This is a genomic window from Algoriphagus sp. SE2, assembly GCF_039563885.1.
In the GTDB taxonomy this organism is placed as follows: Bacteria; Bacteroidota; Bacteroidia; order Cytophagales; family Cyclobacteriaceae; genus Algoriphagus.
Map to the genome: position 1 here is coordinate 57,672 of NZ_JBCLWJ010000003.1, position 230,686 is coordinate 288,357.

The following is a 230,686-nucleotide window of genomic DNA, read 5'->3' on the forward strand; positions in this document are numbered from 1 at the left end:
TTTCAAAAACCACATTTATTGGCACCGTTATCTGTTTTGGAGAATCTTCGGATGGCAAATTTTTTCAGCAAAAAGAAAAATGAAAAATTGAAGCAAATCCTAATTGATTTAGGACTTTCTGAAAAAATAAATTCATCCACCTTGACATTAAGTGAAGGAGAAGCCCAACGTGTTTCAATTGCTAGAGCTTTGGCAAATGAACCCAAATTGATTCTTGCGGATGAGCCAACCTCAAGCTTGGATGATGAAAATGCTGAGAAAGTGATTCAGATGTTAAAGGAACAATCGAAGAAAATTGGAGCTGCTTTGATTATAGTCACGCATGATCAAAGGGTGAAAAATCATATTCCAAAATTTATAGAAGTCAAATCCTCATGAACCTAATCAAGCTGAGCTGGAAGTATTTGATATTTCGTCCTTTTTCTACAGGCTTGAATGTCATTTTGTTGGCTTTAGGTCTTGCTATTATTACAGTTCTTTTGCTTATGCAAGATCAGCTGGAAAAGAAAATGAATGAAGATGCAGCAGGAATTGATTTGGTGGTAGGTGCCAAAGGGAGCCCGTTGCAATTAATTCTTTCTAGTGTCTATCATATTGATTTTCCCACAGGGAATATTGATTTGGAAGAGGCTAGAAATTTAGGCAGGAATCGGTTGGTAAAAAATACCATTCCTTTGGCTCTTGGCGATAATTACCAGGGTTTCAGAATAGTTGGGACCAATCTAGACTACCTTGAATTGTATCAGGTAGATTTTGAAAGTGGGAAGCCTTGGTCCAAGGCTTTTGAGGTAGTTTTAGGATCGGAAGTTGCCTCTAGACTGGCCTTGAAGGAAGGAGATGAGTTTCTTGGAAGCCATGGAATAAGTGAAGGGAGCCATGATCATGAAGCTAATTATTTTCATGTTTCAGGTGTATTGAAATCCAAAGGAAATGTAGTGGATCGATTGATACTGACAAGTATTGAATCTGTATGGCTTACTCATGAGGAAAGTGAAGATTCTGAAAAAGTGGACCAATCCATTTCAAGCGAAATTACTCTGCATGGTCTACCTGAATCGGATGAACCTAAAGAATTAACAACTCTTTTAGTTCAATACAGAAATCCAATGGCTGCTATTCAGCTTCCGAGATTTGTGAATAGTAGAACAAATATGCAGGCGGCTTCGCCTTCTTTTGAAATGTCCAGATTGTTCGAATTATTTGGTGTAGGAATTAGCATGCTTAAAGGCCTTGCCTTTGTTTTAATTGGAATATCGGGACTCGGGATTTTTATTGCTCTGTACAATTCACTTAAGGATAGAAAATATGATTTGGCTATTTTAAGAGCTATTGGAGCTTCAAGAATTCAACTGGTTCTATTGATCTTTATGGAGGGTTTTATCTTAACTTTCCTAGGAGCTCTTATTGGGATTTTGATAGGGCATAGCTTTTTGGCTCTAATCATTTCACAAAACCAAACAGGAGTTATGGTAAGCCTTCAACCTTGGATTTTCTTAAAAGCCGAACTTTGGGTGGTAGCTTATGCGTTAGTAGTAGGAGTTTTGGCATCTGTTATTCCTGCTTTGACAGCTTATCAAACAAGTATTGCAAAGCAGCTAACAAAGGCTTAAATAGCAATCAAATTATCAACGAAAGGGAAAATGATGAAGAAAATAGTTTTTGGGCTACTTAGCTTAATTTTGTTTTTTACAGCAAATGCGTATTCTCAGGAGAAAAATGTGTGGAAAAGCCTTTCAGATGTTTCTTATAAAATAAGTGAAGACCAGTTTGGGGAGCTTTATGTTCCAGTGTTTTCTGAGGAATCAAAAAAACTAGAAGGAACTGAGGTAGAAGCTGATGGATATATTATTCCTTTTGAGGGCATGTTTAAGCCAGAACATATTATTCTGTCTAGTTTACCCTTGGCTGAATGCTTCTTTTGCGGTTCAGGAGGACCTGAAACAGTTATGGAAGTAATGCTAACAGATCCGATTAAATATACATCTAAGCGGGTTAAGGTAAGAGGAAAGCTAGTTCTTAACGGAGATGACCCCGAAAAATTGATGTATATTCTCAAAGACGCCAGGTTGATCTTAGAATAATAAACTCCCTTTTAATAGGAGTTTTCTTTTTCTAGTAATTTGAATTTTTCCAGTAAATCTAAAGAAATGGGTCCAGGCTTGCCATTCCCGATTTTGTGTTCGTCTATCTGAGTTACGGGTAACAAGATTTTAGTTGTACTCGAAATAAATGCCTCTTCAGCCTCAAACACTTCCGATAAGGTAACTGGTCTGATATCCACTTTTTCAGTGAGCTGTAAAATATGCTTTCTCGTAATTCCTAATAGGATATCTTTGTTTGGAGTAATTACCTTTCCCTCTTTGACAATAAAGAAATTACTTCTTGAACTTTCACTCACAAAACCGTCTCTGTGGTACAAAGCATCTTCGGCTCCTTCTTTTTTCCAACGTATACTATCCCAAACTGATAATGCGTAATTAGTAGTTTTGATATCAGCGATTGGTCTTACATAGTCCAAACTTAGAAGTTTAATACCATTACTATATTTTTCTTCACTGGGAAATAAAAGAGTTTCAGGAAAAATAAAAAGCTTGCCCTTAGCGGGAGAAAAATGATTATCTGAAAGTCCACCGCTCAATACCATTCGGAACCCACCTTGTTCCATATCATTTTTATCAGTGAGTTCTTTGATAATCTGTTTTAGTTCTTCCCGATTGTAAGCTAAAGGAAGGTATGTTTTTTCTGCTGAAGTTATAAACCGATCTAAATAATGGTCTAAAAATAGAGGCTTGTAATTAACAGACCGGAAAAAGTCAAAAATCCCATACCCTCGGATTAATCCAAGGTCCATCGGGTGAATGGTAGCGTTTTTTGATTCTATTATTTCTCCGTCAGCAAAGCAAAATGGTTTCATTCGATCTTATTTTTATGATCTTAAAATTACGGGTTACTTTCTTTAATTCTTAATTTTTAAAAGTCTTATATTCTTATATTAAAAAAAGAATAAATAGTACCTTTACATCAAATATTACTTTAATCATGACGAGATATATTCCTTTTTTAACTATTGTGTTATTACTACTCATGAACTCCTGTGGACCAAGTGTTCAGGATGAGAATTTAGAAATGCGTAAAAAGATTATTTCGATTCATGATGAGGTGATGCCTCTTATGGGAAAATTGAAGGGGCTTGAAAAAAAAGCAAATCAAGAGATCGAAAGTCTCCAGCAAGAAGAGAACCCAGATACTGCTAGAATTGAAGAGTTAAGAGCATTGGCAATTGATTTGGATGCAGCATATGAAGGAATGTTTGATTGGATGCACCAATATGATGCATTAGATGGTGATAAAACCCAAGAAGAAATTAAAATTTATCTTGACAAGCAATTAATTAAAGTGACCGAAGTCAATGATCAGTTTAAAGAAGTATTGGCTAAGTCAAACCAAGTATTTCCTGACTAAAGAGAAGGTTTAGTTTTCAAGAATTTTTCTACTTCCGAAGAAGTAATTTTCCCTTCTTCCAACCCCCAAATATTTAAAAGATAAGTAGTTATTTGAGCTAGTTCCAATGGGGTTAATCTAGGGCTTGCAGGCATTTCCTGATTATAGATTTGTCCATTAACTGTAATTTCTCCCTTTTGTCCATATTTCATAATCCAAATGGCTCTATGAATATCAGCTTTGAAATAGTCAGAGTTTTTTAGAGGAGGAATTAGTTTACCTAGACCTTTCCCATTGCTTTGATGGCAGTTAGCACAATGATTTTCATATAGAGTCTTGCCTGCAATGGCATATTGCATGACTTCAGGATTAGAAATTTTTGCCAAAGTATTCTCATCATTGGAAGATTTAGGTGCGCAGGAGATGAGAAAAAGAACGGACAAAAACGGAATCAAATTTTTCATTCCCCGAGAATTTTTGGGATGTCATTTATTAGTCGGTCTACTTGATCAGCTTTTGTACCATCATATACTCCACGGATTCGACCTTTTTGATCGATCAACAAGAAAGCGCCGCTATGTAGGAAGCCTCCTGCCTCATTTTGATCTTCCATTGCCGTAGTTAAATAACTCGTTTGTCCAATTTCAAATATTTTTTCAGAATCACCTGTTAAGAAATTCCAAGTCGAGGCATCTGGGATCCCAAGTTTCACCGAATAATCTTTTAAAACTTCTTGCGTATCATGTCTTGGGTCAATGGAATGGCTTAAAATCTTGAAGTTTGGATTGCTTCCATAGGTTTCATAAACCCTGAGCATTTCCTTTTTCATGATTGGGCAAATAGTAGGGCAAGAAGTGAAAAAGAAATCAGCTACATATACTTTACCTGCGACATAAGAATTTGAAACAGTATCTCCATCCTGATTTACAAAAGCGAAATCTGCAATTTTATGGTAAACTGTATCTTTTAGAATTTTACCCTCAATTTCAATTTCATCGACGTGATAATTTCCTAGGATTGGTAATACTTCAGATTCAACATTTGATTTAGAATTGCACTGCCAAAATGTTGCTGCCAATAAAATTGAAAATGGTATGATTCCTTTAAATTTCATTAGATCAAGAATTTTTGTTTCGGAATTTTTTATAAATTCTAATTGCTATCATTAAGGTAATACCTAAACCTATCAGCCCTAACAATCCCCAAACCATACTGAGCGTATTTTTAAGGACGATTAAGAAAACAATTGCAAAGAGAAGAAGCGTTGAAACCTCATTCCATATTCTCAACTGAGTAGAGGTCCATCTAGTTCTTCCAGATTGCAATTCTTTGAATATTTTATGACAACCGAAATGATAAGCATATAAAAGCAAAACAAAAGCTAATTTGGCATGCATAAACCCCAATTCTAAATAACCCATTCGGTAACTTAGCACCCAAGTGCCCAGGATTAATGTAATAATCGCAGAAGGCCAGGTGATGATATACCATAGTCTTGAAGCCATTAGGTCCAATTGCGGTTTTAGAATTGCGCGTTCTGTATCAGGCCTTTCCATTACTTCCGTCTGATAAATAAATAAACGGACAATATAGAAAAGGCCTGCAAACCAGGTGACTACAAATATGATATGTAAGGCCTTGATGTACTCGAAACTCATTGTCAGAATTTTCGGCTAAATTAAGGCCTAAACCTTGTAAACCCTCTAAAGTTCTTGAAAAGCTCAAAATTGATTTTCTATTTATTGACCGGAGTGGTCATTTTTCTGGTTGTTTGGATCGGAAAAGAAAGTTTTACTCAGCCAGGACTAGATCAGTTTGAAGGAAAGTACAAAATGCTGTCAAGTTTCAGGAATGAAAATAATACGGGACCTGTAGTTCGTATTATTTCTGTGAAGTCGTTAGATCCAAATAAAGAATGGATGAAATCTTTCGGAGATATGCAGCCTCATACCAAATATGGAAGAACATTGGTGTTTTTCTTTTCTGATGAGGTTGATCAGGAAATCAGCCTTTCCCCAACCGATCCGTATTTCACTTCAGGCTTGAAGCCTTATGTTTTGGCTACTTATGAAAAAGGGCCTATGGGGGATGTTAAATTTATAGATGGCTATCCAGAATGAAGAAAAGACTTAGCCTAGAGGACTATAAATCTGGTGTCTTAAATGGGAACCGAGTCAGACTAAGCCAAGCTATCACTTTGGTGGAGAGTAGGCTTGAGCAAGATTCAAAATTGGCGTCTGAGTTAGTTCAGGAAATTTTACCTCACACCGGAAAATCTATTAGGATCGGTATAACCGGAGTCCCCGGCGTCGGTAAAAGTACTTTTATAGAGTCTTTTGGGAACCTGTTACTTGAAAAAGGTAAAAGACTGGCTGTGTTGGCAGTGGATCCCAGCAGTCAGAAAAGTAAGGGAAGTATTTTGGGGGATAAAACCAGAATGGAAAAACTTGCCGCTGATAAAAAGGCTTTTATTCGTCCAAGCCCTGCAGGATTTACGTTAGGAGGGGTCGCTGCCAAGACCAGGGAGACTATTTTACTCTGCGAGGCAGCTGGATTTGACGTAATATTGGTGGAAACCGTCGGGGTAGGGCAGTCCGAAACTACGGTCAAAAGTATGGTGGATTTCTTCCTATTATTAGTTTTGGCAGGAGCCGGGGATGAGCTTCAGGGAATTAAGAAAGGAATTATGGAGATGGCGGATGGAATTGTGATCAATAAAGCTGAAGCTGATAATATGTCTGCAGCAAAAAGAGCAAAAGTAAATTATCAGAACGCTTTGCATTTATTCCCAAAAACTGAGAGTGGCTGGATTCCTCCCGTATTAACAGCTTCTTCTATTACAAAAGCCGGGCTAGAAGATATTTGGAATATGATTTCAGAATATGAAGCTATTACTGTTGAATCTGGGTTTAAGGAAGAAAATAGGTCTCAACAAAGAATTAAGTGGCTTGAAGAAAATCTTCAGTTTCTCTTAAGCAATAGATTTTTCCAAAATTCAATGATAAAAAAGAAATTATTAGAAGAAAAGCCAAAAGTTCAGTCTGGAGAAAAAAGTCCTTTGGCTTTGGCTAGAGAATTGATTGAAATATTTTTTGATAACTCTAAATAAACCCAGATGAGATTAAAGTCATTTTTATTGGTTTTCTTGCTTTTGGCATGTTCCAGTCCCGAAAACAAGAACCGAGAGTTACCATTGTCTTCAGAAGAACTTTCCGTTCAGGGTTGTGTTGAAGAAAGTTGTGCAGAAGTAAAGATAACCTGGCCTTTGGTATCAGAAGATAAAGTTGGAGGAAAGATTAATCAAGTCATCCTAACAAATTTGACTGCTTATTTTAGGCAAGATTCTGTCTTCGCAGATTTGCAATCGGCTGCGGAAGATTTTGTGAATTCTTATGTGGATTTTAAAAACGATTTCCCTGATGCTTCTGGTGATTGGAATGTTGAATTAACAGTAGAAAAAAGCTATGAATCAGATTCTTTGATCAGCTTTAAAATTTCGGAGTTTAATTTTTCTGGAGGAGCTCACCCCAATTCAAGCATAAATTTCTTGACCTTTGATAAGTTTAATGGTGAATTGATGACTGAGGAAGATTTTATCCTGGATAAGAAAGTTCTACTGGATAAAACTGAAAAGGCTTTTCGGGAATATCATCAAGTACCTGATTCCATTTCTTTATCAGAGGATGGCCAGTTTTTTCTTCCTGAAGGAGAATTCTTTTTGCCAAATGCTATTGGCTTTGAGGATGGGGATTTGAAATTAATATATATTCCTTATGAAATAGGTCCTTATTCACTTGGGTACACCACACTGGGATTTGACTTAAATGAATTGGAGGGAGTAGTAAAAAAGTAATTTTTTATTCGATCTAAATTCTAGTAAGACCTCATCTTGAATTTCTTTTTCAATTCATTGACAGCATTTCTAAAGGAACTATCAGTTTCCATCAAATCATTTACCGTTTGTACGGCATGTATTACAGTGGAGTGATCTCGACCTCCAAAATGATACCCTATGGATTTTAAGGAATGATTCGTAAACTCTTTTGAAAAATACATAGAAACCTGCCTTGCAACCACGATTTCTTTTTTACGGGTTTTTGCTTTCAAATCTTCTAAAGCAATTCCATAATATTCAGAAACTGTCTTCTGAATATATTCTATACCTACTTCAGTCTCTATATCCTTGATGATGTTTTTCATCACGGTTTTAGCGAGCTCCAAACTTATCTCTACTCGATTTAATGAAGCATGAGCAATTAAAGAAATAAGAATTCCTTCAAGCTCTCTTACATTTGTATCGACAGTATATGCCAAATATTCCACTACATCTACAGGAATAATTATTCCCTCAGACTGCATTTTCCTTCGAATAATTGCTACTCTGGTTTCGAAGTCAGGCATTTGCAAGTCCGCTGTCAATCCCCATTTAAATCTAGAAAGCAATCGTTCTTCCAACCCTTTCAAATCTCTGGGAGGGCAATCCGAAGTCATGATAATTTGTTTCTTGTTTTGATGTAAGTGATTGAAGATATGGAAGAACATTTCCTGGGTTCTGTCTTTTCCTGCAAGAAATTGGATATCATCAATGATCAACACATCTACCTGCATATAAAAATTTGTAAAGCTTTTCACGTTTCCATCCTTGATAGAATCCATGAATTGGTTTACAAATTTTTCTGAAGAAACATATAGTACAAACTTGTCTTCAGGGCCGTTTTTTATTTCGTTACCAATTGCTTGTACCAAGTGAGTTTTTCCTAATCCAACTCCTCCGTAAACCATCAAAGGATTGAAGGAGGTGATACCAGGTTTGGTAGCAACTGCAAATCCAGCAGATCTCGCCAACCTGTTACAGTCACCTTCTATGTATGCGCTGAAAGTATAGTTTGGATTAAGATTACTTTTTGTTAAAGCTTCTGCATCCAATGATTTCATCTCAAATGGAGTTCTTTGTTCTTCTGCCTGAGAAGTAGCTCCTTTTTTGCCATTATTCCCTTGGGGGTAGGAAACCACATAAGGTTGATTAGAGGAATTGCCACGATCTACAACAACAGCATACTCAAGCCTTCCTCCTTGGCCTAAAGTCGTTTTAATGGCAAGTTTTAAAACCTGCACATAATTATCCTCCAGCCACTCGAAAAAAAACTGACTTGGAACTTGAATTGTAAGGTTAGTTCCTTCGAGTTTTACTGGATTAATCGGTTTAAACCAAGTTGAAAAGCTTTGCTCATTGACGTGTTGTTCGATCACACGTAAACATTCATTCCAAACGGCGCTAGCTTCTGAACTCATTAGTGAAGATTTCTGAAAATCTGATGGACCCTGAGATAATTGGGGTACCAAATTTGGAGAAAATTAAGGTAAATAAAAAATTCAATTAGGCTTGAAAAAGTGATTTTTTTATCCATTCACATTAAAATAAGAAAATGAAATTTTGATCTCAAAAATCATCGTTACTTTTTAAAAACTCTTTGCTTATGGAAAAACAGGTTCAATATTATCCTGACTATGATTTTGAATATACATAAATCAATAATTTGGATATGAAAAATGAGCTTCCTATCCTTTCTCCAAGAATTACTGGTATTCTTTTCTAAATGGTTATTTTTGAATAGAAATAAATAAATTTTTAGATTTTAAAAGAAAGCCCAATAATGACAGAAGAATCTTTTTACAATTTTCCCCAATCCAATAAACAAGACTGGATCGAAAAGGTACAAAAGGACTTGAAAGGCAAAGATTTTGAAGAAAATTTACTAACCAAGGTTTGGGGAGGATTGGATATAATGCCATTATATTCCGCAGAAGATTTAGGCTCTCCGAGCTATTCCTTTAGGTACCATGAAAAAACCAAATTACCTGGGCTTCCTCCAAGAATTTGGAATAACGTGGTCTCATTTTTTCCGAAAGATGAGAAGAAGTCAAATCAGGAAATTATTTATTCTTTAAATAATGGAGCTGATGCAATTGCTCTTCACTTAAGTGGGGAAGAAAATCTAAATCAGATTTTAAAAGGGGTGATGACTGAATTTATCCATCTTTATTTTATACCCCTAGGTCCTCCAAAACAGCTTTATGAGCAGGTTTTAGAATGGATCAAATCCCTTCAGATCAAGCCTTCTATGCTAAGGGGAGCTGTATTATGGTCCCCAACTTCAGAATTATTTCAAAGAGAAAGCGATTTTTCGGAAAGCATTAAACTTGGTGCGGAAATGATCGAACAATTTTCTCCTTTTAGGGAATTTTTCCCAATGACACTAGATATTGCCAAATACGCTGAATCCGGCGCTAATGGTATTCAGCAACTATACCTTGGTTTAGGAGAGATGATTGAAATGATGGACTCATTTGTATCAAAAGCAGTTTCTCCAGCTATGTTATTTGATAATTTCGCTTTTCATGCAAGCGCCGGCGAATTATTGTTTCCTGAAACTTCAAAATTGAAGGCATTTAGGCTTTTGTTAGTGGAGTTAGCTAGCAATATGGGGCAGAAGATATCTTTTGAATCCCTTCACCTAATAGTGTCGACAAGTACGTTCAGCAATTCTTTGATAGATAAAAACTCAAATTTAGTCCGAAAAACATATGAAACGATGTCCGCTATTCTTGGTGGTTGCAATTCTGTCTGGGTAAAGCCATTAAATGAAAAAACTGCTTCAGAACTTGAAAAAAGAATCGCGAGAAATATTTCACCAATACTTAAAGAGGAGAGTTTTCTTGATAAAGTAATGGATCCCGCTGCAGGCTCCTTTTATATAGAAAGTTTGATAAATGAAATAAAACATAAGGTTTTAAGTCACCTTGAGCTATTAGAGGATGAGGGAGGCTGGTTGAAAAACTTTAATTCTAGAAAAATTCATCAATTAGTCAGGAGTGAAAGAAGAAAAGTCCAGGAACTGTTTCTGGAAGGCGAATGCATAAAAGTTGGGGTAAATAAATATGAATCAAAAAATGGTTTGATCAGTAGAAACCTTGAGGATTTTGAAGAAACGGAATTTGAATTGAAGCCGACAAGAGCTACTTATTTATTAGAAAGAAAGAAATTTGAAAATATATGAGACCTGATATAAAGAATTGGCAAAGCAGCTCTTTGGATGGAGAAAAACAGGTTTCGGGTGAAGTTTGGGATTCAGCGGAAGAGATTCAGGTTCCTTCTGAGTTTGTCCCAGATAAGATATTAAACCTGCCTCATATTCATTTTACTGCAGGATTACCTCCTTTTTTGCGAGGTCCCTATAGTACCATGTATAGCATGCGACCATGGACCATTCGACAATATGCAGGCTTCAGTACAGCAGAAGAATCTAATGCTTTCTACAGAAAAAATTTAGCTGCGGGGCAAAAAGGTCTTTCTGTAGCATTTGATTTGGCAACTCATCGAGGCTATGATTCTGATCATCCAAGAGTGGTTGGAGATGTTGGAAAAGCAGGAGTTGCCATCGATTCGGTAGACGATATGAAAATTCTTTTTGATGAGATCCCTTTGGATCATATGTCCGTTTCGATGACAATGAATGGAGCCGTGATTCCAATTCTGGCATTTTATATTGTGGCAGCAGAGGAACAGGGAGTAAAACCTGAGGAACTTAGTGGTACCATACAAAATGATATTCTAAAAGAATTCATGGTTAGGAACACGTATATCTATCCTCCACAGCCTTCCATGAAAATAATTGCTGATATATTTGAGTTTACAGCAGCTAAAATGCCAAAATATAATTCGATTTCTATCTCAGGCTATCATATGCAAGAAGCAGGAGCTACTGCAGATCTGGAATTGGCTTACACATTGGCTGATGGCTGGGAATACCTCCGAACAGGAGTAAAAGCAGGTTTAGACATTGATAATTTTGCTCCTAGAATTTCATTTTTTTGGGGTATAGGCATGAATCATTTTATGGAAATCGCCAAAATGAGAGCTGCTAGAATGCTTTGGGCTAAAATCGTTAAAAAATTCAATCCAAAATCCAGTAAATCCCTCGCGCTTCGTACTCATTGTCAGACATCTGGCTGGTCTCTCACGGAGCAAGACCCTTTCAATAATGTAACAAGAACTGCTATCGAGGCACTTGCCGCAGTAATGGGGGGTACTCAGTCACTCCATACCAACTCTTTGGATGAGGCAATTGCTTTGCCTACGGATTTTTCTGCGAGAATCGCCAGGAATACCCAATTGATTTTGCAGAATGAGACAGGTATTACAGATGTTGTTGATCCTTGGGGAGGTTCTTATTATGTGGAATATTTGACGGATCAAATTGCAAAAAGAGCCTGGGAGTTGATTGAAGAAGTGGAAGAATTAGGCGGGATGGCAAAAGCTATTGAAGAAGGCTTGCCCAAACTTAGAATTGAGGAAGCAGCTGCGAAAAAGCAGGCTAGAATAGATAGCGGGAAAGATATTATTGTAGGTGTAAATCGCTATCAAGTGGAGGAGGAATCAGATGTGGAGGTGAGAGATGTTGATAATCAAGCTGTTAGAGAATCCCAGATCGCTAGGCTCAAAGAATTGAAGGCAAAAAGAAATCAAGAAGAGGTCCATAAAAGTCTTCAAAAGTTGACCGAGGTAGCACGTTCTGAAAAAGGTAATTTACTTGAAATTGCTATTGAGGCAGCAAGAAAAAGAGCTACTTTAGGAGAAATCTCTGATGCTATGGAAGTTGTTTTTGGAAGACATCAGGCACAGACCAAATCTATCACTGGAGTTTATGCAGCAGAAGTGAAAAATCAGGAATCTTTTCAAAAAGCTATTGCGCTTTCCGATCAATTTGCTGAAATGGAGGGCAGAAGACCCCGGATTATGATTGCCAAAATGGGACAGGATGGTCATGATCGTGGTGCGAAAGTAATTGCTACCGGTTTTGCAGATTTGGGATTTGATGTAGATATCGGTCCGCTTTTTCAGACTCCAGAGGAAGTTGCTGAGCAAGCCATAGAAAATGATGTACATGTTGTTGGGGCTTCATCTTTGGCAGCAGGCCATAAAACATTAGTCCCTCAATTGATCGAGGCCCTGAAAGATTTAGGAAGGCCAGATATTATGGTGGTAGCAGGAGGCGTCATTCCAGCTAAAGATTACGATTTTCTTTTCAACGCAGGGGTGACCGATGTTTTTGGTCCAGGAACGGTACTTTCCGAAGCTGCAATAAAAATCCTTACTAAGTTGATGGCAGACTGAAATTAGAAATGAAAAAAATCTCCTTGATTTCACAATTTAACCAATCAATAGGATTTCTTTTTCTGACCGCCGTCCTATTGTTTTCCTGTAAAGAAAACATCGAAAAGGATCACTCAAAAGAAGAACTAGCTGATAAAATGGAACTTCATTTGAAAATGGAAGTTCTGGACAAATGGTATCCTAAAGCAATGGATACAGTGGATGGAGGTTTTTTAAGCAATTTTACCTACGATTTTCAACCTGAAGAAAAACAGGAGAAAATGATTGTTACTCAGTCCCGGCATGTGTGGACTAATGCGAAAGCTTCGAAGAAATATCCTGATATCGCATACTTCAAAGAAGGGGCGGCCCATGGATTCGAATTCCTAAAAGACAAGATGTGGGATGATGAAAATGGAGGGTTTCATTGGTTGGTTGACAAGCAAGGGAATCCAATTGGAAACTCCATGAAAACTGCCTATGGAAATGCTTTTGGGATCTTTGCTTTGGCGGCATATTATGACGCTTCAAAGGATGAATCTGCCTTGGAATTGGCGAAAGAGGCTTTTTATTGGCTGGATACCCATGCTTATGATTCTATAAATGGTGGATACTATCAACATTTGACAGCAGATGGAATGCCTATTTCAAGGCCTTCTTCAACTCCATCCACATCTGATTTGGGGTATAAGGACCAAAACAGCTCGATCCATATTTTGGAGGCATTGACGGAATTGTACTATGTTTGGCCAGATCCCCTTTTGAAAGATCGATTGGAAGAAATGCTTTTGTTGATCCGTGATCAGATCGTAACAGAAAAAGGCTATTTAACTTTGTTTTTGTTGCCGGATTGGACACCAGTGTCATTTGTAGATTCTACGGAGGAAGTGATTTTAGCCCATCATCAATTGGACCATGTTTCTTTTGGTCATGATGTGGAAACTGGATTTTTAATGATCGAAGCATCAGAAACGCTCGGTTTAGAGAATGATCAAAAGACCCATGAGATCGCTAAAAAGATGATTGATCATGCCTTGGAAAATGGCTGGGATGAGTCAGTTGGAGGTTTTTATGATGAGGGGTATTATTTCAATAATGGTTTTCGGATTACCCATGACACCAAAAACTGGTGGGCTCAGGCTGAAGGAATGAATGCGCTTTTGCTGATGGCTGAGTTATATCCTGATGACCCTCACCATTACTTTGAAAAATTCCTGAAACTCTGGGAGTATACGGATGCCTATTTAATTGACCATGAAAATGGGGATTGGTATTCAGGAGGGCTGGATAAGCAACCTGAATTAAAGACCGTGGGAAAAGGAAATATCTGGAAAAGTATTTATCACCATTACAGGTCTTTGGATCATTGCATTTCACGTCTGAGAGAAATGGCTGAGTCAGAGGATTCTTGATCTATTCAGCTAGAAAAATATTGAAGTCAATTGAGATCAATTTCCATCTCCAACAAAGCATAGCTCAAGGATTTTCCATGTGTATCTATAGCTATTGAAGTGGTTACGCCAGTTCCCAGTGAATCTTGGCAAATAAATTGGATGGCCTTTAATTCCGGTAAAACAAAGCGTTTTATTTCCCCCTTGAGCTGATGGCTTAAATGAGCTTTTACGCGTTCTTCGGTTACATTTTTAACCAATTTTTCAAAATTAAGCGGGTCATATGGAATCAATGAAAGCAATAAGGTATTCCCCTTGTCCCCAGCTCTTCCGTGAGCGATTTTAGAGAGTTTTGTTTTCATATTAATTAAGTAGATTCAAGTAGAGTTAGTTTTGGGGTAATTAAATCACGATCCATAAGAATGGAAACCACGCCCATTAATTGGTGGGTGTATTTTCTGGCTCCACCACCGCCGGCAGGACCGTTGGTGTACAAAGCCTCCACTTCTTCACCGACAAGCGTGGAAAGTGCAGGATTCAAGGTTTTACCTGCTACCCTCAAGCGTACCTCATAGGGAGTGTAACCTTTGGAAAGCTCCAATCCATGAAGAGAGGAAATCCCAATATAATCAACCCTGAACTCGTCGAAGACTTTAGAGATTCTCTTTTCAATAATCTCTCCCGCTAAAATAGCCCTTTCTTTTGCGTTTGCTCCGGCATAAGAAATTTCCCCTTCACTTAAATATCCGGCTTCATAACCTACAGATACTTTTAAGGTTTGGGGGGCTGGTTTGCCATTTCCTCCAGATATTCTAATTAGGTTTTTACCGATTTCCTCAATTTGAACTTTAGAAAAATCTGCAATGACATCTGGCGTGTAATAGGCAAAAGGGTCCAAAACTTCGTAAAGTAATTGTTCCTTGGCAGTTTGGGTGGTTATCAAACCTCCTGTTCCATCTACCTTGCTGATAATTCCTGTTCCATCCTTTGAAACTTCTAAAATGGGATGTCCCAAAATATCCATGTCAGGAACAGGCTTGACAACAGGATCGGCAAAGTATCCTCCGGTGATTTGACCTGCGCATTCCATCAAATGACCCAAAACGGTTCCTTGACCAAGTAAAGAGGAGTTCAGATCCCAATCGAATTCTTTGACCATTGGAGCCAGAAACAAAGAGGGATCGGCAACTCTACCCGTAAGAATAATGTCTGCATCTGTCTCTAAAGCCGGTAGAATGGCATCAATTCCCAAATAAGCATTGGCAGAAACAATAGAAGAATAGGAGGAAAGCGGAACACCTGATTCTAAAGTTTTCTCTTTCAGATTCAACTGACTAAATACATCATCTCCATGGACAATGGCAACTTTTACCTTCAGGCCAAGCTGGTTTGCAATTTCAATGATTTTTTTTCCACCTTCCAAAGGATTTGCTGCCCCCATATTGGTAATGAGCCGAACCTTATTTTTGATCAGAATTGGAAGTAATCTTTTGATTCTTCTCTCCAATAAAGGGTCATATCCAAGTAGAGGATTTTCTTTTTTTCTTTTCTGCGCCAAAGAAATGGTGCGTTCCGCCAAGCATTCCAAAACCAGATAATCCAGATTCCCTTTTTCAGCCAGAATTTCTGAAGGTTCTAATCTATCCCCTGAGAACCCTGCGCCACATCCGATTCTTATTTTTTCCTTTACCATTTTTCAAATACTTATAGCTCCGATCAAAACTGAGACGAAAACCATGATCAAAGTGATTAAAAATGCCCAGGGAATTGTTTTTTTCTGATGCTCACCCAATTCCACACCTGCCAATCCAATCAGGAGAAAGGTAGATCCTGTCAAAGGGCTGACTGCAAAACCTGTAGTCATCTGCCCCAATATAGCTGCTCTTCCCACTTCTAAACCAGAAGCCTGAAAATGTTCTGCCGTCGTTGAAAGTAGAGGAAGTATTCCAAAATAAAAGGAATCCGGATCAAAAAGAAGACTTGCTGGCATCGCAAAAATCCCTGTGATTAATGGGATCTCTCTGCCTACCTGAGATGGAATCAGATGGACGATTTCAGAAGCCATCGCTTCGATCATTCCGGTGCCTTTAAGAATACCAGTAAAGCAACCGGCGGCAAAGAGAATACTGGCCATAAGCATGGCTTCTTTCGCATGACTGTCTATTCGTTCTCTTTGGTCAGAGACCTTGGGAAAGTTGACTAATAATGTGATGGCAAAAGCAACCATAAATACGATATGTGGAGGAGCTAGGCTGAGAATGATGCATCCAATAGCAACTATAACTGTAAGAATATTAAACCAAAATAAGATTGGGTTCAGTGACTTTCTTTCCACCTCATTTTGATTGGTTGGAGTGGAATGGCTACCAGAAGAAAAGTTGATGTTTTTCCGCTCCTGCATTCCGAATTTATAAGCAATAGCTAGGACAGTGGCCAAACCTACCAAAACGGGAATTAAAATTGGATTGAAAAGCTCTGTGACCGGAATGTTTAAAGCGGTAGCAGCTCGCAAAGTTGGACCTCCCCAAGGTAGAATATTCATGGTTCCAGCAGCTAAAGCCACGATAGATGCAAGCGTCAACCTGCTCATATTCATTTTGTCATAAACCGGAGATAATGCAGGAATGGTAATTAAAAAAGTGACTGCACCAGAACCATCAAGATGAATTAACATGGCCAAAATAGCTGTTGCGATTACAATTTTTAGAGGATCACTTCCTGCAAAACTTAAAAGCTTATCAATAATTGGATCGAAAGTTCCTGCATCCAACAGAATCCCAAAGAAAAGTATAGCGAAAATAAACATCAGCCCGGTAGGAGCAATGCTAATCAGTCCTTCCCCGATAAAGGTTGGAAGCTCTTTCCAAAAGCCTGCTAAAATTCCAGTTGCTACCGGAATCAAAATAAGCGCAATCACTGGCGAAACTTTCTTCCTTAATACCAAAAGAAAAAGTAGTACAATGGTGATGAGACCCCAGATTGCTAGCATAAGTAAAAAAGGTTTCTGTTCATTCCTTCTTGCGATTTAGGGTATGAGAGGATCGGTTTTAGAACAATGATTGTGATTAATTTGGGTTAATTGAAGATCCAATAAACTGATAAAATAAAATGTTTCAAAACGAAACAATAAAAATAGGTTCTCCTCAAAGATTTACTGCCTATAATTCATATCAGAATACCAAAATCTAGATTCATAAGGATGTTATTTTTTGAGATCATCCTGAAAAATATCTTCAAAATCTATTTTTAGAGCCTTTTATTTTTGACAATCAATTTCTCCAACTTCAAATAGATCTCGTTTCAAAAATATTAGGAATTCGAAAACAAACGGATGAATCCCTCTGTTTTCCGTAGCAGAATGTAAGATGTTTAGAATACTAATTCTGCGGAAAGTTTTCCTTTAAACTGGAATTCTCTGGAATAATAAAATTGTTCAAGTTGATAAAAATAGGTTATCCTACTCTTTTGGCTTCAAGGATGCTCACTTTTTTAACATAGTTTTTGGACTCGATTAATAAATACCTTATTCAATTGAAATTCTCTTAAAATCAAATCAAAAACAATTTGATTTGTGTGTTTTTACAAAAAAAAATACCTGATAGAATCTAAATTTCTATCAGGCTTTAATCGAGGCTGGAAAAGTCTTTTTAATCGACTTTTGGAAGTTCTTCTCTAGGTAATTTTTCGTCTCTTTGGGCTGTATTGTAGACAAATGATGCTACGATTACAGCCATTTGTCTTAAATCATCCAACTCCAATCTTTCGAAATTATCCATATTCGTATGGTGGGTTCTGGTTCGGTATTCTATAGGATCCTGGATAAACTGAAAACCGGGAAGTCCAACACCATCAAAGCTCTGATGATCTGTACCTCCCGTATCGCGGATGGTGATTGTTCTATTTTCAATCAAATCATCTATTGGCTCAAACCACTGGTCGAAAACCGGACCTACCGCTTCATTTCCTTGTAGGTAGATCCCGCGGATTTTTCCTGTTCCATTATCAATGTTGTAATAAGCGGAGAGCTTTTCATGATCGGGTTTTAGCTCCATTGTTGTTCTATCTGCGAAATGGTTTTGTACATAGTTTCTGGAACCATGAAGACCTTGTTCCTCGCCACCCCAAAGTGCAATGCGGATGGTTCTTCGAGGTGCCAAGCCCGTTGCTTTCAAAATTCTTACCGCCTCCATCATTACAATACAACCTGCAGCATTATCTGTTGCACCATTGGCACCATGCCAGGAATCCAAATGTCCACCGAGCATCACCAATTCTGATTTCAAGGTTGGGTCTGTACCTGGGATTTCAGCAATCACGTTATAGCCCTGAAGATCATCTGTCAAGTATCTCGATTTTATTTCAGCTTCAACTTCTACGTCCACCCCATTTTCAACAAGTCTGGCTAAAAGGTTGACATTCTCAGGAGCAGTTTCCAACTCAGGAACTCCCATTGGGGTATCTTTCAAATAACCTCTGGGGCTACTGGTAAAAAGAGTTCCGTGACGACCGTTTACGCCTTTTATGATCAAAGCGGCACCTTCTTCAGCTAAAAACTCGCTTATTCTCATAGAGAAAGCCCTTGCTGCTCTTAATGCCTGAATTTGCTCTGGAGTATATCTGCTTCCACCTCCCTGTGAACTTGGTGGTGCAGCCATTTCATTTAATTGGTCTTCTGTAAATCGAGTTGCATCCGCCTCAAAAGTCGGGCTTTGGTCTCCAGACGGTTTGATCGCGATAATTGCACCTTTCAGTTTGCCTTTATAAGCCATTAACTCTACTTCGGTTTTGGCATTGATGAAGATTACTTTTCCACTGATCTCGCCCTTGGTGCTTTCTGTCCAGGCTTTTGGAATGGCAATAAATGGCATGTAGTAAGGCTTGGTCATAGCCACGTAGCTTTTTTCCATTTCCCAACCTCTACCAAATTCTCCCCAAGCTTCGGTTTTGGCATTTTCCAATCCCCAATCTGTAAGTTGCTTTACTGCATAGTCGGTAGCTCTTTTATATCCTTCTGAGTTACTGAGTCTAGGTCCTGCTTTGTCTACGAGTTCAAATGCAATTTCTTCTACATGGGAATTATTGAGTCCTTCGTTTTTGATTTTCTCAATTGCTTGTAGATCAATTTCTTCCTGCGAAAAGGCAAAGCCTGCGGCTAATAATGCAGGAATAAGGAAAAATAATTTTTTCATAGATATGCTGTTTAATTGGTTGGTGTATCAATATATACTAGAAAACAGTGATTTCTTGATATTTTCAATGAGTGGTGTAGATAAATTATGTTTTGGACAAAACTTCCCAGAATTAGCATCAATTTTTATCCTCAAATAGTAGAAAGCAATTTTAAATTTTAGAACTTATTTCTCAATTTTCATAAGCAGGGGAATTAAAGACAATTTTTGGTATGGCAGAAAATAAGATTTTTGTATTTGATAACCAGTTGGACAAAGAAGAGCTGGAGAAGGTCAGGGAATTTTTTGAGAACAAGCCTTCCAAGGAGGTAGCTGTTCAGGACTTGGATGAAGAATCGATTCAAGACTCAGATTTTTTGATTTGCCTAATTTCTGATACCCAACTTAAGGATTTAATTTCTGATCTTGGTGAGCGAAAAACGGCTCTGGGATTATTACCTCATCCGGATTTGGACCATGGGCAGAAAGGATTTGGTATTAATAAGAATATGGAATCGGCTTTGGAGGAAATTATGGAAGTCCATGAAGTTGAGGCGATTGATTTGATGACTGTCAATGAGGAATTGGTTTTGAACTCCTTGGTGATCGGTGAGTCCTTGAGCATTTTTTACGGAGATAAATCAGCGAGTTTTATGGATGGTTTAAAAAACCGCTTCAACCAATTCATAAAGATTTTCCGAAGAGTCAAATTGCAGGAAGTGGAAATCAACTTTCCTGATGAAAAAGAGGAAGATAAAAGTATTTCCACAGCCAGCATGGGGATTATTGCTGTGGCTCAGTGTCAAAGTCATGTGATTTTTAAGCGAATTATCAAAGATTCGGGATTGAATGATAAGTTGATTCATTTGTTGATTTTTGCACCAAAAAGTTTGGTTTCATTGATCCGTTTTGGTCTTCAGAATCTCTTTTTCCCGATTAAAGGAAATAAATTACCAAGATTTGTGGGCTATGCCACGGGCAAAGAAATCCAACTGAATGTTAAAGAGAAAACGCACTTTGCTATTGATGGAATTGAAAAAGAAAGTTCCGAAATCAAGATAAAGTTGTATGAACATCCAGTTCATATTTTGCCGGGAAAAACTATTTTGGAGGCTGAGCAGGGAAATGGTAAGGAAGTTCAGAACCTAAATAGACTGCCGACAGGTAAACTCAAAGAGGAATTGACCAGAGGGTACTTACCATGGGTAAGGCATGCTACTTCTGAGGAGTTTAAAGAGTTGTTTAAACTACTTAGGGATAATTCTCAAACGACAGGAACCTATCTGGTATTGATGGTGCTTTCTACCATGATTGCCACCTTTGGTTTATTTGGAAATTCATCTCCAGTAGTAATTGGAGCAATGATTTTGGCTCCCTTGATGGCTCCCATTATTTCATTGGCGATGGGGATGCTGCGTCAGGATGGATTGTTGATCAAAAACAGTTTAATTACCATTTTCTGGGGAGTGATTTTGGGATTGATATTTTCTATGATTATTACCTGGATGACACCCCTCCAGATATTGAATGATCAGATTTTGGCAAGGATCCGCCCCAATTTGTTGGATTTAGGGGTGGCTGTCGCCTCGGGAATGGCGGGTGCTTATGCATACAGTAAGGAAGAAATTGCCAAAACTTTAGCTGGAGTTGCCATATCAGTTGCCTTAGTGCCGCCTTTGGCAGTGGCGGGAATTGGGCTAGGTTGGGCAGATTGGAATGTGTTTTTTGGGGCGATGCTTTTGTTAGGTACCAACCTGGCAGGAATTGTAGTAGCTGCAGCTTTAACATTTTTAACCTTAGGGTTTAGTCCATTTAGATTGGCCAAGAAAGGATTGGTGATCAGTTTAATTTTGTTGACATTAATTGCTACTCCATTAGCATTGAGCTTTTCAAAAATGGTCAATGAAAATAGTATTATACAGGCCTTAAGTGGTCAGGAAATCCCTCATGGATTGCTTCGAAATGTGAAAGTAGTCAATATGCAACCCTTGAGATTGGCAGTTACAATTCTTTCAGAGGGGGAATTAAATGATGCAGACTTTGATGAAATCAGATCTGAAATTGAAGAGAAAATAGGCAGACCCATCGAACTTGAATTGACTTTGGGAATACGAATGGGACAGGGTAAACCAGGAGATAATTCCAATACTATTTTTACCGATTAATAGACAAGAATTGCTTTTCCATTTTCACAGGTGATTCCAGAAGGAGGACTTTCAAAATAGCAGTCTGACCCGATATTATTTTTGATGTTATATTCTTTTTGAAGATTGGTGTATTGAGCTACTAGATCTAAAAATTCATTTTCATTTATTTCTGAGGAGTAGGCGATATAACCCATTGGTCCGCCACAGGGCTTACTTCCAATGGCTGTATATTTCCATTGAGAAGAATTTGAGCAGGTCTTTGATTCTGAAATAGAAATTATTTTCTCATATAATTCTTCCAATTCAGTGAGATCATCAGTTTTGCTTTCTTCATTAAAAAGCTGACAGCTAGAAAGAAGCAGAAGGACTGGGATTATTAATTTTTTAATATCAGAATAGATTCTGAATAATAAAACGTGGAATTTCTAAAAATCGCTACATGAACTATTCTTAATTACCTGCAGGCAACATATTTCGGATGGCGGAAATGCGCCAACTTTTCCCATCATCAACAACCATAAAACTGCTCCACATTTTCCGGATTGATCCATCCGCGTTTTTGATTTCATACCGAGCGTCCACCAAGGCAACTTCCTCTCCAAGAAATCTTATTTTTTCAACATGAAGGGTTCTTTCACCGGGATTGCTGGTAGAGCTTTGCATCATTCCTGCGATCGCTTCCTTTATTCCAGATCTCCATACACCGGAAGAAACTAATTGATCGATGTCCTTGGTGAGAATTTTCTTAAGCAAGACGGTGTCTTTGGTGTCCCGGGATTTTGAATAGGAATTTATGAGATTTAAAATAGCCTGAGAATCCTCTTTGGTATGGTTAGAAGTTTGGGCGATACTGGAAAAAGAGAAAATTAAATAGAAGGTGAAAAGGGTCAATAGGGTCTTCATGGGATTTTTGTTTCTTTCCCTAATCTACATCATCTTGGGAAATAACCCCTTACTAAAAGGATGAAAAGGTCCAATTATAGGTCCTAGATAGAGAGAATAATACAAAATAAGAAAAAGCCACACATTACTGAGTGGCTTTTAAATAATTAAGAAAGTTATTCCTTACTGATCTTCTCCTCTGAGTTTGATGACAGCTCCTTCGAGGATATCCCCGATACGAATCTGGCAAGCTAATCTGGAAGTTGGGTAATACTCTGGGAGGTTTTCCAACTGATCCAATTCTATATCAGTTGCTTCTCCTAACTCATCTTTCCCTTCCAAAATCTCCACGTGGCAAGTAGCACAGAGTGCCATTCCCCCACATGTAGCCAAAACCGGATAATCTGAAGCTTTCAAAATCTCCATGAGACTAAAGCCCATGTCATCTGGTGCTTCTATTTCTTGACGGTTGCCGTCCTGATCTTCAACTGTGAAATTAACCATGCCGCAAAAATAGCATTAAAATGAATTTACACCATTAACTGTCGTGTATTTGAAGCTCAATTTCTGATCTGGATACACATACTTGAATGCAGAGTGCATCATAATTGCCGCTTCATGGAATCCACAGAGGATTAATTTCAATTTACCAGGGTACGTATTGATATCACCGATAGCATAAATTCTTTCTACTCCAGTACTATAATCTCTTGTATCTACCTCGATTGCATTTTTATCAATGCTCAATCCCCAATCAGCAATAGGACCGAGTTTTGGACTCAAACCGAATAAAGGAATCAAATAATCCGTATCGATCTTGATTTCAGTTTTTGATTTATCTACAAAAGTCACGGAATCGAGTTTTCCATTTCCGGAAACTTCCTTTAAGTTGGCAGAAAGAATCAAGTCAATTTTACCTTGATTTGCTAAGTCAAATACTTTGGCTGCAGAATCAGGTGCTCCACGGAAGGTTTCATTCCTATGTACCAGCGTAACTTTTTTAGCGACTTTGGACAAGAAAATAGTCCAATCCAGAGCAGAATCCCCGCCACCTGCAAGAATGACATTTTTATCACGGAAAGTTTCAGGGTTCTTCACCATATAAGTGATTCCTTTCCCTTCAAAAAGCTCTAGGTTTTCAACAACAGGTTTTCTGGGTTCAAAGCATCCCAATCCTCCAGCAATGACAATTACTTTTGCATGGACATGGGTCTTGTCGGAAGTAGTTACGATATATGTCCCGTCCTCTTGCTTGTCCAGATGATCCACTCGTTCGCCAAGGGTGAAGGTTGGAGAAAATGGCTTAGCCTGTTCCATCAAATTGTCCACAAGATCCTGGGCATTCACTTCAGGATATCCCGGAATGTCGTAAATCGGTTTCTGAGGATAAATTTCGGAAAGTTGTCCCCCCACTTGTGGAAGTGCATCGATCAGATGGCAACGCATTTTCAGCAAACCTGCTTCGAAAACTGCAAATAGCCCAACTGGGCCGGCTCCGATGATACAAAGATCTGTGTGAATCATGGTTTTTTGACTTTATAGGTAAAACCCTGGATATATGCTTTTGTTCGTGTAAATATAATTAGTATAACAAATACTTTTTACTCAATGTCTTGCCCTCCCAGATTTTTATAAATAGTGTTTAAAATTCTTTTAAATTCTTCAAAATCAGTATCGCTTAAGTTTTCCCAAGCTTTTTCTCGGATTTCAAGAATCTTTGGTCTCAATTCAATTACTTTTTCCGTTCCTAGGTCCGTCAGATGAAGTTGAAAACTTCTTCTATCTTGTGGATGAGGCACCCGTTCTACGTATCCTTTTTTGCAGAGTAAATCAATTATTCTAGTCAGAGTAGGATGGTCTTTGAAAACCAATTGGGCCAACTCTGTCTGACTTAGCAATTGATTGCCAGATAGATTTTTCAATACCAGCCACTGATCAACTGTTACATCAAAATCTCCAGACTTAAACTGTTGCTGGGCATATTGCTTTACTTTCCGCGCTGTGCGATCGAGAAGAAAAGAATACCTTGCAAATTGCTCCTGTGTCATACAAATAGTTAGTGTGACAAATATATGAATTTTCTGAATTGATTATATAATTCTATATAAATATTATAGGGTTTATAGTATTTAAGATTCAATCCGCCTCAGGAATAGATTTTCAGGTTAACTCTACCTTGTTTTGCTTTCTAAAAAATTTAAAAATCCTTCCAGGGACCCGAAGATTTTTTCTTCAAAGAGTAATTGAAATGGTTCTTTTGTAATTTTTATTTGACTTTCAAACGTTACACTAATATTCTTTGATAGTGCCTTTTGTATCCAATATGCCATGATTTTATCTCCTGAAATATTCCAAGCTGAATTTTCTTTTCTCTTTTGGATTTTGCCTTTTTCAAGGTCAAAATGAAATTCTTTGCCAGGAATGAGCTCATTGAGTTTACCTGAAATTACAAGATCTTCCGGCAATCCAGCAATCAATGGAGTACCGCAATTCATTAGCCAAAACCGGTGGGCAGTTTCCAATGCTATTTCTAAATCATGGGTTACTACGAGTATGGCTTTTTCATTATTGACGCAGATTTCTCGAAGGAGATGCATGATTTCATACCGATTGACTAGATCCAAATGAGCAGTTGGTTCATCAAGAATCATAACCTTTCCATCTTGTGCCAATGCTCTAGCAATCATAGCTTTTTGTCTTTGTCCATCGCTAATTTCAGAAAGGCGCTCGTCTTTTAAATAGGTGATTTTAGTTGCGTCCAGAGCCTGATAGACTTTTTTCCTATCCAGCTGGCTTAACTTTCCAGTCCAATTTGTATGTGGAATTCTACCAAGTGCGACCAATTGTGCCACGGTCATATTTCCTGGCAATACTGGCTCTGTTAAAACCACAGCTAATTCCTTTGCCAATTCCGTCTCTGAGAATTCTGAATTTACTTTTCCTCCAATGGTAATTACTCCCTCAAAAGGATTTATCTCTCCTAAAATTGCTTTGATTAAGGTAGATTTTCCTACTCCATTAGGCCCTAACAAACACGTGAGTTCACCGGATTGAAGCGAAAAGTTCAACCCCTCCAGAATAGTCTTTTTGTACCCCCCTTTTTGGTAGCCTAATGATAGGTTTTTTCCGGAAACGGCTTCTTTCTTCATCCTTAGAATTCTTTACTGAAGTTTTTCTTCAAAACCAGACTAATTACAATTGGAGCACCTACAAGAGAAGTGACTGCATTGATCGGTAAAGTCTGCGCATAGCCCGGGAGTTGACTGATAGAATCACAAAGCAGCAATAAAATCCCCCCAATAATAGCTGAAACTGGAAATAATATCCTATGATCGGATGTTTTCCAAATCATTCTAGATAGATGTGGTACTGCAATTCCTAAGAAGGCAATCGGACCACAAAAAGCAGTTATACTTCCTGCCAATAAGCCTGTACTAAGGATCATAAGCCAACGCAATTTCGATGGATTGATCCCCATGCTCTTTGCATAACTCTCCCCCAAGAGCATAGCATTATAAGATTTAATTGAAGCAATGATCGGTAGAAAGCCTACTAGCATTATAAGCAATAAAACCCAAACTTGAGACCAGCCCAAACCTCCCAGACTTCCCATGGACCAAACAGTAAATAATTTCAGTGATTCAGCATTTGAGTAATAAGAAAGTACTGAAATAATTGCCGATACAGCAGATCCAAACATTAAACCTACGATGAGAAGAGTCATACTGTCTTTGACGCGCCAGGCAACCAAGCTCACCAAGACGAGGACCAGACTTGCTCCAATAGTTCCAGAAAAAGCTATTGCCCAAGTATTAAAATCAGAAGAACTTGAAAATCCAAAAATAGTCCCTGCCAGCATCAGAATAGCTACTCCTAATCCAGCGCCAGAACTAATTCCCAAGACAAAAGGTCCTGCCAGTGGATTTCTGAAAAAAGTCTGCATCTGAAGTCCACTTAAACTCAGCCCAAAACCTGCTAATATTGCCACCAATGCTTTTGGAAGCCTATAGTTCAAGATGATTTGTTTGCTAGATCCCTTTACCCAGTTGTCTGTAAATATTCCTTTTACAATTTCAATCGGAGAAATTGTTACTGATCCAAGACTTATGTTTAGCAAAAAGCTACCAATCAAAAGGATGAGCCCTACACTCAGAAAGAAAATAGATCGTTTATTTTTCATGGAGTTGTTGATAAAAATACAACTCATAATCGGGTAAAAGTTCTGGATGAAGGATTTTGATCAGATCTTTTAGAATTAGATCAGGCCTCATATATCCCAACTCGAAATATTCCAAACCACCGGTTGCACCTTGCTTTAGGGTATAAGAGTAAACTTTTCCATTTTTCCATGCTTCAAAAGCCCTGTACCTTGGTTCAGATTCCCCCATTTTTTGAATATTGGAAAAATCAGCTGACCCAATCCAAAAATCTGCTTCTAACCCCCTATCAAGCACATATTCATAACTCAATTGAACACTTCCTGTTCCTTTTTGATCTTCAAAAATATAGTTTCCCCCTGCATTTTCCAGAATTTTCGCTCCCCAGCTTTCACTGCCTGGGGCATACCAAATATCCTGATATAAGACTCCGCTTAGCACAGTCGGAAATGAGGTCTTTTCTCTTCTATTAATGAGTTTTTTTGCTTCCAAATAAGAGCTCTCTACTTTGTCAAATACTTTTTTTGCTTCCTCATATTTTCCTAAAAGTATTCCTGTGAATTTGATCCATTCTGCTCTTCCCAATGGATGTTGCTCTACATATTCTCCGTTGATCAGGGCAGGAACTCCCGCTGTTTTCAATAAATCCAAATAACGAATATCTTCTCCTAAGGTGGAAACCATAATCCAATCAGGAGCTTGATCGATAACCATTTCAGGATTTGTGGCTGGACCAGCGCCCAACTCTTTTACTTTTTTTTCATTGATTAGTTCTCTGGTTTTGGGGGAAGAGATTAAATCGGTATTTGGAAAACCGATCAATTTTTCAGTCTCGTTAAGTAAGTCCAAATGTGGGACTTGTGTGGTGGAAGTAAGAATAATTTTATTTACCGGAAGCTGCACAATCGCATCAAAATCTCCTTCTGGTTTCGCTGAATTCTTCTCTAAAATCAAGTACCGAAAACTTTGTGTTGCGCCAGTCCAAGGTTGACTCACTTCAATTTCCCAATAGCCATCTCCCTTTAGAATTTCGAACCCTTTGGCGTAAGTCAAAGAAATTTTCTTTAAAGAATTTCCAACCTCCTTATCCTGATTTTTACAGGATAAAACACTGAAAATCATAATTAATAAGATAAAATAGGTCTTAATTTTTTCCATCAGGAAATTTTCGAGTTCGAGCTTCAAAGTAAGCTTCAGATTTCCCTACTTCCAAAAAAAAGAAATTTGAGCAGCTTTTTTTGAGGATAATCCCAGCTAAGTTTGTAAGTGAATTAGGTTTCTAGGTTTAAACTTTAAATCTAGAATTAAAAGGGAATTCGGTGAGAAACCGAAGCTGTCCCCGCAACTGTAAGCCCTTGTGGATTTTTCCCACGCATGGTTTTGTCATCCCTCGCTATTGGCCTGAAATATTCCGGGCTGAGAAGGCAGACAAAATCGGGTAAGCCAGGAGACCTGCCATTTCATGATTCTGTGCTTTCGGAGGAAGAAGTATATTTTCAATCTTTCCACTTGGATAATTTGACAAAATCAACTACAAATGCCTTGCCAGTAGCCAATGCAACTGGAAGGATAGCATTTGGAAATGATGATATCTTTTATGTAGTGACTAGTTCGGGTTGGCCGAATTATATCGACGGCGTTTCAAGAGTTTCTGTACTGGGACCAGAATTGGATTTAGATTGGATGATCGGATCAGGATTTTATGGTATTGGATACGATAAAAGTAGAGATGAACTTTATCTAGCTAATTCAAATGGCTTTCAAGGAAACGGGACCATTACTGTTTTTAATAAGGAAGGATCAGAAATCAGGTCTTTTGATACAGGGAGAGGACCTTCAGGGTCCCTGTTTTACTAAATTAAAAGAGCGGCTTTGCCGCTCTTTTAATTTTTCCTATTCATCTAATTTTTTCCCCATTGTATCCTCAAATCGCTCTAATAAACGAAAGTATTTATTCTGAATATTATGGATGAAATTTTCTTGAGTGTCAATAGCGTAAACAGGATTGTATTGAATTCTATCAATCACAATGTCCAGCCAGGCTTTTCCATCATCAATTAAATCCGCATGAAAAGCTTCTACTGTTAAATCACGGGAACCGGAAAATGGTCCTTTTCCTTGTTTTTGAAAGTACTTGGTCATCACTTTTAAAGCTAATTCATGAGCCACTTCAAAACTGTTTACAAGTTCTCTGGATTGAGATTCACTTAATCCGTTTTTTTTGGCACGTTGAACATATATTCTTAATTCTTCTAAAGCAACGCTAAATTCCTCGAAGCATTGTTCACAGGTTTGTGGTAAGGTTTTCATGGGTTATTACTTTCAATTAAGGTACAAAATTTTGTTTGAAATGAATTTATTGAATCCACTTTACCTTACATTGTAACTCTGCATAAAAGGTTGACCACTTGAGGCAACTCCCTCCAATAATAGTTTTCCACTATATTCTTCCAGATACTTTCCTACTAATTTTGGATCTCTGGCCGGTTCTCGATTAATATGGGTTAAAATAAATCCCTCCCTTAAACCCAAATCTCTTAAATAACCTCGGGTCATACCAGTTATTTTGATTCCATAGTCTAACCCCATTTTATCCTTTTCTATCGTGTTAATTGCTTCTAATTTAGCTCCAAGTAAGGCTGAACTGTAATATTCTCTTTTCAAAATACCAACGCCGCCTTCTAGATTTTGAAGTTTCAACTGGGCCGTTTTTTCCGAACCATTTCTGATAAAAGTTATAGGGAGCTCTTCTCCTGGATAATAATAAGATAAAGCTTCTTCAAAACTACCCATTCCGGAAATCTCTTGGTTTCCAAGTTGTATAATCACGTCACTTCTTTGTAAACCTGCAGATTCTGCAGCTCCATCTCTTAAAACATGAGTTATAATCACACCATCCAAGGTTTTTATTCCCATTTCTTCTGCTAATTCGGGGGTTATTTCTACTGCTTCAATTCCGGGAATTGCCTTTTGAACTTCACCATATTGAATTAAATCATTGGAAACTTTCATCGCAATATCTACCGGTACAGCAAACCCATAACCAGTATAAGAGCCCGTTCTGGATAGAATTGCCGTGTTAATTCCTATTAATTCTCCATCCACGTTTACAAGCGCTCCTCCTGAATTTCCAGGGTTAATCGGAGCATCCGTCTGTATAAAACTTTCTAAGGGGAAATCGCCACCAAGGATATTGATTTGTCTTTCTTTAGCTGATACAATTCCGGCAGTTACGGTAGATGTTAAGTTGAATGGATTTCCCACGGCTAAAACCCACTCTCCAATTCTTAGATTTCTGCTGCTTCCTCTTTTTATAGCTGGTAGATTTTCTGCATCTATTTTCAAGACAGCGATATCTGTGTTTTTATCAGTTCCTACGAGCCGAGCTTTATAGGTTTTCTTTTGATGGATCACTTCAATTGTCTCGGCACGATCTATCACATGATTATTTGTGATAATATAACCGTCTTCTGAAATAATTACTCCCGATCCGGAACTGACCTGTTGTGAGGGGCCAGAACCAAAGAAATAATCAAACATGCTATATCTTCTAGGGTCCGTGCCGGAGAAATTTTTAATAAATACTACCGATTGCGTACTTTTTTCTGATGCCTCTGCAAAAGAATCAGGCTGCCTGTCCGGAGCAATTGAACTTGTATTGAATTCAGAAGCCAGACTTATGTTTTCTGATCCAGGAAATGAGTTAGCTATGGGTTTATTTTCAACTTCAGTAAAATTCAAATTTGTCCAAAGAGCAGCTCCTGCCAACCCTGACAAGAAAGAAATTGCGGTATTTTTAAAGAGGCTATTCATAGATTTTCTTTTTTCAATTTGACGTTTGAATGAAAAATCAGTTAAAGACCTTCACATTTTTTAAGAAAAGGCAACAGAGTTGTGCCAAAATCGAGCAAAAATCAGCCCATTGCATAAAAACTGACGAGATGTACAAGGAAAAGTCTAGGCATATTGTAATTTTGTCAGCTCATTGAGGAAACCTTCTAAACTTTCGGAAGGTTTAATGCTCAAAATCCCAAATTGAATGACAGAAAAAAAGCGCGTAGCCATCCTCGGTAGCACCGGAAGTATAGGTACACAAACTTTGGAGGTAATTCGCCAACATTCTTCAGATTTTCAGGTCGAGGTCCTTACCGCCCAAAATAATGCAGATTTATTGATTCAGCAGGCATTGGAATTTAATCCAAATGCTGTTGTAATCGGAAATGAGTCATTGTATTCAAAGGTTAAAGAGGTATTAATTCCAAAGGATATCAAGGTTTTTGCCGGGCAAAGAGCAATCTCTCAAGTAGTTGAGATGGAAAGCATCGATGTGGTTTTAACAGCTTTGGTGGGGTATTCGGGTCTGATTCCCACCATCCACGCAATAAAAGCTGGAAAGCAGATTGCTTTGGCCAATAAAGAAACCATGGTTGTGGCGGGAGAGATCATCACTGCCTTAGCAAAAGAGAATCAGGTAAATATTTATCCAGTAGATTCTGAGCATTCTGCGATTTTCCAATGTTTGGTAGGTGAATTTCATAATCCAATAGAAAAGATTATTCTCACGGCGTCAGGAGGACCTTTTAGAGGAAAGGATAGGACTTTTCTTGAAACAGTTACGAAGGCTCAGGCTTTAAAACATCCTAACTGGGAAATGGGAGCGAAAATCACTATTGATTCCGCTTCCTTGATGAATAAAGGACTGGAAGTTATTGAGGCTAAATGGCTTTTTGGATTGAAAACTGAGCAGATCGAGGTAGTCGTACATCCTCAAAGTATTATACATTCTCTGGTACAGTTTGAAGACGGATCTTTAAAAGCACAACTTGGTTTACCGGATATGCGTATTCCAATTCAGTTTGCCTTAAGTTTTCCAGATAGGTTGAAAAGTGATTTTGAGCGGTTTAATTTTATGAATTATCCCCAATTGACCTTTGAACAACCGGATTTAGATACTTTCAAAAATTTGCAGCTTGCCTATGATGCCTTAGCAAAAGGGGGCAATGCTCCTTGTACGCTGAATGCTGCAAATGAAATAGCTGTAGAAGCTTTTCTAAAAGAAGAAGTAGGGTTTTTGGAAATGTCAGACTTGATTGGTGAGACACTTTCCAAAACAGAGTTTATCTTACACCCAAATCTGGAAGATTATGTGGAAACTGATCGTAGGGCCAGAGAAATAATAGAACAATTAATTAAGCGTAAAGTATAATGGATACATTAATAATGGTGGGCCAACTAGTACTGGGATTATCTATCCTGGTAGGTTTACATGAGTTGGGGCACTTGCTCACAGCCAAAATGTTTGGTATGCGAGTTGAAAAATTTTCAATTGGATTTCCTCCAAAGATTGCTGGATTTCAATGGGGTGAGACAGAATATTCGATTGGAGCAATTCCACTGGGAGGATTTGTCAAAATTTCTGGAATGGTTGACGAATCCATGGATACGGACCAATTATCAGCAGAGCCACAACCATGGGAATTCAGATCAAAACCTGCCTGGCAGCGATTGATTGTTATGTTGGGAGGGATTATAGTTAATGTAATCACCGGTGTCCTCATTTTCTTTGTAATGGTTTACAATAATGGGGAGACTTATTTTTCCAGAGACCAGGTAGTTGAAAATGGAATAGTGGCAAAGGATATAGCCCAATCAATTGGCCTAAAAACTGGAGATAAAATCCTGGACTTAAATGGGGAACCCTATGTAAGTATTAATGATCTTAGCAGTGGTTCAGCACTATTAAGTGAAAATGGATTTTACACAGTAGAAAGGAATGGTGAGATTCTTAAAATAGAAATACCTCGGGGTTTTATAAATTCCTTCAACAAACAAGAAGCACTTGATAATTTTGTCGATTTAAGATATCCATTTCAATTATCTGTGGTAGATAAAGGCGGAGCAGCAGAAAAGGCAGGAATAACGACGGAAGATAAAATTCTAGCTGTAAATGGAAGAGAAATTAACTATTTCAATGATCTTCAAGAGGCCTTGGCAGATGCTAAAAGTCAAAATACCTCGATTACATTACTCAGAAATGGAGATACAACCCAAGCCACTGTTGCTGTAACTGATAGAGGAACTATTGACATTGCCGTAACACCTTTGATTGAACCAGTGAGAAGGAAATATGGGCTTGGAGAAGCTTTTCTTAAGGGGTCAGAAAGGGCTTTTACCGTTGTGATTGTCAATGCAAAAGCATTGGGAAAAATGTTTACCGGTGAAGTGTCCGCGAAAAACGTTAGTGGTCCAATTGGAATGGCCAAAATATATGGAGATGTCTGGGACTGGGGTAAATTTTGGACAATAACTGGTTTGATTTCCATGTTGCTTGCATTTATGAACCTGTTACCAATTCCAGCTTTGGATGGTGGACATGTGATGTTTTTACTTTATGAGATAATTTCTGGCAGAGCGCCATCTGATAGATTCTTGGAAAATGCCCAAAAAGTAGGAATGGTAATCCTTTTAGCACTGATGGTGTTTGCCATTGGAAATGATGTGCTGAAAATCTTTACTGGGGATTAATTACCAAAAAATAGACCTTTTAAACCGGATTGAGAGATCCGGTTTTTTTATTTCAGGGTTTCATTTCAAAATAAAAAACTGCCATTCTGACAATATCCTCTTTTGGCATACCCCTTGACCTTTTAGGAACAACCTTCAGCTTTTGAAGGTTCTTAATTTACGTGAGCTAAATCCTGACAGCGTATCTGTCAATATGTCTATATGAGTCAATTCGAAAATTCCATGTTCCAAAATTTAATGACTGGTGAATTTGCTGGTGAAGGTGATCTAATCCAATTGATCACAGAGGATGAAAATGAGGAGCTAGGAACAGAATCCTATGAGGAAGATCTCCCGATTCTTACAGTTCGGAATACCGTGTTATTTCCTGGTGTGGTAATACCGATTACCGTAGGTAGACAACGCTCCATCAAACTTGTAAAAAAAGCCCAAAAAGGAAATAAATTAATTGGGGTATGTGCTCAGATCAATCCCAATAACGACGACCCTTCCTGGGAGGACATTTATCAGGTAGGCACGCTTGCCAAAATTATCAAAATGATTGTACTTCCTGATGGAAATACAACAATCATTATTCAGGGAAAGAAAAGGTTTAAAATCAAGGAACAGGTTACCGACGATCCCTATTTCATGGCAAAAGTGAGCTATCTAGAGGAGAATTTCCCAAAGAGTTCTAAGAAAATAAAAGCATTGGAGGAGTCATTAAAAGATGCAGCAACAAGAATCCTCCATTTAAATCCGGAGATTCCTAGAGAAGCTCAGGTTGCATTGGATAATATAGACAACACACCTTTCTTAACTCATTTTCTCTCTTCCAACATAAATGCGCCTGTAGAATCTAAACAGCGTTTATTAGAGATAAATGATGGAGTGGACCGTGCTACTTTGCTTTTGGAATTCATGATGAAAGACATCCAAATGTTGGAGCTAAAATCTGAAATCCAAAAGAAAGTTCATACGGATATTGATCAGCAACAGCGGGATTATTTCTTGCGACAGCAGATGAAAGTGCTTCAAACCGAGCTTGGGGAAGAAGGACCTGAAAAAGAAGTTGAGGATTTAAGAGCAAGAGGAGAGCAAAAGAATTGGCCAGCAGAAGTCAAAAAACACTTTGAGAAAGAGCTGGATAAAATTTTAAGAATTAATCCATCTGCCGCGGAATACCCGATAGCATTAAACTATGCAGAAACCATGGTGGAATTACCTTGGAATGAATTTACCCAAGATAATTTCGACTTGAAGCATGCGAAAGCTATTCTTGATAATGACCATTTTGGGCTTGAAAAAGTCAAAGAAAGAATCATTGAATACTTGGCTGTATTAAAGCTTAAAAATGATTTAAAGGGACCAATACTCTGTTTATATGGCCCTCCAGGTGTTGGTAAAACTTCTCTTGGTAAGTCCATTGCATCTGCGCTGGGAAGAAAATATATAAGGATGTCTTTAGGCGGGCTGCATGACGAAGCAGAAATCAGGGGTCATAGAAAGACCTATGTAGGAGCAATGCCAGGTAAGATTATCCAGAATATGAAAAAGGTGAAGATCTCAAATCCGGTCTATGTTCTGGATGAAATCGATAAGCTTTCCTCAGACTTCAGAGGTGATCCTTCATCTGCATTTCTTGAAGTTTTAGACCCTGAACAAAACAGCACCTTCCTTGATAATTACCTGGAGGTTGAATATGATTTGAGCAAAGTCTTGTTTATAGCTACGGCTAATTCCTTGGATAGCATTCAGCCAGCTTTACGAGATAGAATGGAAATCATAGAGGTTACAGGATATACTCAAGAAGAGAAAGTAGAAATTGCTAAGCGGCATTTGGTTCCAAAGCAAAGAAAAGAGCACGGAGTAAAGGCCAAGCAAATTTCATTTGAAAAAGCTGCTTTGGTTAAAATCATAGAAGATTATACCCGGGAATCTGGTGTAAGAAGCTTGGAAAGAGCCATTGGAAAAGTGATAAGAAATGTTGCCAAATCGATAGCAATGGAGGAAGAATACGAGACCAAAATCACACCGGCTGCTGTGAGAAAGATTCTTGGTGCAGAGATTTTTGATAAAGAAACCTATCAGGATAATTCTGTAGCTGGGGTAGTCACAGGTTTAGCTTGGACTAGTGTTGGTGGTGAGATTCTTTTCATCGAATCCAGCCTAAGTCGAGGAAAAGGAAAATTGACTCTATCCGGCCAACTAGGAGATGTCATGAAAGAATCTGCAATGACAGCACTTTCTTATCTCAAGTCAAAAGCCGAAACATTGGGGATAGACCATAGGGTATTCGATCAATATGACCTTCATATCCACGTACCGGCAGGTGCCGTTCCTAAGGATGGTCCTTCGGCTGGAATTACCATGCTGACGGCTATGGCTTCCGTTTATACGCAGAGAAAGGTGAAATCGAAGGTAGCGATGACTGGTGAAATCAGTTTGATAGGTAAAGTTATGCCTGTGGGTGGTATTAAAGAAAAAATACTAGCAGCTAAGCGTGCAGGAATAAAGGAGATTATTCTTTGTAAAAAGAATGCTAGGGATATTGAGGAAATAGATCCTCAATATGTTAAAGGAATTGAATTTCACTTTGTCGACAAGGTTGACGAGGTATTGGAAATAGCTTTATTAAAATCGAAAGTAGATAGAGCTTTAAAATTCAATTTTAGTTCAGAAAATAAAGCGTAACTGATTGTACTATATATCCTTCAAAGGAATATTTTACAATTAAGAAACCAAATCTAAAACCAACAAACTTTATTGATTTGAATATCATTTCAAACCAAAGAAGGGTTATTTAACTAAATAAAATGGATCATATCATTTCACTTACTCCAAGACAAATTGTTGCAGAGTTAGATAAATATATCATAGGGCAGCATGATGCAAAAAGAAACGTTGCCATAGCCTTAAGAAATAGAATTCGACGCCTGATGGTAAAAACCGATATCCAAAAAGATATTGTACCAAATAATATCTTAATGATTGGTTCGACTGGTGTGGGTAAGACTGAAATAGCAAGAAGATTGGCAAAAGTAGCCAATGCTCCATTTACAAAGGTGGAAGCTTCGAAGTTTACGGAAGTGGGTTATGTGGGAAGAGATGTGGAAAGTATGGTAAGAGACTTGGTTGAGCAGTCTGTAGCACTTGTAAAAGAAGTGAAAAATGAGGCTGTAAAAGCTAAAGCTGCTGAAGCAGTTGAGGAGCTTATATTGGATATTTTGATTCCGCCGGTCAAAAGTGCGGGGTTTGTAAGAAATAACACGCCAGTTGATACAGAGGCTGAGCCTACCAATGACACGGAGCTAAATGAGAGGACTCGAGAAAGATTCCGTGAGAAACTAAGAAATGGAGAACTTGATGATAGGAAAATAGAAATAAATGTCAAGGCTTCATCTCCCGTTGGGGTTGGTATGATTGGAAATGGAATGATTGATGATGCCAGCATGGCTGGACTTCAGGACATGATTTCCGGCATGATGCCCAAGAAAACCAAAAAAAGAAAGTTGAGTATTTCTGAAGCTAGGAAGGTTTTGTTGGAAGAGGAAGCATCAAAGTTGATTGATTTTGATGAGGTAAAAGAAGAAGCCATCAAATTAGCAGAGAACAATGGAATTATATTTATTGATGAAATTGATAAAATAGCTTCTAAGTCTGGAAAAAATGGTGGTGGACCTGATGTAAGTAGGGAGGGAGTTCAGAGAGATTTGCTTCCGATTGTGGAAGGATCTTCTGTAAATACAAAATATGGAGTAATTAATACCGACCATATTCTATTTATAGCTGCTGGAGCTTTCCACGTTGCAAAGCCTTCGGATTTAATACCTGAATTACAAGGTAGATTCCCCATTAGGGTGGAGTTACAAAGCTTGACTCAAGAAGATTTTTCAAGAATCTTAAGAGAACCAAAAAATGCTTTGACAAAACAATATCAAGCTTTATTTGAAGCCGAGGAAGTTTATTTAGAGTTTAATAATGAAGCAATCGAAGAAATTGCAAGGTTGGCATTTTTGATAAATCAAGAAGTTGAGAATATAGGAGCTAGAAGACTTCATACCGTTATGAGTCATTTATTGAATGATTTCCTATTTGACGTGCCTGATTCTATCAAAGCTAATTCCAAGATTATGATTACAAAAGAAATGGTTCAAGAACGCCTTTCTACTCTAGTCAAGAATCGTGATTTGTCGCAATACATTTTATAAATATAACAAGGCATCAGTTTGGTTCCTTTTCTATTATGTCTCAATCTTTACTAATCATTACCGGTCATAGCCAAGGAATTGGTAGAGCTGTTTTGGAATATTATCTGGCTCAAGAAAATTTTCAGATTTTAGCAATTTCACGAACTGAAATAGATATTGAATCGCCCAATCTAAAACAGTTTTGTATCGATCTTTCTGATTTGGATGTATTAGAGAATCAACTAAATAATATTTTTCCAGATGGAGATTTTGAAAAAATAATCCTTTTCAATAATGCTGGATGGATTGGAGTTATTAAGCCAATAGGGAAGTTAGGTCCAAAAGAAATGAGGATTCAGACCAATGTCAATTTACTGGGACCTATGTATTTGACCAATGCTTTTATTCATCAATATAAAAATTCAAGAGCAGAGAAAATTGTTTGTAATGTAAGTTCCGGTGCTGCTTCTAGACCTGTATCAGGCTGGTCGGGATATTGTAGTACAAAAGCTGCTTTATCAATGTTTACTATGGTTGCAGCAGAAGAGAATAAGTCAGACAACTTTCATTTTTTTAGTTTGGCTCCTGGAATTGTAGATACTGGAATGCAAGATGAAATAAGATCCTCAAATGATTCAGATTTCCCTGAGTTGCAAAAATTTAAAGAATTTAAGGAAGAGGGAAAGCTTTCAAGTCCAGCAGAGGTGGCAGAAAAAATTGCTTATTTATTTGAAAACCCCAATTTATTTGAGGACGTGATTCAGGATGTTCGGAACTTCTGACTTACTTTTTTTTCTTTTTCGGAAAATCCAAAAACCAAAAACTTGCATTTTCAGCTGATATTTCTGCCCAGTGGTCTGTGTCAAATCTAAATCCATACAGACCTGAAGTTGGGAGATTATCTATTTTTCCACCCAATCTTTCAATCAAGTCATTGAAACCGGGATTATGTCCAAATACAAAAATTAGATCAAACTTATCCTTTTGCATCCTGAGGTATTTTAGTATTATTTCGGGAGAGCAGTGATACAGGTTTTTTTCAGAAACAATATCATTCTTTGAGTATTCTAAATAGGATGCAATTATTTCCGCAGTTTGTATAGCTCTTTTGGCTGATGAACTCAGAATTAGGTCTGGTTTAAGCCCTCTTCTTAATAATCGCTCTCCCATTATTGGTACATCCCTCAAACCACGTTCGGCTAAAGGTCTTTCGTGATCAGCTAAAAATGGCTTATCCCATGCTGATTTTCCATGCCTAATCAAAATTATTTTCTTCATTTGCTTAATTAAAAAATGATTATTTTGTTTTTTTTCAGGTAATATTTACATTTAGCCTACTTTCAATTACAATTTATCACAATTTATTATGTTTACCGGAACAGTAAAATTTTACAACGAAGCCAAGGGTTTCGGATTTATCGTTGATGACGAAACACAAGGAGAAATCTTCGTTCATGCAACTGGACTAATTGATAAAGTTGCTCAAAACGACAAAGTAACTTACAATATCAAGGATGGCAAAAAAGGGCCAAATGCGATTGATGTTAAAATCGCCTAATTGGTAATTTTAAGATTATAGTGTTTTTTAAACCCCTGTTTAATCCCAGGGGTTTTTTATTTTATTCCTTTTCAGAAGGTGGGTTCTGATTTTTGTTTTCAATTTTCTTATATATCTCTTTGGGAATACTTTTAAGATATAAATCTCTTTGAGGAAAAGGGATTTCAATTCCATTTTCAGCGAAGGCTTCAAAAATTCCTGTTATTACTTCTGATTTGGTTTCCAGCCAAAAATCCATCGATTCTACCCAAAAAAGAATCCTAAAATCCACCGAATTATCTCCAAAGTTTTCCATAAATACTTTTGGGGGAGGATTTTTCATTATCCGGTCTCTATCCAATTGTTTTTCAATAACTTCTTTAACCAATTTCATGTCAGAGGAATATGCTACACCGACATGAATCTCAATTCTTCTTCTTTTATCAGATAGTGTCCAGTTTATCAATTGACCAGAAAGAAGGTCTCCGTTTGGCACGACAATATCAGATCCATCATAGGCCATAATTTTACTTGCCCTTACCCCTACTTCTTTAACTTTCCCGGTCAACTCGCCTATTTTAATATCATCACCGATTTGAATTGGTCTTTCAAATGCCAGAATGATTCCAGATACCAGATTGTTAATTAAGGTTTGCAATCCAAATCCAATACCAACCGATAGAGCACCTAGAACAATCGTGATTTTATCTAAAGGGATTCTTGCTGCTGTCATTGCTATAAAGAAGCCAATAATTATAACCCCTAATCGAATAAGAAGAATGGAACTGCCCAATCTCTTTTTCCTAGAAGTTGCATACTGCTGGTCTTTAATTGAGGCAAAATATGCGATATTATTTGCAAGAAATTGTGAAACAATTAAAATAAGGAAGAATAGAATTATAGTCCCAAAAGTAAATGTAGTGTTTCCTAAAACTCTCTCTTCCGATATAAAAGTTAAGATGTAATCATAAATAGGATCAAATAATCCTAAATGAAAAATAACTGCATAAAACCAGATTGAAAATGCCAGAATTCTAAGAATACTTTCAAGTCTTTTTTGAATTTCCTGAAAGTCAAAAAATGAAGTTAAATCATCAGAATTTTTTTTGGATGCTTCCACCCATAGATAGACTACTTTAAGAAAAACTTGAACAAAAATATAGAGTGAAATACCTCGATAGAATCCGGACAATCCTGAGATAGCGATTACTTTTGCAAAACTAAACCTTCCGAAAACATTTAGAATCAAGGATACTATAGAAAAAGTGATGCTGAAAAAAATCAAGAATTTAAGTACGGATGAACCATTAAATTGCTTGCCTTTAATATCTCTATAGAGAATGGACGCAAGCAAAATTGTACCTAATGCTATTAAATAAATATAAGGTTGTTCTTTAAATGAAATCCTCCAGTTTAGTGCTATAATTGATGCAAAGGTTAGTAATGGAAAAAATATTATCCAAAGCCTAAAAAGCTTATTTCCAAAATGTGACCTTACCAACCAAGTAGAGAATAATGATAAAAGAACTGATAAAATTGAGATTAAGACCATTGGTGGATTTTTCACCAAGAGAAAATAGAAAGGGATACCTATGACTAAAAATGATGTTAATAAGTTGTCTTTAATCAGTTGGGTTCTTTCCAAAATCAGTTCCGCATGTTCTTTTCTTTTATGAATCTTGTTGATCGTATATTTGGTGGCCAAGAAAATAATCAACATCAATAAGGAAAAGCTAATAAATGGGATATAAAACCTGTTCATGAATCTTTCCAGAACAAAGATGTTTGTTTTCTCCGAATTGATGAAGACGGTTTCTAGTGGAGGCTGGTTCTCATTATTAGATTTTTCCCAAAGGTAGCTTGTTTCTTTTTTCCAAAAATTTTGCTTGATTTTATTTTCACTTTCTTTGAAAAATTGATTCAGATTCAAGATTTCAATACTAAGGTCAGTAACCTTAGCTTGGATTCTCGTTAAGGCTAATTCCTGATTGATAAGCGTACTATCAATTTCCCTGAGATTATTTTTAAGCCGTTTTAGTTCTTTATATATTTCCGGAAGAGAGGCACTGTCTCTAAGAGTTAAATTAATTAAAGAATCAGAACGAATTTCATCAATCATTTGACCTACAGATAAAAGATCATTTAATCTTTTATCAATTACTTTTTCATAGTCTATTTTTTCCTCTTCTATATTTTTAAGAAAATTCTCTATTCCCTTCAAGTACCTGAAATTGACATCTCCCGCCCAGTTTGAGATTACATTGCGTAACTGATCCACATAATCTTTTAGCTCAGGAACCCTTTGGTTTAGCATTGCGGTATCTGGGGTGTCTGCTAATACTAGTTTTAGCTTTCCTAATTCAATTCCATATTCTTTCGAGCTTCTCATAAGTCTGCTTAAAAGACTACCTATCTGCACTCTCGATGGTTTTTTTATGGTATCTGTTTTTACAAAAAGGCTATCAAACTCTTGTGTGGATATATCATTTGTGATTTTATTGGTGTTTAAAGTATCAGCTAATTCAAGAGTATCAGCTGAGGCTTGGCTTTCATTTTCCTTAATTTCATCGATGATAGTGACTAAATCCGAATTTTCTGACTGAGAATATGCACTCACAAAAAAGAGTGAGTTAATTATCAAGCTTAAAGAAAGAATTTGCTTAATGGGCATGTTTAGTGAATGCAGGTTTATCTTTTAAATTCAATAGCTAAAATAGTACTTTAATAGCAAATTGTTTTTTTACAAATAAAGTTTGACATAGGATAGTATGCTTTATTAAGACAATATGACTTGTTTAATTGTTTTTTTTATAAACAATAAGACAATATGACTCGATTTTTGAGGTGGAATGATTTTTTAAGAATTAGAATCAGATGTTTAACTCAAAATAATTATCACTATGAAACTCGTAAGATTAAACCAAGCCGAACCCTATTTTCCTAACACGTTTAGCGGAATGCTTGATAAGTTCTTTAATGAAAATATGGGTAATTCTTTGAAGCACTTTAATCCAGCAGTGGATATTTCTGAAGATGAGAATTCCTACGAAATCCAACTTTCTGTACCAGGTGTTAAAAAGAAAGATTTTAATGTTGAACTAGTTGATGGTAAATTGACCATCTCTGGTGAAAGAAAAATGGAAGAGAAAAAAGAAGGTAAAAATTACCATAGCGTTGAAACGCAATATGGTTCTTTTAGCAGATCCTTCTACGTACCGGAAGACATCAATGTGGATGATGTGAATGCTACTTATGAAGATGGTTTATTAAAAATCACACTTCCTAAAAAAGAGAAGAAGGTTGTGAAAGCCGCCATTGAAGTAAAATAATTTGAAGAGCGGGGAAACCTGCTCTTTATTTTTTTGTTTAATAAGTAAACGTCTTAAAAAGCGGTTAATTCTTGTTAATTTGGATGAATAAGCTCTTAACAAGCTTTAATTTTTGGATCGATTTTTACATCCAAACGTTGTGGAAGTAACTAAACAAAAAAAATAATATGAGCAAAAAGCAATTCTTTATCGGAATTATACTTGCCTCCCTCATCGGAGGTATTGTAGCCTTGGCAGGCGTGGGCTTTTTGATACAGCCCCAAAATGCCAGCAGCTTTGATGAGAAGCAACAAGCTAGTTTTGTAAATCTACTTTCAGGAGAAGATTTCAATATACCTGACGGTATCAACTTCGTAGCGTCAGCCGAATTAGTCACCCCAGCAGTGGTTCATATAACCAGTGAAATTTCCTATACTCAATCCCAAGGAAGAAGACAAAGAGATCCGTTACAGGAGTTTTTTGGGCTTCCTATGCCAGATGGAAGAGACCAACAAAGAGCTCCGCAAGGCATGAGTTCAGGTTCTGGAGTGATAATATCTTCTGATGGCTATATAGTAACAAATAACCACGTCGTAGAAAATGCGACTAAAGTGGATATTTCTTTGGAGAACAATAAAAGATATGTGGCTAAAGTAATAGGGACTGATCCTACTACGGATTTGGCGTTACTTAAAATCGAAGATACCAATCTTCCTTTTGTGAAATTTGGAGACTCAGATCAAACAAAAATTGGGGAGTGGGTTTTGGCAGTAGGTAATCCGTTTAATTTGAATTCCACTGTTACCGCAGGAATTATTTCAGCCAAAGCAAGAAATATCAACATTCTCAAAGATGAGAATAACATGCAAATCGAATCTTTCTTACAGACTGATGCGGTTGTAAATCCAGGTAATTCAGGAGGAGCTTTAGTCAATCTGGCTGGTGAGCTTATTGGAATTAATACAGCTATTGCTACTCAAACAGGAACCTTCAGTGGATATTCCTTCGCAGTGCCAAGTACTTTGGTGAAAAAAGTAATGGATGATTTAATGAAGTATGGTACAGTTCAAAGAGGGCTTTTGGGTGTTTCTATTCAAAGTGTAAGTCCTGAGCTTGCCGAATATCTAAATAAAGATTTTGGAGTCGATCAAGGTGTATATGTTGCCGGTGTTAATGAAAATAGTGGAGGCGAAGAAGCTGGACTTAAAGAAGGTGATGTGATTATTGGTGTTGATGGAAAAGTTACCAATAACGTTTCTAACCTTCAGGAATTGGTGGCTAGAAAAAGACCAGGTGATCAAGTTGAAGTTGAATACTTGAGAGATGGTAAAACTTACAAAACTAAGGCAACTCTGAAGAATTTTGACGGAGATACAAAAATTATTAAAAAGGAAATACCTAAAACATATGAGTTTGGAGAAATGGTATTTGAAGAACTCAAAGATCCTCTTAAAGAAAGATTAAGACTTGACGGAGGAGCCATGATTGGAATAGTTGGAGAGTCTGAGTGGAGAGAAGCGGGAGCGAGACCAGGGTTTATTATTACTTCTGTGATCAGTGACGAGGGACGAACTAGAATTAAGTCTGTTGAGCAATTGCTAGAGGTATTAAATGATAAATCAGGCGAGGATGTAGTTATTTTGGGCATGTTCCAAGATGGTACAGAATACTATTTTGAAGTTGAATTAGATTAATTGTTGATTGATTGTAGATTGAAGCAGGTCGGATTTATTTCCGGCCTGTTTTTTTTGTGTCTAAATAGAAGTTAGGGGATGTGACTTTGAATAGGTTTGCTTATTTTGAACATCAAAAGCCCATATTCTTATGAAAATAACCACTTCCTTTTTTGTTAAAGCCTTTGTTCTTGTCCTGATTTCTACGCAGGCATTTTCTCAGGTATCCAACGAAATTTCTCCAATAGGGAAACAGGCCCTTCCCGGAATCTCTCAAGATAGAATCGATCGAATTGATCAAATGCTTGATGAAACAATAAATCTCAATCAGGTTCCGGGGCTAGTAGCAATGATCGTAAAAGATGGTAAAATTGTTTACCATGAAGCTAAAGGCTTAGCAGATGTTCCTTCTAAAACTGCCATGGCTAAAAATCAGATTTTTAGAATAGCCTCTCAATCAAAAGCTATAACTTCTACCGCAGTGATGATCCTTTGGGAAGAAGGAAAGATTGGTTTGGATGATCCGATCTCCCGCTATATCCCTGAATTTGCAAATCCTCAAGTTTTGACTAGGTTTAGTTATGGTGACACAACTTATTCTACAAGACCTGCCTCGAGGGAAATTCGAATTCGTGATTTACTGACTCACACTTCAGGTTTAGGTTACGGTGTAATTGATGGAAATGAGCAGATGAAGATGATTTATCATAAAGCAGGGATAGTAGATTTATTTACAACCGAACCCGTAAAAATCAGCAACAATATTAAGAAGCTTGCAAAACTTCCCCTTCATCATGACCCAGGATCAAAATATACCTATAGTGAAGGGTTAGATGTAATGGGATATTTGATAGAAATTGTTTCAGGAATGCCTTTTGACCAATTTCTAAAAACCAGAATTTTTGACCCACTTGGCATGGATGATACAGGTTTTTATCTGAATGAAGCACAAGGTGAAAGATTAGTGACAGTGCATCGCAAGGTAAATGGATTATGGGAATCATACCCTGTCACTTTTTATGATCCAGATTATCCTAAAACTGGTGCCAAAACTTTTTTCTCCGGTGGTGCTGGGCTTTCTTCAACTGCTATGGATTATGCTAAGTTTCTTCAAATGTATTTAAATGGAGGAACCTACAATGGAGTTAAAATACTGAGTTCGACCACTATAAAAACTATTATGTCCAATCAGGTTGGGGATCTATTGGGTGATGGAGGAAAAGATTATGGCCTTGCTTTTGGGTTGGTGGATCAAAATGGAGTTGCAAAAGGAGGGCTTGGTAGTTTAGGTACCTTTGATTGGGGAGGATATTTCAATACCCAGTATTTTGCAGATCCAGTGACAAAAACCATTGGTATCCTAATGAAACAAACGCAAGGAGGAACAGGAGACCAATCTGGCTGGAAATTTAGGCAAATGGTATTTTCTGCAATAGATTAAAAAAGAAAGGGTAACGAAAAATCGTTACCCTTTCTTTTTATACTTTATCCACTGCCAGTTTATAATTCGGATCTTCGATAACATTAATATCGATCAGCTTATCCGCATTTTGAAGCAGTTTTCTACAATCAGGACTGAGGTGCTTTAGATGTATTTTTTTTCCTGCTTTTTGATAACGTTCTGTGATTTTATTTAAAGCTTCAATCGCAGACATATCCACCACTCGACTTTCTTCAAAATCAATAATAACCTCATCGGGATCATTTTGAACATCAAATTTTTCTGCAAAAGCAGTGGTAGACGCGAAAAACAGAGGCCCAAACATTTCATAATGTTTCACGCCATTTTCATCAATATACTTTCGGGCTCGGATTCTTTTGGCATTGTCCCATGCGAAAAATAATGCAGCTAAGATTACACCAACTAGTACAGCCAGTGCTAAGTTATGTAAGAAGGCAGTTACAAGTGTCACCAGAACCATTAGGAACACATCTGACTTTGGCATTCTATTCCAAGTTTTCAAACTAGCCCATTCAAAAGTTCCGATAGATACCATAATCATTAAACCTGTTAATGCCGCCATGGGAACTTGCTCGATAAGGCTTGATCCAAACATGATAAAAACCATTAGCATAACTGATGCGACGATACCGGAAAGTCTAGCTCTAGCGCCAGAGGAAATGTTGATCAAACTTTGACCGATCATTGCGCAACCACCCATTCCAGAAAACACACCGGAAAGCATATTTGCAATCCCTTGAGCCACTGCTTCTTTATTTCCACTTCCTCTCGTTTCGGTGATTTCATCAATAATGTTTAAGGTCAACAAACTTTCTATCAAGCCTACTCCTGCAACAATCGATGCATATGGAAAAATGATTTGAAGTGTTTCAAATGTCAAAGGAACAGCAGGCAAGTGGAAAGGAGGGAAGCCTCCCTTTATTGTAGCCATATCTCCGACAGTCTTGGTGTCTATATTTAGAAAAGACACAAGTCCGAAAACAACCAAAATTGCTGTCAAAGATGCAGGAACTACTTTGGTAAGTTTTGGAAGTCCCCAGATTATCAGCATAGTGAGACCGACTAGTCCTAAAAGAATGTAAAGAGTTGAGCCGGTCAACCAACTTCCAGTGACATCTTTGAATTGATCCAATTGAGACATAAATATGATGATGGCCAATCCATTTACAAAGCCAAAAATTACCGGGTGTGGAACAAGACGCATTAGCTTCCCTAATCGTAAAGTTCCCGCTGCCACCTGTATAATGCCTGCTAAAACCACAGCTGCAAATACGTATTCTACGCCATGTGTAGCTGCTAAACTTACGATTACTACCGCCACGGCACCTGTAGCACCAGAGATCATTCCAGGTCTACCCCCCAATATGGACGTTACTAAGCCCATCATAAAAGCGGCATAAAGTCCTGTCAAAGGAGAAAGTCCAGCAATAAATGCAAAAGCAACTGCTTCAGGAATCAAGGCCATTGCTACAGTTAAGCCTGAAAGAACTTCTGTTTTGTAATCAACCCTTTGGCTGAAATCAAATAGGTTCAAATATTTTTTCATGAAATAGGTTTGAAAATCTCTTTTGTGGAAAATAATTGTCAAAAGAGAATTAGGTTTTTTAAGAGAAGCGCAAAGATAGAAAAAATTGATCAAACCGAATTTTATTTGGTAATGATCCGACAAATAGAAGTGAAAAATAAAAGCTCGTAGATTATTCTCTACGAGCTTTTAAAAAAGACAACTTCAACTTATTTCACAAATAAAATACCTATTCCAGCGTCTTGAACCAATTTATTAAAAGCAGGGATTTCTGTTTTCAATAATCTGTTTCCTTCCGCTTCGAGAATTTTCCATTCTTCTTCAAGTTCTGCTCTTCTTTCTTTAGAACCCTTGTTTATTTTTGGAATAGCGCTATCTGATTGATTGATGACATACATATAGTTCGCAGTGAATTTATTCGGGAAATTTTCAACATCATCATAAGCTTTAGATTTACGTTGTATCATTGATTCGTCCCAAGCTTTCAGCTCCTTAAGTAATTTTTCACCTGCTGAATATAGCGAAGCATGGAGTTCATTCTCCTTAATCTTATCCAAGAAACTTGAAAGTTGCTTCTGATATTCCATTTCAGTATTCACCATATCATGCATTTTGGTAAGTTCCTGCTCCATTCCAAGCATGAATTCATGGTATTCCTGGTATTGGTTTTCTGCAATTTCGTATAGTGGGTTTTTCGTGATTTTACCTGTTGTTTCTGATGATCCTAAATCTGATTTTACAGAAATTTTATAATCTCCCGGAATAGCAGTATGTCCTCCATAACCAGCTTCTATATATGCCCCATCGATTCCTGGCATAGTTGGATAGCTCAGATTCCAAACAAATCTATTGATTCCTTTCTTTGTTGAAAGTGTAGGTTCCGGTGATGGTCCTCCAGCATAGGATTGAAATTCCTCGTCTTTTTTAGATGAAAAAGTGCGGACTAATTCTCCTTTAGAATCATGGATTTCCAATGTTAATTCTGTAGAATCTGTAACATTTTCCGGGAGATGATAATAAATAACCATTCCGCTCGCTGGATTGACTCCACTAAAGCTGTCCGTTCCATCAAAATTTTCAATGTTTCCATTCATTCTGCTGTACCAATTCCCCAAGATTACTTCATCAGGAGAATAAACTAGCGGCTTTTCTACTTTTGGTTGAGCATCTCTTACCAAATTCAAATCATCTAAAATCCAGAATGATCTTCCTGCTGTTGCCACAATTAAGTCACCATGAGCTTGGATTAAGTCTGTAATAGGGGTTACGGGTAGGTTTAATTGAAAAATCTCCCAACTAGCTCCTCCATCTCTTGAAAGATACATTCCTGTTTCTGTTCCGGCATAGAGCAAATCTTTTACTTTGGTGTCTTCTCTTACTACTCGGGTGAAAGCACCATAAGGAATATTCGAACTGATATTAGTCCAAGTTTTTCCATAATTGGTTGTCTTATATATTCCTGGTGTCTTATCATCAAATTTGTATCTGGTTGTAGCGATGTAGGCAGTAGCGGGATCATGAGGGGAAATTTCAATGGCATTGATAAGACATTCCTGAAGACCTTTTGGGGTTACATTTTCCCAGTTTTCTCCACCATCCTTTGTTAAATAAACGAGTCCGTCATCTGAACCAGTCCATATGTAACCAGCTTCATGGGGAGATTCTTTGACATAAGCTAGGGTGCCATAATTTTCTGCCCCAACAGCTTCATTAGTATAAGGGCCTCCACCATTTCCTTGCTTTTCATCAATATTTCTTGTCAGATCTGGAGAAATTACTTCCCAGCTAGTTCCCATATCTTTGGTTTTTAATAAATACTGAGCGCCATGATAAAATGTATTTTCCTCATGTTGTGACCAAATAATTGGAGCATTCCAATTAAAAAGGTATTTCATATCCCTAGCTTCTCTACCCAGATATTGAATCGGCTCAATCATAATGTTAGTACTTGCATTGGATTTCATGTCAAGAACTTCAATCGTACCTAGATAGCTTCCTCCTAAAACATATCGAGGGTCGTCTGGGTCAAATGCCAGAAAAGCACTTTCACCACCGGCAGAATAATTCCAATTTTCAGTTGTGATACTTCCTCTTCCCAAGGCAATGTTATTGATGACTACGGAAGTATTGTCTTGCTGTCCACCATATATTCGATAAGGGAATTGATTGTCAACATTCACTCGGTAAAATTGTGCTGTTGGCATATTTTCTTGTGTAGACCAAGTTTTTGCCCCATTAAAAGAAATAGCGGCTCCTCCGTCATCCGCAAGAACCATATTTTTAGAATTTCTTGGGTTGATCCATAAATCATGGTAATCTCCATGGGCACGGGGTAAATTCTCCCAAGTCTTCCCGCCATCAATAGAACGAAGGGCTGGAGCACTCATCACATAGACTGTATGCTCGTCATTCGGGTCAGCAAAAACTTCGATATAATACCAAGCTCTTTGAACTAGACGGTTATCCCCGCTGACCATAGACCAGCTTTCACCTGCATTATTTGAAACAAATAGTCCTCCTTTATCTTGATTCGTATCGGATTCAATTAGGGCATATACTTTATTCGAGTTGGCTCTTGAAACTGAAATAGCCATTTTCCCCTTTTCTTCCGGTAGGCCTTTGTGGATCTTTTTCCACGTCTTTCCCGCATCAACTGATTTATATAAACCACTACCTGGGCCTCCGCTAATTACCTTCCAAGGTACTCTTTGATGTTCCCACATAGCAGCATATAAAATCTCAGGATAATTCATATCCATAGATAATTCAGCTGCTCCTGTTTTTTCATCAACAAATAAAACTAGCTCCCAAGATTCTCCACCGTCTGTAGTTTTGTAGATTCCTCGTTCAGCATTAGGTGCATGTAAGGCGCCTTGTGCTGCTACATATACTATGTCTGGATTTGTTGGGTGAATTTGAATCCTTGAAATATGCTGAGTCTTTTTCAGCCCAAGTTTTGTCCAAGTTTTACCTGCATCTGTTGATTTATAGACACCGTCACCATGAGAAGTCATGACACCTCGTGGCGCATGCTCTCCCATGCCTACGTAGACGATATTAGGATTGCTTTCCGACACCGCAATTGCTCCGACTGAAGATGTTGTAAAATAACCATCGGAAATATTCTCCCACTGTTGACCAGCATCTGTGGTTTTCCAAACTCCTCCTCCAGTGTTCCCCATATAGTAAGTTAAAGGATCATTAACTACTCCCGTGGCAGTGACAGATCTGCCACCTCGGAATGGGCCAATGTTTCGATATTTAATAGGTAAGTCGATTTTCTCCATTTCTTGAGCAAAAGAGAAAAATCCTGCAAAAATAAGGATGAAAGTAATGAAGATTTTCATAATGGGTTAGGTGGTTGAAATTCCAAATTACTTAAAAAGAATCATTTCAGCTAGTTGGTAATTCGAACAAAAAAATCAGTATAGCCATAAGCTATACTGATTAAAATAGTTGGTTTGTTTTATATGACTAGTTATTTCCTCTTGATCTAGAACTACTTATTTTCACAGTTGAAGCGGAAGAAGATGTTTTTGAGGTGCTAGTTCTGCTATTTACTTTTGGAGCAGATCTAGAAGACCTGCTTTGATTTGTACCTGAAGATCTCACCGTAGGGCTTGATTTTCTACTTTGAGGAGGTCTAGAAACCCGCTCAGGAGATTTTCTAACCGCAGGTGAAGATTGAGTTCTAGATCGATAAGTTTGTGGTTTAGCTTGTTTTGTTCTGTTATTAGGTTGAGAAACTCTTCCCTTATATTCTCGAGTCGAACTTCTTGAAGGAGAAGTTTGAGTACTGGATCGAGATGGCTGATTCCTGGAACTTTGAGTTCTTGTGCTTGGACTTGCAGTTCTAGACCTTCCTTGTTCATAGGGTTTAGCTTCAAATTGTTTGTTCCTAGTAGAAGGTGAAGCACTTCTAGATCCATTATTTGATCTGCTTGGAGCAGTGGTTGTGCTTCTTCCGTTCGACCTCATAGTAGAATTGGTAGAACTTCTGGCATTCCTAGATGGTGAATCAGAATAAGTGTTTCTAGCTTGTGTTCTGTTGTTTCTAACTTGATCAGCAGTTGCAACTCTACTCGGTCTAGCATCAACAGTTCTTCCTCGTGAAGCGCTCAAATCTGGTCTATATAATTCCACACCATTTCTAGATACTGAAGCTCTTCCAGGCGCTTTACTTCCTCGGATGGAATAAACAGGAACAGTCTGTCGAGTAACTCTTTCAATTTCTCTTCTGTTAGGACCAGCCACATATCTGTTATTGTTGTGAACAACTGTGTTGTTGATTATAGTCGTGTTATTGTAGATTTTAATTTTTGTCTTACGCGGGGCATAATAATTATAGGCATAAGGATGGTAAATTCTTCTATTTGGTAAGAATACCCAGTGAAAGCTAGGTACATTGATTCTTAAACTGATTGATAGATTTGGTCCCATAGGTGCCCAACCATAATAACCTCCTCCGGTTCTCCAATTAACCCAAGCAGGACCCCATGTATAATCTGGTATCCAAGCCCAACTTTGATAATAATCATCAAAATACCATCGTCCATAATGGAAAGGAGCCCATCCCCAATCATAATAAGAGACCCAAGTGTTTCCATATTCGGTCATTACCCAATGTCCATTTGAGCCATATGGATGAAAATCATTTCCGACTGCAGGTAACCATATATAACCGTAACTAGCGTCCTTAACCCAATCTCCATAAGGCATCAATTCATCATAGAATACTTGAAAAGAAATCCCATAAGGAGTTTCAGCAAAAGATTGCTTTGGAACAAATAAGCTGAAGGAAAGCAGGATCAATAAAGTACCCGCTAATCCTAATTTTGATATTTTCTGTTTCATCGCTTTGTGGTTTAGTTTGTTAAAATGCTGTTACAGGTTTAATGGCTTTAAAGGGTCTGTTAATTTTTAGTTTGCTCTTGTTAGATAGATGCATTTTCTTTTAAAAAGGATGCATGCATACTAAAACCAAAATCATTCCAAAATTCAATCTTTTGTAAAATAAATTTACTTTAGATTCAAATACGGAATAAAATAACAATAAGTTTAATCTTATTTATTGATGTTTAATAAATATTAATGTTAAAAAGAGGTAACTTAAATAAAAAATTTAATTAATAGAATATAGGGAATTAGATATTTTTATTTAAATAGGAGGGGTATGAGTAGATACTTTAATGGAAGTATTCAGTTTTATAACTGAAAAAAAGAAGAATCATTACTTGAATCTTAAAAAAAATAAAATAAAAAAAGCCATAAATTTTTTTGCTTTATAGCCTTAGCTACTTCAAAAACCCTTTAGAGAAGGGGGAGGAGTTCCCGACTCGGTTTTGCTGGATCTAAGCTATCATAGAAGCAAAATGAGAAGCAATAATGCCAAACCAAGATTTTTCATAGGATTTGATGGATTATTGGCCAGATCTGACCAATGGTCTTTGTTTCCGATAAAAGAAAAAGAAGCAACATGGTTAGGAAATTATTTTCGGTAAGATCCAAGGAGCTCTATAGTTGGGCCAAATCAATTCATTGGCAGCTCTATTTCCGGTAAATTCTCTTTTTGCTTCATCCCAAATTAATTCTTCTGCTCCAATCCTTGCTGCGATATTTGGAATATGAGCGTGCAAAGCAGCAAGTCGCCCAGCCTCTGGTGGGCAAATAGGTTGATTTCGGGTTTTAATGCACCCTACAAAATTAGCCACATGTAGATTGTGACTTTCTTTCATTCCTTCCAGTTTTTTAGATTCAATTTTTGGAGCTTTTGCTTCTTGATCCCATTCTGGATAGATTTCATAGCCTCCACGATTCACCACGAGCGTACCTTTTTCGCCTACATATCCAATTCCGTAAGGCTTGCCGTAGGGTCCGGTTTGTAGCCCACCATTCATATCATAATTAATAAGGAAGTCATTCTTAGGATAGAGTACATTCATAGTATCGAAGGTGTCCCGATCCCGATTTTCTTTGTTGACATTGGCTGCGTAAGTAAGGACTTTAGAAGGGACTGCTGGATTTTCTTCCACCCAGATCGCCATATCCAAGAGATGAACACCCCAGTCGGACATCAACCCCCCTCCATAATCCCAAAAATGTCTCCAACTTCCGTGAAATCGATTTGGGTTAAAGCCTCTGGAAGGTGCGGGTCCCAGCCAGAAATCATAATCCACACCCTCAGGTATTGGAGTTGTAGGTTGGATCAAGTTGCCAAGCCCGTAATTGAAATTTGACCAGATATTTACCTTTCTGATTTTACCCAGGTAGCCACTTTTCACTAAATTCCGAGCTTCGATAAAAGCTTGCCCAGAGCGTTGCTGCTGTCCCACTTGCATGATTCGATTGTACTTGTTTTTTGCATTTACCATCAGATCACATTCTCCTATGGTGTTTGCCATAGGCTTTTCTACATAGACATCCTTTCCGGCCTGGCAAGCGGCTACTGCGATCAGGCAATGCCAGTGATCGGGAGTTCCAATAATTACTGCGTCCACATCATTTCGTTCCAGTAAGGTTCTATAGTCGGTGTAGCGCTTTGGTTTTTTCCCTGTGGCTGTCTCTACTTCTGCGATTCTTCGATCGAGTACATTTTGGTCGATATCACAAAGGGCCACACAGTCCACTTCGGGCATTGCGATGTGATAGCGAAGAATTCCAAATCCCATATTGTTACAACCAATAAGTGCTACCCGTACCTGGTCACTTGCAGCTATGCCTTGCTTGGCCTGGATTAGAGAAGGTGATAACCAAAGTCCACCAGCTACGATTCCAGTGGATTTGATAAAGGATCGACGGTCATTCATGAGTTTTGGTTTTGGTTTTGGGAATGAATCTAGAATTAAAATACGGTAAATTGAGACGAATAAGAAAAATGGAGTGTTAAAAGACTTTTTTTATCATTTTCCAGTGTAAATGTTGACGCCTCCTAAAAAAAAAGCCATAAACTTTCGCTTATGGCTTAAACATTTTTTCAAATCTCTTTATTCTGATGGGGAAGGAGTTCTTCGTCTCATTATCAAACTATCTGCCGGATAGGTAGCTTTTAGCATAGCCATTTGTTCCTTAGCCCAATCAATTAGAATCTCTCTTTCTTCATCCGTAATATTTGCTTCAGCGTGTAAACCAAAATAGGTATAGGATGGCAGAGGCATTTCTTTTTCTTCTACCATTTCTATCGTTTCCTCCAATTTATGATTTTGATAGGCAAGTGGACGATTAATAAATTCAGAAAAATTTAAATGGCCTTTTCCATCAGTAACATGGTTATTTAAAAATAAACCAATCGGCTCTACATTGCTGTACCAAGGATATCTGGTTAGATTGGTATGACAGTCATTGCAGGCGTTTTTAAGAATCATATTGACATTATCAGGAATGTTGTATGATTTTGAAATATGATACGTATTGTCGTCGCTTAGATTTTTTTCATATGGAATAAATTGAATCGCAACAAGAAGAACTAAAATGGCGATGGAGATTTTCTTAATCATAGAGCTGGTTTTTTTAGATTAACAATTCGATATTAAATAATTTCGGCTTTATAATTTTTTAAATTGCTAAAAACTATTTGTCTTGTTTGACTGTATTTTTTCGACTTGGTTTAATTCTTGACTTTAATTAAAAGTAAATAAACGGATATGCTTTTAGTTTTTACTTCGGAGGAATTAGAGAAAATCTTAAGAAACTTTTCTCCCAAATCTATCAACGTAGAATTTCTTGGTAGAAATCAACTCAAATTAAAAAAATCAGGAGTGAGTATCTCTCTATTTTTAAATAAAGTTGAGCCTAGAAAGATTTCTTTCATTTATAAAATGGGATCTGTGGTTAATTTTTTGGTAGATAAATTCGTGAATTTGGATAAACCAGGAATAATCTTGGATAAAGAGTCCAAACAGTTGGATGTCGATTTAGACCAATTAATTCAAGATGAAAAGCTGAAAGGATTTTATATCCGGCAATTAATTTTTGATACTGAGAAAATGATTGTTGATTTTGATCTAAAAGAGAGTGGAGAGATTCGAAAGACCTAAACTTTATCTATTCTCTTTTTGGTCAACTCTTCCATAACACAATTAGTACGTGCACCTGATTCACCTGTGCTAGGACAAATTCCTGTTCCCAGTAAATCCTCTACTATGGATTTTATCAAAGGTTCTTGAATGTGTTTAGGTAGGTCAAACTGGAATAGTTCTTTATTTTTTCCGTCTACTTCAAAGGAAAATTCTCCCTTGCCAAATGTTTCAAATCGAATGACTCCTTTACTTCCATAAATTACTACTTCATCAATTTCTGAATTTTCTGAACTTGTAAAACACCAGTTGCCTGTTCCCATGACCCCACTTTCAAAAACAAAACTTCCAACAACGATATCTTCAGCTTCATAAGCATTGCCTTGATTCGAACAAAACCCACTTGCCTGAGTGATTTTCCCAAAAAAGAAATCCAATAGATCCAATTGATGTGAAGCTAAATCGAAAAAGTAACCCCCACCAGCAATTTCCGGATTGATTCTCCAATTATTCTCTAGGTTAGCAACAATAGTGGGCTTTAAAGGTTGTTTCAAATTTATGTGAACGGACCTGATCTCTCCCAAAACACCTTGATCCATTAATTCTTTAATTCTTAAGAAATGTGGGAGAGTTCTTCGATAATAGGCTACATATAGAGGAACTCCTGATTCCTCACAAGTTTGAATCATTTTCTGACATTCTTCAAAAGTCCTGGCCATTGGTTTTTCAACATAAACAGGTTTGCCAGCTACTGCAGCAAGGTTTGTCAACTCTAAATGAGCATTTGGAGGTGTGGCGATGTAAATGGCATTGACCTCTGGATCATCGATTAGTTGCTGAGCATCAGTATACCATTTGGAAACGCCATGCCTCTTTGCATAATCAATAACTTTTTCCTCATCACGTCTCATGACAGCCACTAGTTTGCTGTTTGGGATTATTTTCATGGCTGGCGCAGACTTAACTTCACAGACATTTCCAACACCGAGGATTCCCCAACGGACTTCAGTATCTTTGATTTTTTTCATGATTTGATTTAAAAATAAATGGCTTAACCAAGCCTATGCTTTTGGATTTTTATTTAATAGCCCAAATTCAACTTTCCCATGTCCATCAGGAGTGGTGTAAAATGGTCTTCGCTCAATCTCATAATTCGTATCAGGAGCAATGCCCAAAGCATGGTAGATCGTTTGATGAATACTATTAATTTTTATCGGATTTTCTATGCTTTTGCATGGACGCTCATCTGCGGTCTTTCCGAAAACATGTCCTCGCTTGATTCCTCCTCCAAAAAGTAACATGGAGCAACCGTCTGTGAAATGTCTATGCATTCCATAGTTTTTCATATCCTCAATTATATCTGGAACCTCGACCTGATCCTTCACCTTAAGTCCGGGCCGTCCCTCGGTAAGCATATCTCTGCTAAACTCACTTGCCACGATTACCAAAGTCCGCTCTAATTTTCCACTTTCATCCAAATCAGTAATTAGCTGGGCAATCGGTGAATCGATCATTTTTTTCATGTCCTTTAGCCTTGTATGACCATTGTCATGTGTATCCCAACCAAAAAACGGTTCGTATTCCGTCGTTACTGTAATGTATCGGGCACCTTGGTCAACTAGCCTTTTGGCAAGAAGGCAGCCAAGCCCAAATTTGCTTGTATTGTATTTATCGTAACTTTTTTGAGGTTCTAGGCTTAAATCGAATGCTTTAGCCTCTGGCGAATTCAGAAGAATATAGGCTTGTTCCATCGATCGTTTAAGCGACTCTTTTTGATAGTCGCTCCCGAATTCGCCCATCGGGCCAGCTGATATCAGATCCTCGTAAAGTTTATTTCTCGATTCAAACCGTTTACTGGACATCCCTATAGGTGGACGAACACTTTCTAATCCAGCAGTAGGATCCGGAATCAAAAATGGACCATGCTCGCTGCCTAGAAAACCTGCACTGTGAAAAGCTTTTAATTCTTCACCTTCACCAACTGTAAATCGTTGTCCTATATTAATAAAGGAAGGAATAACAGGATTTAATGGACCCTTTTCTTTAGAAATCCAGGATCCTAAATGAGGTACTACAACGGATTGAGGGGGTTCATAGCAGGTATGGAAGTGGTATTGATGACGAGTATGTAGGATATGACCTAAGTCTGCAGCAATATAGGATCTGATTAAAGTTCCTTTATCCATAATCTTTGCGATGGATTCTAGGCCTTCGGAAAAATTGATTCCGTCCAGAGAAGTTGGAATACTTGGGAAAGTACTAAGCACTTCTTTGGACTCCATTCCTTTTCGAAAAGGAGTATATTTCTTAGGATCGAAAGTTTCAGTGTGTGCCATTCCACCTGCCATGAAAAGTAATATCACAGAATCGGCAGTAGATTGTATTCCAGGACTTTCACATGAGCTTAATAAACTAGCAAAAGGAGCTCCAGCTGCCATCGTTGCGATGGCTGCACTACTGGTTCTCTTCAAAAATTCTCTTCTGTTAAATCCTTTTTTCATGACATTAATAAATGAGTTGAAATTCTGGAAGTAAAAGAACTGCCCAAATAAAATCCTGTATTTGCTCTTCCTCTGGTACTTCACCCATGGCCGCTTTTGCAACAGCAACTTCCTTCTCTAAAGGTTTTCGATTTAATGCTTTCAGATAGAGCGCTTCCGTTAATTTTTCGGTAGTCTGATAATTTGATTTCCAATTTTTGGCTCCGCTCCTAAGAGCTGAATCTAACTTAGTCCCGTTGGTGAGCTCTAATGCCTGTAATAAACTCGCTTGGGAGTCCCTGCTTGTTGATACAATTTCGCGGTTTGGTCTTCCTAATGCAGTGAGAAAACTATTGTTTGCAACTAATGATGCTCTTGCAAAATCTAGTTTGGTTCCTTTTTCAGGATTCAATTCCTCCGGATTATATCTTAAATCTTCTTTTTTAAAAATTGGGTATACAAACTGGCTGACTGCATCGGAGAATTGCTCGGCGGTTAACCTTTTTCTTACGGCCCCTGAAAATTTATAATCATCTGCTAATATCAAATCTGGTGAATTATAGCTAATTGATTGCGCTTGATAAATTTTGGAAGTACCTATCAGATAAATCAAGTTTTTAAGATCATAACTACTATCTACGAATTCGGTTGCTAACCAGTCCAATAAATCTTGACTCCAAGGCTCATTATCCATTTCATCAACCGGTTCTACTAAACCTCTCCCCATCATCTGTTTCCAAATCCTATTCACAATAGTCCGATACATCCTTCCATTGGCAGGTTGCACTAGGTTTTCGGCCAATTGTTTTAGTTTTTCGGATCGACCTGCAGCAGAGTCAATATCACCCAGTTCCTCCCAAAGGATTCTTGTATCGGCCATTTTTCCAGTTGGTTGCTCGCATCGGCTGATTTCAAGGGTTGAGTCTGCAAAGATATTTGCAAATGCATAGGACTCTTCTAGCTTCCAGTCGCTGATAAAACTATCATGACAGGAGGCACATTTCAAATTCAAACCTAAAATTACTTGACCGACATTTTGAGCAGCCTGCATTTCAGTTCGCTGACTTGCATTTACAGTGCCCCTCCATCGAATTCCTTCTATAAATCCCTTAGACTTTTCTGTTGGGTTCAGGAGTTCTTTTACAAATTCGTTATAGGGCTTATTACTTTCCAGAGATTTGTATAACCAATCGGTAATATTATATCTTCCATTTGTGATATAGCCAGTTCCGGTGTAGTCATTTCGTAATGCATCATTCCAGAAAGTCAGCCAATGTATCGCATAGTCTCTGTCTCTATTCAGTAAATTCTGTAACCAAATTTCTCTTTTATTTTCTCTAGAGTCCTTGTAAAATTCCTCCAATTCTTCAGGCGATGGGATTAATCCGATTACATCTAAATAGATTCTTCTCAGGTAAGTTCGGTCGTCTACAGGATCACTCCATTGCAGGTTATTTTTCTCAAAATAATCATCAACCCAAATATCGATAGGATTGGAGAGACCATTTGTCGAAGGAGGTAAAACAGGCTTTCTTGGAGCCAGTTCAGCTACTCTATAAATGCTCTGCTGAGGAGCATTGTCCGGCCAAGGAGCACCCTTTTCTATCCAAAGTGATAATAATTCCTTTTCCTGATCGCTTAATAGCTCGCCTTTGGAAGGCATTACATCTTTATGCCCCTTTCTGAGATTTATCCTCCTGATTATTTCGCTTTGTTTTGGATTGCCAGGGACTATTACTTCTCCATTTTCTCCGCCAGCGAAAGCATATTCTTTTTCATCAAGTCTTAATTCCCCTTCAATCTTCGCACCACTATGACATTTATAGCAATTATGGGCAAATACCATTCTTACTTCACCAATCAACTTCATCTCCCTTTCAGGGTTTAGTTCAGTTTGGTAAACTGCTAAGTTTATTGGAGTTTTTTCAATGGAACTTTCTTCTTGATTCCAGGGTAAAGTTTCAGTAAGGAAATCTTCTCCGTGAGTTAAAGATCCTCCAAAATGCCCGGCGGCAGATACAGCGATTGCCGTAACAAAAAGTATGGATCTAAAGAGTAGTATTCTGGTTTTATCTCCAGGCTGCTTGCCAACCCTAACTAAAAAGAAAAGAAGGATGATACTTAGGACCGCTGTTCCAATACCGATTTGTTGGTGAAGATCTAGTATAGCCCCAGTGGTTCCTTCGGAATTTGCTAGTTGATATCCAAAGATTGCTGAGATGATTGCGCTAATTCCACCAGCTATTATTAAAATGGAAATGGCGGGGCGAAATTTAGATTCAAATTTCCGAAGTGAAAGTAATTCAAGGGCTGCTCCAAAAATCAAAAGTGCGATGGGAAAATGCACAATCATGGGATGTAGCCGACCAAAGAATTCCCAAAGCCAAAAGCTTCCTATTTCTTCTGCTATTTGATTTTGCCCTAAAACAGGAGTTATCAGGACCATACTGAGTATGGACAAGAAAGAAATCGATCTTTTAATAAGCTGCTTTGAAATCATCTTGGTTTAAAACTTACCAAAAAATAAGGGATTTAATAAAGTTAGCTATCCTGAATTGCCATTCTTTTTATAAATGGAGTAAAGAAATTTATTTTAAGTATAGTTTTTTAATCACTAAGACGCTTTGTTTTATCAGTTTTCTATGATTTTAAATCTATTAAACCGGGTTTTGGCATCCTATTGGTACTATATATATCGAATTCAGCCATAGGCAGAATAGATGAGCAGCAAATGATCCTGTTCATTGTCTCGTTTTTTGATTTAGTATAGTGCTTATAATACTAAACAAAGGTTTCCTCCTTGGATGAAACTTCTGTTTATGGTTTTACATGATTTTTGAACTTAAAATAATTAAACCATGAAAAACCAAATAAAAATAATAATGATTTCTATCCTAGCTTTTGCGGCTTGGAGTTGTTCTCCCTCAGGGATGAAAGTAGTAACTCAAGAAAAAGAATCTGCAGAAGTATCAGATTACCATACTTATAATTGGGTATTTGATGATGCGATGATCCCCGATGAAAAAATGATTGTGGCATCTGAAGGTATTCTGGTTTACAATAATATGTCAGATAGAAAGAAAGTAAAAGACGCAGTTGAGCTCCAAATGAAGGCTAATGGCTTTGAAAAGGACATTTTGAACCCTGAGATGCTAGTAGACTTCTCTATTTTGGAAAATGATACCGAACTGAGAAAATATGTCCTAAATAATGGACAAGACTATTTAGGATTCGGTCCTAGATCAGAAACTACTGAATTGGTTCCAGTTGAAGAAGGAACAGTAATTATTAACTTCCTTGACGCTGAAACTGGATTACAGATTTGGCAAGGATTTGCTTCAGGTACTCTTGAGAAAGAAGATTTTAAAAACCTTAGCACCCTTAATAATAAAGTAGGAGCTATCTTTGAAGACTTCAATTTTGATCAGTTTGGAACTGATGTTCAATAATATTTAAAAACCTTAAACCTTTGTAGGGCGATAGTACTATTGATTCTATCGCCCTTTCTTTTTTTTCCTACTGTAGAGAAAATTTCCCAATTTGTTACATTTTTTTTAAAAATCCAGTTGTAATAGGTTGATATACAAATTGTTAATCATTTTTTCGAAATGAATATTCGAATGGAATCTCTTTGTAAAATAAATTACAAGAGGGATTTAACTAATCCTCCTTCCGCTCTAATTGCTGCACCATTTGTAGCTGAAGCAAGGGGGCTGGAAAAATAAACTACGGTGTCTGCAACTTCTTCCACAGCTGCAAATCTTTGAATAAGTGATGTTGGCCGCATGTTTTTAAAAAAATCAGATTCAACTTCTTTGGTGGTTGAATTTTTTGATTTTGCTAAATCTTCTATAAAAGCTCCAACACCTCTTGATTTTGTCGGGCCAGGTAATATCGTATTGACTGTCACATCGGTACCTTTGGTCAGTTCTGCCAGCCCTCGACTTACAGCAATTTGAGCAGTTTTGGTCATCCCGTAATGGATCATTTCATCAGGGATAAATACACCTGATTCGCTTGAAATGAAGATGATTCTCCCCCAGTTTTTAGCTAGCATTTTAGGAAAGAAATGCCTAGCCAAACGAATCCCACTCATGACATTGATTTCAAAGAATCTAAACCAATCTTCATCCGGAATTTCTACAAAAGCCTTTGGTTCGAAAATCCCTGCATTGTTAATGAGAATATCTACCTCCGAAATTTCTTCAATCAATTTGTTGACCTCCTCAACTTTTGAAAAATCAGCTACAACACCACTTATTTTAGTGTTGCCTGTAGTGGATTTTAAAGATTCAACAGCTTCGCTGATGCCTTCAGAAGTCCTTCCGTTTATAATTACTTCTGCGCCTTCTTTGAGTAATCTCTCTGCAATGGCATAGCCAATTCCTGCTGTTGAGCCACTGATAAATACTTTTTTGTCTGCTAGTTTTAAATCCATGGGGTTTAATTTTTAAAACGGATTAGAAAAATGATGATTATGATTCATCGGTTAATCAACCAATGCACACCTAAGATAAGTTGTAATGATTTATTTTTTCTTAGAATGCCGGAGGAAACTATCTCCACCATCCTTTCTGCTTACGGATATAAACTATCTGGCCTGTATGGTATGCGTTATGAGCTGAAATATTCGCCAAGGTTTCGCTCCAACCTTCAAGTGGCTCGCCTTCAAGTTTCTCAGTTTCCTTTTCAATGTCAGTAAGGATCTGATCCAATTTCATGGTCATTTTTCCCCAATCTTCCTCAGAGATTTCACTGAAAGTGACTTTGTTGTCATCGTTAAAATTCGGAACAGTTTTACCTTGAATGGCCTGCAAAAGTCTGTCATTCCAAAAAACCAAGTGAGAAACCAACTGGGCAATGGAATGATTTCCGGTTCCATCATGCCAATTGGCTTGTTCGGCATTCAAGCCCTTAGTTGCGACATTTACTGGAGCAAACCAATTTTCATTGGAATGAGCGTATTCCAATTGTTTCACAAGGAATGAATTCATGTCCTGGCTGAAGACTGAGTTTGAAAGGAAGAAAGTTCCGAAAAGAAGACAAGTGAGAAGGTTGCGAATATTCATCGTTATGTGATTTAGTTAAATGATAATTTAGCCTCTTGTATTGATTGGGTTGATTTTGGGATATACCAAACGTCTGTTTTTAAATCCACACCACCGCCTAATTTTTCTTGAACCATTCGATCTACAATGAAAACACCCGTCTGAGCCATGTTTTCAAACGTATCAATACCATCATTAGGGAATCCCCCTCTGGTTCTGTGAATATTGAATTTGTTTGCGAATTTTCGGTCAAAAGCTTTTTCTACCCCTTCCTTTCCCAGCATAAAGCCCAGAAGACCTCCCCATGTTGCGGTGGGGTTGTCCGAATCCCAACCGGCTAAAGCTCCAATCTTAATGGTTTCTTTAATATCACCTTCTCCATAAAATAAGCTTACTAAACCCGCTCCAAAATTAATTCCTGCAGCAAAACAACCATTGCAGACTGGATCTTTGGTAAACCATTCATATCCTGCTTCCTGATTTACCTGATATTTGAGGTGAAGACTATCTCTTGTCGTCTCCCAAGGTATTCCGGCATCATAACTTTCTTTCACAAAGTCATACATACTTGCTAGCGGAGATCCTGTGGGAAGCCTTTTTCTGGCCTTATTTGCCATCCAAAAAAGTTGATCTTTTATCGATAAGGTAGAATCAGTGGAGGACGCCAAAGAATGCATGATCACATAAAACTCTGCAGCCCATTGTGCATTATATCTTGCTGTAGTCTGAATGGGAAGTTTTGCGATTTCAAGAGCTACTTCAGGTCGGGAAGGTGAAAATAATCCAAAAATTTCTGTTGTTAATTGAGCATCGATCATTTCATAATCCTTGTTATTTTTCGGGTCGCTAGTCTCTGGAGGCATTATCCCTTGGCGCATTAAATCGTGTGCTGTTTGATTTGAAACCCAAAGGTAATTTTCTTTAGAAACCCCATCTTTTCCTATGAAAGGTGTGTTTTCATCTGAATAAATATGTTTAAGCCAACCATTTCGGATTTGTTCAGGGCTCAAGGAAGTAGTTTGGTTTTGGTACATGAGCGATTGATAAATATATTCAATATCTGTATCGTCATCTGCACCCCAAATTCCTCCCTCTGGCTCAAAAACAAAGTCGATATTTCTACCCATATCAATACCTGATTCTTCCCAAATAGCTGGTTCATCTGGACCTCCCCAATTGGCCCTAGTATAGAAACCTGCTCCTTTTCCATCTTTTCCGTCTCCTCCGATCTTATCCATCTCTGTTACAAGTCCCGTCCAATTTGCAATACACTGCCCAAGCCAAAAACCATAGAGTTTGTTTTTATAATCTTTTCTGGAGATCCGAATATCACTCTCCTTTGGTGTATAAGGACGATATTCTAAATTCGGATCAATGATTTCTGATACAGCTATTTCTTTAGGATTACAAGAAATAAAGAGAATAAGAAAAGGTATTAGAGCAAAAGATGGAAGCTTCATAGAACAACATATTTACATTAAGATAGTAAAACCATTGAGGACCGTAAAATCATAATTCATAACCATAAATTAAGGTTTGATTTAATCTGCTACTGTTTACGAGCCTTCCTTAAGAATGGAAACGATCTTTTTCAAGGAAGCAAAACCGTTTTTACAATTACTGAAATAAACTATTCCATTTCCAGTTTTGATATTGAGGATAGAACTCTCTTTTTTCCAGTTAATTATCTTTGAAGCGTATCATTACTTCCCTCTTGTAAAGAAGAAATCGGATTGATTAAATAACTTCTAAAGGATTGAATTAAAATTAAAGTAACAGAAAGAATAGAAAACAGAATTACCGGTGTGGACAGTACCCAAAAAGTAATTTTGGTTTGGAAAGCATAGTTTTCTAGCCATTTACTTCCAAGGAAATAAATCAAGGGAATGCTGAAAATTCCAGCTAAAAGCAAAGAACCAAAAGTACCTTTTCCAAGAATTTTTGTGATGTCCATAAATCCTGCTCCTAAGGTTTTTCTCACTCCAATCTCCTTGATTTTTGAGGAAGCGAGGAAGTAGGTTAGTCCGAAAAATCCCAAGCAAGCTACTAAAATTGCCAAGCTCGAAAAGATCTGGAATACATGGAAAAAATTCTCATCCCGCTGGTATTGTTGATCATAAAAATCATCGAGAAAGTAATAGCTTAAGGGATTCTCTGGAAAAGATGAATTCCAATAGTTTTTCATTTCACTCAATAAAACATCTTCCGACGCTTCTTTGTATTTGACAAATACAAACAAATCAGGTTGATCTCTAAGCTCAAAAATGATAGGTTGATAGGCTTGTTGCAATGAAAATTGATGGAAGTTTTTAACTACTCCAATGATTTCGGGTGTTGAGTTTACCCTGTAATGTATTTTCTCACCAATAGCTTCTTCAGGAGAATTGAAGCCTAATAATCTTGCTGCCTCTTCATTTATAATAATGGATCCCTTTTCATTTCTTTGTACGTCAAAATCTCTTCCAGCTAAAATTTCTATTTTGAATTGGGGAATGAAATTTTCATCAATTTGAGTAAATGAATACGTATTGGCTTCATCTTCTGGGCTGCCTAATTTTCTCACATAACCTTCAGCTTTTCCCCGAATGAGTTTACCCGGAATAAAATTCGCACTGGTCAATCCGATAATATTTGAATTTGCTAGGAGTGAATTTTGAAAGCTTTTCATTCTCTCCTCTAGGTTGATACCTTCGCTTTCTACACTTGGACCGGCAAGCACCAAGGTTTTTTCTAAATCCAGGCCAGAATTTGAGTTCTTCATGAATCTTAATTGGGAAGCAATTAGCAACGTGAACCCTATGACGAAAATGGAAATCGCAAATTGAAATATGACCAAAGGACGTTGGATCCGAAGCTGAACCTGGGACTTGGAAGTGATAGACCGAAAAGAACCTTTTGAAACCAACCAGGCAGGATAAATTCCTGAAAATAATATTGCTAAAGCCAATACTCCCACTTTTAAATACCAAGATGTGGAGTATAATAATTGTTGGAAGAGATCTATGCTGGTTACTTCGATTAATAAAGGATTAATTAGAATTATCAATAAAACTGCAACCCCCAATGCGATGAGATTGATGAAAATTGCCTCAAAAAATAACTGATTAAAGAGATGTCTCTTTCCAGCCCAAAAGATCTTTCTAACTCCAATTTCCTTATTTCTCAAGATCACACGGGCAGTAGCAAAATTGATGTAATTACATGCAGCGATAACTAAAATCAAAAATGCCAAAGCGGCCAAAAGAAACAAAACAGTTTCGCTACCATTGGCTTTAAATTCATTGATCAGATTCGATTTGAGATGTATTTCTTCCAAAGGCATAGAATGAAAACTGATTCCTGATTCGGGAAAACCCTTTTCTACAATAGAATTTAAAGAGGTGTTGAGTTCAGAAATCTGATTTGAGGAGGGGATTTTTACATAGGTGTAAAAATCAGGTCCCCAGTTTGAAAATTCTTGATCTGGATTAGGATAAAGGTTTAAAGAGATCAATGCTGAAAAATCCAAATGTGTATTTGAAGGTAAATCTTCTATGATTCCTGCTACGGTGTAATTCTTGAATTCTTGGTAGCCGTTTTCCTGGTAAATTCCATATGCTCCGTTAACAATAATATCTCTGTTTATGGGGTTTGTCTTTCCAAATAGCTTTTCTGAAAGTGATTTTGTCAAAATAATTGCCTGAGGGGTGTTTTTCCACTGTTCAGGAGAACCTGAAATGAAGGAGAAATCAAAGAAATCGAAAAAGGTCGTTTCTGCTCCAATAATTCCATCTTGTGCTATTAGGTTTTCACCTGCTTTTATGCTGGTGTTTTGCCCTGCTTTATGGATTCTTAATACTGACTCGGTATTACTAAAACTGTTTCTGAGTTCTTCTCCTGCCTTTGAATAAATTCTTGCAGAAAAACTTGAACCCCCATTTTCCAAAGATTTTTCCTGATGGATTCTGAATATTTTTTTTGAGTCAGCATGAAAATTATCAAAACTCTTTTCGAAAGCCCAGTAAGAAAAAATCAACAAGCAAGAGCCTAATCCTATACTTAAGCCTAGAATACTGATCAAGGAATAAAAAGGATGAAACTTGATCCCCCGAATCGTTGAAATAAAGTAATGTTTAATCATAATGGAAAATTTTCTCCCCCTTTTAAGGCTAAAGCTATGCCAAGAAAAAGTCCTTAAAATAAAAGAAATGGCTGATAATCTTCGTATTAATTTATCAGGGCGAACAATAACGTTCGAAAATGGACGAGAACCTTTTTAAGAAATCCGGATCATAAAATTGATAATAAGATTTTTGACGAAAATAGATTTTCGATAGACTTATTGCATTCTATACAATTCAAGCGCATCATTTAAAATTATTTCAATCTCATTTCTGGGAAGATCTGAACTGGAGTTTATTCTGAATATTTTCATCCGCTTCCGATCTCCACTTTCCAACATGGGGTGATCTAATGCTTTACCTTCAACGAATAGAATGTAGGGTTCATTTGTGATTTTGTCAGTCCATAGATAGCAAAAGGCCTTTCCCTGAAAGCAAAAACAAGGCATTCCATACTTTTTGGTTTCTGTAATCCCTTCACCTTTTGATAAAATAATTGATCTTAGAGCTAGTAGACAGCTTTTAAATGGCTCCTCTTTTTCTAAATAAAATTGATCTTTTTCACTCACGATACCTATAGACAAATAAAAAAGCGTATTCTCAGAATTTAAATCCAAAAACACGCTTTTCAAAAAAGGTTAAAATAGAACGTTATTAGTTTTTGGCAGGTCCTACGCCTATGAAAGGAATAGCTCCAGCACCAGTCACCTCAGGAAGAATTCCGTTCCATTTTTCGATGGCCTTAAGGTTAGCTTCGATTTTTCTCAATTCGATAAGATCAGGAGAGATATTCATTTTCTGAAGTCTCAATGCTTCAGCTTCTGCTGTTGCTGCTGCAATGGTTTGCTCAGCTTCTACACGGATACGATCCAGATCTCTTTTTGCTTTTAATGCATTTTGCTCAGCAGTTTGCTTGGCTTCAATAGCGTCAGTAAACGTTTTCGAAAAGCTAAAGGATACAATAGAAAATGCATCCACAGCAATATTTGATTCAAGTAATCGTGAGGTTAAAGCCTCTTTCATTTCTGTACTTACAGCCGGTCTTTTTGTGATCAATTCCTCTGCAGTATATCGAGCTGTAACTGCCTTCATCACTTCCTGAATCGCAGGATCAATAATTCTGGCTTTAAATTCAACACCGATAGATTGATAAACGATGTTCGCTTTATCAGGGATAACATGGTAGTTTAAAGCAACAGATAAGTCCACATCCTGAAGATCAGATGAGGCCGAAGCAGCATCTGTAATCGCTTTTTGGATTTTCACATCCATCAATTCTACGGTCTGAACAATAGGTATTTTAAAGTGGATACCTTCTCCCAAAACTGTGTTTTGAACTGCTCCAAAATTCAGGACGATTCCTCGCTCTCCCGCTCCGACTTGAGCCCAGGGTTTAAAAGCAAAAAGAAGAAATAATATTATTCCTCCTATAATTACAGGCTTCCAGGAGCCTTTTCTCATTTCATATTTTACGTCTTCGAAATCCATTTTTCATTTGTTTTTACCTTGGCAAGTTAGTCTTTTCCTACCAGAAAAGATTTTCAAAGATAAAAGCTTGATTTCCAACTAGATTTCTGAGGAAATCATGAAATGATATTTTAATATCCTGCCGCTTGACCGTCTTTTCGAGATTCTGATGCTCCTGAATAAACTTTGTTTTCTAAATCCACTCCAATGGCTTGATATCCACCGTAGATTCCAACGGCAAAAGAAATTCGATGTCCCATTTTTCTAAGTTCACGGAAGACTTCAGGTTCAAAACCGCTTTCTAGGTTAAGAGTACCTCCATTTGTCATCATAGATCCGGTAGGTTGTGAACTTCCGGAGTGTCTCATTCGGGGAGCATCTCCAGCTTCTTGGAGATTCATTCCAAAGTCCACCACATTCACAACAATTTGGGCATGTCCTTGAGGTTGAACCGATCCTCCCATCAAGCCAAAACTCACATGAGGTTTCCCATCCTTGGTAATAAAAGCCGGGATAATGGTATGAAAAGGTCTCTTTCCAGGTTCAAGGGCATTGGCATGATTTCGATCCTGCACATTGAACATTTGACCTCTGTTTTGTAATACAAAACCCAATCCATCTGGAACCATTCCTGATGCAAATTCAGAATAGATACTTTGAATCAAAGAAACCATATTACCATCTTTATCAGCTACTGTAAGATAAGTGGTATTGCCTAATTCGATTTCCAAGTCCCCGGCAGGATAGCTATCTGCAGCCTGGTTTGGATCGATCAGCGCCCGACGTTCTGCGGCATATTCCTTTGATAAGAGTTGTTCAAGAGGGATCTTATTGAATTCTGGATCCGCATAAAATTTCGCTCGGTCTTCATAAGCCAGCTTTTTGGCTTCAGTCAGCAAATGAAGGTATTCCGTGCTTCCAAATCCCATTGAAGCAATATCATACCCTTCTAAAATATTGAGCATCTGTAAAGCTGCAGTTCCTTGTCCATTGGGAGGTAATTCCCATATATCGTATCCTCTATAATTTGTGCTTATCGGCTCAATCCAATTGGAGGTATGACTTGCTAAATCTTCGTAAGAGAGAAAGCCGCCATGCTTTTTCATATAGGTATCGATGGTCCGGGCGATGTCACCTTTATAAAAAGCATCCCGACCTTCTTTTGCAATCTTCTCGTAGGTGTTAGAAAGATTAGGGTTTTTGAAAACCTCACCCTTTCTTGGAGTATGGCCATTTGGCATATAGGTTTCTGCAAAACCCGGTATTTCTTCCATTCCACGATAATTACTTTCCATTTCATAAGCTATTACTTCTGAAACAGGAAACCCTTCCCTTCCATAATCGATTGCAGGTTTTAAAAGTGTTTCCATAGGAAGCTTTCCGAATTTTTCATGCAAAGCAAACCAGCCATCTACAGCACCTGGAACAGACACTGGGAGTGGGCCTAATAAGGGGATATACTTTATTCCCCGATCCATAAAATAATCAATACTTAGTGATTTGGGAGCTCTTCCACTTCCATTAAAACCAAATAGTTTTTGTTCTTTAGCACCCCAAACAATTGCGAAAATATCTCCACCTATTCCACAACTGGCCGGTTCTACTAATCCCAAAACAGCATTTGCTGCAATAGCAGCATCCATCGCAGAGCCTCCCTTTTTTAGAATATCTAAAGCAACTTGTGTAGCAAGAGGCTGACTGGTTGCAGCCATGCCATTGCGAGCGAGGACTTCAGATCTGGTTGTAAATGTTTTACCAGTTAGGCGGTCTTGGGCAGAAAGTTGACCCATAATGCAGAGAGTAAAGAGTAGAATAAATATGCGATTCATAGAAATACTTTTTGAAAGTGATTAAGATAATAAAAATAGGACTAAGCCTTCTTCGCAATTATTGGAACAGTGATTTAAGCTTTTGAACAGATTTAAAATTATTTGAGAATTACATTTTTTAAAGTCGGCATCCCTTTGAGAAAGGACGCAAACAATTTAGAATGTATATTTATTCAGATGGAATAATTAATGTCTTTCAGTAATTAATCTGTTTAGAGTTTTGTTTTCCATTTGATAGGATTCACTTCATACCATGCCTTTGTTGGCCTATCAGCCGGATACCCTTTTTCTAGCCTATATTTTTTTCTTTCCTCTGAATAATCCCACCATTTTTTATTGATTTTGGTATTCCTTGCAAAATCTGTTATTAATCGAAACTGATCCTCTACGCATGGATCGGTCCAATACCCTTTCTTCCGCTCATATTCTTCAAACATCTTTGCACCCTCTTTCCCTTTTAGTTCTGCAGTAGAGAAATACCCCATAAAAATCAAATCCTCCGCGAACTTTATTCCAATTGATGGTACATTCTGAAATTCTGCTAAAGCTCGAATAGTTTTTACCCTTGCAGGACTTGCATCTAATACAATTTCCAATTCATCTGGAGCCAATTCCAGAATTTCTGAAATCTTGATCTTAGATTTTCTAAGATTTTTTCTTTCCTCTAGGCTTAGATTAAGTTTTGGGAGAGTTTTTTTCGTCATTGTTTAAAAAGGTTAGTCAGGAAGATCCTATTTTCCACATTCTTTTTAAAAGACAAACCCAGTCAAAATAAGAATGACTGGGTTTGAGCTTTAATCCAAGGTTGGTGGTGTTATGGATTAACCCATTCCAAAGCCTTCGCGGTAAGTCCTGGTGACAAACTGATTTGCGTCTTCGAAATTAGTGATTCTCAAATTATCTCCGTCCCAAAGCAATTTCTTACGTCCGTAGAATTCCATTTGACCTTTGCTGTTTTCCTTTCTCAACATATAGCTTCTGATAGCTAGATTTCCCATCAACACAGTTTCTGTCATTGGGCCTGCATAATCGAAGGAAGATGTTAAACCTTTATGTTCTGTGCTGCCAAATCCAGCTTTACAAGCATCTACCCATAGTCTTTGATGGCCATATTCTGGCTCGTCATTAGGTTCAGTTTGAGGGCCAAATTCCTGAGTTCCATCATTCAGATAAAGCTTAGGCATCAAAGGAGAAGAATCATTGATATTAGTAGAAATGATCCCTTTTTCACCAATGATCAAAACTCCATTGGCAGAGTTTGCTCCGCCGATATCATGATCAGCAGGAATAATATCAGGGTGTGCTGGTCTGATTCCGCCATCGCTCCAGGTCATATTGATTGGAGATTTACTTTTTGGGGTCGCATCAAAGTTTAAAGAAATAAATGATGATGCCGGACAACCGTCAGGATGATAATCTGGAGTCCACATTTGGCTGTAAACAGATCCAACGCTACACTCAGCGTCAGTAGGATAATGCAATCCAAGTGTTCTGAATGGAATATCGATCAAGTGACATCCCACATCTCCCAAGGCGCCTGTTCCATAATTCCACCAACCTCTCCAACTGAATGGGTGAAGGTCTGGGGTGTAAGGAATTTCCGGGGCTGGACCTAACCACAAATCCCAGTCTAGGGCTGATGGCTTGCTTCCAGGAGCTGGTTTGGGGAAAGCTCCTCCCTGAGGCCAAACTGGGCGATTGGTCCAAACTTCTACTTTCGATATTTTCCCGATTCGATCTTTATCGATCCATTCTTGAACTAGATTTAGCAATGGATTTGAACCACCTTGATTACCCATTTGTGTGACAACTTTTTGTGTTCTTGCCATCTCAGTAAGCATTCTTGCTTCTTTGATGTTATGGGTCATGGGTTTTTGGACATAGACATGTTTGCCTCTTTCCATAGCATATTTTGCTGCCGGTCCATGAACATGGTCGGGGGTAGAAATAGTTACTGCATCAATATCCGTTTCTGTATCTAACATTTTTCGGAAATCGGCATAAAGTTTTGCATCTGGAAATCTTTCTACGGAAGCCTTAGCTGATCCAGAAAAATCAACGTCACAAAGTGCAACAACTCGCTCTCTACCATTCACTGAGGCATTTCTAATATCACTAGCTCCTTTTCCTCCAGCGCCTATTGCCGCAAGATTTAATTGATCTGAAGGGGAAGTAAATCCGACACCTCCCAAAACATGTCTTGGGACAATAAAAAATGAGGATGCTATAGCTGCATTTTTAATAAACTCCCTTCGAGATTGTCCTTCGGAATTTTTCTTGGGTTTTTTCATGGGTCTTGTTTTAGGTTAAATAAGTTTACGTAAAATAGGGATTTATCTTTTTGAATGAATCCTGATTGTCCTTAAAGTGTCATTCTTTTAGGATCAACGGTACTTATATTTTTATTTAAAAAAAGTATTTGAAATCAATTTTCTGGGTTTTTCAACTTATGTTTTTCGGATTTTTTGCCTCTGATTTTAAAATTAAACTTAAAAAAATAGCTTGGATTTAGACCAAATCTGTAAAAATCTGATTTTTTGGTTTTATCTATCCTTTTGTTAGTCTATTCATTTTCAAAATAAAATATCATAAAAGTGGAAGAAATCAGGATAAAGCAGGTGGGCTAAACGGGTATTTCAGACTTTCTTTGAATATATTGAAAGATAAAAGCTATTTATAAATAGATTCTAAAAGCTAAAAATGAAAATAGGGGTTTTAAAGGAAACAAAAGTTCATGAAAGAAGAGTTGCTCTCAGTCCGGAAGTAATCAAGCTATTGGTTAAAAAAGAATTTGAAGTAGCAGTTGAGTCTGGTGCAGGTGAGGGATCTAATTTTTTAGATGAGGAATATAAGATAGCAGGTGCATCTGTTGTTGCTAAAAATGATGTCTTTAATTCTGATGTTTTGTTGAAAGTAAATATTTTCTCAACAGAAGAAGTTTCACAGATGAAGGAAGGGTCAGCCTGTATTTCTTTGATGTATGCTTATAATCATCCAGAGATTTTGGAAGAGATGAACAAGAGATCTATCACTTCTTTTTCAATGGACGCTGTTCCTCGAATTTCCAGAGCCCAAAAAATGGATGCCTTGAGTTCACAGGCAAATTTGGCAGGATATAAATCAGTCATTTTGGGAGCGAACCATCTTGGGAAAATATTTCCTTTGATGATGACAGCATCGGGAACAATCACTCCTTCGAAGGTTCTGATTTTTGGTGCCGGGGTTGCAGGCTTGCAGGCCATAGCCACAGCGAAAAGACTCGGAGCCATAGTGGAAGTGAGTGATGTCAGGCCAGAAACGAAGGAACAAGTAGAATCTCTTGGGGGAAGATTTTTGATGGTAGAAGGAGCCGAAACAGTAAAAGTAGAAGGTGGCTATGCCGCAGAAGTTTCAGAAGAGTTTTTGCGGAAGCAGAAGGAATTGATCCAAAGTAAAATCAAAGAAACTGATTTAGTCATCACCACTGCTCTTGTAATGGGTAAAAAATCTCCTATACTAGTGACAGAGGAGATGGTGAAAACGATGAAAAAAGGAGCAGTAATCGTTGATATGGCGGTAGAGTCCGGAGGTAACTGTGAAATTTCTGAAAAAGATAAGACCATTGTAAGGCATGGCGTGACGATCATAGGAGAATCCAATCTACCTGCTTTACTTTCGACTAATGCCAGTCAGCTCTATGCAACCAATATCAGCACCTTGCTATTGCATCTTGCTACTAAAGATGGATTCAATCTTGACCGTGAAGAAGAAATCACAAAGGGTGTATTGATCACCTTTCAGGGTGAAACAGTACATGAATTCACCAAGAAAATTTTAAATAAATAGTACATAACCTTTTCAAATTATGAGCTCAGAAGCATTAATTATTCTGATTTATATACTTGTTCTGGCAAGTTTTCTGGGATTTGAGCTGATCGCTAAAGTTCCCCCAACCTTGCACACTCCTCTCATGTCGGGATCAAACGCTATTTCAGGAATCACCATCGTTGGAGCTCTCTTGGCCTGTAACGAAATGGGATATACTACCATGAGCAAATGGTTAGGAATGGTAGCATTGGTCCTCGCTACAATCAATGTAGTCGGTGGCTATGCTGTGACTGATCGTATGCTTAAAATGTTTAAGAAGAAATGAGCATCCTGATCCAAGTAGCCTATCTGATCTCCTCGATTCTCTTTGTCCTAGGGATCAAAAAATTGGGTAAAACCAAAAGTGCACGTCAAGGAAACGTGTATTCTGCCGTAGGAATGCTGATCGCCATTGCGGCGACTTTGTATACAGTGAATATCCTCTCTTTTGTTGAGATTTTTGTTTGCATCCTCATTGGTGGAGCAATTGGTCTTTATGTTTCCAAGAAAGTGGAGATGACCAAAATTCCGGAGATGGTCGCCTTGTTTAATGGATTTGGAGGCCTTGCTTCTTTTGCGGTAGCACTTTCGGATTATTTCCTAAAAACTCAAGCAGTAGCGACTTATCCAGATAAAGTAAATTTAGTCAGTATTATTGTTTCGGTTTTAATCGGGGGAGTGACATTTACGGGTTCCATGATTGCTTTTTTGAAGCTAGATGGGAAAATTTCAGGTTCGCCGATTACTTTCACAGGTCAACATCTATTGAACTTGATCTTGTTGATCGCTTTTGGAGTCGCAGGAACTTTGACTTTTATGAACCCCGGTGATCCTGCCTTTATGATTGCATTGATCGTGATTTCCTTGCTTTTGGGAATCTTGACTGTAATTCCAATTGGAGGCGCAGATATGCCAGTGGTAATTTCATTATTGAATTCCTACTCTGGAATGGCCGCATGTGCCACAGGTTTTATTTTGAATAATAACGTGCTGATCGTGGCGGGCTCACTAGTAGGTGCCTCAGGAATTATTCTTACACAAATTATGTGCAAGGCCATGAACAGGTCCTTAACCAATGTATTGTTAGGTGGTTTTGGACAAGCAGTTTCTGGACCAGCTTCTGATGGCCCTCAGATTGTAGTAAAGGAAATTGGAGTGGAAGAGACAGCTATGTTATTTGATTCCTCCTCTTCCGTGATTATTGTTCCGGGTTATGGAATGGCAGTAGCACAGGCACAACATGTCATTCGTGAATTAATGGAGCAATGTGAAAAAAGGAATATTGATTTCAAATTTGCAATACATCCTGTGGCTGGGAGAATGCCTGGGCACATGAATGTGCTTTTAGCTGAGGCCAATATCTCTTATGATAAGTTAATCGAGATGGAATCCATTAACGATGAGTTCCCAAATACGGATCTGGTTCTGGTCGTAGGGGCAAATGATGTGGTAAATCCTGCTGCCCGGAATAATCCACAGAGTCCGATTTATGGTATGCCAATCTTGAATGCTGATAAAGCAAGGACGGTGATTGTTTGTAAGCGAAGTATGAATCCAGGTTATGCAGGTGTAGAAAATGAGCTTTTTGGCTATCCCAACTGCCTGATGCTCTTTGGAGATGCCAAGCAAACCATTACAAAAGTGGTGACCGAAATGAAAGAAATGTAAAAGAAATTATTTTTTCAAACCTATACCTATGGCTATCGGATCTTTCCGATAGCCTTTTTTATTTGTTTAAGAATGAAATAGATTAGGTTAAAAATTTGGTAATGAAATAGTAACCTTCTTAATCTGTGATTTTTCTTAAGCAAAAGTATATTTCATAGCGGTTAAGTTTCAATAAAATTTTGAAAAGATTTTCTTGAACAACTTGAGTTTCTATATAAGGTTGATTCAATTGATGATGTTAAAAGATTCTGTATTAAATTGATATAGATAAGAATACCGAAATTATCAGTATGCTTTTGTTAGGTTATTTAAAGAGAATTTCAGAAAAATGACGAAAATACTAGGATTACCTGCGAAAATTGGACTGGCCATAGCTTTATTTTTTATAAGTGTTTCAGGCTTTTCACAAGAAATTGCAAAAGGGTTTGTCTATCATGACGAAAATGGAAACGGGAAGAAGCAACGACGTGAAGGTGGAATTTCCGGAGTAAGTATTTCAAACGGAGAAGAGGTAGTTCAAACAGATGAAAAGGGATATTATGAAATTAGCCTGAGGGACGGACAACTGCTTTTTGTCATCAAACCTTCAGGATTTAGCATCCCCTTGGATTCACTTAATAGGCCTCAATATTATTATATCCATAAACCTTCAGGATCACCTGACTTGAAGTATGCAGGTTCGGAGCCTACAGGTGATTTGCCAAAAGAAATCAATTTTGCCTTGACTAAATCGGAGGAAACAGAAGATTTTACAGCTTTAATTTTTGGAGATCCACAACCCTATACCTTGGAGGAAGTTGGTTTTTTTGATAAAGGAGTAGTAAGTGAAGTGGAAGGGATAAAAGATGTTGCTTTTGGACTTTCTTTGGGAGATTTGGTTGGTGATGATTTGAATTTATTTTCCCCATATTCTCAAGCGGTGGCAAAAGTTGGTATTCCTTGGTATAACGTGATGGGAAATCATGATGAGAACTACGATGTTGATTCCGATGAATTGTCAGATGAGACCTTTGAAGCGCATTTTGGTCCTAGCACCTATGCTTACAATGTTGGAAAGGTTCATTTTATCGTAATTGATGATATTCTTTGGCCAGACCCAAGAGACGGAAAGAGTTACTGGGGTGGCTTGAGAGCCGATCAACTGACTTTTCTAAAAAATGATTTGAAGTATGTGCCAAAAGACCATTTGATCGTAATTTCTATGCATATCCCTTTCTTTGAACAAGGAGATTCTTTCCGTGACGAGGATAGGCAGGAAATATTTAACATGCTTGCAGAGTATCCTCATACACTTTCTCTTTCAGCACATACGCACTTACAGAGACAAGATTACTTCAACAGAGCAGATGGGTGGAAACAAGATACGCCACATCATCATTACAATGTGGGAACTACTTCAGGAGATTGGTATAAAGGAGTTTTAAATGAGCAGGGAATCCCCGTCTCCACCATGCGGGATGGTACTCCAAAAGGTTATGCACTCATTCATTTCTCAGGAAATCAGTATAAAATAAAATATCAAGTGGCAGGAGAGACTAGTGATTATCAGATGGAAATCTTTGCACCAAAGGTGCTTGAAAAAGGTAAAAGCACGACTGCCGGGATTTTTGTTAATTTCTTTATGGGTTCTAAGGGAGATAAGGTGATGATTAGTATCGATGGCGGAGAAATGAAGCCAATGACTTGGGTAGAGGACTATGATCCTGCTTACTTGGTGGATTTGTTTCAATGGGATACCACCGAAAAACTTTTAAATGGGAGAAGGCCTTCCAATCCTGCACAGAGCAAACACCTATGGAGAGTTCCTATACCAAATGGTTTGGAAGCTGGAGAGCATGTTGTAAAGGTTCAAGCAACAGACCGTTATGGCCAAGTTCATCAAGGGGTTCAAAAGATAACAGTATTAGAGAAGTGAGTTTTAGTCAATTCAAATTTTTGAAGATTGATAAATAACCCATAAAGTAGAATCAAGAATTGTTTTCTGGTGAAACCTGTGGTTCCCTTTCTCTTCCTGCTTTTGGAACAAACCTACCTACTCTTTTCTGGTAATCTTTATATTCAGGATATTTGGAAGCACTGATTTCCTCGCTGAAGTTTGAGCTTCCTTGAAAAAGGATCAGTAGTAAGAGACATCCGACGACAGACCAGTTCAACCACTGCCCGGAAGCAACTACAGAGAAAAAGTAAAAACTTACCCAAACCCCTTGTTCCCCCAAATAGTTGGGATGTCTCGAAATGGCCCAAAGCCCTTTATCTAAAAACCCTTTGGAAAAATCTCCATATAATAATTTACCATCTCGAATTAGTTTCCATTTTTTGCTTTGATACTTCCAATGCTGCTCATCGGCTATCAATTCTAGAATAAGGAAAAACAAAACTCCTGCAGTTACAACTAGGTCAAAAATTCCTAAAGGAGCTCCATCAAATTGAAGCGTCACTAACATGGGAAGGGTGAAAAGCAAAATCAATATATTTTGGTAGCCAGAGATGAAAAATAAGTTGAATAAAGTCCATTTCCATAGGGGCTGAAACTCTGGTTTTTTTCGCAAAATTTCCCAGCGGTAATCTTCCTCTCCTTCCCAGAATTTCCATTTATAAGCACCTTTTCGAGCAAAGTTATAGGTCAAACGAATTCCCCAAGCTGATACTAATAAAGCCATCAAAATCATTCTGGCGCTGAAATTTCCATAGTATGCCATTACCCAAGCGTAGATAATTGGGAGTATGCTCCAATATTTATCTACCTGACTGTTGTTATTAGTCAGTTCACCAACTATAAAGCAGTAAGCAATTGAGAATCCACAGATTTTGATCAAGGCATCCAATGCATGCATTTCGTTCTCTCCCAGTGGAATTCCAAATAGGTAGGTAAAAACTGGCACCACAAGAAGCGTGAAGATCAGAATCAATGAAGTTTGAAGGATTTTCATCTAGTTTAATTTTAAAGTCAAATTAGATTAATTGGAAATTATTACAAGGGTATTTTAGAATATTCTATATCTATTAGCCTTTTCAATATTTATTGCCCTTAACCTAGACAATAGGATTTTGAATTCTAAATTTAAAGGGCCATTTCAGGAAGTTAAAAGGTCGATTGACTAACCCGTCTTCTGGAGAACAGGTGCTGAATATCGAATTACAAGATCTATGACAACTAGTCCGACTTGGATGGAATGATGGAACTCAAGACAAAACCTGCAACAAAAATGGTCAGTGTCCCCAACACAATCGTCATGTTGGAATGAAGTGGCTGAATCCAAAGGCTTGTGCTTCCTGCTAAGCTTAGGATAGCAGGTAAACTCATCCAAGCGATAACGAGAACTCCCGACAAAACTGCGATGGCTGCTTGCTTACTACTGGTGTTTTGAACAATAAACCCAAGAAGGAATAAGCCAAGAATTCCTCCACTAAAGATAGAAGCCAATGCCCACCAAGCATCCAGTGCACTGGTCACCCCATTAAATGCCAGTCCAACCAAAATACTAAATATTCCCATGGCCAAGGAGGAAAGCCAAAGTACCTTCATCGATGTTTTTTCTGATGGATTGGGATGGATATATTTTTTGAAATGATCAGAAAGAATCACCGTTGCAGAACTATTGACACTTGTGGAGACAGAACTCATTCCAGCAGCAAAAATGGATGCAATCAATAACCCTGTGATTCCTGTTGGGAGCTGAGATACAATAAAGTAGGGAAATACTTTGTCTGCATTTTCCGAACCAGACATTGCAGCTGGCAAAAGGTCTGGCTGAGCTTGATAAAACGCAAAGAGTGCTGTTCCTATAAAAAAGAAAATGGCTGAAACGGGAACATAAAGCAAGCTACCCAGCCAGGTTGATTTGATCGCTTCTTTTTCAGTTTTGGCACTGACATAACGCTGTACGTAGTTCTGGTCTATTCCAAAATTCTGAAGATTGATAAATAGTCCGTAGACCAAAATCATCCAGAAAGTGGAGGTTGTAAAGTCTAAATTGAAGCTTCCTAAATTGAATTTATCATTTGCTTCAGCAATCCTGAAAACTTCATCTGGGCCTCCTGGGATTTCTATAAAAATAACTACCAAACAGGCTAAAGCACCTGCAATTAAAACAATTCCCTGAACTGCATCTGTCCAGATTACAGCTTCGATTCCTCCCGACATGGAATAGATGATTACCGAAATACCTGTGACAATAATAATCATCGGGATACTCCATCCAAATAGTGCATTCATCGGCAAGGCCAGTAAATAGAGAATTGTCCCCATTCTTGCCAGTTGAGTTAATAAATAACAGATGGAAGCATAAACTCTTGCCCATAGCCCAAACCGTTGTTCCAGATAGAAATAAGCGGATTCGCTATTGAGCTTGCGATAAAGTGGAACGAAGTATTTAACAGCAATTAGCGCAGCCAAAGGAATGGAAAGACTGAATACAAAGCCATTCCAATTGGATAAATAGGCATTGCCAGGTAAAGCTAGAAAACTGATACTACTGACGAAAGTTGCAAATATAGACATCCCAATAGCCCAGGAAGGTAGTCTTCCACCACCAGTCGTAAAATCATTTGCCGTTCTTTTTCGAAAAGAAAAGGAAATCCCGAAACCCACAATCGCCACCATGTAAATCAAAAAAATCGCTAAATCAAGAATGGGTAGATTCATAAGTCTTGGGAAGCTTTCGTTTTCAATTGAGGTCGGCTAAGTTTTTCGAAACCACCTCTTTCACGGCTTTATATTTTCCTTTCAGTTCTTCTTTCTCGGTTTCATTAAAAGCCACAAGGGGCAAAGCCAAAATCCCTTGACATAAGCCTTCAAAGTACATGCTGGCTTTCAACCCCTTCAAGTAATTGGATTGATAGGTGCCATGGTTGTATAAATTCTCGCTAAGAAATTTTACAGTAGCGTTTAAAATTTTGATCCTTTCTTTATCCTGATATTCTATCGATTCAAAAAGTTTTACATAGAGTTTTGGGAAAAGATTTGCTCCACCTGTAACACCTCCATGTCCTCCCATATTCATGGTTTCAACCAAAATTTCTTCTGGGCCAACCAATACCGTGAACTCCGGATATTCTCGAAATGTATCGCATAGGCTTTCAAAATATTTTTGATCACCAGAACTATCTTTAATCCCTATGATATTTGGGTGATCTGCAAGGATTTTTACTGTTTCCAGATCAATCTTGATCCCAGTATGGGAGGGGATATTGTAGAGGTACAATGGTAAATCCACATCATCCGCTAATCGAGAGAAATAATAAGTCAATTCTTCCTGCCCGATATTCATGTAGAAAGGAGAAGTGGCGACCAGAATATCCGCACCGGCCTCTTTGGCGCAATAGGCTAAATCCAAACTTTCTTGAAAGGAGCAATCCGTAATTCCTACTAAAACTGGAATTCGATGATCCACTTTTTGACATGTTAATTGGATAAGTTTCTTTTTTTCCTTAGAACTCACGCTTGCAAATTCTCCAGTAGTACCCAAAATAAATACTCCATGGACACCACCAGAAATTAGATTCTCAATAACAAGTTCAAGACTTTTTTCATCCAAGGAAAAATCTGGATTTAGAGGAGTGATCATCGGAGGGATTATGCCTCGAAAGGGTTTAGGAAATGACATTACAATTGGTTTGAGCGTGAGTTTATTCTAAGACTAGAGAAACGTATTTTATTTTCTCCCGATTGTAAGTATAAGTCATGTGAATGGAACCGTCCTTTGCCTGAATGATGGCTGGATAACTGAATTCTCCTTTAGGTTGGTCTTCCAAAACATATATTTCTTCCCAATTTTCCCCATCCATAGACATTAAAAGTGACAGTTTATTCCTCCCATCTTTTATGGGGTTGCAAAGGAGCAATTGAATACCACTCTCTAAAGTCACAGCATCGATTCCAGAATTATTATGAACCAGTCCTGTAGACTCCACTGTGGACCAGGTCTTGCCTCCATCCATGGACCAAGTGGTACCAATCACATCTTCTTGAGTTCTGGCAAGAAGCTGGATTTTACCGTTTGGATAACTCAAAATAGTTGGTTGAATGGCATGAAAAGGGCCGTTATCGATTTCTATTTTTTTCCAATTTTTGATTTCCTGATTAGTCGTTTCCACATGCATACTCCAAACCCCATTTGTTTCAAAACTACTTCCATAAAGGATAGTCCCATCAGGCAAGCTCACTGGCTTATTTTTGACAGGTCCGAGCATTCCAGGTGGAATTTGTATGGCTTTTGACCAAGTTTTGCCTTCGTCATCTGAAGTTTTATAAAGTCCCCACCATTCTCTTGGGTTTGGGCCTTCCTTGTAATAAAGAATAGTTTTTCCTAAGCTATTTTTAAAAAGTACCGGATTCCAGGTTGGGTTTCTGAAGTCTTTATTTTCAACACCATCTGCAACCATTTCAGGAGTGGACCATTTGCCGTTTTTCAATCTGGAAGTATAGATACTGACATCAGGATGTCTTTCATAGGTTCCTCCAAACCATGATGCCAAAATCCCATCTTCTGTTTCTAAAAGTGTAGAAGCATGACAGGAAGGAAAAGGTGCCTTCTCGTAGATGAATTCAGATTTCAGAATCTTAACTTCTGGTTTTTCAGCCGGAATTTTCAGAAAGCTAAAAGTCAGTGCTAGAAGTATGGTTGTCACATGAAACATAAAAATTTCGGTTTGGCTATATTGATTTTAGGTTTAAGCTAACAAAAAGCAGGGATAAGTTGGAAAAACCATCTTGTACTCACCTGATTTTTCATTGAACATTTTTGAAATTCAATTCAATGAAATCCATAAAATTATTCCAATCTTCTAAAGTTAGATTATGCTTTCCACCCCGAATATGGTAGCCTGCATGCTTTTGAATGATGGGTGATTTTAGCTGCTCAAACTCCTGTGGGAAAGAGACTAACTTATTATAAATTTGGCTATAAATCCGACTTCCCAATTGCATGGATAAATATTCTCCTTTTGGATCAGACCATAAATCTTCTCTTGCACTAGAAAAATACACAGCTCTAGGAGCCATCATCATGGCCAACATATGTTGATCAATCGGTAAGGATTCCTCCCGCTCATTATAGGTTTTGAAGTTGTCATTAAACCAATGAGGAAAAGAAGTATTGATGATTTTAACTGTTTCACCAAACTTCCTACGGGAAAGTGCGGCGCCTCCACAGCCTGACTCATTTGAAATTACTACTGCCCATCTTGTATCTGTGGCACCCGTCCATAATGCTGTTTTTCCAGATCTGGAATGGCCTACGATTGTAGATTTTTTCGAATCAATTTGTGGTTCATGCTCGAAATAATCCATCGCTCTCATGGCAGCCCAACCCCAGGCGCCAAAGGTCCTCATTCCCTCTGGTTTTGTTAATTCCTCAGGATAAAGGTTTGAAATGACTCCTTCAGAAAATGTCTCGGCATTGTCTGGAGCAACTGTTTCTCCATGAAAAGAAGCAGTGGCAAACCCTCTGCTCAGAATGGATTCAACTGACCAATATCCTTCCTCTGCAATTTGTCCGTCTTGATTTTTAGGTCTATGATTTATCAATAAAATAATAGGCGAAGGGCCTGTATGACCTTTTGGTAAAAAAACATTAAGCCTCATGGTATGAGATTTTCCATTTCTCAAAACGCGGATGTCTATCTCTCTGAAAATCGAGACGTCAGGAAATGGGTTGGGATTCTCCGAAACTTCTGAGAAAGTTATTTCATCAAAGTCAGCCCGAATTGGGCCATAAACTTCATTTCTGAACAACTCCATGAGCTCTGGTCTTCGGATATTTTCCCAATCTGAAATTGAATTGATCAGTAGTCCTGACTTGCTGACAAAAGGATCCGGCAAAACCAATGCAGGAACTTTACTTTCATCTTCATTCACTATTCGCTGTGCCATAAGAAATGAATTTACAAAAAGGATAAGTATCGATGTGAAAAATAGAGATTTTAGCATTTTTAATTAGAGGATGAACTGGTTGAATGATCGGGAATAAAATCTTCAAACGGGTATGTTCTAGGTAGAACTTCTACACCGCTGGTTACTTTTAGAGGAGTTTTTCCTGCGAAAGTGACCTCCATAAAATACGCTTGATACCCTTTTTCGGGTTGGTTCATCTGATAGGTATAAAGTCCATTTGAGGGGGACTCCATTTCAGCTGATTTCCATTTTGGTCCTAAAACATCAACTCTGAAATCTCTTGTTTCATCATTTGTCGCAGTCCAAATCTTCACAGAAACAGGTTCAGTGGATGGATCTGCCTGAAATGAAATCAAGTCGTCTTCAATTGTCCAATCATATTTTGGTCTCTTTTGGTTATTCAGTACTGATGAATAGAAAGAAATCATATTGGGTAAAGCATCAGAATCACTTAAATCATGTCCAAAATTAGGGACGTATTGCATGTGTTTTTCTCCTTTTAGGTCATCCCAATAAAACTCCCAACTATCTGGTTGAAAGAACTGATCTCCTGCAGCATTAATTAATAATTTTGGCATATCAAGATCTGCCCGAAAAGAATAAGGCTCCGTTATTTCCAGTAACCGATCAAATTCAGGTGTCCCCATCCAATCCATGATTCCTTCTCTTACATAATCATCAACCGCCGGCGCCCAAAAACCATAGTTTTTCCAATGATGTTCAAAAGAAGGCTCAAGGTTAAGCATGTCGATTACAATTGGAATGATCGCCACCACTCGATCATCTACTGCAGCAGTGGTCCACGTAGTCCATCCACGCTTGGAAGCTCCCGCAACTACATATTTATTGAGATTCTTGCTATAATAAGTCCGAATTAATTCTGAAGTAGCATCCATGGCCAGTTTGACGGCTTTGGTCATAGGCAATCTAGCAAGCCAGATTGCATCCTCATCTTTAGCGCCTCCCTCAAGAAATTTTCTCCAGCCGTATGATATGATTGCATCCTCGGTGCGTTCTCCAAATGGATCATTGGAAAAAGTGAAAGGTTGAAATGGAATGTTATGAACTTGTGCAACAATAGTATTAGTTTGCATCGCAGCTGCCAAAATCAATTCTTCAGGGTTCTCAGGCATTTTTGTATTCGTGCTTCCACCACCTATCCACATCATTCCCGTTTCAAAAGGAGTATCTCGTGGCACTACAATCGAAACCCAATGACACCATTTCGTTTTATCAACCACATCTGGAGTTAACCAGGTTTGTGATGTCATTTTCAAAACATGGTAATCATATTCTTTTCCGGTAACAGTATGTACTACCTCAAAGCTAAAGGCAGTGTCGGGCGTCATCACGTAATCCTTTAAAATATCTTCTGATTTTACTTCTGGGTTAGTTACTTGCTCTTTTGGTTCTTCGCAAGCAGTAAAAAAAGATAGGAAGAGGGTTGAAACTGCAAGAAATCGCAACAGCTGAGAAAAATAGAATTTCATTTAGGTTTGGGTTGGTGTTAACAGACTAAAAGCTAATAATTTAAAATTAGACCAGCAATCCATTTATTTATAAAAGAGAGAGTTGAAATTAAAATGAGTATTCTTTATTGGCTCGTTAGAAAATATTGTTCTAATTTTTATGTCCCAATAGAAATTATACCCATCATTTATCATTTGGACTCTCGTCCTTAAGATTAACAATAAACCTATGAAAAGAAGATCAGCCGTAAAGGCAATGGCTTTAAGTTCAATCTCTCCTCTATTTTTTCCACAAAGATTTACAGGAATAACGAAGCTTCTTGACAAAGCCGAACCAGCATTTAAAAGTAATTGGGAAAATTGGCCCGATATGAAATGGGTAGGACCTGAGTTTTGGGGGAATCGGCTACAAGATTGGGAACTGATCGGAGGGAAGTCCTGCTGTGTATTTTCTGGTCCCAATCGTTCGCTTCATGTTTTGACACATCAGTTGGGTAGTAGATTAGAGAATTTTGAACAGTCGATTACTTTCTACTGGGAAAATCAAGATTTGAAAAGTCAACCAGAATCTTATGTTGGATTTAGATTGGGAGCAAAGGGGAGATTTCCGGATTACCGTTCTGCAGCAGTTTTTGGCGAAGGTTTAGATATAGGAGTAAACGGCTCAGGAGAGTTGTTTATTGGTGATCAATTCTCAGATAAGAAATTGTCTATTGATCAAACTATAAAACTTGAATTGAAAGCCAAGGTAGAAGAAGATTTTTATACTTTGACCCTACTGGCAAATACAGAAGGGAATAACTCTGATCAAATCCAATTGATCATGAAAGAAGTTAATCCCGAAATGTTGCATGGGAATATTGCCTTGATTGCACATTGCCCTCAAAAATTAGGGTCAGATAAGACAATGGTTTCTTTTGGGGATTGGATGTTTAAGGGCGCTAAAATTGTGGAAAATGCTGATCAACTTTTTGGACCTATTTGCTTTGCTCAATACACCTTGCATCAGGGCCTACTAAAAATGACGGCGCAGTTCGCGCCTATTGAAGAAATAAAAGGATTGCAGATTGCTTTACAGGTTCTAAAAGGGGAGAGTTGGGCCACAATTCAAACTGCTGATTTAGATCCTTTGGGAAGGATAGCCCAATTTAGAATACAGGAATGGGAAAATCAGGATACTCTACCGTTCAGGGTTCATTTGGAAGTTCCGCTGAAGAACAAAATTCAGGAATTTGATTACTACGGAGAGATTGCCAAAGAGCCCGAATCTCTTGAAGATTTGAAAGTGGCGGTTTTTAGCTGCAATGCAGATCATGGATTTCCAGATGAAGAAGTCTCTTTTCATGTTAACAAGCATCAACCAGACATGGCCTTGTTTCTTGGAGATCAGTTTTATGAAGGAACAGGAGGTTTTGGAATTCAAACAGATCGAATTGAAAAATCGAGCTTAGACTATCTGAGAAAATGGTATATGTTTGGATGGTCCTATAGAGATATTTTCAGAACAATTCCAGCTGCATTTATTCCAGATGATCACGATGTGTATCATGGAAATGTCTGGGGAATGGGAGGCGAACATGCACCGACTGACCAAGGTTGGGGATATGTGGCTCAAGATCAGGGAGGTTACAAGATGTCTCCCCAATGGGTGAACATGATTCAGGCAACTCAGACAAGCCATTTGCCGGATCCATATGACCCGAGGCCTGTAAAGCAAGGCATCCATGTCTACTATACTGATTGGCATTATGGAGGTGTGAGTTTTGCGATACTAGAGGATAGGAAATTTAAATCTGCACCTAAAAAAGTTTTGCCGGAAGAGGCTCAGGTCCAAAATGGCTTTATTCAAAATCGGGATTTCGACATCAAAAAATATTATGATATTGAGGCAGATCTTTTGGGCAAAAGACAGATGGATTTTTTATCCCATTGGGCATCTGATTGGGGAAGAGGAGTTCAGATGAAAGCAGTTTGTTCTCAGACCAATTTCTGTACGGTTGCCACTTTACCAGAAGGGAGCATTATTGATGAAATTGTGCCTAGCTTGGAAATTCCTGAAAATGGAGAATATGTTACTGGAGATGCACCTACTTCCGACATGGATTCCAATGGATGGCCTCAGAAAGGAAGAGATGAGGCTTTGAGGACTATTCGAAAAGCTTTTGCCTTGCATATTGCGGGAGACCAACATTTAGCAAGTACAGTTCACTATGGAGTGGATGAATTTAGGGATTCAGGATTTGTTTTTGCCGGGCCCGCTTTAAACAATCTTTGGCCAAGAAGGTGGTGGCCTCAAATATCCGCAGACCATCAACCTATCCCTGGAAAAGCAAAGAATACGGGTGATTTTGTAGATGGTTTTGGAAACAAAATGACGGTTCATGCGGTGGCTAATCCCTACAAAACAGGATTTGAACCAGCTAGAATTTATGACCGGGGGACAGGTTATGGAATCATCACTTTTGATAAAGCAGCGAGGAAAATGAATATTGAATGCTGGCCAAGAAATGTGGATCCGATTGCCAATCCTTCTGGTCAGTATGAAGGTTGGCCTATCGAGATTTTGCAGGAGGATAACTATGCAAGAAAAGCATATGGATATTTACCTGAAATTCAAGTGAAAGGTACCAACATGCCCCTGTTGCAGGTTTATAATGAGAAAACCGAAGAACTGGAATATGCCATTCGATTAAAGAATAAGAGCTATAAACCGAAGGTTTTCTCTAATGACTCATTTAGGATAAATCTTTCAGATTCAGCATCAGGTAAAAAGATTTCTATTGGGCAATTGAAGGTTACTGGAGCAAATAAAGAACCGCTGATTTTCGATTTTATTGAATAGAAAAATAGCCCGATTGAAAGATCGGGCTATGGTTTAAGAGGCTAATTCCTCAGATCTTCTTAATATTTTCAACATTGGTTTTTCCACGCCATTTGTTTGTGCCTGGGTATAGGATTTATAAATAAATAACCCAAGAGAAATTAATGCAAAATTCTTGATGATATACTGTCCTACTAAAGTAGGAGTGAACCAAGTCTGCCAAGTAGCATCAGGCAAAATTAATACAGGAAGGAAAGTGGTAATCATATGAAAAATCAGCAAGTAAAAAGCATACTTCGTGAATTTTGGGAAAAGCCAAATTGCGCCAATTGCACATTCAAAAAGCCCAAACCCAAGGCAGAAAACTTTGAAATCGATTAAACCCCCAAACGTCTCGGTGAAGAGATTTTGAACTAGAGTTTCAGCAGGGGAGATTCCAATAACTTTTAAAATCCCAAACCAGAAATAAATAATAAATAGAGAAGCTCGGCCTAATTGAGTTGTACTTTTCATGGGTTTATTGTTTAGAATGCCGAAACCTAAACTTTTTCAAAGAGTCTATTACTGATATAAATCAGCTTTTGGATTTTTTTATCTGTAATTGTAGTTAATTAAAGAAGGAGGTTTCACAAAATCATCAGTTTTTCGGAACCTTAAGTTTTGACGTAATTTGAAGGAAAATTTAGAGTCACCAAATTCATCCTCAGGGATATAAGTTCCTCTCAATTCAATGGTACCGAAAATTAGGTTTTCATTTCTAATCCTTAATCCAGTACTAATTCCATAAAAAGTATACTTGTCCTTGTCACATTCCGGGCAATTTAAGATGGCGGTATTAAAGGAAATAAATGGGGCCATTCTAAAGCCAATCAGGGACCATGGAGTGTAAAGAGCTGATTCTATTTTTAAAGAATATCTCTCATCAGCCTGAAGTTCTCTCACCCTTAGCCCTGGTATTATGTCTGAATAAATTTCAAGCCAATTGTTTGCATAGGTATTGAATAGTTTAGCAAATGTGAAATTTGCTGCATTTCTGATTTTAAAATTCCCTAATGAATATACTCTTGTAAAATAAGAAACGGTGGAATGGATTACTGCATCTTCGATCTGAGAGTTATTTAGAAAGGTCCCTGTATTTAGAATGACTTCATAAAAACTTCCCTGTTCAAAAACCCCTTTGTATTCAAATTCAATGGCAGCATAAGGCTTCCCTGCGCCTAGTCTGTCTACCCATCCAATGGTGGGAGTGATAGAATACCCATAAGGGACGTCTTCAGTTCTTCCAAAACCAAAAATATATTGAGTCTTGAAAAAGTCTCTTTTATAGAAGGTTAGAGCTCCAAGAACACCAGTGATGTTGTTATAACTGGTTTGTCTATAAAACTCATCTTGCTCCGGCCTATTTAAGAAATATCCGTCAAATGCTCTTAAAGCTATAAACTTCCTGTTTCTGTTGGTGATTGGTTTATTGATTCCAAAATTATATCCTAACCAAAAATCTGATAGGTTGTACCGATAATCTAGAAATGAGGAATCGGGTCTGGAATACACATTTTTAGACCAGTTTTTACTCCATTGAGCACCCCCCGCTAATCTGGAATAGGGAGATACTAATTTCCTGTCTATTTTGATTCCAGTGGCAAACTCCTTTTCATCCCCATATGAAAACCCTGTATTAAGTTCTGTATAAAAGACTTGCAAATCAGCAAAACTTCCTAAAAAACTAGTTTTTTCAAAAGAAGCACTAAAACCGGTTTTGGGTTTGCGATCAGGATCAAAAAGCATGGTAAGCTCTAACCTTTGACCACGACCACTAAGGTTAGCATCATAGATTGTAAATTTTGGAGCTGTAGGAATAGTTCCGCCGACGGCAAATCCAATACTAAAAACATCCCTTGTTACGACAGTGATATCTACTGAGTCAGTATTTTCTACCGGAGTAATGATAATCCTGGAATCTAAAATAAACTTTTGGTTTCGTAGGTGTCTTTCATTATCCCCTAGTTTGTAAGGGTTTACTTTTTCAAAGGGTTTGATGAATAGATTTTGACGAATTGTTTTTTCCCTTGTATTCTTATGTAGTTTATTGGCGATTTTCCCGGTCTTCTGAACAATAGGTTTTTCATTTCCATAAATCGACTTTTCAAATCCGATAATTTGAATAAAAATATTTCTGATGATATTTCCTGAGTAAGGAAGAAAACGATCATCACTTTCCTCAAGCAAGACGCTGTCACTGCCAGATTTGGAGATTAATTTTATTCCTTCCTCTAAAGCTTTTTTTGAAATAGAGGTTTTAGTGCTGTCCTTTTTGTCTTGGGCATAGCCGAGGAAGCTTATAAAGAGCAATACAAGGATTAAGGAAAAATCTCTCAAGGATTCTAATTTCTAAATACTGAATTCGAGAATTGGATTAATTTAAGAATCTTTCAGCGGACTTAAAGCCATCTAGAAATTTTTTGAAAAAAATAGTATTTCCAATGAATTAGCTTCCTAATAGATTAAAGTTTCATTGGTATGGTTTCAAAAACTATTTCTGAGTAATTATTTTTTTCAAAAATTACTCCTACCTCATCTAGATTTAAAATTACCAAATCACTATAAGCTGTATAGGCGGATTTACCTGGATTTTCAATCCCGTCGATAAGTATGGTTTTGGGCCAGGATTTTCCTTGATCAAAGCTGAATTTGAGACTTAGGTTATTTCGGTTTTGTTCGTCGGCATTATTAGACTGAACCAAAATAAACCTGCCATTTGGGTCGGTAAATGAAATAATAGAGCCCTGACAGACAGGGTCAGGGAGTTCGTCCTCAAATTCTGCCTCATCCCAGGTTTGCCCACCATCAGAAGAAAGGGCTAAAATGCGTTGTCGGATATCTCCCCTCTGATTTCTGATACTCATAATCATTCGACTATTTGGTAATTCAGCAGCTATGGACTCGTTTGACCCAGGGATATCGACTGATTCTGAAATCCCGAATGTCTTTCCGTGATCATCTGTAAAAAAACCGTGAGCTTGGTATTCGCTAAAATTATCCTGAGGATCGCCTTTGGAGTGATTTGCTGCAACAAAGATTCTACCTTTATACTTTCCCTCTTTGAATTGAAAAGCATGCCCTGGAGTGTTTGCATAGTGTCTCCAGTCCTCCTTAGAATTATAACTTGGATTGAATGCTGGGTTATTTGGATGGTGAGTCTGACTGGTAATATTTTCCGGATCTTCCCATGTTTCACCTAAATCATAGGATTTCATCATCCACACTTCCCGGACCCCTCTGTTCATCCTGATGTCGTATTCATGATTGTTACCTGTATTGAAAAATAAATACACAACCCCCGCAGGATAACTGGGATCAAACATATCAACGACCGGAGCTGGATTACCTGCTTGAAGGGAATCATAATCGACCAGCATTTTTAAACTTGACCATGTTTTACCCTGATCATGGCTTCTTTTCATAACAAGATTTACATCTCCAAAGTCATCGCTGTCATTTACTCTTCCCTCAGCAAATGCAAGCAGCTCATTATTTGGTAAAGCTATTAAGGCTGGTATCCTATAAATTTTATGACCTTCTTTTCCTCCTTGAAAGACAATAGTTTCCTGGGCAAGCGTCTGATAATTAATAAAGAATAGGAATGATATAGAAAAAAGGAAGGTTCTGAACATGGTGTATCTAAGTGATTTCTTCGAAAATATAGTATTCTTTTGAAATGATCTCAACAAGTTAATATCAGTTTATATATAGCCTGTAAAATGAGTTTTCGGCAATTGATTTCATTACTTATTTATAGCTTTCAAAAAGATATAAAACTTATTTTTGAGTATGATGAAGCAAGTTTCAATTTTTCTATTCTTAATGTCCACCTTTTCTTTTTTTGCAAATGGGCAGGATACAAAAAGTCTTAGGATTCATTCTCATAATGACTACCTTCAGAAAGCTCCATTTTGGGAGGCCTATGCTGCTGGGGCAAGCTCCATAGAGGTGGATGTGATTTTGCAGGATGGAGAACTTATGGCGGCTCATGAGAAGGAGAGTATCAACCCTTCCAAGACAATACAGAGTTTGTATCTGGATCCGATTCGGGAAGGCATCGAAAACGGGGTGATTGAGGAGATTAATTTCACCCTATTGATAGATTTAAAGACGGCAGCTCTGCCGACCCTGGAAGTATTGCAATCCATCATGAAGGATTATCAGGATATTGCTTTTGGGGAGAATAATCCTAAAGGTTTGAAGTTGATTATTTCGGGGAATAGACCGGAAGTAGCTGAATATCTTTCTTATCCTGCATGGATGTTTTTTGATTACCAAAGCACGGATCTAAATGCTGATCTTCCTTGGTCAAAAATTGGGATGATTAGTTTGAGTTTTAGGCAATTTTCGATTTGGAATGGGAAAGGCCGTATGGTTGAACCTCAAAGAGAAAGTCTTCAGAATTTCATCGGTAAAGTGCATTCATTCGATAAGCCAGTCAGGTTTTGGGCTACTCCGGATTCTAAAACTGCCTGGAAAGCTTTTTACGAAATGGGGGTAGACTACATCAATACTGACAAACCCTATGAAGCCAATGCCTATTTTAAAAATCTCTCTGCATTAGTTTATCATAACTCATCGATTCATCAGATATACAAACCAAAATTTGAGGTTGATGGAGTATCAGTTCCAGTCAATCAGGTGATTCTGATGATCGGAGATGGAAATGGATTAGCGCAAATTTCTTCCGGGCTTTTTGTTAATGGGAATGAGTTGAATCTGACTCAGTTGAAAAATATGGGCTTGGTAAAAACACAGGCAGCAGATGATTTCACCACGGATTCTGCAGCTGGAGCTACAGCCTATGCTACTGGTAATAAAACAAATAACAGAGCTTTAGGTGTTGATCCTTCTGGTTTGCCCTTAGAGAACCTTCCTGATCTAATAGACGCGTATGGATTTTATTCAGGGATTATTACAACGGATCAAATCACTGGAGCGACACCTGCAGCATTCTATGCGCATCATTCTGAAAGAGATGATACCGAGGAAATCGCAGTATTTTTACCAAATAGTAAGTTGGATCTGTTTATCGGTGGAGGTAAATCGAATTTTGAATCTCAACTTGAAAATTTGAAAAAAGGGGGGTTTACTCTGGTCGATGAACTGAATGATTTCTCACCTTCAAAAATTGGATTCTTTGCTTTTGAAGGAGCTTTGCCCAAAGTATTGGAAGGGAGAGGGGATTATCTTAAGGTCAGCACTGAATTCGCTCTAGAATTTTTAGAGAAAAAAGGAAAGCCATTTTTCCTCATGGTGGAGGCTGCAAATATTGATTCTGGTGGGCACACCAATAACAGTGGAATGGTGATCTCAGAAATGCTGGACTTTGACCAGGTGATTGGGAAGGTAATCCAATATGCAGATCAACATCCCGGTACTTTGGTGATCATAACAGCAGATCATGAAACCGGCGGTATTTCTATTCCAGATGGAGATATCGATAGCAGTACTATCGAATTAGCTTACCATTCTGATGATCATACTGGAATTTTGGTTCCGATTTTTGCTTATGGGGCACATTCCGATGATTTTAGAGGAGTATATGAAAACACGGAAGTTTTTCATAAAATCATGAAATTGATCCAAACATATCATTCCCTAAATTGATATAAAGTAATTTACCTTCTACCTGCCAATGTGAATGGAAGCATAAAGATATTTCTGATCAAATCGAAAGAAAGGTCAACCGCAAATCCCAATAACCGAAAGGGTAAAAGAAGGAGCCAAACGATAGGGTAGAGAACTAATGCTATAATTGCCAGTGGCCAGCAAAGGATAAAGAGGATGCACCAGAGTAAGAAGTTAAGCATGTGTTGATCGTGTTTGAAAATATAATTTGCAAATTATGTTCCATCAAAAAAAAGGCCTTCCAATTTAAATAGAAGGCCTTTTTGATATTTTTGCATGTTCAATAATGGACGGTTTTTTTATCCGATATCGGACAAAAAATCATGCATTTATTTCTGATTATTTGAGTCTTCAAAATATCTTTTCAAGGTATATTCTGGTTGCCACATGTCTGGTTTTCTCACCAAAGTATCAGGGTCATATTCCATAGGTTTGATCACATCGGCCGTTAGCTTAATTTGATCCTGAAAGGTTTGCTGCCATTCTTCCATCAATTGGAACATCTCTGCTTTCTTGTTTTGATATGCCGGAAGCTCTGCAAGATTGTTGATTTCCAAGGGATCCTTTTCCAAGTCAAATAACTGAGTATAGTCTCTTTCGGGATAGCGGATCAACTTATATTTCTTATTTCTAACAGCTCTAACTGTATGTTTATAAGATGTGAAAAGTGCATCCCGAACCCCATCTTTTTCTCCTTGGATAACTGGAACTAAGCTTATTCCATCGATGTCGCTTGGATCAGGAATTCCTGCCATCTCTGCCAAGGTAGGGTATAGGTCATGGATGTACGCAAAAGCATCTAATTCTTGGTCTTTTGGAACTCCAGGTCCCTTGATGATCAAGGGTATTTTTGAACTGTGTTCATAAAGACTTTGCTTACCCAAAAGGCCATGACTTCCGGCAGCTAGTCCATTATCTGCCGCATAAACAATAATTGTATTATCGTACTGCCCCGTTTCTTTTAAGGTATTTAAAATCCTTTCAATTTGAGTGTCCAGATGGGTTACCAAGGCATAGTAATCCGATAATATCATCTGAATTACCTCAGGTTTTCTTGGCCAACCAGTCAGGTTTTCATCCCTAACCGTCAACTGGTCAAATTCAAAAGGATGGTAAGGTTTGTAGTTTCCAGGAAGAGGTAATGTGCCTTCAGGGTAATGGTTGATATAATTTGCTTCGGGTGAATAGGGGTCATGAGGTGCAGTGAATGCCACGTAACAGAAAAAGGGTTGATCCGTATTTCGTTGTCCATGATCTTTTATGAAATCAATGGCTGCTTGCGCAAATTGAACAGTGGAGTAACCTTTTCTGGTAGGCTCACCTAATTTCCCATCAGCTCCATAATCCCTCAAATCCAGATCATAATGGTCTGCCATACCACCTAGATAAACATTCTTGGCTTCTTGAAAACTTGCCTCAAACATTTCTTTTTCATTATGCCACTTACCAGTACCGAAGGTTCTATATCCTGCTTTGGCAAAACTCATGGTCATCGTATGTTGTCCACTGAGTTTATCAGTGACTTTGTAAAGGTTTTTCCCGCTAAAAAGCATAGCTCTACTCGACATACAAATTGCACCATGTACACCTCCCATGACATATGCATTGGAAAAACGAGTGCCCTCCCTTCCTAACTGATCTATAGTTGGAGTCTGAATGTAAGGGTTACCATTAATGCCCAAGGCATCGGCACGCTGGTCATCAGCAAAGAGAAAAAGAACGTTGGGCTTAGTGCTTGTATTTTGTGCAATGCACAGGCTTGAAAGAGAAAAGAGACAAATTAAAATTAGGGTATTCTTCATTATTCAGTATTTGGGGGCGAAAGTTAAAACTTCTCTTTTAAACACCGGTAAAAACTCAGGTATCGATTTTCTAAAATTTAATTAGACTTTTTCTAAATAAGACTTGTTTAGAATAATTCCAGATAATAGATTTGCGTCTCTATTTAAAACAAGTCTAAATAAAAACAATTCGATATGAGGGTTTTTTACGCTACCATTTTCTTATTTCTGGTTTCACTATCTTTTGCTTTTGCTCAGCAGAATGTAGTGAAAGGTAAAATTCTTGACAAGGCTCAAAATCCACTCGAAGGGGTGTCAGTGTTTTTGGAAGGCACCGTCCGAGGCGTGCAGTCAGATCAAAATGGTGATTTTCTCCTTAAGGATATTCCGGCAGGAAAATATGATTTGAAAGCTAGTTTCATAGGTTTTGAGGAGCAAATAATTCCTTTTGAGATTCAGGAGGATGAAGTCAAAAACATAGATTTTTCTTTGAAGGAAGATGAAATCTGGATGGAATCTTTTGAATTGATGGCAAGTCGAGGAATGAATGGGCAAGGACGACTTCCGGAGGTAGAAGATTTTCGAATCAATGCCGGAAGAAAGAATGAAGTTATTAGACTAGCTGAGATTGATGCCAACTTGGCTATGAACAACAGCCGTCAAATTTTTGGTAGGACTCCAGGAATTTCTATCTGGGAGAATGATGGTTCAGGGATTCAGTTAGGGGTTGCATCCAGAGGTTTGAGCCCGAATCGTTCCTGGGAGTTTAATGTCAGAATGAATGGATATGACATTACTCCAGATCCGATGGGCTATCCTGAGGCTTACTTTACACCTCCCATGGAAGTTGTCGAGAATATTGAAATCATCCGCGGTGCATCTTCTCTTCAATATGGTCCTCAATTTGGTGGATTGTTGAATTTTGTCTTACGAAAGCCTGACCCATCAACAAGGTTTACAGCTCAGACCATTAATACGGTAGGAAGCAATGGTCTTTTTAGTACTTTTAACTACATCGGAGGCACTGAAGGTAAATGGGATTATACAGCCTATTATCAAAAAAGAAGAGGAAATGGTTGGAGAGAAAATGGCTTTTTTAATACAGACCATGCACATTTTGAAGTCAATTATGCTGTAAATAACCGTTTAAAAATAGGTACAGAAATGACCTATATGTATACAGAGACTCAGCAACCTGGAGGTTTGACTGACGAACAATTTGCAGAAGATCCAAGTCAAAGTACCCGCTCGAGAAATTGGTTTAGTACACCTTGGTTCATTCCTTCAATAAACGCAGATTACATTGTTAGCTCAAAGACAAAATTGAATTTGAAAGCTTTTGGGTCTATTGCTCAGCGAAACAGCGTGGGTTTTATGAAGCCAATTACGGAAGAAGATGATTTTGGAAATAGACAGGTTGACCGGGATTTGTACCATACTTTTGGAACTGAATTGAGATTGAGTACTTCCTATTCTCTTTTTGGGAAAGAACATAATCTAGTCAGCGGATACAGATTTTATAGAGGAAACATCGATAGAAATCAACGTGGGGTAGGTGACACCGGTACGGATATGAACTTTGATTTAGTAGAGACTAGCTATCCTAGAGATCTGGACTTTGATAATTTAAATCATGCTGCGTTTGTCGAGAATATGTTTAATGTAACTGATAAGTTGTTACTGACTGCCGGAGTTCGTTTGGAACATATATCGTCAAACATGAAAGGGATTCTCAATACTGTAAATGGAGTTCCTCAGATTTTAACCCCAGAGACCAGAACCAGAAATTTTGCCTTGCTTGGATTTGGAGGTGAATATCATTTGACTAAAACAACTGAGCTTTATTCGAATTTCTCCCAGGCATACCGTCCTGTCTTAATTTCAGATTTAACCCCACCTGCTACTACAGATGTGATAGATCCAAATCTACAGGATGCAAGTGGATATAATTTTGACTTTGGATACAGAGGAAATATCGGTTCTTTCCTGAATTTTGATGCAAGCTTCTTTTATTTAAAATATGCCGACCGAATCGGAACAATTACCCAAACTGCTGCTGACGGAACAAGATTTCAATACCGAACTAATCTTGGCACATCTGTTAGTCAAGGAGTAGAAGCATTTGTCGAGTTTGATCCGATCACAGCTTTTGTAGGTAATTCATCATTCGGGTATATTCATCTTTTTGCTTCACTTGCTTATGTGAATGCTGAGTATCAAGATTTTGAACGTACGAGCTTAAGCGACGGCGAAATTGTCGTAAATAATTTGGCTGGAAATAGAGTTGAAAATGCACCGCGTAAAATCAATCGTTATGGAGCTACGTATCGATTCAAAGATTTTTCGATGACTTGGCAGTTAAGTGATATTGGAGAAGCATTCTCCGATGCATCTAACTCGGTAGAACCGAATGCCACCGCTACTTCAGGCTTGATTCCAGCTTATACCGTACAAGATTTTTCTGCATCTTATACCTATAAAAAGAAGTATAGTCTCAAGTCTGGCGTGAATAATCTTTCCAATACGGCTTATTTCACAAGAAGAGCTGGAGGGTATCCAGGGCCTGGAATTATGCCTGCGGATGGAAGAACATTTTACGTGACTTTTGGAATTAAGCTATAAACAGAGGTTAAAACCTTATCAATAAATAGCGAATACTTTTTTGGCCGGATGAGGATCAATGATATTGGATAGACAAATCATTGGTCCTTATCTCGGCTAATTTTTTAGCCAGTTTAGCTTGCATTTCCTTCACCACATTCTGATAAGCAGCTTCATCTGAAAGGTTATGGAATTGCTTTGGGTCAATTTTCATGTCATAAATCTCGATGCCAGATCCTGCATCTTCGTCATATTGGATAAATGCATATTGATCGGTTCGTATCAAAAATGATTTCCCTCCTTGACTGACTGAAAAAGCAAAATCTCGAAGTATAGTTGATGGATTGTCTAAAATAGGAAGTAGACTCTTTCCCTGAATAGCTTCCGGATAATCCAATCCAGCCAATTCGGCTAAGGTCGGATAGAGGTCAAGTAATTCAGTGAATGAATTTGTGATCGCTGGCTTTTTTCCTGGAACTTTAATCATCATTGGAACTTTGACGGACTCTTCATGAAGGCTTACTTTCATCCAAAATTCATGTTCGTCCAGATGGAATCCATGATCTGAGGTAAAAATAACAATGGTCTTATCAGATAATCCTTCCTCTTCAAGCGTTTTAAGGACTTTTCCAACCTGCGCATCCATATAGGATACCGAAGCGTAATATGCGGCAATAGCTTTTTGCTTTTGCACATCGTTCATTTCAGCATTGACACTAGTTACATAATTTATTCCTCGCTCCGGAATATCGTTCCAGTCATTCTCCACCTGTTCAGGTAACTTCATCCCTTCGTAAGGAAAAGGCGAAAAATAAGTTGCTGGGGCAACAAAAGGGACATGGGGCCGAACGAATCCAACTCCCAAAAAGAAAGGTTTGTCTTTATGTTCTCTAATAAGTTCAGATGCTTTTTCAGCCGTTTTGCCATCAGAGTGAACCAAGTCATCCCCGCTGGCTTTCACAATAGTCATTACATTTCCTCCCTTTCGCTCGATACTACCATCTGGATTGTTTTGCACCAACTCAGCTTCTCCGTAAGCTTTCCATTCAGGGCCTGGAGAATTAAATTTTTCAGTCCAAGATGCTGGATCATCTTGCCCATCTGAGCCTTTTTCAATATCTCCAGGGACTCCCATGTGATAAATTTTACTAACTCTAGCAGTATAATATCCATTCTTCTTAAATAATTCGGCGATGGATGGTCTCCCGTCACCTACATTCTCTCTTCCACTTACATATCCATAAGTTTGGGTTGCATTAGGATAATAGCCAAACATAAAGGAAGCTCGGGATGGTCCGCAAACTGGATACTGTGTATAGGCTCTTGTAAAAACCGTGCTCTCTTTGGCAAGTTGATCGATATTTGGAGTTTTAACCACAGGATTGCCATAAGCTCCAACAGCTGTGGCAGTCAAATCGTCGGAGATAATGAACAGGATATTAGGTTTTTCTAAACTCTGGGCAATTCCATTAAGACATAAAAAGAAGAAGGATAAGGAACCCAAAAAGTAAGAGAGAGATTTTAAATATCTAGTTTTTAATGAATTGTAGCTGCTTATAATCATGCTTGATTTGCGTATGTCATTGGGTTATTAGTACTAATTTATTGGAAATATTTCTTCATTACAGTGTTTCGCTTTTGGATTATTGTTCATATTCAATCTGTGATTATCATATTTTCAATACTCAAAAAATTGTTTTCATTTCGTTTCTTGGTGAATCATAAGTTATTCTTGTGACTAGCGCATTGAAAATGAAAACTGTTTATAGTTACCATTCCTTGATAAGATTCTCATAATAAGAGAAAGTGTTAGAAAAAAATTGATAGCCCTTCGATAAAGATTTCAGATAGAATATCTCGGGTAAATTATTGGGTGAATTTTGTCAAAACTGGAAATCCAAATGGTGAAGACTTATCCTTTTGGCCTCCTTTTAATCTCGATGATCCGATGGTCATGGAATTGGGAGACCAGGTTCAGGCAATTAAACCTCCACATCTCGAGCAGATCCAATTTATGCAGGAAATTTATTACAAATAAATAAGGTTTAGGAAGCTAAATAATCTTCCTGCACCTTGATCTTGAAATCAAGTAAAACCAAATCAACTCTTCTTTAATGGGATCTAAAATTTTTGAAAGAAGCAAAACAATCTAAATCCTTACTGGTTACTAAGTAAGATTCTCTAGTTAGATCTTAGATTAGAGTTAAATGAGTTATAGGTTAAGAAAAGGGTGAATTTCTAATTCACCCTTTTTTAGTTTTGATAGGGGGAGTAAATTGACCTGGTATAGAAAATCAGGAAGATTATTGATAAAAATAAAAGTTCGACCCCGAAGAGTATTGAAAGAAAAACTAGTAAAAAGGCGATGAAAGGAATATTCAGATTGATTTTTTTCTTATCGAATATGCACAATCCATAAATTCCTAGTTGTAAAGTTACCCAGAAGAAAGAAAGAGAAAATTGATTTCCGATTGATGTAATTCCCCTTCCTTGATAGAAAAGCAACAAAAGCTCGGGAAGTACAAGCACAGTCATCGTTGAAAACTCCTGAAATAATTTCGTTCTAAAAGTCCTGGGAAGATTTTTGAAAACATATAATTGGTATTCGCTGAATTCAACTTTTTCTTGCCAGATAGGATAGTGGAAATAAGAACTTATAAGTAATCCAAATGCCAACCAACGCATATCATATCCCCCTGAGAAATAGGAATAAAAAAATCCATTCAATAAAATCAGACTTGTTATTTTGACTGCAAGTAGCAGTAAGGGTCTATTTTCTTTCAGGTGAAACGAAAACCAAAGAAAATAAGGCTTTATCCGGATGATTCGAGTTTGGTGAATGCGCTTTTCAGGATAATACCTATGAAGTGTTTTATAAGTGGAATAAAGCGTTACCAGGGTCAATATTAATATTGAGATCCATAGAAATACTACTTTATCCCAAGCTCCATTTTTTATCCCTACATAGGAAATTATCAAAGAATAAAGCAAGATCAAGGTGTGATTTGTAAACCAAATAGAGATAAAATCCTTTGAAAATTTTGAAAAAGGTAGAAAAGATAATTTTTGAAAGATCCAATAGCTTGGGTCTTGAAGGAGTTTGATCTGAAATCTGAGGTGTAGAAAACTATAGAGAATAAATGAGAAGATCAGCATACCAAACCAAGATTGGATTTGCATGATTTTTTCAGCAATCATAAGGTGCTGCTTCAGCTCCATGAATACACCTAAAATTAAAAAGACAAGAATGAAAAAACCCAGATAGGCTTTGTAGAAAGGAGAAACAAAAGACTTAAAATAGACCTCTCTCATTTATAAAATGATTTTTCCATTTTCGATTTCCATAATCGAAGAATAGGTGAAAAACCCTTCAAAATCAGACATATGAGAAGTTAGTAAAAAACTTATTCCGTCTTTCAATTTAGAATGAATGAGGCTCTTGAGTTCCTTTTGTGTTGCCAAATCAATCGTTGTGAAAGGCTCATCCAAAATGATCAATTTAGGATTTCCAAGGAAAGCTAAAAGTAAGGCTGATTTCTTGAGCATTCCGGATGAATAAGAGGAAATCGGATTTTTGGAATAGTCTCCTATATCAAGTTTTTCTTTTAAAAGTTGGACCTGATTTTCTGCAGGAAGAAGAATAGTTACCGAGAAATTTATCAGTTCATCCAATGAAAGAAAGGAAGGAAAGATCGGTTCGGCTTCCGTGAGGTTTACCAGTTTTCGATAGGGGACAGGATCTTTTTTTTGAGAGATCCCATTCAAGATAAAATCCCCGCTAAATTCATGTATACCTGCAATAGCTTTTAGCAAGGTGGATTTACCTGATCCATTTTTTCCTTTAATCAAATGAATGCCTTCAGAAAAGGAAAAGTCTTCAATAGCCATGCTAAAGCCGGAGTCATAATTTTTTTGAAAGTTTTGGATGAAGAGCATCTAGAGGAATTCAGAAAGAATAAAGATTAAAAATAACGCATATTCTAATTTGCCTGATCGTAAAAGAAGTTAAAAATCAATTAACTGAACAGATCTGTTTTGGAACTCGTATTTTCGAGATATTTAAAAATTTTCAAAAAGTCATTAGTTCATCTTTAAGTTTATTTATAATCATCTTCTTGTTTATTGGCTCAAATGCAGATGATTTTATACTTTTAAATAATTTGGGAATTCAGAATTCCATCCAATACAATTAACCTAGAACTAAGATGAGCAAATTCTCTTTGCCAATTTTATTCCTGATTCTTCTTTTTGGAATCATGGGATGTAGTAAAGCCCCTGAAAAAGTTGAGCGGCCGAATATAGTTTTTATCATGTCAGATGATCATGCCTATCAGGCAATTTCTGCTTATGATAACACGCTGATAGAAACTCCAAACATCGATAGAATCGCAAAAATGGGGATGCTTTTCACCAATGCTTCAGTGACCAACTCGATTTGTGCTCCTTCTCGTGCGACGATTTTGACGGGCAAGCATTCGCATATAAATGGCAAAGTGGATAATCATTTTCCTTTTGATACCACCAATGTGACTTTCCCACAGATTCTTCATGATGGAGGTTATCAAACCGCCATGTTTGGGAAACTACACTTTGGAAATAATCCAAAAGGCTTTGATCAGTTTAAAATTTTGCCTGGTCAGGGGAAGTATTACAATCCGGATTTTATTACCAAGAACGAAGGGAATATTCAAGTGGAAGGCTATGTCACAGATATCATCACGGATATGACATTAGATTGGTTGGCAAATGAAAGAAAGGCTGATCAGCCTTTTATGTTGATGTACCTACACAAAGCTCCTCATAGAGAATGGCTTCCTGCTGGAAGACACGTCGAGGAGTTTACCAATCGTACTTTTAAAGAGCCTGCGACATTGTTTGACGATTATTCCGGTAGAGGAAGGGCCGCTCATGAGGCAGAAATGAACTTGCTGAAAGACATGCACTGGGCAGGTGACTCCAAACTTCGCCCAGAGGTACTGGATGAATTAGGAATCGAGCCGACTTCCGGTTGGGACAAAGCGGCATTTGAAGGAGAAGTGGGAAGAATGAATCCGGAGCAGCGTGCGGTTTGGGATAAAGCCTATGAAAAAATGATTGAGGACTTCAAAAAGGCTTATCCAACGATGACCGAGGAGGACAAAATGAAGTGGAGATATCAGCGGTATATGCAGGATTATCTAGGTACTATCAGAGCTGTTGATGAAAATGTGGGTCGAGTTTTAGACTATTTGGAAGCCAATGGATTGATGGAAAATACAATCATAGTTTATACCTCAGATCAGGGTTTTTACTTAGGAGAGCATGGCTGGTTTGATAAGCGTTTTGTCTACAATGAATCATTCAAAACCCCTTTGATTATGGCTTGGCCAGGCAGGACTCAGGCTGGAGTGAAATCAGATGCCATGGTTCAAAACTTGGATTTTGCACAGACATTTCTCGAAGCTGCAGGAGTTGAGGCGCCTTCCGATATGCAGGGAGAAAGTTTGCTGCCGCTCCTTACAGGAGAGGGAGAGTGGACAAGAGATGCAGTTTATTACCACTATTACGAATACCCTTCTGTACACATGGTGAAGCGTCATTATGCAATTATCACCAAGGATTACAAATTGGTGCATTATTACTTTGATGTGGACGAATGGGAATTGATCGATAGAAAGAATGATCCATACGAACTCAAAAATGTCTATGATGATCCTGCTTATGTAGAGATCAGAGAAGATTTGCACAAGCAGTTGGATGGTTTAAGAGAAAAGTATGGCGACAACTCCCAGGTTTCCCAGCGCTATATCGACGAGTATTTAGACTATTTGCAAAAGAACAATTCCTACGCTGGTGGTAAGAATACAGAGCTTTTGGATAAGATATTTAAGGATAGAAAAATGTCAAATGAACAGTAATCAGTTTGCAGTGACAGTAAGCAGTATCTATTACAGTCATTTCGACGACGAAGAAGGAGAAATCTCAAATAGAAAAATCAGGAATATGTAAGAGATTTCTCCTCGTCGTACCTCCTCGTTCGAAATGACACTAAGATTGCAATTAAAATTAAACGATAACTTTAATGAAGCTTGCGAAGAGAGTAAAAAAGTCGACAGTAAACAGTTTACACTGTTTCAGTAATCAGTTCGAAGTGAGGAATTCAAAGTCATTACCTGCTTGCTGAAGAAAGATTAGGAGTCAATTGTCTACCATGGTCATTTCGAACGGAGCTTGCGGAGAGAGAAATCTCAACATTATCAATTTTGACCTCCAAGAGATTTCTCCTCGTCGCACCTCCTCGTTCGAAATGATAACCAAATCACCCCACCCTATGAAATTCAACAATTCTATTTTAACGCTCTTACTTGGAATCACTCTTTTGGCAGGATGTCAACAAGCAGAAGAAACAAAATCTCAGCGTCCCAACATCATTTTTATCATGTCGGATGATCATGCCTATCAGGCTATTTCTGCATATGATAACAGTCTGATTGAAACTCCAAACATTGACCGGATTGCAGAAATGGGTATTTTGTTTACCAATGCCTCGGTGACTAACTCTATTTGTGCACCTTCCCGTGCAACCATTTTGACAGGTAAGCATTCTCATATGAATGGGAAGATTGATAATTTGTATCCTTTCGATACTACTAACGTAACTTTCCCTCAATTACTACAGGCTGGTGGATATCAAACTGCCATGTTTGGAAAACTACATTTCGGGAATAATCCCAAAGGTTTTGATCAGTTTAAAATACTTCCTGGACAGGGGAATTATTACAATCCTGAATTCATCACCAAAAATGAGGGCAATATCAAAGTAGAAGGATATGTCACGGATATTGTAACCGATATGACATTGGATTGGTTGGAAAATGATCGAAATAAAGAAGACCCTTTTCTTTTGATGTATTTACACAAGGCTCCTCATAGAGCTTGGTATATGGCGGAAAGACATATGGATGAATTCACTAACAGAACCTTCCCTGAGCCGGCAACTTTGTTTGATGATTATTCGGGAAGAACAGCTGCCGCCGGGGAAGCGGAGATGAATATCCTCGAGCATATGGGATGGTCAGGTGATAATAAACTAAAACCTGAAGTGCTTAAGCAGCTCGGAATTGCAGATGTTGGTGGCTATGATACCAGTCGATTTATCAATCAGATGAAGCGCTTTACGCCTGCCCAGGCAGAAAACTTCAAAAAGTATTACGATCCTATCAGTGAGGAGTTTATCGAGGCATATCCTACGATGACCGAAGAAGATAAAATGCGATGGAAGTATCAACGCTACATGCAAGACTACCTAGGTACAATCAAAGCAGTAGATGAAAATGTCGGTCGTTTGTTGGATTACTTAGAAGCGAATGATTTGATGGAAAATACAATCATCGTGTATACCTCCGATCAAGGATTTTACCTAGGAGAGCATGGCTGGTACGACAAGCGTTTTATTTATGATGAGTCTTTCAAAACCCCACTTTTGGTAGCCTGGCCAGGTAAGACAAAACCCGGAATGAAATCAGATGCGATGGTTCAGAATCTGGATTTTGCGCAGACCTTCCTAGATATCGCCGGTGTGGAAGCTCCTTCTGATATGCAAGGCGAGAGTATGACGCCGCTCCTGACGGGGAATGAAGATCAATGGACCCGGGATGAGGTGTATTATCATTATTATGAATATCCGGCAGAGCATATGGTTAATAGACATTATGCTATTGTGACTAAGGATTATAAACTAATTCACTACTATTATGCCATTGATGAATGGGAACTGATAGATAGAAAAAAGGATCCAATGGAATTAAAAAATGTGTATGATGACCCTGCTTACGCTGAGATTAGAAAAGATCTTCACGAACGATTGGAAAAGTTGCGTATCAAATACAAGGATAATTCCCAGCTAAGTCAGCAATACATTGACCGCTTTTTAGAAGACACTAAAAAATAAATTTGTGGGTCTCATTTGTTCTTAAAAAGAATTGATTTCAAAAGATAAAAGCCACCTTATAAAGAGGTGGCTTTTTGGCTTAAAATTATTGATTTTTTAAACATATAGTTAATTAAACTATATTTTTGCTAATTCATGAATACCTCTAATGAATCGATCCAATTCTTCAATTCTGGTGTAGACATGAGGCGTAACCCGTAAGCCATGAAACTTACCTGATTTATCACCTTTTTGAGTAACATGAATATGATAATCTTTTAGCAGTTTCTGAGCTACCTCTCCATCACTCATATTCTTCAAAGAGAAAGAACCCAAAGCACATGCAAACTCGGGCTGTAAAGATGTTTTTATTTCCACATTAGGATTGTCCGCAACTCGGGTGATCCAATAATCTTTTAAATACCTCAACCTTGCTTCCTTCCTTTCTATCCCAATCGTATTGTGAAACTCAATCGCTCTGGCAATGGAGAGTTCAGCAGGAAGATTTCTAGTTCCAAAAGTTGAAAACTTGCTGATTCGATCACTTTGAGGATTTTCATGTGTGAAAAGAGGCCAAAGGTTTTGGATCTCTGATTTCTTCACATAGAGCATGCCTGTTCCAAAAGGTGCGCAAAGCCACTTATGCAGACTGGTTCCATAAAAATCGCAGCCTAGATCAGATATCTTAAAATCTATATGGGCAAAACCATGAGCACCGTCTACCAAAACTTTGATAGCAGGGTTTATACTTTTTACGGCGGCAGTGATTTTTTTGACTGGTAGAATGTTCCCATTGATGTTATTGACATGGGTAATCATCACCAGCTTAGTTTTATCCGTAATTGCGCTGGTGTAGGCTTCTATTATTTCTTCATCATTTTCAACTGGCAATGCTAAGGAAAGCCATTTTAGCGTTACGGCATATCTGGCCTCCACTTCCTGCCAGGTATTCATGACAGAAGTATAATCTTGTTCGGTAAGGATAATTTCGTCGCCTTTGTTGTAATTCATTCCCCAAATCACGGTATTGAGCGCTTCTGTTGTGTTGCGGTTTACGGCAATTTCTTCCGGACTACAGCCTGCTAATCCTGCTAATTGCTCCCGAACTGCCCTGGAAGCGTCCCCTTCGCTCCACATATACATGGAGGGAATGGTATTAAATTCTCGGGTGTAATGTTCAAGTACTTCCTGCACGACCTTGGGCTGTGGGCTTACACTTCCATTATTCAGATTGGCTACAGTAGATGATACTGAGTATTCATTCCGAACCCAATCCCAAAGTAATTCCTCTTCATCTATTTGAGGCAAAGCTCGCCAGACGTTTCGTTCTTTTTCCGATGCTTGTGCCAAATGGGGTAGGATAAAAGCCGTGGAGGCTACGGCAGTCAGCCCCCCTTTTTTAAGAAAATCTCTTCTATTCGTCATTAGGGAAGATTATCATATGCTGTTTTAAATGAATTAAACATGGAAGTGATTATTGGCTTGGGATCACCTTCGGAAAGGCTCTCAAACGAAACATATCCTCGATAGCCTTGATTCTTAATTATTCTTGCAATCTTTTCCATATCCACGGGTGTTCGATTTCCATTTGGGAATACATGTTCTTTTACGAACCAATAATTTGCATAGGGAGCCAACTTTTCTATTTCATCATAAGGATCCTCTGCATGCAAGCTTCCTATATCTAGAATTAAACCAAACCACTCAGAGTCCACTCTATTCAAAATATCAATCACTTCCTCACTTTGAAATAAAAACTCATTATGATTTTGAAGACCGACTATGACCCCTGTTTCTGCTCCATAACGGGTGCAGATTTTAAACTCTTCCACAAGCCATTCTTTCACTTGATCTTTTGTATAGCCTTCATAGGTTTGGTTTCCTGTAAACACCCGCATTATGGTGGCTCCTAGACTGGAAGAAACACTAAGCCATTTTCTTATCAATTCTCTATCAACGCTTCTTACTGCTGCATCCGGATTTACAAAATTATTTCTAACACCTGTCCAAGAGATATTCAGTCCAAGTTCCAGTGCTTTCCTTTTTAGAGAAAAGAGTTCAGTGTCTTTTGGAACCTCGGGATAGGAGGAGAAATAATACCCTGTTAAGTCTACAGCATTAAGTCCGGTATCGGCAGCAAATTCCATCATATCAAAAAATGTCATTTCACCACTTCTTAGCATGGAATTGAACGAATAGGCATTCAAACTGTATTGTAGTCTGACTACTGATGAGGTTTCCTTTGATGAACTCGCAAAGAGACGATGAGAGCCTAATAAAATTGGGGAGATTGCAATGCTACGGACTATATTTCTCCTTTTTTTATCCATGCTTAAAATCAAATTATGATTGGATGCAAACCTTAATTATACTGATCTGATTCATCCGAATATATTGATTTTAGAACAATTCATGGTAATCAAGGACCAATTTTGATAGATGCAAAAAACTTGATGTGATTACCGAAAGACCACTTTTGGAAGGAGAAATACATCTAACCCTATAATTTTTTCCAGTGTGAAAAAGTTAGCTAGGAAAAAGCAAAGATGATTTAAGAAAAGAGAAAGGATAGAATGGATTCTACTGAAAGTAGCTCAGGAGTACTTTAGTGGAGCTCTCTAAAGGTTTCGTTTTTAGAAAGACTCAGACGATCATTTATTAATATAAGCTAAACACTCTATTTCAACTCGCGCATTCAATGCTAATCCGTTTGTGCCAAAAGCACTTCTTGCCGGTTTGTTATTCGGGAAGAATTTTAGGTATTCATTATTTAAAATGGGCCATTCACTCATATCAGCAAGCATGCAAGTACATTTTATTACATTGTCCATTGACGAACCATTTTCTTCTAAAATATTTTTAATGTTCAACATGGTTTGCTGGGCTTCTGGTATTATACCCCCGTCTACAAGTTTTAGACCTACGTTTCCAATTTGCCCTGACACATAAATAATATCGCCATAAATAACAGCTTGCGAAAATGGAAGATTTAGCGCTCTAAACTCTTCAGATTGGACATAGATTGCTTCCGAATTTGAGTTGCTTTCTTGAGCCATAGCTAATGAAACAGAAAAAATAGCTATCGTTATTAGAGTAATGTATTTCATAAAATATTATTGCATTGATAGGTAGTACTTACTTCTAGAATTTGATTTAAAACTTAGCTCAAAGATTTTTCACTCCTAATTCCGGTCTAAAGCCAAAATGGAATGCAAAAGCACATTGGCTCCATTCTCCATATCTTCGGCTTTGGTAAATTCATTGGGAGAGTGACTGATTCCTCCGACACTTGGGACGAAGATCATTCCGACGGGAGCAATTAAAGAAATTTGTTGCGTATCATGTCCAGCTCCGCTTTGCATGTGTTTGGTTTTCAAACCAAGGGCTTTCGCAGCTTCCTGTATTTTTTCCTGAACAGAGGCATCGGTCAAAGCTGGAAGGTTGAAACTTGGTTCTCTTCTAAACGTGATGCTGGTTTTGGTTTCCTCGGCAATGGTCTGGGCTCGCTTTTGAATTTCAGCCAAGAGCATTTCGATTTTTTCAAAAGATAAATCACGAATCTCCAAACCCATATTCACCTTCCCAGGAACGACATTATAGGCTCCTGGAAAAGCTTCAATTTTACCGACCGTACCTACTTGCGTTCCTGGGACACTATTGATGACTTCGTTTACGGCAACCGTCAGTTTGGAAGCGGCAAGCATCGCATCTTTCCTCAGTTTCATGGGTGTAGTACCTGCATGGTTTGCAAATCCTTCTACGGTAACTTCACAATCCAAAATCCCTACGATTCCTTCTACTACTCCAATTTGCACGTTTTCACTATCCAGAATGCCTCCCTGCTCAATATGTAATTCCAGCCATGCATGAAAATCTCCTTTCTTTCTTTCCGCAGTACCAATCTCCTCTGGATTTCCACCAATAGCTCTAATTCCTTCTCCCATCACAAGCCCACTTTGACTGATTTGTCCCAATCCTTCTTTGGTGAGTTCCCCAACCATGGCTTTACTTCCGATCAGCCCTCCTTCTTCATTCCCAAAAACGATAACTTCCAAGGGATGCTCAGTCGTGATCTTATTTTCATTCAGTATTTCGATAGCTTCCAGAGCACTCAAAGAGCCTAAAGTTCCATCGTAATTTCCTCCATCAGGTACCATGTCAATATGTGATCCGAAAGCAATAGGCTTCAATGCTGGGGTTTTTCCATCTCTTGTTCCGATGATATTTCCGCCTGCATCGATTCGTGGATTCAGTCCTGCCTGTTGCATCAGATCCATGAACCATTTTCTACCATCAATATCCCCTTGCGTGTATGCCACCCGGTAGCCATGTCCGTTTTCATCCTGTCCAAACTTAGCCAGTGCTTTAATCCGGTCCTCGATTCTATTTCGGTTTACTTTTGGTAAGCTTTGGGAAAAAGAAATTGCCTGGGCGTCTAGCCAACCAAAGGCAGATAATCCCAAACCGGTTAAGGTTGTTTTTTTAATAAAGGATCTTCGACTCATAGTAAAGTAGGTAGTAGAGAGATAAGTTAAGGATTTTTAGGAAAAAAGGAGGGATGACGAGTTGTATTGTAATTCCTCTTCAGGGAGTGGAGAAATAGGGTTAGAATTAATGTAGTCCGCGACAATTGTCAGGAGCATCTATACTTTTCGTATTACAAAGAATTTGTAATTCGGTTTTGAAAATAAAATTAAGATTATGGATCTTATACCAATTGCATCCTGTCAGCTATACGGGTTGGTAAGGATATCAGAGTTTAATTACATCCGATTACTGTATGGATTACAACCAGTCCGATTCAATTATTTGACTAGACCTAGCAGAGTTTTTACCATCATTTGCAGTTGTTATATTTTTTGAAATTATTTCTTTTGATTTTTAAGAAACTCTTGAATAGCGGTTACTACTGCCTGTCTGTTATCATTGAGGGTAGAATGCCCAGCATCCGGAATGATTACAAATCTAGCATCATGTACCATTTGACTTAGCTTTTTAACTGTCTCTGGACGGGCCTCGTCAAACTCACCTGTTGTAAATAATGCAGGTACCTTGACTTTTTTGAGGCTTTGAACATTATCGTAATTCTTTAAAGTGCCTGTTGCTGTAAATTCACTTGGTCCCCACATATAATTATAAATGAATGTATTTCCGTTGGACTCCACAGAATCATAGGGATGTTTGACAAGTTCTTTTCTTCGGCCATGCCTACGTGCAAAGAAGCTATTGGCAGCGTTATAGGAATCAGTATCAAAGACACTATCTCTTTCAGCTATATGAATTGCCGTCTGTATAGAATCTGGAAGTTCTGACACAAGCATTGCTGCATCTTTTGTCCAAATTGGAGTGCTGAAATATGGGCTGTTGAATATTATTCCTTTTATACCTTCTGGATAATGATCGTAATATTCAAGTGCTAGCGCTGCCCCCCAAGAACCACCCACCAAATAGAATTCATTTAGGTTTAACTCTGATTTAATCGCTTTCACTTGCTCCATGAGCAGTTCGACTTTTAGTAAAGTGGTATCTTGATGATGATCAGATCGTCCTGTGCCTAATTGGTCGAATAGGATTACTGGACGCTCTTTCGATATTTCGGATAAATTATAATAACTCTTGCTTGTACCTCCTGGACCTCCATGCAAGCATAACAAAGGCGTATTATCCCCTTCGCCCATAATTCCATACCAAATTTTCCCACCTTCTACCTCTACAAATCCCTCCCCTTGGTGGAGAAACGGATTTGATTGTTTCGAATCAAAAGTACAACTGGAAATTAAAAGTATGATGAGGAGATAATAGGTGGAAGTGTTCTTCATTTCTATCATTTGTTGGTGATTTTTCTAAATCAATATACCTCATTCTACTATTGCTTGGTAGACCAACTGCAACTTATTATGATGATAATTCAAATCAAAAGGTTGGCTTTGGGTAAAGAACAATACAACCAGATTTTCTTCAGGGTCGATGGCCGAATGCGTGTTTTAGGCACCTATCCAATAAAATAATCCTTCCGATCCTAAGTCTTTGCTTGCGGCAAGATCATCCAAAACGGCAAAACCCAAACCAAATCCATAGCCCGGCCATCCGAAGAGATCCCCAGTTTGATTGATAGTCATCATTTCCACAGTTTTACGACTAAGGATTCCTACACCATTCCATTCTCCATCATTTAGAAGCATTTCACAAAAATTTCTAAAGTCAGAGACGGTACTGTACAATCCGCTTTTGCCTTGCCAAATTGTGTTGCCTGTAAATGGAGTATTGTGAGGCGTTGCAACAAGTTTATCCTCTTCTGAATATGCATATAACTGAACGATTCGTGACTGCTTATAATCTGGAACATTATAGTCTGTCTCATACATTTCCAATGGTTTGAAAATCCGTTCTTGAAAGAAATCACGCGTGGTCATCCCCGAGAATTTTTCAATTATAGCTGACAGGATATCATTGGCAATACTATACAGCCATTCTTTTCCAGGTTGATTCATTAAGGGTAATTGCAAATATTCATCCACTCGTGAAGCGATATTTGTTTGGGAATTTGCTTCTTTCCATACCTCCAAATAGTCATAATCCAATTTATTTCCTTCACAAAAAGGGCCATAGCCAAATCCTGCAGTATGTGTTAGTAAGTTAAAAATCGTAATCTCAGTTTCCAGCTCAACGGTTTCTCCATTCTTTCCATCCTTGGGATCTTTGATAACTCGCAGATTTTTGAAGGCAGGAATATACATTGAAACAGGGTCGTTCAATTGGAACTTCCCTTATTCATAAAGCATCATCATAGCCACAGAATTAACGGCCTTTGTCATAGATTGAATTGAAAATATAGCATCCAAACTCATGGGAGTTTTCTCTTCAATATTACTGTAACCATATGCCTTGTTGTAGACTATAACACCATTGCGCATGATCATCGACACAGCTCCGGGTATTTTGTCCTTGTCTATTTCTTCTTGGATATAGTTGTCATAGCGTTGGAGTCTATCGAGAGAAATGCCTTCGATTACTCTGTCCTTGTTCTGGGATTTAACTTCAAAGCATGTGAGAAATAACAAGCAGGCGAAGCTTAATAGTTTTATTTTATTTCTCATGAGCGAATTTAGTTTAAAATGATCACCAACTTTTGGATATCCCTAATTGGTGACATCCGTCCGATTTAGAGAAAGATAAACCAGTTATTGGTAATTAATCCAAGTTGCAAAAATGTCAGTTCAGAGGTGCTTTTCGTAAATAAATCTTAAAGACAATTCCTACAAAAACTCAATTGACTCCACTTCGATAGTACAAGCCTGATTTTCTACAATGATCGAGGTGACGATAAATAGCTCCTCTAGACGTGTTGGCGCAAAGCTAGAGAGTGGAATTTCATACGTCTCCCATTCATTGGTTAAAGTCAGAGGTACCTTTGTTTCGCTTCCATCTGTTGGGTTGGATTTATCTTTCAGGCCAACTGCTATTTTTTCTCCTCCTTTCACACCTCTCAATTTAAGCCGTAGCGTTTTGAAATTCGAAAAGTCTTTGACACGATTGGGGTCAACTACACCATTCCCAAGAAACCAGTAAGATACGGCCCAGGGCTCTTCGGCAAATTGAATTGCTGTATGTGTGCCTAAATATTGCACATTCACTCCTTGATTATTATAGGCGCTTGCGGCAGCATAATTGTAATGACGTGTGCTATGGGCATTTCTTAAGACCTTCGGGTAAGGTTTTTCACCGTATTCGTCAAAAACCTGATCAAGCTGCTGAATAATTTCCGTTGTAAATTCTTTTTCTCCTGAGATAATCATTTCCTGTAAGGCGTTTCCTCTTAGCAGTAGGTTTTCATACTTCTCAATGATTTCATATGGCCAAAAGATGACAGGAAATAAGGTGGGATGCTCAATGATCTCATCAACCATAACAGGAAGCTTACCTTCCAACTCAGTATTCCAATCCCGAGTTCCCGGGGTAAAAAAAGCAAAAGTTCCTGGTAAATCAGCACTGATAAAGTCGTCATTGGAGCTCTGAAGACTGGCGTTATAATTATTCTCTAGGATGGTCAACTCATCAAGTAAATTATAGTAATCGAAAAGAAGTTTTTCTAAATCTGTACCTTGGAGTTGGCCTAAGTAACCTGAGCTCTTCAAAGATTCAAATCCACTGAGATTAGGAGTCAGATAAATCTTATTCCAGGCATCATTAATAGTTCGAGACATAAAATCCAGGTTTTCCACGCTGTACCGGTAGCTTGAATTGATATTTTGTCCGTACACTTCCGAAAGGATTTGATAATATTCTGGAGACATCCGCCGTTTGATAAGTGAAATTCTGGGGAAAAGTTCTAAACGAGTTTCATTGATTTTTTTTGCCTTTTTCAGGTCACTTTCAATGTTCTGGACTATGCTGCTGAGATAACCTTCCAAGGCTTCCCTATCTTGGCGCTTTTGATTTGCATTGTTGATTTGGATGGCGATCAAAATCCCAATGACCACAAGAATTATCTCTCCAAAAGCATATTTAAAATACTTTCCCATTTTACTTTTCTCCAACAATTCGTATCGAATTTTTCGAAATAATTTAATCATGGCTTTTTCTAATTCAGAATCCAATGCTCAAGGAGGAAGCATGGGTCTGATGCAATCTAAGATTTATCTCTTTAGGATGCTAAGGCAGGAAAGAGGAAGTAAATCAAATTTTAAAGTTGTTGTACAGGAAGGTGTTTTGTTACCTGCAATTCTTATGGACTACAACTTGAATATGTTTTCTAATTTACAACTTGCTGGCGCTCTTGTATTTTAAAGATTGGAAATCCCATTAAAAGAGTTCGGGATTGCAAATCCCGAACAGCGGAATGCAGGTTTATACAAACTAAACCTTCTAGTTTCGCATTTTGCTATTAGAGTTGATTGCACTGTGAACGGGGATACCTTGCTCATTTTGTTCTTTTAAATTCCTTAGGGCTCCGATAAAAAATGAATTAGAAATCAGATGTTGTACTTGAGCTTACCTTTCAATTTTGGATTAAAAGGTAAACGATCAGCGTTATTAATTGAATTCCTATTCTTTCTATTCATTTAATAAAGCCTTCTGATTTTCCAATCTCATTTATTCATTAAACCGATCTATAAAAGAAGTGAATGAGTGAATAAAGTGTTTTCTGGGTGTTTCCAAAAATGCGGCGTGATCACCCCCTGAAATTACAACCCAGCTCTTGTCGGCTGTTTTTAATCTTGTGAATAACTTTGTTTGGTTTTCTGTTGGGCTAATTGGATCAAATTCGCCTTGTAATATCAGAACAGGCGTGGTAATTAATGAAGGATCAATCGCATTAAACTGGCTAAAAAACCTCCAATCTACTTTAATTGGGTCATGTTCTAAGGCCATCCTCACATACGTGTCTATCGCCTTCTGACTGATACTACCGGGAGTGATGAAATCACTGGCGGCATGCTCAACTGTATTTACTATCTTCTCCAACTGAATATTATTTGGACTCTCTGGGATTTTATTGTCCAAATCTTGCCAATATCCAAAAACCGTTAGACTTGCTATATTTTTAGCATTCATTTGAGTGGCAAGAAGAGTTGAGGTAGACCCCATGGACCAGCCGAATAAATGAACTTTTTTAGAAGCATTTTCTGCTGAAATCCAATTTAAAACGTTAAGAATATCTTTTGCAGCTTTGTCTGGAGATAACCATTCTGTTAGGTCTCTCGGGGTATCTCCATACCCTCGCAAATCGACTGCATAAGTTGAATACCCTTGTTCTACCATGCCGTCCATTAATGACAAATCTTCGCCCTCCACCTGAAGATCAAAATCTGGAATACTGCTATAAGTTCTACCATGGACGAATAAAATAAGTCCTTTTGGATTATCTGCTTTCTTCTCCCACACAGCCATTGGATGCCCATTGGAATCGACTGTATGTTTTATTAAGGTGTTTTCAACCGGGTTTTGTGGGAAAAATGAAGTTTTATCATTCTTAATGCCTGTACTAAATACTTGGGTTGTAATAAAGAGGAGTAGAAAAAGGATTTTGCTTTTAAAAAGATATTTCATGGAGTGTAGACATTAATAATAAATGATGTTCAAGTTAAAAAGTATTTACTAATAAGGTAGAATAAAATAAATTAGCCGATTGGAAAAGCATATAACTTTCAAGCCTATTCAAAATCATTCTCTCCAGTTTTCAAGTGTCTTTTCACAAATAAATTAATGAAAAAGCTAAAAAATTTAGATGGTTTCACTTTTGAATAAAGCTGTAAAAATTCATTTTACTTCTTAATTCAAAACCTAGTTTTTTGTAAATCTCGATTGCAGGATCATTATCAGCCCTAGAATGGAGAAAAGGAGTTTTACCCTTTTCAAAAATGGATTGGGTTATGTAATGGGTAATCTTTGCTCCAAGACCTAAGCCCCTGAAATCCGGATTCGTGCAAATAGCCGAAACTTCTACATAGCCACCAACATGAAATCGTTCACCTCCCATGGCCGCTAATTTTCCATCGATAAAAATCCCATGGTAGTTTCCAAATTCTATGGTCCTTTTTGAAAATGGTCCTGGGTTGGTGAGGGTTGTCAATTCAATCATTTCATCTATACTTTTTTCTGTTAATAGGATGATTTCGACAGGGATTTTGGTAGTTGGCGCATCGGATAAATTTTGACAGATCATCTGAATTGCATTGGAAGTTTGAAGAACTTCAAAGTCTTCAATGAAGGTCACTTCTTGTTGAATTAAGAGATACCAATTTCTTTCGACAGGAGTATTCAAAGCTAGCACTTTCTGGGAATCTACATCCCAGTTTTTCAATCCCACAAAGGGTGCTATTTCCTCGTCAAAATAAGCATACGTTCCAGTGCCGAGATTCTTTTCTTTATCGACTCCAGTGAGTGAATTATATATAGGGTTGTCGAGTATTGAATTCATAATTAGAAGTAAGATTCTATCAAAGATATCAGCTTTATTGGAGTATACAGTTCAAATATAATCCCTTACACTACAGGATGGGATTTTCAATTTGAAACATTAGACTTAGTAAATCAAAAACCATCCTATGAAAAAGTTTTTAGCGAGTTTTCTTCTTGGATTAATGTATTTCCATGGTTTTTCACAACAGGTCCCGTCTTCCGAAGAATTGCAACAAAAATTCATCAACCCCACAAACGAAGCTAGGCCAAGAGTATGGTGGCATTGGATGAATGGAAATATCACTCAGGAAGGAATTAGAAAGGATCTGGACTGGATGAAGCGTACAGGAATTGGAGGATTTCAAAACTTTGATGCCAATTTATTCACACCTGTAGTGGTAAAAGAAAAGCTTGTTTTTATGACACCTGAATGGAAGGAAGCCTTCAAATTGGCCACCGATTTAGCTGGTGATAAGGGGTTGGAAATGGCGATTGCAGGTTCGCCGGGTTGGTCCGTAACTGGAGGACCTTGGGTAGAGCCAAAAGATGGGATGAAGAAATATGTTTGGTCAGAAACTTCTGTTGAAGGGGGGAAGAAATTTAATGGGAAATTAAAGAGGCCTTCTGATGTCACTGGAAAATATCAAAATGCAGCATTGGAAGGAGGAGGGATGAATGAAGGATTTGTTGGTGAGATACCCCATTTTTATCAAGATGCACTCGTAGTAGCTTTTCGTGTTCCAGATACTGAAAAATCAATTAATGAATTGAATCCGACCATTACGAAATCAGGGGGAGATTTTGAGAATGGAAAATTACTTGATGGAGACATTAGTGAAGGAATGATGCTGCCTCCTATGGAGATTGGTCAGGATATGTGGGTACAATATGCATTTGATGAGCCACAAACTTTTAAGGCAATGGCCGTTTCAGGAGCCAGTGCCAGTCCCTTGGCAGAATTTACCGGAGGCCCTGAAAACAGAACCTTAAAGGTCTCAGATGATGGGGTTAATTTTCGGACAGTAGCCAAAGTTTCAGGAAGTACGGTTCCTTTTAATACCGTTGCTTTTCCACCTACGACAGCAAAATATTGGAGGATGTGTTGGGAGACCTTGCCTCCTCAGCCCAATTTGTTTGCGATTTTGGCAGGAGCACCTCAGGATCTTAGCCCGCAAGGGGTAGAGGTTGCAGAGTATGTTTTGTACAACAGTTCAAGAGTTGATCAGGTGGAGGACAAAGCGGGTTTTTCGCCATGGACTGAGAACAATGAACTCATTTCCAATGGAATAGATGACAATTCTATCGATGCCATACAAATAAACGAGGTACTTGATCTCACCGCTTTATTAAAGTCAGATGGGAGTCTTGAATGGGATGTTCCTGAAGGTAATTGGAAAATTATTAGTTTGGGGTATTCTCTGACAGGGAGGCAGAATCACCCTGCTTCCCCCGAAGCAACAGGCTTGGAAGTGGATAAATTGGATCCAAACGCGGTCAGAAAATATATTAATCATTACCTCGATTTATACCAAGATGCTACAGGCGGAAAATTAGGTTCGGGAGGATTAGAGTTTATGATCTTGGATAGTTATGAGGCAGGCCATATGAACTGGACTCCTGGGTTTCAAGATGAATTTGAAAAGCGAAGAGGATATTCGCTTGTCTCATATTTACCGGTATTGACGGGGAGAGTTGTTGGAAATTTAGAAGAAAGTGAAAAATTTCTTTGGGATTTTCGGAAGACCATTGGCGAGATGATCGCAACTAATCACTACGATGTGATTGGTGAGGAACTGAAAAAGAGAGGGATGAAACGCTATACAGAATCTCACGAAAACAGGCGGATTTATCTGGCAGATGGGATGGATGTGAAGCGTCATGCAGATATCCCCATGTCAGCCATGTGGACACCCGGTAGTTTGGGAGGTGGAACCGAGGAGGAAGTGAGAAGTGAGGCGGACATTCGGGAATCAGCTTCAGTAGCAAATATTTTTGGGAAGCCTTTTGTGGCAGCAGAATCTATGACTTCAATTGGGAAACCTTTTCAGGAACACCCGGAAATGTTAAAGCGTACGGCGGACCTTGAAATGGCCTCTGGTGTGAATCGATTCGTCATCCATACTTCCGTACATCAGCCTCTGGATGATAAAAAACCAGGTTTTTCTTTAGGTCCCTTTGGCCAATATTTTACAAGACAAGAAACTTGGGCAGAGATGGCCCACGCTTGGGTAGAATATTTGAGCAGAAGCTCCTATTTGTTACAGCAGGGGAGGAATGTAGCTGACATCTTATACCTCTATGGAGAAAACACCAATATCACATGGATTTCTAGAGAAAAGCTTCCTGATATCCCAAAAGGCTATGAGTTTGATTATGTCAATGCCACTATTTTAAAGGCAGATATAGCGGGTGAAAATGGGATGTTGATTGCTCCGAGTGGTGCCACCTATAACGTTCTGATGCTGGATGAGAGCACTTCTTTGATGACGATGTCTGTATTGCAAAAAATTAAAGGTTTGGCTGATTCGGGTGTGAGAATTATAGGTGAAAAACCAAGGATGTCTCCGAGTTTATCGGATGATAAGGAAGCTTTTCAAAAACTAGCTTCGGAAATATGGGCAATGGATAATGTAGGTCCAACTGTTGAGATCAGAGTAAGCCCCGATGTGATTGTCACTGAGACTATACATAAAATTCTTTTTAAGCATAGGAAAGATTCGGATCGGGATATTTATTGGTTAAATAATCGGAGTGTAAATCCTACGAAGGCTACGTTGAGCTTTAGAATCTCTGGAAAGGTACCAAAGCTTTGGAGTCCAATCTCAGGAAAAGTTCAGGATGTTTCTTATGAAATAAGGGATGGTAGAACAATCATTCCTTTGAATTTTGAGTCATGGGATGCTTATTTTATAGTTTTTGAAGAACAGTCAGAAGCCAAGGTTTTTATTGTAGAATCAAAAACTGAAAGTACTGTAAACGTATTGAATACCAATTGGCAGGTAGATATTGCTGGTAAGACTGTTTCATTTCCTGTATTAGCCTCTTGGCATGAAAACCCTGATTCTGAAATAAAATATTTCTCTGGAGTAGCTACTTATAAAACTACTTTTAGTATGGATGATTTAGACCCAACCAGCAGCTATGAGATCGATTTGGGTGAGGTAAAAGTGATGGCTGAAGTTTGGCTGAATGGCAAAAACTTAGGCGTAGTTTGGAAGACTCCATTTAGACTTGAGCTAACTGACGGATTAAAATCAGGAGAAAATATTCTTGAAGTAAAAGTGGCCAATTCCTGGGTCAATCGATTGGTGGGTGATGCCCAACCCGGAGCTGAAAAAACCACTTTTACAACCATGCCATTTTATCAGGCTGATTCACCTTTGATGAAGTCAGGATTGATAGGGCCAGTGAGAATTTTGAAGATGGATTAAATTTTGTTGGGAGTAATAAATGTGGGACAATGCTATGCAAGCATATTTCCATTTAATTTCAAATTTGGTCATTGGAAAGCCATCTTCTTATGTTTAAGTAACTTTCAATAATTGGATCCAAAGCCCTTATAAGAGATCAATTCAATTGAACGTTAATAGCCCTGGATAAAATCCAAGGCTAGTTATTTTCATTTTAACTTATATATAGTTTTTCTTATCTGATTTTTTAGGGTCTTTACTGGATCAATAATTTTGAGGTGTGCGCTTCCAGATTAGAGGAAATCTTTAAAACATATAGTCCTTTTTTCATTCCTCTTCCAAATTCAAGTGGTTTTTGATTTTGTCCAGGTTTCGTTTCGATAATCTGACTTTCAACTAGATTTCCTGAATCAATTTGATAGATACCCAGTTGCATCTTTCCTCCAAATTGAGACTCAAAAAGAATGGTCGTTTGTTCTTGAAATGGGTTTGGGTACACTTTAATCTCTCCTTCTGAGCTTGCAGTGACTTCCTTTTCATTTGAAAATCGAATACTGCTAAGATTCATCTCTATAGCTCCTTTGTTTTCAGAGGTGAAAGATAAAATCACTAAATCATTTAGATTTACCTTTTCTGAAAACTCATTGGAAATAAAGCGATTGATCGGAATACTATAGGTCTTTTCCTCCTCTTTTAATTCAAATGAATAGCTGTAGTGAGAATCAAAATTCTGTACAGATTTTTTGATCAATCGGATTGTCATTTTTCCCTTTCCAGAGGCAGTAAAATTTAGATAATCATACGAACTTACATCTGCAGGTATTGCGCCGCCTCTGATTGTTTTGTAGACAGTAGCATAATCTGATCCTGCTGAAGCGAACTCTATATTCCTAAAAATAGGATAGTCTCCGTCTTTAAATTTAAAATCTCCACCATTGTCAATTTGATATTGGATCAATTGCCCTCCCTCAGGAAGATAATGTGCCCAAATCCCATCACTTTGATAGAGGTAATCTTTTTTGATATTATTATCTATAAGATCAATTGCAACCTCAGCATAATCCTTTGCATCTACCTCTATCGTTGAGGTCCCCATAGGAACCAAATCTATCTCTTTGGTATTGACTTCATGATTTTGAGAGTTTTCATTTGGCTTTGCAGTTAGTTGGATGGTAGCTGAATTTTTCAGGGTTCTATTCCAAACTTTCAGTTCCACTTTACTTGGATCTGATTCGCTTCTGCTAGCTTTACTAACAAAAATTCCAGGATTTGTTTTAGATACTGTTTGTGTAAGTTTACCAAAGCTTTTCAATTGGTAAATGACATTTTCAATCATTGATTGAAGAAGTTTTCCGTCTGCACTCCAGAATTGAAAATTATAAAAGCTTTCCTCAGAAAGATAGTCTTCCAAAAGCCAGGCTGACTGTAAATGAAACTCATTTGAATTTTCGTTGATTCCAATAGAGAAAGAGATGGCATATTCATTCAAACCGGAAACGGGTTTCAACAAACTCCGAATCATATAGAAGCTATCTATTTTTATGCTATCTATAGCCAGGATCTCAGATCCTTTCAGTCGATCACACACGTATTTGGAATGTTCATATACGCTGGTAGACGTTTTGGTTGCAAAAAAAGTAGCAAGATTATTCCCTTGCTTCAGGTAATCTACTGAAATCACTTCTTCCGCATTTGTAATATCCAATAATTCAGTGGGGCTGGAAAGGTAGCCTGTGAAGTCAGCTCCTAAAACTTCTTCATTCGGTAGGAGAGCTGAAAGCTGTATCCCATCAATTTTAGCTTTCTTGTAATTTTTAAGGCTTTGCTGTTTCCTATAATCTAACGGTTCATTTCCGTTGCTATATCGATCAAAAACCTGTTCCACTACTGCAGTTCCCAAGCTTCTACTTTCTAAACCTCCATCATTTCCAGAGCTTACCCGTAGGTTTTCCTGACTTACTAAATTTACCTCTGTTGAGGATCCTGAAGTCAAAGGATAGGTGCAGGTGCAGATGGGTTGATTATCAAATGGATCGGTGAGTTCGAGTGTGATCAAACCAGCAGTCGGGAGATTGTTTTTATAAAAAGTATATTTCACTTCATTCCCACTGGGAATCCCAGGAGGATTAAATGGGCTTCCTGTTTCATTATTACCAAATTCCCAATCCAAATAATTATTCCCACCTGTGTCGGTAATCCAAGATTTGGTTATTACAGGTGGGTTAATAATTGGTGCACCCCAGCCAAAGGTGAAGTTTCCTTGGTTGAATTTGGAAAGAGCACTTAAATAGTAAATACTTGCCGGGCTAATGTTAGAAGCAAATTCAGTTACCTGTTGTCCATTACCATTATTTCTCTTATAGATATCAGGGCAGTTTTTATTTCCTACCTCTTGACTAAAAACTGAGTGACTTAAACTTGTCACTAAAGTCCAAATTATCAGCAGTTGAAAGTAGGGAATCGTCTTATTTTTCATGACTTTGATTTTTAATCATCAAAGTAATTTCAATAGACAAGCCAATTCGTAACTAATTGAAAATCAGTGTAATATTTTTTGCTGTTTTCCAAAAAATAGAATAAGTTACTTTTAATTCCATATTTTGGAAATAATTTAAAATTGGGTTACTTTTTAAAGGTGAAATATTTTTGAAGCAGGAAATTTACTGTCAAGACAATCACTGTTGAAAAGATCTTCGCTACTGTTGGCTCCATGGACGCAAAAAGAATCAACCCTTTGAGTATGAGGTAATCACTTCCAAGTCCTTGTCCTACCACCAAAATGTATTTAAAAAGCTGTTTGGTAGTTTTCTTAGCCCCAGATGAGGCGCTCTTAAATGCAAAATTTTTACTGAGCCAAAACCCAGTCGGAATAGTTGCAAAAAAAGCAATAAATAATGCGATCGTATAAGAAGCTATGGTATACCCTTGGATCAGCCAGCCCTCTTTCGGGAGGATAAATTCATATAAAATAGCAAATAATAGGATGTTTAAAGCAGTGTTGATCGCTCCCACAGCCAAATAGGCATAAACGTCATAAGCCAGCCATTTTTTGAAAATGGGAAAGAAAAAATGAAGAAAGCTTTCAATGCCCTTGTTGAGTAGTCTCATATTTTACTTTTTTAAAAGCTTTTGAATATGACTTAAATACCATTGAGCAAGTTCGCCCATTGGCAAACCTTTAGCTGCCTTGTAATTTTGATCTTCGATCTGTTTCCTTTTTTCAGGATTTTCTATGAGACTTGATACAGCATTTGAAAGACTTTCTGCATTATCTGTTTCGAAGTAAGCTCCCCCATACCCTTCCTCTTCCACAACTCGCTCCAAGTCATCAATTTTTGGTAAAATACAGGCTCTTCCATAGCTTCCAGCCTGGTGAAGAATACCTGAACTTCCGGTTGTGGTGGTGTAAGGAAAAATTACAAAGGTGCTATCCCAGAAAATCTGAGACACTTTTTCCTCAGGGATGTATCCGGTATATTCCACATTTGGTAAATGAGAGTATTTGCTTTTTAAGCTATCTATATATCCTTTGACATTCGGGTTGTCTGTGCCTGCAACAGTAGATGTGAATTTCAGATTGGGGTATTTCTTCTGCAGAATTTCCATGGCATCGATCATGACTTCTGCTTTTTTGTAGGTCCCAAACTTGCCAAAGGCCATCAGATTAATTTCATCGGAGTTTTCAGGAACATAATTTCTTTCCGGTAACTCGAAATTTCCATGAGGAAGAAGAACTACATTTTGAGCTTTGTATTTTTCTTTAAGAATCGTGACATATTGAGAAATTGTTACCCCGACCAAATCCGCTTTAAGAATAAATTTTGTGAGTTGCTCGCCGATCCAAAGGAATAGGTTCCCTTTGAACTTGCTGTCAGCCATCCCAATAGTATCTAATTTTACGGTTTCTGTGATATTGTGAAGAATCACGACAGAGGGAATACCAAGTAGCTTACACATCCAAGGAGTCAAAAGTCCAAGAGCTGCCGGAATTTTTCCAGCGCCAAATGTCATGAATTGAAGATTTAGAATTACGGCATCGGGCTTTAGTTCTTTGAGTTTTTTCCTAAGATTTAAAACGGTAAACCAACTATCAAAGTCCCAGCAAGGAATGATTTCTAATCCTTCTGTGGCATATCGAGAATATTCGCTGTTATCTTCTAGGTTATTTGTAAGGATATAAATTTTCTCTATTCCTTTTTTTCCAAGAAAACTTCTGGTCAAATGGTACCCATATTCATTTAGTGTTACTTGACTCGGAGGATAGGGTGTAATGAAAGCTAATTTCATAAGGAGGTATTTTTAATTTTTTTCTTCAATAAATCTGATTGCATCCAATCTCCAGTTATCTCCCTGAAATAGAAGACTCACTGCGATTGAATAATTTGTTTTTTGAATTGTTCCATCAGGAAATTCGAAGCTAAACTCAGCGTTTTGATCCAAGATATTGCAGGACAAACCATCCTTAGACCAGGTTTTTATCTGTATGAAATGACTTAGGTCTTTTCTTTTAATGGAACTGGAAGGTCCATCCACATAATTATTCGCAAGGTGTAAATAGAAACGCTCTGTTAATCTTTCTTTGCTTGGTTTTGGATCTGGATCCTGGAATAATCGGTTGAGATGTGCCCAGATTGCTGCATAATCTGTCACCAATTTTTCAAGCTGCTCTTCGGAAGGATCTATTGAAGATTCTACCTTTAACTCAATCCTTGGATTGGCATTTGCAGCCAATGAATCATATCTTAGGAAATAAGGAATTTCATCATTCTTTTTCTGAACTCGCGCCATAGACACGAGCAAGACTCCGACAATCAATAAAAAACCTAAAAATATCCATCTAGTCATGGCTGCTGAATAATTAGACTTAGAGAATAAACCTGGGCAATTTTAACTTTTAGGCTCCCATTTTCAACTTCAGAAAGAGGCATAGTCAATTGGCAATAGGAATCTTGCACAACTGTCTCGATTCTTTTTTGCTCTTTTCCTTTTTCGAGGAAAAAAATAGCAAGAGTGCCATTAGAGACAGAATTATTATATCGGTCCTTTAATGGTCCTGCTTTGATTTCCACTGTTTGGTTATACTTGTTTAAAGAGTAAGTCAATGGAATTTCTTTCACCGTGCCTGGATCCACATAAAAGCTAGAAACCGCAGTAGAAGTCAAGCCTTGGAACGTTCCTGCATTGGGGAATAATTCCAGATAGTTTTCCTTAAAGAAAACCCCCTCTTCCAACTCTGATAAGTTTCCTGAATGATCAAAAGCGTATAAAACCTGCTGTTGAATCATGGAGGAGTCTGTATTGACAGTTTTTGGACTTCTTAAGTCTTGAAGTTGACCTTTTGCCTCTTGGTTTTTGAGGGAAATAGGATAGATAAATTGATTTTCATCTCGCTGAAGTGTAAGAAAAGCCTGCCCTTCGATTACTCCTTCACTTGGGTTTATTCTTAGAGTTATTTGATTATTAATCCGAGTCAACTGAGGATAAATTACCTGTACAGGCGTGTTTACCCATGCTGTCCAATTTACTCCTTCTACTTCAAACAACAGGCTATCCTGATTTACCACAATCTCGGATTGAGGATTTAATATGATAGGTTTTTTAACTTGCCCTTTTTGACATCCAAGAAGAGCCAAACTTAACGCGATTTGTAGGAATGTCCTTTTCATTGGAGATAGATTTCTTGGGACAAAAAACAATGAGGTAAGAAGCTGATTCTTTCTTTAGACACTGGCTTGTTTTCAAGCAATTCCCTATCCTGCCCGTTTATTTTCAAGTTTATGGGAAAGTCGTTAAGGACTTTAGATCTTGCCTCTAATTTTTGAAGCGGAATTTCAAACGTCCCTTCAAGTCCACTTCTGATTGACTTAGGATGCGTCCAAAGTTCTACTTGAAGAATCCTTCCAAGTGAATCTTTTTCAGAAATTAATACCCCTGGAATGGTGATTTCACCTGTAAAAGGGTTTTTCATAGAAGCTTCAAAAACTGATTCACTGGAATTTTCAGTGAGCAATTTATAGGTTAACTCTCCTCCTCTAATATATCCTCGCTCACTGATGTCAGTTTCAAGTTCTAAGGAGATGGATTTGATTTTTTTGTCTCCGTCAGTGGATTGGGAACCCAAGGGAAGTTGAAACCAGGTTGAAGCTTTAGGGGCTAAATTGTAATGGATATTTCTTTGCGGAAAAAAGGTTGCAGTACTGTCATTTTCATAGGTAAGTACTGCTTTGAGTGCGAGCGTAATAGGAATATTATCCGCATTGATCAATTCACCGGTGAGATTTAACTCTTCGCCAATCTGGATCAAATTCGCTTGATAGAAACCTGCAAAAGGTTTTTTTATTCGATCATCTTTTACTGTTGGGAAACTACTGACAACTCGTTTTCCCATTTTTTTAAATAAGGTATAAGTATAGGTGATCACCTGCTCTTCAGGAATATCAATTTCTAATTTGGGAGGAGTTATGAACCATTTATTATCGATCTTCTCAAGGTTCATCTGCTCCTCTTTTTCCCTAGGTCCTAGGGAAGTTCTCCAAGTGCTATGAACATTCATTTTTGCTGAATTATCCTTTATCTCCAACGTGTCAATTTGAAGTCCATCGAGCTTGGCGAAAGAAGGAAGGAGTCCTCCGTCACTAACTGATTTTTCGAGAAGATACTGATCAAGACTGTATTCGGGACCTGGTTTAAAGAATTTGAATGCCTCTTCGAAACGCTGAAAATCCAGATGGTTGAAATGGGAATAGATAGTAGTTGAGGGATCTTTTTGCTCATCGATTAACAGAAGTTCATAGATTTGGTAAATCAAAAAACTGCTGAATAGCACGAAAGGAAGCCAAGCTGAGGAATAAATCACAGGTTTGGGATACCTATTTACTTCTTCATCCGCCAAAAGCTCCTCTTGAGTTTTTTTGAAGTGAAATAGATAAACGAAAGTTAGCCCTATGGCTACCAGAAGTGTGCTTACAGGTAAAATACCCCAAGCTTTTTTCAATAATGGATTCAGTTCTGTTGGCTTGATGGGTTGAATGGTGGAAATATTTCCTTTTTCCCAAACCATGATTCCATTTTCCAGCCGGATTGTTCTGTTCCACCCTGAATAAAATAATAGAGGATCATAATAACGATCATTACTAAAAACATATTTGAGCTGATACTTTTCAGCTAAAGTCAGGAAGTCATTTAAAGAGGCCATTCCTTCTTCCATTAGGTACTTTGCATTTTCTAGCCGCTCTACGGCTCGGGAAGTCATCTCAGGAAGTCTTCTTGCAGAATGGTAGTTTCCATCGATCGTTGCAGCTAAGGTATTGGAAGAAAGCCAAGCCATTTGATCTCCAAAGCCTAGTGTTAGATATCTCCATCTCATATGATCATCTCTGTTTAAGAAGTTGATGATAGGCTCGATTTCTACAGACTTTGGTTGTAGAGGACGAAAACTTGCCAAATGAAAAATGTAAATGATGAAAAGGAGATATGAAAAACCACTAAGCCCTGAGATAAGAAAATGAGAAGTTTCTCCATATTTTTCAGTCCAATATTTCTTAATATTTCCCCCTAAAAAGGACACTAAAAAATGACTGATATATGGAATAGCAATGATAGAAGCCCAAAAGCCAAAACGATCTAGAGTAAGGATATTGAATGCGTTTTCGCCCAATAACAATTTCGGTAAGGGCGTGGTGCCGCCACTTCCTAAAAGCAGACATGTAAAAAAGGATACAGCCCAGCCCAAATGTCTTTTCTTACGAGTGATTAGGTATGAGATCGCTGGTAAAAGGGCGAAAATCAATAGGAGAGGAATCACATAAAAAACAAGTCCAGAACTAGTTTCTTCAAGAAAATTATCACGTGACCCGTGAGGTATAGATACTTGGGTTATTGGATCAGTTCGGCTCCAGTACCAATAAGGAAAAATCAGTGAAATGGCCAGAAAGATCGTACCGAATCCAAAAAAGAGGATTTCTTTCTTTTTCTTCCAAGCAACAACGAGTAGGTCTGGAAGAAATCTTCCGAATAGGTTTTTCTTTCCCAATTCTGGATTGCTATCTACACCTGCCATCAACATAGCGGGAGCTATAAAAAAGACCATTCCAAAAATTGCTGTAACATGATGGGAGCTAACAGTCACTGCGATGAATGCCAGCGACATGACTAGGTATCTCCAATCTGAGGTTTTAATATATTGATATAAGAAAGGAATGGCATTTAGTAAAAAAGCAAGACCTGTGAGGGTAGGCACCTGGCCATATACATGAAGGGTTTCAACTAATGAGCTGAGCACGACAGCCAAAATAGATGCGACACCAGCGGTTTGCTTGGAATAGAACATCTTGGTAAATCGATAGATCCCAATAATCAGTGCTTCAAAAATTGCAATAGCATAGATACTAAAAGCAATTTTTAGAGGGAATACTTTGCTGATTAGAGCTAGAAGCTGATGAACTAAAGGAGGATAGCTTATAGTTAAAAACCCGGTGTACCATCGGTATTCCCAAGGTTCAAACCAAAACCTTGAATAATGGTCCGCAAAGAACATATGAACATATGCATCATATGTTTGCGGTAAAGTGAAATAGACAATAATACCATGGGTTAGGAGACCTAGGGATAAGGCGACGAGTAGAAGCCTTTTCCCTAGAAATTCACTCCAAAGCATGTGGTCTTGATTTTTCACTTTATGACAATTAGCAGATTAGATATATAAGATGCCCTTTACTTCTTTTACTTTCGCAACATACTCCTTGATATGTTGCTCATTTTCTTTTTTACAAATCAAAAGAGCCTCTGGGGTATTGACGATAATTAAATCTTCTAATCCTCCAATTACCATAAGTTTTTGTTCATTGGAATGAACTAAGCATCCCTTACTATCCACTAAAATGGCGCTGTTACTATTGCTTGCATTCATTTCCTTGTCTTTCGAAAAATTATCATAAGCACTATTCCAGGTTCCCAAATCATTCCAGGTGAATTCAGAAGGTATCAGGAAGACATTGTTTGCTTTCTCCATGATTGCATAATCGATAGACGTAGAGGGACATTTGGAATAAACCTCACCAATGGCCTTTGCCTCTCTATCGGTATTTAAATCGCTTTCTATTTCTTGGAAAAGGTCATACATAAACTTGAAATGCTCCCAAAAAGCATCAACTATATCTTCTGCTTTCCAGATAAATATACCGGAATTCCATAGGTAATTTCCTTCTGATAAAAATTCTTTAGCAGTTTTTAAATCAGGTTTTTCCGTAAATCGATTTACTTTAAATACACCGTTTGTATTCCTTTCTGTGTCAAATTGGATGTAACCATATCCGGTATTTGGATGATCTGGCTTAATCCCTAAAGTGACAAACGCATAATGTCTTGCTGTATAGTCAAGTGCTTTTTTACAGGTATTTGAAAATAAGTCTAAGTCTGCAATCAAATGATCGCTAGGAGCCACAATCATATTTGCTTTGGGATTCATTTTCTTCAATTTGAAGGACATGTAAGCGACACAGGCAGCCGTATTTTTTCTTTCTGGTTCAGCCACAATGTTTTCTATTGGGAGCTGAGGTAATTGTTCTCTTACTATTGAGACATATTCCGCTGAAGTCACTATAAAAATATTTTCTTCAGGAATGAATGTTGAAAACCGGTCGTAAGTTGATTGAATCAACGTTTTTCCAGTATTGAGGATATCCAAAAATTGCTTGGGATAACTTGTTTTACTCATGGGCCAAAATCTGCTTCCAACTCCTCCAGCCATGATTGCGACGTAATTGTTCTTATTTTTCATAGATTTTTTGATTTAATTAATTCGGTTGAATTGAAAGTGTAAGTAGTTTCTTATTCATTATACTCTTTGGCTTCTTTTTCACTTGATAGTGATAATAAAGCCCTAATAATTGCAATGGGATTTTGATCGTATCTTTTAGCTTAAGCCGGGAATCACCTATTTCTGACCATTGAAGAAGTGGGTATTCTAAAACTCCTTTTTGTAAGGTAGTCTTCCCAAATTTTTCCTGAAGTCTTAGAAAAATCTCAACATCAAAAAGCCAAGGAGTTTGAAAATTATTTTTGAAAAGAAATGGGACAAGATTTCTCTGGAAAATTTTGGCTCCACATTGAGTGTCTTGAAAATTTGCTTTCAAGATTGATTTGATAATTTTCTTGATCATTTTGCTGGCAAAAGACCTGCTGTCATCCCGGTTAATTTCAGCTCCTAATCGCTGAATTCTACTACCTACTATTGCTCCAAATTTTGGATGCGCTTCCTTGTATTTTGCCATCAGCAACCATTCTTCAGGGTGAGTTGCCAAATCAGCATCTAAAAATCCAATTAGTTTGGAATTATAGTTCTTATGAACGAACAACATACCTTGTCTCACAGCTTCTGATTTACCCCCATTTTGTGGCATGTCAAACACGACAATGTTGCCAGGACTTTCTGTTTGGATGCCTCTTAATACCGCAAGTGTTCTGTCTTTACTACCATCATTGACAAGACATAATAAAACTTCGGGATGCTTCTGTGCAAAAGTTTTGAATTCTTGATAGGCAAACCTTTTTTCTTCATTGTAGCAAGGAATTACTATTGCGTATTGATGATGGATTTCTGGATTATAATCCAATGCATTTTGAAGCAATTGGCTGATTTCAATGTCTATCCTTTGATTTTGTAAAGATTTCATTTTAGTTGTTTTTACGGTGTGCCAACAATTATTCAAACCCTAATCCAAATTATTAAACAATTGAAAATCAAATATTTAATAAAAATATAAGAGCTTGTATTTCCAGAAAATGGAAATTATTCCAAAAAATGTATCTGTTCCAAGCCCTTTTTTTTATCTTGGAAAAAAATGAAATGGGATGAGCCAGTTTAAAATATTTATAGTAGAAGACGATCCATGGTACGGTCAGATTTTGGAGTACCATTTGAGTCTGAACCCAGATTATGAAGTGACTTTATTTTCTACTGCTAAAGCTTGTTTGTTAAAGCTTCATGAAAAGCCAGACTTAATCACTGTGGATTTTTCCTTGCCTGATTTGTCAGGAGATAAACTTTTTCAAAAGATTAAAGAATATAACCCCACTATACCGGTAGTGGTGATTAGTTCGCAAGAGGATATAAGTGTGGCGGTAGGTTTATTAAAAGCTGGGGTTAATGATTATCTGGTAAAAGATGATACCACAAAAGATCTTCTTTGGAACAGTGTCATTAAAATCAGGGAAAATCAATCACTTAAAAAAGAAGTGGAGATTTTGAAGGAGGAATTGGGGCAGAAATTTTCATTTGAAAAAACTATCCTTGGAAATAGTCCGGTTCTGAAACGTATTTTTTCTCTCATCGAAAAAGCGATCAAAACCAATATTAATGTTTCGATTACCGGCGAAACCGGAACCGGTAAAGAGGTAGTAGCAAAAGCGATTCACTATAATAGTGATAGGAAGAAAAAAAGCTTCGTAGCCGTTAATATGGCAGCAATACCAAAAGATCTAATTGAAAGTGAACTGTTTGGGCATGAAAAAGGTGCGTTTACCGGAGCTGTTAGTCGTAAAGCCGGAAAGTTTGAAGAGGCGAATGGGGGAACTATTTTTCTGGATGAAATTGCAGAGATGGATCTAAACCTTCAGTCCAAACTTCTTCGCGTGCTGCAAGAAAGAGAATTAACTAGAGTTGGAGGAAATGAACCGGTAAAACTGGATGTTAGAATTCTTACGGCGACGCATAAGAATTTGTCTGAGGAAGTAAGAAAAGGAAATTTTCGGGAAGACCTGTTTTTTAGAATTATGGGCTTGCCGATTGAATTACCACCTTTGCGTGAAAGGGGGTCTGATGTATTGATTTTGGCAAAGCATTTTATAGATGAATTTGTGAAAATAAATAAGATCCCTTCACTATCTCTTGCCGCTGATGCAAAAGATAAGTTGTTGAAATATCCTTTTCCAGGAAATATCAGAGAACTCAAAGCAGTCATTGAGTTGGCTGCAGTGATGGCAGATGGTCAGGAAATCAAAGCGGATGATATCAGTTTTTTTTCTCTTCAAAAAGAGAATGTATTCTTGATGGAGAATAAAACATTAAGGCAGCATACCTGCGATATTGTCAATTACTATCTCAAAAAAAATAATGGGGATGTAATCGAAACAGCCAGGGCATTAGATATAGGGAAAAGTACCATATATAAAATGATCCAAGAGGGAGAAATTAACACAGAATAAATCCAATATTTGGAATATATTTCCAGATATTGGAATAATTAATAAATATATAGTTTAAAACATCGCCATTTCCTTGAAAAAAAGGGGAAATTTAATTGGCTTGGTTTTCCCTGCTATTCTTCTAATATAAATGGTAATCTATGTACGGACTTGTAAATAAATCTATCCAAGAGCTCATCACCACAAATTTCGGGAAGGAGAAATGGGAAATAATTAAATTGAAAAGTGGAACTGATATTGATTATTTTATCAGCACCGAACCTTATGATGATTCTGTTACTTATCAATTGGCTAAAGCTGCATCTGACGAATTGAATATTTCGGTTGACGAGGTATTGTTTGTTTTTGGAGAGTGGTGGATTTTAAAAACAGGAACTGAAAAATATGGAGGATTAATGAAAGCTGGAGGCAACAACTTAAAGGAATTTTTAATTAATCTTCCTTTATTTCATGACCGGATCATGCTGATCTATCCAAATTTGACTCCACCTGAATTTATGATTGATGATATTGAGGATCATTCATTAGTACTTCACTACTATTCAAAACGGGAAGGCCTGGTAGGATTTATGAAAGGGTTAATTTCCGGACTTGGCAAAATGTTTGAAACGCCCGTCGAAATCAACCATATTTTTGGAAAGGAGAATGGGCATGATCATGAAGCATTTAAAGTAGCTTGGTGAGCAAAAATGATTTACATATTGAAATTAAGAAAGGGCATATTGACAGGACCTTTCCATTTCATTTTGCTGTTTCAAAGGATGGTATTATAAGTTTCTTTGGGCCTAGTTTTTTTAAATTGATGGGTGATGTCAAAGGGACTTCATTTGAGGATTTATTTCTGATTCAAAGGCCAAAAAACGTAAAGTTTGATTTCAATAACCTTACTAAAAACGAATCCAAGACCTATTTATTAAAACGTAAGTCAGATATCGGAACCCTATTTCGAGGTCAATTTGAGTATTTTGAGGATAATGATCTGATTTTATTTCTAGGTTCGCCCTGGTTTAGTTCGATAGAAGAACTCGTTTTGAATGATTTATCGATTTCGGATTTTGCTCCATTAGATCCATTAGTGGACCTACTTCATTTGATTAAAAATCAAGAGTTGGTTACCTCGGATTTAAAAGAATTAATTGACACAATTACTAGCCAAAAAGAAAGTCTTGAAAATTTATCTTATGTAGCCAGTGCCAATTCTGATGGAATTATTTTCACGAAAGAAAATGGGCAAATTACGTATGTGAATGAAGGTTATTTAAAGTTAACTGGTTTTGAGTTGAATGAAGTTTTAGGAAAGACCCCAATAGAAATGGGGAAAGGAGAAGAGACAGAGAACCACGAACTGAAAATAATGCTGGATTCATTTTATAAAAAAGAACCATTTAAAGTTGAGTTAAAGCATTATCGAAAAAATGGCACTTGGTTTTGGGCACGAGTTAATGGTCAGGTAGTATTAGATAAGAAGGGGGGGTTCCTTCATTTTTTTACGCTTTTGGAAGATGTTACCGAAGAAAAATTATCTAAGAAAAAGATAAAAGAATTTGAAGAAACATTCAGGCAGGTGTTGGAATTTTCTGGTGATAATGTCTGGGAGTATGATTTCAGGACCGGAAAAACGATCTTTTCTAATAAAGCAAAAAACTTTTTGGGTCTCAAATTTGATCAAAATACTAATCTTGAGGAAGTTTGGTATTCACACGTATTTAAAGATGATTTAAAACTTTTAGAAGAAAACGATCAGAAGTACAGAGAAGGGAAAATTTCTTCGCATCAACTGGAATATCGAATGCTTCATGAGGATGGCAGTATCAGATGGGTGAAAGATAGGGGCATTGTAATAGAAAAAGATAATGAAGGTCTTCCCTTAAAAATTATTGGAACTCATTCGGATATTACGGATCAAAAAAACACAGAAGAAGAGCTCACCAACCTTAATGATAAATTGGGAAGTGTGTTGAATGAGTTAAGAGATGTTATTTGGTCTGTGACCTATCCTGAAATGAACGGAATCTTTTTTACTCCTTCGGCTGAAGATCTTTTTGAATTGGATATGGAGACTATGATGAAAGATCAATCCTGGTGGGCCAAATCCATACACCCAGATGACCTACATATTTTAGATGATATCATTAAAGAGGTGAATGAAAATAAAGAATATACAAAAGAATACCGAATTAAAACCCCTTCCCAAAAGATAAAGTGGGTCCAAAACAAAGGGAAGTTAATTTTTGAAGATGGGGAACCCGTGAGAATGAATGGGATTTTAGTTGATATCACTGATCGAAAAGAGACAGAAGCGCTTTTGGAAAGTCAAGAACAACTAAAAAACATATTAATTGATATTTCATCCACTTATATCAATATTGATTTGGAGGAAGTTGATGAAAGAATAAATGCTTCTTTAGAAAAAATAGGCGCATTTGTAGATGCTGATAGAGCTTATATTTTTTCATATGATCTTAATGCATTTACCTGCTCCTGTACCCATGAATGGTGCGCTAGAGGTATTTCCCAAGAAATAGAAAATACTCAAAATGTACCTTTAGAATATGTCCCTCAATGGTATGAAGTACACTCAAAAGGACAGTCATTTTCAGTAGAAGACGTATCCCTGCTTAAAGAAAAGGGCATGCAAGGTTTGTATGAGATCTTAGAACCTCAGGGCATTAAAAGCTTAATCGCAATCCCAATGATGTTTAAAGATGATCTTATGGGATTTGTAGGCTTTGACTCGGTAAATAAACAACATACCTATTCCAAAAAAGAAGTAGAGCTTTTGTTTGTCTTTGCCCAAATGTTGGTCAATGTTCAAAAAAGAAAACAGTCGGAAAAAAGATTGTTTCAACAAGAGGAAAAATTCAGAAATATCATTTCAAATATGAATTTGGGACTTCTTGAGGTGGATCTGGAAGAAAATGTGCTCCATGCGAATCAAACATTTTGTAAAATGGCCGGATGGGAATTGAAAGATTTGGTAGGGAAAAAGGCCATTGATCTTTTGTTGAATGAATCAGACAAACAAAGGTTACTTAGCAAATCTGAAAGTAGGAAAACAGGTATTTCAGATTCCTATGAATTAAAATATCAGAGACCCAATGGAGAATTTAGATGGTGGTTTATTAGCGGTGCACCAAATTATAATGATAAAAATGATTTAATCGGATCTATCGGGATTCATCTAGATATTACCGATCAAAAAAGACTGGAAGAAGAATTAATCAGGCAAAGAGAAGAGGCCGAAAAGTCTAAAAGAGCAAAAGAGACTTTTTTTGCAAATATGAGTCATGAGATTAGAACTCCTATGAATGCGATAGTGGGAATGGGGGAACAATTGGCAAAAACTGACCTCAACAATCAACAAATTAAATACATTCAGGCTATTCAAAATTCCGCAAGCCATCTAATGGTAATCATCAAAGATATCCTTGATTTATCAAAACTTGAAGCTGGCAAAATGACTATTGAGTCGATTGGTTTTAGACCAAAGAATTTAATAGAACATGCATTTGGAATGGTGAATGAAAGGGCTGAAAGTAAGGGTTTAGAATTCTCTGTTCAAAACTTTGATGATAGAATTTGGGAAGTGCTTATTGGAGATCCGATCCGAATAAGCCAAATTATTCTGAACCTTCTTTCTAATGCAATCAAATTTACTGAAAAAGGGAAGGTAAATCTTCAGTGCGATCTTGTTTCGGAAAATAGCAGAGAGCAAAAGATAAAGTTCACAGTAGAAGATACTGGCATTGGAATGGAAGAATCTTTTATTAATAGCAATTTCGAAAAATATGTGCAGGAAGATACTACTATCACAAGGAAGTATGGAGGGACTGGACTGGGCTTGAGCATTACTAAAGAGTTGATTCAACTCATGGAAGGGAGGATGCAAATTGAGTCAAAAAAAGGAATTGGGTCAAAAATTTCTGTTGAATTAAACCTGTTGAAGGGGAATGAGGATGATCTGCCAAAAGATATTCCTATTTCCATCAATCATGCTTCCTTCAAGGGAAAAAAGATTTTGATTGTCGACGATAATGAATTCAATAGACTTGTGGCTTCAACTATTCTGGAACAACATGATATGATCACTGAATCTGCAGTTAATGGAGAAGATGCGGTCAATGCAGTCAGAATGAATTCCTACGATTTAATTTTAATGGATGTACAGATGCCGGTTATGGATGGGATTAAGGCAACCAAAATTATTAGAGAGGAGTTAGGTTCAGCTGTCCCAATTATTGCCCTTACAGCATTTGCTATGAAAGGTGATAAAGAGAAGTATCTTTCAAAAGGAATGAATGGGTTTTTGGCTAAACCATTTCAGGAAAATGAATTGTTACACTTGCTCTCGGAATTTTTCAAGGTAAAATCTATTCAAGAAACTCACCAAAGAAATAGCGAAATAGAACAAGCGGATCGTTATTCCTTGGATGAATTGGTTGCTATTTCAAAGGGAAATTCTGAATTCATAAAGAAAATGATTGAAACCTTTCAGACCAGTACACTAATTTCATTGGAACAAGCCAAAAAAGCTTTCAAGGAAAACGATTTTGTTCAGGTGAGGAAATTGGCGCATAAGATCAAGCCATCCATCAAAATGCTTCGAATCCATGAAGTTAGTGATGAAGTAATTGAAATAGAAAAACAAATAGAAGAGCAAAAAAAGTCACAGAGAATGATTTATTTGATGGACCATTTAGATCAGGTTCTTCATTGGGTAGCAAATGATTTGAAATCAAAATATAAATGAAAACAAAAGAAGAAATATTCGACTATGCGGAATCCCTTATGGATAAATTGGGATTTAAAATAATTAAACAAGATAGAGAACGTCCTTGGGGAGGCTTTCTGGTATTAGATGAAAGCCAGGCGGCTGAATTTGCAAAGGAATTTTTTCCAGAGGAAGATTTTGAATCCCTGAAGATTTCCGAAAAGTTAAGCCCAAAGATTTTATTGGTAGCACCCGCTAAGCGGTTAAGTTGGCAATATCATTTTAGAAGAGCTGAGATTTGGAGATGTGTTGCAGGCAAGGTAGCAGTGGCAACAAGTGACAGTGATACCGAAAAAGAAATCAAAACCTTGGTAGAGGGAGACAAAATTAAATTAAAGCAAGGCGAGAGACATCGCCTCATAGGCTTGGAAGATTGGGGGGTGGTGGCAGAGATTTGGCAGCATACAGATGCATCCAATCCATCAGATGAGGAAGATATCGTACGCCTACAAGATGATTTTGGAAGATGAATTGAAGTATTTTGATTCCAGTTTCTAGAAAATAATTCCAATTTTTGGAAAACTTGATTTTAAAAAGTGCCTTAGATCGATTCTAGGGCACTTTTTTGTTTTGGTCTCAAATTGGAAATAGGAGATGGAAAATAGAAACAATGAAAAATATTAAAATTTTACCGGCCTTTATAGTAGATGATGATCCTTTCTGGTCAGCAATTCTTAAGCAAATCCTCACTGAAATTGGCTTCTCGAAAGTTTTCACTTTTGAAAGTGGTGAGGAGTGTCTCAAACACATTCATCTCAATCCAGGATTAATCTTTTTGGATTATCAAATGGAGAATTCAGATGGATTGGAAATTCTTAAAGAAGTGAAGAGTTATTATCCGGGAATTGAGGTTGTTTTTTGTACCGCTTTGGAAAATCTAGAGGTAGCAATTGCCGCAATTGAATTTGGCTCTGTAGAATATTTGTTAAAAAGTAATGTCACAGAAGAGCTAGTAAGAGATATCGTTTCCAATTTTCAAACTGCTAAAATAGCTTAATCAAATCACTATGCCTTTTACATTTTCACATCCTGCAGCTATTCTTCCTTTTTCGAATACAAAAAACCGTCTTTCCCAGACTGGTTTGGTGATTGGAAGTATTGTACCTGATTTGGAGTTTTACTTAAAGTTAAAATTGGGTGAAAATATAGGGCATAAGATTTCGGGAATCTTGATATTTGATCTTCCTGTTGCCATACTTTTCGCAGTGGTATTTCATTGTATCATTAAGTACCCATTGTTTAAAGCAAGTCCAGCTTGGATTAAATCCAAAACGGTCAAATACCTTGATTTCAATTTGATTTTGTCTTTAAAAAGAAATTGGATATGGTTTCTAGTTTCAATCATCCTTGGGATTATTAGTCACTTAGGATTAGATGGGATGACTCACTATGATGGTTGGTTGATTCAGCTCTTCCCACTTTTTAAAAATGAGCTATCTGTTTCTGGATTTTCGTTTCCAGTGTATGAGTTGCTACAATACAGCTTTAGTTTATTTGGGTTATTATTTGTTGTAAATTTCCTTTTAAACTTAGAATCAAAGTCGATTTCAAATTCAAATCAATTCAGAATAGAAAGATTTTGGTTGATAAGCTTCGTAGGATTTGGCTTGGCCATACTCACCAGAACAATCTTTTTCCCTGAATTCATTTCTTTTTGGGATGTTTTTATGATGTGCGTGGGAGCATTGATCTACGGTTTATTTATAGCCTCTATAGTTGAGAAAATACTGGAAACTAGAAGATTAAACAGTAATAGCGAGCTCAACAAATTTATCAATTCCCGAAGTGTTGATCCAAGGCTCGAAAGTAGATCCTTTTTTGTAGAGCAAGATAAATCTTTTGGAGTGTTCGGCAAGGGTATAATGCATATGGATAACCTCATTGACAAATCCAAGGTCGTTGTCAGTCAGTCCACGAATATCCAAATAAACCAAGTTGCAGTCTCTCTTCAGGATTTCGGGCAATTTGCTTCTCAGGATTTCGGTGGAGCTTCCTTTGGCATCACCAATCACTTCCACTTTCAAAGCAGGTTTTTTCTCGCCTGTTATCAAAAAATCACTGATTTGTATTTTCATAGTATCAAGAGTTTGAAGAAATATATTAATACTCCTGTTAAACTTATAGGCTTTTTGGGATTAATTTTATTTCCTTTCCTCGTGAATGGACAAGGTGAAGCTATAGATCCAGCGAAAAGAGAGCAGTTCATCCAGAAAGCCAGCGAACTGAGAAGTGAGGAAAATTATGTGGGAGCTATTTCTCAGTTAGACAGCATTCTTATTAATGATCCCACTGATGCACAAATTTTATTATTCAAAGGAGATTTATGTTTACAAAATCAAGACTTTGGCCAGGCTGTGGAAGTTTTCAATAATTTGATTCCTTTAGACTACGAAAGTACCATTGTAAAAATCAATCTTTCCTATGCACTTTTTATGAGTAAAAAGCCTTCCAAAGCTTTGGAAGCTGCTTTTAATGCCTGGAGCCAAGATCAAGAGAATAAAAGTGCCACCGTCAATTATTTCAATGCGATGCTTTGGAATATCAAAACTAAAGAGGCTGAATCTTTCCTTTCTGAGAATATAAATTTGGTGGATCCAGATCAGGCATTGGTAATGAAAGCAAGGTTGTATACGACAGCGGGTAATTATTCCGATGGTCTGGCGTATTACGATACGTTGGTTCAAAAATTCCCAAAAGCTCCTTATATCCAAGAATATACGGAGGTTTTGATCGGTAAGAAACAATGGAAAAAATCCGAATTTTTGATCAGTACTTATGAGACAGAGCTGTCCTCCTCTCAGATTCAAAAATTAAAAGGAATGATCAATGAAAGATCTGTGCAAACTGCTGGAGTAATGGTTGGATATTTTGCGGATGTCGCAAAAAACACAAGAACAGAACAATCTATTTTTTGGCAAAATCAAAGAAACGCACCACTACAATTAGGTTTCCGAGCAGGGTCAAGCCAGGTAAAAGCACCAGAAGGTCAATTAACTAAATCTAAATTTTTGTCAGGTGCTGCGAATGTTAATTGGAATCAAGCTTGGCAAAGTAGTGCTGAGGTTGTTATACAACAAGTAAGCCCCGATACTGGTGAATCATTTATGGGAGTGACCGGTAAATTCGAAACCAAATTTCAGCCGAATGATAGAAGAATGTTTGGTTTGACCTATAGCTCTGATCTGTTGAATTTTACAGCTGATTTGTTAGGTAAGAACATTAGAAGTCAAAACCTTGGTTATTTAACCCACATCATGTTTGGAGGAAAAACTGGGTTCTATTCTCAGGCCAGCTATGGCATGCTTAATGATCAGAATTCTAGAATTCAATTCTTTGGATCTATCTATCGTTTGCTGAGAACAGAACCGACTTTAAAAAGTGGGATTAATTTTTCTGCCTTGGGCTATAGTGATTCTGAAACTGATTTGTACTTCGCCCCAGATAGATTTTTGAGTACTGAGGTATTTGTGGACTATAGCACCCCAATGCCTTTAGTATCAAAAATGGCTTTAAAATTTCAGGGAGCCGCAGGTTATCAGAAAATAGAAAATCAAGATTGGGATCCAAGCTTTAGAGTACAAGCAGAATTGAATTATCGAGTTAATGGCTTTGATTTTGGATTGAATGGTCAGTTTTCTAATGTGGCTGCCTCCTCTGGAACAGGCTATAAATTTCAATACTTCACTTTAAGAGTAAGTAAAAGTTTTAAATAGAGTGCGAAACAGTTGTTTCAATCACCCCTGCCTTTCCCATTTTGGTTATAAGCCAAAGGGAAGGGCTTTTTTATGGATTTTTTAATCTTGCTACCATAATTCCGCATTGACTCTTATTTCCTGCTAAGTAGTCACTAAGTGGCTTTTCTGAGATTTCTACTTCCATATTTTTAGAACTAGCATGGAGTAGGTGAATTCTTCCATTTTTTTCAATAGCAAATCCTGTATGTACTATATCTAGATTGGGCATCGAGGTTGTAATGGCGATTAAATCACCTGATTGAATATTCTTTTCGAGAGAAGCGATTTCTGCTTTTGGAATAAAGAAGTATTCACGTTTGGCTATTATTGATTCAGCTTCTTTGATGGCACTTAAATTCTTTGCTTCACTTAGCTGTCTGTAAAATTGAGGATTTTCAGACATGAAAGTTGGCGCATTGGGGTAGGGAGCCCCCCCTATTTTGGAGGTAACATCTTCTATGATTCCTTTTTCCTGATTTTCAAAGATCCAATCGGAGAAATAATGCAGGCGAGAAGGGTAGCCTTTATTGATTCCATCTCGATATCTGAGTTGTTCCAATTCACTTTCAAAGTCTTCAAAGGTAAATTTCCCTTCTTCTACTAGTCTGGTCATGGTTACTACTGTTTCTAAAAAAGTAGTACAGTCCAGTCCTGTGAGATTAATAACCAATTTTTCAGAACCTGGCAGTTCTAGTGTTTTTTCGACGTATGGCGTTTCTAGAAACCACTTACCGATTTCTATGTTGAGCTCGTTTGCTGATTTGTCTAAATAATTGCCCTCAGAAAGTGTAGCCAGATAGTTTTCCAGTTTTTCACGGCTTTCAAGGGTGCATACGGTTTGGGCTTGGGTGAAAAAGGAAATCCAAACGAGTGAAAAAGCTAGTAGAAATTTCAATTTAGGAGAGTTTTGAATGTGTCGAAATCTACTTCATTTTTTAATAAATGGAAAAATAAATGATAAACTAGACTGTCAGAACGTATCTTAAAATTCATTTAAATTTCAAGAAACCTCTTACAATAAACTTGGCTACTAGAAGAAATCCCACTATTCTGCATAGAAAGCACTCTATTTAACATGAGATCAATTTTAATTAAAATCCAGTTTACCGTCCTTCTACTTTTTGCTTTGCAAAGTTTTTCTCTTGGGCAAAAAGCGTTTTACGTTTCACCAAATGGTAATGACGGAAATCCAGGGAATGAAGCATCACCTTTTTCAAGTTTAAGTTATGCTAAAGAAGTCATTAAGGACTTCAAAGCTAATAACCTTAATGAATCTGTGTCCTTGATATTGAAAGATGGGACTTACTATCTTGAGGAATCCTTGATTTTTGAAGAAAGGGAATCGGGTACAGAAGATGTTCCTTATATAATAAAAGCAGCTGATGGGGAGAAAGTGGTGATTAGTGGTGGAAAGTTGTTGGAGTTAAATTGGAGAATTCAGGGTGACTTACTAGTTGCCAATGTCCCGAAAGGGTTCGATTTTTCTTCGCTTTATATCAATGGTAAAAAGCAGATCCGAGCCAGATACCCAAATTATCAGGAAGGAGTTAATCCTTTTAATGGCTTTGCTGAAGATGCACTTTCCAAGGAAAGAATAGCCAGTTGGAAAAATCCTGAGGGTGGTTATATCCATGCTTTGCATCAGGGTCGATGGGGAGGAATGCATTATATGATCACCGGAAAAGTTGGAAAAGACAGCCTGATTTATGAAGGGGGGTGGCAGAATAACAGGGAAAGTGGATTGCATCCCAGATTCCGTTATGTAGAAAATATTTTCGAAGAACTGGACAGCCCAAAAGAATGGTTTCTAGATCCCAAAAAAGGGCTTCTGTATTTTTTTCCTGAGGAAGGTATAGCAAGAGAGGATATCCAGAAAGTGGAAGTTGGGCTTTTGGAAAACCTGATCTCATTTAAAGGAAATTCTGAAAATCCTGTCAAGCACATCAAAATTCAGGATATCACTTTTACTCAAAGTTCACCCACATTTATGAAAACTGAGGAACCTTTGATGCGAAGTGACTGGACGATTTATAGAAATGGAGCTATTCTTTTAGATGGAACGGAAAATATTTCCATTGAAAACAGCAAGTTTCAGGACCTAGGAGGCAATGCAATTTTCGTTAGTAATTATAATAGGAATGTTGCAATCAAAGGAAATTTGATCGAGGAAATAGGAGGCAGTGGGATAAGTTTTGTTGGAAATCCGGAAGCTGTACGCTCCCCATCTTTCAACTACCATGAGTTTGTTCCAGAGAATGAAATTGATACTATTCCCGGACCGAAAACTTCGGATTATCCATCCAACTCCTTTATTGCTGATAATTTGATTAGAAATATCGGAACCATTGAAAAACAGGTAGCGGGAGTTCAGATTGAAATGGCGATGGATTTGCATTTAGTGCATAATACTATTTACAATGTTCCAAGAGCTGGCATTAACATCGGTGATGGTGCTTGGGGTGGGCACATCATTGTACTCAATGATGTATTCAATACCGTAATGGAAACGGGCGATCATGGGGCTTTCAACTCCTGGGGAAGAGATCGATTTTGGCATCCCAATAGAGAAACCATGAATGAATTAGTTGCTAAGCATCCAGATTGGATAAAGTTTGACGCCATTAAAACCACCATTATCCGTAATAATCGATTCCATTGCGATCATGGATGGGACATTGATTTAGATGATGGGTCCAGCAATTATGAGATTTATAACAACCTATGCTTGAGCGGAGGAATTAAACTTCGGGAAGGATTTTATAGAACGGTTTATAATAACATTACCGTAAATAATGGCTTTCATCCTCATGTTTGGTTTAAAGAAAGTCATGATGTTTTCACTCGAAATATCGTGATGACATCTCACAAGGAGATCGGGGTGGATTATTGGGGAGATAAAGTTGATGAGAACTTTTTTACTTCTGAGGCCGATCTTGAAAAAAGTAGGGAGTTTGGAGTAGAAAACAGCGGAGAGTTTGGGGATCCTGGTTTTATAGATCCAACGAATGGTGATTTTAGACTTAAGGAAGATTCACCGGCAATTCAGGCTGTAGGATTTGAGAATTTCAACATGGATGATTTTGGTGTGACTTCGGTAGAATTGAAAAAGATAGCTGAATCTCCAAAAATCCCATTGCTATTATTTGAATCTGAAAAGGACAAATCAGAGATCCTAGAATGGCATGGATTCAAGGTGAAAAATATGGAGACACTCGGTGAGCAATCTGCAGCAGGGTTAAATGAGATTACGGGTGTTTTGGTGATTGATATACCTGAATATATGACTGGCACTGCTGCAAATCAACTTCAAAAAGGTGATGTGATTTTAGGATGCTATGACGATGAAATCAGCGATATTATTTCTTTGATGAAATCTGAAAAAGGAAATAATTGGAAGGGGAGATTAGTCCTTAAAGTTTGGAGAAATCAGGGGTTTGTTACTTTGGAACTATAATTAGCTTGTTAAAAGGGGTTTCAAATCTTACGGATTGACACTCTTTCAACTAGTGATGTCATTTGACTACAATCTCATCTACGAATAGAAATCCATTTTGAACGTTTGGTGCAAGTACCTTGATAAATCTGGCTTTTTTTCTTCTAGAGAACCTTTGAAGTCTTTTAGGACTTTCTCTTTTTCTGATACAAGAACATCATTTTCTATTCGAAGTACAGTTTCAAAAATTTTCCCATCAGAGGATAACGAAACTTCCATGTACCCGGGCTTAAATACGCCTGGTCCTGCCCCTTGCATAAAGGTTGCCGAAATCAAATTCAAGCTAGGTTTATCTCAAAGGCAGCCGTGATTTGGTAGAAGGTGAAACCAATATTGCAAAAAAGTAGGTGGCTTGTAGATATAAAAAAGGGGATATCTTTTTTGAGTTAAGCCATTCCTAGTTCTACATATCGACTTTTTTCTGAACATAGAGGTAAGATTTCGAAGAGATTCAAATGATTTTAAATGACGCCTAATCTTTTTGGTAAGAACACGTAGAGCTGAAAGGCTTTTTAATCTATCAAATTATTGCCTAATATTAGTTTTGACATTGATTTGTCTACTTATGTATTTTACGTTTTTGAAAAAGTAACTATAGAGCAAAATGAAGAAAGGGATAGGGTTTATTGCGATTTTTTTATTGGGTTTTATTGGAAATTTGTATTCTCAATCCCAGCTAACCTTACCCGATATTTATTCTAATGGAGTCTATAATCAGAATCGGTTTGGTCCTATTCGCTGGATGAAAGATTCCAAAGGATATTCTAGCATTGAAAAAAGTACCATTCAGGAGGGCGATGATATTGTTAAATATGATGCCCTTACCGGAAACAGAACAATCTTAATATCGGCTGAAGAATTAATTCCTTCAGGGAGCAGTAAACCAATTTCTGTGGCAGATTATGTCTGGTCGGAGGACAATAGCAAGCTCCTAGTATTCACCAATACCAGAAGAGTTTGGAGATATCATACAAGAGGTGATTATTGGGTTTTAGATTTGAAAACGCGTAAACTGAGTCAGTTGGGCAAAGGTATTCCCGCCACCACACTGATGTTTGCCAAATTTTCTCCTGATGCATCAAAAGTGGCTTATGTAAGCCAAAACAATATTTTTGTGGAAACCCTTGGATCAGGGGAAATCAAAAAAGTAACCTCTGATGGGGGAGAATTTACCATTAACGGAACCTTTGATTGGGTATATGAGGAAGAACTGAGTTGTAGAGATGGATTTAGATGGAGTCCCGACGGAAAAAACATTGCCTATTGGCAATCAGACACTAGAAATGTCGGTACTTTTTATCTGATCAATAATATTGATTCAATCTACTCTAAGCCCATTCCTTTACCCTATCCTAAAGTAGGGGAATCGCTTTCAGCTGTTAAAATCGGAGTAGTCTCTATTGAAGGAGGGGAAACCAAATGGTTTGATGTTCCTGGTGACCCTAGAAATAATTATCTGGCTAGAATGGAATTTATTCCGAATTCACAGGAAGTGATGGTGCAGCAACTCAACCGGCGCCAAAACATCAATACCGTATGGACGGGTAATATCCAAACTATGGGTTTAACCAAAATTCTGATTGAGGAGGATTCGGCCTTTTTGGATGTCCATGACAATATTAGGTGGTTAGAGGATGAGAAATTTTTCACCTGGACCAGCGAACGGGATGGTTGGTTGCATTTATACAAAGTTTCCAGAGATGGCAGTCAGATGGAATTGATTACTCAAGGAGACTTTGATGTAGAGCGAATCAGCCATATTGACCCAGCCAATGGGTATGTGTATTACATTGCCTCCCCTGAAAACTTCACTCAGCGGTACCTTTATCGAAGTTTACTGAGCAAAATTGGAAAAGCGGAACGGATCACTCCGGTGGAATTGTCTGGACAGAATGCCTACCAAATTTCAATCGATTCAAAATTTGCCATTCACACTTTTCAAAACACCACCACTCCTCCTGTTTATTCCTTAATTAACCTGCCAAACCATAAGGAAATCAGGATGTTGGAAGATAATCAAGAATTAAAGGACAAGTATTCAGCCTTGGATCTAAATCCAAAAGAGTTTTTTAAGGTGGATATTGGAGATGTGGAATTAGATGCATGGATGATAAAGCCAAAGGACTTTGACCCAGAAAAAAAGTATCCACTTTTGTTTTATGTCTATGGAGAGCCTGCAGGAGCTACCGTGCAAGATTCCTGGGGAGGGGGGGATTTATGGCATCATTACATGGCTCGTTTGGGATATGTAGTTATCAGTATCGATAATCGTGGTACCAAAACTCCGCGGGGCAGGGAATGGCGTAAATCTATTTATGGTCAGATAGGAATTCTGGCATCCTACGATCAAATGAATGCTGCAAAGCAAATACTAAAAACCTATGACTTTATAGATTCTTCCAGAGTAGGTATCTGGGGTTGGAGTGGAGGAGGGCAGATGACGCTCAATGTGATGTTCCGCTATCCTGAAATCTATAAAGCAGGTTTGGCGGTATCATTTGTATCCGATCAGCGGCTTTATGATGCCACCTACCAAGAGCGCTACATGGGACTATTGGAAGATAATCAGAAAGGATATCGAGACGGTTCCCCAATCACTTATGCGGAAAATTTAGAGGGAGAACTCATGATCATCCATGGAACTGCCGACGATAACGTTCATTACCAGAGTTTTGAAATGTTGGTGGATAAATTGATCAAATACAATAAACAATTCTCCATGATGTCTTATCCAATGCGCTCTCATGGAATAAACGAACGTGAAAATACTTCCCTTCATCTCAGAGAGACCATGAAAACCTTCTGGTTGAGAAGTTTACCAGCTGGAGGAAGATAAATTGAAGTACTTATGAAGACCTTTTCAAAAGAAACATACCTCGAACGTAGGAACCAATTAAAAAGAAAAATGGGATCCGGTGTTTTGCTTTTTCTCGGAAATGAAGAAAGCAGCATGAACTTCAAAGACAACTGGTATCCATTTAGGCAGGATAGTACGTTTCTCTATTTTTTCGGGTTGGATATGCCCGGACTCACTGCAGTGATCGATGTGGATCAAGATATAGAAATTATTTTTGGAGATGACTTGACCACCATAGAAACTATTTGGCAGGGCTCGCATCCTCCATTATCGGATTTGGCTTCTGATATCGGGGTTGAGAAAACTAAATCAAAAAGCGAAATCTCCAAATTCCTTGACACAGTTGATCGACAAAGAATCCATTTTCTTCCTCCCTACAGGCCTGAAAATAGCCAAAAATTAGAGAGTTGGTTGACTAAATCACATCTTGAAATTCAGTCCTTAGTTTCAGAGAAATTCATTAAAGCGGTCGTCTCTTTGAGATCTATAAAGTCGGAAGAAGAAATCCTGGAAATCACCAATGCAGTGAACATGAGTGTGAAAATGCATAAGCGGTTAATGCGGGAAGCAAAGCCAGGCATGAAAGAATATGAACTTCTTGGGCTGGTGAACCATGAAGCGATTTCCTCAGGAGGAAGTGTTTCATTCCCACCCATCATTACGATTGATGGACAGATTCTTCATAACCATAACTATTCCAACACGCTAGAAGAAGGGAAGATGCTTTTGGGGGATTTTGGAGCTGAATCAGCCATGCACTATGCCGGTGATATTACGCGTACCATTCCCGTCGGACCTAGATTTTCAGATTCTCAGAGAGATATTTATCAGATAGTACTCGATGCTTATCAATCTTCTGTTTCACTTTGCAAACCGGGAGTAAGATTTAAAGATGTACATCTTTCGGCCTGCAAGAAGTTGGCTGAGGGATTAAAAGATCTGGGGGTTATGAAAGGGAACTTGGATGATGCGGTACATCATGGGGCTCATGCACTATTTTTCCAATGCGGTTTAGGTCATATGATGGGGATGGACGTTCATGATATGGAAGACTTGGGAGAGCAATATGTAGGATACAACGATGAATTACTTAAGAGTACAGAGTTTGGTCTGAAGTCACTCAGACTCGGTAAAGAACTTGAAAAAGGCTTTGTCATTACAATTGAACCGGGTATTTATTTTATCCCTAAGCTGATCGAACGATGGGAGGGAGAAAAATTACACAGCGATTACATAGACTATGCTGCACTTGCAAAATTCAAGGATTTTGGCGGAATCCGAGTGGAGGATGGCTTTGAAATTACAGAGAATGGAGCGAGACTTTTAGGGAAACCTTTGGAAACAGAAATCAGTGAAGTGGAGGGGCTTAGATCAGGTGTTCTTAGCAATTAAGCCAACTTCATCCTACCATTAAAGGTAGTTCAGTTTAAATTATCTTGGTGGATTGCACCTCATTCATTTTTTTTATAGTAAAGATTACAAAAGAAAAACCTGACACATTGGGCCAGGTTTTTTTCTTCGGGGATAGTTTTAGCGGGAAAGTAGCTTTGAATTGTAAGAATTGATTTCCAATCTATATTTCTTCACTTTTCCGATAATTGTAAGGCCCGTTCCATTACAGGGTCTTTTTGATGAAGAATAACTAATGCAGAAGGTCTGATTTCTTCATCCGGTAAAATCCCTCGATTTTGGTCAATATTTTCCCCTAAATCTGCCATATGAAAACCTATTCTTGGTATTCCTAGATCAATTTTGGAATGAGGCAGGGTGACAATCGAGAAGAACCCACTGCTATTCCCTTCAGCTCCTCCTGCTGTCTCTTCTCCGATAATAAAAACTCTTTGGTCCGATTGTGCCTTAGAGGCAAACTCAGTGGTTACGGAGAAACTTTGACCGTCTAAGAGTAAAACAACTTTGCCTTTAAATGCCAAGGGATGTGGTTCTTCTAATTTGAGGCCTGAGCCTTTTACAAATTGGTAGATTCCATCTTTTTCTTTGGAAAATGAGTTGGCTATTCGAAAAATCTTGGAAGTGTGATGATCAAAGTCGACAGATGAATTGGGGCGGGTACTTAGGTATCTATAATAATGAAAAGGTTTCAACGCTAGGTATTTGTAAAGCTCAATTCCCAATTTTTCATTTCCTCTTTCATTTCCTCTAAGGTCTAGAATTAGGTTGGATATGCCTTCTTCAGAAAGCGTTGTGAAAGAGCTTTTAAAAAACTTTTTTAAATCTGGCTCTCCCTTCATCGAGAAGAACCGATCAATTTTAAGGACAGCAGTCCTGTCATTCACTTTTTTGAATGAAAAGGGATCTTGAGATGCTGGGTAAGTTTTCTCAATTTCGGTTTTGCTGATACCTTTTCCTTCCCAAGTTTGCTGGGTTCCATTCACAATCCAATCAACCCTATAGGAATCTGAGATACCATATTCAGTAGCATAATAGGCAGAGAAAAATCGATTCAATTCATAATATTTTCCTCCCAGACTTTCTCCATCCCCATAAGTCAAACTTTGAAGAAGTAGTTTTTTATCTCTTGAATGGGGACTCCATTTATAGCAAGTACCTCAGGTAATTCAGGAATAGCCTCATTTAAAAAGTGATGAATTGCATAAACTTTATCCTGCTCAAAATATAATTTGATCGGGAAAAGATTGTCCTCAAAAAAAGCATAATGCTGGTCTTTTCCCTAAACAATCCATTTGATATGACCGTCTTTTAGTTGAACCAAAGCAGGTCGTAGCAGCTTGTAAAATTCCTGCTGAGATAGTGGCTGGTTAAGACCTTTTTCGATGGTTTCAAAGAGCTGATCAAATTCTTCCTTTGTGGTATATCGGTACATTTCAGGATGAAAAGTCTCCAGAGCTTCCTTGAAAATATGGAAGTCACTCTTCATCTGTTCAGGAGAGAGTGTTTGTGAGTAAAGTCCTTGGGTAAAAAGGTATAGTATTACAAGAATTCTAAATCGATTTTTCATGATTTTCATTTTTAATCCAGATGCTGTCGGGTTTAAAAAGGTTGCTTAACAACTGAAAAAATTTGAAACGCTGCAAACTTTGAAAATGGGGCTTACTAAAAGGAGGGTCGTGTTCGCTTCCATTAATACCGAGGTCAAGGACCCTTTTCTGATTTTTTGAAAAAGTGGACATAAAAAAACCTGACATTTTCGTATCAGGTTTTCTCGTTATATCTCTTTTAAATTCAATTCTTTAGGCTGTTTTTTATTTTAAAAAATCTTAATTTTCAATTAAGTAGTTCCAAGAAATATTAAAACTCTGGGTAAATTTTATTTAAAAATCACCATTAGCTGAAGGTTGTTTTTTTCCTCAATACGAGATCGAATTATAGCCCAAAGCCTGTAATTGAAGAACGCGTATCGTGTAAGTTTCTACGACATCCAATCCCGGAAAAAGCTGCTCTTTTGAAACTCCAAGTCTTTTCATCGCGACACTACAAATACTAACCCGGACTATGCCTTTATACTTCTCAAAATACTTTTCAAGTTCAGATTCTTTCATCATCGTTTTGACGACTGGGCCTTTCATTACAATTTCAAAATTTTCAATCTCGACTCCATTTTCTATGAAGGTATCATATACCGATAATGCGCTTTTGAAACCATCCTCATCTTTTACTCCAAAGACATAGTTTGGTGTTTTACTGAGGTCGGTAATGGTTTCTTTTTTAAGGTTTGTCTGACCGAAACAGGTTTCATTTCCAAGAAAAATGAGAGTAAGTGTTATGAGGCATAAAAGTGATTTTTTCATATTCGAAGCTGGGTTTGGGAATTCTTATAACATAAGAAGCTTAAAAATAAGGATTTTGTAGGAAAGAAGGGGAGGAAAGTGAAAACGTAACGTAGGAAGTAAAGTAAAAAACTTCTAAGAAATGAGTGGCTTTTGCTCCCCCTGTTGACAAAAGCTGCAGCTTAGTAGTTAATCATTAAATTTTGATTCTACTACTTTGATGGATTTTTTATTGGTTTTTTAAAGTTTGGGCAACTTGATCATAGGCTTCTTGTGAGAGAACCTCTGTCCAAATAGTCTCTCCACTATAGATAGCAAGATAGGTAACGTCCTTTTCTTTGGAAGATGCGTGCCAATGCTCTATGTCAGGAGTACATTTCAATATATCCCCCTCTTTCAAACGTACGGGATCTTTCCCTTTTTCTTGATAATACCCTTCACCCTCTACTATGACCAATACTTGAGAGGTGGTATGTTTATGCCAATCCAAAGTTGAATTTGCTTTAAAAGTCGCTTTGGTTATGTTGTAACTGAACATTTCATCTGCTCTCAATAGTCCATTTAACCAAGCTTCCCCAATATAGTGCGTGTTGGGTGCTTTATTCCCTTCTTCATGGTAAGAACGGATTGAGTAGGGGTTGTTTTGAGAAAATCCCAAAAGCGGAAGACATAGTAATGTTAAAAGGATAAAGGATTTCATCATATGAGGAGTTTTTTCGGAATATAGCAATAAAAACCCCGCATTTCTGCAAGGCTTCTCCTCCTCCTTTATTGAAAAATGCAGCTGGGTCGAGCCTTAAATATTGAAAAATAAAGATCCCATCAAATAGGAGAAGTTTTTTTCCAAAATAAATCCTCAAACTCCCTAGCGCTCATTTATTATTTCATAAAATAAAAATTGAGATCCAAGCTTGATAATGCACTTTTTCAAAATAATTAGGACAGCTTAAGATTTATGACAGACCATCTTTTTTCAGTCTATAAATCAATTAAAGTTTAGCTGTTTAACTTATACATCGAGATAAGCCAAATATACATCCTAGTCAAATACTTCTTTTTGAAAGCTAAACCTTTGGATAAATCAAAATCTAAAAACTATGCGTTTCATTCTTATCTTAATCGTTCTTTTGACTAGTTCGCTCACAGGATTCACACAATCTGGCTATGAAATTTTTGGAAAGGTGTCAGGCCTGGGGGATACTTCTTTACTGGTCTTGCATTTCAATGGTAATGAGTATCCAGAATTAGACACCATCCTCACTCAAAATGATCAGTTTCATTTTTCGGGCTCGGTCAAAGCACCCTATTTTATCCAACTACTCAGATATACCTCTGAAGGGCAAACCAAAAAATTGACTGAATTCATCCTTGAAAATTCAGCCATTACGATTTCAGGAAGTTCTTTAGACTATGAGGATATCCAAGTCTCGGGTTCTGAAAGTGATTTAATCTTGAAAGAGTATTTGGAAAAAGACGGGGAACTTAAAAGTAGGCTTCTTTCCCATTCTGAGGAAAAATCTATTGTTGATCAAAGTCCAACAGCTGCTAATAGATTAGCACCAAGAGTCCAGCTTCTGAAAGAGTATGTGAGAAAATACTCCGATACAGTTGTCGGTTCTCTGTTACCTAATTTTTGTCATATCGAAAATGAATTATCACAATCAGATTACGATGAAATTTACACATCGCTAGGCGATGAAGCTCAAAATTCCTACTACGGGCAGCTCATTAAAGAAAAAAGCAAAAATCAATAAAATCATTTACATTCATCACTAAGCCGATATTATGGCTATAAATTATTCATTTATGAGATTTCTTTTCCTCATCCTATGCATCCTCAGTTTTCAAACCTGGAATACTAAAGACGTTTTCGGTCAAACTCATAAGGTAGAAAAAGGTGCAATTAAACTCGCAATTAAAGTCACTTTAGATGACAGAATATTACCTATCGATAGCCTTTGCGATGGATTTGATCCCCTGACTAAAGTCCCTCTCAATTTGGTAATCCCTGAAGGAAGTTCTTTGGGCGTCATTCCTGATTCGATGGGGCCTGTTGATATAGCTCTAGTTGTTAATAATGAAGCACCTAAGTACATCAATCGCCCGAATAATAGATCAAACGGATTTAGCATGAGCTCCTCTCCGGGATCTGAGAATAGCTATGCCTTCATTAATGAAACTAATCAAGATACGCTGAAAATCAGCTGGAAAGTGGGGTACGCGCCTTTGCAACTGGCGGATCTGTATCCCGCTGAATATTTCAAGAACTATGTGGCCCTTCAAATTCAATACATTTTTGAAGACTATCCGGATTCTTCTCAATATGATTGGGGAGCTGTGGAATACATTGAAAATATCAATGAAAGAGGAATCCCCGTTTCTCCTTCTTTTCCATATTCCGATAACGGGCTCTATTTTGTGGTAGACCAATTGACGGAGGATGCGAAAGTTCAATTAAAGGGGTTTCATAAAGAGATTCAGTCCTTAGATACCAAAAACCCATTTGATCTTTTTCTATATGAAGACTTAAATCCGGGGGAGTATGAATTAGTTGTTTGGCCATATGAGGGCGCCTCGGAGGCTATCAGTTTACACTATGCTTTTGTGATTCAGAATCCTTGGTGGAAGGAAGCTCCTGCTTTGGTAGGATTTGGGATGGGGCTTGTGTTAGTCGTCGGAGGGATAGGATTTATTTTTTTTAGAAATCAACAAAAACGAAAGACCAAAGAATTAGAGTGGTCCCAGCGATTAACTGAAGCAGAATTAACAGCAATCAGGGCTCAATTGAATCCACATTTTCTATTCAATGCGCTCAATTCCATCCAAAATTTGGTTAGTCAAGAAAAAAATGACTTGGCTAATTCTTATATCCTAAAGCTAAGTAAATATCTGAGACGAGTTCTTTCTATCTCTAATAAGCAGTTTCATGACCTAGAACAGGAAATTGAATTGACAGAATTGTATTTGGATCTGGAGAAATTGAGATATGAATTTTCTGCCACGGTACATGTTGATTCAGCAGTGCCCGTAAGTACCTTAATCCCCGTTATGCTGCTTCAGCCCTATGTGGAAAATGCAGTCAAGCATGGGGTCGCATCTTTGGGTAAGGAGGGGGAAATACAAGTCGTATTCTCAAGAAAATCGGATTTTCTCCAGATAGAAATTTTGGATAATGGACCAGGACTAAAAGAAGCGAATGAATTGTCCACCGGCCTGGAATTGGGTAAAAAGCAGATTCAAAATCTGAATCATATATATTTAGGAGAAGCGACTGTTGAAATAAGTAACAGGATGGATCAGTCAGGTGTCCGCGTATTAATTAAACTTCCATTAGAATCATGAGCTATAAAGCATTAATCATTGATGATGAGTCGGGGAACCGCGAGTTTTTGGTAGGTTTGCTGAAATCCCATTGCCCTGATATCATCAGTGTATCGGAAGCCTCCTCTGCATCAGAGGGGCTTTCGCTTCTGGAAAAATTGGATCCGGATGTTGTTTTTCTGGATATTGAAATGCCGGGAGGAAATGGGTTTGATTTTTTAAATAAAGTAGGAGAGGTGAATTTCAAAATTATTTTTGTTACCGCCTATGATGCCTATGCCTTAAAGGCTATTAAGTATTCGGCTCTGGATTATCTGCTTAAACCTGTTGATCCGGAGGAATTGGTTAAAGCGGTGGAAAAGCTGTCCAATTTCAGTTCAGATTCCAACCGAATTGGGTTTTTGAAGCATAATCTTTCGCATCGGGAAGACCGGAGAATCGCACTTGCTACCCAAGATGAAGTGCTCTTTGTACGGTTGGATGATATTATCCGTTTAGAAGCAGAGGCCAACTATACCCGGATTTATATTTCGAAAGAGTTGCCAGTATTACTTTCCGGAAATCTGGGATCCTATGAACGGCTTTTGCTGGATGATCGATTTTACAGAACCCACCAGTCTCATCTGATAAACAAGGATCATATCAGAAAATATATCAAAACTGAAGGAGGGTATTTCTTAATGTCAGATGGCGCGCAAGTGCCCGTGGCTCGGTTGAAGAAAGAGGAGGTGAAAAGAATCTTTCTGAGTTGACTTGAATTAATTCATTGACTTTTCTCTGAATATTCTTGATATGAAAAAGAAATCTAAGAGTCATTAGCCATGTAAGAAACTGTTTTTACCCATTTAAATAATTAAAGTCTAAAAAACTCATAATAAGGATTAATAAAAGAAGTCAAAAATCTGGTTGAAAGGAGTTTAATGATCCTTTATAAAACCTTTAATTCATAAAAATTGTATCTAACATAGAACCCCTTTAAGGTCAAAGGAGTATTTAGTTGAGATGTTCAAATTCTAAACATGAAAGTATTCTCTATCGCAGTATTTATATCTTTCATTTGTTTTATTGATTTAAATGGTCAGTCTATTCCAGGTCCGGGACGCTATTTTTCAGAAGGGGAAGATATTAAAATCTATGAAAAAATATTTTTAAAACTGAATAGGGATGTTATAAAAGCTGGGGATTCCTTAAACTATTCTGTCTTTACTTTTCATACTTCTGAAAAAAGGGATTTCCCGGAAAGCAAGTACTTAAACCTTGATCTTGTTTCAAGATCCGGTGACTTTATTCTTAATCAGAGATTGATCTTTCAGGATGGAGTTGCTTTTGGAAGAGTTACCATCCCCGAAAAGACACCAGAGGGGGAGTATCTCTTAATAGCCCACACAGATGTTATGAAGGGGGCAATTGATAAGTATTTCTATAAAGGCCTCAGGGTGACAGGTGAACCTATTCTTCCTAAAAATGAAAAGGTGATCTTGGAGTCTTTTCCAGAAGGTGATTTTTTGGTTAAAAATCTGGCAAATAACCTAATTATCAAATCAAGTCATCCCAATGGAAAGGGTCTCGCATACTCGGGGAAAGTACTAAATTCCAATTTTGAAGAAATTGGAGAATTTCAAACCAACGAAGAAGGTTTTTGTAAGTTGCTATTTAAGCCTTCCGATGCAAAAAAATACTACCTAAAAGGTAATAAGTCTGATTTAGTTGAGATTACCCCTGTCCAGGAAGAAGGATTGAATTTAAGGCTAGTAAATCTGGATAAGTTGAATAAAATTTCTTTTGAAATCGAATCAAGTCCTGGAGTTTTGGCGGATAGCCTAACTCTATCCATTCATAATAAGGATTTTCCATTAGTTCATCAACGTCTAGCTTTTAAAGATCATAAAGTATCGATGTCCATCCCTTATGAATTTTTGGCGAATGGATTACATCGATTGGTAGTACAAACAGATCAAAATTCTCAGGTACTATCTCGATATTTTTTTATTGAAGGGCCTGATGAAAATTTGAGAATTAAAGGAATTGAAACTGGAAGTAAAGATAGTTTGATTATCGCTCTCCAGTCGGAAGAAGATATTGGATATCAATTTGGACATTTCACATTTCCTAATGATCCTGGAAGCGAACAGAATTTGGATTTTTTAAGCTATGCTAAATTAGGTGCCTTACTTAAGGAAGATAGCTATCATCTTAAGCGATTTTTCAATCCTTCTTATCCCGAAAGATTAGAATCACTTGATTTATTTTTGTCAACTATCAAATCTTCCCATATAGATGGGTTGGAGCAGGTAATCGAACCTTCCATTTTTGATAGCTTATTCACATATAAACTTCTTTTTTCTGATTCAGAAACAGGAAAACCCCTATTTAAGGAAAGAATCTTGGTTTTTTCGGAAGCCTTAGCTGGCTATAAAGAAACACTCAAAACAGATGAAAACGGCTTGATTACTTTAGCTGACTTATACTTTGTCGGAGAAAAAGAATTCTATTTCGAAAAGGCATTCAATTCACATCAAGATTTCAAGATTGAATTGATAGAAAAAGAAACAAGGAAAACTAATTCGCCAATTCCAAGAAAAATTCTCTATCCAATTTTGGAAATATCAGAACAGACTTCACCCGAGACTAAATCGGAAAAAGGTATGGACTTGGAGTATTATACGGACTTGGAGGCCTTTACGATTGAATCAGAAAGAATTAGAACAGAACAGAAATATAGATATAGACCAGAATCTATGCTTGGATTGGGAAATCGGGTTAAAGTCGCCGAAGAAGAAGTAAGACATCCAAACCCACTCAAACTAGTTGAATCCTATGGAGTTCAGCTAATCCCAACATCCCGGGGCTATTCAGCGAAAATAAAAGGAAGAACCCCTACTATATTTTGGGACGGGATAAAGCTGAATCAGGCCTCAATGATTAATAACTATTCCGCCTATTCAGTTGCAGAATTTGATGTTTATTATAATGGAGTAATTACATTTTTTTCGAAAAGTATTGAGGAAAGTCTCAACAATAAATTCAATTCTATCCTATTAAAGGGCTTTGGAAATACTGATCCACATTCTGGGATTATTGTGACAAATTTTAAAGTAGAAAGGAATGTTGCTAATACTTATTTTAAAATGAAAAAAGGCTTTAAGACCATTAATTTTCAAGGAGTTTCAGAAGATGGGACGTTTTACCGAGTAGTGTTAGAAGAAAATAATCTAGGTGTAGGCAAATAATAAACTCATTTTTTCTCTTTAATTATCTCAAAATACTTCTCAAAATATGATTGGTGTAATCATCCCAGAAACTAAGGGAAGGAAGAAATATCTTAAATTGATGTGAAATACTAGGGGCCTTTTCAGTATATACAAGGTTTCTGTATATCCTGAAGAGACTGTTATTGTAAGGGATTTTATTGCTTAAGATTTTGGAACGAGCTTGATTTTCAATAAAAATGAAGATGTAGAAAATATTGCGCTAGCATACATCTCCACAGTTATCATTATAAAAGATAAGGTAGATGGTAAACCTACCGGGATGTTTTTTCTGGCTGATTATATCCTCCTCCCTGCCGGCCGCAGGTGGGTTAGGATCGCCCTGGTTCTTATCGTGGGCAAGGACCCTCTAATTAATCCCGTACATACGGGACTCTAACCAATAGAGCTAAATTTCCATTAGCTATAAATTCTGGGTTGATAAGTTTGAGTATAAGAGATTTGGATTTTTGCTTTTTTAAAAACTTTTCAATCCTCAAAGCTTCCGGTTTTGACCCCTTTACTTTGAATAGTACTATTTTCCCATAGACGGAACGTTGAAGTGTAAGTGGGGAACCTGCTTTCATTGTGTTCCAAAAACCTTCATTTGGGGTTGTAGGTATACCTTATATGAAAATTGTCAAAAGAAAAAGAATAAAGTATGCATATAAAAAAGTCCATACCTAATCTTAATAAAAAAGCCTTAACTCTTTCGAATTAAGGCTTTAAATGCTCCTCCTCTTGGGCTCGAACCAAGGACCCTCTGATTAACAGTCAGATGCTCTAACCAACTGAGCTAAGGAGGAATTTATTTGTTTTTTTCGGACCGTTTTCCGAATTGGTGTTGCAAATGTAGGAGGCTAACTTATTTATTCCAAACCCTTGTCTAAAAATTCTTGCTCTAATCTTCTTTCATCATCAAAATCAGAGACTTATTTTTTGAAAAACTGAGTTAAATTACATTTTAAGATTAAATGATTTAAATTCCATGAGATTTTGTAATTTGAAGAATGTAGAATTTTTACCCAAAATCGACTGACTATGATTAAGTCAATAAACCGAAGAGAGTTTGTCAGATACTCTGCTCTTACAGCTCTTGGTTTACAATTTTTGCCGTTCCAAGGTTCTCGAGCTGCTCCTTCTGATCGTGTTAGAATCGCTCATATTGGCTTAGGGGGTATGGGATTAAACCATTTAAAATGGTTTGCAAATCTTCCGGAGGCAGAAATTGTGGCCTTATGTGATGTGGATGAGCTTCACGCAAAAGAAGCACTTTCTAAACTGAAAGAAATTCATCCTGATACAAAAGCTCAGATTTATTCAGATTTCAGAAAGGTTTTGGAAAGACAGGATATTGATGCCGTGACGATTGCAACTCCGGATCATTGGCATGCTCAAATAACTATTTTGGCCTTTCAGGCAGGGAAAGATGTTTACAGTGAAAAACCGCTTTCTTATTCCCAACACGAAGGGAAATTGATGCTAAATTCGCAAAACCAAACAGGTCGAATTTTTCAGTTAGGAACTCAAATTCACGCCGGGGATAATTATCATCGAGTTGCAGAAATCATTCAATCCGGAGTCTTGGGAAAAATTAAGACAGTGAGACTTTGGAAAACGGGTGAACCTCCATTGATTCCTATTTTGAATTATCAGGAACCTCCATCCAATTTGAATTGGGATATGTGGCTTGGGCCGGCTCCTTATTCGGATTATGCTCCTGAAAAGTGTCACTTCAGCTATCGTTATTTTATGGAGTACTCAGGTGGTGTTTTTCAGGATTTTTGGTGTCATATCGCAGATATTGTTTGGTGGTCAATTTCGCCGGAAGGACTGAAAAAGGTTTCTGCCAATGGAGAAAAATCTGATGGCGCAGGGGACACTCCAAAATGGATCGATGTGGATTTTAAATTTAAAAAATTGGATCTCCACTGGACCTCTACGCCACCAAATGTTCCAGGAGCAGAAGGAAGGGGGATTGGAGCTTATTTCGAAGGAACTAAAGGAACATTAATCTGTGACTATTCTACTAGAGAAATACGCATTGATGGTCAGATAATGGAGGATATTCCGGAAATTCCAAAAACTATAATCAGATCTCCAGGACATCAACAGAATTTTATCGATGCTGTAAAAGCAAGATCTCAACCGGAGTCTTATCTTGAATACGCAAGAGGTATGACCATGCCTATGCACCTGGCTTTGATTTCTTTTAAGTTGAAAGAAGAATTGAAGTGGGATTCTAAAAAAGAACTTTTCAAAAATAATGATGCAGCAAACCAATTACTTTTTAGACCTTACCGGGAGAAATGGAATTTAATTGGAGCTTGAAACAACTGAAATATTGATATTTATTTAAACCATTAACTCAAAACTCAATGTCAAAATATACATTAACGATCAACGGAGAGAAAAGAGAAATAGATGCCCTGGAGGATATGCCTCTTTTATGGGTAATCAGAGATCTTTTGGGAATGAAAGGAACCAAATTTGGTTGCGGACAGGCTTTATGTGGTGCCTGCACAGTTCATTTAGATGGAGTAGCTGTCAGGTCTTGTTCGGTGCCTATATCATCTATAGGAGAAGGTAAAATTGTCACAATCGAAGGACTTTCAGAAAATGGAGACCATCCAGTTCAAAAAGCATGGGAGGAACATATTGTACCTCAATGTGGCTATTGTCAATCGGGTCAGATCATGAATGCTGCTTCTTTACTTAATTCAAATCCAAACCCTTCCGAAAAGGAGATTGAAGAGGCTATGGCTGGTAATTTATGCAGATGTGGTACCTATAATCGAATCAAAGAAGCGATCATGACCGCTTCAAAATCACTTTAATCTCTTTCACTTAACCCTAGCATCATGTTTTCGAATATACCATTTCAAAAAAATAAAGATAGAAAAGACCAAAGTAAGGTTTTTGCAGCCTCAAGAAGAGACTTTTTAAAACTTGGTTCACTAGCCACTGGAGGGCTCTTACTAGGAGTAAACTTCCAATGCTCCGGACCAAAAGGGGAGACCATTACATTTGCCCCCAATGTTTATATCAGTATCAATTCAGATAACGAGGTAATCCTCATTGCACATCGATCTGAAATGGGTACTGGAATCCGTACCACCCTTCCCCAGATCATGGCAGATGAGTTGGGAGCTGATTGGTCAAGAATCAAAATCGTTCAGGCCGAGGGCGATGAGGATAAGTATGGAAATCAGAATACTGATGGATCTTTCTCTGTAAGAATGTTCTATGAGCCTATGAGAAAAGCCGGTGCTACCGCAAGGCATATGTTGATTTCTGCGGCGGCCGCTGAATGGGGTGTGGAAGCTTCAGAATGTGACACTCAAAATGGCATGGTGATCCATGCTGGAAAAGGTGAAAAAGTTGAATTTGGGCAGTTGGTGGATAAACTCAAAGATGCTCCGGTGCCTGCTCCTGAAGATGTAAAGTTGAAAGATTTTTCGAGTTATAATTTGATTGGTAAAGATGTAGCGATTTATGATCTGAAAGATATTACCCACGGGAAAGCTGTTTTTGGAGCAGATGTGGATTTGCCAAATATGAAAATTGCCGTCATCAAAAGAACTCCTGTGATAGGAGCAAAAGTAATTTCTTTTAATGATGAAAAAGCCCTTGCAATTCCTGGAGTGAGTCAGGTGGTTAAAATTGAAGGTTCTGGATTTCCTCCCGGACTCGATAAAGCACTTGAAGGAGTAGCGGTAATTGCTGACAACACCTGGTCTGCCATCAAGGGTCGTGATGCACTGGAAGTCGAGTGGGACTTAGGAGAAAATCAAAATTATAATTCTGACCAACAGCTAGTAGAAATGTTGGAAAGTACGAAAGGAAACGGTAAAGTCAGAAGAGAGCGAGGTAATTTCGATTCAGCGAGAAGAGCTGCCTCAAAAGTGATTGAAAGAACTTATGAAGCTCCCTATTATGCTCACGGGACCATTGAGCCGCCGGCTGCTATTGCACATTACAAAGAGGATGGTTCCTGTGAAGTTTGGGCCCCAACTCAACATCCCCAATGGGCTCGGGGAGCAGTAGCTGCAGCTGTCGGAGCAGATATAGCTAAGGTTAGAGTAAATGTCACCTTGTTGGGAGGAGGTTTTGGTAGAAAGTCTAAGCCAGACTTTGTTGTTGAGGCGGCTACACTTTCCAAAGCTGTAAAAGCTCCAGTTCGTGTTCAGTGGACCCGAGAGGATGATTTACATTTTGACTTTTTCCATTCTCATAGTGCACAAAGAATAAAGGCTTCTTTAGATGGTTCTGGGCAATTAACTGGTTGGAATCATCAAACTGTTTTCCCTGCTATTGGATCCACAGGAAGCAAAGAAGAACTACATCCTTCCGATGGAGAAATGGGCTTGGGTTGTGTGGATTTTCCCTTTGATGTGCCCAATATCAGAATTGAATCCCATGAATCCACCGGTAATACAAGAATTGGATGGCTTCGTTCCGTAAGTAACATTCATCATGCTTTTGCCATTCATTCTATGATGGATGAAATCGCAGAAGCAAGAGGTAAGGACCCAATTGAAAATGCGTTGGAATTATTTGGCGAAGACAGGGATATTGTTTTTCAACCTGAAATTGTCGGAGGGGCTTATGAGAATTATGGAGAGAAAATTGAAAATTATCCTTGGAATACGGGGAGAATGAAAAATGTCATCCGAACAGTTGCTGAAAAATCAAATTGGGAAGCGAATAAATCTGCTGGAAAAATCATGGGATTTGCAGCTCACAAAAGCTTCCTTACGTATGTTGGTTGTGTGGTAATTTTAGAAAAGGGAAGTGATGGCAATACAGTGATTTCAGATGTTTACTATGCCGTGGATTGCGGTGTTGCAGTGAATACAGATAGAATAAGATCTCAATTTGAAGGTGGGGCACAATTCGCAACAAGTTTAGCTACAACCTCAGCAATTACATTCGATAAGGGTCAGGTTCAACAAAATAATTTTGATACCTATCAGATGATAAGGATGCCAGCTTCACCGAAAAGGATTCATGTTCATATCGTAGAAAGCCAAGTCAAACCAACGGGTGTAGGAGAGCCTCCGGTTCCTCCTTTTATTCCGGCTCTGGCAAATGCTATGTATAAAATGAACGGTAAAAGAATCTATAAACTGCCGTTTAGTATTTAGTATATAAGGCGGGTTTATCTTCAAGCTATTGGTGATAGATCCGTCTTTTATTTTTGATCTTTCACACTGAATTTTCTGGTCATTACTTTTATATACTTTGTTTTCCTGAAACGGAGGGCAGACCAGTCCTCATTGATTGCGATTTGGCGAACGCCTTCGTAATCAAATTCACCTAAGTAACTCCATCCTGAGTCCCGATTTATCTGAGTTTTATATTTTTTTGAGGTTTTTTTCGGGTATGCAATCCATATTTGTTGATCCTCCGGTGCTAATGTCTGCATCTCGAAAAAGCACTTTTTTATATCTTCTTCAGTCTGGACAAAGGCTACCATAAAGTCTGGGTTTTTCTTGGGACCCATAAGACCCATGTTCTTCCAAGAATCGGTTAAATCTTGAAGATCATCTGGAGTATTCCATACCCAAATGTTCATGCCTTCTTTCCAGGTCATCTTTTTTAAAATAGGGTCCATCGTAAATTGATTTAATAAATATTCCGTTTTCTTATCAGTCAAAAGTTAATTCCTTTAGATGGAATAGGCTTTTTGGCTAATTTAGGATTCATTTAAAGTTACTATGAAATCATTTCTTCTCTTTCTTTTCTTTGGATTTTGTGTTCTGATAGCTAAGGCCCAAGATTTTCCAGTTGACTCCATATTTTCGGAAGGAATTCCTATTAAAACTGTCAATTCCACTATTCTAAATGAGATGAGTGGATTGGCTTTTAGCAAGATGCATCAAGACCTTCTCTATGTGCATAATGATAGTGGGGGAGAACCCATTGTTTATATTCTAGATTCATTAGGGAACGTTTTGGGTGAAATCGAGCTATTGGGTGCTAAGAATAGAGACTGGGAAGACATAGCAGTGGGACCAGGGAAAGATGGTCAAAGCAGTATCTATGTAGGAGATATCGGGGATAACTCAGCTCAATATGAATATATCACGGTCTTAAGATTACCTGAACCCCTCCATTTAAAATCTTCAATGCGAGTGCCTCCTGAAAAGATTAATCTTAGGTATCCAGAAGGTCCTATGGATGCAGAAACGTTGATGGTAGATCCTCTTTCAGGAGATCTTTTTATAATTTCTAAAAGAGATCAACAAAACACATTATTTAGATTACCGGCGGAAAAGTTTGAAGATGGAGAGGCGATTTTGGAAGAGGTTTTGAAACTATCTATTACAAGTTCGACAGGGGGAGATATCTCTCAGGATGGTGCCCAAATCATTATTAAAAACTACCTTGAGGTCTATTATTGGCAACGAATGGGAGATGAGGAAATAGGAAAATCTTTAGTTAGAGACCCTTTCCGATTACCTTATAGTCCCGAGCCTCAAGGAGAAGCTATAGGTTTTACACCCCTTGGAGAAGCCTTTTATACAATCAGTGAGGTTCGATTTGAAATTCAACCTGTTCTCTACAGATATCCCAAAAAGTAATAGTTATGCAGACATCCTCTAATATCCTGATGGTTCGACCCGCTAATTTTGGCTATAATGAAGAGACTGCAGCTAATAATTTTTACCAGCAACAGGATCAGAGAACCTCTTTGGAAATAAGGGATTTGGCAAGAAAGGAATTTGATGGATTTGTATCTCTTTTGAGAGATCAGGGAGTGAATGTTGAAGTGGTTGAGGATACAGAAAACCCCGTTAAGACCGATGCTGTTTTTCCTAATAATTGGTTTAGTACGCACCCAAATGGAAAGTTGATTTTATATCCCATGTTCTCTCCAAACAGAAGATTGGAGCGGAGAAAAGATCTAATTGAACTTTTGATGAAAAAGGGATATCAGATTGATGAGATTATTGATTTGAGTTTTTTTGAAAATGATGGGCAGTACTTGGAGGGAACAGGAAGCATGGTTTTTGACCATGATAGCAAATCAATATTTGCCTGCTATTCCGTACGAACTCATCCATTTCCCCTCAATTATGTAGGTCAACTTCTGGGATACGAAGTGGTAGGATTTCATGCGGTCCAAGAAATAAATGGTCAATCCAGTCCGATTTATCATACCAATGTCATGATGCACATAGGCAGGGATTTGGCTGTAGTATGTTTAGATAGTATTCCGAAAGCTTCTGAAAAGCAGCAAGTTCAAAAAGCACTCACCAAAGCTGGTAAAAAAGTTATTCCCATTACTCCAAAGCAAAAGTTCAGCTTTGCTGGAAATATGTTGGAGGTAAGTAATGACGGAGGGGAGAAGTTTACTGTTATGTCACAGACCGCACTGGATTCATTGAATATCGGGCAAATTCAATTGATTGAAAAATATACGACTATCATCAGTCCTTCAATTCCTACTATTGAGAAGCTAGGTGGAGGTAGTGCACGTTGTATGATGGCGGAGATTTTTTTACCAAGGATGAGTAAATGATTTTGTTAATTAATGGATTCTGATTAAAAGTACATTTAAGGAAGAGATTTCTGGTAGCAAACACTATTCTCTACACCGATATATTGACCATAATTCGGGATCTGTTTATAACCTGCCTTTTCGTATAATGCGATGGCATCAGGTTGTCGCTTCCCAGTTTCCAAAACACAGGCTTTATAACCCATTTCACTAGCCCATTTTTCCAATTCCGATAAAACCTGACTTGCAATTCCTTTTCCACGGGCTTCGATAACAGTATACATCCGCTTTACTTCCATCCGACTTGGGTCTAATTCCTTAATAGCTCCACAAGCCACAGGGACTGTGTCTTCAAATGCGACGACAACATGTTTTAATTTGTCAATCTTATTGTATTGAGAATAAAATGCCGTTTCGTCCCCATCAATCTTTTCTAGGTAAGCATCCAATTGCTTCACCAAGTTTTGAAAATCAATATTAGAAGAATCTGTTTTCAGGATTTTAATCATACTTCTTCATTCTTTTGATGAATTTATTAAATGAATCTGAATAAGGGGCATAAAAAAACCGAGACGTTTTAGTCTCGGTTTTAATTTTTCACAGTTTAAATCTATTATATCCCAGTATAATTGAAAGGTGTGATTTTATTTAATTCGGCTTTCAACTCGTCTGAAATGGGCAAGTTTGAGATAAATTCCTTGATCGAACTTTCAGTAATTTTTGAATTGGTTCTGGTCAGGTCTTTTAATGCTTCATAAGGTTTAGGGAAGGCCTCTCTTCTCAAAACCGTTTGAATAGCTTCAGCTACAACTGCCCAATTATCATCCAAATCTTCATGAATTGCCGCCTCATTCAATTCCAGTTTATCTAGCCCCTTCGCCAAAGATTCCAAAGCGATAACCATGTGTGCCAGTGGAACTCCAATCACTCTCAAGACTGTGCTATCAGTCAAATCTCTCTGCAATCTACTGATAGGTAGTTTAGCAGCAAGGTGTTCTAAAAGTGCATTGGCAATGCCTAGATTTCCTTCCGCATTTTCAAAATCAATCGGGTTAACTTTATGTGGCATTGCTGAAGACCCAATTTCTCCGGCTTTAATTTTTTGCTTGAAATAATTCATAGCCACATATTGCCATACGTCTTTTGCAAGATCCAAAAGAATGGTATTGATTCTTTTTAATCCATCAAAATGCGCTGCCAAGTTATCGTAATGTTCAATTTGAGTAGTAGGAAAGCTTCTTACAAGTCCCAAATGATCCTTGACGAATTTGACTGCAAAATCATTCCATGCTATTTCAGGATAGGCCACTTGATGTGCATTCATATTTCCAGTGGCACCGCCAAACTTAGCTGTGTATGGGATTTGATTAAGAAGTTCAAGTTGTTTCTCAATCCTAACTACAAATACATTGATTTCTTTCCCAAGACGTGTAGGTGAAGCAGGTTGACCATGTGTTTTTGCAAGCATCGGAATTGCTTTCCAGCTTTCGGCTTTTTCCTCTAGCTTCAGCATCACTGCTTCTAATTGAGGAAATATTACCTCTCTCATTCCAGTTTTAAGCATTAATGGAGTTGAGGTGTTGTTTATGTCCTGAGAAGTCAAACCAAAATGTATAAACTCCTTATGTGCCTCAAGGCCGAGTATGTCAAATTTCTCTTTTAGAAAATATTCAACTGCTTTTACATCATGATTTGTAATCTTTTCGGTCTCCTTTATTTTCTCGGCATCTTCTAAGGAAAAGTGATCGACGATCAATCGAAGTTCAGAAAATAAAGTGTGGTCAAAATCTTTTAACTGAGGTAAGGGCAATTCGCAAAGTGCGATGAAATACTCAACCTCAACATGAATTCTATTTTTTATTAAAGCGAATTCTGAAAAATAGGCTCTTAAAGGGGCTGTTTTGCCGGCATATCTTCCATCAACTGATGTGACTGCTGTCAACGCATTTAATTCCATTGGGATATTCCGTTTGATTTTGAAAGGTGCAATTTAGCCTTTTGACTTCATAATTCTGACCTTATGCCTCCGATTTCAGGACTTTTGTCAGATATTTCCGAACCCTCTTCCCATAAATTAGGTTAACCTTTCGAAATAATCTGTGTAGAAGTCGATTTTTTCTACCAGTAGGTTAATTTTGCAAATTCAATTACAGACAACTAAATAGTTTAGAATTCGGATGTTCAATTTATTTAAGAAAAAGAAGGAGGAAGTTAAGAAACCTGCTTACTTACCCTTGAAAGTGAGGGAGGTAGTGAAAGAAACGGCAGATACAGTAAGTATTTATTTTGAGCAGCCAGAGCCATTTTTGGAATATAAGCCAGGACAATTCTTGACTTTGGTAATTGATTTTGATGGCAAAGAACAAAGGAGGTCTTACAGTTTATGTACCTCTCCTTATGTAGATCCATTTCCGGGGATTTCTGTCAAAAGATTGCCGGGAGGGCTTTTTTCAAACTATCTGAATGAGAAAATCCATCCTGGAAAAACAATCAATACACTAAAGCCACTCGGTCATTTTACAACAGATTTCCATTCTAAGAACCAAAAGCATTTCTTTTTGATAGCAGGTGGGAGTGGGATTACGCCAATAATGGGCATCTTAAAATCCGTTTTGGCCAACGAGCCAAAATCTAAAGTTACTTTGTTGTACTGCAGCCGTCATGAAGAGCATATCATTTTCAAAAAAGAACTTGATGAATTGGAGAATAAGCATACTGGAAAACTTAAAATAATTCATAATCTGAGTCAACCAACTGATTCTTGGACTGGGTTGTCTGGGCGGTTAAAAAGTGAAACACTTACTGATTTAATAAAAACAGCGGAAGCTGAATCGGATTTTCAAACGGATTATTTTATCTGTGGTCCAGAAGGGATCTTGGAAACAGCTCAGGATGTGCTGACTGCCTTGAATATAGAGAAGGAAAAAATCCATAAGGAAAGTTTCTACTCCGCTGCTGCAGAAGCTGCTCATGAAGCCGCTGCCACCCTAGGAGGTTTGACAAGGGATGTCATGATTGAGATGGAAGGAGAGGAGCATTTAGTTACCGTTTCACCTGATAAAACTATCTTGGAATCAGGCTTGGCACAAAACTTAAATATGCCATATAGTTGCCAAAGTGGACTATGTACCGCGTGTAGAGGTAAATTGCTCAGTGGGGAAGTGAAAATGGATGAAGATGCCGGGCTTAATGAAAATGAAATCAATGAAGGATATGTTCTTTGTTGCGTTGGTAGACCCATGACTGACAATGTTAAAATCAGAATAGAGTAATTTCCAAAAACAGATGGACATCGAAGAAATTCGGAAAATTTATAAAAGTCTAGAGCAATTAGTATTGATTTTAATGCTGATTGCTCTACCTCTTTTCGGGATGGTTTATCTTTATTATAATTCAGGAAATTTAGATTGGGAGCTTCCAGAAATTCCTGATTTTGTCAATGGAATGTTAGCGGGAGGCGGTACTGCCCTTTTGGCGATACAATATTTTTTGTTCCATAAAAAATTGAAGGTAAGCTTTCATTATGAGGAGCTTTTAAAAAAAGTAAAAGTTTATTCCAATGCTACTAAAGAGCGATTCTTTTTACTCTTTTTATCTTCCTTATTAGCCACAATAGGCTTATTGTTTTTTGGTAACCCTTATTTCGTTATCTTATTTGCAGTAACTCTTATCTTCTTTTCTTTGGCAAAACCGACTCCAGATAGAATGGGAAGGTTAATGAAATTGAAAAAGAAAGAAAGAGATGTGATTCTTGCAGCATCCAGACCAGAATAAAAAAGCACCAATCCTCAACGGTTGGTGCTTTTTAAGAATTGAGTTGGTTTAGTTTTCAATCGAAATATTTCCTGAAGAAATTGATCCTTTGATCCAATCGGAAGCTCCATTATCAATTTCTAAATTCTTTCCTGTACTGATGCCACCGACTTTCAGATTTCCTGATGAAGCTCTTAAAGAGAAGTTGTAGGACTTCAGATCAGAAGAGGTTTGAATTCTAAAAGATCCAGAGGTACCATTGAATCTTGTGTTTCCTGAAAGACCTGCGTTAGAAGCTCTTATGTTGCCAGAAGTAAATTTCAACTGTCCTAATGAACCTATATTGCTAAGTTTGGCATTTCCAGAGGTTAATGAGGCACTAAGCTCCCCATCAATAGAATCAGCATCCAAAGATCCACTGGTAGATTCATAATCTACATTTCCGGATACGTTGTTGATGTCGGCATTTCCAGAAGTTACTTCGGCGACGACATCTCCATCTATTTCATCTATTGAAAGTGAACCTGAACTTGCTTTCACATTAAGATCTCCCTTTATGTTTGAAGCTGAAACTTTTCCAGAGCTCACTCTGAGATTTGTTTCATCGTTGCTTACTCCATCTACTGAAATTGTTCCTGAGCTATTTTTGATGTCTAATGCCATCATTATTGGGCCATTTATTTTTATAAACCCCTTGTTTCGATTATTCCCCCAAGAACTACTATTACTTTTTCGCTCGTAGGAGATTTTTAATACGTCTCCAATTGTAACAAAGATTATGTCTTGATCTTCGTTATTAGACTCCAAATAGGCTTCTACCTTTACATCTGAGCCTGAGCCTCCGTCATAAGAAACGTTAAGCCAACCTCCACTTACTTCTATCTTGCTGATATTTGAGTAAGTCTTGTTAGTGTCGACAATAACATTTTGTGCCACACTTTCAGTCGCAAACAGAAGGAATGCGAAAATTACCGGGCTAATTTTGAATAATGTTTTCATAGGTTAGTTGATTATCGTATGGTTATTCCAAAGCTCATTGCATTTACTTCTGGCCCTAGATTTTCTTGAAATAAATTGTTTAGATCATAATTAAAGAATAGCGTTACATCTCCCACTCCAACTTCTCCTCGGGCTCCATATCTGAAGTTTTCTACATACATATTTGATTTCTCAAATTGTTTTTTCTTATCCCCATTTACATCATCATAAACGAATTTCCCTCTTCCTCCAATTCTCAGACCTGCGTATCCTCCAAGTCCCAGTCTTAACTTTTGGTTATTTGTGAGGATTGTAGGCACTAAAGTGAAATTGGCATAGGAAGCAGAAATTTTTGATTTGGTTCCCGTACCACCTTCAAATTCTTCCCAGGTGATTCCGTCAGGGTTTTTTACAGCAATTAAACTTCTGTCCTCCAATTTGAAATTATACCAGTTGACACCAATACTTGAAATCAAATGAAAATTCTTCGATGCCTTCAAGGTCCCTTCTAGGTTAATTGCATAATACCAAGATCCCCAAGGTTTTACACTTGGCATTTGATCGGTAGGATTTACTAAGTTGATTCCTAGCTCTGTGTTTAAGTCAACTTTAAATTTTCTAGGCTTATACCTATCCTTTATTTGGATTTCATTTTCCTCTTCTACTTCAAGAATCCATTTTCCCTCTTCATTTTTGGAGTATTTCCAGGAATTTCCAAATACCTTGATGACTTTATCTTTTGTATAAATGACGGTATCAGGATCGTTTTGTGCATAAGTCGTGCTAATTGAAAAAACGATTAGCAGTAGTAATAATAGTTGGTTTTTCATTGATAAAAGTGGTTTAAGGCGAGGGCTAAAGCCCTCGCGATTAGAATACTATACCAAAAGTGATTGGGTTCAGTTCAGGTCCTTTTCCGTCTTGGAATAGAGTGTTTAGGTCATAGGTTGAAAAGAATGTGATTCTTCCAACTCCGATTTCTCCTCTTACTCCATATCTGAAATTATTCAAGTAAAGACCAGTATTTTGTTTGTCTTTCTTACGGCCTGAGCCTCCTAATTCTCTGTAAACATATTTGGATTGTCCTCCAAGTCTATATCCAGCATAAGGACCAGCCGCTATTCTTAAACCTCTTTTACCATTGTCATTCATTTTACCAAAATCCAGCTCTAACATAGTCATCGCGGTGATATAGGAGGCAGAGATTTTGCTTTTAAAACCGTCGACATCTATGCGTTGAGTGAAATCTATCATATCATCCCCTCTAACAGCTTGAAAATCTCGGTTTTCAAATTTGAAATTGTAAAATTGAAATCCAATTCCGAAATCCCAATAGAATCCTTTTGACAATCTCTGTGCAGCCATCCAGTTGATACCTACGTTCCAACTTCCCCAGCCTTTTACTGAATATGGATTATCTGAAGTTGGAAAACTACCGGAGCCATCGAGGTAATTATTAACTCCAAGATCCAGGTTGAAATAAGTTCTGAAAGGAGGGTCACTATTCTTTTTCCCACCGGATTCGAAACGAACTTTAGTGTTTTCACCGGATTCATCTACGAGTATTTTCATACCTCCTATGTAAACTTCCGTTTCATCCCAATCTTCCCTAACTTTTACTACCTCCTTAGTAGTTCCATCTTTTTTCTTGATTTCTACAATTGTTAATTCTCCAGAATCTTCATTTTCTTTAAGATCCAATTCTCGAATGATCTGGTTGATATTCATCAACTTAAGTTTTTCAAAGTCCTCTTTGCTATCTACAATGATGACTATTTTTCCGGATTTACCGAATTCTACTACGACACTGTCGGTCAAGACAGTTTTGTAGGTATCATTGGATGGCAGGTTGCTGGCAAATCCGATTTGAACCAGGGCCATCAGGCAGAATAATAACAAATATTTTTTCATGATTTAGTTTCGATTTTTACTTGGTGGTTTCTTATTTATCAGCTTGTTCTTTTTTGGAAGTTAGATTAGTAAAGAGGTTGTTTTTTGCATCTTGCAAGTCTGCAAATCCCTGATCTACTTTGCCTAATAGCCCTCCGACTTCATTAACTGTTTTGCCGATACCGGCAATCAGACTTTTGTCTTTAGGCTCTTCCTTGAGTCCATCAGAAAATATTTTAACACGGTAGGCAGGTTCCTCTACTGTTGTGGAGGTATTCTCTGCTATAGCATTCGAAAGGTTCAAAGTTGGGAGTTCCAAGGAAGGTTCTACCAATGGCTTTGTCTCTAGCTTTTCTTCTGGAATAATTACCTGAGAAATGTCCTCCTCTTTTTCTTCTCGCGTTTCGGTCATTGCAATTAGATTTTTAGGAGTTTCTTCGCTAATTAATGGCTGACTTTTAGATTGTTTTTCTTTATTAGTTTCTTTTATTGGTTGTTCTAGAATTTGGATAGAGTTGGAAGAATTTTCTATCGTTCCCTCCTCTGGATTATCAATTTCTTCTGTTGTTATATTTTCTGGTATTGTTGAAACTGTTTCCTTCTGTTCTTCTGGAATTATTACTTCCTGATTTGTTGCCAGCATATTTTCTCCAGGGTCTGGGGAAATTACTGGATATAGGAGATAGCCTACAGAGATCAAGATCACAACTGAAGCAGCCGCTGCCCACCAATATCCTTTGAAGGATTTGGTTTCTTTTGGAAGTTTCCTTTCAAGTCTTTCCCAGGCTAGTGCACTGGGCTTGATGTTATGTTGGTTGAGTTTTTCCTTGAAAACTTCATCCAACTTATGTGATGATTTAGCCATTGATTCTCCTTTCGTTTGGTATTAAACTGGCAATTTTTTCTTTCAATACATTCCTTGCTCTATTTAGCTGAGACTTGGAAGTACTTTCGTTGATTCCAAGCAAGTCTGCGATTTCCTTGTGTGAATAACCCTCAATTGCAAAAAGGTTAAATACTGTTCTGTATCCCACAGGAAGTGCCTGTACCATTTCCATCAGCTCGTCCGCTTCCAATGATGTGAGTTCATAGTTATGATCCTTAAATTCCGAATCGTTTTCCATGTTCACTTCCATCATCAAATGTCTATTACTTCTTAAAGTCATGAGAGCCTGTGTGACCATAATTCGTTTCATCCAACCTTCAAAACTTCCCTTGTTTTGAAACTGAGGTAGTTTATCAAAGATTTTCATGAATCCCTCTATCATTACATCTTCAGCATGTTCCCGATCTTTTAAATATCGAATGCAGATGGCCAAGAATTTCCCGGAATAGGTTTCATACAGGTGGCGCTGAGCGGACCGATCGCCCTTTAGGCATCCTTGTATTAATCCTGATTCGGTAGAAAAATTGGTTCTGCTGAACATTACTAGTGGCTTTCAATTAGGTAGATGCAAAGCATTCTGAAATGGTTGCTTGAGGTAGTGAAAAAAAGTTGATTATTTTTTTAATATCTCAGAAAAAAATTTTAAAACATTGATCGTTAATAAGTTATGATTAAATTTATTTCTTAAAATATCTTGAGATTATAAGAATAAAAGGAGAGACAAACCAAAACCCAAAAGCATTTATTGCCTCTTAAAATGATTTTGGATCAATTGGTTTCATTTGTCATAGATTTCGATTTATGGATCGTATATTCTGGATAAATTAATCAAACTTAAAACCTTGCTTTAATAGAATGCTTTATAGTTTATTAAAATATCCAAAAGAGTCCACTCTTTTTCCTTTACAGTTACAGGTTGGATATTTCCTTCTCCATCAAAAATATTGGCAAATAACCCGTCTTCTTCTACCGTTAGAATGGTATATCTTCCTGGGCTAATATCAATAGCATATTTACCGGTCCCGTCTGTTTTAACTTCTTTAATTTTTTTTGTGGCTATGGCAGTAATTAACCCTTCTTCCATTTTTACATCCGCAATATTGGTAAGCGGGTATATTTGAATTACCCTTTCTACTTTTTTAGCCTTATTTGATGGGTCTTCTCCATTTTGGATCATCGGCATTTGGTTTCCCTCAATCCACGTGATTGTTCCTATGATTCCTTGTCCTTCCGGTACGTAAGGTCTACATGCCGCAAAAGATAAAATAATCAGAGAGAACCCGAACAATTTCAAAAGCATTTTCATTTTTTGAAAATTTATATTTTTCGATTAGATTTTTTCAAATAACATGACTGACTCCAAATACTGGGGGATAATCGTATTCCAACCTAATTCTTCATGGAGTTTTTGACTCAAAACAGCTGAGCTTTTTTCCTCACCATGAATGATGAATGTCATTTTCGGACGATCTACAAAACCTTCCGCCCAATCTATCAATTCTTCCTGGTCTGCATGAGCAGATAGTCCTTCGATTTGGTAAATTTTAGCTTTTACGGGAACATCCCTACCATAGATTCTCACTTCGGGTTCGCCTTCTACCAGTCTTCTTCCCCGAGTTCCTTCTGCTTGATAGCCTACGAATATGATTCCGTTTTTTTCCTCAGGAAGGTGATGATAAAGATGATGCAAAACACGACCTCCTGTTGCCATTCCACTTGCTGAAATGATAATTGCATTCCCTTTGTATTCATTGAGAGATCTAGATTGTTCCTGTTTTTGAAAGTAATGAAGCTGAGGGTGATCGAAAGGATGATTGCCATGCTCCTCCAAGACAGCAGATAATTGATGATCACTTCTAAAATCTAAATATAATTTGGTAGCATTAATGGCCATAGGGGAGTCCAAGAAAATGGGCACTTTTGGGATTTTTCCTTTTTCCATTAATTGGAATAAGTAATACAAAACCATTTGAGTTCTTCCCACTGCAAATGCTGGAATAATAGCTAATCCACCTCTATTAAAGGTATCCCTGATGGCTCTTCCTAATTCATCTTCCGCTTTAATTGGAGGACTTACACGATCCCCATAAGTAGATTCTATCCAAAGGATGTCGGCTTTTGGTATTCGGGTTGGAGGGAATAAAATGGGATCGTGATATCGACCCAAGTCTCCAGAAAAGACTAATTTTTTCTCTTGGGAATCCCCTTTTACTAAAATTTTTGTGATCGCAGCTCCCAAAATATGACCTGCATAATAATAAGTGACTGTTACATTAGAATGGATATTGAACGGAGATCCAAAAGGCTTTGGAACAAATTGTGGAAAAACTGCTTCTGCATCTTCCTTAGTATATAAGGGCAAAGGATTTTCATGCCTGGAATAACCTTTTTTACGGGCATATTCGGCTTCCTCCTCCTGAAGCTTTCCAGAGTCTAAAAGGAGGATTTTTGCTAACTCAGCAGTTGCTTCCGTACAATAAATGGGTCCAGAAAAACCTTGTTTGACTAGTTTAGGAAGGTATCCAATATGATCTAAATGAGCATGCGTTAGAACGATTGCTTCCATATCCATGGGAGGCATTGGGAATTTATCCCAGTTTCGTGCTCTCAACATTCTATCTCCTTGATAAAGGCCACAGTCGACCAAAAACTCAAATTCTCCTAAATCAATTAGATATTTTGACCCTGTTACAGCCCCTGCTCCACCTAGAAACTTGACAGTCACATTCATAGTTTTCTTCTTTTTAAAAACAGAAGTTACAAAAAAAAGAGGCATCCAATTGGATGCCTCCCGATATTTTAATTCTGAATTAAATATTATACCCAATTCCTTCAATCTATCTTTCAGGCTTATTGAGAGATACTATCAGATTGGGTTTTGCTAAGTTCAAACTTTGCTTTACTGATGCTATCAAGTTGTGCCCGGGAAAGTGAATCCAAATAAACTGATTCTTCATCTTCTGAGTCGCTTTCTTCATCGTCGCAAGTGACACAAACTAACCCTGCCTCATTAAATACCCAGATATTTCTTTGGTTAACCTGAGAAGATCTATAACCATTTCTGTAAATGGTATTCCTGATAATTTCCAATAGAGATCTTTCCATAATAAATGGCTTTTCATATGGGATATTTAAAACCAGATTTATTTTTTGATCTCTAAAAGTACTTAATGAATTGACATCGAAGCCCTCATCAAAAGTAACCAAAGAGTCTCTAACGCTATAGTTGTAAACAATTTGCTCAGCATTTTCCATCGCTTCAGCTTTTGTTTTACCTCTTGAGAATGCATCCTTTGCTAAGATCACTGTTGAATCCGCAGTTCCTTCAAGTCTTAAATTCACTCTATTGAATGTTGCTTCATCACTGATAGGGTTGAGACTCAGAATCATTGTTCCTTCAGTAACAGGAAGGACTTCTTCGCTCTTATACCAGTTTTCAGATTTGAATAAGGCTACGATTCTTGGAATCTGAAAACCGCAAATCCCTACACATAATAACCAAAGTCCTAAGGCTACAAGTCCCATTCTTCCTCCTATGATATTCTTTTTTGCTAGGACACTCAATCCAAGGAGTAAAATGATGATTCCAGGGATAATCAATAGGAATGATGAAGCGATTACTAACCAGACAGGTACCAGATTAGAGAAGAGTTCAATCGGGAAATTGTCCATCATAACTCCATAGTCATCATTTGTGAAAATTCCGAAATAAACTCCCAATGCAACCAAAGGTGCTATCGTGATAACTAATCCCAGGAAGAATACAAATAATCCAAAAATAACTCTGATCACTGAAATAAGTGCTCTTCCTACTGGACCTAAAGCTTTACCTATTGCTTCGATCACCTGTCCGATTACTCTGAATGGAGTCAATAGGATTTTTCTGGTGTTCGATTCTGGTACTTGTGGGATAGGATTCTGACTTTCTTTAACGGTTGTATCAATGTTATCTAAAGTGATTTCCCCACCTTTCATTTGAATCCTCTCTGTGATAGAGCTTGCAACGGGAGTGATGATCCACAATACCAAATAGATCAAAAACCCTGATCCGCCAGCCAAAATCAGGAATACAAAAGCAAGCCTTGTCCAGATTACTTCTATTCCAAAATAAGCCGCCAAACCAGAAGCTACTCCACCCAAGACCTTGTCATCAGGGTTCCGGTAAAGTTTTTTGATATTTTTATCTTCGACAACCTCATAAGATACAGGTAAAATCACCCAAAGAACAATGTATGCGACCACGGCAAAAAAGCCGAAATTCAATCCTAGTCTCAGATTGTCAAATGGCAAATCAAAAAGACCTGAGTTAAATCTGATATTTCCTGAGAATAATAAAAGGATAGCTATAAGCCTGGTCCATAAAGGATCTATGGAAAAGTAATGAGCAATACCGGCACAGACTCCACCAAGAATCTTCTTGTTTTCAAGTCTCATTAATTTTTTATATCCACCTTTTTCTGAATCAGGAGGAGTCACATATTTATAATAATCCTCATCCTTCTGATTTGATGAATTTTCAAATTCCTCCTCGGTTTTATCTTCTTCAACTGTGGCAAAATCCGCTATCGTCCCCATTTTTTCTATGAGTTTCTCCACGTTTTCAGCGGTAATCACCTGCTTGTTATTTTTGAGGTTGCTCAGGAAAATCTCAGCAATACGATTTTCTATATCAGAGATTATCTCATGATTGTCTTTATAAGAAGAGAAGTGCTTATTGATCGCGTCTAAATATTTTCGAAGCGTATCGTATCCGTCTTCTTCTATGTGGAAGAGAATTCCACTGATGTTGATGCTTATCGTCTTTTTCATGTGTTGTTCAATTTAGAGGGTTGACACATGCCCGGCTGTACTCAGACAGTGAATCACGCTTGAATAGAAAGGAGCAAGATTCTGGAATGTGCTACGCAATTTCATAGGTTCAATTCTTAGAGGTGATTTGTATGGTTGAATTGACTAGTGAGGTCCAAGTGTCTGAAAGAGTACCTAGAAACTCCTTACCTTCCTCAGTAATTGAATAGTATTTCCGAGGAGGTCCCGATTCAGATTCTACCCAGCGGTATTGAACTAATGAGGCGGATTTAAGCCTATTGAGTAAAGGATAAAGGGTACCTTCGACAACGATCATCTGAACTTGGGTAAGTTCCTCAATCAAGTCTGAAGTATACACCTCACCCCGGGAGATAATGTGCAAAACGCAAAACTCCAAGAGTCCTTTGCGCATTTGAATCTGTGTGTTGGCGACATTCATATTAAGGTGGTTTATTTTCCTTGCATTTGGAAAATTCTATTTCCATTGTCTTTTTTTATAGAAAAATGATACCAATCTTTTTAACACTACCTTGTATAACCTAATTCCTTGTGATATTAAGCTTGTTTGGATTACCAAATAATAAATAATCACTGTTTAGAGCTTTTTAAAGCACTTTTAAAATTTTCTGAGAGATTAAAAAAAATATTGGGCAAAGTGTAACATTTTTCAAACCCCAAAAAAAATGCAAAAAAGTGAACAGAAATATGTACGATGGCGTACAGGTTTAGGATTTTAAAAAGAAATAAGCCAAGTATTACTAACGACTTAGATATTTGCTTTATTTTGTTTTCGTGAAGACCACCTGTTTTGTTCTAATTTCCTTTTTTTTAGTGCTAATTTTATCTGCATTAACTCCGACTACGGTTTTCTCGCAGTCCCTTGCACCTAAATATTCAAATGAATTCCTGAGTATTGGAGTGGGAGCGAGAGCACTTGGGATGGGTGGAGCGCAAGCTGCTGCATCCAGAGATGTTACTTCAGCATATTGGAACCCTGCGGCACTAATGGGGATTCAGCATAAATATGAATTCACATTAATGCACTCTGAATATTTTGCAGGAGTAGCCCAATATGACTATATCGGGTTTTCTTCTCCGATAAAAAATCAAAGCCAAATAGCGGTTTCATTAATTCGATTTGGAGTAGACGATATCCCGGATACAAGGTTTCTATATGATGCTAATGGAGCACTGAATTATAATAACATCCAATTTTTTAATGCTGCTGATTATGCACTTTTGTTAAGTTACGCCCGAGATCTCTCTGATAAATTTAAAGTTGGAATGAACGCAAAAATTATCCATAGAAATGTTGGTAAGTTTGCTCAGGCTTGGGGCTTTGGCTTAGACGTAGGAGGAATCTATATCAAAAATAAATTAACGATAGGTCTGATGGTCAGAGATATCACCACCACTTTTAATGCTTGGTCACATGATGCTGAATTGGTACGGGATATTTATTCCCAAACTGATAATGAGATTCCTGTAAATTCAATGGAGCTGACACTTCCCCGGGCAATAGGCAGCATTGCTTACGACTGGAAATTGGGAGGGAACTTTACGCTACTTACGGTTGCAGATCTCGATATGACATTTGATGGAAATAGAAATACGCTGATTAGTACTTCGGTGATCAGTATTGATCCTAAAATTGGTATTGAAGCAGGTTTCCAACGAATTGCCTATTTAAGGGCAGGTCTTGGAAACTTTCAATACATAAAGGATTTTGATGGGACCAAATCTCTAAATCTTCAACCTAGTATGGGGTTGGGAGTCGTGTTAAATGAAAAGTTCCAAATTGACTATGCATTATCGGATATCGGGAATGTTTCAGAAACTCCATATTCTCATGTTTTCAGTGTGAAAGTAAGCCTTGAAAAACTGGCTCCTGATTTTAGAAAATTTAAAAGCTGGAATTGATGAGCAGAATAAAATTAATCTTCAGTTTCATTTTTGCTTTAGCTGTGAATTTTAATGGCCTAGCTCAACAACCTGCTTGGTATTCTTATGATCTGACTTATTATAAAGTTCTTACAGGGAAAGATGGAATCTATAGAATATCATCTGAGGCGTTAAGTAAATCTGGCTTAAATGTAAATTCCATTGATCCTAGAAATATCCGGATGTACCATCGAGGTAAAGAAGTTGCAATTTCTATAAGTGGTGAAAATGATGGAAGCTTAGATGCAGGTGATTACATTGATTTTTATGGATTGAGAAATGATGGTACCCTGGATTCATTGTTATATACTTCTTTTGGAAAAATCCCAAATCCATATTTTAATACTCATTCCGATAGCACAGCATTTTTCTTAACAGTTACTCCCGGAGAATTAGGTAAAAGGATGGTAGTAAGAGAAGCGGCAGACTCCATTTTACCGCAATTGAATACCTACGGTTCAGAAAAGCTTGAAGTTTTTGGAGAGCAATACTCCTTGGGTGTTGGTTATGCTCTTGATTTTAGGTTATCCATTTACGATCAAGGCCAAGGCTGGATGAGTACTGTGATTACCAAAGGAAATTCCAGACAATTCACCATTTCAGGACTTGGAAACCCAACAAATTCAAATGAAGGTGAACTTGAAATTGGGTTAGTTGGAAGGTCTTTACATAATCATATTTCTAGAATTACTGTAGGTCCTTCGGCAGCCTCTCAGCGTTTGATTCAAACCGAGAATTTTTATGGTTATGAATATCCTCAATTAACTCTTCCATTGAGGATGAGTGATTTCAATGCTGATGGAAGCATCGTCATCACAGTTCAATCTTCAGGAACTGAAGGAGCAGATAATATTTCGATTGCGTACGCGAAAGTATTATTTCAGGAAAGGGTAGTCAATGGAGATTTTGGATCAGAAACTTTTATTCTTCCTCCAGGGAATCAGCGAATTTCAATTGCACAAGTGACTGGGAACTATGAAGCCTTTGAAATTTCAGATTATAAAAACCCTGAAAGAGTTCTAATTACTGAATCAGGAGGTCAAATGACATTTAGAGCAGCTATTCCTTCTGATAGCAGCAAAATTTGGGTTGAAAACCTCGAATCAATTATTCAGATTGAAGATTTAAAACCAGTACAGTTTAAAAATTATTTAGCACAACAAGCAGATTATCTATTGGTGGGTCATCACAAATTGGAGGAGAGTGCCAATCAATACGATAATCCACTCCAAGCCTATGCCGCACATCGAACTTCTCCATTGGGCGGAGGTTATAAGACATTAACCGTTTTTATGGAGGAAATTTATGATCAATACGGCTATGGAGAAGAATCTCCAACAGCTCTTTTTGAATTTCTTAGGACCTATTATCCAGTTCATAAACCAACCCATCTATTACTGGCGGGTAGAGGTTTGACGATGTATTCTACTGTAAGAATAGCTGGAGTCAGGTATTTTTATAGAAACAATCCAAGCGCCTTTGCTTTTCAAAGTTTAATTCCCCCCGGAGGATATCCTATTTCTGATAATAATTATGTAGTTGGTTTAAACCCTTCAAATTTAGAAGCTCCTGCTATGGCAGTTGGTAGGATTCCTGCGAAAAACTCCCAGCAACTAGCAGATTACTTGGATAAGGTAATCGAAAAGGATGCATTAGGGGTCTCTGCTCCATGGCAAAAGGAATTGATTCATTTGAGTGGTGGACTTTCTGAATTTGAGCTCAACCGTTTTTTCAATTATTTGAATCGATATAAAACGATTGCCGAGGGGCTTTATTTGGGGGGAAATGTGACCACCTATAGAAAGAGGTCAAATTCCACAGTCGAATTAATTGATATCACTGGGGATTTGAATGAAGGGAGATCTTTGGTTACATTTTTCGGACATGGAGCTCCAACTGTAATAGATATAGAGATAGGTTTTGCTTCAGATCCTACTTTGAATTATCAGAATAAAGGAAAGTACCCAGTCATGCTGTTCAATGGATGCGATTATGGTAGTGCTTTTGGAACTACCTATACTCAGGGAGAAGATTGGATAATAACTCCCGAAAAAGGAGCATCCAATATTTTGGCAAATACTTCTGTAGGTGTCGATGTAATTCTTAATAGATATTCTGATTCGTTTTATTCCAAAGCTTTTGCAGATAGTTCGAGTATCTATAAAACCATAGGAGAAGTTAAGCAGGAAGCAGAAACAGATTTTCTCAATAGGTTCGGTACCACTCCCCTGAATTATACCCATATGGAACAGATGATGTTATTGGGTGACCCGGCAGCTCGGATGTTTCCTGCTGATAAATCAGATTATTCATTAGATGAAAATGAGGTTTTCTTTGAAAGTTTTGATGATACTCCTTTAAATGCTCTATCAGATAGTATCAATTTGACTTTTGTTCTAAGAAATATTGGAATTGTAAATACAGATTCAGTAGAATATAGGATAAAAAGAAAGCTTCCGGATGGAACTGAAATTACTTTTGACCCTATAAAAATTCCATATGTTTCAAGAAAAGATACCCTACAGTTTTCTGTTCCAAACATAGGGCTGAATTCAGCAGGAGAAAATGTGTTTACCCTATCGGTAAATTCTGATAAATCTATTCCTGAAATGAATTATTCCAATAATTTAATCAGCGTTACAGAGTTTATTTCTCTTAGTGGGACATTAAACTTATTTCCGATAGACTTTGGAATAGTAGCAGAAAAAAATGTAAGTCTGATCGCTCAGATTCCAGGAAAGACAGATAGAGACCGTACTATTATTCTTCAATTAGATTCGGCTTTTAACTTCAATTCAGCATTTAGAAAGGAAGTAAGAATAACCACATCAGGATTGGTGGATTGGCCAGTTAATTTAATCACCTCTGGTGATTCCACCACTTATTATTGGAGAACTAAGTTTCAGGAACCCCAACCCGGAGAAACAGACTCTTGGACTACTTCAAGCTTTTCTTTTATTCCCAATGGTCCGGAAGGTTGGACACAGAGAACCATTCCTCAAATTGAACAAAGTCAGCTGACCAATCTAGAAGTGAATGAAAAGAGAAATGGATGGAAGTATGAGGATAAGAAATTGGGATTTGAAGTTTTTACAGTTGGTGCAGGAGTAGACTCTCTGAGTTTTAGAAATACGCAATTTTACTTAGATCAGGTGCCTCAGATCATTGATAATGTCAATAACGCGAATAGTAGACTTTGTCCAAATGGTTCTTTGGGCTTAGTTGCCTTTGAACAAAAAAGTCTGATGCCCTACCTTTCAATTCCTGTTCCTGGCTTTGATATTTTGGATTCAAGGGCATGTGGTCGGGTACCTCAGGTGATTCAGAGCATACAAAATTCTTGGATTACAACTCCTGGTCAAACTTTCCTTGAGCAATATGTTAAGGGTGTTAAAACAGGGGATTATGTGGTGATTTTCTCTGTTGGAAATGTAACTTTTGATGCTTGGCCTGATGAGGCCTATGCACTCCTAAGAGAGTTTGGTGCAAATGAAGCCACCCTCAGAAATTTAAAAACCGGAGATCCTTATATTCTTTATGGAAGAAAGGGTATGAAACCAGGAGAGGCTATAGAAATTGTGGGTAATACCAATCAAGAGTTTCCTCCAAATCAGCAGACACTTTCTTTTGATTCTGAATTGGAAGGCTACATTACTTCAGGGACGATTTTAACACCTAGGGTAGGACCTGCATCCAATTGGGAACGATTTTTCCAAAATGTTAATGCCAGAATGTGGATTAATGAGGATAATACTCATTTTGATATTCTAGGAGTGAAAAGAGATGGCCAAGAGGAAATTATTGCAGAAAAACTTTCCGATAGTGAATTGGATCTTAGCTTTATAAATGCTGAGGTATATCCATATTTGAGATTGAGATATTCAATGAATGACCCGGAATCAACCGCACCTGCTCAGCTGGACAAATGGCAGGTGAATTATACAGGGGTCCCAGAGGCCGCATTGTTTGTTAAATCCTCAAGGGAAAAAATAAATCTAAAAGAAGGAGAACAAGTTGCGGTAGAACTCATTTTCAAGAATGTTTCCAAATTCAATTTTCTGGATTCTATTCAAATAGATTGGTCTTGGACTAATGTAGATTCTAAAAAAGTAGAAAGTTTTTCTAAAAAATTTCCTGCACTAAAAGCAGGGGAGTCAGTTGAGTTGAGCCTAGACTTCAATTCTATTGGAAAAGCAGGAGTCAATGAACTTTTGGTTTTTGCAAATCCAAGAATTCAGCAGGAACAGACGTTCAGAAATAATCAGATTGATTTCGGTCCATTCATCAATGTTGAAGCAGATGAGTCAAGCGATGTCTTGGATGTGAATTTTGATGGGATTTATATTATGGATGGAGATATTGTTTCTCCTTCAGTCCTTATTACCGCCCAGTTGGTAAATGATCAGACTTTAATTTATAAAAAGGATACAGTAGGAATAGATATCTTTTTGAAGAAGGATTGTGAAACCTGCGATTTTGCCAGAGTTAATTTTTCTAATCCAAACTTAACTTGGTCGCCGGCATCCGATGATTCTAAATTTAAAATATCATTTCTACCAGGTCCTCTGGAGGATGGTATTTATACATTGATGATTTCAAATGAAGATTCACCACAACCTTACCAAATTAATTTTGAGGTAGTAAATGAATCTCAGATTACTAATTTTTATCCGTACCCAAATCCATTTAGTACGAGTGTAAGGTTTGTATTTACGGTTACAGGATCAGAAGTACCCGATGAGATTAAAATTCAGATTATGACAGTTACCGGTAAAGTTGTTCGAGAGATTTTGCAGAATGAATTAGGCCCAATTCGTATTGGGAATAATTTGACGGATTATGCCTGGGATGGTAAAGATGAATATGGGGATCAACTTGCAAACGGTGTTTATATTTATCGTGTGCTAGTTCGGAAAAACGGACAATTTATGGAGCATAGGCCCACTGCGGGAGATAAAGCTTTTAAAAAAGGATACGGAAAAATGTATTTGTTGAGATAGTGTATCAATTTTAACGTATGTTAATAAAATAATATCCAGAAAAATAAAATGCCTGACTTCTAAAGTCAGGCATTTTGAATTTAAGGAATAGATTGTTTTTTATGGAATTTTCAGCTTACCGAAATAAATTTTATAGAAAATTTGTTTGGTTAATTTGTTGCTATTGTTTCGTGCCGCTCCAGGTACCGCTTAAGCCTTGTCCTTCATTACTCCAAACTCCGCTAATTGTACCATTATCTATGCTTCCGGTAAATTCAGAACCTCCTGATACTGTCCCTACTGTTAATTTCAAATCACCTTTTCTAGAGACTCTTCCATCCATTTTATATGTCTCTTCTACTATATCTGAAACAGCCAGTCCTGAAATCGTACCATCTACTTGAATAGTCATTGTCCAAGTGCCATTATCAACATCTCCATCGAATACTCCGGCCCAATTGCCAATAAATTCGGAATCAGGGTCTAGATCACCAAATTCTTGGGAACATGAAAATGTGATAATTCCAATAATTAATAGTAAAATAAAATTAATTTTTTTCATAGACATGAACTATTTCGTAATGAATTTTTGTTTATTTTGGAAAAATATTTTTTTCCGACTTCAAGTTTACACTATTTTTTTATAAGTTTCCTAATCCTCTTATAATTATATGTTTTTCTAAAATTATTTAAATGATATTAGAATGTTAACAAATACTGAGCAATTGTCGTTCCATATACAGAATTTACTATGCTTTTAATGGAAAAATTTAATAAAAAATTTTGTCTTGTTTTAAGAAGACAGAAATGGCTTGTAAGTAAAATCAATTTGACTTAAGTGGTAGCCAGTCCTGCTGATCTTGGTGTTTTGAATTCTTTTTAAAAAATAAAACCACTCATTTCTTCTTCAAATAGCCATAAATCCCGATTATACCAATAATGAGTAAGGCAAGCCCAATAGCCCACTGCAAAGGAGTATTCATCGATTCTTTAGCAGCTAAATAGGAATTAGCAATTATCCCTGCAGTAAATGCGATGACAGTTCGAGTGAGCATTCCAGGTATACCAAAAATCAACACTTTGTAGAGACTTACATCTAATGAGGCAAAAAGAAAATTGGAAATAGCAAAGGGAACAACAGGACTAATCCGAACGAAAAATACCAAAGAGCCTTCCTTTTCCCTTCGTGATTCTATTTCTGCATGGAATTTTGGGTTCTTCTTGAAAAGTTGCTCAGTCAGTTCCATATTAAAAACTTTTCCAAGGCCATAGCCCAAAACTGAAGCTAGGGAGTATCCTAAAATTAGAAAAGGCAATGAGACCCAACCAATGAAAAATCCAGATGCCAAAGCTATCAAAGTTGTGGGAAGCAAAGCTAATCCCATTAAAAAGGCTCCAATAATGGTATAAGTCAAGTAATCTGCCATTCCATTGAGACTATACTTGTTTAGTAAATCATAATTAACAGCGAAAATAGTACTTCCAATAAATGGCATTGTAGTTACCCAAAGCCATACAAGAATTCCTAATGGATGTTTCCCATAGTATGAAGAAATAGTTTTGAAAATACTGCCCTTTTTTGTCATCTTTGATCAGCTATTGAGAAGAGATTTCTTTTCAATGCTTGCAAGTTTAGCTAGCACAAGCCGAAAAAAACACAATAAGGAAGGGAATCTTTCCTTTATCATCATTCTAAAAGAATAAAACCCTAAATAGACATGAAATTTGGTACCAAAGCAATCCATGCTGGAGTAACACCTGATCCAACGACTGGAGCTATTATGACTCCGATTTATCAGACATCCACCTATGTGCAGCGATCCCCAGGAGATCATAATGGGTATGAGTATTCAAGGACACATAACCCTACCCGTACTGCTCTTCAGGATAATTTGGCTGCCTTAGAAAACGGAAAGCATGGTATCTGTTTTTCGTCTGGTCTGGGAGCAATCGATGCAGTACTTAAGCTTTTTAATCCAGGGGATGAGATTATTTCTACCAATGATCTTTATGGTGGAACTTACCGCCTGTTTACTAAAGTATTTGAGAGATATGGTATTAAATTCCACTTCGTGCCCATGGGTGATCCCGAATCCATATCTACTTATATCAATGAAAACACAAAAATGATCTGGGTGGAAACCCCAACCAATCCCATGATGAATATCATTGATATCGCAGGAGTAGCTAAAGTGGCCAAAAAGCATGGGGTCTTGCTTGCTGTGGACAATACTTTTGCATCCCCATTTCTTCAAAACCCGTTGGATCAAGGGGCTGATATAATTATGCACTCTGTAACCAAGTATTTAGGAGGACACTCAGATGTTGTAATGGGAGCTTTGGTGCTCAATGATGACGAACTTGCATCCAAGTTGGTGTTTATCCAAAATGCCTGTGGAGCGACACCTGGTCCTCAGGACTGTTTTTTGGTTTTGAGAGGGATCAAAACACTTCATTTGAGAATGGAGCGACATAGTCAAAATGGTAAAACTATTGCAGCCTATCTCAAAAACCATCCTAAAGTAGAGAAGGTTTATTGGCCTGGTTTTGAAGATCATCTAAACCATGATATTGCTAAAAAGCAAATGCGGGACTTTGGAGGGATGATTTCTTTTACTCTTGTGGGAAATAAGCTGGAAGATGCTAAGACAGTGATGGAGAACTTTAAGCTTTTTGCCTTGGCAGAATCACTAGGAGGAGTGGAGTCTCTTTGCGGCCACCCTGCATCCATGACACATGCCAGTATTCCTCAAGAAGAACGAGAAAAAGTAGGATTGGTAGATTCTCTGATCCGACTTAGCGTTGGAGTAGAAGATGCCGATGACTTAAAGAAAGATTTGGCAAATGCCCTATCGAAGATCTGATTATAGGATTTTGAAAAAATGAAAAGCCAGCCAATTCTATCAATTTGGCTGGCTTTTTAGCATACCATTAGTTTCAACTTGGGGTTTTAGAAATTAGGTTTAGTTGATTGATGAATCGCCGTTATTTTTACTTTTTAATTCATTCAGTATCGTTTGAGCTTTTAGTTCTAAAGAATCGAGCTTTTTCCTATCGAACAACTCCCCATTTTTTATTACTGCTTCTATGGTATTGACATTTTAATGTCTAAAAACGGGTTTTCTTTTAGGAGGGTCAAATTTGCCACATTTCCTTTTTGAACAGTACCAGCGCTCTGTCTTCAACTTGAAGGTTTTTAGCTGGATTGATCTTGGCAATTTTGAGAACTTCTCTTAAACTAGGTTCAGCATGCTATTTGAAATTAACCTTTTTCCCCTTTCACATATTTTCGCCAGTTATGTTGCTCCTTGAAACCAAGCACTTCTCTTATTTTACGGTTTGAAAACAAGGCTTCATGTTCTTCTAATTCTCTGGTAACAGGTATTCCTGGGAAAAATCTCTCAATTAATTCTTTGCTTGGAATAATAGCACCGTTATGATCGTTTCCGGCATTAAATACTTGATAACCCAATCCATCCTTTTTAAGACATAAATCTACAATCTGCCCGAGATCACGTGCATCGATGTAGCAAAAGGCATTTCTCCGCCGTACTTCAGGATGTTTAAAATAATAAGGAAAAAGTTCAGCGTATTCATGAGGTTCAATCACATTTCCGATCCGAAGGGCATAAATATCTACACCTGAGCGTCGCTGAAAGGTTCTGGCAGTCTTTTCATTGACTACTTTTGATAACCCATAGCTATCCATAGGATCCACATCATAGTCTTCTTCTAGCGGTAGGGATTTTGGGTCAGTTTGACCATCTGAAAAACAAATCCCATAAGTAGTTTCTGAAGATGCAATAATGATCTTCTTGATTCCGAGTTTAACGGCTGCCTCAATTACATGGTACGTACCCAAGGTATTTACTCGAAAGGTTTCGTTATCTGGATTGATTAGTATCCTTGGAACTGCTGCAAAATGAACGACTGCGTCAAATTTAGGGGTGCTATTTCCAAGTTCCAGTTCATCTAAACCAGCATAGGAACTCATTGCATTAAACATCTGCCCTGAATCAGTAATATCTGCAATTAGGTTATCTACCCCTGGGTGTTCCAGTGGTTTCAAGTCCACATTCATTACTCGATGTCCTTGATCAAGAAGATAGGGAATGACATGCTTACCTGCTTTTCCCGATCCCCCTGTAAATAATATTCTCATTTTGGTATTTTATTGTTTTGTCAATCAAGTTTTAGTCCTCTATCTTAAGAAAGGTTTCTTTTCATTAATTATACCAATTTGAAGTGAATTTCTTAAAACGAATCAGAGAAAGTTTAAATGCTATCCTATGAATCCCTCATTTTTTTGAGAGAACAAAACATAGCTTTTCTATTTAAAATAAAATGGAATTACTCTATCAAGATTGGGGTCCATCCCATTCTGCTAATCCCATTGATTCAAGAGAACTTTTCCGGATCGGTTCTACTGCATCATTGAGTGCCTGCAAACCAAAATCCAATCCTACTAAGGTGCGAAGTGGGCGACTTCCATTTGGGAGATCGATAAGTTTTTCAAAAGTTTTTACAACAATCATTGGATCTGTTGGAGCATTGGTATCTTCAAAAGCACTTTTTACCTGGTTTCCAAATCCTTCAAAAAAAGCATTTACATGAGCATAATCTTCAGCAATTTCTTTATTCTTAGGATTGACAATATTCCCGAAAAAGTTGGTAGAAAAAGGTCCGGGTTCGACGATTACTACGTCAATTCCCAATGGAGCCAATTCGTAACGCATTGCTTCACTTAATCCCTCTAGTCCCCATTTGCTGGCGTGATAAATCCCAAAACCTGGAAAACAAGCTCGTCCAGCACCTGAACTGACCTGTATAATCAAGCCAGATTTTTGAGCTCGCATTTTTGGAAGTATGGCATTTGCAGTTCTTATGGTACCCACAATATTCAAATCAAGTTGTGCAAGAACTTCGCTTGAAGTAAAAGATTCAATTGGCCCGCCATACCCAAGTCCTGCATTATTGATCAATACATCAACTTGAGGAATTTGATCAGCTGCTGCTTGTACACTTTCATCAGAGGTGACATCCATCTCCAAAACCGTAATGCTTAGATTCTTTTCCTTTGCAAAGTTTCTAAGTTCAGAAGCAGGCTCTTCATTTTTCCCATTTATATTTCTCATTGTTGCATAGACTTTATGCCCTTTTGTGGCCAAATACTTGACAGATTCGTATCCAAATCCTGTACTGCAACCTGTAATCAATATACTTTTCATGTTTTTAATTTTAATGGATGTAAAATATTTCTGAATTCCTCTTAATTATCTAGTAAAAAAATGTCTCCTATTTAATTTCGAAGTTTGTTGAAAGTACATATTCAAACCGAGCTCTGCAAGGTATAATTGAATATGAAATCTCTTTAGAAAATTGTTTGTCAATCAATCCTCATTTTAAATAAACTCTAGTTCTTTTACTATTTTAATTTGGTTAAATCGCTTTCCGCTGCGAGCATCGGAAGTTTTATGTGAGCCAAAAGAAAAGCTTAATAGAAATGAAAGAACAGCTTTTACGTATAGAGAATACATATCCTTAATATTTCAATCAGGATAAATAGTAAACGGGTAGTGATTTATATTAAGGCCATTACAAGGGATTATCGATATGGCCTTTTCGTATTTAATCATCCTTTAATTTTATCTATATCGATTAGTGAAGTGTTTCTTTAGATTCTGGTTTTTCTGTTTTTCACTTTGTTTTCGCTTTTATTTTCCTTACAATCCATTTATTTCAGGAAATACTTTTGGGATTAACTCCTTAAATTTCAAATAAATTGACTGGCAAATCTTCGATTTTGACTGATTTATCACCTTAATCTTCACAATTAAATAGCCTATTAAACTATGCGATCCAAAACGATCTATCGTTGCTTCATTCTTTTTGTATCCCTTCTTTTTTCAAATAGCATTCACGTTTTCGCACAATCTGAAATTGCCCAATCTGATACTTTATTAGTGGGAGTGGCAGGTAGTCAACCTTTTGTATTTCCAAAGAATATGGATAATAAAGGAATAGCAGTAGATCTTTGGGAAGATTTGGCTACTAATAAAAACTGGATATATAAGTATAAGTATTTTGATCAGGTAGAAGAAGCCATTAGCGAGCTTGAAAAAGAAAGATTGGATATATTGATAGGTCCAATAAGTATTACTTCTTCTCGCCATGAACTTGTCCAGTTTTCCCAGCCATTTTATAATTCCAGCTTATCTATCCTTTCCCGGACGGATGAACTTACCTTATGGCAAAAAATAAAACCTTTTTTTAGCATTCGTTTATTAATTGCAGTAGGCGTTTTTTTATTTATTTTGGCGATAGTAGGATTCCTTTTATGGCTTGCAGAAAGCAAAAATTCTCCAGAGCAGTTTCCAAAAGATCCGGTGAGTGGAATAGGCAACGGAATGTGGTTTGCTGTTGTTACCATGAGTACAGTAGGTTATGGAGATAAGGCTCCCGTCACGCTTTTAGGAAGAGTGATCACTGGTACTTGGATAATCGTTTCTGTTATTTTTGCCACTTCCATGGTGGCTGGTATTGCTAGTACCTTAACACTAAATTCCCTTAGTTCTTCTACCATTCTTAATATTGAGCAACTTTCTAATAAAAAGGCTTCTACATTAATAGGATCTCCCTCAGTCGAATTTCTCAAAGAAAATAGAGCTAAAATCATTGATTCCAATACCTTGGAAGAAGCTATAGAGAAGCTGAAAAATAAAGAGGTAGAGGCAGTTGTTTATGATAGACCACAGTTGCTTTATTACATTAAGCAAAACCAGACAGAGAATCTCTATCTAGCCAAAGCTGAATATTTCAAACAGGGATATGGGTTTGCTTTTCCATTCAAATCGTCTTTGGTATATGAGTTTAATAGGGCTTTACTAGAGTTTTCGGAGAATCAAGAAACGCAAAGAATCATAGATAGGTATTTGGAGAAAGATGAATAGAAAGGCTTAGGGTTCAACCTTTCAATTGCATTTGCTATGTAGAAGTTTTTCTAAAATATTTATCTCTGAAAGAATAGAAGAGAAAAGTTCAACCTGTCTGGTATTTACAGATACATATTCAATTGATTCGTTTAGTAATCTGGCTTGCATTACGGGGCTTAATTTTTCCATGTCATTTATTAGAAATGACTTCTTTACATCCTCTTCCAGTCCCGTAGCAAAACGGCCTACTTTTATTGAGGCTTGATTGGAGCCATTGGCGAAATTATCGTCATGTGCAAATAAGATGTCAACCGCGTGCTTTCCATTGACCATGATTATACTTTTGAGTTCTTCAACTTTATTAAAATATTTATTAAGTGCTTTTATGATTGATTTATCACTGATAATATTCAAGTTGGCACCAGACTTTAAATCTTCATAGGCAGAATTGTTAGGCTGAAAATCTGAATAAATGGCCTTAGTCGAGAGCGCAATCTCCATTCCTATATCTAGTTTGTTTGCCTCCTTATTCAGGAGCAACCTCACCGCCTGGTTGGAAGCTGTTAATCGATCTTGGGCTAATCTTAGAAGTTCTGTGAATTGAACCTGATCAAGTCTTACGTCTTCAAGCAACCTGCAGTAATATTCATTCTCCAGTTTGAGTTGTTTTTGCCGCTCGTTCCAATTGTTAAGTTGAAAAGCGATTAGAATTCCTATCACCACAAGTAATATTTCACCAAAAGCATAGGTCAAATACCTTCTGAAATTGTTTTTAGCCAATAATTTTTGGCGGATTTTTCTAAAGAAATTAATCATTGATTATTCATTGAATTGGTCACGGAATTAAATCCGGTCATGGCTATAGATTCAATACTTTAAATTTTTTTAAACTACAATCTAGTAGTTTTTAATCCATTTCAATAGGTGAACTGAAGCCATTTACTTCATCCTCTTTCGAATCAATCCATTCATCCTCATATTTAGTTTGGAAGAATTCTATTGATACCGGATTGGTAGCATATTTAGTTTGAGAAATGTTAAAAGGATGATCATCAATAATGTCCCAAAACTACCAATCCAATTCATAATCAGCTGAGTTTTTACAGAGTCTTTTAGGACTTCTGTTAATATTTGAAAAAGTAGATATCCCATCCAGGCTCCCATGGTATTAGTTATCAGGTCAGTGACATCAAAGGTTCCAATTCTAAAGATGTATTGGATACTTTCCAAGAAAAAACTTAATACGAAAAAAGAGAAAATATGTATTCCAATTGTCCACTTTTTGCCCAAAATAGCGGCGTAAGTACCTAAAGGGATAAAAATCACCACATTCATTAAAACCTCCCATTTGCTCAAATACAGCGTAATAAAAGGGACAAGATTTAGGCTTCTTTTCTCCAAGTAGGTAAACTGAACCCCAAGTTTCAGTAAAATAATCCAGAACAAAATCAGAAGGTAAACTACAAAAAGCCATCGGGTCCATACATCTGCTTTATAATTTTCTTTCCCGACTGTTTGATCTTGCATACTGGGTGGATATTTATTATAAATGTGGTTCAAGCTTGCTCTGATATTGCTTACTTATTTTTGAAGATTTCTTCTTTTAGACTTCTATTAAATCAGACCTCAGAATTTTTCAAAAAAGAACAAATTTTAAGCAAAGTAGCAATGTCTTATTTCTATCAATAGAGATCATCATTTTAATTAAAAATCCGGATCATTTTACCATTATTCTTTCGAAGATCATTTCTTTCGACGAGTGCAATTAGGTCTCCATTCGGTAATTGCTTGATGGTTCTGACACGTCCTTCTATCCCTAGACCAAATGTCTCTTTACTGTTCCTGTCGTATTTCATCAATCTTCGATAAGCCAAGGAACCTATCAGGAAATAGCCATTCCAGTCCGGAATATTACTATTATCAACTTTCAGAAGGCATGCCGGAGCTATTGCCTGACCACCATCATTAGTAGCCACAGTCCAAGAATGTTCTGGAAAAACAGTGAATTTAGCAGCAGAATCTTCGGATATCATGGAGACTCCCATTCCGTCATAATTGATCCCATAGGAAAATAAAGGCCAACCGTAATTTTTGCCTTTTTCGATGATGTTAAATTCATCACCTCCTTTTGGGCCATGTTCGATACCGAAAAGTGTATGGGTAGACTTATCGTAAACCAATCCCTGAACATCTCGATGTCCGAAGCTCCAAATACTTTGAGGCTCAGAAAATCCTTTGAAAATCGGATTATCTTTGGGGATACTTCCATTCTCCTTTAGGCGATGAATCTTTCCCATATCATTTCCCATATCCTGTGCATACATCACTGGGTTGGCATAGGTGGATAAGTTGGAGTTTCCGATGTTCAAAAAGAAATGGGTACTATCCTCCCAGACGATCCGCATGCCATTTCCAGTGTAGGTTTCATAACGGGTTTTGAAGATTGGCTCAAAATCCACTGCTTGGTTTCCTTTCACTTTAAACCTCGAGACAGTGGCATGTCCGTCTGTTGGGAGGTAACAGGCATAAACCCATCCGTTTTTGGCATAGTTTGGATGAAGGCTCAATTCCATCAAACCACCATGCATTATCGCTGGAATACCTGGTGTGCCAAAGGTGATTACGTCTGGCATTCCTTCGATTTCAGTAAGAACACTATCCTTGAAATGAAATAATTTGCCATTTCGATCGCTGATCAAATATTCCGAATCCCCAAGAATTGCAAGTCCATAAGGGACCACAAAGCCTTCAGCTAAAGTCTGTACTTGAAATTGGTCTTCACTTATTGGATACGGAGATTCAGGGACACTAATTTTATAATTGCAGCTTCCCAAAAGGACAAAAAGCAAAAATAGCAAGACAAAGCGGAAGGGATTTTTTTGTGTGAAGGATTTGAAGACTCTCATCAGGAAAGGACTTGGTACTTTAAAAGAATTTAAAAAAACAGTGGGTCTATTTTCATGGTATTACTGAAAATAAGATTCTTCAAGCTTACATACAAATTGTTTAATAAATCTAAACTCTTTACTGCTCAAATTAAGATCTTATCAAAAAGTTGGTGGGCCTGTTTTTCTGCTATAGTGGAAAGAGCTATCTTTTGAACTTTAAGTTCGTTGATCCAGTCAAGGTATTTCTTAGAGATATCCTCCTTTTCAGCCACAAAATGGGTGAGAGACTGTAATGAAAGCTGATTGGAATACCAGGGTTTTAAGTTATCCTTTAGTTGCTTGATTTCCACATGGATACTGCCTACAAATATTGGGTTGAAACCTAAATGAATGAGAAGATTTTCTAGCATTATAATCGTCCGCAATCCATCAAAAATTTCTTTCAGAGCTTTACTGTCGAGCTTCGCCTTTAAGTCTAATTGAATAAATTCTAGTTCTTCGCTGATGATTTGGTTAATAGCGGAACTTATAGCGAGAGGTTTTAGACCTTTACTTAATTGATGTGCATCGAGATATAGTTCGTCCCAACTTTTCAGGGTACTTCCTACCACCAAGTCAAAGGTTTCATTGTACAGATTCTTCTTTTGCTTATCCAAATATAGATGATAGCTATTGAAGGTAAGTTTGGTTTTCTTTTCGTAAACCTGGAAGTTATTCTCCACCAATTTAAAGTGGTGAACCTTTTTGAGGCTTTTCATGAGCTTTTTAAAAGAAGAAAAAATATCGAAGTTTAGTCCCTCTTTATCAAAATGTATTTTCCCCAGGAGATTGCAATAGAGTTCCAAAAACTCCATTTTACCCAATAGTTCTATTGCTTTTTTTGACTTTATCTGCTTTCCCAAGGCCAAAAAAATAACTTTAGCATCCGAATGCTGTCTTTCAAAAACCTGAAAAATAGGAGAGACCTTGCTCTGCATCATTTAGGAAATTTTCACTAATGTGGCACCATAACCCCACTGATCTTTCTGCGTGTCCTTAAAGTACTTAATATTTCCTAATTGACTCAAATGCCGGTGGATTTCTTTTCTTAAAATTCCATTTCCTATTCCATGAATGAAAGTTATTTCATCCATTCCGCTCGCAATAGCCTGGTCTAAATTTTTCTCAAATACCTCCAATTGAAGTTTTAAGATGGCAGAATTACTCATTCCTTGATGATCTGACCTCAATTTTTCTATATGAAGATCTATGGACCGAGGAGGTCTTTTGGTTTGAATGGGCGCAGCTTTTGGTTGCAAACTTTCCAATTCCTGATTTAAAGCACGGATATCCAATTCTTTGGTGGTTTGTTCCAGCGAAAAAATATAAGCAGTCTTTCCAAGTAATGGAGCTTTACTCAAGTGTTTAAAAAACTGGGTTGGTTTCATCTTCAGTTGCCTTTCGAAAGCTGGTAGGGCTTTTTCTAAGGTGTTTTGGATAGGAATAAAACGGAGTAAAAAAGCAGGCCATTCATCCATTTCTTTGAGTAATCGGTCATCGAATTTTTTAGACTCTCCACCTGCCAAAGTAGTGGCCATTAAAGTACGTTGGTTATCTCCAAAAACTTCTGAAACATGAGCTAGGTAAGGCTTTTTACTATCGTTGATCAAATATAAACTCAAACTCTGATCATTAATAGGAATGAAGGCTAGGTATAAACCCTGATCTTTTGCCGCTGAAATAGGTTGAGGTATTTCCTGCTCTGGATTTTTTGATTCTTGTTCTCCGAAATAGGCTTTTTCAGTAGCATGAACTAGTACCACCTCATTTTTCATCGCAGGAATGATAAAACCATCCTCGATTTCTATTTCAATTCTACCTCCAGATGAGATTTTTCGGATAATTCCCTCTTCCGTCCCACGTATTAATCTTACTTTATCTCCGATATTCATTTATCTAAGGCTTTTTTATAAGTATCCAGTGCTCTTTGTCTGGCAAATTTATGTTCTACAATTGGTTTTGGGTACTGATCAGTACCAAATTCAGGAATCCATCTTTTAATATACTTCAGGTCTTTATCGAACTTATCTTTTTGAGATTCCGGGTTGAAAACTCTGAAATAAGGTTGGGCATCTGTTCCTGTTCCTGCTGCCCATTGCCAGCCACCGTTATTCGCTGAGAGGTCAAAGTCCAGTAATTTTTTGGCAAAATAAGCCTCGCCCCATCTCCAATCTATCAATAAATGTTTGGTCAAAAAGGAAGCTACAACCATTCGAACTCTATTATGCATATAACCCGTCTCATTCAATTCTCTCATACCCGCATCTACTATGGGATATCCAGTTTTACCGGTGCACCAAGCTTCAAATTCCTCCTCGTTGTTTCGCCAAGGTATGTTATCATATGCTGGTTTAAAAGCTTTATCAACGACTTTCGGATTATAAGCCAATATCATCATATAAAACTCTCTCCAGATTAATTCATTCAGATAGGTCTTGTTTAGTTCGCTGGCTTTTAATGCTAGTTTTCTAATAGAAATTGTGCCAAATCGCAAATGAATTCCTAGTCGACTGGTTCCGTTTTGGGCAGGGAAATTCCTGGTATCATGATAATGCTTTATGATTTCTTCGTCTGGATTTGAAGAAGGGATTTTAATATTGGACTCTTTGAAGCCCATTTCTTCCAAGGAGATCAATTTCATAGGCTTGGTTTGATAAAGATTTTTCCAATGGAAATAGGATAGGGGCTCAACGGAAGTATTATTGAATTTTTCCAGCCATACCTTACTAAATGGCGTAAAAACCTTGTAAAATTCTCCAGAACCATTGAGGATTTCTCCAGGCTCAAAAATCACTTGGTCTTTAAAGGTCAAAAAAGTCGTACCATGCTTTTTAGCTAATTCTTCTATTCTCTTATCTCTTTTTTTGGCATAGGGCTCATAATCTCGATTAGTATAAATAGCCTGAATTTCATATTCTTTAAAAATCTCTTGGAACACTTCAACTGGCTTTCCATACTTTACCAAAAGCGTACTGCCTTTTTCTTCTAAGTCCTCCTTGATTCGACTAATCTGATCGTGAATGAATTCTACTCTTGCATCAGCTTTATCCTCCAGATCATCTAAAATATTTCTGTCAAATATAAAGAGTGGAAGAACATTAGTTTCTTGCTGCAAAGCATAGTAAAGACCTGTATTGTCATCTAATCTCAGGTCCCTGCGGAACCAAAAAATACTTATTTTCTCCATGATTTTACTTTATCAGAAAAGCTCCTTTAGAATGAAATTGTTTAAAGTATCTCTTTTTGGAGGAATCGAGTCCGGGACAGGAATTGCCTGTCTAATCCTTTCCAAAGAATCTAATCTGTTTTCAAGATTCTCTAAATTTATGGGAGTCCATTTTTCGCCATTTTCGTAATTATATCGCAAGAAATCATCGGTATCGTTGATCCTAAGTTTTTCATCTTTCTTTCGGGTAAGCTTCTGGAAGAGTTCAGAAAATGAATTAAAGGAAACATTCTGCGATACAGATACCCCATAAGTAGCTACATTTTTAGAAAGTGATAAAGAGGTGAAAACGTTAAAATTATTTCTATTGAAAATACGGATTCGATAAACTCCATCTTCCGTCAATAGATATTCTGCTTGCCAGTCCCCGATTATGGAAGCTGCATTCGCATTTCCCTGATTATTGGTAAATCCTCCATCCCTAGAAACTCTTAATCTTCCATCCAAGAAAGTATAGGCGACTGAAAGCTGAAAGGTTTCTAAAGTATTTGCATCAAGCGAAGCTAAATCCACATCGATTTCCAAGTTTTTATCCACTTGACCTAAGAAAGCATTGAGTTGGGAAGAAAGCAATTGCCCCAAGCTAGAAGAAATATTTGTAACTCCTGCAAACTGGCCTTCAGGTGAAAAGGAACGGGACATGATTACAGAGAAGACCTGCCTATTTTTCTCTTGTCCGTCATTTGCGATCCTGTTTTGGAAGGCAGAAATCGTAGTTTGTAAGTCCCCATTGGAAGGAAACTGACTAAAATCAAATCCAAATTGGATATCAGGAGAAAGCAAAGCTCCATCAAGATCCATGATTACTTTTACTGGATATCTCCTACGAGTTTGGGTATTATCCGGGTCAGTAGTAGTTGTGGCATTAATCAAAGGTTGGATCGAAACATTTTCCACATATTCTGCAGTCAAATCCATAACCCCCTCATAAGGATCCCCATACCAGGTAATTCTACTGCCAGGTCTAATGTTGAACTGTTTTTTAACAATGTTATAAAGGGAGAAGTTGTACTTTCCTTCTGTAATTTCATAGTTTCCTGTAAGTGAGAAATTACCTTGAGTGTCTACATTCATTGTCAATACACCTCTACCTCTTCCTGAAATCCCTTCCTCTGTTCTTGGGTCAATAATAATTTCGGCCAGCGCATCCGGTGTAATATCCAAGATGAAATTCATCCGAATATTCTCGATATCAAGCCTATTTATTTCTTCAGTAATTTCTCTAATCCTTACTGTATCCTGAATATTGATAATGTGAATGAATTCTTCTTGGGCGATTCTTGTATCATCCGTTAGAGGAATATAAATCCGCGTATTTGGTTGGCTTGTCGCTCTGGCATTAATATCAAGATTGGTTGTACTACCCAAAAAATCAACTGTTCCGGTCACATAGGCATCTCCGTAAAAGGTGTCGTTATCTCGTGCTGTTGTATTTAGTACTTGAAAATTCGTCAGATTGGAATTGATATCTAGGTAAAAGTTCTTGAAACCATTGTGGTTTATTCCACCGCTAAGGCTTGCTAAATTACCATTGACATCCCGAAGTGCTAAATCTTTAAAATTAATCAGGTTTGGATTGAATGCGATTTCACCATCCAATTGATACGAAGTATTGAGAAAGTTAATACGAAGCTTTCCTTCACTAACATTTCCAGTTCCCAGAATTTGAGGTTCTTTCGTTGTACCTCTTATTTGAAAATCTCCAGTAACAGATCCCCCCATTTGAGAGAGGTAATTGGATAGAAATGGTTCTAAAATAATTAAGTTGGTCTTGCTGAGGATAGCATCAACTAAAATATCCTGATTCTCAAGCCCAATAGTTCCATCGATATCTATGGTTTTTATACCTCCTCTGGTATTTGTCAGATTCAAAGCCAGCCGATCAGTATCTAAATTAGCTGTGCCATTAAGGTTACCAATAAGAAAAGTGTTGATTTCTAAACTGTCAATACTGATTTCTCCTTGGACAAGGGGTTGGAAATAAACATCTTCTACCGTAAATAAACCATTGATGGTTCCTTCGAATTCCTGTGGCACTAAAGTATTTAAAAGATTGACATTTACCTCATTCAATAGTAATTGTAATTCCCGGTTGGGATCTTCAGAAATTGCTCCCTCCAAAGAAATAAATTGATTTTCATCATAGATTTTAACATTTGAAAAATCTATTTCTCCTGGAATTAATGTGATTAGATTTTCCTCAACAAACTTCCATTCCTGATCAAATACTTTTAAAGAAGAGGGAGCAAAATTTATTTTTGTGTTTTGTTGTGAAAATTGTGCGTTCGCATTTATTCTCGCTGCACTTTGAGTTGAATCCTGATCTAAGGTGAAATCTAAAGCCACCTTGTTTTGATCCCAAATGGCCTCTAAACCCAGATTTGAAAATGTGATAGTTTTACCTACTTCCTGCGCTTTTGAATAAATATAAAAAGAGGCAAGAATTTCTTCAGAGTTAATGATTTTTGAGGTATTGAAATCAATATTTGTAGAATAGGCAGTCTTATTTTGATAGCTGAGAGTGTCTATGCTAGTAAAAAAGTTGAATACGGTGTTTTCAGGAGTTTGGTAAAATGCACCTTCCAGGATTGTATTTCTTGAAATATAAATGTCGGGATTGATAAGTTGTACAATAGGATTGACATTGAACATCCTAATATTTAAGTCCAGATTATAAGTTTCGTCAAAAATAGTTTCCAGGTCTGCTACTGGCTGAGGTTCATTCAAGATAATGGCAATATATTGATCCAGTAAGACATCGAGATCTTTCGAGATCTGTTCTAAGTTGAATTGACCTGAGGCGGCGGCAACTAGGTAATCTGAATTGATAGACATCGTACGGGTGCCTCCAGCAAAAAGTGATTGGAAATTAAAGTCACCCAATTCCAAAAATCTATCCTCGAAACCTAATTCCAAATTAGTGAATCTTGCGATTCCTTGGATGTCATCAATAGTGACTCCTTTTGTATCAATCATTAAATTACCACTCAGGAAGTTGAGCTTATCAGTCAAATTGATGTTTTGAAGAAAAGCTGTGTCCAAATCAATCTGCATTCTCACTGAATCTACTGTGGGATTTAAGTTTAACAGACCGGTGGCCTGCATTTTTAAATTGGGATCTGCGATGTCAAGATTTCCTTTGAACAATTTCAATCCATAAGTAGCGTCTGTGGTAATATTGGTATAAATGTAATTTTTAAATCCTACTTTGGAGATTTCCGCATCTACTCCTACTAAAATGTTTTCTCTGGAATCCCCTTGAAGCGTAACATTTCCATCTAAACTAACTTTTTGAAAAAGGGCGCGATCTTCTGCCAAAATTCCTAGATCAAGGTCATTTACCGTCAACCTAGAAACAACAGAAGGCTTATTGTCTACGATGTCAAAGTTGATCCTTCCATTTATTTCTCCAATGCTTGTTTTAAAATCACCAGAAGTGGTAAACCTCTGCAAGTATCCTGCGAAATCGGCATTGAAACGAATGGTATTAAACTTGAAAATTTCTTTTTCCAATTCCGGTTTTAGGTAAGGACCTAAATCTCTTGCCAACACAGTTGAGTTTTTCAATGAGAGATTAATATAAGTATCCTCAATATCTGGAAGTCCTTCTAGTTGAAATGCTCCAAACAGGGCGGTTTTTTCTCCCAGTCGAATCAAGAACTCATCTGATTTAAGGTCTGAAATTGTTCCAATAACCTCTCCACTTAAGTAAATTTCATCTTCAATTTGAGGGAGGTTTGGAGCAAATTTCCGAAGGTCAGATAGATTCAGAAGTGTTTCTTCCATCCTTGCCGTGATTTTCACCTCGTTGATAAAATTAGAAAGTGCAGAATCAGTCAACATATCAAATCGAACATAGTCTTTAATCTGTGTTTTCTCTGATCTCAAGCTCAAATTGTCAAACTCCATGAACTCGGGAGAATATCTGAAATCAGTAATTAATTCTTTGATCTCAAGACCAGAAGAACTTTCAACTCCGGTGATCATTTGAACATTGATTCCAATATCACCCCCTTTCAAATAGAAAGAATTGGCGTTGCAAAAAACTTCGTCGAATTTTAAATGGCTGTAATCAAACCCTTCCTCAATTGGGGGATAATTTAAATTTTCAATATGAACAGTTCCTCCCCGGATTTTCACAAGGTCTATCCCAAAATTTGAATTATTATTTGAACTGCTTCCTGAACCAAAAACCTCTGTCATTTGTAAAACCCAGAGATTGATGTTCATTAAACTGTCACCATCGTGATTGATTAAATGTAAATCGGGGTTCGTCAAAATAACTTCCTGCAGTTTTGGATTGCCAGCATTGAGTAGGGAATTGAGCTCAAAATCTACTTCTATTGTCTTGGCTCCAATCATTAAACTATCTTTATGATCGAAGATTGTTACGTCCTGAAGTTTGACTGCATCCCACCAATTGAGGGTGATTTTGCCTATTTCAGTTTTGAAATCACTTCGTTGATTTATATAGCTTGCAACAGTATTTACTGCCCAGTTTTGAACAAAGGATATTTGAAGACTTAAAGCAATAAAGATGAATAGAAGAATTACAGAAAAGATAATCCAAAGGATTATCCGAAACGCTTTGTGCAAAAAATCCGTAACTTTCGCGTTCTTTTCCAATGGGTACCAACGATAACTTTATTCTAGCAATTGAATCCTCGTGCGACGAGACATCTGCCTCTGTAATAGTAGACGGCAAAGTACTTAATAATATTGTCGCTACACAATCTGTCCACGAAAAATATGGGGGTGTTGTTCCCGAACTTGCTTCTCGGGCTCATCAAGAAAATCTGATCCCTGTGGTTCAAGAGGCTGTTTTATCGGCTGGGATTACCTTGGATCAACTCTCGGCAGTGGCATTTACCAGAGGCCCGGGATTAATGGGATCCTTGTTGGTAGGTGTAAGCTTTGCTAAAGCATTGGCTTTTGCAAGGAATATTCCTTTGATTGAAGTTAATCATATGCAGGCCCACATTTTGGCTCATTTTATTGATGATCCAAAACCGAAATTTCCTTTCATTTGTTTGACCGTAAGTGGAGGTCATACCCAGCTAGTTTTGGTAAAAGATTTCCTGGAAATGGAGGAAATCGGAGAAACTCAAGATGATGCAGTGGGAGAAGCTTTTGATAAAACTGCCAAATTATTGGGATTACCCTATCCGGGAGGACCTTTGATTGATAAGTATGCAAAGGATGGAAATCCAAAGGCATTTAAGTTTCCGGTAACTCGGATGCCTGGATTAAATTATTCTTTCAGTGGTATTAAAACAGCTGTTTTATATTTCTTAAGAGATCAGCTGAAGGAAAATCCCAAGTTCATCGAAGAGAATTTAGCAGATCTCTCCGCGAGTATTCAATGGACTTTAATAGAAATGCTGCAAATCAAGCTGAAAGAGGCAGTAAAGCAATATGGGGTGAAAGAGGTAGCGATTGCTGGTGGAGTTTCTGCAAATTCCGGCTTAAGAAATACACTGGATGAATTGGCAGCTAAAGAAGGTTGGAACCTGTACATTCCAAAATTCGAATATTGTACAGACAATGCAGGCATGATAGCCATGGCTGCATATTATAAGTATCTGGCAAAGGAGTTTTCAACATTTGATGTGACACCTTTGGCAAAAATGAAAATTTAATATGGCGAAGCCTTCGAAGTTTGATAAGATCATCAATATCAAGAATAAAAAAGCGAGTTTTCAATTTGAATTCATCGAAAAATTTGTGTGTGGAATGGTTCTGAAGGGGACAGAAATAAAGTCTATAAGAGAGGGGAAAGTTTCTCTGACAGAGGCATTTTGCGTTTTTCTAAGAGGGGAATTATTTGTTCGACAGATGCACATTGCCCCCTATACAATGGCAGCAAGCTACAATCATGTGGCTGTAAGAGATAGAAAATTACTACTGAGTAAGAAAGAACTGGAGAAATTGGAAACTAAGTCTCAAGAAAAGGGGCTGACTATCATTCCTGTTCGTATATTTATAAACGACCGAGGTTTAGCCAAAATGGAAATAGCTTTGGGTCGAGGCAAAAAGCTTCATGATAAACGACACGATCTGAAAGAAAAAGATGCGAAAAGAGAAATCCAGCGAATGGCCTTTGACTGATGTCTTTGGGATATGCCGCCAGACAATTTTACCGCTCTACAGAAAACCTACCTTTGAATCCGCTCTTATTTCTCAATTACTTTTTGGGGAATGCTACCAAGTAAAAGCAATTAACCCCGACCAAAGCTGGTACAAGATTTTTCATGAAGATACCGGCTTGGAAGGATGGATAACCTCTAAATCCATCAAAACCATTTTACCTGAAGATTATGCTTCCTTTCTTAGTCAGGATTTTCAGGTGGTGACAAGTCCCATTGCTATTATCGAATATTTAGGAACCAATCTTTATTTGTTGCCTGGAAGCCGACTCCATTTTTCAGAATTAGAGTTGTTTAATTGGCAAGATCATATTGGATTTACAGGTTCTGTAAGGAGCCATGCAGTAAAAGCAGGAAGAGATGAGTTGTTGGAAATTGCATTAAAGTACTTGAATGCACCCTATCAGGCTGGAGGCAGGAGTATTTTTGGATTGGATGAGATTAAAGGATTTGAATTGATTTATGCCACTGCTGGATACCAGTGGACATTAGAAAAAATGCAGGGAAAAATGATTGAACCTGATCAGGTTATCCCGGGGGATTTGTTTATTTTCAAAGATTTAGATGAGAAAATTATTCAAGTTTCCATGTATTTAGGTGCGGAAGAAGTCCTATGGATGGATGGTAAAATGAGAATCTCTGATATTGATGAATGGGAAACGATTCAAAAAAACAATTCAAATAAACGGTATGTTTTAAAAGGCCACTCAATAATTAGTTAGAATGGAAAAAAGAGTATTGGTGTTGAATTTAGATCATACTCCGGTAGCGGTAGTACCAGTGCAAAAGGCTATTGTCCTGGTGTTGATGGAAAAGGCGAATTGTCTTTCTACCTATGAGCTATTAAAAATCAGAACTGTAAGTAGGGATTTTGAATACCCCGCTGTAATTCGTTTGGTTTCCTATAAAAATATTCCCTACCGTGGGGTATTGTTAAATAGATCTAATCTTTTTCGCAGAGATAACGGAGAATGCCAGTATTGCGGAAGTAAAAGGCATTTAACGATTGATCATGTCGTGCCTAGATCAAAAGGAGGAAAAACAAATTGGATGAATTTAGTTACAGCTTGTCACCGGTGTAACGTAAATAAAGGAGATAAATCTCCGGAACAAGCAGGTTTGACGCTGAGAAATCAACCTTTCCGACCTACTCTTTCTTATTTCTTATCGGAATATGCCGAGCGTCAAGCTGAAGAATGGCTTCCATTTTTAGCAAGCAAAGTGGTTCAATAAAGGACTGATAAAATCGTAATACGATTTTTCAATTATTTTTTGGCAAAATAATTGCCAGTCAAAAGGCATGAATCTTTCCTTTATTTATTCGCTGTTTTTAACCCTGCTTCTTGGCTGGAGCCAGATTCAGTATCAAGAACTAATTGGAAGTTGGCAACTCGTCGATTTTGATGGGATTAAAAAAATCAAATCATCCCCGGAATATCTTAGTTCCAGTGCGGATTTCCGAGCAAATTTGGAGTCGAAAATTAATTATAGGCTTGAAAACACTGTTTATAAATTCACGGAAGGAGATAGCTTGGCGTACACGGATTTTGTGAATCAAGAAATCATTTTAAAGAAAGCCAAAATAGAGGTAAGTGAAGATAATATTGTGACCATACACGAAGGCGAGAATATTAAACAGGCTAAAATCATTGAGCTTGATGGCAATAACCTAATTCTAGAACCCATTTCAACAAATGGAAATAGTGCGGGGAAATTAGTGTTTGAAAGAATTGTGGTAAAGAAGGAAAAGTAAAAAACCAAAAAAAGAATATATACTCAAGCAAGCTCTAATGGCTTGCTTTTTTATTTCAAAGTACTGTAAAGCATGAATTTATTCAATGCATGATTTAATAAGCCTGTCTATGCAACAAACAAATTTCAATAGATATTAATCATAGATCTAGGATTAGTTGCTTCGGAAGCAATCTAAAACTTTTTCGATGCCAAATGCAGGAACCAAATTCCTGAATTCCCTCTCTATGGGATTTTGTTGGATAGCCTACATTTCTTTCCCATCCATACTGAGGGAATTCTTCCGCAAGTTGCTCCATAAAATTATCCCGATGGACTTTGGCCAAAATAGAGGCTGCGGCTATACTCGCATATTTCCCATCTCCTTTAATCACACAAGTATAGGGTGTTTTCAAATCAGATTTAAACCGATTTCCGTCAATCAAGAGATGTTCCGGTGAAATTTTTAATCCCTGAATCGCTCGAGTCATAGCTAAAAAAGAAGCGTTAAGGATGTTGATTTTGTCAATTTCTTCAACAGAAGCCTCGGCAATTTTCCAAGCCAAAGCTTTGGCTTTGATTTCTTCTATTAAATCCTCTCGTTGGGTTTTCCCTAATTTTTTGGAGTCATTGATCCATTGATTGGAATAATCCGAAGGAAGGATTACGGCTGCTGCTACAACTGGTCCAGCCAAACAACCTCTTCCTACCTCGTCACAACCTGCTTCTATTCGATTAGCTTCTAAAAAGGGTTTGAGAGTCATGCTCTTTGTCTTCTCTTATTTTGTAATATTTATGAATCATCTCTGCGACAAGCCCTGTCCACCCGGTCTGATGTGAAGCTCCCAAGCCTAATCCTGTTTCGCCATGGAAATATTCATAAAAAAGAATATAATCTTTGAAGTGAGGATCTTCCTGAAATTTCTTGTTGTATCCATATACAGGTCTATTGCCTTTTTCATCTTTCATGAAAATCTTCATACATCTGTAAGAAAGTTCTTTCGCAATAATATCCATCGTCATATATCGACCAGATCCTGTGGGGTACTCAATCGAGAAATCTCCCCCATAGTAAAAATCAAACTTTTTCAAGGATTCGATAATCAAGAAGTTGATTGGAAACCAAATTGGGCCACGCCAATTGGAATTTCCCCCAAACATGACGGTGTCGGATTCTCCTGGCGTATATTTAATAGAGAGTGTATCTCCAGCAACTTTAAGAGTATATGGGTGGTGCAGATGATATTTTGAAAGTGATCGAATCCCGTATTCACTTAAAAACTCATCTGAATCCAACATTTTATGAAGAATGCTTTTCATTCTATGCCCTCTTAGAAGAGAAAACAATCTTCTTCTATCAAAGCCCGGCTGAATCCAACTTGAGACCAAAGCAGCTAATTTTGGCTTCTCCCTCAGGAAGAATTCCAAACGTTGCTTGAACTCCGGTAATTGGTCAAACAAGTCTTCTCTAATTGGTTCCACAGCAAAAAGTGGGATTAATCCTACAATGGATCTCACTTTCATCCGCTTGGATTCCTTACCAGGAACGTGAAACACGTCATAGAAGAAATTATCCTCATCATCCCAAAGTGAAATTCCCTCGGCCGAAATATTGCTCATTGCCCCGGCGATGTACAGAAAATGCTCCAGAAATTTGGTGGCCGTAAACTGGTACACTTTGTTATTTTCACAGAGATCCAAGCTGATCCGTAGTAGATTTAGGGAAAACATAGCCATCCATGAGGTGGCATCTGCCTGCTCTAATTTGCCTTGATATCGCTGGGCATGGCTTCTATCAAAAACACTGATGTTATCCAATCCCAAAAAGCCACCCTCAAAAATATTTTGGCCATCACTATCTTTTTGGTTTACCCACCAAGTGAAATTCAGCATGAGCTTATGCATCGCTCGTTCTAAGAATTCAAAGTCACCTTTCCCGCCATTTGCCTTCTTGTCTATTTGATATACACGTTGTACAGCATAAGCATGAACAGGAGGATTTACATCCGAGAAATTCCATTCATAGGCAGGAATTTGTCCATTAGGATGCATGTACCATTCATTTAAAAGAAGAAGGAGTTGGGCTTTTGCAAATTCAGGATCAATCCTTGCAATTGGAATACAATGAAAAGCCAAATCCCATGCAGCATACCAAGGGTATTCCCACTTGTCTGGCATGGATATGATATCATAATTCTGCAAATGTTTCCAATTGCTGTTTCTTCCTTTTTTACGAGAGACAGGAGGGACATATCTGCCGGGATCACCCTCTAACCATCGTTCAACATCGTAATAGTAAAATTGCTTGGACCACATCATTCCAGCATAGGCCTGTCTTTGGATTCGTTTTAAATCTTCATCTAAAACCCGATCCTGAAGTTCCTCATAAAACTCATCAGCTTCGGCTTTTGCCTTTTCTATAATGGAGTCACAGATCTCTAATGGTGCATCGACCTGTTGATGCATCATTCTAAGTTTCACAGTTCTACTTTCGCCGGCAGGGATCTCTAAATGATAAATAGCAGCGGCTTTTGTCCCAAAATTCTCTGGATTGAGATGTTTTGTTTTGCCATCTACCACATAATCGTTAATTGCATCTTTAAGAAACTTTTTCTCATTGGCAATGTGATAGACTTTTTCTCTATTGGTTTCGTTATCACAAAATTTAAGTTCAGGTTCCCCGTCAAAAGAAATAGTATAATTTCCTGATTTTGGATTGTAGGCCCGGATCGTATTTTCATTGACTTTGCTCAATTTTGGTAAGAAAGGTTCATGGCCGGTAAACCAGGTTTTTCTTAACCAGAGGGTGGGCATTACACACAAATAGGCGTTCTCGGAACCTCGATTGTGGATTGTAGCAGTGGCTACTATATCTTCCACATCATTTTTTGCATACTCAATAAAGATATCGAAGTACTCATCCTTGTCAAATAGCCCGGTGTCAATAAGTTCATACTCGGGATCGGTTTTCCCTCGCTTAAGATTCACAGCTAATAACTCTTCATATGGAAACTCGGACTGAGGATACTTATATAGCATCTTCATATAGCTGTGGGTAGGAGTTGAGTCTAAGTAATAATAGATCTCCTTTACATCCTCTCCATGATTTCCCTGATTCCCAGTAACTCCATATAATCGTTCCTTTATAAAAGGATCTTTACCATTCCAAAATGCCCAAGCAAGACAAAACTTTTGCTTTGAATCAGAGATTCCACCAATTCCCTCCTCACCCCATCTATATGCCTTGCTTCTAGCATCTTCATGCGTGACATTTTCCCAAGCTGAGCCATCGGGGCTATAATCTTCCCTTACTGTTCCCCACTGTCTTTCAGTCAGATAGGGTCCCCACTTCTTCCAATGCTTTATCCTTTCCCTATCTTCTTGTAATCTTAATTTTTCAGCAATCATGTCATTATCAAATGAACGAACTTCGAAATTATGATTTTCCTCGGATAATGGGCTAATTTTCATATCTCTGATTAAAGAAACAGCCATTATTTTTTTTATATGGCAATTAAAGGACAAATATCTTTAATCTATTTTTTTTAGGAATTACATTTTTTGAGTCGAATTAAGGTTAAATAGAACCATTTAGAAAAGTTCTTTCCAATTGAAAATCAACTAGAATCATGCTTTTGATCTACAAGTGTAGAAATTATTTTAATCTACATTTGTAGAATAAAAATATTGCTCTACATTTGTAGAATAAGTTGTATAAATCCTAAGGAATGAAACTCTCGAGAAGTGAAGAAGAATTAATGAATCATTTATGGAAGCTTAAACGTGCTTTCATGAAAGATTTGATGGAGGAATACCCGGAGCCTAAGCCAGCGCCAACGACAATTTCTACACTTCTGAAAAGAATGCAGGAAAAGAATTTTGTCGGGTATGAGGCAAATGGAAAATTAAGGGAATATTTTCCCCTCGTTTCTAAGGAAAGCTATTTTACGAAGCACATTAAGGGGTTAATTAAGAATTTTTTTAACGATTCTCCTGCTCAATTTGCCTCATTTTTTACCAAAAAGGCAGACTTTACTGAAGAGGAACTGGAGGCTTTAAAAGAAATTATTGAAGACAAACTTACCAAGAAGAAATGATGGAATATCTCTTAAAATCCATACTTTGTTTAGTTGTCCTGCTCTTGATTCATCGATTGTTTCTTCAGCGGGAAGTGATGCATCAGTTCAACCGATTTTTTCTTTTAGTAGCCGTGGTGTTTTCATTCATCATCCCTTTCAATTCGATCGAAGTGGCACCTGAGAAAGAGGAAATAGCTTTTTCGCAGAGTACTGAAACAGACTTTTCAGATGAGATTATCCTACCGGAACAAAGCTTTTCGCAGGAAAATTTCACTGTTGAAACGGCAAAATATCTTGATCAACCATTTCCTTGGATTGAAGTTTTATGGTCAATTTATAGTTTGATCACTTTGGTTATACTGATCCGTTTTATCAGAAATATCAAATTTCTAATGGATCAAGTGAAGCAGAATTTGAAAGTTACCTACAAGGGCATGACACTGGTTTTACTTCCTAAAGCCTCATTGCCCTATACTTTCTTTAAATATGTTTTTGTTTCTAGAGAGGATTTTGAAAATGGGAATATGGCGGATGCGATTATTGAACATGAATATACCCATGTCAGAGAAGGTCATAGCTATGATATTTTATTCCTTGAAGTCTTGTTGATTCCTTTTTGGTTTCATCCGGGATTGTATCTGGCAAAACAGGCAATTCGCCTAAACCATGAATTTATCGCCGACCAAAAAGCTCTGAAAACCACATCTCTTCATACGTATCAAAAGTTGTTACTATCCTTGGCAAGTCAGGAAGTGCGATTTTCTTTGGTAAGCAATCTGAATTTTTCTCTTACTAAAAAAAGACTGAAAATGATGAACAGACAACCCAATCCATTTCATAAGTGGATCAAACTGCTTGTAATGATCCCAGTTTTAGGAGTAATGGTTTATGTATTTAGTGAGAAAGTGACTGCAAATCAAGAGCCTAAATTACAGGGTAATGAAGAAGTGCTTCATTCAAATAAAATGGGAAAAGACTTTGTTGAGAATTCAGGTTTTGGCAAAGCAACTACTATAGATCTAGGTGATCATGAAAAGTATCCACCAACAGAGGAACAAGAAAATGAATTAAGTGCTATTCAAAACTATAAAAAGCTTAATACTGACTATGAGAAGAAAAGAATAGAGGAACCTCATTTTATAAATAGATCAGAAGAGGAGCAGCAAAAATTGCTTGCGCAGTTCTCAGAATTGGGAAGTTTATATTATAGAATTCCATTGGAGCTTAAACAAACTGCCAAGCGTCCAGTTCATCCTCACGCGCCTTATGTCAAACTGGAGTCAGAAAAAGGCATCTATTATAAATTAAGAGAGAACTTGACAGATGAAGAAAAAAGTCAATTACCTCCGCCACCTCCTCCTGCATCCAAAGATAAGGTAGCTTCCTACCAACAGATGTATCTAAAATATGAGCTATTGAACCAAGAAGGGCGAAAATATTCTACAAAACCCATGGCAGAAAGGGAATTGATGTTTGAATTATATAATAGCCTCCAGGAGCTATTTCTCTCTATGAATGCTGTGCAAAGAAGACAAGTGAAACATGTGAATTTTCCTTACATTCCTATTGAGGAAAATGGATTATTGACATTCAAAGCGCTTGATGAACTGACACCTGAGCAACGAGCTTTAAATAATTGTTAGAATTAAATGTCTCATAATGAAAATGACTGGGTTTGCTGAAATGCTGACTCAGTCATTTTTGTTTCAGGAAGTACTTTTTGGAGAATTTCTGACCAGGAATTATTCCATTTTTTAATTTCTTTAGGCGAGGTAAATCCAGATTGTATCAACCCTTCCAGTTTTAAAAAGTCAAAGGTTTCTGATGTAATACCAATTCGAGAATTTTCCGTGTCAAGAGCATTACAAGCTTGTTCGTACTGACCTTTGACAGGAATTACCATCACAGGTTTCCCCAGATACATGGCCTCGCACACCGATTCAAATCCGGCTGTACAAACCAGACCCTTGCAAGATGCCATGTCCTGAAGAAAACGTTGGTCATGCACTCGGTGCAATGAAAGATTGGGTAGAGGATACTCTGTTTCCTTTGCATTCTTTTTATCCCAATAGGCCTTTATTTTGATTTCAGGATGCTTTTCTGCGAAAGATATGATTTCCTCCGCATATCCAGAATTGACCATGTAAGCCAAGAAAAAATCTCCAGAAGTTACTTTAAGTCTCTTTACTTCTGATCTTAAAAGTGGCGGAACCACCTTTAATTTTGGATCTTTACTTTCAGTCATTTTTTGAAATGACAGTGCCAGTTTCTTTTCTGCTCCCATTGCTGTCAACCAAGTGTTTAACTGAAAACATTGCTTGGCAAAAGCCTTTGATTTGGCAAATGTGAATTTCGGATGCTCAATTAAATATTGATGGCCTATCACCCAGTAGCTAGCACTCGGCTGATAAAACAAATTGTAAAAACCTCCCAAAAGATCATAGAAGTTGAGAATGATGTCCGGGTTTTTTTCTTTGACTAGTTGATGGATCTGATTTAAGCTCTTTATAAATGTTGGAGCATTTTTTATGTTATGGAGAATAGTTTTCCCGATTAGAATCCGTTTTTGTGATTTATCTGCCACGAAATTAGGGCTTTCCACAGCCCAAACTTTGGTGCCAATTTCACGGATAAAAAAATCCGGAATGGTCCTCCTTTTACTTTTTCCAACAATAACTCCACAGAGTTGGTGGCCATTTTGTCTGAGTAAGGCAGAAAATGCGATGGCTTGAGTCATGTGTCCACGACCTTCACCCTGAATGATAAATAAAAATTTCATCTTAAAGCCGGATAGCAGGATTGTCTAAGTCTTCGTCTTCTCTGTTTGTGAAAGAAACCTCTCTGAATGGTCCGTAAACCTGAGGTGTTTCTTCTAAAGGTAAATCGGAAAAGTTTTGGTCTTCAGAAGATTTAAAATCGATTTCATTGTAATAAATCAATTGCCAGTTACCCTCATGATCTTCTGCCAAAGCACTCATGGTTTCAACCCAGTCCCCAGAATTCAAATATTCAATGCCATCAATGATCCTTTTCTCGGCTTTATGAATGTGTCCACAAATAATCCCATCACAACCTTTGGATTTGGCCATTTTGGCAAGTTCTACTTCGTATTGATCTATGTAAGAAACAGCTGATTTTACTTTACCTTTGACATACTTCGAAAGTGAGAAATAAGGAAGTCCACGCTTGAATCGATAGAAATTAACCACTCGATTAAGCCATAGAAGAAAAGTATATCCTACATCCCCTATATAAGCAATCCATCGAAGGTTAGTCGTGATGCTATCAAAAATATCTCCATGTGTGATAAAATATTTCTTATCATTACTCTCATAAATCATGTCGAGTTGGATGGAAAGATTTCCGATTTGCAGTGGTAGAATCTGATCGAGAAAATCATCATGATTGCCTCTTAGATAATAAATCTGAGTGTTTTTCTTTTCAATCATTTTGATGATCCTGTTGAAAAATCTGGTATGTTTTCTTTTCCACGAACCAGACTTTTTCAATTGCCACCCATCTATAATATCTCCATTTAAAATAAGATTTTCGCATTCATATTGTTTCAGAAAACGGGAGATTTCCTTTGCTTTTGAGCCTTTAGTTCCCAAATGCACATCGGAAACGACTATCGTTTTGAAATTGGTTTTCACGCTTCTTGTTTTGATCGAAATATATAGTTTCAAGATCAACTAAGAATGAAATTCATTTTACTAAAAAGCTATATTTTAAGGAGGTTAAGCGGGGTTTTATGAATTCTGTATTACCTAAAAATTAAAATTCACCATTGCTTTTGACTGATTTTAAATTTTCAGGAAGGATTTTTAGCAAAAAATAGAATAAGCAGGTGATAATTTATATCAATGGTTCTTTTTGAAAAGAGCTTTCCAGTAGTTTCGATTGTTCAAATGTAAACCCTATGAAACAAGCTTTACTCTTTATCTCTTTCCTGTTGGTCTATCATGGCAATTTTGCCCAAGAGAAAACCTATCCTGGAAATTATGAATTAGCAGCCAGGTTCTCTCCTGAGAAAATGCGTAAGATGGTTTTTTCGACTTCTGTTTCGCCTCACTGGTTAAAAAAATCAGATCGCTTCTGGTATGAATATGAAACCAGCAATGGTAAAAATTGGTATATCGTGGATCCGGTTCGTAAGACTAAATCCCAGATGTTTGACCGGGATAAGCTTGCCATGGAAATCACCAAAATCATGAAAGATCCATTTGATGGAAAGCACTTGAAATTGGAGGATTTGAAATTTTTGGAAGATGAAAATTCCATTCGATTTAAGGTAAAAGGAACCGAGGAAGTTTTAAAAAAGGATTGGGCTGAAATCAAGGAAAAGAATAAGAATGCCAAAGACTCCTTGGAGAAGAAAAAATTTGTCTTCAAATACAATATCAGCAATCAGACTTTGGTAGAGATCACCGATGCAGAAGAAGATCCAAAACGGCTTTCTTGGGCTTCGATTTCTCCAGATTCCTCCAAAGTGGTTTTTGCAAAGCAGAATAATCTTTACTGGATGGATAAAGAAAATTTCCTGAAAGCAGTCAAAGATGAAAAAGATTCGACCATTGTTGAATATCAATTGACTACGGATGGAGAGGAGGATTTTGGATATGGTTTTAGTGGAAGAGGTGAAGATAATGTGGAGGTTGAGAAAAATAAAGACAAGAGAAAAAGAGTAGGCGTACTTTGGAATGAAGCAAGCTCTCAATTTGTATTCACTAGATCTGATAATAGAAAAGTGAAGGATCTTTGGGTTTTGCACAATACCCGAGATCCTAGACCCACGTTGGAAACTTACAAGTATGCAATGCCAGGGGAGAAAGAGCAGCCAATCATTTACTTGTATCACTTTTCTTTTGACACTGAAGAGCTGAAGAATTTGCCTGTTGCAACTTTCAAAGATCAGACTATTTCGCTTTGGTCTACGCCAGCTCCAGCCAATGCCAGAGATGATGATTTTAGAGCTGCTACTTGGCTAGGTGATGCCGATGAGTTTTACTTTGGAATTACATCCAGAGATCTGAAAAAGGTAGATATCGTGAGATGGAATCTATCCACAAATTCCAAAGAAGTTGTCATTGAAGAGCGAAGCAATACCTATATTGATTTGAGCAGACCTGAATTGGTAAATGGTGGAGAGGAATTGATTTTCTGGTCAGAGCGAGATGGCTGGGGACATTTTTATCTCTATGGAAAAGACGGTACTTTAAAAAGACAATTGACCTCTGGAGCTTTCCATACTGATCGTGTGGAACGAGTGGATGAAAAGGGAAGAAGGTTATTTTTTGTAGCCAATGGAAAAGAAAATGGCGAAGATCCTTACTATGAGCATTTGTATTCTGTAAGCTTGGATGGAGGGGCAATTACTTTGTTGAACAAAGGAAATTATAATAACTCTTCTGATATGAATGATGCAGGCACCTACTTTGTCAATACTTATTCAAGAGTTAATACTACTCCGGTCTCCGAGCTGAAAGATCGAAATGGAGCCAAAGTGATGGATTTGGAAACCACTGATCTATCCAATCTTTTTGCAGCGGGCTATCAATTTCCAGAGCCATTTACTTTTAAAGCAGACGATGGAATTACAGATCTATATGGTGTGATGTATAAGCCTTTTGATTTTGACTCCACGAGAAAATACCCAATTATTGAATATGTCTACCCGGGTCCTCAGACAGAAGCTGTTAATAAATCCTTTTCAGCAAGATTAGACCGAACTGATAGATTGGCACAATTTGGATTTGTGGTGATTACCTTAGGAAATAGGGGAGGTCATCCAGGAAGATCTAAATGGTATCATAATTATGGCTATGGTGATTTGAGAGATTATGGTTTGGCGGATAAAAAGGCTGCAATAGAGCAGTTGGCAGATCGTCATGATTTTATCGATAGGTCTAAAGTAGGGATTCATGGGCATTCTGGAGGCGGGTTTATGTCAACTGCTGCGATGCTAGTTTATCCAGATGTTTTCAAAGTAGCAGTTTCTTCAGCAGGAAATCATGAAAACAATATCTACAACCGCTGGTGGTCAGAAAAGCACCATGGGGTGAAAGAGCAGATTTCTCCAAAAGGAGATACTACTTTTGTTTATCAGATAGAGAAAAATCCTGATTTGGCAAAAAATCTAAAAGGGCACTTGATGCTTTCGCATGGAGACGTGGATAATAATGTGCATCCAGCTAATACTATCCGGATGGCTAATGCCTTAATAAAGGCAGGTAAGCGTTTTGATTTTGTGATGCTTCCAGGACAGAGGCATGGATATGGTGATATGGTGGAGTATTTCTTCTGGAGAATGGGGGATTATTTTGTTCAGCACTTATTAGGTGATAATACTCCTCCTCCTGTGGATATGTTGGAACTACAACGGGAAAAAGCACAAACGAAGTAAGTTTTAATCTACGATTTGAGGAAAAAGGTCCGATTCTTATTAGAATTGGACCTTTTTTTAGATTCTTCTTACTTTGATTTCTTCTTTTTCGATTTGAACTTCTATCCGTATCAAAACGTCAACAGCTTTACTTTTTTGTATTCCAGGTTGCCAAGTGACCTCATTTTGAAAAAACTTTAATACTTGGCGGCAAGTGTTAGAGTCTGATGGGCTGCAAGCCAAAAATTGATAGTCTGCAGCTTTTCCCTCACAGTTGATCAAAGTTTGGAATGTGATGGTTCCGGTAGATTCAGGCGAATGAGTGATCTTCTCTTGAAGCGATTGGGCAATAGAAGGGAAGGAAATAGTTGCTTTTGGCATCACTTCCACTTCATGATAATAACCAAGAGCTTCCCCATTTTTATAAGCTAGATTCATGGAAGAACAAGCGTGACTCGTATCTTTTATTTCTTTAAAACCCTGAGAGTAGACTTCAAGGAAGAAAGCGGAAAGTAGAAGGAAAAAAAGCGTTGATTTCATAACATCTTGAAAAATAGTTTTTTGAATTTAAAAAACAGTTTTAATTAAAATTAAAAATTTAATTAGACTATTTGATCTAGTGAAAACAATCTTTCTGCAATTCTATCATTTTTGAGGCATAGCGCATGCCCAAAACATGATAGGAATTGGAGTCAAAATGAGTGCTGTCTCCTTTGTGATTTAATCCATCCGAACTCACCAACTCAATGCATGGGTTTTCGCTGGCGATCTGGGAAAATATGTCATTCATGTTTTTTGCCAAATGAGCTTTTCCATAGAAAAAATGACCTATTTCACCCATGACAATGGGGACTGGTTCTATTCCCAAATCCTTTTGAAGTGAGTCCAACATGGCATAAAACTTTGTGGGATAATTAGCTACGGATTCTTCACTGCCAGTATCGGACTCCCCTTGATGCCATAAAATCCCTTTTAAGGTTCCATTACTCAAAGCCTTTTTAGCTCGGGCAATCATGTCATTATAAGGATAAGTCCTGGTTTGATTATGGATGGAATCTTTAAACCAGGCATTGATGGAGCTACCGCCAACTGCTGTTGGGATCAATCCGATTTTATCAGATGGATTTTCATTCGCAATGATTTTTCCGAAGGTAAGACCAAGTCCTACACCAGCAACTGGCTTGTCAAAATGCATCGGATCTCTCGCTAAAACCCAGTTCATAGTAGAATCCAGCATCCAAACTCTGGGATGGGTTAGTGTGTCAATTGCTTCAGCTTGGCCTCTGCCCGCCATATTGGATTGACCCATCAGGATGTATAAATGAAAGTTTTCTTTAGTGACATGGGAATCATTTTCCGAGGATTCTTTTTGACTTTCATTGCACGACCAGAACAGAACCAAGGAAAAACAAAAGATTAGATTTCGATTAAATTTCATTTAGCAAATGTTTATTTACTCAATTTAGGATTAAAAAATTATAAGATAAGTTTTACTCTTTTTTGGAAAATTCTGTCTCTGGAATCGGCTTGGTTAGAGCTTTTCATTTACTTTAGTGGATTAAGGGTTTCTGCCTAAAAGCATTATCTATGAAAGCTATTATTATATTACCTGAACTTCGCGGTGTTTTTCATGCGAGTCTTGAGATTGCTAATAGACTTTCAAAAAAGGGATATGAGATTGTTTATTGTTCATCAAGTGACCTCTCCGAATGGCTCGATGTTTATCCTTATTCCTTTATCCGATTGCCTTCTAAAGTTATTCCTAAATCCTTTGAGGCTGATTTTCATATTAAATACCAAGAAGCAATTCGAGAATTAGATGGAGATCTGTTTATTGTTGATTTGGAGTGTCCTGTTTATATATTGACTTGTATTTCATTGGGAAAAAAACTTTTCATTCTTAATCAATTCTTACCCATTCCCACCTTTGCAGATGCGCCCATTCCAAATACAGATATTTCCCCAGGAGAGAGTTTTTTAAGTCAATTGAATATAAAGATTTCTTGGCTCGTATCCAGGAATAAATTGCGCGCAAAGGCAATTCTGGAAAGGGTTAAAAATAAGTTTCAAGATCGTCGTAGCCTCTTGATTAAACTTGGTAAAGCGATGGGTTTGAAGGAAAGGGATTATTTGTTGAGCAGAACAGTGCTACCAGGCCCCTTTTTTTTCTTTTCTAAAGTACCTATCCTTTATATTACTTCTAGAGAAATGGACTTCGTTCACAAGCTTCGGAAAAATGAATATTATGTTGGACCAATGATTTATTTGGATAGGGCGGATGGAACTCCAAAAGAAGATGTTATTGCTATTGAAAGTATCATTAAAAAAGCAAAAAGAGAGAATAAAAAATTGATTTACTGTAGCCTGAGTTCTTACAGAGCGGTAAATACTATTTTTTTAAGCAAGCTAGTGGAGGCATTTTCCAACAAGAAAAATTGGGAAATACTGATTGGATTAGGGAGTAAAAGCAAAAAACCTTCGGGAGTTACTGCTGAGAATATTCACTTTTTTAAATGGATTCCAGCTTTAAAAGTTTTGCCTGAAGCGGATTGTGCTTTGGTTACTGCTGGGTTTCATACTATTCATGAGTGTATTCATTTTCAAGTTCCAATGCTGACATTTAGCTTAAGGGTTACAGATCAAAATGGATTTCAAGCTAGGGTTAAGACCAAAAAGCTTGGTTTGACAGGAGATATTCAGAATGACACTTCTGAATCTATTTCTCAAAAAGTTCAACTTTTACTAGTAGATCAGGAAATTAAACAAGCTTTAACTAAGATGAAATCTGATTTCGATAGGTATGAAAAAGAGCAAGTCTTTGAAAAGATTGTTTTGAATTAGCTTTTCAAACTAAAATGAAAATCTAGTCATGGATAGAGATTATTTTTCAATAAGGTTCTTTCTTTTTAATCTCAAAATTCCACTGGAAATAAAGATAATTAGAAATTAATTCCCCGATCTAGGAAAAAAAATACCACCAGATTGAGTTAGATAACCTTTTCTGATTAAGAGAGTTCTATTCAATAATCCCTCAAAGAGGAAGAAACATTTAGGCAGAATAGAACTCTCTTAATTAATTTCGCCATTTAATGAATTGAAATCCCATGAGATTTGTTTAAAGTTTCGGAAGTAGGAGAATTAATATAACCTCCAATTTCCAATGGAATAGCATTTGTAAGATTATAAGAGAATTACATACCAAAAAATGAAAATTATGAACGTGAAAATATTTGGAACAGCAGCGCTGGCAGTAGTAATGGCAGTAAGTTGCCAACCTAAAAAGGCAGAAAACGAAGAAGTGATAGTTGAAGAAATGGAGACAACAACTCCAGCAACGATTACCATAGAAAAATTCGAGGACTCTCCTGCATATGCTAATTCATCTTTGACGATGACTAAACCAAGCGGTATGTCCGTACCACAAGCAGGTGAGATAGATTTTTCTTTTGAAGTAGGAGATTATGAGTTAGGGGCTCAAACCGAAAAGAATGGAATGGCCGCAAATTTGGCTAATTCAGGAAATGGTCAACACATTCACTTCATTGTGGACAACGGACCCTACTCCGCTCACTATGAGCCAGAATTTAAGAAAGAAATGACTGCGGGAACGCATTATGTTGTGGCATTCTTGAGTAGATCCTATCATGAATCTGTAAAAAACCCAAACTCTTTTGTTGCAAAGAAGATAGTAGTAGGTGAATCCAGTGATGATATGAATGTAGATCTTGAGAAACCAACAATGATCTATAGCAGACCTAAAGGAGAATATTCAGGAGCAGATACTGAGAACTTGATGTTGGATTTCTTCTTATTGAATACCACTCTTTCTGAATCGGGTAACAAAGTAAGAGCAACAATCAATGGTCAGGAGTTTATGATTACAGAATGGGCTCCCTATATTATAAAAGGTTTACCTAAGGGAGAGGCAACTATTAAGTTAGAGTTGTTAGATGCTGATGGGAATTTGATCCAAGGTGGATTTAATGAGGTTACCAGAACTGTTACTTTGAAAGACTAAGGCAAAACTGAATACATATTAAAATTAAAACTCCGTGAGAAATCAAACTCACGGAGTTTTTTTATTCTCTCAATTCTGCTTTTTTTTCATCAATTTCTCTAGCTAAAATTGAATTAATATCGGTTTTAGCTCCTAAAAGTAAATGGATTATAGTTCCAAACTCACGGGAATTTGGATCTGTTATAGTTCCTATTTCTTCTGATCTTTCAAATAAGGAGATTTCCCTTTCACTCACTATATCGGATGCTTCCCGTACCAAAATCACATTTTTTATTTCTCTGCTTAAATCTATCCAATTAACATAGTCAGCATTCATTGTTATTGCTTGGAGACCTTTTTCTTTCGTGTAGAAGTTGATCGCACCGGCTAATCCATAATTGTCACAAATGATCACAGTGTATTCATCTGAAGGAGCTTTTGAATAAGCAAAATCGACTTTTGTTGCCAGTTCTTTCCATCCCAGCATATCTGCAAAATCCTGTGGGATATCGTGATCTACGCCATCTTCCCAGCGGGTTAACTGCAGTTCGGGATATTTTTTATAGACTTCTTTAAGTTTTTCAGGAGGCCTGAATGGGAAAACCAAAGGAATCATCAATCCAAATACGACTATCGGTATAAGTAATACTACAGGTTTTAAATAGCGCATTCGTCCGTTTTTAAGGAGTTGAGTCAAATAAAGAGATCCGAATGCAAAGAAAATCGGATAGAGGCTAATTGCATAATAGGCTTTGGCACGGAGAAAAGTGAAAATCGTTAATGTGGAAACTAAGGTGAAAAAGAGGAATTTATAATTTTTGAAAGGAGGATAGGTGAAAAAAGAGATCAAGGCAAAGATTAAGACAAAAATGGAACCGATAAAAAATAGCGGCTGCTCTGTAAGAAAATCGATGCGATTAACATTGACTAACTGATACGTATTTAGCATTCTCATATGCCAGATTACCGGAAAGTCATGGATGATCTGCCAGATGATGTTGGGAAGAGCAATTAATAGCCCAATGCCTAAACCAAAATAGAGATGTCGGTTTTTAAATATTTTTCGCTCCTTGGTAAAAATAATTCCAATGAGAAGTCCCAAAGCTAGAAAAATGATGGTGTATTTATTCAGAAACCCAAAACCTAGGCCAATTCCCATCCAATAAAACCATGAGTTTTTCCCAGTCTGGATATGTTTGATTAGTGTATAAAAGATAAATGTCCAGGCAAGGATATCGAATGAATTTGGCTGAAAAAGAAGATTCAATCTTGCCAAAGCTGAACAAATCAGTGCGATAGCAGCAAGTGAACATGCAAATAAGTTCCCACCCAAAACCTCGATTGTTTTCCACACCAATACGATAGTCAAAGCTCCTAGTAGAGCAGGGAAAAACTTAACCCAAAATTCTGTGTATCCTAATAAATAAATCAAATAGGAGAACCAAGAAGTGACTGGAGGGACAGAAATATATCCCCAAGCCAAATGATGCGCTTGATCAAGATGGAGAAATTCATCTCGATGAAGATCGTAACCTGAGTCTATCAAAAAATACTGTAAAACAAACTTGATCAGTATAAATCCGAATAAAAATAGATTTTGCTGCATTTGGTTATAAAAGTTTGGAAGGTCGTTTAGGAATTTGTTTTCCAGATTCTTCACTAATGGATCATGAGGAGGCTATTTTCGATCTTTTAGCTTTATGATTTAATCATTCTGAATTATAAAATCACCCATTGAAAATTAACTTGAAAGTAGTGCCTTCTCCAATTGCTGATCGGACCTGAATATTTCCTTTATGCCTTCTCATAATTTGTTTGGAGAGACTGAGTCCTATTCCAGATCCCTTCTTTTTGGTGGTGAAGAAAGGGATAAATATTTTTGAAAGGGCCTCCTCTTCAATACCTTTTCCGGTATCACTCACTTCCAGAATGATTTTTCCTGCTTCATCAATAAAGGCCCTAAAAGTAATCACTTTGATTTCGGAATCTTCAACGGCATGGATGGCATTTTGTGCCAAGTTTATAAGTACTTGTTCAATCTGAGTCTGATCACCAAATAGGATCAATTCCGGTGGATTCAATTCCTTCCTTAGTGAAATCTCTTTGGTTTCCAGTTGATTAGCTAATAATACTTCTAACTGATCGAAAAGATTTCTAATACCGATACTGCTGAATTTTGGTGTTGGTATATGAGCTAAGCTTCTAAAATCAGAAACAAAATTAATCAATCCCTGACTTCTCTTTTCTATGGTGCTGATGCCCATTAAGTAGTCTTCCATATCAGATGGTCCAACTTGGCTCACATCCTCCATTTTACTTTCAATTTCATCTTTGATCGTACCTGCCAGAGAAGAAATCGGAGCAATGGAATTCATGATCTCATGGGTTAGGATTTTGACCAGGTTTTGCCAGGCTTCCATTTCCTTCTCTTCCAGTTCGGATTGAATGTTTTGGAGGGAAACTAACTTAAACTTTTCACCTCGCATCAATAATTCGATTACGTAGACGGAGAGCTGCATAATTCCATCTGGGTGGGCAATTTTGATCAATTCTGAACCACCAGTCCGAAGGTTATTGATTGCCAAATGAAGCTCTTTATTGATACCCTCAATTTCAGCGATGTTTTTTAGTTCCTCGACATCAAGAATTCGTTTGGCAGAAGTATTAATTATTTGAATCTCACCGCCTTCACCAAAGGTGATCAAGCCAATGCTCAAATGTTTGAAAACAGACCTGAAATATTGGTATTGTGCTTCTTTCTCAGCTTGATCTTCTTTTAGCTTCGCCAGAATGGCATTAAACTCGATATGTAAATCATCTGTTTCCGTTCCATCAAATTTGACGGGATAAAGTTGGGAGTATTTGTCTTGTTTAATATTATCCAGAAACACTCTTACTTTTTTGAAAGAGCTTTCAGAATATTTTAGAAAAAATATAATCTGGATGACTACCAAAATTAAGAAAAGGGAAATCATGAAGACTCCCCAATCATTGAAAATGGTATATGCCAAAAGGAAGAGGGTTGCGGCTAGAAAGGCTATTCTACCCAGTAGGCCTACTTTATAATCCATATTTTTCCAGTCTTCTATACAGAGAAGCGCGGGTTAAGCCTAGCTCCTTAGCTGCTTTGGAGATATTTCCTCCATTTTTATCAATAGCCCGTTGAATGGTACTTCTCTCCATATCATCGAGATTTAAGGTATTATTTGCTGGAGCTTTATCTGAAGCAGGTTTTGCGGAAAGGAAGAAGAAATCTCTTGAATCCAATTCTTCACCTTCAGCCATGATGATAGCCCTTTCTATAGCATGTTGCAGTTCACGGATATTTCCTGGCCAGTTATATCGCTGTAGTAAGTCCATGGCAGAATCATTAAAACCAGTGAAATTCTTCCTGTATTTTTGAGAGTAACTTTTTAGAAAATGCTTTGCCAATAAAGGAATATCGTCTTGTCTTTCTCTTAGCGGAGGAAGAAAAATTTCCACCGTATTAATTCTGTAAAGCAAATCCTGACGGAATGTATTTTCCATTACCATCTCATGCACATGCATATTGGTTGCACAAATCAGTCGGATATCAACAGGAATGGCTTTATTGGTACCAATTCTTGTTACTTCTCTTCTTTGTAATACCGTTAATAATTTGGATTGCAAAGGCATGGATAAGTTCCCGATTTCATCCAAAAATAAAGTTCCCTTATCTGCAACTTCGAATCTGCCTGCCCTATCATCTTTGGCATCTGTAAAAGCTCCTCTTTTATGTCCGAAAAGCTCTGACTCAAATAGGGTTTCTGTAATTGCTCCCATATCAACCCCCACAAAAATTTCATCTTTCCGAAGTGACCTATCATGGATTGCTCTTGCGATAAGCTCTTTCCCTGTTCCATTTTCACCTAAAATTAAAATGTTTGCATCTGTCTGGGCCACTTTGTCTATGATGGAGAAAATGTTTTTCATGGAAGAACTTTGCCCGATTATATCGCTGTAGGGTTTTTTCAGATCGGACTGAAGCTGTTTTTGTTTTTTATTCAGCTTTTCAACCTCATTGTAACTTTCTTTAAGTCTTACAGCAGATGAAAGCGTGGCTAATAGTTTTTCATTTTGCCATGGCTTTAGGATAAAATCGGTTGCTCCTTCTTTCAAAGCCTGAACGGCCATTTCGACGTCTCCAAACGCTGTTATAAGAATTACCACTGCTTTTGGATCAATTTCTTTGATTTGCTTTAACCAATAGAACCCTTCTTTTCCGGAAGTAGTGTCTTCCCTGAAGTTCATATCTAGCAAAATCACATCATATGAATTGTTGTTGATTAAAAAAGGGATTCTTCTTGGGTCTTTTTCAATAGATACTTCCTTGGCATGCTTTTTTAACAGCATTTTAGCAGCAAAAAGTAAATCCTCATTGTCGTCAATTATGAGTATTCTTCCCAAATCTTGATTTTCCATGGTTTTTTGTTTGGTCTATAATAGGGGGAAAATAATGCCAACACTTAATCAAGTGCGTAAACCGCATTTTTTCGGACACAAGTGTTCATAAATGTACGTTATTACTCTGAAAACGGACACAGTTGTTCGGTTTTTATGACCTAAAAGATTTCTGTAACTTTGCACTTTAACCAAAAAAAATATCATGCAAGCTAAAAAAGGCGATGCGGTGCAAGTGCACTACACCGGAAAATTAGAGGACGGAAGTGTTTTTGATTCTTCAGCAAATAGAGAACCACTTGGTTTCACAGTTGGAGCAGGTCAAATGATACAAGGATTTGATGCTGCTGTTCATGGAATGGCTGTTGGCGATAAAAAAACAGTGACTATACCTGCGGCAGAAGCGTACGGAGAAAAAAGGGATGACATGATGATTGATGTGCCTATTGAGCAGGTTCCCGCTGATATCAAGCCAGAGATTGGCATGCAGTTGACACTTCAAGGAGGAAATGGACAGCCAATGCCAGTAATTGTTACAGATATTGATGAGAAGAAAATCACATTAGATGCAAATCATCAATTAGCTGGTAAAGATTTGATTTTTGATATTGAACTGGTGAAAATCGGTTAATTCAGAATATTGAAAAATTAAAAAAGGCCCTCTAAGAGGGCCTTTTTTATTCCTTAACTATTACTTCTATTTCTTCCCCAGGGCTCAGGTGGATTATAATATTTGATTTTTCAAATCCATCTTCTATTACCTGGGTAGCATCTTTTTCCTCTTCATTGACTAGCATATTTTTGAAATTCCCTGGGAATTCGGCTTTCCAAGTTAAAACCTGATCACCAGAAAGGTATTTGATGCTGCTGCTTTGCGTTCCTTGGTGTCTGACTTTTAAGACTGAATTTCCGATTTTTATGTTTTCAACTTCTAAAAATTCTAATTCATTTGGAAGGTGAGACAAGGTGCTCAATTCATTTTTTGAGGCATTTGGGATTATTCCCAACAAATCCACAATCACATTTCTAATCAGAACATAAGAAACTTCAGGGTAATCTCCGTTTCTGCCAGTTGCTGAAGAATAGGAATGATCTTGATCTAACTTATTAATAATATGTTTCATCCATTTCCAGCCTAATTCATTTTGGTTATGAAGGAAAAAAGTCTCTGGGATATAGCTAATTGCTTCAATGTTATCCGGAATGTCTTCTTTGGATTCTAATCGCTCGTCAATGAAGTTTAGATAATCCAATGTTCTCAGGCTCCCTTTTTTCGTTATCCCTTTCATTGGCATAAACCAAGAGTTTTCTTTCCCCCAACCATCGACAGGAGTCCCGTCAGCTAGATATCCCCTGTTAAAAAGATTGCTGTTTTTCACTCCCCAATCTGTATTAAAGTAATTTTTGAGGTCTGAGGCTTTTTTATTGAAATCGCTGGTTAACTCTGGCAATTGTCTTATTTCTGCCATTTTAGCAAAGGCGGTAAACGCTTTGTATTGACTCGCTATGGCATCGCCAGCTTCTATCAAAGGCTGGTCTCTTTGTTCATTATAAGATGCAGCGCCATCAAAAATCCCTTTTCCGGTCCCTTCAGCAATTCCGTTTGGAATTATTTGATCATGGAGTTCAATAAATTCATTGACAGCCTTTGAGTAAAAAGTCCAAAGAATATTATTTTCTAAATAGCGTGGATCACCGGTCCATTTATAAAGTTCGTAAGCTTTTTCAACTAGTTCGAAAGTAGCAGGGACTTCACGAACAAAGTTCGAATCCGATTTGTAATCAATCGTGTAAGCTGAACCATCGAAATTAATAGCCCAGAGAGGATACCACTTTTTAGATTCACTTGCGGATGAGGCAAAAGCTTTCATCATACTGAAATTTTCTTTTTCAAGTCCTAACAGATGAGCGCCCTCTAGCTGATGGCAGAAATCTCTTGAATAAAAAGCAGATCGTTTAGGATAACCCGCCCAATAGGAGGGGATGTATTTTACAGAGTCTGTTCCAGGGCCATTTTCCCATGCGTTGATGGGACCTGTATTATTTGTTTGAACATATGAAAGAGCTTTTTCTTGTGCCCAAATGAAAGCTTTATTCAATTCTAAACTGGGAGATTTGATAATCAACCCATCAAAAGATTTTTGTTGTGGCACATTAGAAAAGTTCTCTTTTTTTCCGCAGCTTATTGCCAATGTGAGAAAAATTAGGAGATATAGATTTTTTGTTAATGACATTTGATTTGCTTAGTAGATTCCAATGTTAATGTTACAAAATCAAGTATGATTCATTTTGTAAAATTTGGTCATTTTATAGGTGAATATTGATAAGTAAGATGGAAACGCGTAAACGATTTCGTAATTCTTTTCTCAATTTTTGAATAACTGAAGTATATTGACTCGTTGGCTTAAACCAATTCAATTAGCATGACCCTTACAATTATTTCCTTTTTGGCTTTTACCGCTTTTGTTGCAATATTTTCTTGGTATAAACTTCGGAAGGATAAACTAGACACTCAAGAAGGCTATTTTTTAGGAGGAAAAAGTTTGACAGGGATTGTGATAGCAGGTTCCATGTTGCTAACAAATATCTCGACCGAGCATTTGATCGGAATGAATGGCTCTGCTTACAAAAACGGTTTCATAGTCATCGCCTGGGAGGTAACATCGGCAATCGCATTGGTGATTGGAGCTTTATATTTTATTCCCAGTTTTCTGCGAATGGGTTTAACCACAATCCCACAGTATTTGGAGTATAGATTTGATCGAGTAACCCGAACCCTTGTTGCTTTATTTTTGATTGTATCCTTTGTGGTAACGCTGTTGCCGATCGTGCTTTACACTGGTGCCATTAACCTCGAAAGTATATTTAATGTCTCAGAGACACTTCAAATTAGCCAACAGGAAGGTTTATGGTTGACGGTAGTAGTGATTGGGGTAATAGGGTCAGTTTATGCAATTTTTGGAGGCTTAAAGGCTGTTGCCTTTTCAGACTCAATCAATGGAATTGGTTTATTTGTCGGTGGACTGCTGGTTCTCGGATTTTCGCTTTGGGATATTGGTGATGGGAATATAGTTTCAGGTTTGAGTAAAGTTTATAAAGCAGCCCCTGAGAAATTCAATGTGATCGGAGCCAAGGATTCAGTACTTCCTTTCGAGACTCTTTTTACTGGATTGATGATTAATCAGCTCTACTTCTGGTGTATGAATCAAACGATTATTCAAAGGGCTTTCGGAGCAAAAAGTTTAGCAGAAGCACAAAAAGGTTTGCTTTATACCGGGGTTTTTAAACTCTTTATTCCTTTGATTATTATTTTACCTGGAGTAATTGGCTTTTATTATTTCGGGGATAGTCTTTATGATAATCAAGATTTAATTTATCCTGAATTGATTAAAAAAGTATTGCCTGTTGGGCTGACTGGATTTTTTGCAGCAGTGGTTATGGGAGCAGTTTTAAGTACTTTTAATAGCGTTTTGAACAGTACAGCTACCATTTTCAGTCTGGGAATATATAAAAGACATATTAAAACCGATGCTTCCGAAAAGCAACTGGTATGGGTTGGAAAGCTTACCTCAATAGTCTTAGCTATTTGTGCAATTATGGCGGCACCTTTGGTGGCGGGAGCTCCGGATGGGCTCTATCAACTGTTGCAGCAATTAAATGGAATATTCTTTATCCCAATCGCATCCATTATCATTGCAGGTTTATTCCTTCCTAAGATTTCTGCGATGGGCGCAAAAGCAGGTCTTTTTGTAGGTTTAGCTTTTTATATCTTAACTGTATTTATCTTGAAAGTGGAGACCCATTTCGTTCATATCTGGGGGATAGAGTTTTTGCTTAATATGGCAGTCATGTTTGGTGTGTCTTATTTTTATCCGAATTCAAATAAATTCAAACCAACTGATATTGGACATATCGACATGCATCCCTGGAAATATGCAAAGCATCTTGGTCTACTTCTAGTGGTGGTTACTGTCCTTATTTATATTTGGTTAGGTAATTAAAATCTTGAAATTCGATATATTAGTGCAAATCTCTACAGTATGAAAGAAGTTACCCCACATCAAATGGAAGAGCTCTGGGAAGAGGATCTATTAAAAAGATACCCAGAAAATGGAAAACAGGAAAAAGCAAAAGAGGAATTTAGAAATTACGACGATCCTCAAAGAGAAACTGTAAAAGAGTTTTATAGAATTAATCATATTAATCAGACTTATGACTTTGTTTTAGCGAAAGAAAATGAGTTTCTGAAATTTGATAAAAAGGAAATGACTCTTTGGGAGGCTGTGGAATTTTTAAATACGTTGGTTGACGATTCTGATCCAGATACAGATTTAGATCAGACCCAGCATTTGCTTCAAACATCGGAAGCAATCAGAACTGATGGTCATCCTGATTGGTTTGTACTGACAGGTTTTTTACATGATTTGGGGAAGGTGCTTTGCTTATTTGGAGAACCTCAATGGTGTGTAGTGGGTGACACCTTTCCTGTGGGTTGTAAACATTCTGATAAGATTGTTTATCCAGAATATTTTAAAGATAATCCGGATTATAATGATCTAAGGTTCAATTCGAAGTTTGGAGTATATGAACCCAATTGTGGCTTAGATAATGTGCATATGTCTTGGGGGCATGATGAATACATTTACCAGATCATGAAAAATTATCTACCTGAAGAAGGTTTGGCGATGTTACGGTACCATTCTTTTTATTCTCAGCATAGAGAAAATGCATATAGCCATTTAATGAATAAAGATGATCACAAGCTATTTGAATGGGTAAATAAATTTAATCCATATGACTTATACTCTAAAGCAGCTGTGCCACCCAATGTGAAAGAGTTAAGACCTTTCTATGAAGATTTGGCTTCTAAATATTTACCAGATACTTTGAAGTTTTAATATACCAAACCGGAAATTCTTTTCCGGTTTTTTCATTTATCGTAGAGATTTTATCCAGTTTGGTAATGGATAAATATTGATTTTATCTTTTTCAATCAATGCCAAGGTTTCCTGCCCCACCTGCATATATCTGTAATCCCTAGGGGGTATCTGAGCTATCGTTAAAATGGCTTTGGTTGAAATTGAAAAAGCCATAACCTGATTATTTTGGATCCAGAGTAAATGCTCCTTATAAAAGCACATTCGCTGGTCTGTTACAATTTTGATTTTGCTAATAAAATTTCCTTGATTGTCAAAAATGAAAACCCCTTCGTTTGCCACGTTCATAAAAAGTCGATTTTTGAATTCCCTTATTTCCAATACTTCTAAATTTTCAGAGTTCAGAATTAAGTTAAGAGGCTGAGCTTGTGTAACTATATTCCGAAGGTAGTCCAGTGTTTTAAGACTAAGGTCTGATTCATCCCATACCCAAATCATATTGTTGTTGCCCAAGGTGGCGGCCTTTGCAAGATTAATCTCAGTTGGAGAAAACCCTTGTTCAGACAATTGATTCATAAATCTATCCAATATTCTGTATTGCTGAAGGTCTGCAGAAAAGCTGAAAATATTTACTGTCCAGGCAGCTTCAAGTTGTTGTAATCTTCCTTGGCGCATTGGAGAAAAAAGATTCAGCTGTTTTCCAACAGTAGTGTACTGATAAATATCTCCTGAAGTATTACTTGCAAAAATTTGGTCTTTATTATCAAAAGAAATAAGGTCCAGATTTTCAATTGAAATTTCCGAAATAGGTACCCCTATGTTGTCTTGTGTTTGACCAATGGTGATTATTGGCAATAACATCGAAATGATAGCCAATATTTTTTTCATCCTTCAAATGTTTTTAGTAAGGCTTCGGCTCCGTCAAATTCTAGATAAGTATACTGACTTACCCATTCCCCCAAATTATAATAAACAGAGGAATCACCTACCTTTAATTCCAATGGCAAATGACGATGTCCAAAAATGTAAAAATCATGATGTTTTTTCTCTTCAACTTCCTTGCAATAGGTCCAAAGCCATTCTCCATCACCTAAAAATCTGTTTTCATCTTTTTCAATATTGGTGATTCTGCTATGTCCCGACCAGGCATGGGCAATCTTAATTCCGATATCTGGATGAAGCCATTTAAAAAGCCATTGAGATAGAGGATGAACAAAAACTTTCTTAAGGAACTTATAGGAGTTATCGCCTGGGCCAAGACCATCTCCATGGCCAACCAATATTTTTTTATTCCCTACAGTTAATTCTATCGGATCATAATAAACAGGAATACCCAATTCTTGGGTGAAGTAATCCTTCATCCATAAATCATGATTTCCAGTAAAAAAATAGATTGGTATTTTTTTATCTCTAAGTTGGGATATTTTGGAAATAAATGGAATAAATCCCTTTGGGATAACTTTCCCATATTCAAACCAGAAATCGAAGATATCTCCTACAAAGAAAATAGCTGCTGCGTTATCTTGAATTGAATCCAACCATCTGTTTATTTTTCTTTCTCTTTCTTTGCTGGTTGATGCATTAGGCGCGCCTAAATGAAAATCGGAAGCAAAAAATAATTTTTTTCCGTCCAGTTTTATATTCAGGGAAGTTGCTTGCATGATTAAAGATAATCGGGAGTTCGCTTAAAAAAAAAGCCCCAAAAGAGAGGGGGCTTTTTTTATTAATTTTCTTCCTTCGATTCTGGAACTGAGCTCGGCTCATCTGAAGACGTAGAATCTGGATCTAGGGTAGGTGTTTCCAATTGGTCGATCACAGGAACTGGTGCGCTCTCTTTTTTATTAGTGAAAGCTTGATAAGTAGTTTCTGTTTCAAAAGGCCTTTTACCTATTAATCGCTCCAAATCTGCCTGGAACAAAATTTCTTTTTCAAGAAGTTCTTTTGCAAGAATTTCAAGCTCTTTTAGTCTATGCGTCAGCAAATCCTTAGTTCTGATATACGCTTTTTGGATCAACTGTCTAACTTCTTCATCAATGGTTTCAGCTGTTGTTTCAGAATAAGGTTTGGTCATCTTATAACCATCACTCTTTGAATCATAGAAAGAAACATTGCCGATTTTATCATTCATTCCGTAGATAGAAACAATGGAATAAGCCATTTTAGTCACCCTTTCCAAATCACTAAGTGCTCCTGTAGAAATCTTATTAAATATTATTTCCTCTGCTGCCCTACCACCTAGGGTCATACACATTTCATCTATCAATTGCTCTGTTTGATACAGGAATTGTTCTTTTGGCAAATACTGCGCATATCCCAAAGCTGCAATACCTCTTGGAACAATACTTACTTTTACCAAAGGATCTGCGTGTTCTAAGAACCAGCCAGCAACTGCATGTCCCGCCTC

181 protein-coding genes, 1 tRNA gene, 1 pseudogene and 1 riboswitch (2 of these 184 only partly in view) are annotated in these 230,686 nt (G+C 37.5%); of the genes and pseudogenes, 72 read left to right on the forward strand and 111 right to left on the reverse strand.

The window, feature by feature from the left end; all coding sequences use genetic code 11:
* The 3 genes in view from AAGF08_RS04410 to AAGF08_RS04420 are tightly spaced (at most 33 nt apart) and all read left to right on the forward strand, a layout consistent with a single transcriptional unit that may run on beyond the window.
* On the forward strand, positions 1 to 378 hold the 3' portion of the coding sequence (locus tag AAGF08_RS04410) for an ATP-binding cassette domain-containing protein (RefSeq protein WP_343509840.1). 255 nt of this gene lie to the left of the window's left edge; 378 of the gene's 633 nt are visible here — the last part of the coding sequence; its start codon lies beyond the left edge, outside the window; the stop codon is at positions 376 to 378.
* Entirely contained in the window at positions 375 to 1,610 is a 1,236-nt protein-coding gene (locus AAGF08_RS04415) for an FtsX-like permease family protein (protein ID WP_343509842.1), read from the forward strand. The genes AAGF08_RS04410 and AAGF08_RS04415 overlap by 4 nt, the downstream gene beginning before the upstream one ends.
* A gap of 33 nt (positions 1,611 to 1,643) precedes the next feature.
* Positions 1,644 to 2,081 carry a hypothetical protein gene (locus tag AAGF08_RS04420; protein ID WP_343510193.1) on the forward strand — a complete coding sequence of 146 codons (438 nt, stop codon included), beginning with the start codon at positions 1,644 to 1,646 and terminating at the stop codon, positions 2,079 to 2,081.
* Between the two features lie 11 nt (positions 2,082 to 2,092).
* Here the strand turns inward: AAGF08_RS04420 and AAGF08_RS04425 are convergent, their stop codons facing one another.
* Positions 2,093 to 2,914, reverse strand: a complete 822-nt coding sequence (locus AAGF08_RS04425) for an aminotransferase class IV (RefSeq protein WP_343509843.1) — start codon at positions 2,912 to 2,914, stop codon at positions 2,093 to 2,095.
* A gap of 125 nt (positions 2,915 to 3,039) precedes the next feature.
* Here AAGF08_RS04425 and AAGF08_RS04430 point away from each other — a divergent pair, with 125 nt between their 5' ends.
* Entirely contained in the window at positions 3,040 to 3,462 is a 423-nt protein-coding gene (locus tag AAGF08_RS04430) for a hypothetical protein (protein ID WP_343509844.1), read from the forward strand.
* Here AAGF08_RS04430 and AAGF08_RS04435 read toward each other — a convergent pair.
* Genes AAGF08_RS04435 through AAGF08_RS04445 form a run of 3 tightly spaced genes read right to left on the reverse strand, consistent with a single transcriptional unit; the run spans position 3,459 to position 5,099 of the window.
* Positions 3,459 to 3,905 carry a cytochrome c gene (locus AAGF08_RS04435; RefSeq protein ID WP_343509845.1) on the reverse strand — a complete coding sequence of 149 codons (447 nt, stop codon included), beginning with the start codon at positions 3,903 to 3,905 and terminating at the stop codon, positions 3,459 to 3,461. The genes AAGF08_RS04430 and AAGF08_RS04435 overlap by 4 nt on opposite strands.
* Positions 3,902 to 4,555 (reverse strand): SCO family protein, encoded by a 654-nt coding sequence (locus AAGF08_RS04440; protein ID WP_343509846.1) that lies wholly within the window; start codon positions 4,553 to 4,555, stop codon positions 3,902 to 3,904. Before AAGF08_RS04440 ends, AAGF08_RS04435 begins: the two co-directional genes overlap by 4 nt.
* Positions 4,556 to 4,559: 4 nt before the next feature.
* On the reverse strand, positions 4,560 to 5,099 hold the full coding sequence (locus AAGF08_RS04445; RefSeq protein ID WP_343509847.1) for a CopD family protein: 540 nt from the start codon (positions 5,097 to 5,099) through the stop codon (positions 4,560 to 4,562).
* A 54-nt stretch (positions 5,100 to 5,153) separates the two neighbouring features.
* Between AAGF08_RS04445 and AAGF08_RS04450 the strand changes: the two genes are divergently transcribed.
* The 3 genes from AAGF08_RS04450 to AAGF08_RS04460 are packed head-to-tail and all read left to right on the forward strand — an operon-like array spanning position 5,154 to position 7,294.
* Entirely contained in the window at positions 5,154 to 5,561 is a 408-nt protein-coding gene (locus tag AAGF08_RS04450; protein ID WP_343509848.1) for a hypothetical protein, read from the forward strand.
* Positions 5,558 to 6,550, forward strand: a complete 993-nt coding sequence (gene meaB, locus AAGF08_RS04455; RefSeq protein WP_343509850.1) for a methylmalonyl Co-A mutase-associated GTPase MeaB — start codon at positions 5,558 to 5,560, stop codon at positions 6,548 to 6,550. Before AAGF08_RS04450 ends, meaB begins: the two co-directional genes overlap by 4 nt.
* 6 nt (positions 6,551 to 6,556) lie before the next feature.
* The gene (locus tag AAGF08_RS04460) at positions 6,557 to 7,294 is read left to right on the forward strand and encodes a DUF4163 domain-containing protein (protein WP_343509851.1); all 738 of its coding nucleotides are present in this window, start codon (positions 6,557 to 6,559) and stop codon (positions 7,292 to 7,294) included.
* A 20-nt stretch (positions 7,295 to 7,314) separates the two neighbouring features.
* On the opposite strand, the gene dnaA is transcribed toward AAGF08_RS04460, so the two are convergent.
* The gene (dnaA, locus tag AAGF08_RS04465; protein WP_343509852.1) at positions 7,315 to 8,733 is read right to left on the reverse strand and encodes a chromosomal replication initiator protein DnaA; all 1,419 of its coding nucleotides are present in this window, start codon (positions 8,731 to 8,733) and stop codon (positions 7,315 to 7,317) included.
* A 362-nt stretch (positions 8,734 to 9,095) separates the two neighbouring features.
* Here dnaA and AAGF08_RS04470 point away from each other — a divergent pair, with 362 nt between their 5' ends.
* From AAGF08_RS04470 to AAGF08_RS04480, 3 genes are read left to right on the forward strand one after another with little or no spacing between them, the layout of a single operon-like run.
* The gene (locus tag AAGF08_RS04470) at positions 9,096 to 10,499 is read left to right on the forward strand and encodes a methylmalonyl-CoA mutase family protein (RefSeq protein ID WP_343509853.1); all 1,404 of its coding nucleotides are present in this window, start codon (positions 9,096 to 9,098) and stop codon (positions 10,497 to 10,499) included.
* Positions 10,496 to 12,616, forward strand: a complete 2,121-nt coding sequence (scpA, locus tag AAGF08_RS04475) for a methylmalonyl-CoA mutase (protein ID WP_343509854.1) — start codon at positions 10,496 to 10,498, stop codon at positions 12,614 to 12,616. Before AAGF08_RS04470 ends, scpA begins: the two co-directional genes overlap by 4 nt.
* Before the next feature lie 8 nt (positions 12,617 to 12,624).
* Positions 12,625 to 14,007 (forward strand): AGE family epimerase/isomerase, encoded by a 1,383-nt coding sequence (locus AAGF08_RS04480; protein WP_343509855.1) that lies wholly within the window; start codon positions 12,625 to 12,627, stop codon positions 14,005 to 14,007.
* A 26-nt stretch (positions 14,008 to 14,033) separates the two neighbouring features.
* Here the strand turns inward: AAGF08_RS04480 and AAGF08_RS04485 are convergent, their stop codons facing one another.
* The 4 genes from AAGF08_RS04485 to AAGF08_RS04500 all read right to left on the reverse strand — a co-directional run bounded on the left by AAGF08_RS04485 (position 14,034) and on the right by AAGF08_RS04500 (position 19,175).
* The gene (locus AAGF08_RS04485) at positions 14,034 to 14,348 is read right to left on the reverse strand and encodes a hypothetical protein (RefSeq protein WP_343509856.1); all 315 of its coding nucleotides are present in this window, start codon (positions 14,346 to 14,348) and stop codon (positions 14,034 to 14,036) included.
* Between the two features lie 5 nt (positions 14,349 to 14,353).
* Positions 14,354 to 15,679 carry an acyclic terpene utilization AtuA family protein gene (locus AAGF08_RS04490; RefSeq protein WP_343509857.1) on the reverse strand — a complete coding sequence of 442 codons (1,326 nt, stop codon included), beginning with the start codon at positions 15,677 to 15,679 and terminating at the stop codon, positions 14,354 to 14,356.
* A gap of 3 nt (positions 15,680 to 15,682) precedes the next feature.
* On the reverse strand, positions 15,683 to 16,975 hold the full coding sequence (locus tag AAGF08_RS04495) for a citrate:proton symporter (protein ID WP_343509858.1): 1,293 nt from the start codon (positions 16,973 to 16,975) through the stop codon (positions 15,683 to 15,685).
* Between the two features lie 658 nt (positions 16,976 to 17,633).
* Positions 17,634 to 19,175, reverse strand: a complete 1,542-nt coding sequence (locus tag AAGF08_RS04500; protein ID WP_343509860.1) for a M20/M25/M40 family metallo-hydrolase — start codon at positions 19,173 to 19,175, stop codon at positions 17,634 to 17,636.
* Positions 19,176 to 19,387: 212 nt separating this feature from the next.
* Between AAGF08_RS04500 and AAGF08_RS04505 the strand changes: the two genes are divergently transcribed.
* On the forward strand, positions 19,388 to 21,319 hold the full coding sequence (locus AAGF08_RS04505) for a TIGR00341 family protein (RefSeq protein WP_343509861.1): 1,932 nt from the start codon (positions 19,388 to 19,390) through the stop codon (positions 21,317 to 21,319).
* Here the strand turns inward: AAGF08_RS04505 and AAGF08_RS04510 are convergent.
* The 8 genes from AAGF08_RS04510 to AAGF08_RS04545 all read right to left on the reverse strand — a co-directional run bounded on the left by AAGF08_RS04510 (position 21,316) and on the right by AAGF08_RS04545 (position 27,498).
* Positions 21,316 to 21,603 (reverse strand): hypothetical protein, encoded by a 288-nt coding sequence (locus AAGF08_RS04510; RefSeq protein WP_343509862.1) that lies wholly within the window; start codon positions 21,601 to 21,603, stop codon positions 21,316 to 21,318. The genes AAGF08_RS04505 and AAGF08_RS04510 overlap by 4 nt on opposite strands.
* 148 nt (positions 21,604 to 21,751) lie before the next feature.
* The gene (locus AAGF08_RS04515; RefSeq protein WP_343509863.1) at positions 21,752 to 22,204 is read right to left on the reverse strand and encodes a nuclear transport factor 2 family protein; all 453 of its coding nucleotides are present in this window, start codon (positions 22,202 to 22,204) and stop codon (positions 21,752 to 21,754) included.
* Positions 22,205 to 22,366: 162 nt separating this feature from the next.
* Complete coding sequence (locus AAGF08_RS04520) at positions 22,367 to 22,687, reverse strand: 2Fe-2S iron-sulfur cluster-binding protein (protein WP_343509865.1); 321 nt, start codon at positions 22,685 to 22,687, stop codon at positions 22,367 to 22,369.
* A gap of 15 nt (positions 22,688 to 22,702) precedes the next feature.
* Entirely contained in the window at positions 22,703 to 23,707 is a 1,005-nt protein-coding gene (locus AAGF08_RS04525) for an NAD(P)/FAD-dependent oxidoreductase (protein ID WP_343509867.1), read from the reverse strand.
* Positions 23,708 to 23,784: 77 nt separating this feature from the next.
* Positions 23,785 to 24,231, reverse strand: coding sequence for a MarR family transcriptional regulator (locus AAGF08_RS04530; RefSeq protein ID WP_343509868.1), 447 nt, complete (start codon positions 24,229 to 24,231; stop codon positions 23,785 to 23,787).
* Positions 24,232 to 24,354: 123 nt separating this feature from the next.
* Positions 24,355 to 25,332, reverse strand: a complete 978-nt coding sequence (locus tag AAGF08_RS04535; RefSeq protein WP_343509869.1) for an ABC transporter ATP-binding protein — start codon at positions 25,330 to 25,332, stop codon at positions 24,355 to 24,357.
* A 2-nt stretch (positions 25,333 to 25,334) separates the two neighbouring features.
* Positions 25,335 to 26,363, reverse strand: coding sequence for an iron ABC transporter permease (locus AAGF08_RS04540; protein WP_343509870.1), 1,029 nt, complete (start codon positions 26,361 to 26,363; stop codon positions 25,335 to 25,337).
* Positions 26,353 to 27,498 carry an ABC transporter substrate-binding protein gene (locus tag AAGF08_RS04545; protein ID WP_343509871.1) on the reverse strand — a complete coding sequence of 382 codons (1,146 nt, stop codon included), beginning with the start codon at positions 27,496 to 27,498 and terminating at the stop codon, positions 26,353 to 26,355. The genes AAGF08_RS04540 and AAGF08_RS04545 overlap by 11 nt, the downstream gene beginning before the upstream one ends.
* A gap of 98 nt (positions 27,499 to 27,596) precedes the next feature.
* Positions 27,597 to 27,815, forward strand: a riboswitch (cobalamin riboswitch).
* 34 nt (positions 27,816 to 27,849) lie between these two features.
* Here AAGF08_RS04545 and AAGF08_RS04550 point away from each other — a divergent pair.
* A complete protein-coding gene (locus tag AAGF08_RS04550) occupies positions 27,850 to 28,197 on the forward strand; it encodes a hypothetical protein (RefSeq protein WP_343509872.1) in 348 nt (115 codons plus the stop codon).
* A 36-nt stretch (positions 28,198 to 28,233) separates the two neighbouring features.
* Here AAGF08_RS04550 and AAGF08_RS04555 read toward each other — a convergent pair whose 3' ends face one another.
* Entirely contained in the window at positions 28,234 to 28,650 is a 417-nt protein-coding gene (locus AAGF08_RS04555; protein ID WP_343509873.1) for a nucleotidyltransferase substrate binding protein, read from the reverse strand.
* Between the two features lie 60 nt (positions 28,651 to 28,710).
* The gene (locus AAGF08_RS04560) at positions 28,711 to 30,153 is read right to left on the reverse strand and encodes a trypsin-like peptidase domain-containing protein (RefSeq protein ID WP_343509875.1); all 1,443 of its coding nucleotides are present in this window, start codon (positions 30,151 to 30,153) and stop codon (positions 28,711 to 28,713) included.
* Between the two features lie 226 nt (positions 30,154 to 30,379).
* Between AAGF08_RS04560 and AAGF08_RS04565 the strand changes: the two genes are divergently transcribed.
* The 5 genes from AAGF08_RS04565 (at position 30,380) to AAGF08_RS04585 (ending at position 37,816) form a co-directional block, all read left to right on the forward strand.
* Positions 30,380 to 31,546, forward strand: a complete 1,167-nt coding sequence (locus tag AAGF08_RS04565; protein ID WP_343509876.1) for a 1-deoxy-D-xylulose-5-phosphate reductoisomerase — start codon at positions 30,380 to 30,382, stop codon at positions 31,544 to 31,546.
* Positions 31,546 to 32,865, forward strand: coding sequence for an RIP metalloprotease RseP (gene rseP, locus AAGF08_RS04570; RefSeq protein ID WP_343509877.1), 1,320 nt, complete (start codon positions 31,546 to 31,548; stop codon positions 32,863 to 32,865). Before AAGF08_RS04565 ends, rseP begins: the two co-directional genes overlap by 1 nt.
* 201 nt (positions 32,866 to 33,066) lie before the next feature.
* Complete coding sequence (lon, locus tag AAGF08_RS04575) at positions 33,067 to 35,538, forward strand: endopeptidase La (RefSeq protein WP_343509878.1); 2,472 nt, start codon at positions 33,067 to 33,069, stop codon at positions 35,536 to 35,538.
* A 122-nt stretch (positions 35,539 to 35,660) separates the two neighbouring features.
* Complete coding sequence (gene hslU, locus AAGF08_RS04580; RefSeq protein WP_343509879.1) at positions 35,661 to 37,055, forward strand: ATP-dependent protease ATPase subunit HslU; 1,395 nt, start codon at positions 35,661 to 35,663, stop codon at positions 37,053 to 37,055.
* Between the two features lie 35 nt (positions 37,056 to 37,090).
* Positions 37,091 to 37,816, forward strand: coding sequence for an SDR family NAD(P)-dependent oxidoreductase (locus tag AAGF08_RS04585; protein ID WP_343509880.1), 726 nt, complete (start codon positions 37,091 to 37,093; stop codon positions 37,814 to 37,816).
* 1 nt (position 37,817) lies between these two features.
* On the opposite strand, the gene AAGF08_RS04590 is transcribed toward AAGF08_RS04585, so the two are convergent.
* Complete coding sequence (locus AAGF08_RS04590; RefSeq protein ID WP_343509881.1) at positions 37,818 to 38,312, reverse strand: histidine phosphatase family protein; 495 nt, start codon at positions 38,310 to 38,312, stop codon at positions 37,818 to 37,820.
* 88 nt (positions 38,313 to 38,400) lie between these two features.
* Here AAGF08_RS04590 and AAGF08_RS04595 point away from each other — a divergent pair, with 88 nt between their 5' ends.
* Positions 38,401 to 38,592 carry a cold shock domain-containing protein gene (locus tag AAGF08_RS04595; RefSeq protein ID WP_343509882.1) on the forward strand — a complete coding sequence of 64 codons (192 nt, stop codon included), beginning with the start codon at positions 38,401 to 38,403 and terminating at the stop codon, positions 38,590 to 38,592.
* Between the two features lie 61 nt (positions 38,593 to 38,653).
* Here AAGF08_RS04595 and AAGF08_RS04600 read toward each other — a convergent pair whose 3' ends face one another.
* Positions 38,654 to 41,242, reverse strand: a complete 2,589-nt coding sequence (locus AAGF08_RS04600; protein ID WP_343509883.1) for a mechanosensitive ion channel domain-containing protein — start codon at positions 41,240 to 41,242, stop codon at positions 38,654 to 38,656.
* A gap of 229 nt (positions 41,243 to 41,471) precedes the next feature.
* Between AAGF08_RS04600 and AAGF08_RS04605 the strand changes: the two genes are divergently transcribed.
* From AAGF08_RS04605 to AAGF08_RS04615, 3 genes are all read left to right on the forward strand, one after another.
* Complete coding sequence (locus tag AAGF08_RS04605) at positions 41,472 to 41,900, forward strand: Hsp20/alpha crystallin family protein (RefSeq protein WP_343509884.1); 429 nt, start codon at positions 41,472 to 41,474, stop codon at positions 41,898 to 41,900.
* 167 nt (positions 41,901 to 42,067) lie between these two features.
* Positions 42,068 to 43,573 (forward strand): trypsin-like peptidase domain-containing protein, encoded by a 1,506-nt coding sequence (locus tag AAGF08_RS04610; RefSeq protein WP_343509885.1) that lies wholly within the window; start codon positions 42,068 to 42,070, stop codon positions 43,571 to 43,573.
* A 130-nt stretch (positions 43,574 to 43,703) separates the two neighbouring features.
* On the forward strand, positions 43,704 to 44,993 hold the full coding sequence (locus AAGF08_RS04615) for a serine hydrolase domain-containing protein (RefSeq protein ID WP_343509886.1): 1,290 nt from the start codon (positions 43,704 to 43,706) through the stop codon (positions 44,991 to 44,993).
* Positions 44,994 to 45,030: 37 nt separating this feature from the next.
* Here the strand turns inward: AAGF08_RS04615 and AAGF08_RS04620 are convergent, their stop codons facing one another.
* The 5 genes from AAGF08_RS04620 to AAGF08_RS04640 form a co-directional block, all read right to left on the reverse strand.
* Entirely contained in the window at positions 45,031 to 46,560 is a 1,530-nt protein-coding gene (locus AAGF08_RS04620) for a SulP family inorganic anion transporter (protein ID WP_343509887.1), read from the reverse strand.
* A 188-nt stretch (positions 46,561 to 46,748) separates the two neighbouring features.
* Entirely contained in the window at positions 46,749 to 49,886 is a 3,138-nt protein-coding gene (locus AAGF08_RS04625; RefSeq protein WP_343509888.1) for a glycosyl hydrolase, read from the reverse strand.
* A gap of 127 nt (positions 49,887 to 50,013) precedes the next feature.
* The gene (locus AAGF08_RS04630; RefSeq protein ID WP_343509889.1) at positions 50,014 to 51,393 is read right to left on the reverse strand and encodes a DUF6600 domain-containing protein; all 1,380 of its coding nucleotides are present in this window, start codon (positions 51,391 to 51,393) and stop codon (positions 50,014 to 50,016) included.
* 626 nt (positions 51,394 to 52,019) lie between these two features.
* Positions 52,020 to 53,345 (reverse strand): Gfo/Idh/MocA family oxidoreductase, encoded by a 1,326-nt coding sequence (locus tag AAGF08_RS04635; protein WP_343509892.1) that lies wholly within the window; start codon positions 53,343 to 53,345, stop codon positions 52,020 to 52,022.
* A 177-nt stretch (positions 53,346 to 53,522) separates the two neighbouring features.
* Positions 53,523 to 54,032 (reverse strand): heme-binding domain-containing protein, encoded by a 510-nt coding sequence (locus AAGF08_RS04640; RefSeq protein WP_343509893.1) that lies wholly within the window; start codon positions 54,030 to 54,032, stop codon positions 53,523 to 53,525.
* 147 nt (positions 54,033 to 54,179) lie between these two features.
* Between AAGF08_RS04640 and AAGF08_RS04645 the strand changes: the two genes are divergently transcribed.
* Positions 54,180 to 54,572 carry a hypothetical protein gene (locus tag AAGF08_RS04645; RefSeq protein WP_343509895.1) on the forward strand — a complete coding sequence of 131 codons (393 nt, stop codon included), beginning with the start codon at positions 54,180 to 54,182 and terminating at the stop codon, positions 54,570 to 54,572.
* Here the strand turns inward: AAGF08_RS04645 and AAGF08_RS04650 are convergent.
* Genes AAGF08_RS04650 through AAGF08_RS04660 form a run of 3 tightly spaced genes read right to left on the reverse strand, consistent with a single transcriptional unit; the run spans position 54,569 to position 59,477 of the window.
* Positions 54,569 to 55,579, reverse strand: a complete 1,011-nt coding sequence (locus AAGF08_RS04650; protein WP_343509897.1) for a Gfo/Idh/MocA family oxidoreductase — start codon at positions 55,577 to 55,579, stop codon at positions 54,569 to 54,571. The genes AAGF08_RS04645 and AAGF08_RS04650 overlap by 4 nt on opposite strands.
* A gap of 33 nt (positions 55,580 to 55,612) precedes the next feature.
* Positions 55,613 to 57,052: a DUF1501 domain-containing protein gene (locus AAGF08_RS04655; RefSeq protein ID WP_343509899.1), complete on the reverse strand. Its 1,440-nt coding sequence runs from the start codon at positions 57,050 to 57,052 to the stop codon at positions 55,613 to 55,615.
* Between the two features lie 4 nt (positions 57,053 to 57,056).
* Positions 57,057 to 59,477: a PSD1 and planctomycete cytochrome C domain-containing protein gene (locus AAGF08_RS04660; RefSeq protein ID WP_343510194.1), complete on the reverse strand. Its 2,421-nt coding sequence runs from the start codon at positions 59,475 to 59,477 to the stop codon at positions 57,057 to 57,059.
* A gap of 412 nt (positions 59,478 to 59,889) precedes the next feature.
* Between AAGF08_RS04660 and AAGF08_RS04665 the strand changes: the two genes are divergently transcribed.
* Entirely contained in the window at positions 59,890 to 60,480 is a 591-nt protein-coding gene (locus tag AAGF08_RS04665; protein ID WP_343509900.1) for a DUF4136 domain-containing protein, read from the forward strand.
* A 194-nt stretch (positions 60,481 to 60,674) separates the two neighbouring features.
* On the opposite strand, the gene AAGF08_RS04670 is transcribed toward AAGF08_RS04665, so the two are convergent.
* The 9 genes from AAGF08_RS04670 to AAGF08_RS04710 form a co-directional block, all read right to left on the reverse strand.
* A complete protein-coding gene (locus AAGF08_RS04670; protein WP_343509901.1) occupies positions 60,675 to 61,469 on the reverse strand; it encodes an SDR family oxidoreductase in 795 nt (264 codons plus the stop codon).
* A gap of 118 nt (positions 61,470 to 61,587) precedes the next feature.
* A complete protein-coding gene (locus tag AAGF08_RS04675) occupies positions 61,588 to 62,100 on the reverse strand; it encodes a DinB family protein (protein ID WP_343509903.1) in 513 nt (170 codons plus the stop codon).
* A gap of 11 nt (positions 62,101 to 62,111) precedes the next feature.
* Entirely contained in the window at positions 62,112 to 63,539 is a 1,428-nt protein-coding gene (locus tag AAGF08_RS04680; RefSeq protein WP_343509904.1) for an ADP-ribosylglycohydrolase family protein, read from the reverse strand.
* 224 nt (positions 63,540 to 63,763) lie between these two features.
* The gene (locus AAGF08_RS04685) at positions 63,764 to 66,199 is read right to left on the reverse strand and encodes an ABC transporter permease (RefSeq protein ID WP_343509905.1); all 2,436 of its coding nucleotides are present in this window, start codon (positions 66,197 to 66,199) and stop codon (positions 63,764 to 63,766) included.
* A 198-nt stretch (positions 66,200 to 66,397) separates the two neighbouring features.
* Positions 66,398 to 66,796 carry a DUF1801 domain-containing protein gene (locus AAGF08_RS04690; RefSeq protein WP_343509906.1) on the reverse strand — a complete coding sequence of 133 codons (399 nt, stop codon included), beginning with the start codon at positions 66,794 to 66,796 and terminating at the stop codon, positions 66,398 to 66,400.
* A gap of 37 nt (positions 66,797 to 66,833) precedes the next feature.
* A complete protein-coding gene (locus AAGF08_RS04695) occupies positions 66,834 to 67,667 on the reverse strand; it encodes a prohibitin family protein (RefSeq protein WP_343509907.1) in 834 nt (277 codons plus the stop codon).
* Positions 67,668 to 67,777: 110 nt separating this feature from the next.
* The gene (gene ggt / locus AAGF08_RS04700) at positions 67,778 to 69,475 is read right to left on the reverse strand and encodes a gamma-glutamyltransferase (protein ID WP_343509908.1); all 1,698 of its coding nucleotides are present in this window, start codon (positions 69,473 to 69,475) and stop codon (positions 67,778 to 67,780) included.
* Between the two features lie 212 nt (positions 69,476 to 69,687).
* A complete protein-coding gene (locus tag AAGF08_RS04705) occupies positions 69,688 to 70,179 on the reverse strand; it encodes a helix-hairpin-helix domain-containing protein (RefSeq protein ID WP_343509910.1) in 492 nt (163 codons plus the stop codon).
* A 117-nt stretch (positions 70,180 to 70,296) separates the two neighbouring features.
* Entirely contained in the window at positions 70,297 to 71,766 is a 1,470-nt protein-coding gene (locus AAGF08_RS04710) for a Gfo/Idh/MocA family oxidoreductase (protein WP_343509911.1), read from the reverse strand.
* A gap of 409 nt (positions 71,767 to 72,175) precedes the next feature.
* Here AAGF08_RS04710 and AAGF08_RS04715 point away from each other — a divergent pair, with 409 nt between their 5' ends.
* The 4 genes from AAGF08_RS04715 (at position 72,176) to AAGF08_RS04730 (ending at position 76,904) form a co-directional block, all read left to right on the forward strand.
* Positions 72,176 to 73,300 (forward strand): Re/Si-specific NAD(P)(+) transhydrogenase subunit alpha, encoded by a 1,125-nt coding sequence (locus AAGF08_RS04715; protein WP_343509912.1) that lies wholly within the window; start codon positions 72,176 to 72,178, stop codon positions 73,298 to 73,300.
* Positions 73,301 to 73,319: 19 nt separating this feature from the next.
* Positions 73,320 to 73,607, forward strand: coding sequence for an NAD(P) transhydrogenase subunit alpha (locus tag AAGF08_RS04720; protein ID WP_343509913.1), 288 nt, complete (start codon positions 73,320 to 73,322; stop codon positions 73,605 to 73,607).
* The gene (locus tag AAGF08_RS04725) at positions 73,604 to 74,989 is read left to right on the forward strand and encodes an NAD(P)(+) transhydrogenase (Re/Si-specific) subunit beta (RefSeq protein WP_343509914.1); all 1,386 of its coding nucleotides are present in this window, start codon (positions 73,604 to 73,606) and stop codon (positions 74,987 to 74,989) included. Before AAGF08_RS04720 ends, AAGF08_RS04725 begins: the two co-directional genes overlap by 4 nt.
* Before the next feature lie 328 nt (positions 74,990 to 75,317).
* Positions 75,318 to 76,904 (forward strand): calcineurin-like phosphoesterase family protein, encoded by a 1,587-nt coding sequence (locus tag AAGF08_RS04730; protein WP_343509916.1) that lies wholly within the window; start codon positions 75,318 to 75,320, stop codon positions 76,902 to 76,904.
* Positions 76,905 to 76,956: 52 nt separating this feature from the next.
* Here AAGF08_RS04730 and AAGF08_RS04735 read toward each other — a convergent pair whose 3' ends face one another.
* From AAGF08_RS04735 to AAGF08_RS04760, 6 genes are all read right to left on the reverse strand, one after another.
* Positions 76,957 to 77,919, reverse strand: coding sequence for a DUF1295 domain-containing protein (locus tag AAGF08_RS04735; RefSeq protein WP_343509918.1), 963 nt, complete (start codon positions 77,917 to 77,919; stop codon positions 76,957 to 76,959).
* Between the two features lie 224 nt (positions 77,920 to 78,143).
* Positions 78,144 to 79,634 carry a sodium:solute symporter gene (locus tag AAGF08_RS04740; protein ID WP_343509919.1) on the reverse strand — a complete coding sequence of 497 codons (1,491 nt, stop codon included), beginning with the start codon at positions 79,632 to 79,634 and terminating at the stop codon, positions 78,144 to 78,146.
* 22 nt (positions 79,635 to 79,656) lie between these two features.
* Positions 79,657 to 80,595 carry a dihydrodipicolinate synthase family protein gene (locus tag AAGF08_RS04745; protein WP_343509920.1) on the reverse strand — a complete coding sequence of 313 codons (939 nt, stop codon included), beginning with the start codon at positions 80,593 to 80,595 and terminating at the stop codon, positions 79,657 to 79,659.
* Positions 80,596 to 80,617: 22 nt separating this feature from the next.
* Positions 80,618 to 81,628 (reverse strand): sialidase family protein, encoded by a 1,011-nt coding sequence (locus AAGF08_RS04750; RefSeq protein ID WP_343509921.1) that lies wholly within the window; start codon positions 81,626 to 81,628, stop codon positions 80,618 to 80,620.
* Between the two features lie 91 nt (positions 81,629 to 81,719).
* The gene (locus AAGF08_RS04755; protein WP_343509922.1) at positions 81,720 to 82,862 is read right to left on the reverse strand and encodes an acetylxylan esterase; all 1,143 of its coding nucleotides are present in this window, start codon (positions 82,860 to 82,862) and stop codon (positions 81,720 to 81,722) included.
* Positions 82,863 to 82,921: 59 nt separating this feature from the next.
* Positions 82,922 to 84,373, reverse strand: coding sequence for a PhoPQ-activated pathogenicity-related family protein (locus tag AAGF08_RS04760; protein WP_343509923.1), 1,452 nt, complete (start codon positions 84,371 to 84,373; stop codon positions 82,922 to 82,924).
* Between the two features lie 208 nt (positions 84,374 to 84,581).
* Here AAGF08_RS04760 and AAGF08_RS04765 point away from each other — a divergent pair, with 208 nt between their 5' ends.
* The gene (locus AAGF08_RS04765) at positions 84,582 to 87,194 is read left to right on the forward strand and encodes an alkaline phosphatase D family protein (protein ID WP_343509924.1); all 2,613 of its coding nucleotides are present in this window, start codon (positions 84,582 to 84,584) and stop codon (positions 87,192 to 87,194) included.
* Between the two features lie 33 nt (positions 87,195 to 87,227).
* Here AAGF08_RS04765 and AAGF08_RS04770 read toward each other — a convergent pair whose 3' ends face one another.
* The 3 genes from AAGF08_RS04770 to AAGF08_RS04780 form a co-directional block, all read right to left on the reverse strand.
* Positions 87,228 to 87,686, reverse strand: a complete 459-nt coding sequence (locus AAGF08_RS04770) for a hypothetical protein (RefSeq protein WP_343509925.1) — start codon at positions 87,684 to 87,686, stop codon at positions 87,228 to 87,230.
* A 78-nt stretch (positions 87,687 to 87,764) separates the two neighbouring features.
* On the reverse strand, positions 87,765 to 89,549 hold the full coding sequence (locus AAGF08_RS04775; protein WP_343509926.1) for a hypothetical protein: 1,785 nt from the start codon (positions 89,547 to 89,549) through the stop codon (positions 87,765 to 87,767).
* A 125-nt stretch (positions 89,550 to 89,674) separates the two neighbouring features.
* Positions 89,675 to 90,844: a sialidase family protein gene (locus AAGF08_RS04780; protein ID WP_343509927.1), complete on the reverse strand. Its 1,170-nt coding sequence runs from the start codon at positions 90,842 to 90,844 to the stop codon at positions 89,675 to 89,677.
* Between the two features lie 157 nt (positions 90,845 to 91,001).
* On the opposite strand from AAGF08_RS04780, the gene AAGF08_RS04785 reads away from it, so the two are divergent.
* Positions 91,002 to 92,822, forward strand: a complete 1,821-nt coding sequence (locus AAGF08_RS04785; RefSeq protein WP_343509928.1) for an alkaline phosphatase — start codon at positions 91,002 to 91,004, stop codon at positions 92,820 to 92,822.
* A gap of 350 nt (positions 92,823 to 93,172) precedes the next feature.
* On the opposite strand, the gene AAGF08_RS04790 is transcribed toward AAGF08_RS04785, so the two are convergent.
* A complete protein-coding gene (locus AAGF08_RS04790; protein ID WP_343509930.1) occupies positions 93,173 to 94,645 on the reverse strand; it encodes a sulfatase-like hydrolase/transferase in 1,473 nt (490 codons plus the stop codon).
* A gap of 174 nt (positions 94,646 to 94,819) precedes the next feature.
* On the opposite strand from AAGF08_RS04790, the gene AAGF08_RS04795 reads away from it, so the two are divergent.
* Positions 94,820 to 97,246, forward strand: coding sequence for a TonB-dependent receptor (locus tag AAGF08_RS04795; RefSeq protein WP_343509932.1), 2,427 nt, complete (start codon positions 94,820 to 94,822; stop codon positions 97,244 to 97,246).
* 55 nt (positions 97,247 to 97,301) lie between these two features.
* On the opposite strand, the gene AAGF08_RS04800 is transcribed toward AAGF08_RS04795, so the two are convergent.
* Positions 97,302 to 98,789: a sulfatase gene (locus AAGF08_RS04800; RefSeq protein ID WP_343509933.1), complete on the reverse strand. Its 1,488-nt coding sequence runs from the start codon at positions 98,787 to 98,789 to the stop codon at positions 97,302 to 97,304.
* Between the two features lie 309 nt (positions 98,790 to 99,098).
* On the opposite strand from AAGF08_RS04800, the gene AAGF08_RS04805 reads away from it, so the two are divergent.
* Positions 99,099 to 99,263, forward strand: coding sequence for a hypothetical protein (locus tag AAGF08_RS04805; RefSeq protein WP_343509934.1), 165 nt, complete (start codon positions 99,099 to 99,101; stop codon positions 99,261 to 99,263).
* A gap of 215 nt (positions 99,264 to 99,478) precedes the next feature.
* Here the strand turns inward: AAGF08_RS04805 and AAGF08_RS04810 are convergent, their stop codons facing one another.
* Both AAGF08_RS04810 and AAGF08_RS04815 read right to left on the reverse strand, forming a co-directional pair.
* Positions 99,479 to 100,537, reverse strand: coding sequence for a hypothetical protein (locus tag AAGF08_RS04810; RefSeq protein WP_343509935.1), 1,059 nt, complete (start codon positions 100,535 to 100,537; stop codon positions 99,479 to 99,481).
* Positions 100,538 to 101,113, reverse strand: a complete 576-nt coding sequence (locus AAGF08_RS04815) for an ATP-binding cassette domain-containing protein (protein WP_343509937.1) — start codon at positions 101,111 to 101,113, stop codon at positions 100,538 to 100,540.
* A gap of 368 nt (positions 101,114 to 101,481) precedes the next feature.
* Here AAGF08_RS04815 and AAGF08_RS04820 point away from each other — a divergent pair, with 368 nt between their 5' ends.
* Together AAGF08_RS04820 and AAGF08_RS04825 are read left to right on the forward strand one after the other, a co-directional pair.
* Positions 101,482 to 103,122 carry a sulfatase gene (locus AAGF08_RS04820; RefSeq protein ID WP_343510196.1) on the forward strand — a complete coding sequence of 547 codons (1,641 nt, stop codon included), beginning with the start codon at positions 101,482 to 101,484 and terminating at the stop codon, positions 103,120 to 103,122.
* 413 nt (positions 103,123 to 103,535) lie between these two features.
* The gene (locus AAGF08_RS04825; protein ID WP_343509940.1) at positions 103,536 to 105,155 is read left to right on the forward strand and encodes a sulfatase; all 1,620 of its coding nucleotides are present in this window, start codon (positions 103,536 to 103,538) and stop codon (positions 105,153 to 105,155) included.
* 117 nt (positions 105,156 to 105,272) lie between these two features.
* Here the strand turns inward: AAGF08_RS04825 and AAGF08_RS04830 are convergent, their stop codons facing one another.
* The 7 genes and pseudogenes from AAGF08_RS04830 to AAGF08_RS04860 all read right to left on the reverse strand — a co-directional run bounded on the left by AAGF08_RS04830 (position 105,273) and on the right by AAGF08_RS04860 (position 113,707).
* Positions 105,273 to 106,559, reverse strand: coding sequence for an aminotransferase class V-fold PLP-dependent enzyme (locus AAGF08_RS04830; RefSeq protein WP_343509942.1), 1,287 nt, complete (start codon positions 106,557 to 106,559; stop codon positions 105,273 to 105,275).
* Complete coding sequence (locus tag AAGF08_RS04835; protein WP_343509944.1) at positions 106,559 to 107,464, reverse strand: sugar phosphate isomerase/epimerase family protein; 906 nt, start codon at positions 107,462 to 107,464, stop codon at positions 106,559 to 106,561. Before AAGF08_RS04835 ends, AAGF08_RS04830 begins: the two co-directional genes overlap by 1 nt.
* Positions 107,465 to 107,785: 321 nt before the next feature.
* Complete coding sequence (locus AAGF08_RS04840) at positions 107,786 to 108,241, reverse strand: RidA family protein (RefSeq protein WP_343509946.1); 456 nt, start codon at positions 108,239 to 108,241, stop codon at positions 107,786 to 107,788.
* Positions 108,242 to 108,316: 75 nt separating this feature from the next.
* Positions 108,317 to 109,639: a Zn-dependent hydrolase gene (locus tag AAGF08_RS04845; protein WP_343509947.1), complete on the reverse strand. Its 1,323-nt coding sequence runs from the start codon at positions 109,637 to 109,639 to the stop codon at positions 108,317 to 108,319.
* A gap of 360 nt (positions 109,640 to 109,999) precedes the next feature.
* Complete coding sequence (locus tag AAGF08_RS04850) at positions 110,000 to 110,953, reverse strand: proline iminopeptidase-family hydrolase (protein ID WP_343509948.1); 954 nt, start codon at positions 110,951 to 110,953, stop codon at positions 110,000 to 110,002.
* Between the two features lie 165 nt (positions 110,954 to 111,118).
* A pseudogene (locus AAGF08_RS04855) lies at positions 111,119 to 112,231 on the reverse strand (serine hydrolase domain-containing protein).
* 159 nt (positions 112,232 to 112,390) lie between these two features.
* A complete protein-coding gene (locus AAGF08_RS04860; protein ID WP_343509949.1) occupies positions 112,391 to 113,707 on the reverse strand; it encodes a hypothetical protein in 1,317 nt (438 codons plus the stop codon).
* Between AAGF08_RS04860 and AAGF08_RS04865 the strand changes: the two genes are divergently transcribed.
* Entirely contained in the window at positions 113,706 to 113,921 is a 216-nt protein-coding gene (locus tag AAGF08_RS04865; RefSeq protein WP_343509950.1) for a hypothetical protein, read from the forward strand. The genes AAGF08_RS04860 and AAGF08_RS04865 overlap by 2 nt on opposite strands.
* A 306-nt stretch (positions 113,922 to 114,227) precedes the next feature.
* On the opposite strand, the gene AAGF08_RS04870 is transcribed toward AAGF08_RS04865, so the two are convergent.
* Both AAGF08_RS04870 and AAGF08_RS04875 read right to left on the reverse strand, forming a co-directional pair.
* The gene (locus tag AAGF08_RS04870; protein WP_343509951.1) at positions 114,228 to 115,184 is read right to left on the reverse strand and encodes an alpha/beta fold hydrolase; all 957 of its coding nucleotides are present in this window, start codon (positions 115,182 to 115,184) and stop codon (positions 114,228 to 114,230) included.
* 184 nt (positions 115,185 to 115,368) lie between these two features.
* On the reverse strand, positions 115,369 to 116,055 hold the full coding sequence (locus tag AAGF08_RS04875) for a GNAT family N-acetyltransferase (RefSeq protein WP_343509953.1): 687 nt from the start codon (positions 116,053 to 116,055) through the stop codon (positions 115,369 to 115,371).
* A 127-nt stretch (positions 116,056 to 116,182) separates the two neighbouring features.
* Here AAGF08_RS04875 and AAGF08_RS04880 point away from each other — a divergent pair, with 127 nt between their 5' ends.
* Positions 116,183 to 119,467, forward strand: a complete 3,285-nt coding sequence (locus tag AAGF08_RS04880; RefSeq protein WP_343509955.1) for a glycosyl hydrolase — start codon at positions 116,183 to 116,185, stop codon at positions 119,465 to 119,467.
* A 235-nt stretch (positions 119,468 to 119,702) separates the two neighbouring features.
* On the opposite strand, the gene AAGF08_RS04885 is transcribed toward AAGF08_RS04880, so the two are convergent.
* The 8 genes from AAGF08_RS04885 to AAGF08_RS04920 all read right to left on the reverse strand — a co-directional run bounded on the left by AAGF08_RS04885 (position 119,703) and on the right by AAGF08_RS04920 (position 130,119).
* Complete coding sequence (locus AAGF08_RS04885) at positions 119,703 to 121,922, reverse strand: T9SS type A sorting domain-containing protein (RefSeq protein WP_343509957.1); 2,220 nt, start codon at positions 121,920 to 121,922, stop codon at positions 119,703 to 119,705.
* Between the two features lie 146 nt (positions 121,923 to 122,068).
* Positions 122,069 to 122,554 (reverse strand): GtrA family protein, encoded by a 486-nt coding sequence (locus AAGF08_RS04890; RefSeq protein ID WP_343509960.1) that lies wholly within the window; start codon positions 122,552 to 122,554, stop codon positions 122,069 to 122,071.
* Positions 122,555 to 122,557: 3 nt separating this feature from the next.
* Positions 122,558 to 123,733, reverse strand: coding sequence for a glycosyltransferase (locus AAGF08_RS04895; RefSeq protein ID WP_343509962.1), 1,176 nt, complete (start codon positions 123,731 to 123,733; stop codon positions 122,558 to 122,560).
* 12 nt (positions 123,734 to 123,745) lie between these two features.
* Positions 123,746 to 124,291 carry a hypothetical protein gene (locus AAGF08_RS04900; protein ID WP_343509963.1) on the reverse strand — a complete coding sequence of 182 codons (546 nt, stop codon included), beginning with the start codon at positions 124,289 to 124,291 and terminating at the stop codon, positions 123,746 to 123,748.
* Entirely contained in the window at positions 124,288 to 125,112 is an 825-nt protein-coding gene (locus AAGF08_RS04905) for a hypothetical protein (RefSeq protein ID WP_343509964.1), read from the reverse strand. The genes AAGF08_RS04900 and AAGF08_RS04905 overlap by 4 nt, the downstream gene beginning before the upstream one ends.
* Entirely contained in the window at positions 125,109 to 128,120 is a 3,012-nt protein-coding gene (locus AAGF08_RS04910; protein WP_343509965.1) for a hypothetical protein, read from the reverse strand. Before AAGF08_RS04910 ends, AAGF08_RS04905 begins: the two co-directional genes overlap by 4 nt.
* An 18-nt stretch (positions 128,121 to 128,138) precedes the next feature.
* Positions 128,139 to 129,224, reverse strand: a complete 1,086-nt coding sequence (locus AAGF08_RS04915) for a mannose-1-phosphate guanylyltransferase (protein ID WP_343509967.1) — start codon at positions 129,222 to 129,224, stop codon at positions 128,139 to 128,141.
* Between the two features lie 16 nt (positions 129,225 to 129,240).
* The gene (locus AAGF08_RS04920) at positions 129,241 to 130,119 is read right to left on the reverse strand and encodes a glycosyltransferase (protein ID WP_343509968.1); all 879 of its coding nucleotides are present in this window, start codon (positions 130,117 to 130,119) and stop codon (positions 129,241 to 129,243) included.
* A 178-nt stretch (positions 130,120 to 130,297) separates the two neighbouring features.
* Here AAGF08_RS04920 and AAGF08_RS04925 point away from each other — a divergent pair, with 178 nt between their 5' ends.
* The 6 genes from AAGF08_RS04925 (at position 130,298) to AAGF08_RS04950 (ending at position 140,134) form a co-directional block, all read left to right on the forward strand.
* On the forward strand, positions 130,298 to 131,650 hold the full coding sequence (locus AAGF08_RS04925; protein ID WP_343509969.1) for a sigma-54 dependent transcriptional regulator: 1,353 nt from the start codon (positions 130,298 to 130,300) through the stop codon (positions 131,648 to 131,650).
* 140 nt (positions 131,651 to 131,790) lie between these two features.
* On the forward strand, positions 131,791 to 132,333 hold the full coding sequence (locus AAGF08_RS04930; RefSeq protein ID WP_343509970.1) for a heme NO-binding domain-containing protein: 543 nt from the start codon (positions 131,791 to 131,793) through the stop codon (positions 132,331 to 132,333).
* Positions 132,330 to 136,400 carry a PAS domain S-box protein gene (locus AAGF08_RS04935; RefSeq protein ID WP_343509971.1) on the forward strand — a complete coding sequence of 1,357 codons (4,071 nt, stop codon included), beginning with the start codon at positions 132,330 to 132,332 and terminating at the stop codon, positions 136,398 to 136,400. Before AAGF08_RS04930 ends, AAGF08_RS04935 begins: the two co-directional genes overlap by 4 nt.
* Positions 136,397 to 136,891 carry a phosphoheptose isomerase gene (locus AAGF08_RS04940; protein WP_343509972.1) on the forward strand — a complete coding sequence of 165 codons (495 nt, stop codon included), beginning with the start codon at positions 136,397 to 136,399 and terminating at the stop codon, positions 136,889 to 136,891. Before AAGF08_RS04935 ends, AAGF08_RS04940 begins: the two co-directional genes overlap by 4 nt.
* Positions 136,892 to 137,031: 140 nt before the next feature.
* Positions 137,032 to 137,418 carry a response regulator gene (locus AAGF08_RS04945; RefSeq protein WP_343509973.1) on the forward strand — a complete coding sequence of 129 codons (387 nt, stop codon included), beginning with the start codon at positions 137,032 to 137,034 and terminating at the stop codon, positions 137,416 to 137,418.
* 10 nt (positions 137,419 to 137,428) lie between these two features.
* Positions 137,429 to 140,134 (forward strand): DUF4184 family protein, encoded by a 2,706-nt coding sequence (locus AAGF08_RS04950; protein WP_343509975.1) that lies wholly within the window; start codon positions 137,429 to 137,431, stop codon positions 140,132 to 140,134.
* A 70-nt stretch (positions 140,135 to 140,204) separates the two neighbouring features.
* On the opposite strand, the gene AAGF08_RS04955 is transcribed toward AAGF08_RS04950, so the two are convergent.
* Positions 140,205 to 141,050, reverse strand: a complete 846-nt coding sequence (locus AAGF08_RS04955) for an N-acetylmuramoyl-L-alanine amidase-like domain-containing protein (RefSeq protein ID WP_343509977.1) — start codon at positions 141,048 to 141,050, stop codon at positions 140,205 to 140,207.
* Between the two features lie 180 nt (positions 141,051 to 141,230).
* Between AAGF08_RS04955 and AAGF08_RS04960 the strand changes: the two genes are divergently transcribed.
* Complete coding sequence (locus AAGF08_RS04960; protein ID WP_343509978.1) at positions 141,231 to 143,609, forward strand: right-handed parallel beta-helix repeat-containing protein; 2,379 nt, start codon at positions 141,231 to 141,233, stop codon at positions 143,607 to 143,609.
* Positions 143,610 to 143,687: 78 nt separating this feature from the next.
* Here the strand turns inward: AAGF08_RS04960 and AAGF08_RS04965 are convergent, their stop codons facing one another.
* Positions 143,688 to 143,924, reverse strand: coding sequence for a hypothetical protein (locus AAGF08_RS04965; protein WP_343509979.1), 237 nt, complete (start codon positions 143,922 to 143,924; stop codon positions 143,688 to 143,690).
* Positions 143,925 to 144,252: 328 nt separating this feature from the next.
* On the opposite strand from AAGF08_RS04965, the gene AAGF08_RS04970 reads away from it, so the two are divergent.
* Positions 144,253 to 146,484, forward strand: a complete 2,232-nt coding sequence (locus AAGF08_RS04970; protein ID WP_343509980.1) for a DPP IV N-terminal domain-containing protein — start codon at positions 144,253 to 144,255, stop codon at positions 146,482 to 146,484.
* A 12-nt stretch (positions 146,485 to 146,496) separates the two neighbouring features.
* Complete coding sequence (locus AAGF08_RS04975) at positions 146,497 to 147,897, forward strand: aminopeptidase P family protein (RefSeq protein WP_343509982.1); 1,401 nt, start codon at positions 146,497 to 146,499, stop codon at positions 147,895 to 147,897.
* A 191-nt stretch (positions 147,898 to 148,088) separates the two neighbouring features.
* On the opposite strand, the gene AAGF08_RS04980 is transcribed toward AAGF08_RS04975, so the two are convergent.
* The 4 genes from AAGF08_RS04980 to AAGF08_RS04995 all read right to left on the reverse strand — a co-directional run bounded on the left by AAGF08_RS04980 (position 148,089) and on the right by AAGF08_RS04995 (position 150,954).
* Positions 148,089 to 149,015: a S41 family peptidase gene (locus AAGF08_RS04980; protein WP_343509983.1), complete on the reverse strand. Its 927-nt coding sequence runs from the start codon at positions 149,013 to 149,015 to the stop codon at positions 148,089 to 148,091.
* A gap of 179 nt (positions 149,016 to 149,194) precedes the next feature.
* A complete protein-coding gene (locus AAGF08_RS04985) occupies positions 149,195 to 149,482 on the reverse strand; it encodes a hypothetical protein (RefSeq protein ID WP_343509984.1) in 288 nt (95 codons plus the stop codon).
* Between the two features lie 349 nt (positions 149,483 to 149,831).
* Complete coding sequence (locus AAGF08_RS04990) at positions 149,832 to 150,272, reverse strand: hypothetical protein (protein ID WP_343509985.1); 441 nt, start codon at positions 150,270 to 150,272, stop codon at positions 149,832 to 149,834.
* Between the two features lie 208 nt (positions 150,273 to 150,480).
* Positions 150,481 to 150,954 (reverse strand): cupin domain-containing protein, encoded by a 474-nt coding sequence (locus AAGF08_RS04995; protein WP_343509986.1) that lies wholly within the window; start codon positions 150,952 to 150,954, stop codon positions 150,481 to 150,483.
* Between the two features lie 394 nt (positions 150,955 to 151,348).
* Between AAGF08_RS04995 and AAGF08_RS05000 the strand changes: the two genes are divergently transcribed.
* From AAGF08_RS05000 to AAGF08_RS05015, 4 genes are all read left to right on the forward strand, one after another.
* Positions 151,349 to 152,005, forward strand: coding sequence for a DUF4369 domain-containing protein (locus tag AAGF08_RS05000; RefSeq protein WP_343509987.1), 657 nt, complete (start codon positions 151,349 to 151,351; stop codon positions 152,003 to 152,005).
* Positions 152,006 to 152,057: 52 nt separating this feature from the next.
* Positions 152,058 to 153,593: a histidine kinase gene (locus AAGF08_RS05005; protein ID WP_343509988.1), complete on the forward strand. Its 1,536-nt coding sequence runs from the start codon at positions 152,058 to 152,060 to the stop codon at positions 153,591 to 153,593.
* Positions 153,590 to 154,324 (forward strand): LytTR family DNA-binding domain-containing protein, encoded by a 735-nt coding sequence (locus AAGF08_RS05010; protein WP_343509989.1) that lies wholly within the window; start codon positions 153,590 to 153,592, stop codon positions 154,322 to 154,324. The genes AAGF08_RS05005 and AAGF08_RS05010 overlap by 4 nt, the downstream gene beginning before the upstream one ends.
* 267 nt (positions 154,325 to 154,591) lie before the next feature.
* Positions 154,592 to 156,802, forward strand: a complete 2,211-nt coding sequence (locus AAGF08_RS05015) for a hypothetical protein (RefSeq protein WP_343509991.1) — start codon at positions 154,592 to 154,594, stop codon at positions 156,800 to 156,802.
* A gap of 750 nt (positions 156,803 to 157,552) precedes the next feature.
* Here the strand turns inward: AAGF08_RS05015 and AAGF08_RS05020 are convergent.
* Positions 157,553 to 157,626, reverse strand: a tRNA-Asn gene (locus AAGF08_RS05020).
* 235 nt (positions 157,627 to 157,861) lie between these two features.
* Between AAGF08_RS05020 and AAGF08_RS05025 the strand changes: the two genes are divergently transcribed.
* Genes AAGF08_RS05025 through AAGF08_RS05035 form a run of 3 tightly spaced genes read left to right on the forward strand, consistent with a single transcriptional unit; the run spans position 157,862 to position 161,967 of the window.
* The gene (locus AAGF08_RS05025; RefSeq protein WP_343509993.1) at positions 157,862 to 159,151 is read left to right on the forward strand and encodes a Gfo/Idh/MocA family oxidoreductase; all 1,290 of its coding nucleotides are present in this window, start codon (positions 157,862 to 157,864) and stop codon (positions 159,149 to 159,151) included.
* 47 nt (positions 159,152 to 159,198) lie between these two features.
* Positions 159,199 to 159,657: a (2Fe-2S)-binding protein gene (locus AAGF08_RS05030; RefSeq protein ID WP_343509994.1), complete on the forward strand. Its 459-nt coding sequence runs from the start codon at positions 159,199 to 159,201 to the stop codon at positions 159,655 to 159,657.
* A 24-nt stretch (positions 159,658 to 159,681) separates the two neighbouring features.
* Positions 159,682 to 161,967 (forward strand): molybdopterin cofactor-binding domain-containing protein, encoded by a 2,286-nt coding sequence (locus tag AAGF08_RS05035; protein WP_343509995.1) that lies wholly within the window; start codon positions 159,682 to 159,684, stop codon positions 161,965 to 161,967.
* 47 nt (positions 161,968 to 162,014) lie between these two features.
* Here AAGF08_RS05035 and AAGF08_RS05040 read toward each other — a convergent pair whose 3' ends face one another.
* Positions 162,015 to 162,437 carry a hypothetical protein gene (locus AAGF08_RS05040; protein WP_343509996.1) on the reverse strand — a complete coding sequence of 141 codons (423 nt, stop codon included), beginning with the start codon at positions 162,435 to 162,437 and terminating at the stop codon, positions 162,015 to 162,017.
* 103 nt (positions 162,438 to 162,540) lie between these two features.
* Between AAGF08_RS05040 and AAGF08_RS05045 the strand changes: the two genes are divergently transcribed.
* Together AAGF08_RS05045 and ctlX are read left to right on the forward strand one after the other, a co-directional pair.
* A complete protein-coding gene (locus AAGF08_RS05045) occupies positions 162,541 to 163,407 on the forward strand; it encodes a hypothetical protein (RefSeq protein WP_343509997.1) in 867 nt (288 codons plus the stop codon).
* On the forward strand, positions 163,407 to 164,348 hold the full coding sequence (gene ctlX, locus AAGF08_RS05050) for a citrulline utilization hydrolase CtlX (RefSeq protein ID WP_343510197.1): 942 nt from the start codon (positions 163,407 to 163,409) through the stop codon (positions 164,346 to 164,348). Before AAGF08_RS05045 ends, ctlX begins: the two co-directional genes overlap by 1 nt.
* A gap of 35 nt (positions 164,349 to 164,383) precedes the next feature.
* Here the strand turns inward: ctlX and AAGF08_RS05055 are convergent, their stop codons facing one another.
* Both AAGF08_RS05055 and purB read right to left on the reverse strand, forming a co-directional pair.
* A complete protein-coding gene (locus tag AAGF08_RS05055) occupies positions 164,384 to 164,836 on the reverse strand; it encodes a GNAT family N-acetyltransferase (protein WP_343509999.1) in 453 nt (150 codons plus the stop codon).
* A gap of 104 nt (positions 164,837 to 164,940) precedes the next feature.
* Positions 164,941 to 166,284: an adenylosuccinate lyase gene (gene purB, locus AAGF08_RS05060; RefSeq protein ID WP_343510000.1), complete on the reverse strand. Its 1,344-nt coding sequence runs from the start codon at positions 166,282 to 166,284 to the stop codon at positions 164,941 to 164,943.
* Positions 166,285 to 166,504: 220 nt separating this feature from the next.
* On the opposite strand from purB, the gene AAGF08_RS05065 reads away from it, so the two are divergent.
* Together AAGF08_RS05065 and AAGF08_RS05070 are read left to right on the forward strand one after the other, a co-directional pair.
* Entirely contained in the window at positions 166,505 to 167,599 is a 1,095-nt protein-coding gene (locus AAGF08_RS05065; RefSeq protein ID WP_343510001.1) for a ferredoxin--NADP reductase, read from the forward strand.
* A 13-nt stretch (positions 167,600 to 167,612) separates the two neighbouring features.
* Positions 167,613 to 168,101 carry a hypothetical protein gene (locus AAGF08_RS05070; protein WP_343510002.1) on the forward strand — a complete coding sequence of 163 codons (489 nt, stop codon included), beginning with the start codon at positions 167,613 to 167,615 and terminating at the stop codon, positions 168,099 to 168,101.
* Positions 168,102 to 168,149: 48 nt separating this feature from the next.
* Here AAGF08_RS05070 and AAGF08_RS05075 read toward each other — a convergent pair whose 3' ends face one another.
* From AAGF08_RS05075 to AAGF08_RS05115, 9 genes are all read right to left on the reverse strand, one after another.
* Positions 168,150 to 169,079: a DUF4097 family beta strand repeat-containing protein gene (locus AAGF08_RS05075; RefSeq protein ID WP_343510003.1), complete on the reverse strand. Its 930-nt coding sequence runs from the start codon at positions 169,077 to 169,079 to the stop codon at positions 168,150 to 168,152.
* Positions 169,080 to 169,090: 11 nt separating this feature from the next.
* Positions 169,091 to 169,888, reverse strand: a complete 798-nt coding sequence (locus AAGF08_RS05080) for a hypothetical protein (RefSeq protein ID WP_343510004.1) — start codon at positions 169,886 to 169,888, stop codon at positions 169,091 to 169,093.
* A gap of 40 nt (positions 169,889 to 169,928) precedes the next feature.
* Positions 169,929 to 170,969, reverse strand: a complete 1,041-nt coding sequence (locus tag AAGF08_RS05085; RefSeq protein WP_343510005.1) for a hypothetical protein — start codon at positions 170,967 to 170,969, stop codon at positions 169,929 to 169,931.
* A gap of 31 nt (positions 170,970 to 171,000) precedes the next feature.
* The gene (locus tag AAGF08_RS05090; RefSeq protein WP_343510006.1) at positions 171,001 to 171,813 is read right to left on the reverse strand and encodes a hypothetical protein; all 813 of its coding nucleotides are present in this window, start codon (positions 171,811 to 171,813) and stop codon (positions 171,001 to 171,003) included.
* Entirely contained in the window at positions 171,806 to 172,375 is a 570-nt protein-coding gene (locus AAGF08_RS05095; protein ID WP_343510007.1) for a sigma-70 family RNA polymerase sigma factor, read from the reverse strand. Before AAGF08_RS05095 ends, AAGF08_RS05090 begins: the two co-directional genes overlap by 8 nt.
* A 306-nt stretch (positions 172,376 to 172,681) precedes the next feature.
* Positions 172,682 to 173,140 carry a carboxypeptidase regulatory-like domain-containing protein gene (locus tag AAGF08_RS05100; protein ID WP_343510008.1) on the reverse strand — a complete coding sequence of 153 codons (459 nt, stop codon included), beginning with the start codon at positions 173,138 to 173,140 and terminating at the stop codon, positions 172,682 to 172,684.
* 24 nt (positions 173,141 to 173,164) lie between these two features.
* Positions 173,165 to 174,565, reverse strand: coding sequence for an MBL fold metallo-hydrolase (locus AAGF08_RS05105; protein WP_343510198.1), 1,401 nt, complete (start codon positions 174,563 to 174,565; stop codon positions 173,165 to 173,167).
* 119 nt (positions 174,566 to 174,684) lie between these two features.
* Positions 174,685 to 176,643: a PspC domain-containing protein gene (locus tag AAGF08_RS05110; protein WP_343510009.1), complete on the reverse strand. Its 1,959-nt coding sequence runs from the start codon at positions 176,641 to 176,643 to the stop codon at positions 174,685 to 174,687.
* Positions 176,644 to 176,752: 109 nt separating this feature from the next.
* Positions 176,753 to 177,082: a PadR family transcriptional regulator gene (locus AAGF08_RS05115; RefSeq protein ID WP_343510010.1), complete on the reverse strand. Its 330-nt coding sequence runs from the start codon at positions 177,080 to 177,082 to the stop codon at positions 176,753 to 176,755.
* Positions 177,083 to 177,474: 392 nt separating this feature from the next.
* Here AAGF08_RS05115 and AAGF08_RS05120 point away from each other — a divergent pair, with 392 nt between their 5' ends.
* Positions 177,475 to 178,563 carry a PorV/PorQ family protein gene (locus tag AAGF08_RS05120; protein ID WP_343510011.1) on the forward strand — a complete coding sequence of 363 codons (1,089 nt, stop codon included), beginning with the start codon at positions 177,475 to 177,477 and terminating at the stop codon, positions 178,561 to 178,563.
* Complete coding sequence (locus tag AAGF08_RS05125; RefSeq protein WP_343510012.1) at positions 178,563 to 183,584, forward strand: C25 family cysteine peptidase; 5,022 nt, start codon at positions 178,563 to 178,565, stop codon at positions 183,582 to 183,584. The genes AAGF08_RS05120 and AAGF08_RS05125 overlap by 1 nt, the downstream gene beginning before the upstream one ends.
* A gap of 160 nt (positions 183,585 to 183,744) precedes the next feature.
* Here the strand turns inward: AAGF08_RS05125 and AAGF08_RS05130 are convergent, their stop codons facing one another.
* Both AAGF08_RS05130 and AAGF08_RS05135 read right to left on the reverse strand, forming a co-directional pair.
* Complete coding sequence (locus AAGF08_RS05130; protein ID WP_343510013.1) at positions 183,745 to 184,125, reverse strand: hypothetical protein; 381 nt, start codon at positions 184,123 to 184,125, stop codon at positions 183,745 to 183,747.
* Between the two features lie 334 nt (positions 184,126 to 184,459).
* Entirely contained in the window at positions 184,460 to 185,149 is a 690-nt protein-coding gene (locus tag AAGF08_RS05135) for a VTT domain-containing protein (RefSeq protein WP_343510014.1), read from the reverse strand.
* A 132-nt stretch (positions 185,150 to 185,281) separates the two neighbouring features.
* Between AAGF08_RS05135 and AAGF08_RS05140 the strand changes: the two genes are divergently transcribed.
* Positions 185,282 to 186,427: a cystathionine gamma-synthase gene (locus tag AAGF08_RS05140; protein ID WP_343510015.1), complete on the forward strand. Its 1,146-nt coding sequence runs from the start codon at positions 185,282 to 185,284 to the stop codon at positions 186,425 to 186,427.
* A gap of 398 nt (positions 186,428 to 186,825) precedes the next feature.
* Here AAGF08_RS05140 and AAGF08_RS05145 read toward each other — a convergent pair whose 3' ends face one another.
* Together AAGF08_RS05145 and AAGF08_RS05150 are read right to left on the reverse strand one after the other, a co-directional pair.
* The gene (locus AAGF08_RS05145) at positions 186,826 to 187,725 is read right to left on the reverse strand and encodes an NAD(P)-dependent oxidoreductase (RefSeq protein ID WP_343510017.1); all 900 of its coding nucleotides are present in this window, start codon (positions 187,723 to 187,725) and stop codon (positions 186,826 to 186,828) included.
* A 196-nt stretch (positions 187,726 to 187,921) separates the two neighbouring features.
* Positions 187,922 to 188,791, reverse strand: a complete 870-nt coding sequence (locus AAGF08_RS05150) for an SDR family oxidoreductase (RefSeq protein WP_343510019.1) — start codon at positions 188,789 to 188,791, stop codon at positions 187,922 to 187,924.
* A 624-nt stretch (positions 188,792 to 189,415) separates the two neighbouring features.
* Between AAGF08_RS05150 and AAGF08_RS05155 the strand changes: the two genes are divergently transcribed.
* Positions 189,416 to 190,513 carry a transporter substrate-binding domain-containing protein gene (locus tag AAGF08_RS05155; RefSeq protein ID WP_343510020.1) on the forward strand — a complete coding sequence of 366 codons (1,098 nt, stop codon included), beginning with the start codon at positions 189,416 to 189,418 and terminating at the stop codon, positions 190,511 to 190,513.
* A 21-nt stretch (positions 190,514 to 190,534) separates the two neighbouring features.
* Here AAGF08_RS05155 and AAGF08_RS05160 read toward each other — a convergent pair whose 3' ends face one another.
* From AAGF08_RS05160 to AAGF08_RS05190, 7 genes are all read right to left on the reverse strand, one after another.
* Positions 190,535 to 191,311 (reverse strand): DUF6090 family protein, encoded by a 777-nt coding sequence (locus AAGF08_RS05160; RefSeq protein ID WP_343510022.1) that lies wholly within the window; start codon positions 191,309 to 191,311, stop codon positions 190,535 to 190,537.
* 180 nt (positions 191,312 to 191,491) lie between these two features.
* Positions 191,492 to 192,022, reverse strand: coding sequence for a VanZ family protein (locus tag AAGF08_RS05165; protein WP_343510023.1), 531 nt, complete (start codon positions 192,020 to 192,022; stop codon positions 191,492 to 191,494).
* A 173-nt stretch (positions 192,023 to 192,195) separates the two neighbouring features.
* A complete protein-coding gene (locus tag AAGF08_RS05170) occupies positions 192,196 to 193,401 on the reverse strand; it encodes a PQQ-dependent sugar dehydrogenase (protein ID WP_343510024.1) in 1,206 nt (401 codons plus the stop codon).
* Positions 193,402 to 193,526: 125 nt separating this feature from the next.
* Positions 193,527 to 194,363, reverse strand: coding sequence for a hypothetical protein (locus tag AAGF08_RS05175; RefSeq protein ID WP_343510025.1), 837 nt, complete (start codon positions 194,361 to 194,363; stop codon positions 193,527 to 193,529).
* Positions 194,364 to 195,314: a Smr/MutS family protein gene (locus AAGF08_RS05180; protein ID WP_343510026.1), complete on the reverse strand. Its 951-nt coding sequence runs from the start codon at positions 195,312 to 195,314 to the stop codon at positions 194,364 to 194,366.
* Positions 195,311 to 196,609 carry a deoxyribodipyrimidine photo-lyase gene (locus tag AAGF08_RS05185; protein ID WP_343510028.1) on the reverse strand — a complete coding sequence of 433 codons (1,299 nt, stop codon included), beginning with the start codon at positions 196,607 to 196,609 and terminating at the stop codon, positions 195,311 to 195,313. Before AAGF08_RS05185 ends, AAGF08_RS05180 begins: the two co-directional genes overlap by 4 nt.
* A 12-nt stretch (positions 196,610 to 196,621) precedes the next feature.
* The gene (locus AAGF08_RS05190; protein WP_343510029.1) at positions 196,622 to 201,274 is read right to left on the reverse strand and encodes a translocation/assembly module TamB domain-containing protein; all 4,653 of its coding nucleotides are present in this window, start codon (positions 201,272 to 201,274) and stop codon (positions 196,622 to 196,624) included.
* On the opposite strand from AAGF08_RS05190, the gene tsaD reads away from it, so the two are divergent.
* The 5 genes from tsaD (at position 201,274) to AAGF08_RS05215 (ending at position 204,547) form a co-directional block, all read left to right on the forward strand.
* The gene (gene tsaD, locus AAGF08_RS05195) at positions 201,274 to 202,287 is read left to right on the forward strand and encodes a tRNA (adenosine(37)-N6)-threonylcarbamoyltransferase complex transferase subunit TsaD (RefSeq protein WP_343510030.1); all 1,014 of its coding nucleotides are present in this window, start codon (positions 201,274 to 201,276) and stop codon (positions 202,285 to 202,287) included. The two genes, AAGF08_RS05190 and tsaD, sit on opposite strands and share 1 nt — an antisense overlap.
* A 1-nt stretch (position 202,288) precedes the next feature.
* Complete coding sequence (gene smpB, locus AAGF08_RS05200) at positions 202,289 to 202,756, forward strand: SsrA-binding protein SmpB (protein WP_343510031.1); 468 nt, start codon at positions 202,289 to 202,291, stop codon at positions 202,754 to 202,756.
* On the forward strand, positions 202,719 to 203,516 hold the full coding sequence (locus tag AAGF08_RS05205) for a hypothetical protein (RefSeq protein ID WP_343510032.1): 798 nt from the start codon (positions 202,719 to 202,721) through the stop codon (positions 203,514 to 203,516). Before smpB ends, AAGF08_RS05205 begins: the two co-directional genes overlap by 38 nt.
* Position 203,517: 1 nt before the next feature.
* The gene (locus AAGF08_RS05210) at positions 203,518 to 204,027 is read left to right on the forward strand and encodes an HNH endonuclease (RefSeq protein ID WP_343510033.1); all 510 of its coding nucleotides are present in this window, start codon (positions 203,518 to 203,520) and stop codon (positions 204,025 to 204,027) included.
* A gap of 67 nt (positions 204,028 to 204,094) precedes the next feature.
* On the forward strand, positions 204,095 to 204,547 hold the full coding sequence (locus AAGF08_RS05215) for a hypothetical protein (protein WP_343510034.1): 453 nt from the start codon (positions 204,095 to 204,097) through the stop codon (positions 204,545 to 204,547).
* 139 nt (positions 204,548 to 204,686) lie between these two features.
* On the opposite strand, the gene AAGF08_RS05220 is transcribed toward AAGF08_RS05215, so the two are convergent.
* The gene (locus AAGF08_RS05220) at positions 204,687 to 205,289 is read right to left on the reverse strand and encodes a ribonuclease HII (protein ID WP_343510035.1); all 603 of its coding nucleotides are present in this window, start codon (positions 205,287 to 205,289) and stop codon (positions 204,687 to 204,689) included.
* Positions 205,261 to 207,933, reverse strand: a complete 2,673-nt coding sequence (locus tag AAGF08_RS05225) for a glucosidase (RefSeq protein ID WP_343510199.1) — start codon at positions 207,931 to 207,933, stop codon at positions 205,261 to 205,263. Before AAGF08_RS05225 ends, AAGF08_RS05220 begins: the two co-directional genes overlap by 29 nt.
* A 320-nt stretch (positions 207,934 to 208,253) precedes the next feature.
* Between AAGF08_RS05225 and AAGF08_RS05230 the strand changes: the two genes are divergently transcribed.
* Both AAGF08_RS05230 and AAGF08_RS05235 read left to right on the forward strand, forming a co-directional pair.
* The gene (locus AAGF08_RS05230) at positions 208,254 to 208,622 is read left to right on the forward strand and encodes a BlaI/MecI/CopY family transcriptional regulator (RefSeq protein WP_343510036.1); all 369 of its coding nucleotides are present in this window, start codon (positions 208,254 to 208,256) and stop codon (positions 208,620 to 208,622) included.
* Entirely contained in the window at positions 208,619 to 210,247 is a 1,629-nt protein-coding gene (locus tag AAGF08_RS05235) for a M56 family metallopeptidase (protein WP_343510037.1), read from the forward strand. The genes AAGF08_RS05230 and AAGF08_RS05235 overlap by 4 nt, the downstream gene beginning before the upstream one ends.
* An 11-nt stretch (positions 210,248 to 210,258) precedes the next feature.
* Here AAGF08_RS05235 and AAGF08_RS05240 read toward each other — a convergent pair whose 3' ends face one another.
* Entirely contained in the window at positions 210,259 to 211,383 is a 1,125-nt protein-coding gene (locus AAGF08_RS05240) for a glycosyltransferase family protein (RefSeq protein WP_343510038.1), read from the reverse strand.
* 1 nt (position 211,384) lies between these two features.
* Complete coding sequence (locus tag AAGF08_RS05245; RefSeq protein WP_343510039.1) at positions 211,385 to 212,257, reverse strand: UDP-2,3-diacylglucosamine diphosphatase; 873 nt, start codon at positions 212,255 to 212,257, stop codon at positions 211,385 to 211,387.
* A 266-nt stretch (positions 212,258 to 212,523) separates the two neighbouring features.
* Here AAGF08_RS05245 and AAGF08_RS05250 point away from each other — a divergent pair, with 266 nt between their 5' ends.
* Complete coding sequence (locus AAGF08_RS05250) at positions 212,524 to 215,007, forward strand: DPP IV N-terminal domain-containing protein (protein ID WP_343510040.1); 2,484 nt, start codon at positions 212,524 to 212,526, stop codon at positions 215,005 to 215,007.
* A gap of 57 nt (positions 215,008 to 215,064) precedes the next feature.
* Here AAGF08_RS05250 and AAGF08_RS05255 read toward each other — a convergent pair whose 3' ends face one another.
* Both AAGF08_RS05255 and AAGF08_RS05260 read right to left on the reverse strand, forming a co-directional pair.
* Positions 215,065 to 215,526, reverse strand: coding sequence for a hypothetical protein (locus AAGF08_RS05255; RefSeq protein ID WP_343510041.1), 462 nt, complete (start codon positions 215,524 to 215,526; stop codon positions 215,065 to 215,067).
* A 76-nt stretch (positions 215,527 to 215,602) separates the two neighbouring features.
* On the reverse strand, positions 215,603 to 216,424 hold the full coding sequence (locus AAGF08_RS05260) for a sialate O-acetylesterase (RefSeq protein ID WP_343510042.1): 822 nt from the start codon (positions 216,422 to 216,424) through the stop codon (positions 215,603 to 215,605).
* Between the two features lie 149 nt (positions 216,425 to 216,573).
* Between AAGF08_RS05260 and AAGF08_RS05265 the strand changes: the two genes are divergently transcribed.
* Entirely contained in the window at positions 216,574 to 217,827 is a 1,254-nt protein-coding gene (locus tag AAGF08_RS05265; RefSeq protein WP_343510043.1) for a hypothetical protein, read from the forward strand.
* A 364-nt stretch (positions 217,828 to 218,191) separates the two neighbouring features.
* Positions 218,192 to 219,004, forward strand: coding sequence for a hypothetical protein (locus AAGF08_RS05270; protein ID WP_343510044.1), 813 nt, complete (start codon positions 218,192 to 218,194; stop codon positions 219,002 to 219,004).
* Positions 219,005 to 219,065: 61 nt separating this feature from the next.
* On the opposite strand, the gene AAGF08_RS05275 is transcribed toward AAGF08_RS05270, so the two are convergent.
* From AAGF08_RS05275 to AAGF08_RS05285, 3 genes are all read right to left on the reverse strand, one after another.
* Entirely contained in the window at positions 219,066 to 220,589 is a 1,524-nt protein-coding gene (locus AAGF08_RS05275) for a glycosyltransferase family 39 protein (protein WP_343510045.1), read from the reverse strand.
* Between the two features lie 121 nt (positions 220,590 to 220,710).
* Entirely contained in the window at positions 220,711 to 222,054 is a 1,344-nt protein-coding gene (locus AAGF08_RS05280) for an ATP-binding protein (protein WP_343510047.1), read from the reverse strand.
* Positions 222,044 to 223,426, reverse strand: a complete 1,383-nt coding sequence (locus AAGF08_RS05285; protein WP_343510048.1) for a sigma-54 dependent transcriptional regulator — start codon at positions 223,424 to 223,426, stop codon at positions 222,044 to 222,046. Before AAGF08_RS05285 ends, AAGF08_RS05280 begins: the two co-directional genes overlap by 11 nt.
* Positions 223,427 to 223,607: 181 nt before the next feature.
* Between AAGF08_RS05285 and AAGF08_RS05290 the strand changes: the two genes are divergently transcribed.
* A complete protein-coding gene (locus AAGF08_RS05290) occupies positions 223,608 to 224,036 on the forward strand; it encodes a peptidylprolyl isomerase (protein ID WP_343510200.1) in 429 nt (142 codons plus the stop codon).
* A 46-nt stretch (positions 224,037 to 224,082) separates the two neighbouring features.
* Here the strand turns inward: AAGF08_RS05290 and AAGF08_RS05295 are convergent, their stop codons facing one another.
* Complete coding sequence (locus AAGF08_RS05295; RefSeq protein ID WP_343510049.1) at positions 224,083 to 225,639, reverse strand: hypothetical protein; 1,557 nt, start codon at positions 225,637 to 225,639, stop codon at positions 224,083 to 224,085.
* Positions 225,640 to 225,828: 189 nt separating this feature from the next.
* Between AAGF08_RS05295 and AAGF08_RS05300 the strand changes: the two genes are divergently transcribed.
* Together AAGF08_RS05300 and AAGF08_RS05305 are read left to right on the forward strand one after the other, a co-directional pair.
* On the forward strand, positions 225,829 to 227,406 hold the full coding sequence (locus AAGF08_RS05300) for a solute:sodium symporter family transporter (protein WP_343510050.1): 1,578 nt from the start codon (positions 225,829 to 225,831) through the stop codon (positions 227,404 to 227,406).
* A gap of 39 nt (positions 227,407 to 227,445) precedes the next feature.
* Positions 227,446 to 228,303, forward strand: coding sequence for an inositol oxygenase family protein (locus tag AAGF08_RS05305; protein WP_343510052.1), 858 nt, complete (start codon positions 227,446 to 227,448; stop codon positions 228,301 to 228,303).
* Positions 228,304 to 228,339: 36 nt separating this feature from the next.
* Here AAGF08_RS05305 and AAGF08_RS05310 read toward each other — a convergent pair whose 3' ends face one another.
* The 3 genes from AAGF08_RS05310 to ftsH all read right to left on the reverse strand — a co-directional run.
* Entirely contained in the window at positions 228,340 to 229,170 is an 831-nt protein-coding gene (locus tag AAGF08_RS05310) for a hypothetical protein (protein ID WP_343510053.1), read from the reverse strand.
* Positions 229,167 to 229,943, reverse strand: coding sequence for a UDP-2,3-diacylglucosamine diphosphatase (locus tag AAGF08_RS05315; RefSeq protein ID WP_343510054.1), 777 nt, complete (start codon positions 229,941 to 229,943; stop codon positions 229,167 to 229,169). The genes AAGF08_RS05310 and AAGF08_RS05315 overlap by 4 nt, the downstream gene beginning before the upstream one ends.
* 62 nt (positions 229,944 to 230,005) lie before the next feature.
* Positions 230,006 to 230,686: the final stretch of an ATP-dependent zinc metalloprotease FtsH gene (gene ftsH, locus AAGF08_RS05320; protein ID WP_343510055.1), read on the reverse strand. 1,386 nt of this gene lie beyond the right edge of the window; 681 of the gene's 2,067 nt are visible here — the last part of the coding sequence; its start codon lies beyond the right edge, outside the window — the gene reads right to left on this strand; its stop codon occupies positions 230,006 to 230,008.

Bases quoted from the DNA above. Each gene is read 5' to 3' on its own strand.
- AAGF08_RS04415 (WP_343509842.1), top strand. From the start codon at position 375: ATGAACCTAATCAAGCTGAGCTGGAAGTATTTGATATTTCGTCCTTTT.
- AAGF08_RS04420 (WP_343510193.1), top strand. From the start codon at position 1,644: ATGAAGAAAATAGTTTTTGGGCTACTTAGCTTAATTTTGTTTTTTACA.
- AAGF08_RS04425 (WP_343509843.1), bottom strand. From the start codon at position 2,914: ATGAAACCATTTTGCTTTGCTGACGGAGAAATAATAGAATCAAAAAAC.
- AAGF08_RS04430 (WP_343509844.1), top strand. From the start codon at position 3,040: ATGACGAGATATATTCCTTTTTTAACTATTGTGTTATTACTACTCATG.
- AAGF08_RS04435 (WP_343509845.1), bottom strand. From the start codon at position 3,905: ATGAAAAATTTGATTCCGTTTTTGTCCGTTCTTTTTCTCATCTCCTGC.
- AAGF08_RS04440 (WP_343509846.1), bottom strand. From the start codon at position 4,555: ATGAAATTTAAAGGAATCATACCATTTTCAATTTTATTGGCAGCAACA.
- AAGF08_RS04445 (WP_343509847.1), bottom strand. From the start codon at position 5,099: ATGAGTTTCGAGTACATCAAGGCCTTACATATCATATTTGTAGTCACC.
- meaB (WP_343509850.1), top strand. From the start codon at position 5,558: ATGAAGAAAAGACTTAGCCTAGAGGACTATAAATCTGGTGTCTTAAAT.
- AAGF08_RS04460 (WP_343509851.1), top strand. From the start codon at position 6,557: ATGAGATTAAAGTCATTTTTATTGGTTTTCTTGCTTTTGGCATGTTCC.
- dnaA (WP_343509852.1), bottom strand. From the start codon at position 8,733: ATGAGTTCAGAAGCTAGCGCCGTTTGGAATGAATGTTTACGTGTGATC.
- AAGF08_RS04470 (WP_343509853.1), top strand. From the start codon at position 9,096: ATGACAGAAGAATCTTTTTACAATTTTCCCCAATCCAATAAACAAGAC.
- scpA (WP_343509854.1), top strand. From the start codon at position 10,496: ATGAGACCTGATATAAAGAATTGGCAAAGCAGCTCTTTGGATGGAGAA.
- AAGF08_RS04480 (WP_343509855.1), top strand. From the start codon at position 12,625: ATGAAAAAAATCTCCTTGATTTCACAATTTAACCAATCAATAGGATTT.
- AAGF08_RS04485 (WP_343509856.1), bottom strand. From the start codon at position 14,348: ATGAAAACAAAACTCTCTAAAATCGCTCACGGAAGAGCTGGGGACAAG.
- AAGF08_RS04490 (WP_343509857.1), bottom strand. From the start codon at position 15,679: ATGGTAAAGGAAAAAATAAGAATCGGATGTGGCGCAGGGTTCTCAGGG.
- AAGF08_RS04495 (WP_343509858.1), bottom strand. From the start codon at position 16,975: ATGCTAGCAATCTGGGGTCTCATCACCATTGTACTACTTTTTCTTTTG.
- AAGF08_RS04500 (WP_343509860.1), bottom strand. From the start codon at position 19,175: ATGAAAAAATTATTTTTCCTTATTCCTGCATTATTAGCCGCAGGCTTT.
- AAGF08_RS04505 (WP_343509861.1), top strand. From the start codon at position 19,388: ATGGCAGAAAATAAGATTTTTGTATTTGATAACCAGTTGGACAAAGAA.
- AAGF08_RS04515 (WP_343509863.1), bottom strand. From the start codon at position 22,204: ATGAAGACCCTATTGACCCTTTTCACCTTCTATTTAATTTTCTCTTTT.
- AAGF08_RS04520 (WP_343509865.1), bottom strand. From the start codon at position 22,687: ATGGTTAATTTCACAGTTGAAGATCAGGACGGCAACCGTCAAGAAATA.
- AAGF08_RS04525 (WP_343509867.1), bottom strand. From the start codon at position 23,707: ATGATTCACACAGATCTTTGTATCATCGGAGCCGGCCCAGTTGGGCTA.
- AAGF08_RS04530 (WP_343509868.1), bottom strand. From the start codon at position 24,231: ATGACACAGGAGCAATTTGCAAGGTATTCTTTTCTTCTCGATCGCACA.
- AAGF08_RS04535 (WP_343509869.1), bottom strand. From the start codon at position 25,332: ATGAAGAAAGAAGCCGTTTCCGGAAAAAACCTATCATTAGGCTACCAA.
- AAGF08_RS04540 (WP_343509870.1), bottom strand. From the start codon at position 26,363: ATGAAAAATAAACGATCTATTTTCTTTCTGAGTGTAGGGCTCATCCTT.
- AAGF08_RS04545 (WP_343509871.1), bottom strand. From the start codon at position 27,498: ATGGAAAAAATTAAGACCTATTTTATCTTATTAATTATGATTTTCAGT.
- AAGF08_RS04555 (WP_343509873.1), bottom strand. From the start codon at position 28,650: ATGAAAACCTTACCACAAACCTGTGAACAATGCTTCGAGGAATTTAGC.
- AAGF08_RS04560 (WP_343509875.1), bottom strand. From the start codon at position 30,153: ATGAATAGCCTCTTTAAAAATACCGCAATTTCTTTCTTGTCAGGGTTG.
- AAGF08_RS04565 (WP_343509876.1), top strand. From the start codon at position 30,380: ATGACAGAAAAAAAGCGCGTAGCCATCCTCGGTAGCACCGGAAGTATA.
- rseP (WP_343509877.1), top strand. From the start codon at position 31,546: ATGGATACATTAATAATGGTGGGCCAACTAGTACTGGGATTATCTATC.
- lon (WP_343509878.1), top strand. From the start codon at position 33,067: ATGAGTCAATTCGAAAATTCCATGTTCCAAAATTTAATGACTGGTGAA.
- hslU (WP_343509879.1), top strand. From the start codon at position 35,661: ATGGATCATATCATTTCACTTACTCCAAGACAAATTGTTGCAGAGTTA.
- AAGF08_RS04585 (WP_343509880.1), top strand. From the start codon at position 37,091: ATGTCTCAATCTTTACTAATCATTACCGGTCATAGCCAAGGAATTGGT.
- AAGF08_RS04590 (WP_343509881.1), bottom strand. From the start codon at position 38,312: ATGAAGAAAATAATTTTGATTAGGCATGGAAAATCAGCATGGGATAAG.
- AAGF08_RS04595 (WP_343509882.1), top strand. From the start codon at position 38,401: ATGTTTACCGGAACAGTAAAATTTTACAACGAAGCCAAGGGTTTCGGA.
- AAGF08_RS04600 (WP_343509883.1), bottom strand. From the start codon at position 41,242: ATGCCCATTAAGCAAATTCTTTCTTTAAGCTTGATAATTAACTCACTC.
- AAGF08_RS04605 (WP_343509884.1), top strand. From the start codon at position 41,472: ATGAAACTCGTAAGATTAAACCAAGCCGAACCCTATTTTCCTAACACG.
- AAGF08_RS04610 (WP_343509885.1), top strand. From the start codon at position 42,068: ATGAGCAAAAAGCAATTCTTTATCGGAATTATACTTGCCTCCCTCATC.
- AAGF08_RS04615 (WP_343509886.1), top strand. From the start codon at position 43,704: ATGAAAATAACCACTTCCTTTTTTGTTAAAGCCTTTGTTCTTGTCCTG.
- AAGF08_RS04620 (WP_343509887.1), bottom strand. From the start codon at position 46,560: ATGAAAAAATATTTGAACCTATTTGATTTCAGCCAAAGGGTTGATTAC.
- AAGF08_RS04625 (WP_343509888.1), bottom strand. From the start codon at position 49,886: ATGAAAATCTTCATTACTTTCATCCTTATTTTTGCAGGATTTTTCTCT.
- AAGF08_RS04630 (WP_343509889.1), bottom strand. From the start codon at position 51,393: ATGAAACAGAAAATATCAAAATTAGGATTAGCGGGTACTTTATTGATC.
- AAGF08_RS04635 (WP_343509892.1), bottom strand. From the start codon at position 53,345: ATGAATGACCGTCGATCCTTTATCAAATCCACTGGAATCGTAGCTGGT.
- AAGF08_RS04640 (WP_343509893.1), bottom strand. From the start codon at position 54,032: ATGATTAAGAAAATCTCCATCGCCATTTTAGTTCTTCTTGTTGCGATT.
- AAGF08_RS04645 (WP_343509895.1), top strand. From the start codon at position 54,180: ATGCTTTTAGTTTTTACTTCGGAGGAATTAGAGAAAATCTTAAGAAAC.
- AAGF08_RS04650 (WP_343509897.1), bottom strand. From the start codon at position 55,579: ATGAAAAAAATCAAAGATACTGAAGTCCGTTGGGGAATCCTCGGTGTT.
- AAGF08_RS04655 (WP_343509899.1), bottom strand. From the start codon at position 57,052: ATGAAAAAAGGATTTAACAGAAGAGAATTTTTGAAGAGAACCAGTAGT.
- AAGF08_RS04660 (WP_343510194.1), bottom strand. From the start codon at position 59,477: ATGGTCCTGATAACTCCTGTTTTAGGGCAAAATCAAATAGCAGAAGAA.
- AAGF08_RS04665 (WP_343509900.1), top strand. From the start codon at position 59,890: ATGAAAAACCAAATAAAAATAATAATGATTTCTATCCTAGCTTTTGCG.
- AAGF08_RS04670 (WP_343509901.1), bottom strand. From the start codon at position 61,469: ATGGATTTAAAACTAGCAGACAAAAAAGTATTTATCAGTGGCTCAACA.
- AAGF08_RS04675 (WP_343509903.1), bottom strand. From the start codon at position 62,100: ATGAATATTCGCAACCTTCTCACTTGTCTTCTTTTCGGAACTTTCTTC.
- AAGF08_RS04680 (WP_343509904.1), bottom strand. From the start codon at position 63,539: ATGAAGCTTCCATCTTTTGCTCTAATACCTTTTCTTATTCTCTTTATT.
- AAGF08_RS04685 (WP_343509905.1), bottom strand. From the start codon at position 66,199: ATGATTAAACATTACTTTATTTCAACGATTCGGGGGATCAAGTTTCAT.
- AAGF08_RS04695 (WP_343509907.1), bottom strand. From the start codon at position 67,667: ATGGATTTCGAAGACGTAAAATATGAAATGAGAAAAGGCTCCTGGAAG.
- ggt (WP_343509908.1), bottom strand. From the start codon at position 69,475: ATGAATCGCATATTTATTCTACTCTTTACTCTCTGCATTATGGGTCAA.
- AAGF08_RS04705 (WP_343509910.1), bottom strand. From the start codon at position 70,179: ATGACGAAAAAAACTCTCCCAAAACTTAATCTAAGCCTAGAGGAAAGA.
- AAGF08_RS04710 (WP_343509911.1), bottom strand. From the start codon at position 71,766: ATGAAAAAACCCAAGAAAAATTCCGAAGGACAATCTCGAAGGGAGTTT.
- AAGF08_RS04715 (WP_343509912.1), top strand. From the start codon at position 72,176: ATGAAAATAGGGGTTTTAAAGGAAACAAAAGTTCATGAAAGAAGAGTT.
- AAGF08_RS04720 (WP_343509913.1), top strand. From the start codon at position 73,320: ATGAGCTCAGAAGCATTAATTATTCTGATTTATATACTTGTTCTGGCA.
- AAGF08_RS04725 (WP_343509914.1), top strand. From the start codon at position 73,604: ATGAGCATCCTGATCCAAGTAGCCTATCTGATCTCCTCGATTCTCTTT.
- AAGF08_RS04730 (WP_343509916.1), top strand. From the start codon at position 75,318: ATGACGAAAATACTAGGATTACCTGCGAAAATTGGACTGGCCATAGCT.
- AAGF08_RS04735 (WP_343509918.1), bottom strand. From the start codon at position 77,919: ATGAAAATCCTTCAAACTTCATTGATTCTGATCTTCACGCTTCTTGTG.
- AAGF08_RS04740 (WP_343509919.1), bottom strand. From the start codon at position 79,634: ATGAATCTACCCATTCTTGATTTAGCGATTTTTTTGATTTACATGGTG.
- AAGF08_RS04745 (WP_343509920.1), bottom strand. From the start codon at position 80,595: ATGTCATTTCCTAAACCCTTTCGAGGCATAATCCCTCCGATGATCACT.
- AAGF08_RS04750 (WP_343509921.1), bottom strand. From the start codon at position 81,628: ATGTTTCATGTGACAACCATACTTCTAGCACTGACTTTTAGCTTTCTG.
- AAGF08_RS04755 (WP_343509922.1), bottom strand. From the start codon at position 82,862: ATGGCACAGCGAATAGTGAATGAAGATGAAAGTAAAGTTCCTGCATTG.
- AAGF08_RS04760 (WP_343509923.1), bottom strand. From the start codon at position 84,373: ATGAAATTCTATTTTTCTCAGCTGTTGCGATTTCTTGCAGTTTCAACC.
- AAGF08_RS04765 (WP_343509924.1), top strand. From the start codon at position 84,582: ATGAAAAGAAGATCAGCCGTAAAGGCAATGGCTTTAAGTTCAATCTCT.
- AAGF08_RS04770 (WP_343509925.1), bottom strand. From the start codon at position 87,686: ATGAAAAGTACAACTCAATTAGGCCGAGCTTCTCTATTTATTATTTAT.
- AAGF08_RS04780 (WP_343509927.1), bottom strand. From the start codon at position 90,844: ATGTTCAGAACCTTCCTTTTTTCTATATCATTCCTATTCTTTATTAAT.
- AAGF08_RS04785 (WP_343509928.1), top strand. From the start codon at position 91,002: ATGATGAAGCAAGTTTCAATTTTTCTATTCTTAATGTCCACCTTTTCT.
- AAGF08_RS04790 (WP_343509930.1), bottom strand. From the start codon at position 94,645: ATGAAGAATACCCTAATTTTAATTTGTCTCTTTTCTCTTTCAAGCCTG.
- AAGF08_RS04795 (WP_343509932.1), top strand. From the start codon at position 94,820: ATGAGGGTTTTTTACGCTACCATTTTCTTATTTCTGGTTTCACTATCT.
- AAGF08_RS04800 (WP_343509933.1), bottom strand. From the start codon at position 98,789: ATGATTATAAGCAGCTACAATTCATTAAAAACTAGATATTTAAAATCT.
- AAGF08_RS04810 (WP_343509935.1), bottom strand. From the start codon at position 100,537: ATGAGAGAGGTCTATTTTAAGTCTTTTGTTTCTCCTTTCTACAAAGCC.
- AAGF08_RS04815 (WP_343509937.1), bottom strand. From the start codon at position 101,113: ATGGCTATTGAAGACTTTTCCTTTTCTGAAGGCATTCATTTGATTAAA.
- AAGF08_RS04820 (WP_343510196.1), top strand. From the start codon at position 101,482: ATGGGATGTAGTAAAGCCCCTGAAAAAGTTGAGCGGCCGAATATAGTT.
- AAGF08_RS04825 (WP_343509940.1), top strand. From the start codon at position 103,536: ATGAAATTCAACAATTCTATTTTAACGCTCTTACTTGGAATCACTCTT.
- AAGF08_RS04830 (WP_343509942.1), bottom strand. From the start codon at position 106,559: ATGACGAATAGAAGAGATTTTCTTAAAAAAGGGGGGCTGACTGCCGTA.
- AAGF08_RS04835 (WP_343509944.1), bottom strand. From the start codon at position 107,464: ATGGATAAAAAAAGGAGAAATATAGTCCGTAGCATTGCAATCTCCCCA.
- AAGF08_RS04840 (WP_343509946.1), bottom strand. From the start codon at position 108,241: ATGAAATACATTACTCTAATAACGATAGCTATTTTTTCTGTTTCATTA.
- AAGF08_RS04845 (WP_343509947.1), bottom strand. From the start codon at position 109,639: ATGAGTCGAAGATCCTTTATTAAAAAAACAACCTTAACCGGTTTGGGA.
- AAGF08_RS04850 (WP_343509948.1), bottom strand. From the start codon at position 110,953: ATGAAGAACACTTCCACCTATTATCTCCTCATCATACTTTTAATTTCC.
- AAGF08_RS04865 (WP_343509950.1), top strand. From the start codon at position 113,706: ATGGCTTTTTCTAATTCAGAATCCAATGCTCAAGGAGGAAGCATGGGT.
- AAGF08_RS04860 (WP_343509949.1), bottom strand. From the start codon at position 113,707: ATGATTAAATTATTTCGAAAAATTCGATACGAATTGTTGGAGAAAAGT.
- AAGF08_RS04870 (WP_343509951.1), bottom strand. From the start codon at position 115,184: ATGAAATATCTTTTTAAAAGCAAAATCCTTTTTCTACTCCTCTTTATT.
- AAGF08_RS04875 (WP_343509953.1), bottom strand. From the start codon at position 116,055: ATGAATTCAATACTCGACAACCCTATATATAATTCACTCACTGGAGTC.
- AAGF08_RS04880 (WP_343509955.1), top strand. From the start codon at position 116,183: ATGAAAAAGTTTTTAGCGAGTTTTCTTCTTGGATTAATGTATTTCCAT.
- AAGF08_RS04885 (WP_343509957.1), bottom strand. From the start codon at position 121,922: ATGAAAAATAAGACGATTCCCTACTTTCAACTGCTGATAATTTGGACT.
- AAGF08_RS04890 (WP_343509960.1), bottom strand. From the start codon at position 122,554: ATGAGACTACTCAACAAGGGCATTGAAAGCTTTCTTCATTTTTTCTTT.
- AAGF08_RS04895 (WP_343509962.1), bottom strand. From the start codon at position 123,733: ATGAAATTAGCTTTCATTACACCCTATCCTCCGAGTCAAGTAACACTA.
- AAGF08_RS04900 (WP_343509963.1), bottom strand. From the start codon at position 124,291: ATGACTAGATGGATATTTTTAGGTTTTTTATTGATTGTCGGAGTCTTG.
- AAGF08_RS04905 (WP_343509964.1), bottom strand. From the start codon at position 125,112: ATGAAAAGGACATTCCTACAAATCGCGTTAAGTTTGGCTCTTCTTGGA.
- AAGF08_RS04915 (WP_343509967.1), bottom strand. From the start codon at position 129,224: ATGAAAAATAAGAACAATTACGTCGCAATCATGGCTGGAGGAGTTGGA.
- AAGF08_RS04920 (WP_343509968.1), bottom strand. From the start codon at position 130,119: ATGAAATCTTTACAAAATCAAAGGATAGACATTGAAATCAGCCAATTG.
- AAGF08_RS04925 (WP_343509969.1), top strand. From the start codon at position 130,298: ATGAGCCAGTTTAAAATATTTATAGTAGAAGACGATCCATGGTACGGT.
- AAGF08_RS04930 (WP_343509970.1), top strand. From the start codon at position 131,791: ATGTACGGACTTGTAAATAAATCTATCCAAGAGCTCATCACCACAAAT.
- AAGF08_RS04940 (WP_343509972.1), top strand. From the start codon at position 136,397: ATGAAAACAAAAGAAGAAATATTCGACTATGCGGAATCCCTTATGGAT.
- AAGF08_RS04945 (WP_343509973.1), top strand. From the start codon at position 137,032: ATGAAAAATATTAAAATTTTACCGGCCTTTATAGTAGATGATGATCCT.
- AAGF08_RS04950 (WP_343509975.1), top strand. From the start codon at position 137,429: ATGCCTTTTACATTTTCACATCCTGCAGCTATTCTTCCTTTTTCGAAT.
- AAGF08_RS04960 (WP_343509978.1), top strand. From the start codon at position 141,231: ATGAGATCAATTTTAATTAAAATCCAGTTTACCGTCCTTCTACTTTTT.
- AAGF08_RS04970 (WP_343509980.1), top strand. From the start codon at position 144,253: ATGAAGAAAGGGATAGGGTTTATTGCGATTTTTTTATTGGGTTTTATT.
- AAGF08_RS04975 (WP_343509982.1), top strand. From the start codon at position 146,497: ATGAAGACCTTTTCAAAAGAAACATACCTCGAACGTAGGAACCAATTA.
- AAGF08_RS04985 (WP_343509984.1), bottom strand. From the start codon at position 149,482: ATGAAAAATCGATTTAGAATTCTTGTAATACTATACCTTTTTACCCAA.
- AAGF08_RS04990 (WP_343509985.1), bottom strand. From the start codon at position 150,272: ATGAAAAAATCACTTTTATGCCTCATAACACTTACTCTCATTTTTCTT.
- AAGF08_RS04995 (WP_343509986.1), bottom strand. From the start codon at position 150,954: ATGATGAAATCCTTTATCCTTTTAACATTACTATGTCTTCCGCTTTTG.
- AAGF08_RS05000 (WP_343509987.1), top strand. From the start codon at position 151,349: ATGCGTTTCATTCTTATCTTAATCGTTCTTTTGACTAGTTCGCTCACA.
- AAGF08_RS05005 (WP_343509988.1), top strand. From the start codon at position 152,058: ATGAGATTTCTTTTCCTCATCCTATGCATCCTCAGTTTTCAAACCTGG.
- AAGF08_RS05010 (WP_343509989.1), top strand. From the start codon at position 153,590: ATGAGCTATAAAGCATTAATCATTGATGATGAGTCGGGGAACCGCGAG.
- AAGF08_RS05015 (WP_343509991.1), top strand. From the start codon at position 154,592: ATGAAAGTATTCTCTATCGCAGTATTTATATCTTTCATTTGTTTTATT.
- AAGF08_RS05025 (WP_343509993.1), top strand. From the start codon at position 157,862: ATGATTAAGTCAATAAACCGAAGAGAGTTTGTCAGATACTCTGCTCTT.
- AAGF08_RS05030 (WP_343509994.1), top strand. From the start codon at position 159,199: ATGTCAAAATATACATTAACGATCAACGGAGAGAAAAGAGAAATAGAT.
- AAGF08_RS05035 (WP_343509995.1), top strand. From the start codon at position 159,682: ATGTTTTCGAATATACCATTTCAAAAAAATAAAGATAGAAAAGACCAA.
- AAGF08_RS05040 (WP_343509996.1), bottom strand. From the start codon at position 162,437: ATGGACCCTATTTTAAAAAAGATGACCTGGAAAGAAGGCATGAACATT.
- AAGF08_RS05045 (WP_343509997.1), top strand. From the start codon at position 162,541: ATGAAATCATTTCTTCTCTTTCTTTTCTTTGGATTTTGTGTTCTGATA.
- AAGF08_RS05055 (WP_343509999.1), bottom strand. From the start codon at position 164,836: ATGATTAAAATCCTGAAAACAGATTCTTCTAATATTGATTTTCAAAAC.
- purB (WP_343510000.1), bottom strand. From the start codon at position 166,284: ATGGAATTAAATGCGTTGACAGCAGTCACATCAGTTGATGGAAGATAT.
- AAGF08_RS05065 (WP_343510001.1), top strand. From the start codon at position 166,505: ATGTTCAATTTATTTAAGAAAAAGAAGGAGGAAGTTAAGAAACCTGCT.
- AAGF08_RS05070 (WP_343510002.1), top strand. From the start codon at position 167,613: ATGGACATCGAAGAAATTCGGAAAATTTATAAAAGTCTAGAGCAATTA.
- AAGF08_RS05075 (WP_343510003.1), bottom strand. From the start codon at position 169,079: ATGAAAACATTATTCAAAATTAGCCCGGTAATTTTCGCATTCCTTCTG.
- AAGF08_RS05080 (WP_343510004.1), bottom strand. From the start codon at position 169,888: ATGAAAAACCAACTATTATTACTACTGCTAATCGTTTTTTCAATTAGC.
- AAGF08_RS05085 (WP_343510005.1), bottom strand. From the start codon at position 170,969: ATGAAAAAATATTTGTTATTATTCTGCCTGATGGCCCTGGTTCAAATC.
- AAGF08_RS05090 (WP_343510006.1), bottom strand. From the start codon at position 171,813: ATGGCTAAATCATCACATAAGTTGGATGAAGTTTTCAAGGAAAAACTC.
- AAGF08_RS05095 (WP_343510007.1), bottom strand. From the start codon at position 172,375: ATGTTCAGCAGAACCAATTTTTCTACCGAATCAGGATTAATACAAGGA.
- AAGF08_RS05100 (WP_343510008.1), bottom strand. From the start codon at position 173,140: ATGAAAATGCTTTTGAAATTGTTCGGGTTCTCTCTGATTATTTTATCT.
- AAGF08_RS05105 (WP_343510198.1), bottom strand. From the start codon at position 174,565: ATGAATGTGACTGTCAAGTTTCTAGGTGGAGCAGGGGCTGTAACAGGG.
- AAGF08_RS05110 (WP_343510009.1), bottom strand. From the start codon at position 176,643: ATGAAAAAGACGATAAGCATCAACATCAGTGGAATTCTCTTCCACATA.
- AAGF08_RS05115 (WP_343510010.1), bottom strand. From the start codon at position 177,082: ATGAATGTCGCCAACACACAGATTCAAATGCGCAAAGGACTCTTGGAG.
- AAGF08_RS05125 (WP_343510012.1), top strand. From the start codon at position 178,563: ATGAGCAGAATAAAATTAATCTTCAGTTTCATTTTTGCTTTAGCTGTG.
- AAGF08_RS05130 (WP_343510013.1), bottom strand. From the start codon at position 184,125: ATGAAAAAAATTAATTTTATTTTACTATTAATTATTGGAATTATCACA.
- AAGF08_RS05135 (WP_343510014.1), bottom strand. From the start codon at position 185,149: ATGACAAAAAAGGGCAGTATTTTCAAAACTATTTCTTCATACTATGGG.
- AAGF08_RS05140 (WP_343510015.1), top strand. From the start codon at position 185,282: ATGAAATTTGGTACCAAAGCAATCCATGCTGGAGTAACACCTGATCCA.
- AAGF08_RS05145 (WP_343510017.1), bottom strand. From the start codon at position 187,725: ATGAGAATATTATTTACAGGGGGATCGGGAAAAGCAGGTAAGCATGTC.
- AAGF08_RS05150 (WP_343510019.1), bottom strand. From the start codon at position 188,791: ATGAAAAGTATATTGATTACAGGTTGCAGTACAGGATTTGGATACGAA.
- AAGF08_RS05155 (WP_343510020.1), top strand. From the start codon at position 189,416: ATGCGATCCAAAACGATCTATCGTTGCTTCATTCTTTTTGTATCCCTT.
- AAGF08_RS05160 (WP_343510022.1), bottom strand. From the start codon at position 191,311: ATGATTAATTTCTTTAGAAAAATCCGCCAAAAATTATTGGCTAAAAAC.
- AAGF08_RS05165 (WP_343510023.1), bottom strand. From the start codon at position 192,022: ATGCAAGATCAAACAGTCGGGAAAGAAAATTATAAAGCAGATGTATGG.
- AAGF08_RS05170 (WP_343510024.1), bottom strand. From the start codon at position 193,401: ATGAGAGTCTTCAAATCCTTCACACAAAAAAATCCCTTCCGCTTTGTC.
- AAGF08_RS05175 (WP_343510025.1), bottom strand. From the start codon at position 194,363: ATGATGCAGAGCAAGGTCTCTCCTATTTTTCAGGTTTTTGAAAGACAG.
- AAGF08_RS05180 (WP_343510026.1), bottom strand. From the start codon at position 195,314: ATGAATATCGGAGATAAAGTAAGATTAATACGTGGGACGGAAGAGGGA.
- AAGF08_RS05185 (WP_343510028.1), bottom strand. From the start codon at position 196,609: ATGGAGAAAATAAGTATTTTTTGGTTCCGCAGGGACCTGAGATTAGAT.
- tsaD (WP_343510030.1), top strand. From the start codon at position 201,274: ATGGGTACCAACGATAACTTTATTCTAGCAATTGAATCCTCGTGCGAC.
- smpB (WP_343510031.1), top strand. From the start codon at position 202,289: ATGGCGAAGCCTTCGAAGTTTGATAAGATCATCAATATCAAGAATAAA.
- AAGF08_RS05205 (WP_343510032.1), top strand. From the start codon at position 202,719: ATGCGAAAAGAGAAATCCAGCGAATGGCCTTTGACTGATGTCTTTGGG.
- AAGF08_RS05210 (WP_343510033.1), top strand. From the start codon at position 203,518: ATGGAAAAAAGAGTATTGGTGTTGAATTTAGATCATACTCCGGTAGCG.
- AAGF08_RS05215 (WP_343510034.1), top strand. From the start codon at position 204,095: ATGAATCTTTCCTTTATTTATTCGCTGTTTTTAACCCTGCTTCTTGGC.
- AAGF08_RS05220 (WP_343510035.1), bottom strand. From the start codon at position 205,289: ATGACTCTCAAACCCTTTTTAGAAGCTAATCGAATAGAAGCAGGTTGT.
- AAGF08_RS05225 (WP_343510199.1), bottom strand. From the start codon at position 207,933: ATGATTGCTGAAAAATTAAGATTACAAGAAGATAGGGAAAGGATAAAG.
- AAGF08_RS05230 (WP_343510036.1), top strand. From the start codon at position 208,254: ATGAAACTCTCGAGAAGTGAAGAAGAATTAATGAATCATTTATGGAAG.
- AAGF08_RS05235 (WP_343510037.1), top strand. From the start codon at position 208,619: ATGATGGAATATCTCTTAAAATCCATACTTTGTTTAGTTGTCCTGCTC.
- AAGF08_RS05240 (WP_343510038.1), bottom strand. From the start codon at position 211,383: ATGAAATTTTTATTTATCATTCAGGGTGAAGGTCGTGGACACATGACT.
- AAGF08_RS05250 (WP_343510040.1), top strand. From the start codon at position 212,524: ATGAAACAAGCTTTACTCTTTATCTCTTTCCTGTTGGTCTATCATGGC.
- AAGF08_RS05255 (WP_343510041.1), bottom strand. From the start codon at position 215,526: ATGAAATCAACGCTTTTTTTCCTTCTACTTTCCGCTTTCTTCCTTGAA.
- AAGF08_RS05260 (WP_343510042.1), bottom strand. From the start codon at position 216,424: ATGAAATTTAATCGAAATCTAATCTTTTGTTTTTCCTTGGTTCTGTTC.
- AAGF08_RS05265 (WP_343510043.1), top strand. From the start codon at position 216,574: ATGAAAGCTATTATTATATTACCTGAACTTCGCGGTGTTTTTCATGCG.
- AAGF08_RS05270 (WP_343510044.1), top strand. From the start codon at position 218,192: ATGAAAATTATGAACGTGAAAATATTTGGAACAGCAGCGCTGGCAGTA.
- AAGF08_RS05275 (WP_343510045.1), bottom strand. From the start codon at position 220,589: ATGCAGCAAAATCTATTTTTATTCGGATTTATACTGATCAAGTTTGTT.
- AAGF08_RS05280 (WP_343510047.1), bottom strand. From the start codon at position 222,054: ATGGATTATAAAGTAGGCCTACTGGGTAGAATAGCCTTTCTAGCCGCA.
- AAGF08_RS05285 (WP_343510048.1), bottom strand. From the start codon at position 223,426: ATGGAAAATCAAGATTTGGGAAGAATACTCATAATTGACGACAATGAG.
- AAGF08_RS05295 (WP_343510049.1), bottom strand. From the start codon at position 225,639: ATGTCATTAACAAAAAATCTATATCTCCTAATTTTTCTCACATTGGCA.
- AAGF08_RS05300 (WP_343510050.1), top strand. From the start codon at position 225,829: ATGACCCTTACAATTATTTCCTTTTTGGCTTTTACCGCTTTTGTTGCA.
- AAGF08_RS05305 (WP_343510052.1), top strand. From the start codon at position 227,446: ATGAAAGAAGTTACCCCACATCAAATGGAAGAGCTCTGGGAAGAGGAT.
- AAGF08_RS05310 (WP_343510053.1), bottom strand. From the start codon at position 229,170: ATGAAAAAAATATTGGCTATCATTTCGATGTTATTGCCAATAATCACC.
- AAGF08_RS05315 (WP_343510054.1), bottom strand. From the start codon at position 229,943: ATGCAAGCAACTTCCCTGAATATAAAACTGGACGGAAAAAAATTATTT.